201 protein-coding genes, 4 tRNA genes, 3 rRNA genes and 1 pseudogene (2 of these 209 cut by a window edge) are annotated in these 230,686 nt (G+C 68.0%); 120 read left to right on the top strand and 89 right to left on the bottom strand.

Going from position 1 to position 230,686, the window contains the following annotated elements:
- From idi to U9J23_RS00540, 4 genes are all read left to right on the top strand, one after another.
- Window positions 1–166, top strand: partial view of an isopentenyl-diphosphate Delta-isomerase gene (idi, locus tag U9J23_RS00525; RefSeq protein ID WP_059382050.1) — the 3' portion only. The gene continues 434 nt to the left of window position 1, outside the view; 166 of the gene's 600 nt are visible here — the last part of the coding sequence; the start codon falls outside the window, past its left edge; the stop codon is at window positions 164–166.
- 38 nt (window positions 167–204) lie between these two features.
- Window positions 205–957, top strand: coding sequence for an ABC transporter permease (locus U9J23_RS00530; RefSeq protein ID WP_145709222.1), 753 nt, complete (start codon window positions 205–207; stop codon window positions 955–957).
- 71 nt (window positions 958–1,028) lie between these two features.
- Window positions 1,029–4,211, top strand: coding sequence for an acetyl-CoA carboxylase family protein (locus U9J23_RS00535; RefSeq protein WP_272266376.1), 3,183 nt, complete (start codon window positions 1,029–1,031; stop codon window positions 4,209–4,211).
- A gap of 19 nt (window positions 4,212–4,230) precedes the next feature.
- Window positions 4,231–4,869, top strand: a complete 639-nt coding sequence (locus U9J23_RS00540) for a UdgX family uracil-DNA binding protein (protein WP_106200840.1) — start codon at window positions 4,231–4,233, stop codon at window positions 4,867–4,869.
- Window positions 4,870–4,948: 79 nt separating this feature from the next.
- Here U9J23_RS00540 and U9J23_RS00545 read toward each other — a convergent pair whose 3' ends face one another.
- Genes U9J23_RS00545 through U9J23_RS00565 form a run of 5 tightly spaced genes read right to left on the bottom strand, consistent with a single transcriptional unit; the run spans window position 4,949 to window position 8,342 of the window.
- On the bottom strand, window positions 4,949–5,887 hold the full coding sequence (locus U9J23_RS00545) for a copper resistance D family protein (RefSeq protein ID WP_230824151.1): 939 nt from the start codon (window positions 5,885–5,887) through the stop codon (window positions 4,949–4,951).
- A gap of 5 nt (window positions 5,888–5,892) precedes the next feature.
- A complete protein-coding gene (locus U9J23_RS00550) occupies window positions 5,893–6,426 on the bottom strand; it encodes a copper resistance CopC family protein (protein ID WP_085468722.1) in 534 nt (177 codons plus the stop codon).
- The gene (locus U9J23_RS00555; RefSeq protein ID WP_085468723.1) at window positions 6,423–7,097 is read right to left on the bottom strand and encodes a YcnI family copper-binding membrane protein; all 675 of its coding nucleotides are present in this window, start codon (window positions 7,095–7,097) and stop codon (window positions 6,423–6,425) included. The genes U9J23_RS00550 and U9J23_RS00555 overlap by 4 nt, the downstream gene beginning before the upstream one ends.
- Before the next feature lie 34 nt (window positions 7,098–7,131).
- Window positions 7,132–7,623 (bottom strand): hypothetical protein, encoded by a 492-nt coding sequence (locus U9J23_RS00560; protein WP_272266381.1) that lies wholly within the window; start codon window positions 7,621–7,623, stop codon window positions 7,132–7,134.
- A gap of 35 nt (window positions 7,624–7,658) precedes the next feature.
- A complete protein-coding gene (locus tag U9J23_RS00565) occupies window positions 7,659–8,342 on the bottom strand; it encodes a DUF6474 family protein (RefSeq protein WP_016695404.1) in 684 nt (227 codons plus the stop codon).
- Between the two features lie 149 nt (window positions 8,343–8,491).
- Here U9J23_RS00565 and U9J23_RS00570 point away from each other — a divergent pair, with 149 nt between their 5' ends.
- A complete protein-coding gene (locus U9J23_RS00570; protein WP_272266425.1) occupies window positions 8,492–10,069 on the top strand; it encodes a TM0106 family RecB-like putative nuclease in 1,578 nt (525 codons plus the stop codon).
- Window positions 10,070–10,130: 61 nt separating this feature from the next.
- Here U9J23_RS00570 and U9J23_RS00575 read toward each other — a convergent pair whose 3' ends face one another.
- The 8 genes from U9J23_RS00575 to U9J23_RS00610 all read right to left on the bottom strand — a co-directional run bounded on the left by U9J23_RS00575 (window position 10,131) and on the right by U9J23_RS00610 (window position 16,593).
- The gene (locus U9J23_RS00575; protein WP_272266384.1) at window positions 10,131–10,982 is read right to left on the bottom strand and encodes a methylamine utilization protein; all 852 of its coding nucleotides are present in this window, start codon (window positions 10,980–10,982) and stop codon (window positions 10,131–10,133) included.
- A gap of 60 nt (window positions 10,983–11,042) precedes the next feature.
- Window positions 11,043–11,366 (bottom strand): cupredoxin domain-containing protein, encoded by a 324-nt coding sequence (locus tag U9J23_RS00580; RefSeq protein ID WP_272266386.1) that lies wholly within the window; start codon window positions 11,364–11,366, stop codon window positions 11,043–11,045.
- Entirely contained in the window at window positions 11,363–11,704 is a 342-nt protein-coding gene (locus U9J23_RS00585) for a cupredoxin domain-containing protein (RefSeq protein WP_145690282.1), read from the bottom strand. The genes U9J23_RS00580 and U9J23_RS00585 overlap by 4 nt, the downstream gene beginning before the upstream one ends.
- A 10-nt stretch (window positions 11,705–11,714) precedes the next feature.
- On the bottom strand, window positions 11,715–13,307 hold the full coding sequence (locus tag U9J23_RS00590; RefSeq protein WP_272266389.1) for a multicopper oxidase family protein: 1,593 nt from the start codon (window positions 13,305–13,307) through the stop codon (window positions 11,715–11,717).
- The gene (locus tag U9J23_RS00595) at window positions 13,304–14,608 is read right to left on the bottom strand and encodes a hypothetical protein (protein WP_272266390.1); all 1,305 of its coding nucleotides are present in this window, start codon (window positions 14,606–14,608) and stop codon (window positions 13,304–13,306) included. The genes U9J23_RS00590 and U9J23_RS00595 overlap by 4 nt, the downstream gene beginning before the upstream one ends.
- On the bottom strand, window positions 14,605–15,273 hold the full coding sequence (locus U9J23_RS00600) for a methylamine dehydrogenase light chain (RefSeq protein WP_059382063.1): 669 nt from the start codon (window positions 15,271–15,273) through the stop codon (window positions 14,605–14,607). The genes U9J23_RS00595 and U9J23_RS00600 overlap by 4 nt, the downstream gene beginning before the upstream one ends.
- Window positions 15,274–15,375: 102 nt before the next feature.
- Complete coding sequence (locus U9J23_RS00605) at window positions 15,376–15,990, bottom strand: redoxin domain-containing protein (protein WP_059382064.1); 615 nt, start codon at window positions 15,988–15,990, stop codon at window positions 15,376–15,378.
- Window positions 15,991–16,011: 21 nt separating this feature from the next.
- On the bottom strand, window positions 16,012–16,593 hold the full coding sequence (locus tag U9J23_RS00610; protein WP_085468802.1) for a MauE/DoxX family redox-associated membrane protein: 582 nt from the start codon (window positions 16,591–16,593) through the stop codon (window positions 16,012–16,014).
- Window positions 16,594–16,947: 354 nt separating this feature from the next.
- Here U9J23_RS00610 and U9J23_RS00615 point away from each other — a divergent pair, with 354 nt between their 5' ends.
- Together U9J23_RS00615 and U9J23_RS00620 are read left to right on the top strand one after the other, a co-directional pair.
- On the top strand, window positions 16,948–18,462 hold the full coding sequence (locus U9J23_RS00615; protein ID WP_272266391.1) for an APC family permease: 1,515 nt from the start codon (window positions 16,948–16,950) through the stop codon (window positions 18,460–18,462).
- Window positions 18,459–19,217 (top strand): IclR family transcriptional regulator, encoded by a 759-nt coding sequence (locus tag U9J23_RS00620; RefSeq protein WP_059382066.1) that lies wholly within the window; start codon window positions 18,459–18,461, stop codon window positions 19,215–19,217. The genes U9J23_RS00615 and U9J23_RS00620 overlap by 4 nt, the downstream gene beginning before the upstream one ends.
- Here U9J23_RS00620 and U9J23_RS00625 read toward each other — a convergent pair.
- The 7 genes from U9J23_RS00625 to U9J23_RS00655 all read right to left on the bottom strand — a co-directional run bounded on the left by U9J23_RS00625 (window position 19,201) and on the right by U9J23_RS00655 (window position 25,173).
- Window positions 19,201–20,010, bottom strand: a complete 810-nt coding sequence (locus U9J23_RS00625) for an alpha/beta hydrolase (RefSeq protein WP_145709225.1) — start codon at window positions 20,008–20,010, stop codon at window positions 19,201–19,203. The genes U9J23_RS00620 and U9J23_RS00625 overlap by 17 nt on opposite strands.
- An 86-nt stretch (window positions 20,011–20,096) precedes the next feature.
- Window positions 20,097–20,864, bottom strand: a complete 768-nt coding sequence (locus U9J23_RS00630) for an SDR family NAD(P)-dependent oxidoreductase (RefSeq protein ID WP_059382068.1) — start codon at window positions 20,862–20,864, stop codon at window positions 20,097–20,099.
- A gap of 130 nt (window positions 20,865–20,994) precedes the next feature.
- Window positions 20,995–22,242 (bottom strand): MFS transporter, encoded by a 1,248-nt coding sequence (locus tag U9J23_RS00635; RefSeq protein ID WP_186455441.1) that lies wholly within the window; start codon window positions 22,240–22,242, stop codon window positions 20,995–20,997.
- Window positions 22,239–22,742: a MarR family winged helix-turn-helix transcriptional regulator gene (locus U9J23_RS00640; RefSeq protein WP_174479608.1), complete on the bottom strand. Its 504-nt coding sequence runs from the start codon at window positions 22,740–22,742 to the stop codon at window positions 22,239–22,241. The genes U9J23_RS00635 and U9J23_RS00640 overlap by 4 nt, the downstream gene beginning before the upstream one ends.
- A gap of 78 nt (window positions 22,743–22,820) precedes the next feature.
- Complete coding sequence (locus tag U9J23_RS00645) at window positions 22,821–23,519, bottom strand: TMEM165/GDT1 family protein (RefSeq protein WP_085468734.1); 699 nt, start codon at window positions 23,517–23,519, stop codon at window positions 22,821–22,823.
- Window positions 23,520–23,783: 264 nt separating this feature from the next.
- The gene (locus U9J23_RS00650) at window positions 23,784–24,317 is read right to left on the bottom strand and encodes a hypothetical protein (RefSeq protein ID WP_059382071.1); all 534 of its coding nucleotides are present in this window, start codon (window positions 24,315–24,317) and stop codon (window positions 23,784–23,786) included.
- Window positions 24,318–24,549: 232 nt separating this feature from the next.
- Window positions 24,550–25,173: a superoxide dismutase gene (locus U9J23_RS00655; protein ID WP_006553395.1), complete on the bottom strand. Its 624-nt coding sequence runs from the start codon at window positions 25,171–25,173 to the stop codon at window positions 24,550–24,552.
- A gap of 297 nt (window positions 25,174–25,470) precedes the next feature.
- Between U9J23_RS00655 and U9J23_RS00660 the strand changes: the two genes are divergently transcribed.
- From U9J23_RS00660 to U9J23_RS00670, 3 genes are all read left to right on the top strand, one after another.
- Window positions 25,471–26,565: an acyltransferase family protein gene (locus U9J23_RS00660; protein ID WP_059382072.1), complete on the top strand. Its 1,095-nt coding sequence runs from the start codon at window positions 25,471–25,473 to the stop codon at window positions 26,563–26,565.
- A gap of 9 nt (window positions 26,566–26,574) precedes the next feature.
- On the top strand, window positions 26,575–27,243 hold the full coding sequence (gene msrA / locus U9J23_RS00665; RefSeq protein ID WP_085468735.1) for a peptide-methionine (S)-S-oxide reductase MsrA: 669 nt from the start codon (window positions 26,575–26,577) through the stop codon (window positions 27,241–27,243).
- Window positions 27,244–27,399: 156 nt separating this feature from the next.
- On the top strand, window positions 27,400–27,990 hold the full coding sequence (locus tag U9J23_RS00670) for an Rv1733c family protein (RefSeq protein WP_226950033.1): 591 nt from the start codon (window positions 27,400–27,402) through the stop codon (window positions 27,988–27,990).
- Between the two features lie 15 nt (window positions 27,991–28,005).
- On the opposite strand, the gene U9J23_RS00675 is transcribed toward U9J23_RS00670, so the two are convergent.
- Window positions 28,006–28,941, bottom strand: a complete 936-nt coding sequence (locus U9J23_RS00675) for an LLM class F420-dependent oxidoreductase (RefSeq protein ID WP_059382075.1) — start codon at window positions 28,939–28,941, stop codon at window positions 28,006–28,008.
- A gap of 258 nt (window positions 28,942–29,199) precedes the next feature.
- Between U9J23_RS00675 and U9J23_RS00680 the strand changes: the two genes are divergently transcribed.
- The 4 genes from U9J23_RS00680 to U9J23_RS00695 all read left to right on the top strand — a co-directional run bounded on the left by U9J23_RS00680 (window position 29,200) and on the right by U9J23_RS00695 (window position 32,337).
- Complete coding sequence (locus tag U9J23_RS00680; RefSeq protein ID WP_059382076.1) at window positions 29,200–29,526, top strand: rhodanese-like domain-containing protein; 327 nt, start codon at window positions 29,200–29,202, stop codon at window positions 29,524–29,526.
- A complete protein-coding gene (locus tag U9J23_RS00685; protein ID WP_059382077.1) occupies window positions 29,526–30,590 on the top strand; it encodes a DUF4328 domain-containing protein in 1,065 nt (354 codons plus the stop codon). The genes U9J23_RS00680 and U9J23_RS00685 overlap by 1 nt, the downstream gene beginning before the upstream one ends.
- Window positions 30,587–31,357 (top strand): glycerophosphodiester phosphodiesterase, encoded by a 771-nt coding sequence (locus U9J23_RS00690; protein ID WP_059382078.1) that lies wholly within the window; start codon window positions 30,587–30,589, stop codon window positions 31,355–31,357. Before U9J23_RS00685 ends, U9J23_RS00690 begins: the two co-directional genes overlap by 4 nt.
- A 62-nt stretch (window positions 31,358–31,419) precedes the next feature.
- On the top strand, window positions 31,420–32,337 hold the full coding sequence (locus tag U9J23_RS00695) for a DUF5926 family protein (protein ID WP_059382079.1): 918 nt from the start codon (window positions 31,420–31,422) through the stop codon (window positions 32,335–32,337).
- A gap of 84 nt (window positions 32,338–32,421) precedes the next feature.
- Here the strand turns inward: U9J23_RS00695 and U9J23_RS00700 are convergent, their stop codons facing one another.
- The 3 genes from U9J23_RS00700 to U9J23_RS00710 all read right to left on the bottom strand — a co-directional run bounded on the left by U9J23_RS00700 (window position 32,422) and on the right by U9J23_RS00710 (window position 35,352).
- Window positions 32,422–32,967, bottom strand: a complete 546-nt coding sequence (locus U9J23_RS00700; protein ID WP_226950097.1) for a ferritin — start codon at window positions 32,965–32,967, stop codon at window positions 32,422–32,424.
- A gap of 140 nt (window positions 32,968–33,107) precedes the next feature.
- Window positions 33,108–34,343, bottom strand: a complete 1,236-nt coding sequence (locus tag U9J23_RS00705) for an LCP family protein (RefSeq protein ID WP_229579936.1) — start codon at window positions 34,341–34,343, stop codon at window positions 33,108–33,110.
- Window positions 34,344–34,545: 202 nt separating this feature from the next.
- On the bottom strand, window positions 34,546–35,352 hold the full coding sequence (locus U9J23_RS00710) for a CPBP family intramembrane glutamic endopeptidase (RefSeq protein WP_230824143.1): 807 nt from the start codon (window positions 35,350–35,352) through the stop codon (window positions 34,546–34,548).
- Between the two features lie 194 nt (window positions 35,353–35,546).
- Between U9J23_RS00710 and U9J23_RS00715 the strand changes: the two genes are divergently transcribed.
- A complete protein-coding gene (locus U9J23_RS00715) occupies window positions 35,547–36,848 on the top strand; it encodes an MFS transporter (protein WP_059382082.1) in 1,302 nt (433 codons plus the stop codon).
- 35 nt (window positions 36,849–36,883) lie between these two features.
- On the opposite strand, the gene U9J23_RS00720 is transcribed toward U9J23_RS00715, so the two are convergent.
- Window positions 36,884–37,651 (bottom strand): DUF2470 domain-containing protein, encoded by a 768-nt coding sequence (locus U9J23_RS00720; protein ID WP_106200822.1) that lies wholly within the window; start codon window positions 37,649–37,651, stop codon window positions 36,884–36,886.
- A 108-nt stretch (window positions 37,652–37,759) separates the two neighbouring features.
- Between U9J23_RS00720 and U9J23_RS00725 the strand changes: the two genes are divergently transcribed.
- The 4 genes from U9J23_RS00725 to U9J23_RS00740 all read left to right on the top strand — a co-directional run bounded on the left by U9J23_RS00725 (window position 37,760) and on the right by U9J23_RS00740 (window position 40,817).
- Window positions 37,760–38,422, top strand: coding sequence for a hypothetical protein (locus U9J23_RS00725; RefSeq protein WP_106200820.1), 663 nt, complete (start codon window positions 37,760–37,762; stop codon window positions 38,420–38,422).
- 74 nt (window positions 38,423–38,496) lie between these two features.
- Entirely contained in the window at window positions 38,497–39,423 is a 927-nt protein-coding gene (gene pheA / locus U9J23_RS00730) for a prephenate dehydratase (protein ID WP_230824141.1), read from the top strand.
- A gap of 2 nt (window positions 39,424–39,425) precedes the next feature.
- Window positions 39,426–40,088: a histidine phosphatase family protein gene (locus tag U9J23_RS00735; protein WP_230824139.1), complete on the top strand. Its 663-nt coding sequence runs from the start codon at window positions 39,426–39,428 to the stop codon at window positions 40,086–40,088.
- A gap of 93 nt (window positions 40,089–40,181) precedes the next feature.
- Entirely contained in the window at window positions 40,182–40,817 is a 636-nt protein-coding gene (locus U9J23_RS00740) for a TetR/AcrR family transcriptional regulator (protein WP_006553412.1), read from the top strand.
- A 26-nt stretch (window positions 40,818–40,843) separates the two neighbouring features.
- Here the strand turns inward: U9J23_RS00740 and U9J23_RS00745 are convergent, their stop codons facing one another.
- Complete coding sequence (locus tag U9J23_RS00745) at window positions 40,844–41,419, bottom strand: dihydrofolate reductase family protein (RefSeq protein ID WP_230824137.1); 576 nt, start codon at window positions 41,417–41,419, stop codon at window positions 40,844–40,846.
- A gap of 70 nt (window positions 41,420–41,489) precedes the next feature.
- On the opposite strand from U9J23_RS00745, the gene U9J23_RS00750 reads away from it, so the two are divergent.
- Window positions 41,490–42,065, top strand: a complete 576-nt coding sequence (locus U9J23_RS00750) for a TetR/AcrR family transcriptional regulator (RefSeq protein ID WP_059382088.1) — start codon at window positions 41,490–41,492, stop codon at window positions 42,063–42,065.
- 61 nt (window positions 42,066–42,126) lie between these two features.
- On the opposite strand, the gene U9J23_RS00755 is transcribed toward U9J23_RS00750, so the two are convergent.
- Both U9J23_RS00755 and U9J23_RS00760 read right to left on the bottom strand, forming a co-directional pair.
- Entirely contained in the window at window positions 42,127–42,906 is a 780-nt protein-coding gene (locus U9J23_RS00755; RefSeq protein ID WP_059382089.1) for an enoyl-CoA hydratase, read from the bottom strand.
- A gap of 10 nt (window positions 42,907–42,916) precedes the next feature.
- Window positions 42,917–43,894 carry an NADPH:quinone oxidoreductase family protein gene (locus tag U9J23_RS00760; protein ID WP_059382090.1) on the bottom strand — a complete coding sequence of 326 codons (978 nt, stop codon included), beginning with the start codon at window positions 43,892–43,894 and terminating at the stop codon, window positions 42,917–42,919.
- Between the two features lie 172 nt (window positions 43,895–44,066).
- Here U9J23_RS00760 and U9J23_RS00765 point away from each other — a divergent pair, with 172 nt between their 5' ends.
- From U9J23_RS00765 to U9J23_RS00805, 9 genes and pseudogenes are all read left to right on the top strand, one after another.
- Window positions 44,067–45,260, top strand: coding sequence for a thiolase family protein (locus U9J23_RS00765; protein ID WP_326600898.1), 1,194 nt, complete (start codon window positions 44,067–44,069; stop codon window positions 45,258–45,260).
- A gap of 55 nt (window positions 45,261–45,315) precedes the next feature.
- Complete coding sequence (locus tag U9J23_RS00770) at window positions 45,316–46,077, top strand: 3-hydroxyacyl-CoA dehydrogenase (protein WP_016691832.1); 762 nt, start codon at window positions 45,316–45,318, stop codon at window positions 46,075–46,077.
- A 31-nt stretch (window positions 46,078–46,108) separates the two neighbouring features.
- Window positions 46,109–46,762, top strand: a complete 654-nt coding sequence (locus tag U9J23_RS00775) for a TetR/AcrR family transcriptional regulator (protein WP_326600901.1) — start codon at window positions 46,109–46,111, stop codon at window positions 46,760–46,762.
- 38 nt (window positions 46,763–46,800) lie between these two features.
- A complete protein-coding gene (locus tag U9J23_RS00780) occupies window positions 46,801–47,784 on the top strand; it encodes an NAD(P)H-dependent flavin oxidoreductase (protein ID WP_059382094.1) in 984 nt (327 codons plus the stop codon).
- Between the two features lie 8 nt (window positions 47,785–47,792).
- Window positions 47,793–48,950: pseudogene (locus tag U9J23_RS00785) on the top strand (acyl-CoA dehydrogenase family protein).
- A gap of 133 nt (window positions 48,951–49,083) precedes the next feature.
- Entirely contained in the window at window positions 49,084–49,842 is a 759-nt protein-coding gene (locus U9J23_RS00790) for an SDR family NAD(P)-dependent oxidoreductase (RefSeq protein ID WP_120281051.1), read from the top strand.
- 49 nt (window positions 49,843–49,891) lie between these two features.
- Window positions 49,892–50,290: an NUDIX hydrolase gene (locus U9J23_RS00795; RefSeq protein ID WP_272266426.1), complete on the top strand. Its 399-nt coding sequence runs from the start codon at window positions 49,892–49,894 to the stop codon at window positions 50,288–50,290.
- 87 nt (window positions 50,291–50,377) lie between these two features.
- Window positions 50,378–50,665: a putative quinol monooxygenase gene (locus U9J23_RS00800; RefSeq protein WP_059382096.1), complete on the top strand. Its 288-nt coding sequence runs from the start codon at window positions 50,378–50,380 to the stop codon at window positions 50,663–50,665.
- A 122-nt stretch (window positions 50,666–50,787) separates the two neighbouring features.
- On the top strand, window positions 50,788–50,949 hold the full coding sequence (locus U9J23_RS00805; RefSeq protein ID WP_016933301.1) for a hypothetical protein: 162 nt from the start codon (window positions 50,788–50,790) through the stop codon (window positions 50,947–50,949).
- 27 nt (window positions 50,950–50,976) lie between these two features.
- Here the strand turns inward: U9J23_RS00805 and U9J23_RS00810 are convergent, their stop codons facing one another.
- Both U9J23_RS00810 and U9J23_RS00815 read right to left on the bottom strand, forming a co-directional pair.
- Entirely contained in the window at window positions 50,977–51,315 is a 339-nt protein-coding gene (locus U9J23_RS00810) for a metallopeptidase family protein (protein ID WP_272266427.1), read from the bottom strand.
- 13 nt (window positions 51,316–51,328) lie between these two features.
- Window positions 51,329–52,387 carry a septum formation family protein gene (locus tag U9J23_RS00815; RefSeq protein ID WP_059382098.1) on the bottom strand — a complete coding sequence of 353 codons (1,059 nt, stop codon included), beginning with the start codon at window positions 52,385–52,387 and terminating at the stop codon, window positions 51,329–51,331.
- A gap of 36 nt (window positions 52,388–52,423) precedes the next feature.
- Here U9J23_RS00815 and U9J23_RS00820 point away from each other — a divergent pair, with 36 nt between their 5' ends.
- The 10 genes from U9J23_RS00820 (at window position 52,424) to U9J23_RS00865 (ending at window position 62,374) form a co-directional block, all read left to right on the top strand.
- Window positions 52,424–52,816 (top strand): ankyrin repeat domain-containing protein, encoded by a 393-nt coding sequence (locus tag U9J23_RS00820; RefSeq protein ID WP_059382099.1) that lies wholly within the window; start codon window positions 52,424–52,426, stop codon window positions 52,814–52,816.
- An 11-nt stretch (window positions 52,817–52,827) separates the two neighbouring features.
- The gene (gene serS, locus U9J23_RS00825; RefSeq protein ID WP_059382100.1) at window positions 52,828–54,090 is read left to right on the top strand and encodes a serine--tRNA ligase; all 1,263 of its coding nucleotides are present in this window, start codon (window positions 52,828–52,830) and stop codon (window positions 54,088–54,090) included.
- Between the two features lie 225 nt (window positions 54,091–54,315).
- On the top strand, window positions 54,316–55,074 hold the full coding sequence (locus U9J23_RS00830; protein WP_059382101.1) for an ABC transporter permease: 759 nt from the start codon (window positions 54,316–54,318) through the stop codon (window positions 55,072–55,074).
- Entirely contained in the window at window positions 55,059–55,952 is an 894-nt protein-coding gene (locus U9J23_RS00835; RefSeq protein ID WP_155418940.1) for an ABC transporter permease, read from the top strand. Before U9J23_RS00830 ends, U9J23_RS00835 begins: the two co-directional genes overlap by 16 nt.
- The gene (locus U9J23_RS00840; protein ID WP_059382103.1) at window positions 55,949–56,767 is read left to right on the top strand and encodes an ABC transporter ATP-binding protein; all 819 of its coding nucleotides are present in this window, start codon (window positions 55,949–55,951) and stop codon (window positions 56,765–56,767) included. Before U9J23_RS00835 ends, U9J23_RS00840 begins: the two co-directional genes overlap by 4 nt.
- A gap of 79 nt (window positions 56,768–56,846) precedes the next feature.
- Complete coding sequence (locus tag U9J23_RS00845; protein WP_272266395.1) at window positions 56,847–57,830, top strand: ABC transporter substrate-binding protein; 984 nt, start codon at window positions 56,847–56,849, stop codon at window positions 57,828–57,830.
- The gene (locus U9J23_RS00850; RefSeq protein WP_326600913.1) at window positions 57,827–58,897 is read left to right on the top strand and encodes a TauD/TfdA family dioxygenase; all 1,071 of its coding nucleotides are present in this window, start codon (window positions 57,827–57,829) and stop codon (window positions 58,895–58,897) included. Before U9J23_RS00845 ends, U9J23_RS00850 begins: the two co-directional genes overlap by 4 nt.
- A 221-nt stretch (window positions 58,898–59,118) precedes the next feature.
- The gene (locus U9J23_RS00855; RefSeq protein ID WP_059382106.1) at window positions 59,119–60,348 is read left to right on the top strand and encodes an MFS transporter; all 1,230 of its coding nucleotides are present in this window, start codon (window positions 59,119–59,121) and stop codon (window positions 60,346–60,348) included.
- A 113-nt stretch (window positions 60,349–60,461) separates the two neighbouring features.
- A complete protein-coding gene (locus U9J23_RS00860; RefSeq protein ID WP_080968221.1) occupies window positions 60,462–61,844 on the top strand; it encodes an aromatic ring-hydroxylating oxygenase subunit alpha in 1,383 nt (460 codons plus the stop codon).
- Window positions 61,841–62,374 (top strand): aromatic-ring-hydroxylating dioxygenase subunit beta, encoded by a 534-nt coding sequence (locus U9J23_RS00865; RefSeq protein ID WP_080968222.1) that lies wholly within the window; start codon window positions 61,841–61,843, stop codon window positions 62,372–62,374. The genes U9J23_RS00860 and U9J23_RS00865 overlap by 4 nt, the downstream gene beginning before the upstream one ends.
- A gap of 80 nt (window positions 62,375–62,454) precedes the next feature.
- Here U9J23_RS00865 and U9J23_RS00870 read toward each other — a convergent pair whose 3' ends face one another.
- Entirely contained in the window at window positions 62,455–63,540 is a 1,086-nt protein-coding gene (locus U9J23_RS00870; protein WP_059382109.1) for an acetamidase/formamidase family protein, read from the bottom strand.
- A 222-nt stretch (window positions 63,541–63,762) separates the two neighbouring features.
- On the opposite strand from U9J23_RS00870, the gene U9J23_RS00875 reads away from it, so the two are divergent.
- The 3 genes from U9J23_RS00875 to U9J23_RS00885 all read left to right on the top strand — a co-directional run bounded on the left by U9J23_RS00875 (window position 63,763) and on the right by U9J23_RS00885 (window position 66,658).
- Window positions 63,763–64,656, top strand: coding sequence for a VOC family protein (locus U9J23_RS00875; protein ID WP_255247729.1), 894 nt, complete (start codon window positions 63,763–63,765; stop codon window positions 64,654–64,656).
- Between the two features lie 154 nt (window positions 64,657–64,810).
- Complete coding sequence (locus U9J23_RS00880) at window positions 64,811–65,914, top strand: hypothetical protein (protein WP_155418941.1); 1,104 nt, start codon at window positions 64,811–64,813, stop codon at window positions 65,912–65,914.
- Window positions 65,915–65,917: 3 nt separating this feature from the next.
- On the top strand, window positions 65,918–66,658 hold the full coding sequence (locus U9J23_RS00885; protein WP_059382112.1) for an IclR family transcriptional regulator: 741 nt from the start codon (window positions 65,918–65,920) through the stop codon (window positions 66,656–66,658).
- A gap of 54 nt (window positions 66,659–66,712) precedes the next feature.
- On the opposite strand, the gene U9J23_RS00890 is transcribed toward U9J23_RS00885, so the two are convergent.
- Window positions 66,713–67,717, bottom strand: a complete 1,005-nt coding sequence (locus U9J23_RS00890; RefSeq protein ID WP_272266397.1) for an NAD(P)/FAD-dependent oxidoreductase — start codon at window positions 67,715–67,717, stop codon at window positions 66,713–66,715.
- On the bottom strand, window positions 67,710–68,024 hold the full coding sequence (fdxA, locus tag U9J23_RS00895) for a ferredoxin (protein WP_059382114.1): 315 nt from the start codon (window positions 68,022–68,024) through the stop codon (window positions 67,710–67,712). The genes U9J23_RS00890 and fdxA overlap by 8 nt, the downstream gene beginning before the upstream one ends.
- Window positions 68,025–68,314: 290 nt before the next feature.
- Between fdxA and wecB the strand changes: the two genes are divergently transcribed.
- Window positions 68,315–69,472: a non-hydrolyzing UDP-N-acetylglucosamine 2-epimerase gene (gene wecB, locus U9J23_RS00900; RefSeq protein ID WP_272266398.1), complete on the top strand. Its 1,158-nt coding sequence runs from the start codon at window positions 68,315–68,317 to the stop codon at window positions 69,470–69,472.
- A gap of 92 nt (window positions 69,473–69,564) precedes the next feature.
- Here the strand turns inward: wecB and wecC are convergent, their stop codons facing one another.
- The 3 genes from wecC to U9J23_RS00915 are packed head-to-tail and all read right to left on the bottom strand — an operon-like array spanning window position 69,565 to window position 72,792.
- Entirely contained in the window at window positions 69,565–70,821 is a 1,257-nt protein-coding gene (gene wecC, locus U9J23_RS00905) for a UDP-N-acetyl-D-mannosamine dehydrogenase (RefSeq protein WP_085468746.1), read from the bottom strand.
- On the bottom strand, window positions 70,814–71,629 hold the full coding sequence (locus U9J23_RS00910) for a WecB/TagA/CpsF family glycosyltransferase (protein WP_145709233.1): 816 nt from the start codon (window positions 71,627–71,629) through the stop codon (window positions 70,814–70,816). The genes wecC and U9J23_RS00910 overlap by 8 nt, the downstream gene beginning before the upstream one ends.
- The gene (locus tag U9J23_RS00915; RefSeq protein ID WP_272266399.1) at window positions 71,626–72,792 is read right to left on the bottom strand and encodes a hypothetical protein; all 1,167 of its coding nucleotides are present in this window, start codon (window positions 72,790–72,792) and stop codon (window positions 71,626–71,628) included. The genes U9J23_RS00910 and U9J23_RS00915 overlap by 4 nt, the downstream gene beginning before the upstream one ends.
- A 319-nt stretch (window positions 72,793–73,111) precedes the next feature.
- Here U9J23_RS00915 and U9J23_RS00920 point away from each other — a divergent pair, with 319 nt between their 5' ends.
- Window positions 73,112–73,753, top strand: coding sequence for a PIG-L deacetylase family protein (locus U9J23_RS00920; protein ID WP_085468804.1), 642 nt, complete (start codon window positions 73,112–73,114; stop codon window positions 73,751–73,753).
- Window positions 73,754–73,759: 6 nt separating this feature from the next.
- On the opposite strand, the gene U9J23_RS00925 is transcribed toward U9J23_RS00920, so the two are convergent.
- Genes U9J23_RS00925 through U9J23_RS00935 form a run of 3 tightly spaced genes read right to left on the bottom strand, consistent with a single transcriptional unit; the run spans window position 73,760 to window position 77,580 of the window.
- Window positions 73,760–74,359, bottom strand: a complete 600-nt coding sequence (locus tag U9J23_RS00925) for a dTDP-4-dehydrorhamnose 3,5-epimerase family protein (RefSeq protein ID WP_085468749.1) — start codon at window positions 74,357–74,359, stop codon at window positions 73,760–73,762.
- Between the two features lie 36 nt (window positions 74,360–74,395).
- Window positions 74,396–75,400 carry a glycosyltransferase family A protein gene (locus tag U9J23_RS00930; RefSeq protein WP_085468750.1) on the bottom strand — a complete coding sequence of 335 codons (1,005 nt, stop codon included), beginning with the start codon at window positions 75,398–75,400 and terminating at the stop codon, window positions 74,396–74,398.
- A gap of 41 nt (window positions 75,401–75,441) precedes the next feature.
- Window positions 75,442–77,580, bottom strand: a complete 2,139-nt coding sequence (locus U9J23_RS00935; protein ID WP_326600928.1) for an alginate lyase family protein — start codon at window positions 77,578–77,580, stop codon at window positions 75,442–75,444.
- Between the two features lie 140 nt (window positions 77,581–77,720).
- Here U9J23_RS00935 and U9J23_RS00940 point away from each other — a divergent pair, with 140 nt between their 5' ends.
- Both U9J23_RS00940 and U9J23_RS00945 read left to right on the top strand, forming a co-directional pair.
- On the top strand, window positions 77,721–79,100 hold the full coding sequence (locus U9J23_RS00940; protein WP_326600930.1) for a phenylacetate--CoA ligase family protein: 1,380 nt from the start codon (window positions 77,721–77,723) through the stop codon (window positions 79,098–79,100).
- Window positions 79,101–79,165: 65 nt separating this feature from the next.
- Window positions 79,166–80,503: a putative glycoside hydrolase gene (locus U9J23_RS00945; RefSeq protein WP_229579924.1), complete on the top strand. Its 1,338-nt coding sequence runs from the start codon at window positions 79,166–79,168 to the stop codon at window positions 80,501–80,503.
- Here the strand turns inward: U9J23_RS00945 and U9J23_RS00950 are convergent.
- The 4 genes from U9J23_RS00950 to U9J23_RS00965 are packed head-to-tail and all read right to left on the bottom strand — an operon-like array spanning window position 80,481 to window position 86,909.
- Window positions 80,481–82,835 (bottom strand): glycosyltransferase, encoded by a 2,355-nt coding sequence (locus tag U9J23_RS00950; protein WP_326600932.1) that lies wholly within the window; start codon window positions 82,833–82,835, stop codon window positions 80,481–80,483. The two genes, U9J23_RS00945 and U9J23_RS00950, sit on opposite strands and share 23 nt — an antisense overlap.
- Window positions 82,814–83,899, bottom strand: a complete 1,086-nt coding sequence (locus U9J23_RS00955) for a glycosyltransferase family 4 protein (RefSeq protein WP_085468751.1) — start codon at window positions 83,897–83,899, stop codon at window positions 82,814–82,816. Before U9J23_RS00955 ends, U9J23_RS00950 begins: the two co-directional genes overlap by 22 nt.
- On the bottom strand, window positions 83,896–85,401 hold the full coding sequence (locus U9J23_RS00960; RefSeq protein ID WP_085468752.1) for an O-antigen ligase family protein: 1,506 nt from the start codon (window positions 85,399–85,401) through the stop codon (window positions 83,896–83,898). Before U9J23_RS00960 ends, U9J23_RS00955 begins: the two co-directional genes overlap by 4 nt.
- Window positions 85,398–86,909, bottom strand: coding sequence for a hypothetical protein (locus U9J23_RS00965; protein WP_326600937.1), 1,512 nt, complete (start codon window positions 86,907–86,909; stop codon window positions 85,398–85,400). Before U9J23_RS00965 ends, U9J23_RS00960 begins: the two co-directional genes overlap by 4 nt.
- Before the next feature lie 209 nt (window positions 86,910–87,118).
- Here U9J23_RS00965 and U9J23_RS00970 point away from each other — a divergent pair, with 209 nt between their 5' ends.
- From U9J23_RS00970 to U9J23_RS00985, 4 genes are read left to right on the top strand one after another with little or no spacing between them, the layout of a single operon-like run.
- A complete protein-coding gene (locus U9J23_RS00970; protein WP_326600939.1) occupies window positions 87,119–88,510 on the top strand; it encodes a polysaccharide pyruvyl transferase family protein in 1,392 nt (463 codons plus the stop codon).
- Between the two features lie 47 nt (window positions 88,511–88,557).
- Window positions 88,558–90,126 (top strand): oligosaccharide flippase family protein, encoded by a 1,569-nt coding sequence (locus U9J23_RS00975; protein WP_229579922.1) that lies wholly within the window; start codon window positions 88,558–88,560, stop codon window positions 90,124–90,126.
- On the top strand, window positions 90,113–91,393 hold the full coding sequence (locus U9J23_RS00980; protein ID WP_326600942.1) for a GNAT family N-acetyltransferase: 1,281 nt from the start codon (window positions 90,113–90,115) through the stop codon (window positions 91,391–91,393). The genes U9J23_RS00975 and U9J23_RS00980 overlap by 14 nt, the downstream gene beginning before the upstream one ends.
- A gap of 2 nt (window positions 91,394–91,395) precedes the next feature.
- Window positions 91,396–92,742 carry a glutamate-1-semialdehyde 2,1-aminomutase gene (locus tag U9J23_RS00985; protein ID WP_229582243.1) on the top strand — a complete coding sequence of 449 codons (1,347 nt, stop codon included), beginning with the start codon at window positions 91,396–91,398 and terminating at the stop codon, window positions 92,740–92,742.
- A 3-nt stretch (window positions 92,743–92,745) separates the two neighbouring features.
- Here the strand turns inward: U9J23_RS00985 and U9J23_RS00990 are convergent, their stop codons facing one another.
- Window positions 92,746–93,246: a PaaI family thioesterase gene (locus U9J23_RS00990; protein WP_326600947.1), complete on the bottom strand. Its 501-nt coding sequence runs from the start codon at window positions 93,244–93,246 to the stop codon at window positions 92,746–92,748.
- Window positions 93,247–93,338: 92 nt separating this feature from the next.
- Here U9J23_RS00990 and U9J23_RS00995 point away from each other — a divergent pair, with 92 nt between their 5' ends.
- Window positions 93,339–94,541 carry an MFS transporter gene (locus tag U9J23_RS00995; RefSeq protein WP_059382120.1) on the top strand — a complete coding sequence of 401 codons (1,203 nt, stop codon included), beginning with the start codon at window positions 93,339–93,341 and terminating at the stop codon, window positions 94,539–94,541.
- Window positions 94,542–94,555: 14 nt separating this feature from the next.
- Here U9J23_RS00995 and U9J23_RS01000 read toward each other — a convergent pair whose 3' ends face one another.
- Both U9J23_RS01000 and U9J23_RS01005 read right to left on the bottom strand, forming a co-directional pair.
- Window positions 94,556–96,106, bottom strand: a complete 1,551-nt coding sequence (locus U9J23_RS01000; protein WP_059382121.1) for a Rieske 2Fe-2S domain-containing protein — start codon at window positions 96,104–96,106, stop codon at window positions 94,556–94,558.
- A gap of 52 nt (window positions 96,107–96,158) precedes the next feature.
- A complete protein-coding gene (locus U9J23_RS01005; RefSeq protein ID WP_059382122.1) occupies window positions 96,159–96,974 on the bottom strand; it encodes a hypothetical protein in 816 nt (271 codons plus the stop codon).
- A 63-nt stretch (window positions 96,975–97,037) separates the two neighbouring features.
- Here U9J23_RS01005 and U9J23_RS01010 point away from each other — a divergent pair, with 63 nt between their 5' ends.
- Both U9J23_RS01010 and U9J23_RS01015 read left to right on the top strand, forming a co-directional pair.
- On the top strand, window positions 97,038–97,853 hold the full coding sequence (locus U9J23_RS01010) for a lysophospholipid acyltransferase family protein (protein WP_059382123.1): 816 nt from the start codon (window positions 97,038–97,040) through the stop codon (window positions 97,851–97,853).
- Between the two features lie 55 nt (window positions 97,854–97,908).
- Entirely contained in the window at window positions 97,909–98,745 is an 837-nt protein-coding gene (locus tag U9J23_RS01015; protein WP_106201615.1) for an HAD family hydrolase, read from the top strand.
- Window positions 98,746–98,770: 25 nt separating this feature from the next.
- Here the strand turns inward: U9J23_RS01015 and U9J23_RS01020 are convergent, their stop codons facing one another.
- Complete coding sequence (locus U9J23_RS01020) at window positions 98,771–100,879, bottom strand: N-acetylmuramoyl-L-alanine amidase (protein WP_085468759.1); 2,109 nt, start codon at window positions 100,877–100,879, stop codon at window positions 98,771–98,773.
- A 273-nt stretch (window positions 100,880–101,152) separates the two neighbouring features.
- Here U9J23_RS01020 and U9J23_RS01025 point away from each other — a divergent pair, with 273 nt between their 5' ends.
- From U9J23_RS01025 to U9J23_RS01090, 14 genes are all read left to right on the top strand, one after another.
- On the top strand, window positions 101,153–102,712 hold the full coding sequence (locus U9J23_RS01025) for a SpoIID/LytB domain-containing protein (RefSeq protein WP_059382125.1): 1,560 nt from the start codon (window positions 101,153–101,155) through the stop codon (window positions 102,710–102,712).
- A 141-nt stretch (window positions 102,713–102,853) separates the two neighbouring features.
- Entirely contained in the window at window positions 102,854–103,606 is a 753-nt protein-coding gene (locus tag U9J23_RS01030; protein WP_272266410.1) for a MerR family transcriptional regulator, read from the top strand.
- A gap of 72 nt (window positions 103,607–103,678) precedes the next feature.
- On the top strand, window positions 103,679–104,899 hold the full coding sequence (gene glf, locus U9J23_RS01035; RefSeq protein WP_085468760.1) for a UDP-galactopyranose mutase: 1,221 nt from the start codon (window positions 103,679–103,681) through the stop codon (window positions 104,897–104,899).
- Window positions 104,896–106,845, top strand: coding sequence for a glycosyltransferase (locus U9J23_RS01040; protein WP_370684053.1), 1,950 nt, complete (start codon window positions 104,896–104,898; stop codon window positions 106,843–106,845). The genes glf and U9J23_RS01040 overlap by 4 nt, the downstream gene beginning before the upstream one ends.
- Window positions 106,823–107,374 carry a phosphatase PAP2 family protein gene (locus U9J23_RS01045; protein ID WP_085468761.1) on the top strand — a complete coding sequence of 184 codons (552 nt, stop codon included), beginning with the start codon at window positions 106,823–106,825 and terminating at the stop codon, window positions 107,372–107,374. The genes U9J23_RS01040 and U9J23_RS01045 overlap by 23 nt, the downstream gene beginning before the upstream one ends.
- On the top strand, window positions 107,371–108,276 hold the full coding sequence (locus U9J23_RS01050; RefSeq protein WP_059382127.1) for a decaprenyl-phosphate phosphoribosyltransferase: 906 nt from the start codon (window positions 107,371–107,373) through the stop codon (window positions 108,274–108,276). The genes U9J23_RS01045 and U9J23_RS01050 overlap by 4 nt, the downstream gene beginning before the upstream one ends.
- Window positions 108,277–108,280: 4 nt before the next feature.
- The gene (zomB, locus tag U9J23_RS01055; protein WP_085468762.1) at window positions 108,281–110,227 is read left to right on the top strand and encodes a flagellar motor control protein ZomB; all 1,947 of its coding nucleotides are present in this window, start codon (window positions 108,281–108,283) and stop codon (window positions 110,225–110,227) included.
- A gap of 267 nt (window positions 110,228–110,494) precedes the next feature.
- Window positions 110,495–111,505, top strand: a complete 1,011-nt coding sequence (locus U9J23_RS01060) for an alpha/beta hydrolase (RefSeq protein ID WP_059382129.1) — start codon at window positions 110,495–110,497, stop codon at window positions 111,503–111,505.
- A 258-nt stretch (window positions 111,506–111,763) separates the two neighbouring features.
- The gene (locus U9J23_RS01065) at window positions 111,764–113,680 is read left to right on the top strand and encodes an alpha/beta hydrolase-fold protein (RefSeq protein WP_106200793.1); all 1,917 of its coding nucleotides are present in this window, start codon (window positions 111,764–111,766) and stop codon (window positions 113,678–113,680) included.
- Window positions 113,681–113,813: 133 nt separating this feature from the next.
- A complete protein-coding gene (locus U9J23_RS01070; protein WP_059382131.1) occupies window positions 113,814–114,368 on the top strand; it encodes a DUF732 domain-containing protein in 555 nt (184 codons plus the stop codon).
- Between the two features lie 20 nt (window positions 114,369–114,388).
- Complete coding sequence (locus U9J23_RS01075) at window positions 114,389–115,348, top strand: cutinase family protein (RefSeq protein WP_059382132.1); 960 nt, start codon at window positions 114,389–114,391, stop codon at window positions 115,346–115,348.
- Window positions 115,349–116,032: 684 nt separating this feature from the next.
- Window positions 116,033–117,922: a long-chain-fatty-acid--AMP ligase FadD32 gene (gene fadD32 / locus U9J23_RS01080; RefSeq protein WP_059382133.1), complete on the top strand. Its 1,890-nt coding sequence runs from the start codon at window positions 116,033–116,035 to the stop codon at window positions 117,920–117,922.
- A 53-nt stretch (window positions 117,923–117,975) separates the two neighbouring features.
- Complete coding sequence (gene pks13, locus U9J23_RS01085; RefSeq protein ID WP_272266428.1) at window positions 117,976–122,883, top strand: polyketide synthase Pks13; 4,908 nt, start codon at window positions 117,976–117,978, stop codon at window positions 122,881–122,883.
- A gap of 8 nt (window positions 122,884–122,891) precedes the next feature.
- Window positions 122,892–124,433, top strand: a complete 1,542-nt coding sequence (locus U9J23_RS01090; RefSeq protein ID WP_085468765.1) for an acyl-CoA carboxylase subunit beta — start codon at window positions 122,892–122,894, stop codon at window positions 124,431–124,433.
- Window positions 124,434–124,469: 36 nt separating this feature from the next.
- Here the strand turns inward: U9J23_RS01090 and U9J23_RS01095 are convergent, their stop codons facing one another.
- The 4 genes from U9J23_RS01095 to U9J23_RS01110 all read right to left on the bottom strand — a co-directional run bounded on the left by U9J23_RS01095 (window position 124,470) and on the right by U9J23_RS01110 (window position 132,305).
- Entirely contained in the window at window positions 124,470–125,111 is a 642-nt protein-coding gene (locus tag U9J23_RS01095; protein ID WP_085468766.1) for a TetR/AcrR family transcriptional regulator, read from the bottom strand.
- Window positions 125,112–125,174: 63 nt separating this feature from the next.
- Entirely contained in the window at window positions 125,175–125,606 is a 432-nt protein-coding gene (locus tag U9J23_RS01100) for a hypothetical protein (RefSeq protein WP_059382136.1), read from the bottom strand.
- A gap of 49 nt (window positions 125,607–125,655) precedes the next feature.
- On the bottom strand, window positions 125,656–128,964 hold the full coding sequence (locus U9J23_RS01105; RefSeq protein ID WP_106200790.1) for an arabinosyltransferase domain-containing protein: 3,309 nt from the start codon (window positions 128,962–128,964) through the stop codon (window positions 125,656–125,658).
- 44 nt (window positions 128,965–129,008) lie between these two features.
- The gene (locus U9J23_RS01110) at window positions 129,009–132,305 is read right to left on the bottom strand and encodes an arabinosyltransferase domain-containing protein (protein WP_326600963.1); all 3,297 of its coding nucleotides are present in this window, start codon (window positions 132,303–132,305) and stop codon (window positions 129,009–129,011) included.
- Between the two features lie 131 nt (window positions 132,306–132,436).
- Here U9J23_RS01110 and U9J23_RS01115 point away from each other — a divergent pair, with 131 nt between their 5' ends.
- Window positions 132,437–135,214: an FAD-binding and (Fe-S)-binding domain-containing protein gene (locus U9J23_RS01115; RefSeq protein WP_145709244.1), complete on the top strand. Its 2,778-nt coding sequence runs from the start codon at window positions 132,437–132,439 to the stop codon at window positions 135,212–135,214.
- Between the two features lie 14 nt (window positions 135,215–135,228).
- Here the strand turns inward: U9J23_RS01115 and U9J23_RS01120 are convergent, their stop codons facing one another.
- From U9J23_RS01120 to U9J23_RS01135, 4 genes are read right to left on the bottom strand one after another with little or no spacing between them, the layout of a single operon-like run.
- Complete coding sequence (locus U9J23_RS01120) at window positions 135,229–135,888, bottom strand: outer membrane lipoprotein carrier protein LolA (protein WP_228525993.1); 660 nt, start codon at window positions 135,886–135,888, stop codon at window positions 135,229–135,231.
- Between the two features lie 6 nt (window positions 135,889–135,894).
- Complete coding sequence (locus tag U9J23_RS01125; protein ID WP_272266413.1) at window positions 135,895–137,055, bottom strand: hypothetical protein; 1,161 nt, start codon at window positions 137,053–137,055, stop codon at window positions 135,895–135,897.
- Entirely contained in the window at window positions 137,052–137,327 is a 276-nt protein-coding gene (locus U9J23_RS01130; protein WP_272266414.1) for a hypothetical protein, read from the bottom strand. Before U9J23_RS01130 ends, U9J23_RS01125 begins: the two co-directional genes overlap by 4 nt.
- Window positions 137,324–137,626, bottom strand: coding sequence for an SAV_915 family protein (locus tag U9J23_RS01135; RefSeq protein WP_085468773.1), 303 nt, complete (start codon window positions 137,624–137,626; stop codon window positions 137,324–137,326). Before U9J23_RS01135 ends, U9J23_RS01130 begins: the two co-directional genes overlap by 4 nt.
- A gap of 128 nt (window positions 137,627–137,754) precedes the next feature.
- On the opposite strand from U9J23_RS01135, the gene U9J23_RS01140 reads away from it, so the two are divergent.
- Entirely contained in the window at window positions 137,755–138,195 is a 441-nt protein-coding gene (locus U9J23_RS01140; RefSeq protein ID WP_085468774.1) for a DoxX family protein, read from the top strand.
- On the opposite strand, the gene U9J23_RS01145 is transcribed toward U9J23_RS01140, so the two are convergent.
- A complete protein-coding gene (locus U9J23_RS01145; protein ID WP_218775622.1) occupies window positions 138,170–140,098 on the bottom strand; it encodes a galactan 5-O-arabinofuranosyltransferase in 1,929 nt (642 codons plus the stop codon). The two genes, U9J23_RS01140 and U9J23_RS01145, sit on opposite strands and share 26 nt — an antisense overlap.
- A 157-nt stretch (window positions 140,099–140,255) precedes the next feature.
- On the opposite strand from U9J23_RS01145, the gene U9J23_RS01150 reads away from it, so the two are divergent.
- The gene (locus U9J23_RS01150; protein ID WP_143533355.1) at window positions 140,256–140,576 is read left to right on the top strand and encodes a hypothetical protein; all 321 of its coding nucleotides are present in this window, start codon (window positions 140,256–140,258) and stop codon (window positions 140,574–140,576) included.
- 60 nt (window positions 140,577–140,636) lie between these two features.
- Here U9J23_RS01150 and U9J23_RS01155 read toward each other — a convergent pair whose 3' ends face one another.
- Window positions 140,637–141,398, bottom strand: a complete 762-nt coding sequence (locus U9J23_RS01155) for a decaprenylphospho-beta-D-erythro-pentofuranosid-2-ulose 2-reductase (protein WP_059382149.1) — start codon at window positions 141,396–141,398, stop codon at window positions 140,637–140,639.
- Window positions 141,398–142,822, bottom strand: coding sequence for an FAD-binding oxidoreductase (locus U9J23_RS01160; protein WP_085468776.1), 1,425 nt, complete (start codon window positions 142,820–142,822; stop codon window positions 141,398–141,400). Before U9J23_RS01160 ends, U9J23_RS01155 begins: the two co-directional genes overlap by 1 nt.
- A gap of 19 nt (window positions 142,823–142,841) precedes the next feature.
- On the opposite strand from U9J23_RS01160, the gene U9J23_RS01165 reads away from it, so the two are divergent.
- A complete protein-coding gene (locus U9J23_RS01165) occupies window positions 142,842–143,375 on the top strand; it encodes a GtrA family protein (RefSeq protein ID WP_229579915.1) in 534 nt (177 codons plus the stop codon).
- A 31-nt stretch (window positions 143,376–143,406) separates the two neighbouring features.
- Here the strand turns inward: U9J23_RS01165 and U9J23_RS01170 are convergent, their stop codons facing one another.
- The 3 genes from U9J23_RS01170 to rfbA all read right to left on the bottom strand — a co-directional run bounded on the left by U9J23_RS01170 (window position 143,407) and on the right by rfbA (window position 145,840).
- Window positions 143,407–144,288 (bottom strand): type IV toxin-antitoxin system AbiEi family antitoxin domain-containing protein, encoded by an 882-nt coding sequence (locus U9J23_RS01170; RefSeq protein WP_085468810.1) that lies wholly within the window; start codon window positions 144,286–144,288, stop codon window positions 143,407–143,409.
- A 94-nt stretch (window positions 144,289–144,382) separates the two neighbouring features.
- The gene (gene rfbC, locus U9J23_RS01175) at window positions 144,383–144,964 is read right to left on the bottom strand and encodes a dTDP-4-dehydrorhamnose 3,5-epimerase (protein ID WP_085468777.1); all 582 of its coding nucleotides are present in this window, start codon (window positions 144,962–144,964) and stop codon (window positions 144,383–144,385) included.
- Window positions 144,965–145,840 carry a glucose-1-phosphate thymidylyltransferase RfbA gene (gene rfbA / locus U9J23_RS01180; RefSeq protein ID WP_272266415.1) on the bottom strand — a complete coding sequence of 292 codons (876 nt, stop codon included), beginning with the start codon at window positions 145,838–145,840 and terminating at the stop codon, window positions 144,965–144,967. It lies immediately after the preceding gene.
- A gap of 33 nt (window positions 145,841–145,873) precedes the next feature.
- Here rfbA and rfbB point away from each other — a divergent pair, with 33 nt between their 5' ends.
- From rfbB to U9J23_RS01195, 3 genes are all read left to right on the top strand, one after another.
- Window positions 145,874–146,881 carry a dTDP-glucose 4,6-dehydratase gene (rfbB, locus tag U9J23_RS01185; protein WP_106200781.1) on the top strand — a complete coding sequence of 336 codons (1,008 nt, stop codon included), beginning with the start codon at window positions 145,874–145,876 and terminating at the stop codon, window positions 146,879–146,881.
- A 143-nt stretch (window positions 146,882–147,024) separates the two neighbouring features.
- Entirely contained in the window at window positions 147,025–148,929 is a 1,905-nt protein-coding gene (locus U9J23_RS01190; protein WP_059382156.1) for a glycosyltransferase, read from the top strand.
- 24 nt (window positions 148,930–148,953) lie between these two features.
- Window positions 148,954–150,438, top strand: a complete 1,485-nt coding sequence (locus tag U9J23_RS01195) for a glycosyltransferase family 39 protein (RefSeq protein WP_229582251.1) — start codon at window positions 148,954–148,956, stop codon at window positions 150,436–150,438.
- Here U9J23_RS01195 and wzm read toward each other — a convergent pair.
- Entirely contained in the window at window positions 150,426–151,274 is an 849-nt protein-coding gene (gene wzm, locus U9J23_RS01200; protein WP_006553471.1) for a galactan export ABC transporter permease subunit Wzm/RfbD, read from the bottom strand. The two genes, U9J23_RS01195 and wzm, sit on opposite strands and share 13 nt — an antisense overlap.
- A 187-nt stretch (window positions 151,275–151,461) precedes the next feature.
- Here wzm and U9J23_RS01205 point away from each other — a divergent pair, with 187 nt between their 5' ends.
- The 4 genes from U9J23_RS01205 to U9J23_RS01220 all read left to right on the top strand — a co-directional run bounded on the left by U9J23_RS01205 (window position 151,462) and on the right by U9J23_RS01220 (window position 156,442).
- On the top strand, window positions 151,462–152,709 hold the full coding sequence (locus U9J23_RS01205; RefSeq protein ID WP_106200779.1) for an amidohydrolase: 1,248 nt from the start codon (window positions 151,462–151,464) through the stop codon (window positions 152,707–152,709).
- A 22-nt stretch (window positions 152,710–152,731) separates the two neighbouring features.
- Entirely contained in the window at window positions 152,732–153,379 is a 648-nt protein-coding gene (locus U9J23_RS01210; RefSeq protein WP_106201614.1) for a trimeric intracellular cation channel family protein, read from the top strand.
- 172 nt (window positions 153,380–153,551) lie between these two features.
- Window positions 153,552–153,791: a hypothetical protein gene (locus U9J23_RS01215; protein WP_272266416.1), complete on the top strand. Its 240-nt coding sequence runs from the start codon at window positions 153,552–153,554 to the stop codon at window positions 153,789–153,791.
- Between the two features lie 158 nt (window positions 153,792–153,949).
- Window positions 153,950–156,442: a response regulator gene (locus tag U9J23_RS01220; protein ID WP_326600979.1), complete on the top strand. Its 2,493-nt coding sequence runs from the start codon at window positions 153,950–153,952 to the stop codon at window positions 156,440–156,442.
- A gap of 56 nt (window positions 156,443–156,498) precedes the next feature.
- Here U9J23_RS01220 and U9J23_RS01225 read toward each other — a convergent pair whose 3' ends face one another.
- Complete coding sequence (locus U9J23_RS01225; protein WP_326600981.1) at window positions 156,499–158,280, bottom strand: AMP-dependent synthetase/ligase; 1,782 nt, start codon at window positions 158,278–158,280, stop codon at window positions 156,499–156,501.
- A 153-nt stretch (window positions 158,281–158,433) separates the two neighbouring features.
- Here U9J23_RS01225 and U9J23_RS01230 point away from each other — a divergent pair, with 153 nt between their 5' ends.
- Window positions 158,434–160,893 (top strand): molybdopterin oxidoreductase family protein, encoded by a 2,460-nt coding sequence (locus U9J23_RS01230; RefSeq protein ID WP_326600983.1) that lies wholly within the window; start codon window positions 158,434–158,436, stop codon window positions 160,891–160,893.
- Window positions 160,890–161,378 (top strand): hypothetical protein, encoded by a 489-nt coding sequence (locus U9J23_RS01235; RefSeq protein ID WP_059382170.1) that lies wholly within the window; start codon window positions 160,890–160,892, stop codon window positions 161,376–161,378. Before U9J23_RS01230 ends, U9J23_RS01235 begins: the two co-directional genes overlap by 4 nt.
- A gap of 12 nt (window positions 161,379–161,390) precedes the next feature.
- On the opposite strand, the gene glfT1 is transcribed toward U9J23_RS01235, so the two are convergent.
- From glfT1 to U9J23_RS01250, 3 genes are all read right to left on the bottom strand, one after another.
- Window positions 161,391–162,281 (bottom strand): galactofuranosyltransferase GlfT1, encoded by an 891-nt coding sequence (gene glfT1 / locus U9J23_RS01240; RefSeq protein WP_016692663.1) that lies wholly within the window; start codon window positions 162,279–162,281, stop codon window positions 161,391–161,393.
- A complete protein-coding gene (gene wzt / locus U9J23_RS01245; protein WP_106200771.1) occupies window positions 162,274–163,125 on the bottom strand; it encodes a galactan export ABC transporter ATP-binding subunit Wzt/RfbE in 852 nt (283 codons plus the stop codon). The genes glfT1 and wzt overlap by 8 nt, the downstream gene beginning before the upstream one ends.
- Window positions 163,126–163,202: 77 nt before the next feature.
- A complete protein-coding gene (locus U9J23_RS01250) occupies window positions 163,203–163,787 on the bottom strand; it encodes a bacterial proteasome activator family protein (RefSeq protein WP_059382172.1) in 585 nt (194 codons plus the stop codon).
- Window positions 163,788–163,934: 147 nt separating this feature from the next.
- Here U9J23_RS01250 and U9J23_RS01255 point away from each other — a divergent pair, with 147 nt between their 5' ends.
- A complete protein-coding gene (locus tag U9J23_RS01255) occupies window positions 163,935–165,134 on the top strand; it encodes a cysteine desulfurase-like protein (protein ID WP_059382173.1) in 1,200 nt (399 codons plus the stop codon).
- Here the strand turns inward: U9J23_RS01255 and U9J23_RS01260 are convergent.
- The gene (locus tag U9J23_RS01260; RefSeq protein ID WP_059382174.1) at window positions 165,131–166,117 is read right to left on the bottom strand and encodes an NAD(P)H-quinone oxidoreductase; all 987 of its coding nucleotides are present in this window, start codon (window positions 166,115–166,117) and stop codon (window positions 165,131–165,133) included. The genes U9J23_RS01255 and U9J23_RS01260 overlap by 4 nt on opposite strands.
- A 119-nt stretch (window positions 166,118–166,236) precedes the next feature.
- Here U9J23_RS01260 and U9J23_RS01265 point away from each other — a divergent pair, with 119 nt between their 5' ends.
- From U9J23_RS01265 to U9J23_RS01275, 3 genes are all read left to right on the top strand, one after another.
- Window positions 166,237–166,707, top strand: coding sequence for a MarR family winged helix-turn-helix transcriptional regulator (locus U9J23_RS01265; RefSeq protein WP_033097821.1), 471 nt, complete (start codon window positions 166,237–166,239; stop codon window positions 166,705–166,707).
- A 132-nt stretch (window positions 166,708–166,839) separates the two neighbouring features.
- On the top strand, window positions 166,840–167,841 hold the full coding sequence (locus U9J23_RS01270) for an IS481-like element ISRae1 family transposase (protein WP_326600989.1): 1,002 nt from the start codon (window positions 166,840–166,842) through the stop codon (window positions 167,839–167,841).
- 34 nt (window positions 167,842–167,875) lie between these two features.
- Window positions 167,876–167,963: transfer RNA gene (locus U9J23_RS01275), tRNA-Ser, on the top strand.
- Between the two features lie 49 nt (window positions 167,964–168,012).
- Here U9J23_RS01275 and U9J23_RS01280 read toward each other — a convergent pair.
- The 5 genes from U9J23_RS01280 to U9J23_RS01300 all read right to left on the bottom strand — a co-directional run bounded on the left by U9J23_RS01280 (window position 168,013) and on the right by U9J23_RS01300 (window position 171,793).
- Window positions 168,013–168,381, bottom strand: a complete 369-nt coding sequence (locus U9J23_RS01280; protein ID WP_272266419.1) for a hypothetical protein — start codon at window positions 168,379–168,381, stop codon at window positions 168,013–168,015.
- Window positions 168,382–168,572: 191 nt separating this feature from the next.
- The gene (locus tag U9J23_RS01285; RefSeq protein ID WP_059382176.1) at window positions 168,573–169,316 is read right to left on the bottom strand and encodes an MBL fold metallo-hydrolase; all 744 of its coding nucleotides are present in this window, start codon (window positions 169,314–169,316) and stop codon (window positions 168,573–168,575) included.
- 30 nt (window positions 169,317–169,346) lie between these two features.
- Entirely contained in the window at window positions 169,347–169,745 is a 399-nt protein-coding gene (locus U9J23_RS01290; protein WP_059382177.1) for a flavodoxin domain-containing protein, read from the bottom strand.
- Between the two features lie 99 nt (window positions 169,746–169,844).
- Complete coding sequence (locus U9J23_RS01295) at window positions 169,845–170,474, bottom strand: hypothetical protein (protein WP_155418944.1); 630 nt, start codon at window positions 170,472–170,474, stop codon at window positions 169,845–169,847.
- A 56-nt stretch (window positions 170,475–170,530) separates the two neighbouring features.
- Entirely contained in the window at window positions 170,531–171,793 is a 1,263-nt protein-coding gene (locus tag U9J23_RS01300) for a helix-turn-helix domain-containing protein (protein ID WP_059382179.1), read from the bottom strand.
- Between the two features lie 147 nt (window positions 171,794–171,940).
- Between U9J23_RS01300 and U9J23_RS01305 the strand changes: the two genes are divergently transcribed.
- Together U9J23_RS01305 and U9J23_RS01310 are read left to right on the top strand one after the other, a co-directional pair.
- Complete coding sequence (locus U9J23_RS01305; RefSeq protein ID WP_059382180.1) at window positions 171,941–173,782, top strand: NAD(P)/FAD-dependent oxidoreductase; 1,842 nt, start codon at window positions 171,941–171,943, stop codon at window positions 173,780–173,782.
- A gap of 175 nt (window positions 173,783–173,957) precedes the next feature.
- Entirely contained in the window at window positions 173,958–174,956 is a 999-nt protein-coding gene (locus U9J23_RS01310; protein WP_059382181.1) for an alpha/beta hydrolase, read from the top strand.
- 21 nt (window positions 174,957–174,977) lie between these two features.
- Here the strand turns inward: U9J23_RS01310 and U9J23_RS01315 are convergent, their stop codons facing one another.
- On the bottom strand, window positions 174,978–176,675 hold the full coding sequence (locus U9J23_RS01315; protein ID WP_085468785.1) for a bifunctional metallophosphatase/5'-nucleotidase: 1,698 nt from the start codon (window positions 176,673–176,675) through the stop codon (window positions 174,978–174,980).
- A gap of 98 nt (window positions 176,676–176,773) precedes the next feature.
- A complete protein-coding gene (hisC, locus tag U9J23_RS01320; RefSeq protein ID WP_326600995.1) occupies window positions 176,774–177,853 on the bottom strand; it encodes a histidinol-phosphate transaminase in 1,080 nt (359 codons plus the stop codon).
- A 148-nt stretch (window positions 177,854–178,001) separates the two neighbouring features.
- Between hisC and U9J23_RS01325 the strand changes: the two genes are divergently transcribed.
- The 4 genes from U9J23_RS01325 (at window position 178,002) to U9J23_RS01340 (ending at window position 181,057) form a co-directional block, all read left to right on the top strand.
- Window positions 178,002–178,093 (top strand) — tRNA-Ser (locus U9J23_RS01325).
- A gap of 37 nt (window positions 178,094–178,130) precedes the next feature.
- Window positions 178,131–178,203 (top strand) — tRNA-Arg (locus U9J23_RS01330).
- A gap of 473 nt (window positions 178,204–178,676) precedes the next feature.
- Window positions 178,677–179,909, top strand: coding sequence for an acyl-CoA dehydrogenase family protein (locus tag U9J23_RS01335; RefSeq protein ID WP_085468787.1), 1,233 nt, complete (start codon window positions 178,677–178,679; stop codon window positions 179,907–179,909).
- Window positions 179,909–181,057, top strand: coding sequence for an acyl-CoA dehydrogenase family protein (locus tag U9J23_RS01340; protein ID WP_085468788.1), 1,149 nt, complete (start codon window positions 179,909–179,911; stop codon window positions 181,055–181,057). The genes U9J23_RS01335 and U9J23_RS01340 overlap by 1 nt, the downstream gene beginning before the upstream one ends.
- Here the strand turns inward: U9J23_RS01340 and U9J23_RS01345 are convergent.
- Window positions 181,044–181,538 (bottom strand): very short patch repair endonuclease, encoded by a 495-nt coding sequence (locus tag U9J23_RS01345; RefSeq protein WP_059382199.1) that lies wholly within the window; start codon window positions 181,536–181,538, stop codon window positions 181,044–181,046. The two genes, U9J23_RS01340 and U9J23_RS01345, sit on opposite strands and share 14 nt — an antisense overlap.
- Before the next feature lie 11 nt (window positions 181,539–181,549).
- Entirely contained in the window at window positions 181,550–182,695 is a 1,146-nt protein-coding gene (locus tag U9J23_RS01350) for a DNA cytosine methyltransferase (RefSeq protein WP_106200765.1), read from the bottom strand.
- A gap of 629 nt (window positions 182,696–183,324) precedes the next feature.
- Between U9J23_RS01350 and U9J23_RS01355 the strand changes: the two genes are divergently transcribed.
- From U9J23_RS01355 to rrf, 3 genes are all read left to right on the top strand, one after another.
- A 16S ribosomal RNA gene (locus U9J23_RS01355) occupies window positions 183,325–184,846 on the top strand.
- Window positions 184,847–185,144: 298 nt separating this feature from the next.
- Window positions 185,145–188,275 (top strand): 23S ribosomal RNA (locus tag U9J23_RS01360).
- 114 nt (window positions 188,276–188,389) lie between these two features.
- Window positions 188,390–188,506: ribosomal RNA gene (gene rrf, locus U9J23_RS01365) — 5S ribosomal RNA — on the top strand.
- Together the 16S, 23S and 5S rRNA genes form the textbook arrangement of a ribosomal RNA operon.
- A 138-nt stretch (window positions 188,507–188,644) precedes the next feature.
- On the opposite strand, the gene U9J23_RS01370 is transcribed toward rrf, so the two are convergent.
- Window positions 188,645–189,805, bottom strand: a complete 1,161-nt coding sequence (locus tag U9J23_RS01370) for a GIY-YIG nuclease family protein (RefSeq protein ID WP_106200764.1) — start codon at window positions 189,803–189,805, stop codon at window positions 188,645–188,647.
- 112 nt (window positions 189,806–189,917) lie between these two features.
- Between U9J23_RS01370 and U9J23_RS01375 the strand changes: the two genes are divergently transcribed.
- Both U9J23_RS01375 and U9J23_RS01380 read left to right on the top strand, forming a co-directional pair.
- Entirely contained in the window at window positions 189,918–190,937 is a 1,020-nt protein-coding gene (locus tag U9J23_RS01375; RefSeq protein ID WP_085469885.1) for a hypothetical protein, read from the top strand.
- Window positions 190,938–191,023: 86 nt separating this feature from the next.
- Window positions 191,024–191,623 carry a putative glycolipid-binding domain-containing protein gene (locus U9J23_RS01380; protein ID WP_080968320.1) on the top strand — a complete coding sequence of 200 codons (600 nt, stop codon included), beginning with the start codon at window positions 191,024–191,026 and terminating at the stop codon, window positions 191,621–191,623.
- On the opposite strand, the gene U9J23_RS01385 is transcribed toward U9J23_RS01380, so the two are convergent.
- Window positions 191,620–192,966: an amidase gene (locus tag U9J23_RS01385; RefSeq protein ID WP_059383246.1), complete on the bottom strand. Its 1,347-nt coding sequence runs from the start codon at window positions 192,964–192,966 to the stop codon at window positions 191,620–191,622. The two genes, U9J23_RS01380 and U9J23_RS01385, sit on opposite strands and share 4 nt — an antisense overlap.
- Window positions 192,954–193,916: a prephenate dehydrogenase gene (locus tag U9J23_RS01390; protein ID WP_420892934.1), complete on the bottom strand. Its 963-nt coding sequence runs from the start codon at window positions 193,914–193,916 to the stop codon at window positions 192,954–192,956. The genes U9J23_RS01385 and U9J23_RS01390 overlap by 13 nt, the downstream gene beginning before the upstream one ends.
- A 48-nt stretch (window positions 193,917–193,964) precedes the next feature.
- Between U9J23_RS01390 and U9J23_RS01395 the strand changes: the two genes are divergently transcribed.
- The 4 genes from U9J23_RS01395 (at window position 193,965) to U9J23_RS01410 (ending at window position 196,196) form a co-directional block, all read left to right on the top strand.
- Window positions 193,965–194,525, top strand: coding sequence for a tRNA adenosine deaminase-associated protein (locus U9J23_RS01395; RefSeq protein WP_059383245.1), 561 nt, complete (start codon window positions 193,965–193,967; stop codon window positions 194,523–194,525).
- Window positions 194,526–195,002, top strand: coding sequence for a nucleoside deaminase (locus U9J23_RS01400; RefSeq protein WP_006552538.1), 477 nt, complete (start codon window positions 194,526–194,528; stop codon window positions 195,000–195,002).
- A gap of 46 nt (window positions 195,003–195,048) precedes the next feature.
- Window positions 195,049–195,139: transfer RNA gene (locus tag U9J23_RS01405), tRNA-Ser, on the top strand.
- Between the two features lie 253 nt (window positions 195,140–195,392).
- Complete coding sequence (locus U9J23_RS01410; RefSeq protein ID WP_272268941.1) at window positions 195,393–196,196, top strand: alpha/beta fold hydrolase; 804 nt, start codon at window positions 195,393–195,395, stop codon at window positions 196,194–196,196.
- On the opposite strand, the gene U9J23_RS01415 is transcribed toward U9J23_RS01410, so the two are convergent.
- Window positions 196,150–196,695 (bottom strand): hypothetical protein, encoded by a 546-nt coding sequence (locus U9J23_RS01415; protein ID WP_230825535.1) that lies wholly within the window; start codon window positions 196,693–196,695, stop codon window positions 196,150–196,152. The genes U9J23_RS01410 and U9J23_RS01415 overlap by 47 nt on opposite strands.
- A gap of 142 nt (window positions 196,696–196,837) precedes the next feature.
- On the bottom strand, window positions 196,838–197,635 hold the full coding sequence (locus tag U9J23_RS01420) for an SDR family oxidoreductase (protein WP_059383242.1): 798 nt from the start codon (window positions 197,633–197,635) through the stop codon (window positions 196,838–196,840).
- Between the two features lie 60 nt (window positions 197,636–197,695).
- Between U9J23_RS01420 and U9J23_RS01425 the strand changes: the two genes are divergently transcribed.
- Window positions 197,696–198,199 carry a metallophosphoesterase family protein gene (locus U9J23_RS01425; protein WP_059383241.1) on the top strand — a complete coding sequence of 168 codons (504 nt, stop codon included), beginning with the start codon at window positions 197,696–197,698 and terminating at the stop codon, window positions 198,197–198,199.
- Window positions 198,200–198,210: 11 nt separating this feature from the next.
- On the opposite strand, the gene U9J23_RS01430 is transcribed toward U9J23_RS01425, so the two are convergent.
- On the bottom strand, window positions 198,211–198,837 hold the full coding sequence (locus U9J23_RS01430) for a maleylpyruvate isomerase family mycothiol-dependent enzyme (RefSeq protein ID WP_106200758.1): 627 nt from the start codon (window positions 198,835–198,837) through the stop codon (window positions 198,211–198,213).
- Window positions 198,834–199,346, bottom strand: coding sequence for a TetR/AcrR family transcriptional regulator (locus U9J23_RS01435; protein ID WP_326601007.1), 513 nt, complete (start codon window positions 199,344–199,346; stop codon window positions 198,834–198,836). Before U9J23_RS01435 ends, U9J23_RS01430 begins: the two co-directional genes overlap by 4 nt.
- A 119-nt stretch (window positions 199,347–199,465) precedes the next feature.
- Here U9J23_RS01435 and U9J23_RS01440 point away from each other — a divergent pair, with 119 nt between their 5' ends.
- Entirely contained in the window at window positions 199,466–201,007 is a 1,542-nt protein-coding gene (locus tag U9J23_RS01440) for an MFS transporter (protein ID WP_442802262.1), read from the top strand.
- 43 nt (window positions 201,008–201,050) lie between these two features.
- Window positions 201,051–201,737: a YceI family protein gene (locus tag U9J23_RS01445; RefSeq protein WP_059383238.1), complete on the top strand. Its 687-nt coding sequence runs from the start codon at window positions 201,051–201,053 to the stop codon at window positions 201,735–201,737.
- Here the strand turns inward: U9J23_RS01445 and U9J23_RS01450 are convergent.
- Window positions 201,718–202,665, bottom strand: a complete 948-nt coding sequence (locus tag U9J23_RS01450; RefSeq protein ID WP_283480902.1) for a sterol desaturase family protein — start codon at window positions 202,663–202,665, stop codon at window positions 201,718–201,720. The two genes, U9J23_RS01445 and U9J23_RS01450, sit on opposite strands and share 20 nt — an antisense overlap.
- Window positions 202,666–202,886: 221 nt before the next feature.
- On the opposite strand from U9J23_RS01450, the gene U9J23_RS01455 reads away from it, so the two are divergent.
- The 6 genes from U9J23_RS01455 (at window position 202,887) to U9J23_RS01480 (ending at window position 211,342) form a co-directional block, all read left to right on the top strand.
- Window positions 202,887–203,351 carry an RrF2 family transcriptional regulator gene (locus U9J23_RS01455; RefSeq protein WP_085469879.1) on the top strand — a complete coding sequence of 155 codons (465 nt, stop codon included), beginning with the start codon at window positions 202,887–202,889 and terminating at the stop codon, window positions 203,349–203,351.
- Window positions 203,352–203,447: 96 nt separating this feature from the next.
- A complete protein-coding gene (locus U9J23_RS01460; RefSeq protein ID WP_059383235.1) occupies window positions 203,448–204,041 on the top strand; it encodes an acyl-CoA-like ligand-binding transcription factor in 594 nt (197 codons plus the stop codon).
- A 76-nt stretch (window positions 204,042–204,117) separates the two neighbouring features.
- Window positions 204,118–206,454 (top strand): MMPL family transporter, encoded by a 2,337-nt coding sequence (locus U9J23_RS01465; protein WP_059383234.1) that lies wholly within the window; start codon window positions 204,118–204,120, stop codon window positions 206,452–206,454.
- 93 nt (window positions 206,455–206,547) lie between these two features.
- On the top strand, window positions 206,548–208,275 hold the full coding sequence (locus U9J23_RS01470) for an ABC transporter ATP-binding protein (protein WP_059383254.1): 1,728 nt from the start codon (window positions 206,548–206,550) through the stop codon (window positions 208,273–208,275).
- Window positions 208,272–210,161, top strand: coding sequence for an ABC transporter ATP-binding protein (locus tag U9J23_RS01475; protein ID WP_326601018.1), 1,890 nt, complete (start codon window positions 208,272–208,274; stop codon window positions 210,159–210,161). The genes U9J23_RS01470 and U9J23_RS01475 overlap by 4 nt, the downstream gene beginning before the upstream one ends.
- Before the next feature lie 203 nt (window positions 210,162–210,364).
- The gene (locus U9J23_RS01480) at window positions 210,365–211,342 is read left to right on the top strand and encodes a MarR family transcriptional regulator (protein WP_272268937.1); all 978 of its coding nucleotides are present in this window, start codon (window positions 210,365–210,367) and stop codon (window positions 211,340–211,342) included.
- A 159-nt stretch (window positions 211,343–211,501) separates the two neighbouring features.
- Here U9J23_RS01480 and U9J23_RS01485 read toward each other — a convergent pair whose 3' ends face one another.
- Both U9J23_RS01485 and U9J23_RS01490 read right to left on the bottom strand, forming a co-directional pair.
- Entirely contained in the window at window positions 211,502–212,356 is an 855-nt protein-coding gene (locus tag U9J23_RS01485) for a fumarylacetoacetate hydrolase family protein (RefSeq protein WP_145707510.1), read from the bottom strand.
- Between the two features lie 5 nt (window positions 212,357–212,361).
- Window positions 212,362–213,402 (bottom strand): cupin domain-containing protein, encoded by a 1,041-nt coding sequence (locus tag U9J23_RS01490; protein ID WP_059383252.1) that lies wholly within the window; start codon window positions 213,400–213,402, stop codon window positions 212,362–212,364.
- 114 nt (window positions 213,403–213,516) lie between these two features.
- Here U9J23_RS01490 and U9J23_RS01495 point away from each other — a divergent pair, with 114 nt between their 5' ends.
- Window positions 213,517–214,296 (top strand): IclR family transcriptional regulator, encoded by a 780-nt coding sequence (locus tag U9J23_RS01495; RefSeq protein WP_059383231.1) that lies wholly within the window; start codon window positions 213,517–213,519, stop codon window positions 214,294–214,296.
- A 44-nt stretch (window positions 214,297–214,340) separates the two neighbouring features.
- Here U9J23_RS01495 and U9J23_RS01500 read toward each other — a convergent pair whose 3' ends face one another.
- Complete coding sequence (locus U9J23_RS01500; RefSeq protein ID WP_059383230.1) at window positions 214,341–215,558, bottom strand: FAD-dependent monooxygenase; 1,218 nt, start codon at window positions 215,556–215,558, stop codon at window positions 214,341–214,343.
- A 315-nt stretch (window positions 215,559–215,873) separates the two neighbouring features.
- Between U9J23_RS01500 and U9J23_RS01505 the strand changes: the two genes are divergently transcribed.
- From U9J23_RS01505 to U9J23_RS01535, 7 genes are all read left to right on the top strand, one after another.
- Window positions 215,874–217,058: an acyl-CoA dehydrogenase family protein gene (locus U9J23_RS01505; RefSeq protein WP_059383229.1), complete on the top strand. Its 1,185-nt coding sequence runs from the start codon at window positions 215,874–215,876 to the stop codon at window positions 217,056–217,058.
- A 10-nt stretch (window positions 217,059–217,068) separates the two neighbouring features.
- Complete coding sequence (locus U9J23_RS01510; protein ID WP_059383228.1) at window positions 217,069–218,502, top strand: MmgE/PrpD family protein; 1,434 nt, start codon at window positions 217,069–217,071, stop codon at window positions 218,500–218,502.
- The gene (locus tag U9J23_RS01515; RefSeq protein ID WP_059383227.1) at window positions 218,499–219,665 is read left to right on the top strand and encodes a citramalate synthase; all 1,167 of its coding nucleotides are present in this window, start codon (window positions 218,499–218,501) and stop codon (window positions 219,663–219,665) included. The genes U9J23_RS01510 and U9J23_RS01515 overlap by 4 nt, the downstream gene beginning before the upstream one ends.
- Entirely contained in the window at window positions 219,662–220,897 is a 1,236-nt protein-coding gene (locus U9J23_RS01520) for a CaiB/BaiF CoA transferase family protein (RefSeq protein ID WP_059383226.1), read from the top strand. Before U9J23_RS01515 ends, U9J23_RS01520 begins: the two co-directional genes overlap by 4 nt.
- Before the next feature lie 26 nt (window positions 220,898–220,923).
- The gene (locus tag U9J23_RS01525; protein ID WP_080968318.1) at window positions 220,924–221,757 is read left to right on the top strand and encodes an enoyl-CoA hydratase/isomerase family protein; all 834 of its coding nucleotides are present in this window, start codon (window positions 220,924–220,926) and stop codon (window positions 221,755–221,757) included.
- Between the two features lie 34 nt (window positions 221,758–221,791).
- Entirely contained in the window at window positions 221,792–223,249 is a 1,458-nt protein-coding gene (locus tag U9J23_RS01530) for an aldehyde dehydrogenase family protein (protein WP_229582570.1), read from the top strand.
- 97 nt (window positions 223,250–223,346) lie between these two features.
- A complete protein-coding gene (locus tag U9J23_RS01535) occupies window positions 223,347–224,102 on the top strand; it encodes an IclR family transcriptional regulator (protein WP_059383225.1) in 756 nt (251 codons plus the stop codon).
- A gap of 109 nt (window positions 224,103–224,211) precedes the next feature.
- Here the strand turns inward: U9J23_RS01535 and U9J23_RS01540 are convergent, their stop codons facing one another.
- Complete coding sequence (locus U9J23_RS01540) at window positions 224,212–224,361, bottom strand: hypothetical protein (RefSeq protein ID WP_326601030.1); 150 nt, start codon at window positions 224,359–224,361, stop codon at window positions 224,212–224,214.
- 21 nt (window positions 224,362–224,382) lie between these two features.
- The gene (locus U9J23_RS01545; RefSeq protein WP_326601032.1) at window positions 224,383–225,129 is read right to left on the bottom strand and encodes a LysR family transcriptional regulator; all 747 of its coding nucleotides are present in this window, start codon (window positions 225,127–225,129) and stop codon (window positions 224,383–224,385) included.
- Window positions 225,130–225,269: 140 nt separating this feature from the next.
- Here U9J23_RS01545 and mdlC point away from each other — a divergent pair, with 140 nt between their 5' ends.
- The 4 genes in view from mdlC to U9J23_RS01565 are tightly spaced (at most 39 nt apart) and all read left to right on the top strand, a layout consistent with a single transcriptional unit that may run on beyond the window.
- A complete protein-coding gene (gene mdlC, locus U9J23_RS01550) occupies window positions 225,270–226,850 on the top strand; it encodes a benzoylformate decarboxylase (protein WP_085469874.1) in 1,581 nt (526 codons plus the stop codon).
- Between the two features lie 39 nt (window positions 226,851–226,889).
- Window positions 226,890–228,011: an ABC transporter ATP-binding protein gene (locus tag U9J23_RS01555; protein WP_064059877.1), complete on the top strand. Its 1,122-nt coding sequence runs from the start codon at window positions 226,890–226,892 to the stop codon at window positions 228,009–228,011.
- Window positions 228,008–229,816: an ABC transporter permease gene (locus tag U9J23_RS01560; protein ID WP_080968315.1), complete on the top strand. Its 1,809-nt coding sequence runs from the start codon at window positions 228,008–228,010 to the stop codon at window positions 229,814–229,816. Before U9J23_RS01555 ends, U9J23_RS01560 begins: the two co-directional genes overlap by 4 nt.
- A gap of 31 nt (window positions 229,817–229,847) precedes the next feature.
- Window positions 229,848–230,686, top strand: the 5' portion of a protein-coding gene (locus U9J23_RS01565) for an ABC transporter substrate-binding protein (RefSeq protein WP_326601036.1). Its footprint extends 259 nt past the window's final position; only the first 839 of its 1,098 coding nucleotides appear in the window; it begins with the start codon at window positions 229,848–229,850; its stop codon lies beyond the right edge, outside the window.

Raw genomic sequence — 230,686 nt, forward strand, 5'->3', positions numbered from 1 at the left:
GTTCTCCGAGGACGTCGTCGAGGGACGCCGTGAGGTGTCGGTGTGGTGCCGCGAGCAGGTGGAGCAGCTCCGTAAGCTCGGTCCCGACCCGCTGCGCTGGCCCGTGGCGTCCGCCGCCGATCTGCCGCCCGCCGCACCCGACAGGACGGCACCCGAGCTCCGATAGGGCCTCATCCCGCCCACAGGGTCGTTAACGTCGACCCTGTGATCGACCCGACCGTCCTGATCCGCACGATCGTCGGCGTCCTCGCCCTCGCCGCGATCTCGACGGCGGTGCTGTGGGCGTTCCGGGTTCCGCACCGATTCGCGCCCGTCGGCGCCATCGCCCGCGGCGCGGTCCAGCTCGCGCTCATCAGCGTCGTGCTCTCCGGCGTCATCACCGACGCCCGATGGGTCGCGGTGGTGCTCGTCGTGATGTTCACCGTCGCGTGGTGGACGGCCTGCCGGCGGATCGGGAACGAGGCCGTCGTGCGCGGGGCGACGGCCGCCGCGATGTCGGCCGGTGTGCTCGTCGCGGCGGGCGTCGTCTTCGCGACCGGCGCGGTGGAGGCAACCCCGCGCTACGCGCTCGCGCTCGGCGGCATCATCATCGGCAACACCATGACGGTCGCGACCCTCGCAGGTCGCCGCTTCCACGAAACCGTCGACGACCACTGGTCCGAGGTGGAGGGCTGGCTCGCGCTCGGCGCGACCATGCGGCAGGCGACGCTCGCCCCCGCTCGCTTCGCCGTGCACGCGGCGATGATCCCGTCGACCGATCAGACGAGGACGACGGGACTGGTGACCCTGCCCGGAGCCTTCGTCGGCGCGATCTTCGGCGGGCTGTCGCCGGTGGAGGCCGGACGCTTCCAGGTGGTCGTGCTCGCGGCGATCATGGCGACGGCGTCGATCACGTCCGTGCTGATGGCGCTCGGCCTCGGTCGCGCCCTACGTCACCGCCCCGTCGTCGTCGTGTGAGACGGCGCTCTGCGGTGCAGGTGCCATCGGAGTAGGAGTGGATACAACCGCTGCCGAGGGAAGGATCGTCGATGCTGCTCGTAGCCAACCGGGGTGAGATCGCGTTGCGTGTCGTCCGCACGGCCGGGGACCTCGGACTCGACACCGTCGCGGTCCACGCCGCGGACGATGCCGACGCTCCGCACGTCCGCGCCGCCACACGAGCCGAGGCCCTGCCGGGGTCCGGTCCCTCGGCCTATCTCGATCCCGAGGCGATCGTCGGTGTCGCCCGGGCGACCGGATGCACGCTCGTGCACCCGGGTTACGGATTCCTCAGCGAGAACGCCGCCTTCGCGCAGGCCTGCGCGGACGCCGGGCTCACCTTCGTCGGACCGTCCCCGGAAGCATTGCGGATCCTCGGCAACAAGCGGGCCGCCCGCGCGGTGGCGGAGCAACTCGGCATCCCGGTGACCGCCGCCGTCGAGGCGACGGAGCCGGAGTCGGTGCGGGCCTTCCTGCGCGACCGTCCGGGCGGGATCGTCGTCAAGGCACTGTCGGGCGGCGGCGGTCGTGGCATGCGCGTGGTCCGCGATGCCGCGGATCTCGACGAGGCGATCCGGCTCGCCGCGGCCGAAGCACACGCCGCCTTCGACGACGACCGGCTGTACGCGGAGGCGCTCGTCGAGCGTGCCCGGCACGTCGAGGTGCAGGTCGTCGCTGCCGAGTCGGGGTCGGGTACCCGCGCGATGGCGTTGGGTGACCGCGACTGCAGCGTGCAGCGCCGGCATCAGAAGCTCGTGGAGATCGCACCCGCACCCGACCTGCCCGACGCCCTGCGGGAGGCGCTGCACGGTGCGGCCGTCCGGCTGATCGGGCAGGTCGGATGCCACGGACTGTCCACCGTCGAATTCCTCGTCCACGGCGACGGTTTCGTGTTCCTCGAGGTCAATCCCCGGATCCAGGTGGAGCACACCGTCACCGAGGAGGTGACCGGCGTCGACCTCGTGGCGGCCCAGATCGCGATCGCTCGCGGGGCGGGATTCGACGAACTCGGTCTCCCCGCAGGAATCACCTTCGACGGCAACGGGATCGACGGGTGTCCTGCGGCGGCGCAGGGCATCGCGGTGCAGGTGCGCGTCAACGCCGAGACACCGCGCGCCGACGGCATCGCCCTGCCCGCCGCCGGGACGCTCACCGCGTTCACGCCACCCACCGGACCGGGCATCCGCGTCGACACCCACGGCCGACCCGGCCTCGGGGTGACCGGACGTTACGACTCGCTGCTCGCCAAGGTCGTCGCGTACGTGCGCTCCGGAGACCGCGCGGCCGTGCTGCGCAAGGCGTCGACGGCGCTCGGGGAGTTCGTCGTCGACGGTGTCGGCACAAACCGTGAACTCCTGCAGAAGATCTTGGACGACAAGGAGTTCCGTTCCGAGAGTGTCCACACCGCGTGGCTGGGGGAGCGCCTCGCCGATTTCGTCGACGCTGCCACGACCGCGCCGGTGGAGTACACGGATCTGCGCGCCGACGAACACGCGGTGCACGCCGAGATGGTCGGCACGGTCGTGGAGATCGCCCGCGCCGGCGACACCGTTGCGGCCGGTGCGCCGCTCGCCGTGCTCGACGCGATGAAGATGCAACACGAGATCCGGGCACCCGGCAGTGCCGTGGTCGAGCGCGTGCTCGTCGAGCCGGGCCGCACCGTCGACCCGGGCACGGTGCTCGCGGTGGTCCGCGTGCTCGATGCGGAGACCACGACGGACGACATCGCCGCGGTCGACCTCGACGCCGACCGTGCCGACCTCGACGAGATCCGTCGCAGACACGAGGTCACCACCGACGCGGCGCGGCCCGAGGTCGTGGCGAAGCGGCACGGGCGGGGCCGGCGCACGGCGCGCGAGAACATCGCCGACCTCGTCGACGACGGCAGCTTCGTCGAATACGGACCGCTCGTCCTTGCCGCCCAGCGCGGCCGCCGCAGCGAGGAGGACCTGATCGCGAACACCCCCGCGGACGGACTCGTCGGCGGCACCGCACGGATCGGCGGGACCGAGGTGGTCGTGATGTCCTACGACTACACCGTTCTCGCGGGCACCCAGGGCCGCAACAACCACCGCAAGACCGATCGGCTGCTCGAACTCGCCGCCCGGCGGCGGGTGCCGCTCGTGCTGTTCGCCGAGGGTGGTGGCGGGCGCCCGGGGGACGTCGACGCCGGTTCCGGTGCGGGCCTCGACCTGCCCACCTTCCGTTCGATGGCGTCGCTGCGCGGACGCGTGCCCACCGTCGCGGTCGTCTCCGGCCGCTGCTTCGCGGGCAACGCCGCACTCGCCGGGGTGTGCGACGTACTCATCGCGACCCCCGACGCCAACATCGGCATGGGCGGCCCCGCGATGATCGAGGGCGGAGGACTCGGGGTGCACCGCCCCGAGGAGATCGGACCGATCGACGTGCAGCGTCGCAACGGTGTCGTGCACGTCGCCGCGCGCGACGAGGCGCACGCCGTGGACGTCGCCCGGAGATATCTCGCCTACTTCACCGCGCCGCACGAGGACCGGCAGGCGCCCGACCCGCGTCTCGCGCGACATGTGGTGCCGGAGAACCGGCTCCGCGCCTACGACGTGCGGTCGGCGATCGATGCGATCGCCGACGTCGGATCGGTGCTCGAACTGCGCCCGGACCACGGCGTCGGCATCGTCACCGCCCTGATGCGTGTCGAAGGCGCCTCCTACGGTGTGCTCGCCAACAGCAGCGCCCACCTCGGCGGGGCGATCGACGCGGAGGCCGCAGACAAGGCCGCGGACTTCCTGGAACTGTGCGAATCGCACCGGCTGCCCGTGGTGAGCCTGTGCGACACACCGGGATTCATGGTCGGACCGGAATCTGAGAAGGACGCCACCGTGCGCCGCTTCGGACGCTTCTTCGTCGCCGGTGCACGCCTGACCGTCCCGTTCGGCATGATCATCCTCCGCAAGGGCTACGGCCTCGGCGCGATGGCGATGGCCGGCGGATCCTTCCACGCACCCGAATTCACCGTCGCGTGGCCGACGGGGGAGATCGGCGGGATGGGACTCGAAGGGGCCGTGCGGCTCGGCTTCCGCAAGGAACTCGACGCCGCGGAGACACCCCGGGAGCGCGAGGAACTGTTCGACCGGCTCGTCGCCCTCGCCTACCAGCAGGGCAAGGCGCTGCAGGCGGCGACGAGCTTCGAACTCGACGACGTCATCGACCCCGCCGACAGTCGCGCCTGGATCGCGCGACTGGTGCAACCGCGGTGAACCCGGGTATGCGACAGCCATGGTGACCTATCCCGGCGCGCAGCAGTACGTACCCGACAGCCGCGACCTCGCCGACCTCGCCGCCGCCTCGGCGGGATGCCGGGGATGCGATCTCTACAGGGCCGCCGAGCGGACGGTCTTCGGGGCAGGGGCGCGCGACGCGCGCATGCTGTTCGTCGGCGAACAACCGGGCAACGAGGAGGATCTCGCGGGAGAACCGTTCGTCGGGCCCGCGGGACACCTGTTCGACAAGGCCCTCGAACGCGCGGGCATCGATCGCGGGACGGTGTACGTGACCAACGCCGTCAAGCACTTCCGCTTCGACCGGTCCGCCAACGGCCGCAGACGGATCCACAAGAAACCGTCGGGTGGGCAGGTCGCGGCGTGCCGACCGTGGCTCGAGGCCGAACTCGACGCCGTCCGCCCCGACGTCGTGGTGTGCCTCGGGGCCACCGCCGCACAGTCGTTGCTCGGCAAGGACTTCAAGCTCACCCAGCACCGCGGGGAGGTCCTGCACCTGCCGGAGGAGCTGTGCGGGTCGTGCGATCCGGCGGTGGTCGTCACCGTGCACCCGTCGGCGGTGCTGCGGGCGAAATCGCAGCGCGACGACATGTTCCGCTCGTTCGTGCAGGATCTGGAACGCGCGGCGACGTTGTGACGGCTCGTCCGTCGTAGCGTTGTGACGGCTCGGCCGTCGTAGCGCTGTGACGGCTCGGCCGTCGTAACCTTGTGACGTCCTAGCCGGTGGTCGCGAGCCCGGCCGCGAGCCCGAGCGCCACCGACATCGCGCACACCTCGAGGACGGCGTTGCGCAACGACTCCTCCTCCTGCAGGCGGTGCGTCGAGGCTGCCGGGAGCCAGTTGCGCCGCCAGTTCCACGCGAGCCCCAGCAGGGCGCACAGCACGATCGCCTTCGCGAGCACGACGCGTCCGTAACCGGTGCCCAGCAGCGCGGAGACCGAACCGAGCCGCACCGCCGCGTCGACCACGCCCGTGATCACCAACGCCACCACACAGCGCACGGCCAGCTGCGAGTAGCGCGGCAGCAGTTCCGCCCACGCGCCACGGCCCCGCACGGTGACGGCCAGCGCCACGAGCACCCCGAACCACACCGCGGCCGCGAGCACGTGCACGGCGTTGAACAGCGACCCCAACGGTTGCTGCGCCATGTGCCCGGTGACCGGGCGGGCGATCAACGTGAGCGCCGCGGCGACGAGCACCGGCAGGGTGGACCACGACGCCGACCGGCGGTACGCCACCGCGGCGACGACGACGATCGCGGCGATGCACACCCACGCCGCCGCATCCACGCGTCCCGTGGTGGTGGCCAGGAACTGCCCGAACCGTCCCACGTCCAGGTCTACGGCGGGAACATCGGCCGCGGTGGACGCGGCCCAGGCGAGGTCGACGCTCGCGAGCGCGAGCCAGACACCGCCGAGCGCGGCGATCGTCCGCCACAGCGTCTCGGAGGAGACCGCGGGACGGCGCTGCCGCTGCACCATGACGGCCAGGACCGCGAGTCCGAGCACGGTCGAGCCGACGCACAACCCGATCGCCCGCACCGAACTCGACGGGGCGGGCAGGGCGAGGGAACCGGCCACGGCGATGCCCGCGACGGTTCCGAAGGCAACGCCGGCAGCGGCCACGACGAGCCACTGCCGGCGTTCCGGGATCATGCGGGTCAGGCCTTCGGCTTGCGCAGCGCGAAGGCGAGACCTGCGGCGACCACGACGACACCTGCGACGACGAACCACCACACGGCGGGTCCGCTGCTGTCGCTCTCGTCCGACTCCGCGCCGGTCTCGCCGGTCGCGGTGTCACCGGACGCCGCCTCACCGGGCGTGCCGGTCCCGTCCTGGGTGAGCGTGAAGGTGCGGGTCCCGCTGACGGGATGCCCGTCGGCGGAGGTCACCCGGTAGGCGATCGTGTACTCACCGGCAGGACCGAGACCGTCGAGCTCGACGGCTGCGGTCGCACCCTCGATGATCGGGTCGCTCTTCGACCACAGGTTGCCGTCCGGCCCGACGACGGTCAGGGCCGCGAACTGCTCTTGCAGGTTCTCGTTGAACGTCACCGTCACCCGATCGGGTGCCTCGGCGATCTGCTCGCCGTCCTCGGGCGAGCTCGACAGCACCACCGAGTGGGCGGCCGCGGAACCGACGGACAGGGTCAGTGCCGCGATCATCGCGGCGAGGAGAACGAGGATGCGCTTCATGCCCGCCGCCCCCGGATCACGGCGCCGAGGCCGAGTGCGGCGCCGAGCGCGCCGAGGACCAGGCCGATACCGCCGAGCCACCGCGCGGTGCTGTCGGTCGTGGTGCCCTCCGACGCCGCGGCGGTCTGTCCGGTGTCGGTGACGTGCGCGTCGCCGCTGCCGCCGTGCCCGTCACCGCTGCTCGCCGCGAGGGTCAGACTCGGGGCGGGACGCTCGGGCTCCTCGTCGCCGGTCGCGATCTCGTCCCACGCCACGACCTCGCCGTCGCTGTAGGTCTGGATCGCGGGGAAGGAGACCTCGTCCTCCTCGGGCAGCGGCCCGACGGACAGGACGAACTGCTGGAACTGTCCCGGCCCGACCTGCACGTCCGGCTCGGCGGTCCACGTCACGGAGGTCGCGAGCTGCGATTCGGGATCCTTCTCGACGGTCGCCGTCCAGCCGGGCAACGGCTCGGTGCGCGCCGAGCGCAGGCCCGGAAGCTCGACGGTGACGGCCGTCGTGCCGGCGGTCTCGGACTCGGTGGGGACCCGGAACGTCAGGACGGTGTAACCGCCCTGCTCGGCTCCGGGTGCGACGACGGTGACGTGGGCGGAGGCGATGCCGGCGCCCGCGACCATCAGCGCAGCGGTTGCTGTCGCGCCCACGAGGGCGCGACGGGAGAACTCGAACATGTATGGGTCTTTCTCGTGGTTGGAGGATCGATCGTCACAGCGCAGCCGTGGCGAGCGGTGGTCCTCTCCGCGAGATGGCCGGGGGTGCGCGTCCCCACACGAGCCGGTCGGTCGACGAGGTGGGAGTGAGCACGGCGGGTGCGGCGACACGGGGGCCGCGCAGCAGCACGACCCGCAGCGCAGTGCCGCACGCCGCGTACACGTGGGCCGCGGCGGTGAGCAGCACCGCACATACGGCGACGGCGAGCATGTGGGCGCCCAGCATGGACACCGACAGGTGTTCGTGGCCGGGCACCAGCACGGTGAGCGCGACGTGCGTGGCCGCCTGCCCACCGGCGAGGAGCACGAGCGGGGACAGCGACGGCTGGTGCGCGCCGAGGATCCCGACGATCGCCGCGACCGCGACCAGCAGTACCGCGACCGGTCCCGTCGGCACACCACCGCCGGCGGCGCCGTGGGCGGCCACCGCGAGCACCGCGGTGGCGATGCCCGCGGTGGTGCCGAGAACGGTCGGGTACCTGGTCACTGTCGGTCGTGCTCGTTCCTGATGTGCAGGCCGTATCAGCGCACGCCGAGGCGCGCGAGCAGATCCGCTTCGATGCCGTCGAGTTCGGACGAGATCGCCGCGTGCGCCGACTTCCGGCGCGCGGCCGGCATCTGCTCGGCCGTCTGCACGGCGGCGGTCAGATCGGTGAGGCGCTCGCGGGTCGCGGTGGCGAACTTCTGCGTCTCCGCGTCCTTGGGGTTGCGCTGCTCGACCTTCGCGAGCGACTGCTCCGCACCCGCGATGCGGGCACTGAGCCGGGCACCGTGACCGGTGAACGAACCCAGTTCCTCGATCGGCACGCCGAGCTGCTGCGCGCGACGCGAGTCGAGCTGACCGCGCAGCGCCGTCACGGCCTGGTAGACGATCGGGACGAGCACCGGCGCGAGCAGACGCGCGACGCCGAGATAGCGGCGCACCTTCGCCGCGGTGAGTCCCTGGTTCTCGGCGGCCTTCTTCTGTGCCTTGAGGGTCGCGATCTGTTCCTTCTCGACCTTGGCCTGCGACCTCACGAGTTCCTGGTCGAGCTTGACCTGCGACTTCGCGAGCTTCTTGTCGATCTTCGCCTGGGCCTTCGCTGCCCGCCGGTCGTTCTTGAGCCGATTCTTCGCGACCAGCCTGGCCTCGAGCTTCGCCTTGGTCCTCAGCGCCTTCGCTTCCGCCCTGCGAGTCGCGCGACGCTTCCGTGTGAACAACCCCATCGAACAGCACCCTCCATTCGGTACGACACGACGCTCCGGCGCCCCGCGTCAGCCTAACGTGACGGTGCTGCTGCGAGCCGTCGCCTGTGCAGGGAATACCCTGGAATGTCGTGGACGCAACCGGAGAACTACCGCGGCCCGAACGCGGAGTGTCACAGCGCACAGCCGTCTCCCTCGAGGCCGCTGCGCTGACGAGGTGCCGCCACCGGGTCTATCTCGACGCCACCTTCCCCGACGAACTCGCAGGTGCACCCGAGAATCCGGGTGCGCGGCAACGCCAGGAGGCGGCGGCTGCGCATCGCGAGGCGATCCGTCAGACGTTGTTCGACGCCGACCCGGACGGGTGGGTGCTCATCGCCCCGGAAGGGCCGATGTCGCAGCGCGCCGAGCGCACCCTCGACGCGTGCCGCGCGGGAGCCGACCGCATCTGGGGTGCGGTGCTGCCGAGCGAACCCGACACCGGACGCCGCGGCCGCTCGGAGATCCTGCTGCGCGATGCCGAACGCGGCGGCTACATCCCGGTGATCGTCGTCAACCACAAGGTCACCGATCCCGGACGCGGCGCGCTCACCACCGACCTGTTCGCGTGGGCACCCGCCGTCGACGAGACCCGCAAGGTGCGCAGTCAGGTGCGCGACCAGATGCGCCTCGCGCACCTGTACCGGATGCTCGAACGTCACGGACTCGCGAGCCCCGCGAAGGTCGCCGGCGCGATCGGATACGGCGGCGACTGCATCCTCGTGCACGATCTCGACCAGATCCTCGACGACTACGACGCCCGCCTGGCGGACCGACTCGAGATCGCGCGGGGTCTCACTCCGACGGCGCCGTCGCAGATCGGCGAGTGCAAGACCTGCCCGTGGTGGGACCGCTGCCGCGCCGAACTCACCGTCACCCGGGACGTGTCGCTCGTCGCGCCGGGGCAACGCGCCGCCGTGCTGCGCGAACTCGAGGTGCACACCATCGACGGCCTCGCCCGGTGGGAGGGCGAGGAACCCGAGGCGTGGCCGCAGGGTTCGTTCGAGGACGCGATCGTCACGGCGCGGGCGTGGATCGCCGGTGCGCCGCTCGTGCGTCGCTACCGGCACGTGCACGTCCACCGCGCCGACGTCGAGGTCGACATCGACATGGAGAGCTACCACGAGCACGGCGCTTATCTGTGGGGCACGCTGCTCAATTCGGGATCGTCCTCCGAGTACATCCCGTTCGCGACGTGGGAGCCCGTGCCGACCGACGACGAGGCGCGCTCGTTCGCCGAGTTCTGGCGCTGGCTGTCGGACCAGCGGCGCGCGGCCGAACGTCGCGGGAAGACCTTTGCGGCCTACTGCTATTCGCGGTCGGCGGAGGACAAGTGGTTGCTGTCGTCGGCGCGGCGGTTCCACGGATTCCCGGGTGTGCCGGAGCTCGCGGAGGTCAAGGCGTTCATCGGTTCGAACGAGTGGGTCGACATCTTCCAGGCCGTCACCGACCAGTTCGTGTGCCCGAACGGCAAGGGGCTCAAGAAGATCGCACCGATCGCGGGGCATCACTGGCGCGACGCCGAGGCCGGGGGTGAGGCGTCGATGAGCTGGTACCGCGAGGCCGTGGGTATGGCGGGCGAGCCCGATCCGGCGCAGCGTGTGCGGTTGCTCGAGTACAACGAGGACGACGTGATCGCCACGAAGGTCCTGCGCGAGTGGATGAGCGATCGCGCGGTGCTCGACATCCCGTTCGTCGAGGACCTGTAGCGCAGAGCATGCCACGTGCGTGGTTCCGGCGGCCTCGGCCACCGGAACCACGCACGGGAGATCAGACCAGTGCGGCAAGAGCGAAGGCCGCCAGGGCGATGAGGACACCGCCGGTGAGGGTCTGGACGCGACGGTCGATGACGCACATCGCCGACAGGAAGCCGGGCATCGAACCACCGCGGCGGGTGTGCAGGATGGCCAGCACGCTCGGCATGCAGCGACCGAGGCTGACGGTCGCGAACATCGCGGCGCCGAGCACCGGCGAACCGGAGGCGATCACGCCGAGGACCAGCAGGTAGTACGCGCTGGACCGGATGAAGATCATGAAGCCGGGGCCGATGAGCGCGCCGAACAGCAGCGACACCTTCCACGGCGCCATCGTGCGCCGCAGATGGCGGGGGAGCTGCTGACGCCGCATGGGCGTCGGCAGGGTGATCATGCCCAGCTCGTGCAGGCCGTAGCCGAGTGCGATCACGCCCCAGGCCGCGAGCATCCACGCCCACGGCACCGAGCCGGTCACGAGCGCACCGAGTGCACCGAAGAGTGCGCCGGTGGGAACGCCCGTCGCGAGCGATCCCAGGGCGTGCCAGCCGAGGCGGCGCACCGGGGTCGACGACCCGCGGCGTCCCGGCTGCTTCGGTGCGGCGACCACGCCGGCCACCGACATGCCGCAGGTCGACCAGTTGGCGGCCAGTGCCGTCACCGCACCGGTCGCGATCACCGCGGCGGTCATGGCCGTCGTGGTCGAGGGAGCCGCGACGAGGCCGCCGGCGGCGCCGACTGCGGCGGCACCGGCGATCAGGCCCCCGCGGGTCTTCTTCGCGACGGCGCTCTCGAGCGTCGGGCGTATCTCCGGTACGTCGACTCCGAGGGGTGGGTGAGCCAGGGGCTCACGCACGAGTGTTTCCGTCATTGGGATGCTCCTTTGCTGTGGTGCTCTAGGGTGCGATCGGACGGCGGACGGCGTTGTCCGTCACCCGGTCACGGTGACGGTTCCGGTCATGTACCGGTGGACCGAGCAGTGGTACTCGTAGACGCCCGGCGTCGTGAAGGTGTGCTCGAAGCTCCCGTCGGGGGTGATGCCGCTGTCGAACTCGTCCTCCGATCCGACGTGGTGCAGGACCCCGCCGTCGTCGAACGTCCACCGGACGGTGCCGCCCACCGGTACGGTCACGTCCACCGGTGCGAAGTGCACGTCGCGCACGACGATCTCCGCGTCCGGCCCGGCGGGGGAGCCCGCACACGAGGTCGCGGCCAGCATCGCGAACGCGGCCACGCCCCACCGGATCCGCCTCATTCGACGATGATCGTGCCGACCATCGCGGGGTGCGGCGTGCAGTGGTAGGTGAACGTGCCGGCCTCGTCGAAGGTGTACTCGTAGGTGCCCTCGGTGAGCAGTTCGCTCTTCAGGTCACCTTCGAGCGGTCCGTCACCGGCCACGTCGTGCGGCAGGCCCGAGTCGTCGAAGTGCCACTGCACGGTCTGGCCCTTCTCGATGGTGACCGAGGCCGGGCTGTACGACATGTTGGAGACCTCGATGACGACGGCGGGTTCGTCGGCGTCCGCACTGCCGCATCCGGTCAGCAGTCCCATCGCGAGTGTCGTGCCCGCGATCGCGGAAAGAAACTTCTTCATGATCTCGTCCTCACCGGATGTACCGCAGATTCGCGGTCATTCCTGCCTCGAAGTGATAGGCGTTGTGGCAGTGGAACATCCACTCGCCCGGATTGTCCGCGTCGAACTCGATGGCGAGTTCGGTCCCCGGAAGCACGTTGACGGTGTCGCGTCGCAGACCGCCGTAGCTCGGTACGGCGAAGGTGTGGCCGTGGGTGTGCATGGGATGCCACATCGGCGACGAGTTGACCATCGTGATCCGGATCCGTTCACCCTCCTTCATCACCAGTCGGCCGGCGTCGGGGCCGGCCATGCCCCACACGTAGCGGTCGCCGGCCTGGATCAGCTCGACACGGTAGTCACGGTCGACGTCCCGCTTCTCGAGCAGCACCGATTCGGCGGGCCGCAGTTCGCTCTCGGGTACGAGCCGCCCGTTCAGTTCCGGGATGTTTCCTCCCACATCGGGGTTCGACATCGGAACCGCATCGAGGGATCGCAGCACGGTCGACGCGTAACCGTCGCGACCCTCGACCTTCGCCACGATCGGCCACGCGCCGGAGCGGACCGTGACGAGCACGTCCACCCGCTGCGCCATGCCGAGGATCACGGTGTCGGCGGTCGTCGGCTGCACGTCGAAGCCGTCCACGGCGACGACGGTCAGTTCGTGACCGGCCACGGCGAAACGGTAGGGCGTCTCCGCGGCCGCGTTGATGATCCGAAGCCGTAAGCGTTGCCCCGCAGCGGCTTCCACCACGGCAGGATCGTTCGGCGGGCGGCCGTTGATCAGGTGCAACGGGTACGCGATGTGCTGGGTCATGCCACCGAGCGCGACGGAGTCCCCGTGCCCCGCCGACGTGATCTGTTGCGCCACCGAGGCATCGGCATCCGAGTACTCGGCCGGTCCCGCACCGTGCCCGGCGTGACCGTGCCCGGCGACCTGCGGGTTGAGCGCGGCGATCACCGCGTCGGGGGTGGTACCCAGACCGTCGACCCAGTCGTCGAGTACGAGCACCGCGTCAGCGTCCGCGCCGGTCGCGTCGTTCGGGTCCTCGATGATCATGGCCCCGAACAGGCCGCGGTCGGCCTGCAGTCCGCTGTGCGAGTGGTACCAGTACGTACCTGGATCGGGTGCGACGAAGTCGTACTCGAATCGGCCACCGTCGGCGCCGATCGGGTCCTGCGTGACCGGAGCCGCACCGTCCATGTCGTTGCGGATCCGGATGCCGTGCCAGTGCAGCGTGGTCTCCTGCGGAAGCCCGTTGTCCACCGACACCCGCACACGGTCGCCCTTCGACAACCGCAGCTCGGGTGCGACGGCGGCCCCGCCGTAGGTCCACGTGTTCACGATCCGCCCACCGAGGTCCACGGCGCCCACACCCGCAGCGAGCGCGAAGGCGGCCGTCGCCCCCGAGGTGGTGCGGGCCGCCTCGGCCGCGGCCACCTCGGGGTCGGTGGGACGGATGTAGTCGAGCTCGGCGGCCGCCGCCTGCTGCCCGGACGTACCGGAGCTGCAGGCGGCGGCACCGAACCCGAGGGCGCCGAGCCCCACCGCCCCGGCACCGAGGGTGCCCAGGCGGAGGAAGCGTCGGCGGTCGAGCACGAGCCCGGTACCGGGTCGTGTCATCGGATCACCTGCGGGGTCAGGAGGGAACGGATGTCGTCGACGGTGCCGGTGACCTCGGCAGCACTGACCTCGGCGCCGTCGCTCGCCGAGACACCGACGATGCGCTGGGCCGACTCGCCGTCGACCTCGGGGCCCGAACCGACCACGTACAGGATCGATCCGTCGACGGAGAAGGCCATGGACGCGATGTCCGTCAGCCCCAGCGCCTCGAGATCGAGGGTGCGGATCGGTGTGAGGCCGGCGGCGTCGAACAACTCGACCTTGACGATGTCGCCGCCGCGCGCCGAGTGCGGATGGATCTCGCTGTCGGTGTACTCGATCGCGATCCGGTCGCCGGTGTTGTTGATGGCGTTCTCCGCGAAGCGGCCACCGTCCTGACCCGCGTTCCCGATGGGAGCGACGGGATCCTCCGGCAGACCGTTCGAGAAGTCGAAGACGAAGACGTCGCCGGTCGCGCCGACGAGCAGCGCCTTCTTCGCGTCCGCGGCCCAGGTCACCTTGCGGTTGCTGACGAAGTCGTCGGGCAGCACCTTCGTGCGCGCGGTCTCCGTGGGGACACCGGCATCGTCGATCGAGATCTGGATCAGCTCGCGGGTGTCCTCGCACACGCTGTAGAGCTCATGACCGTCGAGCCAGGTGAACGGACCGCACCCGATGATCTGCAGCGCGCCGCTCTCCTTGCCGGCCTCGAGGTCGACGACGCGGACACCGTACAGGCCGTCGTCCCACGTCACGAAGTACTTCCCGTCCGAGGTGACGGCACTGGATCCGGGACGCGAGTGCGCGCGGGCGTAGTCGGGCAGTTCGATCTCGTCCGGCTCGAGCAGGTCGCCCGAGTAGGTGGTGACGGTGAAGTCGGCCTGGCCGCGCGAACCGCGGGGACGCCACACCTCGGCGGCGAGAACCGCGGGGTCCGAGGAACTCTCGCCGACGAACCCGTGGATGACGGGATCCCAGATGCCGGGGCCCACGACGATGCGACTGCCCGCGACACCGGTGACCGGGTCGAGGACGTTCACACCGATCTCGAGCCCACCCGGAGTCCGGAGGACCGCGAGCAGGTCGTTCTCGCTCGCGGGCTGGATCTCCGAGACGTGCACGGGTTCCGGGATGGTGTCGCCGATCTCCTGGTCGTCGTGACCGAGGGAGATGCCCTCACCGGGAGTGGTGTAGGGGACGGTCGGGTAGCTGACCTCGCCCGCAGCGGTGGACGAGGAGTCGTCGTCGCTCGAGCACGCCGCGAGGGACAGTGCGAGAGCGAGCGGGACGGTCGCGGCGACCGCCCGTTGGGTGCGCTTCATGATCCGGCGCCCACCTTCGGTCGTGCGGCGGGACGGGTCTGGCAGTCCTCACCGATGATCGGTGCCATCGTGCAGGTGTACGACTGGGATTCGTCGGACACGCACCAGATGATCTCCTGGTCGAAGCTGCCCGAGACCGGGTTGTACATGATGGCCTGCATGTCGGGCTCACCGCAGAACGCGTTCGAGCACGACGGTGCCCCACAGCAGTCGTAGTAGGCGATCAGGTAGGTCTTACCGGTATCGGGATGCGTGCAGCACCCCACCCAGAACTCCGCTCCGGGACGGCTTCCCGGCGCACACGTGGTGACACCGCCGCCGTTGCAGGCCGCGCACGAGGTGCCGTCCATGTTGCACCAGCGCCAGTACTCGCACTCGGCGGGATCCTTGCCGTCGTAGACCGGAACGAACGGTTCGGGCTCGGCGGGGGCGGGCGCCGGCGGCTCCTGCGCCAGGGCCGTGCGGGTGACGGGCAGCGAACTGATCAGTGCCACACCGGAGACACCCATCGTCCACCGGCCGATCTTGCTGATCACCGAACGGCGGGAGACCCGCTCGGACATCTTGCGTCCGGTGCGGCCGATGAAGGACCCGCCGCGGCCGGCCATCCATTCGGCCTGTTCCTTGACGGTGGCTTCGTCCACCGGATATCGGTTCTCGTGCATCTCCGGTTCACCGGATGAGGGTCTGAGGTCCAACGACGTACTCCGATCTCGAGAAGGGGATGAGATTCCGCCCGTACCGACGGCGCGGTCCGCGCTCGCAGATCACAGTCCAGCTGCGGCGCGAGTCTTGGCTGCCTCGTGCAGGTGCTGCAGCGACGGCGTACCGGATTCGAGTGCGTTGAGGAGGGATTCGACCTGCGCCATGTGGTTGCACAGGCCCTTGGCCTGGATCTTGCCGTGCTCGTCGAGGATCACGCCGTACGGAGTGGTGCCCACCTGGTAGGCGATGCCCACATCGCGGGCGTCGACGTAGCTGAGCTCGGCACCGATACCCGAACCGGCGAGGAAGTTCTGGTGCTCCTCCGGCGTGCCGTCCGAGATGATGACGACCTCGAGGTCCTTCTCCGCCTTCGCCATCGCCTTGACGCCGGGAAGCAGGCTCTTGCAGGTCGAGCACGACGGCGCGGTGAACAGCAGCAGCTGTGCCTTGTCGCGGTGGCCACCGACCCCGATCTCGCGGCCGAGGTGGTCCTTCAGGCCGCGGAAGCTCGGACCGACCTGGGCGATCTTCGGGCCGGTGTCCATCATCCGGGCGCCGAGGGGGCCGAGACGCACCTGCACGCGCCCGATCTCACGGGCGAGGGCGAGCAGCATGAGGAACAGCGCCGCGACGGCGACGGCCAGCACGATGACCGCGATCAGCAGGAAGGTGTTCACAGATTTCTCCGTTCGGATTTGTCAGTACCGCGAGAGGGTCGAGGCGGCGCGGAGTTCGATCGAGGCCTTCGTCAGGTGGTCGTCGACCGGGCGCCGGCCCGGATGCACGATCGACCGCAACTGCACCGCGGTGACGACCACGACCAGCACCAGCGCGGCGAGCGCGACGGCGAGGAGGTGCTCGGCGAGCGACGGTGTGCCGGCGGGAACGAAGGCCAGGGCTGCGGAGACGAGCACGAACGCGCCGGCCCGCACCGCGTGGAACCACCCGATCCGCGGGACGTCGTGCGAACCGAATGCGAAGCAGCCGCAGTCGAGGTCACGACGGCCTCGGAGGAGGTTGATCGTCAGGCCACCGAAGAAGCACAGGAACAGCAGCGCGGCGCCTGCGGCCGCCCACCGTCCGGCGATGCCCGTGACGAGCGCGACACCGAGGACGATCTCGGCCCACGGCAGCACGAACGACGCCGCTTCCTCGAGCGGGGCGGGCAGCAGCTTGTACCCGCGCACCGTGCGCAACAGACCCTGGCGGTCCCGGGTCTTGGGGATGCCGGCGAGCAACAGCGTGCCTCCGACGATCGATGCGATCAGCACCCACAGCATGTGTGCGACCACTCCTTCCGTTTCGCTGCGGGACCTTCTCGAGGTCCCGGCGGATCCCTCGCAGGTGGGGATGGACACATCGTGCTGTGGTCTCGAGTCGGGCATGCGACGCCGGAGAAACGAACGGGGACACCCCGAACGAGAACGCGAGCCGCGGAAATCGGTGGGGTGGAGGATCGGTGACGTGGGCTTTTGCGTTTGCGCAGGTCCGTGCGGGAGCCGACGGCGTGATGTACCTCGCATCGAGATCCCGAGCGAATTCTCATTCGGGACCCATACGGAGTTCGCGCAGGTAATGCAGCTGTAACAGAACGGGGTTAGCGTCCGGACAAATTCGGTGAAAGGACCACGGTCGTGACGTCAGCACTCCGGGCGGCGATCGACCGCGCGCAGGACGCGGAACCCGCCGGGGCTCACGTGCGCTCACCCCTGCACGCGCTCGGGCGCAGACAACTGTCCCAACTCGATCTGATCGGACAGTCGCTGTCGACGATCGCCCCCGCCACCGGCATGGTGTTCATCGCCCTGTGGATGACCGTGAGCGCTCCGGGACTCGGCGGTGTACTCACCATCGCCGCGACGACCGGCGTCGTCGTACTGGTCGCATGGTGCATCACACAGTTCACTCGACGCCTGGCCGCGGCGGGTTCGCTCTACAGCTTCGTCTTCCAGGGACTCGGCACGCGCGCGGCCCTCGTGACGGGTACGGCGCTCATCGTCGGATATCTCGGTATCTCGATCTCCGTGCTCGCCCAGGGAGCACGCACGGTACTGGACATCGGCGAGCTTGCCGGACTGCATCTTCCGGGGACGGGACCGTGGCTGGTGACGACGGCAGTGCTCGGCGGAGCCGTCGCCCTGATCGCGATCCGCGGCGTGCGGTTCGCGACCCGCGCGATCCTGCTCGTCGAAACATGTTCGCTGGTACTGATCGTCGCGACGATGCTGGTCGCGCCGGCGGGCGGAACGACGACGAGCGAACTGCCGGTCTCACCGCTGAGCCTGCTGCCCTTCCTCGCACTGATGACCGTCCTGTCCATGGCGGGCTTCGAGAGCGCGGCGTTCTTCGGTCCCGAGGCCCGTCGGCCGCTCGTCACGGTGAGCCGGACGGTGCTGATCACCCCTCTCGTCGTCGGGGCGCTGTTCGTCTTCGCGGCCGTCGCATCGCTGACCGGCCGCGGATCGCTCATCATCGGAGCGTATTTCGACGGTGTCGACTCCGGCGCGTCGTGGGCGGTCGTGCTCGCCGTGAAGACGGGCATGGCGTGCTCGTGGTTCGCGTCGACACTCGGCTGCGCACAGGCAGGCTCGAGGCTCCTGTACTCGATGGGTGTCGAACGGGTGCTGCCGTCCGCTCTGGCCCGCGTACACGGCACCCTGCGCACCCCCTACCTCGCGGTGACGGCGTTCGTCGCGGTGAGTGTCGCCGGTGCCGTTCTGTACACCCTGGCGGCGGACGCGGATTCGTCCGTCTTCGACGGGGTCGTCGAGGTCGCGCTGGTCGCGGCGTACACGCTGGTCGCTGTGGCGTCACTGCGGTTCCTGCACCGCATCGGTGAGGACACCGCGTGGACGCGGGTCGCGGCGGTGTTCGTCGCGTTGCTCGGTGGCGGCCTGCTGGTGGGCACGGCCGTCGACGGGATCACGCACTCGCTGCTCGTCGTGCCGTGGGCGCTCGTCGCGCTCCTGGTGTCGGGACCGATCTGGCGCGCGGTGCTGCGCCTGCTACGCCCGCAGAGTCTCGCGACGATCGGAGCCTTCGACACCGTCGAGACCACGGATCTGCTGCCGGGGGCGGGGACACTGGTCCTCGACGAGCATGGGCGACCGCAGATCGTCACGGGGGGCACACAGGGGGAGCGAATGTGACCGCCCACGTGCCGATCCGGTCCGCCGAGACACCTTTCGGGGGACGACAACCCCACGCCGTGCAGAAGGCGCTGGGGATGCTCGAGGCCGTCGCGCAGCTTGGTCCCGGCACCACCGCCAAGGAGATCGCCGCGTTCGCCGGAGTGCCTCCGGCCACGGCCTACCGGATGCTGAACCTGCTCGTCGCGGACGGTTATCTCGTGCGTGTGCCCGACCTGTCGGGCTTCGCGCTCGGTCGTCGCACCGCCGAACTCGCCCAGGCGGCAGCGGAATCCACTCCGTCCGAGTCGCTCCACGACGTGATGGAGGACCTGCGGGGCTGTACGCGTTTCGGGTTGCACGTGGCGTCCTTCGCCGGGAGCCGACTCCGGTTCGTCGACCAGGATCCGGACCACGAGATCGTCGCCATCACGACTCTGTCGAAGTCGTTGCACGCCAATGCCATCGGCAAGCTGATGCTGGCCCACGTGCCGGGAGTGGGTCCGGACGCCGAGCTGCGCCGGCTCACCGAGTTCACGATGTGCGAGCGCGAGTCGCTGGCGCGGGAGCTGCGCGAGATCGTCTCGTTCGGTTACGCGAAGGAGTGCCAGGAGACACGGCTGGGCAGGGCGGCGCTGGCCGTCCCGATCCGCGACTCGTCGTCGTTCGTCGTCGGCGGCCTGTACCTGCACGGGTCGGCCGCGAAGGTGCAACCCGATCCCGATCTGGTGAGATTCCTCGTCGACGGGTCCGCGAGGCTCACAGGCCTGCTCTGAGCCGGATCAATGCGTCCACCACGGGCGCGCCGAACATCGGTGGATCGTTGTGTTCGAGACCGGCGAGCTCGACCCGCTCGTGCAGCTGCCGGGCTGCATCGGCGACGACCGTGCTCTGGGCGGGCGGGACGATGCTGTCGGCGGTGCCGTAGACGACCGTGATCGGCACGTCGATGCGGCCGACGAGTTCGGCGACGGGGAACTCGTCCTTCAACAGTGCGGTGGGGACGAACGGATAGTGGTGCCGGGCCACGGCGGCCAGATCGGTGAACGGCGAGCGCAGCAACATTCCGGCGGGCGGTTCGTCGACGGCGAGCGCGGTGACCACGGCGCAGCCGAGGCTCTCCCCGAAGTACAGCACCCGGGTGGGGTCGACGTCGTCGCGCGAACGGAGATGCTCGAGGGCCGCGCGGGCGTCGGCGGCGAGACCCTCCTCGGAGGGGGAGCCGGGATTACCGCCGTACCCGCGGTAGTCGAGAAGCAGCGTCGAGAAACCCGCCGCGGCGAGGTCGGCGGCGGTGTCGACGCGGCCGAGGCGGTTGCCGCCGTTACCGGGAGCGAGGAGAACCGTGAAACCGGCTCCGGGACCGTCGGGAGCGCGACCGGGCACGAACCAGGCGTCGAGCTCCAGACCGTCCGCGGTGGTGAGGACGACGTCCTCCGCGCCGGGCAGGACGGTCGCGGCGGACGGGGGAGTGGAGCTGTCGGGCAGGTAGATCAGGCGTCGCTGCAGCGACCGGCCGGCGACGCCGGCGAGCGCGCCGGCGAGCACCACGGCGAGAACGATCCGCATGGGTCCGGTCTAACGCACGTGCGCGTTTCCGGCAGCCGGAACTGCCGGAAACGCGCACGGAAGAGGCGTGGTTACCGAAGGCGTGATTACCGCGGTGCCATGCGCAGCGCGCCGTCCATGCGGATGGTCTCGCCGTTGAGGTAGTCGTGCTCGACGATCATCTGCGCGAGCTGCGCGTACTCGGCGGGCTGAGCCAGGCGCGACGGGAACGGCACACCGGCCTCGAGGCCCTTGCGGTACTCCTCGGTGACACCGGCGAGCATCGGGGTGTCGACGATGCCGGGGGCGATGGTGTTGACACGGATGCCGAACTGCGCGAGGTCGCGTGCGGCGGGGACGGTCATACCGTGCACGCCACCCTTCGACGCGGAGTACGCGATCTGGCCGATCTGGCCCTCGAACGCGGCCACCGAGGCGGTGTTGATGATGACGCCGCGCTGACCCGACTCGTCGACCGTCTCGGTCTTGGAGATCGCGTCGGCCGCGAGGCGCATGACGTTGAACGTGCCGAGCAGGTTGACGGTGATGACCGTACGGAACAGCTCGAGGTCGTGCGGGCCGTTCTTCGACAGGATGCGACCGGCCCAGCCGACACCGGCGCAGTTGACGACGACGCGCAGCGGAACACCCGACTCGACGATGCGGTCGACGGCGGCCTGCACCTCGTCGCCGCTGGTCACGTCGGTGGCGAGGAGCGTGACACCCGCAGGTGCGGCATCGCCGACGCGGTCGATGGACTGCTGCAGGTCGAGGCCGAAGACGGTGGCTCCGGCGTCGGCGAGGCGGCGTGCGGTTGCGGCGCCGAGACCGGATGCGGCACCGGTCACCAGTGCGGCGGATCCCTGAATCTCCACTGTTCGTATCTCCTGTCCCGAGCCGAGGGCTGCGTGGACCCGACGGGTTCGGGCTCGTTGGCACCGAGTCCGACTCCGTCAGGTCCTCTCACAGAGCCCTACGGCGTGTGAGTGTCGTTCGTCACGAACCCTAACCGGTCACGCCCGCGGCTTCCGCAGGGGTCGTGGCCCGGCGGCGAAGTGCGACGACTCCCATCGCCGCGGCGACGAGACATGCGACGGCACCGAGCAGCAGTCCGGCCCGGCCACCCCACTGCTCGCAGACCCAGCCGGCGATGGGGCCGCCGATGGCCGTGGAGCCGAGGAAGGCGACCGACCACAACGCCATCACCCGTCCGCGCATCATCGGCGCGGCGGCGAGCTGCAGCGAACTGTTGGTGGTAGACGTGAACGTCACGCTCAGCGCGCCCACGATCACCATGAGCACGATGAGCGTGGTCAGGTTCGGGGCCGCAGCGGCGACCGCCATGGCGATACCGAACGCGAGGGAGGTGAGGATCAGCGGCCGGGTCCCGGTGCGGCCCCAGGTGGCGACGGCGAGCCCGCCCACCACCGATCCGGCGCCCATCGCGGCAGTGAGGAAACCGTAGGCCCCGGCACCGGCGGCGAAGGTGTGGTCGGCCAGGACCGGCAGGACCACCTGGAACTCGAAGGCCAGACATCCGACGAGCGCCATCATCAGCAGCGGGACGGCCAGATCGGACGTGCTGCGGACGTAGGCGAAGCCCTCGCGCAGCTGCCCCTTGGCGCGGGCGGCGGCGGGGGAGCGCTGGAGCCGGGAGACGTCGAGTCGCAGCAGGGAGGTGACGACGGCGACGAAGCTCGCGGCGTTGAGCAGGAAGCACACGCCGAGTCCGCCCGCGGCGATGACCAGGCCTGCGACGGCCGGACCGATCATGCGGGAGCACGAGGCGAGGACCGACTGCAGGCTCACGGCGTTGCGCAGATCCTCCGGACCGACGAGTTCGAGCATGAACGACTGTCGCGCGGGATTCTCGAAACACTGGTTGAGGCCGAGCGCGACCGCCAGGACGTAGACGTGCCACAGGGCCACGGTGTCGGTGACGACGAGCAGCCCCAGGATCAGGGCCTGCACACCCATGAGGGTCTGCAAACCGATCATGAGCCGGCGCTTGTCGGAGCGGTCGGCGACCACGCCGCCGTAGGGGCCGAGCAGCAGCATCGGCACGGTCTGCAGCGCAAGAACGATGCCGATGGCGGTCGCGGAGCCGGTGAGCTGCAGGACGAGCCACGACTGTGCGACGGTCTGCATCCACGTGCCGATGAGCGAGACGGCCTGGCCGCTGATGTAGAGGCGGAAGTTGGGGCCGCGCAGGGCCGCGAAGGTCTGTCCTCTGATGTCGGCGAGCACTGTCACGGGCGACCCCCCTCGACGGAGGGGCGCGGTGAATCGGCGACGCGCTGCGAGAGTGCCTCGAGGGCGGGCAGCGCGTCGTGCAGAGCTTCGAGGTGCCGGTCGCTCAGTTCGGTGAGGTGACGGGCGAACAGGGCGGTGCGACGATCGCGCAGTTCCGCCGACAGAGCGGCACCGGCATCAGTGATGTGGACGCGGACGACGCGCTTGTCGTCGGCGTCGGGGGACCGGGTGAGCAACCCGGCGTCTTCGAGTTTGCCCACCATGCGCGAACACATGGTGGGGTTGAGCCCTTCGATCTCCGCGAGTTCGCGGACTCCGATCGTCTCGTGGCGGGCGACGGTCGTGAGGAGGGTCGACTGCGAACGCGTCAGCCCTTCCTCCGAGGCGAACATGCCCATGCGGCGGGAGATCCGTCCGATCGCGATACGCAGACGATGGACGTCTTCCGCGTCGAACGGAGGAGTTTCGGATCGAGGGGTGCTGTCCGTGAGTTCAGACATGGAACCACCTCCGAATTTATTTGCCTATCGGCAAGCATACTCTTGTCCGGAGCGGAAAGACACTGTTCGGAACGGTGATCAGGGACGCATGAGCGCCGGGGACTCGTCCTCCGTGACACGGCGGGCGCGTCGGCGGACGACCACCATCGCGGCGACGGACAGCAGCAGGGCCACCGCGCCGGCGATCGGTCCCACGACGCCGATCTCCGGGAACAGACCGTCGCCGAGCATCCACGCACCGAAGCCGAAGAACAACGCCGAAGCGCCGTAGCGGATGGCGTTGTCGGGAAGGTGCCGGCCGAGCACGGCACCGATGACGATGGCCAGCGCATCGGCGGCGACCATGCCGACGGTGGACCCGATCCACACCCCGGCCCAGTTGTTGTCGGTCGCGAGCGTGATGGTCGCGAGCATCGTCTTGTCGCCGAGTTCGGCCAGGAAGAACGCCGAGCTCACGGCGAGGAAGGCGGAGCGCGCGACGCGTCCGGCCTTGGACTGCTCGTCGTCGTCGAGGGAGTCGCCGCGCAATGTCCACGCGCCGAAGATCAGGAAGGCGATGCCGCCGACGATGGAGATGGCGGTCGCGGGGATCGCGACACCCAGATAGTGCCCGACGGCCACCGACACGAGGTGGACGGCGGTGGTCGCGAACAGGATCCCCGACAGGACGACCCACCAGCGATGACGTAGGGCGAAGGTCATCGCCATGAGCTGGGACTTGTCGCCGAGTTCGGCGACGAAGATGACCGCGAAGGACAGGACGAGCGCGGACCACATATGCGTTTCCTCCTTTCGTATGGAGGAAACGGGGCTTCCTCCGGACGCCGGACGCACGATGCGACCAGCGGCCGAAGGTCTCGCCCACCGGAGGAAGATCCGGTCCGCGGGGCCGGGCGGTGCCGTTGTCGGGCGCCGCCAGTATGTCGACCCTGCGATTGGGGGCTACTCCCCTTCGCCGACGACAACGTTAGCTCGGCGAACCGATTTCTGTAAAGGCAATGCTAACTTTCGGAGAACCGAACTCTCGCTTTCAGGGCGCCCTCACGAAGCGAGCAGCATGGCCAGAATCGCGGTGTCGGGATCGTTGCCCGGATCCACTCCCACCTTGCTGACCAGCGCCGTCACCGTGCCGTCCGGTTCTGCCTCGACCCACGCCGCGCGATGCTCGAGCCCGAGATGAGGGATCCCGGGGAGCAGCACGCAGCCCGACGCGACGCCCGCATTCTCCGGGAGTGACGGCGTCGTCTCCGACGGCGGATGCAGCATGATCAGCGCCGGTGGCTGATGCTCGGCGAACCGTCCGGGCTGCACGGCACGCTCGCCGAGCACCGGACCCTCGGCGACCACGAGGCCCACGGTTCCGGGCTCGGGGTCGTCGGGCAGTTCTTCCTTGACTCCGAACACCGTCGAGGTGGGCAGCAGTCCCGGCAGTGACGCGATCCGCACCGTCATCGCCAGCACCTGGGCCCATTCGCGGGTGGTCGCGGGCCATCTGCCCGAGACGACGAAACCTCGAAGCGACCCGTCGGACTGGAATGCGGACAGCTCGATGCGGCTGTATTCCTCGGCGTTCATCCCACTCCTCCCTCTCGGTCGGTAAGGGGAGAATGCCCGTTTTCTCCGTTGGCACACAAGAGGTGTCGAGTGCCAGCACTTCCGCTACACCTATTGCTATCCGCTACGGCAATTGCAGTAGCGGATGGCAATTCTTGTAGCGAGTGGGCAGAACCGGCCCCGGAGACGACGAAGGGCGCCGGTGTCCCGGCGCCCTCGCTGTCGGTCTCGCGACCTGTATGACCGATCCGTACTAGACGATCAGGCCCGAGGTGGCGGTGCGAGCGCGCTCGAAGCGAGCCTGTACGTCCGCCCAGTTGACGATGTTCCAGAAGGCCTTGACGTAGTCGGCCTTGACGTTCTGGTACTGCAGGTAGAAGGCGTGCTCCCACATGTCGAGCATGAGCAGCGGGGTCAGGCCGATCGGGATGTTGCCCTGCTGGTCGTACAGCTGGACGATGATCAGACGCTGTCCGATCGAATCCCACGCGAGGATCGACCAGCCGGAGCCCTGGATGGAGTTCGCGTTCGCGGAGAAGTGATCGCGGAACTTGTCGAACGAACCGAAGGCGTCGTCGATCGCAGCAGCGAGCTCACCCTCGGGCTTGTCGCCACCCTCGGGGGAGAGGTTGTTCCAGAAGACGGAGTGGTTGGTGTGACCACCCAGGTGGAAGGCGAGGTCCTTCTCGAGCTTGGTCGCCTGGGCCGCCATGGTGCCGTTCTCGCGGGCCTCGGCCAGCTTCTCGAGAGCGGTGTTCGCACCGGCGACGTAGGTGGCGTGGTGCTTCGAGTGGTGCAGCTCCATGATCTTCGCCGAGATGTGCGGCTCGAGCGCTGCGTAGTCGTAGGGCAAGTCCGGAAGTGTGTATTCAGCCACGAAGGGTCCCTTCTTCACCGGGCCGTTCGGCCCGTGCAGTTATTCCGTACCTTTTCGGGTTTCCACCCAAGTCCATAACTACACCGTCCGCAACATTCCCCGTAATGCGGACACGATCGGGCCCCGACTGTGGCGGAGAGCACCCGCAACCGTCCGCGCTTCCGGAAAACTGCTCTCACCAGCGGAAACGTTCGGATAACGGGACCATCGGCAACAGCTGCGTGAACGGGACCTTAACATTGGCGCGTGTTTCGGCCCTTCCTGAACGAACCGACACGCGGGGCCGATGCACCGCGTGTGGATCTGCCGGGCGTCGATGTCGTCCGGCTCGTCGCGGTCGCGGCCGTGCTCTACTCCCACATCGCCTTCTACCTGATCGACGACCTCGGGACGGGCTGGTGGGGCATCGACCTCACCTACGAGGTGCTCGTCAAGGGCGCCGGCCTCAACCAGCACCTGTCGTCCGTCGGCGTGACGGCCTTCATGATGCTCACGGGCATGCTCGTCACCCGGTCCGCGATCCGGCAGGACCGTCGGAAGTTCCTGATCGCCCGGGCCGCGCGGCTCCTGCCGGCCTTCTGGGTGGCGATCCTGGCCGCGGTCGTGCTCGTGTGGCTGGGCATCAACGGCACCTTCAGCGGCCACACCACCGTGTCGGTCTCCGACGCGTTCCTGTCCTTCTTCCTCGGCGCGTTCTTCCTGAAACCGCAGGTGATCGTGCTCGGCGTGGTGTGGACGCTCGCCGCGCAGATCTCGTTCTACCTGTGGTGTGTGGCAGGACGGTCGCTGCTGCGGACGGCGCCGGTGGCGGTGCCGATGCTCGGCGCCGTGCTGTGCATGCTGGTGCTCCTCTACAACCTGTACATCCCAGAGCCGTACACGGTGCCGTTCCTGTCGAAGATCGCGTCGACGCTGCCCACCCTGTTCCTCGGGCAGATCGTGTACTTCGGCTGGGCCGGCCTGATCTCGCTGCGCGCCCTGCTGGCGGCGATGTTCGCGCAGATCGCGGTGATCGTGATGGCCACGGACATCAACGTCTACTGGTCGGGCACCCGCTACCTGTGGACGGTGTCGGTGGTCTTCGCGGCGGTCGTGCTGGTCGCCCGGTACGACGGGCGGTTCGCGCGCTCGGCCGTCGTCTCCTGGGTCGCGACCCGCAGCTACTGCATCTACCTGACCCACACCCTCGTGATGTACCGGATCTACGAGAACACCGTGGGCCTCGTCGGCACGACCGCGGCGATCGTGCTGCTGCTGATCGGCTGCGGTCTCGTCGCCGAGGCGCTGTACCGCAGCGTCGAGGTTCCGGCCGCGCACTGGATCAAGAGCCGCTGGCTGACGCCGAAGCAGGCCGCCTCCGACGAACGGACTGCCGCTCCGACTCGCGCGTAGCATCGGGTCATGTCCTGGTTCGACGAGATCCTCGCCCGTGCAGGTTCGAAGTCGCAGATGGTGACGCGCGAGGACGCGCTCCCCGGCCGTGCCGAACCGCTGCCCGTCCCCGAGACCCATTACGTCAACGGCAACCGCATCGTTCCCCCCTTCCCCGAGGGCCTGCAGGCCGCAGTGGTCGGCATGGGTTGCTTCTGGGGCGCCGAGAAGGAGTTCTGGCAGCTCGACGGCGTCTACTCGACTGCGGTCGGCTATTCCGGCGGTTACACGCCCAACCCCACCTACGAGGAGGTGTGCTCCGGCCGGACCGGGCACACCGAGGTGGTGCTCGTCGTCTTCGACCCGAAGGTGATCGGCTACGAGCACATCCTGCAGCAGTTCTGGGAGAACCACGATCCCACCCAGGGCATGAGACAGGGCAACGACCACGGCACCCAGTACCGCTCGGCGCTCTACACCCACGACGAGACGCAGATCGAGGTCGCCGAAGCCACGGCCGAAGCGTTCGGCAAGCGTCTGAACGACGCCGGATACGGGCAGATCACCACGGAGATCGCACCGCTGACGCAGTTCTACTACGCCGAGGACTACCACCAGCAGTACCTCGCGAAGAACCCCAACGGCTACTGCCCCGTTCACGCGACCGGTGTGAGCTGCCCGGTGGGCCTCGGCGCCTGACGGCGCTCGTCGGCCTCAGGTGCGACGGTGGCGCGCACCACATCTCCACTCGCAGTGCGAGTGTGAGATGCGTTGGCGTTCCTTGAACTTCCCCGAAAGCGGACGCATCCTGGAAAAAGGGATCATTCCAGAGGGGGAAAGGGACGGCTTGCCGACATGACGACCAGAGCGGGGTATCTGCGGCGCACACGGCGAAGTCTGCGCAGGCGGGATCCGCTCGTGCGTCGCACCGACAGGCTCGAGGCGCGCTGCTTCACCCTCATGATCGCCGTGATGGCGCTCCTCGTCCCCGTCGCCGTATGGGTCTCCGCCACCATGTGGAGCTCCCAGCTCGAACTCTCCGAGAAGCAGAACGCCGAACGTGTCAGTGTCACCGCCGTCCTCGACGCCGACGCCCTGAGCGACTCCTCCGGATGGGGCGAGACCGTGAAGATCGCCTCGGCACCCGCGACCTGGGGCTGGGGAGACGAGACGCGTCACGCCCTCGTCCAGGTCGACAGTCTCGCGACCGCGGGCAGCGAGGTCCCGGTCTGGGTCGACGCGACCACCGGCGAATACACGCAGGCCCCGCTGACCACCTCCGCCGCGAAGTTCACCGCCGTGCTGTCCGGAGTGTCGCTGTGGACGTTCTCCGCCGCCGCCGCGGCCGGGCTGTTCGCCCTCGCGCACTGGCGTCTCGAGGTACGGCGCAGCCGCGAGTGGAGCCGGGACATCGAAGCGTTCCTCGGCTCCACCAGCAGCCACTGATCCGCTGGGCGCGCGTCAGAGATCCGCGACCGCGGGCATGACCTCGTTCGCGACCAGTTCGAGGTGCTCGAGATCGGCGAGATCGAGAACCTGCAGGTAGATGCGCTGCGTCCCGGCCTCCGCGAAAGTGCGGATCTTCTCGATCAACTCCTGCGGCGTGCCCGCGAGTCCGTTCTCCCGCAGCTCGTCGACCTCGCGGCCGATCCGTGCCGCGCGATGCGCGATCTCGTCCTCGTCCCGGCCGCAGCACAGCACGAGTGCGTTCGAGTAGGTCAGTTCCTCGGGGTCACGTCCGGCATCCCGGCAGGCCGAGCGCACGCGCTCGAACAGGACCTTCGTCTCGTCCAGCGACTTGAACGGCACGTTGAACTCGTCGGCGTAGCGCGCCGCCAGTGCCGGCGTGCGCTTCTTGCCCGCGCCGCCCATGACGATCGGCGGGTGGGGACGCTGGTACGGCTTCGGCAGCGCGGGGGAGTTCTCGATCCGCACGTGCTCGCCCTCGTACGAGAACGTCTCGCCCTCGGGGGTGTCCCACAGGCCGGTGATGACTGCGAGGGACTCCTCGAAGCGATCGAACCGCTCCTTCAATGTAGGGAAGGGGATGCCGTAGGCGAGGTGCTCTTCCTCGAACCAGCCGGCTCCGAAGCCGAAGTCGACGCGTCCGCCGCTCATGGCGTCGACCTGTGCGACGGAGACCGCGAGCGGGCCGGGGTAGCGGAAGGTCGCCGAGGTGACGAGCGTGCCGAGGCGGATCGTCGAGGTGTCGCGGGCGAGACCGGCCAGCGTGATCCATGCGTCCGTCGGACCGGGCAGGCCCTCGACGTTCATGGCCAGATAGTGGTCGGAGCGGAAGAACGCGCCGTAGCCGAGTCGTTCCGCGGTCTGTGCGACGGCGAGGAGGTCGTCGTAGGTGGCGCCCTGCTGGGGTTCGGTGAAGATGCGTAATTCCATACCCCGATCATTTCAGCGACGGAACCGGCGCGGGGTATCGACGGGTGCTTGTCGACTGTGAGATGTCTCGAGTGTGATTCCCCATGCGTGGATAGGCCTGTTGATGAACCTGTGGAAACTGTGGATAACTCCAGCGGATGGGGTTGATGGGGAGTGTTGTGGAAGACCCACCGGCCCCACCTGCGGAACAGGATCGGTACGACCACACCCACATCCGTTCACGCCGCGTGCCACTATTGAGACGTGAGTTTTTCCGACGTGCCCACCGTGTCGGTCGACCTGGTACCCGAACTCGGCGACGAGGTCGTCCTCCTCGACGTCCGCGAGGACGACGAATGGGAACTCGGACACGCCCCCGGCGCGCTGCACATTCCGCTCGCCGACGTGCCCGCCCGCATCGAGGAACTCGACCCCGACGCCGAGATCTACGTGATCTGCAGGCAGGGCGGCCGCTCCCTCGGAGCGGTCGAGTACCTGGCCCGCATCGGGTACGACACCTTCCAGGTCGCGGGCGGCATGGTGGCGTGGCAGAAGCACGGACTCCCGCTCGTCTCCGAGCGCGACGAACCGGCAAAGATCTATTGATGTCGGCCTATCAGATCTGTGTGCGCTGTGAGAATCGCTGGCCCGTGACATATCAGCCGCGGCAGTGGTGCCCGGCCTGCCGCGGTGTGCTGCTCTCACCCGTCGCCCCCGACGGGTCGGTTCCTCCGTCGCGCCGTAACTTCCGCTGGGTCGCGCGACCCGCGGGTGGTGCTCCGACGACCGAACCGACGTCGCCTGCGCACGAGCGCCCGGCCGCCGAGACCCCGTCCTATCGCGAGATGCCCCTCTGGGGACTGCTCGATCCGCTCCCCGACGAGGACGTCGAACCCGACCGCACCGAGACCGCCGCCGACCTCGCGCCGACGCTGCTCGTCGGCACCGCCGTCGTCTTCGGCCTCGCGGCGCTCGCCGAAGCCGTCCGGTACGGAGTGTTGCTGTACAACCGGACCCGCCTCGTCGACCCGCTCGTGCTCGCGGTGTCGGATGCCGCGGTATGGGCGACCCAGGTGGTCGGCCCGGTCGTGGCGCTGGCCGCGGCGGTCGCATCCGGGCTGCGGCTGGTCGATCTGCGCCGGCACATCTACGCCGAGCGTGGTCTCGCCGAGTCACGGTCGCCGCTGTCCATCCTCGCGGGACTCGTCGTTCCGGGCCTCAACCTCGCGATGCCCGGTGTCTTCCTCACCGAGATCGCCGACCGCGACCCGCGGTTGCTCCGCGCGATCCGCACCTGGTGGGTGCTGTGGGTGGTCAACGGCGTGCTCGTCGTGGCGCTGCTCGCGTGGCGTCAGCGCGACACGCTGCAGGCCCGCGCCGACGGCGTCCTGCTCACCGCCGTCCTCGCGGCGCTCGGGGCGGTCGTCGCGCTGTCCACCCTGCACGTCCTGCGCCTGTTCGACGGCGCCGACCTGTGGGGGCGGCCGTTGCGCCGGCACCGCTTCACCCATGCGACCGGCCCGGCCTCGTCGCCGATCGCGCCCATCGTCCCCGCCGCCGTGCGCGAACAGCAGCAGGCCCGCGAGGAACCGGACGACGCTCCGGAGGAACCCGCCGGAGCCGCGGAACGAGCAGACGACGAGGAGCGCGCCGAGGCGGTGGCTCCGTGACCCGCAGCGCGCATCCCCGCGTCGTCGCGCATCGCGGTGCGTCCGCCGCGCTCCCGGAACACACGATCGGCGCCTACGAACTCGCGTTGAAGGAAGGCGCCGACGGCGTCGAGTGCGACGTGCGGCTCACCCGCGACGGTCACCTGGTGTGCGTGCACGACCGCACGATCGACCGCACCTCGAACGGCACCGGTGTCGTCAGCGAGATGACCCTCGACGAGCTCGCGCAGTACGACTACGGACGCCCCGGCGAGCCCGCCGATCTGCTCACCCTGCGGCAACTGCTCGAACTCGTCATGGACTTCACGAGCGTCCCGGTGAAGGTCTTCGTCGAGACCAAGCATCCCGTCCGCTACGGCGGTCTCGTGGAGAGCAAACTGCTCGCCGAACTGGCCCGCTTCGGTCTCGCGACCCCGGCGTCGGCCGATTTCTCCCGGGTGGTGGTGATGTCGTTCGCGGCCGGCGCCGTCTGGCGCATCCGCCGGGCCGCGCCGCTGCTGCCCACCGTGCTGCTGGGGGAGACCTCGCGCTACCTGCGCGGCAGCGCCGCCACCACCGTCGGCGCGACGGCCGTCGGCCCGTCGATCGCGACGCTGCGCGAGCACCGCGATCTCGTCGACCGGGCCGCGCTGTCGGGCCGGGCCACCTACTGCTGGACCGTCGACGACCCCGCCGACGTCGAGCTGTGCCGCGAGCTGGGTGTCGAGTGGGTCGCCACCAATCATCCCGGTCGCACCAAGCTGCAGCTCGACGCCTTCGATCGGTGAGCACCCCCGCCCGGTCTCGCGACCTCGACATCCCGGCACAGGCCGCCGTGTAGTTTGACGCCGTGGCCAAGAAGAGCAAGAGAAACAGCGGACCCAAGCCCGGCAACAATCGCGCCGCGAAGCTCGAGCAGCGTCGGCTCGAGCGGGAAGCAGCGGCCGCCGCGACGTCCCGGCCCTTCGAAGGACTCGCCTTCGAATGCGACCTCGTGGCACTGCGCGAGTTCGTGCCGTCGGCCCTCGCGGAGCTGCCCGCGGCCGCGGACGGCCGTCGTGTCGTGGGTGCGACCATCCTGCCCGGCGGGGTCGCGGCCCTGGTCCGCGAGGAGAACGGTGCGCCGGTCGCGTACGTCGGCCTGCAGCTCGCCGCCGGCTTCGGGCCGGACCCGGCGGGTGAACTGGCCGCGGCCCTGCACTGGGCGCACACGGCCGAGCCGGGCTCGTCGCTGCAGGTCGCGACCGTGGACGACGACACCCCGCCGCTGGCCGAGCTGATCGACCCGGCGGCCGTGCCGACGATCACCGTCCACAACGACTTCGATTGGTGGATCCCGGCCGGTGTCGAGCCGAGTGCCGAGATCGCGCACACCGTCAAGCACGCGAACGATGCCGTGCTCCCGTCGGCCCGTCTCGAAGGCGACGGTCTCCGCGGCGCGTGGTGGGTCGATCCGGGCGAGAAGGCGCACCTGCGCTGGGTGCGACCCGAGGACGAGGACGCGCTGATGGCTGCGTTGTCGCGCGTGCACGCGGCGGGCGGTCTGCATCTCGGTGAGGGTTCGCGGTTCGCCGGTTCGTTCCGCACCCACGGTCTGCTGGTGCCGGTCTTCGACCTCGACCGCGAGAAGCACCCCGACGAGTGGGTCGCCCCGACGATCGAGTTCGGGCAGCGTCTCGAGGAGGCTCTGGCCGTGGACGAGCCGCTCACCGCCGCCGAGCGCCGGTCGCGCGACGGCCTGCGCAGCCGCCAGGTCACCCTGCGCTGACCTTCCCACGACAGCACGAAGGCCACCTCCTGCGGGAGGTGGCCTTCGTCGTTCCGGGTGGGCTGTCCCCGGATGGAGGAACGATCAGATGGCGCCGCCGGCGGCGAGCGGGGCGTTACCGCGCGGCTCGCGCACCTTCGAGTTCAGTTCGCGGGCCACGAAGTCCTCGAGGTTGAAGAGGTTGGAACCGGCGCGGTCGGCCACGGTCAGCAGGGTCGTCATCGTCGCGACCTCCTCGACCTGCTCCTGCAGGAACCACTGCATGAACTGCTCGCCGAGGTAGTCGCCCTCGTCGCGCGCGGTGCGGGCGAGCTCGACGATCTGGTCGGTGACCTTCTTCTCCTGGGCGAGGGCCAGCACGATCGGCTCGCGGGCGTCCTCGAACATCGACTGCACCGCGTCGACGCCGGTGAGGTCGACGGCCATGTCGCGGTCCAGGAAGTACTGGACGATCATCATGGCGTGGTTGCGCTCCTCGACGGCCTGCGCGTAGAAGTGCTTCGCCAGCTGCGGGAGATCGGTGTTGTCGTAGAAGATCGCGATGGCGATGTACTGATGCGACGCCGTGAACTCGTGACGGATCTGGTCGTGCAGCAGCGTGTGGAACTTGGTCTTGGTCATTTCGCCCATCGTCGTCATGATCACGACGTTAGTGCAGGTCAACGCGCTTTTCATCCAAGCGTTGGCTACCCTTGGACAAAACAGCATCGGCTACCCTACGGAAAATTCGGACAGCCTTCCCCAAGATCGACAACGATTTCCCGCGTCCGTCAGGGGGCCGGAGCGAGCAGTTCCGGCGGGATCGGGTCGCCCTCCGAGATGGCCCCGAAGAACGGCACGGCGCGCTCACGATCCCACAGCAGGACGTTGCCGATGCCGTAGACGTCCTCGAATCCACCCACCGGAACCGTCGTGGTGATCGTCTCGCCGCGCATCGCCCACGCGAGTCGCGCGAGGTTCCACAGGTGGTCGCCGTCGTCGACCCGCAGCGATCCGGCCGCACCCGACATCAGCGACCACGCCCGGAAGGGGTTCAGGAAGGTGCCGGGGCTCGTGGCCTTGCTCAGCAGCGCCGACAGGAACAGGCGCTGGTTGTTCATCCGGTCCAGGTCGGCGAGCGGGGTGGCGCGCGTACGCACGAAGCCCAGGGCCTGCGCTCCGTTGAGCTCCTGGCATCCGGCTTCGAGCCTGAGCCCGGCGAGCGGGTCGTCGATCGGATAGGGCACGCAGATGTCGACTCCGCCTACAGCGTCGACGATCGATGCGAACCCGCCGAAGCCGATCTCGGCGTAGTGGTCGATGTGCACGCCCGTGGCGCCCTCGACCGTCTGCACGAGCAACTGCGGCCCGCCCAGCGCGAACGACGCGTTGAGCTTGTCCTGACCGAAGCCCGGGACACTCACGTAGGAGTCGCGGGGCAGGGAGACCATCGTCGTGGCGCCCCCACCGGGCGGGATGTGGACGAGCAGGACCGTGTCGGTGCGGTCGGCGCCGACCTCCCCGCCGGTCGCGAGTTCCTGCTCCTGCTCGGGGGTGAGTCCCACCCGGCTGTCGGAGCCGACGAGCAACCAGTTCGTGCCGCGGGTGTCGCCGACACGGCCGTCGTAATCGGCGAGCGCATCGACGCGCGCGAGCTTGCCGTCGAGGTAGACCATGCTCGCGCCCATCGCGACGACGAGCACGACCAGGACGATCGCGAGCCGCCGCAGGATGCGCCGGGCACCGAGCGGCCGTCGCGGTGCCGGTCGTGAGGGCGGGCCCGGTCGTGAAGGCGGTGCCGCGGGGCGTCGCGGGGGTGCGGGCGGTGGTGTGCTCCCGCGCGGCGGGCGACGGTTCGGGGCGGGCTCGGCGATCCGTTCGGGTCGCTGCGTCGGTGCCCAGTCGCGTCGTTGCTGCGGGGGCGGTTGCTGCCGGTCCTGCCGCGGAGCCTGCGCGGGCCGGTAGTTCGGGGCGGGTGCCTGCGACCACGCCTGCGGTGACTGCGGCCGTCCGTCGCGCCGGAGCACCTGGGTGCCCTCGGGGGACGGCGGAGGAGCACCCCTGCGCTGTGACGGGGGCGGTCCGGCGGGTCGTTGTGGCGGTACCCCGCGCTGCGGGTTCGGCTGTGCTGCCCGCCGGGGAGGTGGGCCCTGCGGGGGAGGTCCCTGCGGAGGCCGCGGCCGGTTCCGAGGGTCGCGAGGGTCGCCGTTCACCCGGACAACTCTACGTTCAGGGCAGCCAGGAGACGTGGCCCCTCAGTGCTTGGTAGCCCACGAAGGCGATGGTGTCGATGAGCGCGTGGGCGATCACGAGCGGCCACAACCGGCCGGTTCGCTGCCAGTACCGTCCGAAGACCAGACCCATGACGACGTTGCCGAACCCGCCGCCGACGCCCTGGTAGAGGTGGTAGCTGCCGCGCAGCAGAGCGGAGGCGAGCAACGACGAATTCTCCGACCAACCGAGCTGCCGCAGGCGGGTGAGGAGGTAGGCGACGACCAGGATCTCCTCCGCGCCGGAGTTGGCGATCGCCCACAGCACCTCGGTGGGCAGTCGCCACCAGTAGTCCTCGAGCAGACTCGGCGCGACCGTCAGGTTCAGGCCGGCCGCGCGCGCCACCAGGTACAACACCAGGCCGGGGAGCCCGATCAGGGCGGCCAGACCCACGCCGGGCAGCAGGTCCTGTCGCAGACCCGGTCGGGCGAGACCTGCGAGTCGCGGTCCGACGCCGCTGCGCCAAAGCAGGTACAGGCCGAGGGCGCCCCAGGCGAGCAGACGCACGATGCCGAGGAGTTGACGGGCGAGATCGATGAACCCCTGCGACGAGCGCGGCGTGTTCAGGGCGACGGTCTGATCCGACAGCGGTTCCGGCGCCAGTGCCGCTTCGGCCAGCGACAGGATCGACGAGATCCCGCTCAGGCCGAAGGTGACGAGCAGGACGATGGTGATCTCGATCCACAGCGCGCGGCGTTCGGCGGGGTCGAGGGGCGGCTCGGGGTTGCGGGATGAGGGCCGCAGCCAGTCGCGGAGGGTCGTCACCGGAGCGATTGTGCCGGACCGCGCGTGGTCAGGTCCGTCGCAGAGGAGAGGCGATCCGCCGGCTCGCAGTGATGTGTCCAATTTGACAGCAGTCCTTGTGACCCATCACACTTCAGAACGCCCGACCGATCGATCGCTCGGGCGCGGATAGGGGCCTGTGGGCCAGGGGAAGTCTGCGACCCGGAAGTAGGGACATGAACATCGAAACACCTGAGAAGAATCCAGCGGCACCAACTTCGGTGACTCTGGCATCGAAGAAGAAGTCTCTTCTCGCCAGCTCCGTGGGCAACATCCTGGAGTGGTACGAGTGGAGCGCCTACGCGGTGTTCGCTCCGTTCATCGCCGCAGCGATGTTCAACAGCGACAATCCGGTCTCGGCGCTGCTGTCCACACTCGCGGTCTTCGCCGTCGGATTCCTGATGCGACCGCTCGGCGGCATCGTGTTCGGCCGCATCGCCGACAAACGCGGCCGCAAGTTCGTGCTCGTCACGACCATGCTCATGATGGCCGGCGGCAGCCTCGTCATCGGGCTCATGCCCACCTACTCGTCGATCGGCGTGTGGGCGTCGGTGCTCCTGTTGCTCGCCCGCGTGGTGCAGGGCTTCGCGCACGGTGGTGAGTCGGCGACCGCCTACTCGTACGTCAGCGAGATCGCGCCGCCGCATCGCCGCGGCATGTGGGGCAGCGTCGCCTTCGTCGCGATCTTCGGTGGTTCCGTGCTCGCGTACACGATCGGCGGAGCGGTCACCTCGACGCTCTCCGAGAGCGCCGTGGGCGAATGGGGATGGCGCGTGCCGTTCCTCCTCGGCTTCTTCCTGGCACTGTTCGCCCTCTACCTGCGACGCAGCATGGAGGAGAGCGAGGTCTTCGACCAGCAGGAGACCCGGGTCGACGAACCGCGCATCCCGCGCAAGGTGGTCGTGCGTGCGATCCTGCTGATGATCGGCATGACCTCGGGCGTCACGGCGGCGCACTACACCTGGACCTCGTACGTCTCGACGTACGCGATCACGCAGAAGGGCATGGACGCCGACACCGCCTACTGGATGCTCGTCATCGCCCAGGTCATCGCGCTGGTCTCGCTGCCCTTCTGGGGTCGGCTGTCCGACCGGATCGGCCGGCGCCCGATGCTCGGCGGCTTCGCGGTCCTCATGTTCGCGCTGCAGATCCCGCTGACGTCGATGATCACGTCGGCCGGGTGGACGCTGCTCGTGGCGACTACCGTCGCCCTGCTCATCGTGTCGGTCCCGGGCGCGATCCTGTCGTGCACCCTCTCGGAGAGCTTCCCGACCCGCCTGCGTACCCAGGCCATCGGGTTCGCGTACTCCTTCTCGGTGGCAGTCTTCGGTGGCACCGCGCCCTACCTGAACCAGCTGCTGACCAGCTGGGACATCGGTTGGATCTTCGGGGTCTACATCATGGCGCTGTGCGTCGCGACGGGCATCGCCGCGCTGATCATGAAGGAGACGAAGGGTATCGACCTGCACAAGATCTGATCGATACAGTTCGGATTCCTGCCGCCGCGCACCGCTCAGGTGCGCGGCGGCAGTCCGTTGCGGAACGGGCAGCCGACGAGCAGGCGCAGTGCTCGGCCCAGGGCGGCGGGATCGTCGACCGGTTCGTGGAAGGGGATCCGGACGTCGTGGTCGTCGCCTTCGGACTCGACGCGCAAGCGTAGCCCGTAGCGGTCGAGGCCGATGGGGCGGATCCGTCCGCTGCGGTGCGCGGGCGGGATACGGCGCGCGATCTGCCGCACGATGTCGGCGTGGTCCTCTTCGAGGTGCTGGAGCCACTCGGTCTCGAGTGCGGCGAACGGGTCGGGTGCGGCGTCGAGGATGTCGGTGACGTCGACGGCTTCGGCCCCGGTGGTGTCGGCGGCGACGACGGAGTCGAGCGTCAGGCACAGCAGTTCGGAGCGGTGTCCGACGTCGAGGAGTTCGGGGTGCGGGAGGATCTCCGCGATCTCGGCGGCGAGCCGGCGCGGATGTTCCACCGGGCGCAGGGTGCCGCTGAGCCAGATGAGCGAGCGGACCGGATTGCGCAGGGCGATCGGGGAGTGGTCGGTGAGTTCGAGCATCGCGGGGATGCCCGCGTTGCCGGCCTGCCAGGCGAGCGCGACGGGAAGGCTGTCGTCGGCGACCACCACGGCGACCTGTCCGTCGTCGAGGAGGTGGTGGACCGAGGTGGGGAGCGGATCGCAGCCGTCGATCGCGAGCTGGGTCGTGTCGGCGCGGATGAGGGCGGTGCGTACGCGTTCGGCCGTGGTCGGCGCGGGGATGACGGATGTGGTGGTCTGCATGCCCACCCTCCTTCTCGATGTAGGTGAGGCAAACCTAAGTCATTGTGATCGCGGTCGCAAGTGGTCCGTCGGTAGCCTGGATCGGTGCCGATCCCACTTCCCCTCGGAATGCCGCCGTCCCGCGACGAGCCCCGCGGACTGCTCGACGCGCTGCTCACACACCGGCACGACAGCCTCACCGACGCCCTCGCCGCGACCGGCCGCACGCTCGCCCCGCCGATCGTCCCGGCCGCTGCCGTCACCGGATCACCGACCCGCGAACTCGTCGTCGAACTCGACGCCTCGGCCGAACTCCCCTCGCCCGCCGGGTGGCGTCCGGTCCGGTACCAGGTCGACTGCACCGCCGAGGACCTCGAGGACGTTCTCGCGACCACCGCGCCGGCACCGCTGGTCGTCTACCCGCACGTGCCCGACGCCGCGCTCGCCGACGCAGCCCGCGCGCTCACCGAGGCCGGTCACATCCCCGGCCTGACCGCAGGTCGCGGGGGTGACGCCGTCGCCGACTTCCTCTCCGTCCTAGCCCACGCCGACACCGGTTACGCCGCCCGCGCGACCGGCACCGACGACGTCGTCGCCCTGCTCTCCGCCACCGTCGCAGCGCTGAGCGGTTTCGACGTCCGCGAAGCCCTCGGGACTCCCGACGTGGCCCGGCTCCGGCGACTCGTACCGGAGGCCGCCGCGGCGGTGCGGGAGATCCTGCTGGTCGTCGAGGTCGACGACACCGACGCCGTCGTCCGGGAACTCGCGGGGCTCGGGCTCAGCGCGGGCTGACGCGGACCCATCGCTCGGGCGCGGTTCACGCAGAGTCCGCCTTCCGGTCACGGCCGATGCGTAACCTCGTACACGTGCCACGTATCGCCTATTTCGGACCGTCGGGAACGTTCACCGAGATGGCCCTCGACCGCTTCGAGAGCCTCGGTGCACTCGACGTGCTCGGCGACGGGTCCTCCGACGTCGAACGCATCTCGGCCGCCAGCCCGCCTGCTGCCCTGCAACTCCTGCGCGACCGGAAGGTCGACGGTGCCGTCGTCCCCATCGAGAGCTCGGTCGAAGGATCGGTGCCGCCCACCATGGACGCCCTGGCTCTCGGACCGCGGCTGCAGATCGTGTCCGAGGTCGAGCTCGACATCGCGTTCACGGTGGTCACCCGCGAAGGGATCACCCGCGATCGGGTCCGCACGATCGGCGCCTACCCGGTGGCCGCGGCCCAGGTGCGCCGCTGGATCGAGGACCACCTGCCCGACGCCGAGGTCGTGACCGCGGTCTCCAACGCAGGAGCCGCCGAGGACGTCGCGTCCGGCAAGGTCGACGCGGCGGTGTCCACGGCACTCGCCGGGGAGCGGCTCGGCCTGTCCGTGCTCGCCGACAAGGTCGCCGACTTCGAGGGTGCCCGCACCCGCTTCGTGCTCATCACGCAGCCGCGGCCGGTGCCGAAGCGCACCGGTGTCGACCGCACCTCGGTCGTGCTGCAGCTCCCCAACGAGCCCGGCTCACTGGTGCGCGCCATCACCGAGTTCTCCACGCGCGGAATCGATCTGTCCCGCATCGAGTCCCGGCCGACACGCAGGGAATACGGCACCTACTTCTTCCACTTGGACTGTGTGGGTCACATCGACGACGCGCTGGTCGCCGAGGCGCTGCAGGGACTGCACCGCTTCGCGCAGGTGCGGTTCCTCGGATCGTGGCCCGCTGTGTCCGAACACGGTGTCCCACCCGTGTCGGACGACGATGATGCGCGGTGGCTCGACCGACTGCGGCGCGGAGAGGACTGACGGTGAGCGGCAGATTGATCCTGGCCCGGCACGGCCAGACGGTGGCGAACGTCGCGCGGAGGCTCGACACGAAACTCCCCGGGGCGGAGCTCACCGAGCTCGGCGTCGAACAGGCCCGCACGCTCGGCAAGAACCTCGTCGAACGCGCGCCGTCGCTGCTCGTCGCCTCGCAGGCACTTCGCGCCCGGCAGACGGCCGAGCACGCGGCACCGGCGGTCTCGCTCGAGACGATCGTCCGCGAGGGCGTGCACGAGGTGCAGGTCGGCGAGCTCGAGGACCGCAGCGACGAGGAGTCGCACAAGCTGTTCATGAAGGTCTACGAGGAGTGGCACAGCGGCGACCTGCGGGCGCGGGTCCCGGGCGGTGAGTCGGCGCTCGACGTGCTCGACCGGTATCTACCCGTCCTCGACTCGCTGCGCAGCGACTATCTCGATACCGGTTCGGGCGACGTCGTGGTCGTCAGTCACGGTGCCGCCATCCGGCTCGTCGGCGCCTACCTCGGGAAGGTGCCGTCCGGCTTCGCCATCACCAACCACCTGGCCAACACCGAGACGGTCGAACTGGTGCCGGTGGCCGGCGGCGGCTGGGAGTGCGTGCGCTGGGGAACCTTCCTCGCGCCCTTCCACGACACCGCGCGCGGCGGTGCCGACGATCCGATGGGGTGATACCGCCCACCTTCCGATCCTTCGACCGCAAAACATACGGGTATCCTCGGGGCGTCCGTATAGAAGTAGCGATCGGTAGGTAGGTGCGGTTTCATGGGTGCTTCGAGCGACGGGGCCGACACCCTCACCAACGGTGAGGCGATCCCGGACTGGCGCATCCTCGAGCCGATGCAGCTCAGTCCCATCCTCACCGCCGCCCTCGACGCGTTCTACGAGACCGGCTTCCACGGCACCTCGGTGCGGGAGATCGCGCGCCGCGTCGGCGTCACCGTCCCGGCGCTCTACTACCACCACGAGAACAAGGAAGGGCTGCTCATCGCCCTTCTCGAGCTCTCGACCAGCGACGTGCTCTCCCGAGCTCACGCCGCCGCCGAGGACGCCGACGGCGACCCGGTGCGCAGGCTGTCGAACGTCATCGAGGCGATCGTGCTGCGCATGACCCTGCGGGCCCGCCTCGCCGCGCTCGAGGGTGAGGCCCGCTACCTGAGCCCCGAGAACCGCCAGCGCTACCGCGCGGTGCGCAAGGGCGTCGAGCAGCTGGTGCGCCAGATCGTCGAGGAGGGCGTCGCCGCGGGCGTGTTCGACGTGGACGATCCCGCCGAGACCACCCGTGCCCTGCTCGGCATGTGCCAGTCGATCCCGCGCTGGTACCACGCCGAGGGCACGCTCAGCCCCGAGGCCGTCGCGCAGAAGTACGTGGGCATCGCTCTCAAGACCGTCGGGGTCTGACGGCCGGATTCGGTGTCGATCGAAGTTCAGCGGCGGTCGAACCAGGTGACCTGCGTGCCGTTGCTGAACTCCTCGCGCGCGGTGACGTCGAATCGCGTGGGGACGAAGTTGCCCGACAGTGCCGGGATGCCGTCGCCCGCGATCACCGGATAGCTCTTGAAGATCAGCCGGTCGATCTCGTCGACCAGCTGCCCTGCGATGTTGCCGCCACCGCAGAGCCAGATGTCGAGCCCCTCTTCCGCCTTCAGCTTTCGGACCAGCTCGACCGGGTCGGTGTCGACGATCCGGACCTGCGGATCGTCGACCGGCGCGAGGGTGCGGGACACGACGTACTGCGTCATGTGGCTGTACGGGCTCGTGAGGCCCAGCGAGAGACCGGGTTCGTAGGCGCCGCGCCCCATGATCACCGTGTCCCATTCCTTGTTCGGTGTGTCGACCGGCATGCCGACCTGTTCGCGGAAGGTCGTGGGAACGGCTTCCGGGTATCTCGCGCTCATCGCCGCTGTCATGTCGTCGCAGATCGGATAGAAGTCGTACTCCCCGTTCGGCCCGGCGATGTAGCCGTCGAGGGTCACTGCCACGTAGTAGACGAGCTTTCGCATCTTCGACCACCATTCGTAGTACTATGAGTGAAGTGGTTTGAATGTAGTACTACATATGGAGTGGTGTCAAGTGGTTCGCACGAATCCGGAACGGCGACAGGCCTTGTTGGATGCCTCGATCGAGGTGCTGGCGCGCGACGGTGCGCGCGGGCTGACCTTCCGCGCGGTGGACAAGGAGGCCGGGGTTCCGACGGGGACGGCGTCGAACTACTTCGCCAACCGCGACGACCTGCTCGTCCAGGTGGGTCACCGCTACTACGAGCGGCTCGTGCCGGCCGAGGAGGTCATGGCGCAGTCGCAGGCGCCGCAGACCCGCGAATCCATGATCGAGCTGATGACGGAGGTGGTCGGACGGCTCACCCGGTTCCGCGCCGGCTATCTCGCGCTCCTCGAACTACGCCTCGAAGCCACCCGGCGACCCGAACTGCAGGCCCTGCTCACCGAGCGGGTGCGCGCCGACCTGGATTTCAACATCGCCAACTACCGGCACTCCGGCCTACCGGGTGACGAGGACGCCGTGGTGCTGCTCTATCTCGCGCTGAACTGGCTCGTCCTCGACCGTCTCACCCTCCCCGGGATCGTCGACGAGAACCGTGTCGCGGAACTGGTGCGAGCCGCTGTCGAACGCGTGATCCCCGACGCCTGAAAAGACTTCGGTGGATCCGACCCCGCTCAGCGGGGTCGGATCCACCGAAATCGTCGACGGCTCAGCGACGGAAGTTCGCGGTGCGCTTCTCCTGGAAGGCCGTCACACCCTCGGTGAAGTCGGCACTGCCGAGCAGGACGAGCTGCCCCTCGCGCTCGCGGGTGAAGGCGTTGTCGAGTTCGGTGAGCGTTGCGTCGTTGATCGCGTTCTTCGTCGATGCGAAGGCCATCGACGGGCCGTCGGCGAGTCGCTGCACGAGAGTCTCGACGGCACCGTCGAATTCCTCGTCCGCGTAGACGTCCGCGATGAGCCCGGAGGCCAATGCCTCGCCGGCCGGAAGCCGCTCGGCGAGCAGGGCCATCTTCAATGCCCGCGCACGACCGATCGATGCGGCGACGAGCGCGGATGCACCGCCGTCCGGCATCAGCCCGACCCGGGTGAAGGCCAGCAGGAAGTAACCCGACTCCTTCGCGACGGTGAGATCGCATGCGAGAGCGAGTGATACACCGACTCCCGCAGCCGGGCCGTTCACCGCGCCGACGACCGGACGGGGGAAGGCCCGGATCGCGGCAACCGTGCGGTTGGCGGCATCGATCGTGTCGGCGGAGGGCGGCGCGCTCAGGTCGCGTCCGGAGAGGTCGGCGCCCGAACAGAACGCGCGACCGGCACCGGTGAGCACCGCGACCCGGACGGAGGCGTCGTCGGCGTACTTCTCGAAGGCGTCAGCGATCGCGTCGAGCGTCTCGGTCTTCACGGCGTTCATCCGTGCGGGTCGGTTCAGGGTGACGCGCAGGACGCCGTCGTCGACGGTGGCGTCGACACCGGGCAGGTCGTCGGTCATGACTGTTCTCCTAGGGTCGGGACGTCAGGTCGAGCGCGACCTTGCCGGTCGCGGAACGGTTCTCGAGCGACCGCAGTGCCGCCGGAGCATCGTCGAGGGGATGGAGGGTGGGTTCGGGAACGACGAGCGCCCCGTCGTGCAGCAACGGTTCGAGCGCGGCCCACTGTCGCGCCGGGTAGCCGGGGTCGGTGCGGAGGTACTCGCCCCATCCCGCGCCGACGACCGAGATGTTCTTGAGTAGAAGGCGATTGACCTTCACGGTGGGGATGCTGCCACCGGTGAAACCGAGAACGACGGCACGCCCACCAGGGGCGAGGCTGCGCAGGCTGTCGGTGAACCGGTCGCCGCCCACGGGATCGAGCACGATGTCCACCCCACGACCACCGGTCAGTTCGAGGACACGGTCCTTGAAACCGTCGGCGAGGACGGTGTGGGTCGCGCGGTTGGCCTTGGCCACCGCGGCTTTCTCCTCGGTACTCACCACCGCGATCGTTTCCAGTCCGAGCGCTGCGGCGACCTGCAGCGACGCCACCCCGAGACCACCCGCCGCGCCGTGGACGAGGATGGTCTCGCCGGCCCGGTACCGGGCGCGTTCGTCGAGCGCGAAGTGCGCGGTGAAGTAGTTCATGAGCATCCCGGCGCCCGCGGTCAGCGACACGTTGTCGGGCAGCGGGAAGACCAGTTCGCGCGGCAGTGCGACGGTCTGCTGCCACGATCCGGCGATGGACAGCACGGCGACGCGTTGTCCGGCGATGAGTCCGCTGCCCTCGGGGGCACTGCGGACGATGCCCGCTCCTTCGGCGCCGAGTACGCACGGCAGCGGCCGGACCATCTGGTAGCCGCCGGTCGTCTGCAGCAGGTCGGGAAAGGACACGCCGGCGGCGTACAGGTCGACGAGGACGAGCGAGTCGCCCGCCTCGGGTTCGGGGATGTCGGTCACGCGGACGGCGTCGGGGCCGGCGTGTTCGGTCAATTGCGCTGCGCGCACGGGCGTCTCCTCGACTCGGGTCGTGATCCATCACTATCAGAGTCGCTTAGCGTGCGCTAGCTCTCAGGCACCATTGACCGAGCGCTAAGTCCGTGGTAGAGCTTTTAGCGATCGATAAGTACGCCGCTGGGAACGTCTCCGGCCCGCACGCTGCACTTTCGAAAGGATCGTCATGAGCAACGCTGTCATCGTCGACGTCGTCCGTACCGCTGTCGGTAAGGGCAAGCCGGGTGGCGCCCTGTCCGGCACCCACCCCGTCGAACTCCTCGCCCACGTCCTGCGTTCGCTCGTCGAGCGCAACGGCATCGACCCCGCGCAGGTCGACGACGTGATCGGCGGCTGCGTCGCCCAGGTCGGCGAGCAGTCCCTCAACATCTCGCGCACCGCGTTGCTCGCCGCCGGCTTCCCCGATTCGGTGCCCGCGACCACCATCGACCGCCAGTGCGGGTCGAGCCAGCAGGCCGCGCACTTCGCCGCGCAGGGCGTCATCGCCGGCGCCTACGACATGGTCATCGCGTGCGGTGTCGAGTCGATGAGCCGCATCCCGATGGGCACCGCCACCCTCGGCAAGGACACCCACGGCCCGAGCATCCGTGCCCGCTACCCCGAGGGCCTGGTCAACCAGGGCATCTCGGCCGAACTCATCGCCGCGAAGTGGAAGTTCGACCGCGACGCCCTCGACGCCTACTCCGCGCAGTCGCACCAGCGTGCCGCTGCCGCCTACGAGGCCGGATACTTCGACAAGGAGATCGTCCCGATCACCGTCGAGAACGCCGCGGGCGAGCAGGTGCAGCACACCGTCGACGAGACGCTGCGTGCCTCCACCACCGCCGAGGGCCTCGCCGGTCTGAAGCCGTCCTTCTACACCGAGGAGTACGCGGCCCGGTTCCCCGAGGCGCAGTGGGTCATCACCCCCGGCAACTCGTCGCCGCTCACCGACGGTGCGTCGGCCGCGCTCATCATGAGCGAGGAGATGGCGAACAAGCTGGGCCTGACCCCGCGCGCCCGCTTCCACTCGTTCTCCGTCGCCGGCGACGACCCGGTCTTCATGCTCACCGCCCCGATCCCGGCCACGCAGAAGGTGCTCGCCCGCGCGGGTCTGGGCATCGACGACATCGACGCCTACGAGGTCAACGAGGCGTTCGCGCCCGTGCCGCTCGCCTGGGCGCACGAACTCGGTGCCGACCCGGCCAAGCTCAACCCGTGGGGTGGCGCGATCGCACTCGGCCACGCACTCGGCTCGTCGGGCACCCGTCTGCTGTCGACCCTCGTCAACCATCTCGAGGCCACCGGCGGTCGCTACGGCCTGCAGACCATGTGCGAGGGCGCGGGCATGGCCAACGCGACCATCATCGAACGTCTCTGACACCTCTGACGTCTCGAAAATCTTCGAACCGCAACCACTCTCGAAAGGGTAATCAATGATCGTCAACGACAGCGTCGCCGTCGTCACCGGTGGTGCCTCCGGCCTCGGTCTCGCCACCGTCAAGGCTCTGCTGAACGACGGCGCGCAGATCGTCATCATCGATCTGCCGTCGTCCAACGGTGAGACCATCGCCAAGGAACTCGGCGACCGCGTCCGCTTCGTCGCCGCCGACGTCACCGATGAGGCCGCCGTCACCGAGGCCCTCGACGTCGCCGAGTCGCTCGGACCCGTGCGTGTCGCGGTGAACTGCGCCGGCATCGGCAACGCGATCAAGACCGTCAGCAAGAAGGGTGCCTTCCCGCTCGACGCGTTCAAGAAGGTCGTCGACGTCAACCTGTTCGGCACGTTCAACGTCATCCGTCTCGCCGCCGAGCGCATCGCCAAGACCGAGCCGATCGACGGCGAGCGCGGCGTCATCATCAACACCGCCTCCGTCGCCGCCTTCGACGGCCAGATCGGCCAGGCCGCCTACTCGGCGTCCAAGGGTGGCGTCGTCGGCATGACCCTGCCGATCGCTCGCGACCTCGCGTCGCTGCTCATCCGCGTCGTCACCATCGCGCCGGGCCTGTTCAAGACCCCGCTGCTCGGCTCGCTGCCGGAGGAGGCCCAGGCCTCGCTCGGTGCACAGGTTCCGCACCCGGCCCGCCTCGGCGATCCGTCCGAGTACGGTGCCCTCGCCGCCCACATCGTCTCCAACCCGATGCTCAACGGCGAGGTCATCCGCCTCGACGGCGCGATCCGAATGGCTCCGCGCTGACCCGAGCACCGACTGTGAGAGGAGGGGGTCGATGACCCCGGCATACGAGGCCGAGGAATCCGACACGCCCCACGCGGACGTGCAGTCCGCGGACTGGCGGGAGTTCCAGCCTCTGGGGCTCGACCCCATCCTCGAACACGCCCTGGAAGCGTTCAGCGAGAACGGCTTCCACGGCACCACCGTCCGCGACCTGGCCCGCCGGGTCGGCGTGACGGTGCCCGCGCTGTACTACCACTACGAGAACAAGGAAGCCGTTCTCGTCACGCTGCTCGACGCCGCCGTCCTCGACCTCATCGACCGTGTCTCGGCCGCGGTCGCGGACGGCGGCGACGACCCGGTCGCCCGCTTCGTCAACGCCGTCGAGGCGATCGTGCTGAACATGACCCATCGCGCACAGCGTTCGGGCCTGGATTCCGAAGTGCGCCACATCTCCCCGGAGAACCGCCGTACCTACGCCGCGACCCGCAAACGTCTCGAGCTGATGATGCTCGACCTGGTGCGCGAAGGCGTCGACCAGCAGGTGTTCGACGTCGACGACGTCGAGGAGGCCGTGCGTGCTCTCCTCGGGATGTTCCAGTCCATCGTCCGCTGGTACCAGCTCGACGGTCCCCTCACTCCCGCTCAGGTCGCGCAGCGCTACATCGTGATCGCGCTGCGGGTCGTGGGCCATCACCCGACCGCCTGAGAGTCGTTCGAAACACCTCCACGCAAGGAGCTCATGTCGTGCTGACCACCGCTTTCACCGAAACCTTCGGCGTCCGACATCCCATCGTGCAGGGAGGGATGCAGTGGGTCGGCCGCGCCGAACTCGTCGCTGCGGTCGCCAACGCCGGCGCGCTCGGCATGATCACCGCTCTGACGCAGCCGACGCCCGAGGACCTCGCGAAGGAGATCGCCCGCACCCGCGAACTCACCGACCAGCCGTTCGGCGTCAACCTCACGATCCTGCCGGCGATCGACCCGCCGCCCTACGAGGAGTACCGCCAGGTCATCATCGACTCGGGCGTGAAGATCGTCGAGACGGCCGGATCGAATCCCGCACCGCACCTGCCCGACTTCCACGCCGCCGGGATCAAGGTGCTGCACAAGTGCACCAGCGTCCGGCACGCCGTCAAGGCGCAGGACATCGGTGTCGACGGCATCAGCATCGACGGCTTCGAATGCGCCGGGCACCCCGGTGAGGACGACGTCCCCGGCCTCGTGCTCATCGCCGCCGCGGCCGAGAAGATCACCATCCCGATGATCGCGTCCGGCGGTTTCGGTGACGGCCGCGGTCTCGTCGCGGCCCTCGCGCTCGGCGCCGACGGCATCAACATGGGCACCCGCTTCATGTGCACCGAGGAATCGCCGATCCACCGCACCATCAAGGAAGCCATCGTCGCGGCGAACGAGACCGACACCGAACTCATCTTCCGTCCGCTGCGCAACACCGCTCGTGTCGCGAGCAACACCGTCAGCCGCGAGGTCGTCGAGATCCTCGACCGCGGAGGGAAGTTCGAGGACGTGCGCGAACTCGTCGCCGGCGCCCGGGGTCGCCTCGTCTACGAGAACGGTGATCCCGAGGCCGGCATCTGGACCGTCGGCACCGTCCAGGGGATCATCCACGACATCCCCACCGCGGGGGAATTGGTCGAGCGCATCGTCGCCGACGCCGAGAGCCTCATCGCGGAGCGTCTGAGCGGCATGATGTCCCGCGTGAACGCCTAGGAGAAGCCATGAAACGCACCCACTTCGACGACGACCACGAGGCGTACCGGGAGACCGTGCGCGAGTTCCTCGCCCGCGAGATCGAACCGAACTACGAACGGTGGGAGGAGGAGCGCCTCGTCGACCGGTCGGCGTGGATCGCCGCGGGCAAATCCGGCATCGTCGGCCTCGGCGTGCCCGAGGAGTTCGGCGGTTCGGGCGTGACCGACTACCGCTTCCGGCACATCGTGCAGGAGGAGATCGCGCGGACCGGTACGACCTCCTTCGGTGCGGGACTCGCACTGCAGGACGACATCGCGATCCCGTACATCCTCCACCTCGGCACCGAGGAGCAGAAGGCGCGCTGGCTGCCGGCACTCGCCACCGGCGAACGAATCGGCGCGATCGCCATGACCGAGCCGGGCGCCGGATCCGACCTGCAGGGCGTGAAGACCACCGCCGTGCGCGACGGTGACGAGTGAGTGATCAACGGACAGAAGACGTTCATCACCAACGGAATCCACTCCGATCTCGTCATCGTGGTGTGCCGCACCGATCCGAGCGCGGGGTCGAAGGGCTTCTCGCTCATCGTCGTCGAGCGCGACACCCCCGGTTTCAGCAGGGGGCGCAAACTCCACAAGGTCGGTCTCGCTGCGCAGGACACCGCCGAGCTCGTCTTCGAGGACGCCCGCGTCCCCGCCGGGAACCTCCTCGGCACCGAGGGTCGCGGCTTCGTGCATCTGATGGAGAACCTGCCCCTCGAACGCATCGGTATCGCCGTCAGCGCGATCACCTCGGCGCGGGCCGCCTACGAGTGGACCGTGCAGTACGTCTTCGAGCGCAAGGCGTTCGGCAAGCCCATCGGCGACCTGCAGAACACCCGGTTCGCGCTCGCCGAGATGCTCACCGAGATCGAGATCACCGAGTCGCATGTCGATCGGTGCGTACTCGCGCTCAACGCGGGGGAGCTCACCCCTCTGGATGCGTCGAAGGCCAAGTGGTGGGCGACCGAACTGCAGAAGCGCGTCGTCGACCGCTGCGTGCAGCTGCACGGCGGGTACGGCTACATGATGGAGTACCCGATCGGGCGCGCCTACGTCGATTCGCGCATCCAGACGATCTACGGTGGCACCACCGAGATCATGAAGGAGATCATCGGCCGCGACATCGCGTCGAAGCACGCGTAATCGACGGCTGTGTCGAAGCACGCGTAATCGACGGCTGTGTCGAAGCACGCGTGGTCGACGGCTGTGTCGAAGCACGCGTAGTTCTGCGGTTGTATCCGAATACGTGTAACCGGTTCAGGAGAAGAGGGATTCGATGTTCGATCTCACAGGTAAGCGCGCTCTCGTCACGGGTGGTTCCGCGGGGATCGGTCTCGGCATGGCCCGGGGCCTCGCCCGTGCGGGCGCCGACGTCACCCTGTGGGGCCGGAGCGAGGACAAGCTCGCGAAGGCCGCGGCCGACATCGGGAGGTTCGCCGGCCGCGTGGCAACCCGCGCGGTCGACGTCTCCGACGAGCAGGCCGTGACCGACGGTGTCGCGGCGCTCGTCGACGACTTCGGTGGGCTCGACATCGTGGTGGTCAACGCCGGCATCGGGTCGTCGCTGCAGAAGTTCCACGAGTCGACGACCGAGCGGTACCGCGCCGTCATGGCGACGAACGTCGACGGCGCGTTCTTCACGATGCGGGAGACCTCGCGTGTGCTCGTCGAGCAGGGCACCGGGGGTTCGATGATCGTCACGTCGAGCCTCGGTGCGCTGCAGGGCGCCGGACGCAACCAGCCGTACGCGGCGAGCAAGGCCGCGGTGCTCGCGCTCGCGAACGGCTGTGCCGTCGAGTTCGCGCGTCACCGGATCCGGGTCAACAGCGTGCTGCCGGGCTGGATCGCCACCGACATGACCGGTCCGCTGCAGGAATCCGACGTCTTCAACTCGAACGTCATCGGTCGCGTGCCGCTCGGCCGGTGGGGCACCCCGGAGGATTTCGAAGGCATCGCCGTCTATCTCGCGAGCGATGCGTCGTCCTTCCAGACCGGCAGCACGACGCTCATCGACGGTGGCTACAGCATGTTCTGACCGGTCCTAGGATGGTCCGGTGAACCAGCACCCCGCGATTCGTGACCGTGTGATCAGAGTGAGCGCCGTCGTTCTCCGCGACGCCGCCGGTGAGGTGCTCACCGTGCGGAAGCGGAACACGTCGCGGTTCATGCTGCCCGGAGGCAAGCCGGATCCGGGGGAGACCCCGGCCGAGACTGCCGTGCGCGAGTGCGCCGAGGAACTGGGTGCCGAACTGGATCTGTCGTCGCTGCGTCTCGTCGGGGTCTTCGACGCCGAGGCCGCCAACGAGCCCGGCTACCGGCTCGAAGGAACCGTCTACGAACACCCGCTCGTGGAGGTCGCCGGTGCCGCCGCGGAGATCGCGGAGACGCGCTGGCTCGACCCGGCGGCCCTACCGCTGCCCGACGATCTCGCGCCGCTGCTCGAGCACCACGTCCTTCCCGCTCTCGCGTCGGCCTCCCGATAATCCTGTTTCCACAGAGGTATTGCGCAGTTCTCACCCATGGGGAAATGTGGTGAGGGCAGTCACATCGCACATCACGGAAGGTCTCCCATGGCGCTCACCGCTCTGCTCGAACTCGAATTCAAGGCCGACTCCCTCGACGACGCGAAGAAGGTCATGACCCGCGTGCTCGACGAGACGCGACAGTTCGACGGATGCGACGGCATCGAGATCCTCGTGGATCAGAAGAACGAGGCCCGCTGGGTGGTCGTGGAGAAGTGGCGCTCGGCCGAGCACGACGCCGCCTACCGCAAGTTCCGCGCCGGCGAGGGCGCCATCACCGACCTCGGACCCCTCCTTGCGGGAGCGCCGAAGCTCGAGCACTTCACCACCCTCTGAGTCCCCACCGGAGCGCGGGCGGAGTCGGTCGTCACCCGGCGGAACGCGGGCGGTAGGGTGACCCCCGGGGCGGACGTGTGCCGTTTGCCTCGAAGTGACATCGACTGTGGAGGTAACCGGGCATGTTGGAACTCTTCGGCGTCATCGTCGTGTGGCTCACCGTGGCCGTCGTCGCTGTCGGAACCGTCATCATGTTCGTCGTTTCGACGCTCAGCCCGCACTTCGGTCAGCGCAAGGCCAAGGGACCTCGCCTCGACAAGGCGACCGCGGCCCGCAACAAGTAGCACCCGGTACCGATCGCGAAGAGCGCCTCAGCCCCAGCCCAGCTGGTGGAGGCGCTTTTCGTCGATTCCGAAATAGTGCGCGATCTCGTGGACGACGGTGACGAGCACCTCGTGCACGACGTCGTCGTCGTCCTCGCAGATGTCGAGGATGGCGTCGCGGTAGATCGTGATCGTGTCCGGTAGCGATCCCGCGTAGTGGCTGTCGCGCTCGGTCAGCGCGACGCCCTGATACAGACCCAGCAGATCCGGTTCTTCGTCGTGGCGCGGCTCGACGAGGACCACGACATTGTCGATCGCCCGCGCGAGTTCGCGGGGGATCTCGTCGAGTGCTTCCGAGACGAGCTCCTCGAAGTGCTCGTCCTCCATGTGTACCGGCACGTCACGACCCCGGCAGGGGAACTGCGCCCGGCAGCGGCGTCGGCAGCGACCGGCCTTCCGGCACGGGCGGCGGCGGCACGGGCGGCTGGCCGTCGATGAGGATGTCGCCCTTGGCGCTGCCGGTGATCGACGAGAAGCCGCCACCCTCGACCTGCTTGCCGATCGAGCAGTTCACCTTGCGGCTGCCGGCGAGCCAGCTGTCGTAGTCGAGGTTGTCCCAGAACAGTGTGAGGGTCTTGTTGCGCAGAGCCTCGGGGTCGCCGAGGTACTCGTTGACCAGGCGCGTGCAGGTCTCCTCGAGATAGCCGTCCTGGTCCTCGATGCTCGGCAGGCCGCCGGGGAACTGCCCACCGAGGTCGACGACCGCGACGACCTCGAAGGCGTGCGGCTTGGAACACTCCACCGGGTCGGCAGGGACACCGTTGTTGATGCCGATGCAGACACCGACGTCCCAGGCCCGCGACTGGTCCTGATCGGCGACCCGGCCCTTGATGGGCAGCAGGTTGCCGGTGGTCGACGAGAACTGCAGACCGCACCGCAGCGTGCGTTCGCCGGCCGCCCAGCCCGCCTCGCCGGGGTTGATGAGGCCGATGCTGAACTTGCCGTGCGGGTCGAACCGGCCGTCGAGATAGTCCATCGCGGCGGGTGCGCACTGCTCGTCGCGCAGCTCGGTGAAACGCGTGACCGACGGGAAGCGCGATCCCGGTCCCCATTCGGTGCCGGGATACAGGCTCAGGTCGATGTCGGCGACCACCTCGAACAGATGCGTCTCGGCGCAGTCGACCTTCGCGAGGTCGCTCGCGTCGAGAGCACTCCAGGTCAGGCAGTCGCCGGCGGTGGCGGTACCGAACGCTTCCCCCGCGACCGCGCCGGTCGTGCTGATGCCGGCGCCGGCGCTGTCGTCCCCACCGTCGGCGCCCTGGAACCCCGCGACGACGAACGTCGCGATCGCCGCCAGGACGGCACCGGCTGCGACGAGCACGAGGGCGCGTCGGGTCAACCGCGCCGAGGGCGGGCGCCGGTCGGGCTTGGGCTTGTTGTCTTCGGCCATCACTTCCATCATGCCTGTTCGAGTGGACGCAGGTAGTTTCGGCTCATGGCCGACGACCCGATCGATCCCGAGATTCTCGAGATCGCCAAGCAGACCTTCGACGCCGCCCGCCGGGGAGACGTCGAGACCCTCACCGCGTACGTGGATGCCGGGGTACCGGTGAACCTCACCAACGAGACCGGCGACACGCTGCTCATGCTGGCGTCCTACCACGGTCATGCCGAGGCCGTACAGGCCCTGGTCGAGCGGGGAGCCGACGTGAACCGGCTCAACGACCGCGGCCAGTCACCTCTCGCGGGGGCGGTCTTCAAGGGCGTCGAGGCGGTCGTGCGGGCACTCGCCGAGGCCGGTGCCGACCCGCGTCACGGGCACCCCACCGCGGAGGACACAGCGAAGATGTTCGGGCGCGACGACTACCTGGAACTCTGGCAGCGGTAGGCTTCGATTCCGTGATCGACCTCAAGTTCCTCCGCGAGAATCCCGACGCCGTCCGCGAGTCGCAGCGCATGCGGGGAGAGGACCCGGGCCTCGTCGACGTGCTGCTCGAGGCCGACGCCTCCCGTCGCGCCGCTGTCCTCGCCGGCGACAACGCACGCGCCGAGCAGAAGGCCCTGGGCAAGAAGGTCGGCAAGGCGTCCCCCGAGGAGCGCCCCGCGCTGCTCGACGGCGCCAAGGAGCTGGCCGCGAAGGTCAAGGAACTCGAGGCCGAGCAGCACGCCGCGCAGGAGGCCTTCGATCGCGCGCACCTCGCGATCTCCAACGTCGTGCAGGACGGCGTGCCCGCCGGCGGCGAGGACGACTTCGTCACGCTCGAGACCGTCGGCGAGCTGCCCACCTTCGACTTCGAACCCAAGGACCACCTCGCGCTCGGCGAGTCGCTCGGGCTCATCGACATGGAGCGCGGCGCCAAGGTCTCCGGTGCCCGGTTCTACTTCCTCACCGGCTACGGCGCGCTGCTCCAGCTGGGCCTGCTGCAGCTGGCCGCCCAGAAGGCCACCGCGAACGGGTTTACCATGATGATCCCGCCCGTGCTCGTGCGTCCCGAGGTGATGCAGGGCACCGGCTTCCTCGGCCAGCACGCCGACGAGGTGTACCGGCTCGAGGAGGACGACCTCTACCTTGTGGGCACCTCCGAGGTGCCGCTCGCGGGCTACCATTCGGGCGAGATCCTCGACCTGTCGAAGGGCCCGAAGCGCTACGCAGGCTGGTCGTCGTGCTTCCGTCGCGAGGCGGGCAGCTACGGCAAGGACACCCGCGGCATCATCCGCGTGCACCAGTTCGACAAGGTCGAGATGTTCGTCTACTGCCGCCCCGAGGAGGCCGCGGCGGAGCACGAGCGTCTGCTGGCCTGGGAGCGCGACATGCTCGCCGCCATCGACGTGCCGTACCGCGTCATCGACGTCGCCGCCGGCGATCTCGGGTCGTCGGCGTCCCGCAAGTTCGACTGCGAGGCCTGGGTGCCCACGCAGGAGCGCTACCGCGAGCTCACATCGACGTCGAACTGCACGACCTTCCAGGCGCGTCGCCTCAACATCCGGTACCGCGACGAGAACGGCAAGCCGCAGACCGCCGCGACCCTCAACGGCACGCTCGCGACCACCCGCTGGCTCGTGGCGCTGCTCGAGAACCACCAGCAGGCCGACGGTTCGGTGAAGGTGCCCGAGGCTCTCGTCCCGTTCGTGGGACGCGAGGTGCTCGAACCCGCCGGTTGATCTCCGCGTCGTAGAACGGCTCCCCGTCACGCCGGCTGTGGCGGGGAGCCGTACTCGTACGCCGACCCCTCTTGCGAAGGACCCGCGACTCCGCGGGTCCTCGTTCTTGTTTCGGACGCGAAAACAAGTCCCCTCTCGTATTACGAGATAGTGTCACGCATTGCAGATCGCCAGCTGCCGTCTTAGCTTCGAATCGACCAATCAGGATCGATCGGACGGAGTCGGATGCGCACACGATCGGTATCGATGCTTCTCGCCGTCGCCGGCACCGGAACCCTTCTCGTCGCCTGGGCTCTCGCTGTGGCAAGCGGTTTCGTGTCCCGCGACTCCGTTCCCTATCCGTGGGAAGTGGCATCCCGGATCCCCGGGCTCGTCACCGATTCCGAGTTCCTGACCGGCCTCGCCGACACGATCTGGTCGTGGTTCGCGGCACTCGTCCTCGCGTCCCTCGCCGCGATCGTCTGTGGAACCGTGATCGGCACCGTTCGCCGGCTCTCGGCACCCGCGATGATCGTGGTGGACGCATTCCGGTCCATCCCCGCCACCGCTCTCATTCCGATCGCCATCCTTCTCTTCGGCCTCGGAATCGAGATGAAGGTCGCGGTCGCCGGGTTCGCCACCTTCTGGATCGTGCTGATCAACACGGTGTACGGCGTCGCCACCGTCGAGCCGATGCGCCTGGACGCCGCTCGTTCGATGCGGTGGAGTTGGATGCGGACCCGGATGCTCGTCACCCTGCCGAGTGCGCTGCCCTCCATCGTCACCGGGATCCGTATCGCCTCGGGCACAACGCTCGTCGTGGTTCTCAGTACCGAGCTGCTCGGTGCGAAATCCGGGGTGGGGACGTTGCTCGTCCAGTACCAACAGGCCCTCCGCACGGACATCATGTTCGCGGGGACGTTGATCGTCGGAGTACTCGGTGTCGCTCTCTACTCGGCGGTGACCCACATCGAAAGGAAGGCCCTGACGTGGGTGTATCAGTGACCGACGTCGCCATCGTCCGCGGCGCGACCGATGCCCGGGACGCGAACATGTCCAGGACACGGCCACGCTTTCCGGCCGTGCGGATCCGGCGCGCGGTGAACTCGCTCGCCCGATTCTGGCTCCTCGCACTGGTTCTGATCCTGTGGGAGCTCGTGGCACAGGCGAGTTCGAATGTGTTCTTCCCGCCTCCGTCCCGAATCGCCGAGCAGTTCGTCGACGACTGGCTCGCACCGACTCCGTCGACGGCCTTCCTCTCGGAGCACTTCTACGCCACAGCGATGGTCAGCCTGAAGCGTCTCGCCGCCGGCTGGGTGCTCGCGGCCGTGATCGGAATCGCCGTGGGTGTACTCCTCGCGCGCAGCACGGTCGCCGCTCGGATGTACGGCCCCGTGGTCCGATTCTGGCTCGCCGTCCCGAACGCGATCCTCATCCCGATCGCGGTGAAGGTATTCGGGGTCACGGACGCCATGAACATCTTCATGATCGCCTTCGGAACGGTGTGGCTGATCATCGTCAACACGGCCGATGGTGTGTCCACGGTGGACAGTTCGTATCTACGCAGCGCTCGGAGTCTCCATCTCGGTGGGGTGCAGTTGTACTCGAAGGTCGTCATCCCTGCGGCACTTCCGCGCATCACGGCCGGCCTGCGAGTCAGTATCGGCATCGGATTGATCCTCATGATTGTCTCCGAATTCTTCGCCACCACAGCAGGACTCGGGTACGAGGTGCAGCTGAGCCAGCAGACCTTCCAGTACACACGCATGTGGTCGGCCTTCGTCCTGATCGCCGTGATCGGACTCGCTACGAATGCCGCGTTCGCTGTGGTCGAGCGCCGAATTCTGCACTGGCAGAGACGAGAAGGGTTGAAAGAACAATGATCGAACTCGAAACACGGATCGATCCGACCGGACACCGCGGCATTGCGCTCGAGGCGATCAACCTCACGAAGTCGTACGGTGAGGGGGAGGCCCGCAAGCTCATCCTCGAACCGACCTCGCTGGTGCTGCACGAGAACGAGCTCGTCTCCATCGTGGGGCCCTCGGGCTGCGGCAAGTCCACACTCCTCATGATGGTGGCCGGACTGCTCGCGCCGACCGACGGTTCCGTCCTGGTGAACGACAAGGAGATCGACGGCCCGCCGATGGGACTGGCCGTCGTCTTCCAGGACTACAGCCGATCTCTGTTCCCTTGGATGACCGTGCGCAAGAACCTCAGGGCCGCCACCTACGCCTACGGTCTCTCCCGTGCGGAGACCGACAATCGGATCGATCATGCGTTGAAGGCCGTGGGTCTCCCCGGTACGGCCGACATGTATCCCTGGCAGATGTCCGGTGGCATGCAGCAGCGTGTTGCGATCGCCCGGGCGCTCGTGGTGGAACCGAAGGTCATGCTCATGGACGAGCCCTTCGCCGCCGTCGACGCCCAGACACGGGCGGATCTCGAGGACCTGGTGCTGCAGCTGCGGGACGAGTACGGCATGGCCGTCGCCTTCGTCACCCATGACATCGACGAGGCCGTCTACATCGGCGACCGTGTCGTCGTCCTGGCGGCGAACCCCGGTCGTATCGTCGCGGACATCGTCGTGGACCTTCCGTCCGAACGCGACCAGGTGGAGACCAAACAGCTGACCCGCTTCGCAGAGCTGCGCAGCGAGGTGTTCCGCATGGTGATGAGGCCGAGAGCCGACATCTGACGTCGCGAATCGCTCCGGTCGGCCGTCGATGTCGCCGCCGACCGTATCGCTTCTGCATTTCCTCGAACAGGAGAACCATATGCACATCCGCCCCCACCTGCTCGCGGGTACCGCCGCGTTGTCCGTCTGCGCCGCGGTGCTGACCGGATGTTCGGGCAACTCGGACGCAACGGTCGTCGAAGCCGCGGAGAACGGCCTCGTACCTCTGCGTGTCACGACTCTCGGACTCTGCAACGAGGCTTTGCCCTGGGGCGTCGAAGAGGGGGTGTTCGCCGATCACGGGATCGATCTCGAGCTGATCAACGTCCAGAGCGGTGCCGCCGGAATCTCGGCTCTGCAGGCCGGTGAGGTCGACATCGCCTTCGTGAACTCGTACAGCGCCATGCAGGCCGTGGCGCAAGGGATCGATCTCGTCGTGGCATCGGGTGGCGATCAGTCCACGGACGATGCGAACGCCGTCGTCGTCCCCTCGGGAGCCGGGGTGACCGAGCCGAAACAGCTCCAGGGGAAGAAGGTCGGCGTCAATCAGATCGGTGGACTGGGACACATCCTCACACAGGCGTGGATCGAAGCGGATGCCGGTGAGGCGTCGACGGCCGAGTTCGTCGCACTGCCCTTCCCGGATCTGCTGCCCGGTGTGGTCGCGGGGTCCGTCGACGGTGCGCAGGTGACCGCAGCACAAGCGGTGGCCGGCGAATCGGACGGCACCACGGTGTCGCTCGGCAACCCGTTCTTCGACGGAATCGGCAGTATCCCCACCACCGTCTACGCCTCGACAGGGGCCTTCACAGCGGCGAACGCCGAGACCCTGGCATCCTTCGCCGACGCGATGACGGAGCTCGCGGAGTTGGCGAACGACCCGGCGAACGACGAACAGCGGTGGACGTACACCGCGGAGCTCTGCAAGTCCACACCGGAAACGCTGGCACAGACACCCGAGCCGGAGTTCGTCGGCCGGGTCGACATCGCGTCCTTCGAATCCCTCGTATCCCTGCTCGTCGCCCGTGACTCGCTCACGGAGATCGACCTCGACAGTTTCGTTCCGGAAGGAGTTCGGCAGTGAGTCACGTCCTGAGTCCCGTGGAGGGGCCCGCAGCATGGCGAGGGGATGTGCTGGGGCAGACCGACAGCTGGATCCACCACTTCACGGAGGAAGAACTCGACGAACTGGAGACCGTCGGAAAGCGTTTCCTCCGTGACGATCCCGATCTCCGGTTCGTCTCCCGCGAGGACTACCCCCTTCCGGTCTGCTCCGAGACCATTGCCGCGTGGGGGAACGAACTCGATTACGGGCGAGGCTTCCTGCTGGCGCGCGGTCTGCGGGTCCAGGAGTATTCACACGCCCTGTCGGCCTCCATCTATTTCCTACTCGGGTTGTACCTGGGAACTCCGATGCGTCAGAACCAACTCGGGGACCTGGTCGACCACATCCGGGCGACCTCGAACAAGACCCAGGACGATCCCACCTCGCTGAGTTCGCGCATTCGCAGTCGGCTCGGCTACCACTCGGACTCGTCGGATGTGGTTGCTCTGATGTGCCTGCATCCCTCGATGGAAGGGGGCGCGAGCAGCCTGGTCAGCGGAATGACCATCTACAACGAAGTGCTCAGGGAGCGAACGGATCTGGCGCCTCTGATGTTCGAGAAGTGGTATTGGGACTGGTACAAGCAGGACCACGACGCTCCCGCTCCCGTCTACGATTCGCCGATGTGCGCATACGAGGACGGCGTCTTCAGTTTCTACGGGGGCAATCGGATCCTCTACACCGCTCAGGACTATCCCGAGGTCCCCCGGTTGACGCCGGAACAGATCGAACTGCTCGAACTGCTCGAGGACATCGCGGCCCGTCCCGGGATCGCTCTCCACATGGACTTCCGGCAGGGCGACATCCAGTGGTTGCTCAACTACTCGGCGCTGCATGCCCGTACGGATTTCGTCGACTTCCCGGAGCCCGATCGCCGCCGTCATCTCATGCGGTTGTGGTTGCAGCGCAAGTCGGGTCGTCCCGTTCCGGAAGGCTTCGGACGACATGTCGTCCGCGCGAGGCATCATGTCGAGCCCGACGACGAGGTGACCGGCAAGTTCAGCATCCACTCCGCATCCATCCAGCGGCACGACTGGGGGCTGTAGACCTCTCGCGAAAGTGTTCGACGATCGAGCGACGTCCGGCGTCGCGGTACCACAGGATCCGGTATCGCGACGCCGGACGTTTCTGCGTGCAGGCGGTATCGAATCCGTTGGTGCAATCCAACTTTCGACGTCGGTCTATTGCCGTGGCGGCCAGGTTAACTCTGGAAGACGACCCACCGTCACGATTGACATGATGCTGTCCCGCATACCAATATCGATCTATGGTGCAGGTCGATCTGCAGTCCTCTTCTTCCTCCGATCCGGAACTCCCGCGGTACCGCTGGGTCGTTCTCGCCACCGGAGTCTTCGCTCAGGCGTCGGCAGCGACGGTGCTCCAGGGCATGCCGAGTCTCGCTCCGGCCCTGCGTGCGCGATTCGGTTTGTCGTTGGCACAACTCGGCATGGTGCTCGCGGCGAGCACCGTCGGTCTGCTCATCGCCCTGGTGCCGTGGGGTGCGCTCGCGGATCGGATCGGTGAGCGACTGGTCATGACGCTCGGGCTCGTCGCGACGGGTGGTGCACTCGTCGCCGCGGCTGCCGCGCCGAGCGTCGTGGGACTGTGCGTCGCTCTGGTGGCGGCGGGAGCTGCCTGTGCGAGCGTCAACGCGGCCAGTGGCAGAGCGGTACTGATGTGGTTCTCGCAGGGGGAGCGCGGCCTGGCTATGGGGGCGAGGCAGACGGCGATACCCGTCGGTGCCGGCCTCGCCGCGCTCGGGCTTCCTGCAGCGGAACGCGCCTGGGGACTCGGTGGTGCGTTCCTCGCCGCAGCGGTGGCGGTACTCACGGGTGCGGTAGCGGCTGTGGTGTTCATCAGGGAACCCCGGGTGCACGAGACGGCGGTCGCGCGGTCCGGGCTGTCCGCCGATCCCGGTGGGACCCGCTCCGTGGCCTGGTTGTGTGCTGTGTCGCTACTGCTCGTGGTGCCGCAGCTCGCTGTCGTCTCCTTCATGGTCGTCTACCTCGTCGACGAGCATGCGATGGATCCCGCTACAGCGGCCGCGCTGCTCGCGCTGGTGCAGTTCGGCGGTGGTGCACTGAGGATCGGCCTGGGTGCATGGTCGGATCGTTCCGGCCGTCGTCTGCCTCCTCTGATGGTCGTCTCCGCGGTGACGAGTGCGCTGTTCGCCGTGCTCGCGGTGGGGGCATGGCTCGGCGGGCCGATCGTGGTCCCGATCCTGATGATCGCCGGCCTGGCCGGGGTCAGCTGGAACGGGTTGGCCTTCACCGCGGTGGGGGAGGCGGCCGACCCCCGCCGTATCGGACTCGTTCTCGGCATCCAGAACACCGCTGTCGCAGCCGGAATGGTCCTCACCCCGCCTGTTCTGGGCGCCGTCGTCGAATCGGCGGACTGGCCGTTCTCGTTCGTCGTGGCCGGAGTGGCGGCAGCGACGGCGGCGACGATCCTCGCCGTCCTGCTGCGTGTCGGTGCGCGGCCGAGGTTACATCTGTGAATCGAGTCCGTTAAACCCCTCGTCCCGTGTTGACGGTATCCCCTCGACTGAACGACCATCTCGTAGTACGAGATGTCATCTTGCAATGAACAGCAACGTGATTGGGAGCGCTCATGACTGCAATTCTGCCCGGGGTGGGTGCGGCCCCGGACGCCGACCGATTGGAGGTCGGCAATTCCCTCGTGGTCCAGGACTGGGAGGCCCTCACCTTCCGGGTCCACAGGCGCGCCTACCGGGACGAGGAGATCTTCGCGCGGGAGCGGGAGAAGATCTGGGGCCGGACCTGGCTGTACCTCGGTCACGAGAGCGAGATTCCCGAACCGGGAGACTTCAAGACCCGCAGCCTGGGTGGACGTCCCCTGATCTTCGTCCGTGACAGTCACGGTACCGTGCAGGCCTATCTGAATGCGTGTCCGCACCGTGGGACGATCCTCTGCCGGGAACCGGAAGGAAGAGCGAAGAACTTCCAATGCTTCTACCACGCCTGGACCTTCCGCAACTCCGGTGAACTCGCCGCGCTTCCGGACAAGGATGCCTATCCGCAGGACAGTGCATTCGTCGAATCGCTGTCGTTGAGGCGGGTTCCGCGTCTGGGTATCCACGAGGGCTTCGTCTTCGTCGCCTTCACCCAGGAGGTTCCCGACCTGCTCGACCATCTGGGCGCTGCAGCCGACTACATGTCGATGACAGCGTCCATCGGCCCGGAGGGCATGACGACACTGCCGGGCGTCCAGAAGTACAGCGTCAAGGGGAACTGGAAGCTCGCCGTCGAGAACGCCATGGATGGCTACCATTTCGCTCCGACGCACAACACCTTCGTCGGCTATCTCCGCGAAACGGGTTTCGCCGTCACCGATCACGACCAGCACGCTCACGATCTCGGTAACGGACACGGTCTGCTCGTCCTCACCGGCCACAACGGCCGGATCGGCATGGTCTGGGAACCCCGATTCGGAGATACGGAGAAGGAACGGATCGTCGGGAAGCGGGCGGAGATGGAAGCTCGCCTCGGAACGGAACGAGCCGCACAGGTCGCGGACGCGTCCAAGATCCTCTTCGTCTTCCCCAATCTGCTGCTCTTCGATCTGGAGGCATTGACCATCCGGCAACTCGAACCTGTGGGTCCAGGGCAGACCGACGTGCGGGCATGGCAGTTCGTCGAGATCGGGGAGCCCGACGAGGTGCGGGCGCTACGTCTGAAGACGATGGCCAGCTTCGTCGGCCCCGGTGGTCTCGCCACACCCGACGACATCGAGGCGTACGAGGCCGTCCAGCGCGGCATCGTCGCGACGGCGGACGTCTCCGCCTACGCCGAGTTCGGCGACAGTGATCTGGACTGGAGCGATATGTCGCGCGGTATGGCCGACGATCTCGAAGGCCCTTCGGGCCGCTCGGTCGACGAAGGCGCGATGCGCAGTTTCTGGCGCCACTGGAGCAGGCGCATCGGACCGGTCGCAAGCGTGGATGCCGGCAATGCGGAAGGAACCACGGCATGACTCTCATGGAAACGACTCCCGGAACTGCACAGTCATCCGACGCCGGCGCGCCTGTCGTATCGCGCGCCGAGGTGGAGGACTTCCTCATCGCCGAAGCCGCGCTTCTCGACGAGTGGAAGCTCGATCGGTGGCTCGAGTTGTTCGTACCGGGTGCGTCGATGCAGGTCCCCACGACCGATCAATGGGCATTGGGGCCCGACGCCGCAGGCTATTTCGTCGCGGACGACTGGGATCTGATCCAGGCGCGTGTCAAACGTCTCAAGAGCAGGAAGGCACACGCGGAGAACCCGCATTCGCGCACCACCCGGCTCGTCGGGAACGTGAGAGTGCTCGAGCAGTCGGGTGACGCCGTGCGTGTCGCAGCCAACTTCGTCATCCACAGGTTCCGCGACGGACACGGTTTCACCTATGCGGGTCGCTACGACCACACCTTGGAGGTCGGCGACTCGGGGCTGCGTTTCGTGCTCCGTCGTGCCGTCCTGACCAACGAGGCGATGGCTCCCGGCGCACGGCTCAGCTTCATCGTCTGATCCCGCCCGCACGAACCCGGCCGCACGGGCCGTCGACGACAACGGGGTTCCCGGAGACACATCTCCGGGAACCCCGTTGCTCACGTCCAGGCGGGGAAGTCCTTCTTCCGGATCAGGCAGTGCACTCCCTTGACGTCGTCGACGACCTGGCTCACGGCGAGGTCACCGGCGGCACTCAGATAGAGATACGCGACCGACGGCGGAACCTCCGCCACCTCACCGAGGATCCTGATGGCCTCACGGACGCACTTCTTCACCGCTTCGTCCAGATCCCGGTCCATGCCGATCGCGATCCAGTGCTCCGAGGTCTCACCGAACGGCCCGCTCAGAGCTCCTGTCGATGCGAATGCCTCGTCCGGTGTGAGAACGGTGAGCCGTACCGTCGTGCGCAGGGATGCCTCCAGCGCCGTCAGGGAGACCTCGCCGTTGCCCTGCGCGAAGTGCGGATCGCCCATGTAGTAGCCGGCGCCGTCGACCTGCACGGGAAGGTAGAGGGCGGAACCACCGGCGAGATCACGCACGTCCATGTTCCCTCCGTGCGCGCCCGGCGGGATCGTGTTCAGTGCTTCCTCGGTGGCGGCCGTGACACCGGACAATCCCATGAACGGCGCGATGGGGAACGAGGCGCTACCGCTGTTCCACTCCATGGTGGCCCGTGCGCTCGCGAGGTCGACGGTGCAGAACTGGCTGATGATCGGAACCGCTTCGCCGGTGGTGTCGTCGACGGGACGTTCTCCTGCGAGACAACCGAGACCGTGACGGCTGGACACGACCCCGTAGGGAACGCGCGGTGTCAGTTCGAGGTATTCGACCTTGAGGATGTCCCCGGGCTGCGCCCCTTCGACATGGACCGGACCGGTGACGACGTGAGGGCCGTCCGGGCCGCGGGTGTGGACCACATCGGATGCGGCGAGATCGACGAGATCCGTCAGCACGTCGTCGCGTGCGACGCCACGTTCGCCGAAGTAGGCCAGGGGATCACGCCCCTGGTCCTCCATGAGTCCCTCGTGGGAGATGGTGTCGAAGGTGACGGTCTCGCCGGAGGAGATGGTGAGGACGGGTTTGCGGGAGGGGGTGGGCAGTCTGCCCCAGGTCAGTGCCCCGCCCTCCGCGGGGACGTAGTGCTGTCCGGGGATCGGACCGGTATGGGGCTGCAGAACGGTCACGGGGAGACCTTTCGGGCGGCCGCCACGATATGCGGACGGATTGCCGAATCGGACGGCAGGATACGGATTTTCGATTCAGACGCTAGGCCCCGAGAGTTCCGCTCACGTTACGAGCGTGTTGAATTATGAAACGTTGTCTCGTATAGCTTGACGCTCGCTGTTCCTGTTCCTAGGGTTCGACAACAAGGGCGACCGAGTGCCCTTGGAAGGAAGGCGAATTCGGTGAGTGAGAAAACACAGCGAAGGCTGGGTCCGTCGGGGGCAGCCTTCATCCGCCTGTCCGTACCGGACATGGCATCCACCATCGAGTTCCTCGAGTACCACGTCGGTTTCGCACTCGAGGAGCACGACGAGACGCACGCCTATCTCCGTGTCGGCACCGAGCATCACAGCCTCGAGCTCGTCCACGATCCTTCCCTCATGGCGTTCCGATACGACGGCGTGGGATTCAGGGTGGACGACGAGGCCGTCCTGTCGGACCTGGAGGAACGCGTCCGCGCCGCCGGCCACGAGGTTCTACCGCTCACCGAAGGCATGAAAGGTCTCTGCCGGCAGGGGTTCGCGGTGGTCGACCCGAACGGCACCCTCGTCGAATTGTTCACGGGCTTCCTCGAATATGCCGAGACCCCGTGGCCGGACCTTCGTCCCCAGCGCTTCGTGCATCCCTTCGTGGTCACCGACCGCTACGAGGAGACCCTGAACTTCTACATGAACGTCCTGGGATTCCTGGCTTCGGACTACGTCGAGGACTTCACCGCGTTCCTGCGCTGCGAGGATCGCTACCACCACAGCCTCGCCATCCGCCGAGCGGACCGGTACGCCCTCGAACACGCGTGCTTCATCATGGGTGATCTCGACGGAGTGATGCGACGCCGGGCTCGTGCCCAGCACAAGCAGGTTCGTATCCTCGGCGATGTCGTGAACCACTCGGCGTCCACATCCATCGCCTTCTATCTCTACGACGAGCGGCACGGGCCCCGCTGGGAACTGTGCGACGGGCATCGGGTGTTCACACCCGAGGAACACGAGACGCACAGACCGCGTCGGCTGAAGCGGGATCCCCGCAACATCGATGTGTGGCGCGCCGCTTCCGACGACCGCACCTGGGCGCACTGACATCGGCGGCCACGAAGAACCCGTCGTCGACCGTGCTGAGCTCCTCGACGTTCTGAGACTTCTGACCGGACGACCGACCCCTCACGGCGAGGAACTCGCGTCGGCGCGCGCGGTGCAGGGCTGGATCGCGGAACATCTTCCGGAGGTGTCGGCCGTGGTCCACCCTGCGGGAAGCACAGCAAATCTCGTCTGCAGTGTCGGTTCGGGTCCGGAGCTGGTGCTGTACTCGCACCTCGACACCTCACTGACCGGGCACGGTGACCGGGACGGTGGGGTCACGGGACACGATGACGACGCTCCACTCGGACTGGAGGAGAACGGAGATCTCGTCTCCGGTTTCGGGGTCGGAGTAGCGCGAGGACCGGCCTCCGCTGCCGTTGCCGCGTTCGCGGCCGCCGCACGTGCCACGGCCGACCGGCACCGACGAGGTCGCCTGACGCTGTTGCTCGCCGGTGGGGGCACGCATCGGGACGGAACCGGTGAACACGGAGCCGGTGTCCGCAGATTTCTGGAAGGCAGACCGCGTCCCGCTGCGGCGATCGTCGCCAAAGGCGGACCGGACGGTGTGCTCTACGCCGAGCCGGGGGCCGTCTACCTGCGGGTGCGGGTCGGGACCCGTCGCGGCGTCGTACTCGCCCGTGAGCACGCGACACCACCCGGCGGACTCGTCGTGCATGCCGGCACGGTGATCGCGGCCATCGAAAGGTGGCGCGCCGAGGTGGTCTTCGCTCCCGGCGCGGCCACCGGCCCGACCGCACGCGAAGCAGGTATCGGTGCACTGCACAGTGGTTCTCCGGCGAAACCGGATCTGCTGCCCGCCGTCCTCGACATACATCTCTACCTGGTCACCCTGCCGGGAGACGACGTCGTCGAACTCGTCGATGCACTGCGCCGGGTCCTGCACGACGATCTTGCGGCGAGTCCCCTGGCCGAGTGCACCGTCGAGGTCACTGCCGGGCCGCACCAGCGAGGCGGAGGGACGTCACCGACGGCCCCGATCGCTGTGCGGACACGGGCGGCGTGGATGCGTCACAGTCGAGGAAGGATGCCATCCGAGGTGCTCGGGTGGAGGGGGTCGACCGACGGTACCGTGTTCCGCGAGCATGGCATCGCTACGGTTCGGACGGGTCCGGCTGCAGCGCCCGATCCGGCGGATTCCGACCGGGACTCGGTCGCCGCCGGAGAACTGGTGCGCTATGCGCGAATCTACGCTCAGGTCGGTGCGCACTGGCTCACCGATCCCGACAGGGAGGGATAGACCGTGGGAGACGACGACAAGGGCGCACCGGCGATCCAGGCGGTCGAGCGCGCTGCAGTGATCCTGGCCGCTTTCTCGGGTGCGCGACCGCGCCTGACGCTGAACGAGATCACCGCCGTGCTCGGGACGAGCAAGGCCACCGCGCACCGGTACACGAAAGCATTGCGGGCGGTGAACCTCCTGCGATTCGATCCGGCCGAGAGCGTGTACACCCTCGGTCCTCAGGTGCTCGCACTGGCGGCCGCAGCGCGGGCCGGTCTCCCGGTGGTGCGTATCGCGGAACCGTTCATGGACCAGCTCCTGCGCGACGTTCAGGAGACCGTCGTCCTCTCGGTCTGGGACGGCGAGAGTCCGATCGTGGTCGCTGCAGCGGATCACACGGATGCGATCGCGCGGATCACCGTCAACGTGGGGACGAGGCTCTCACCCACGGCGACCGCTCAGGGCCGGGTCTTCTGCGCGCTCCTCCCCGAGGACGAGGTACCGATGCTGCGGCGGGAGACGAAGGCGAATCCGGACTTCGCCCGCGAACTGTCCGCTATCCGGGAGACCGGAATATCGTTGAAATCACCTGTTGTCAACGGTGTTCGGACACTGGCAGCGCCTGTCTTCCAGGGTGGAAGAGTGGTTGCTGCGCTGGCAGTCCTGTCCATTGCCGTACCCGGAGAGGTCGACATCGACCTGCAGGCACGCGAACTGCTGAAGACCGCGGAGAACCTGTCGGCAGAACTCGGCCGCGTCTGACGGGGGAAGACACCGTCTGTCGGGCGGGTGACGTTCTGCCGACAGGCCACGCCCTCATCGATCGGAGGAGTGCCCCGGTGTCGTCGACAGAGACGAATCGATCAGCGGGGCAAGGTTGTTCACCGCAGCCGCCGCTTCTCCGAAACCGACGCTCATCAATCTCACCTTGCCGGGATACTCGCTGATGTCACCGGCCGAGTAGACGCGCGGAAGCGAGGTCTGCTGATGGCGGTCGACGAGTATCCGGCGGCGCTCCTGGGCCAGCCCCCACGTGTCGAGAGGACCGAGATCGGCAATGAATCCGAGGGCGGCGACCACACTGCCGGCGGAGATGGTGATCGGATCGGCGCCGCGTTCACGGACGGTGACCGAGTCGATGCGCTCCTCGCCGCCGATCGCGACCACTTCGTGTGGGGTGAGAATCCGGACGCTCGACTTCTGCAACGTTGCGACACTGCGCTCGTGGGCGCGGAAGACCGGACGCCGATGGACGAGTGTGACCGACGCAGCGACGGGTTCGAGACTGAGGGCCCAGTCGACCGCGGAATCGCCACCTCCGACGACCACGACGTCCTCACCGGCGAGATCGTCCGGCCGCGGGACGAAGTACCGGAGCCCGCGCCCCAGATAGTCCGAGCCGACCGGGAGCTCGCGAGGAATGAAGCTTCCCACGCCGCCGGTGATCAGCAGCGCCTTTGCTTCGATGCGATGCCCGAGATCGGTGGTGACGACGATTCCGTCGTCGACGTGTTCGAGAGTGGTGGCCGTGTGCCCGAGGATCAGGACGGGTTCTGCCGACATGGCCTGGGCGTGGAGTCGGTCGACGAGTTCGCGGCCTTTCACCGACGGAAAACCGGCGATGTCGTAGATCGGCTTCTCCGGATACATGGCCGCGACCTGTCCGCCCACCTCGGGCAGGGAGTCCACGAGAGCGACGTTCATCCCGCGGAAACCGGCGTAGTAGGTGGCGTAGAGGCCCGCGGGCCCTGCTCCGACGACGAGCAGATCGGTGACGGTCGTGTTCGCCGTCGCCCCGACGGCCTGTGCGAGATCAGTCATCGGACCAGGACGCAACGACGGGATGGTCCACTCCGACACGCCCGATCTTCCGGGCGCCTCCGGGAGAGCCGACGGAGGAGAAGAACTCTGCGTTGATCTCGACGAACGCGCGGCGTTCGTCCGGTACGTCCTCCTCGTGGAAGATCGAGATCACCGGGCAGGCCGGTTCGCAGCGTCCGCATTCGACACACTCGTCGGGGTGGATGTACATCATCCTGTCGCCCTCGTAGATGCAGTCCACCGGACATTCCTCCATGCACGACTTGTCGGTCTCGTCGATGCAGGAACTGGTGATGACGTAGGCCATGTTGCCCCTTCGTCTCGTATTGCAAGTTGCTCTGTCGTAATACGAGATGGTTTCTGGGTGTGGACCGTCTGTCAATCGGTGCGCGGCAGTCTTCACGGGAGTTCACGAAGTCGTAACGGTTGCCCCGATCGGCCGAGCGCGCAGCGCATTCGGGCGGAATGCGGGTCCGCGTCCCTGCGTGTCGCGTGCTGCCGCTGCGCACAAGCGGGGGCGGTGATGGAAATGTACTTCCAGTTGGTTTCAAGCCTTCAAACGGTCCACAAGTAGAGCATTCTCGCTACTATTGAGTGATGGAGAAGGTTTTGGTGGTCTACGGAACTCGTCCCGAGGCGATCAAGATGGCGCCGGTCGTCACCGCCCTGCAGAGATCGGAAGTACTCGAACCCGTTGTCGCAGTGACCGGCCAGCACCGCGAGATGCTGGACCAGGTCAACACCCTGTTCGGTATCGAACCGAGCCACGACCTCGACATCCTCACCCAACGGCAAGGGCTCGAGGCCATCACGGCCAAGGCCCTCGGCGGGGTGTCGGATGTGATCGCGCGAGAGGAACCCGGTGCGGTTCTCGTCCAAGGAGATACGACGACCTGCTTCGCCGCGGCCCTCGCGGCGTTCTACTGCAAGGTGCCGCTCGTGCACCTCGAGGCCGGACTCCGGACGGGGGATCGCTACAACCCCTTCCCCGAGGAGCTCAACCGGCGCCTGACCTCGCAACTGGCGTCGCTGCACCTGGCACCCACCCCCACCTCCCGCGCCAATCTCCTGGCGGACGGGATCGATCCCGGCGACATCGTCGTCACCGGAAATACGGTGATCGACGCGCTCTACACGGTGACCTCGCAACAACCCTCGCTCGACAACCCGGATCTCGCTCCGCTGCTGGGCCGTCCGATGGTTCTCGTCACGGCACATCGGCGCGAGTCCTGGGGCGAGCCGATGGCGTGCTCGGCGCGGGCCATCGCCCGTCTGGCCCGCGCGTTCCCGCACATGACCTTCCTGTTGCCGGCACACCTCAACCCGGTCGTACGGGAGGTGCTCCTGCCGCCCCTCGCCGATCTCGACAATGTGATAGTGACGAATCCGCTGTCCTACAGCGACTTCGCACTCGCGATGGCGGCGTCGACGATCGTGCTGACCGACAGCGGAGGTGTGCAGGAGGAAGCACCGAGCCTCGGCAAGCCGGTCCTCGTGATGCGCGAGACCACCGAGCGACCCGAAGCCGTCACGGCGGGAACCGTCCGGCTGGTGGGGACGGACGAGGAACTCATCGTCGAATGGGTCACCCGGCTGCTCACGCAACCTGCCGCGTACGACGAAATGGCACGCGCGGTCAATCCGTACGGCGACGGGAGCGCCGCACAGCGTTCCGTGGCGGCGATCGAGCACTTCTTCGGCCTCGGACCTCGCCCCTCGGAGTTCGCGCCCGTCGAGGCGGTCGGCTCCTACTGACAGGACCGGATGCTGCGTCGTCCGAAACGAATGTCCCTCGAAGGAATACGGCCGGTAGGTGTGAGAACACCTACCGGCCGCATTTCGTGGGTTCAGCGCCACACCCCGCGAGTGTCGTACACGACCTTGCCTGCCAGGAGGCTGCGCGACAGCGAACGGAACTGGTCGTGATCCACGAGCTCGACGACGATGTCCGCCGCGGCGATGGCATCCCGGCACCGCGCGGTGCGCACGCTCTCGTACCCGGCGAGGGTGTCGGGCACCTCGTGCACGAACGGGTCGGCGAGCAGGAGTTCGACGTCAGGCAACGCCTTGGCGATGAGCTCGACGACGTGCAGCGCCGGGCTCTCCCGGATGTCGTCGACGTTGGCCTTGAACGTCAGTCCCAGACACGCGACCGTCGGATTCTTGAAGCGCGTACAGGTTTCGATGACCTGCTGGGCCACGTAGTTCGGCTTGGAATCGTTGATCTCGCGAGCGGTGCGGATCAGCTTCGCCGAACCCGGTGACGCGCCGACGATGAACCACGGGTCGACGGCGATGCAGTGCCCGCCGACACCTGGGCCGGGACTGAGGATGTTCACCCGGGGATGGCGGTTCGCCAGGCGGATGACCTCCCAGACATCCAGTTCGAGTTCGTCCGAGACGTACGACAACTCGTTGGCGAAGGCGATGTTGATGTCGCGGTAGGCGTTCTCGACGAGCTTCGCCATCTCGGCGCTCGCGGCGTCGGTCAGGCAGATCTCGCCCTGGCAGAAGACGCGGTAGATCGAGGCGGCGCGCTGAGCGCACAGCGGCGTGATCCCGCCGACCACCCGGTCGTTCGTGATCATCTCGATCATGATGCGTCCCGGGAGCACCCGTTCGGGGCAGTGGGCGATGTGGATGTCCGGCAGACCCTCGTCGGTGTGGGGGAGACGGAGATCCGGTCGCAGTTCGGACAACCACCGGCTGACGCTCTCGGTGGTGCCGGGTGGTGACGTCGATTCGAGCACCACGATCTCCCCGCCACGCAACTGCGGGGCGATCTGTTCGGTCGCCCGCCGCACGTACGACAGGTCGGCGGTGTGGTCGGCGTTGAACGGTGTCGGCACGGCGATGATGTACGCGTCGGCGAGGGGAACGGTGTCGGTCGCGCTCAACGTCCCCATGGCCACGGCGCCGGCCAGGCTCACCGCGAGATCGGGTTCGGCGAACGGCACCTCGCCCCGCGAGACGGCCGACACGATACGGGGATCGATGTCCACGCCGATGACGTCGATGTCGCGGGTCGCGAGGACGACGGCCGTCGGCAGGCCGATGTAGCCGAGTCCGACGACGGCGACGGTGCCGCTGAATGTGTCAGCCATGATGCTTCCTCGGGGTCGGGAGTTTCTCGGGACGCGGATAGGGCGGGGTGGTGCGGAAACGCTCGCGGGCGAGCAGGATCAGGAACGCGGTGTTGGTAGTGAGGTAGCGCCGCCACATCCGGCGCGGTTCCTGCAGGAGGCGGTAGGCCCACTCCATGCCGGCGCGTTGCCACCGCTCGGGTGCGCGCTTGGTGATCCCGGCGAGGACGTCGAACGAGCCACCCACACCGTGACGGATCGGGACGTCCAGCACGTCCTCCCAGCGCCGCAGGAAGTTCTCCTTGCGAGGGGAGGGCATGCCGAGGAACAGCATGTCCGCCCGGGATTCGCGGATGGCCCGGGCGAGCGCTTCCTCCTCCGATTCGTCGAAGTAGCCGTGGTGGGCGCCGGCGATCCGGAGTCCGGGGTACTTCGTGGTGAGGACGTCGACGAGGGCGTCGAGCACCGACTGCTCCGCGCCGAGCAGATAGACGGAGCGGTGTTCGGCGTCGGCCGTCGCGAGCAGCGAGGTGAACAGGTCGATTCCGGCGACGCGTTCGGGTAGTGGATATCCCAGGAGGTTGCCCGCCCACACGACCGCCTGCCCGTCGGCGAGGAGTATGTCGCACTCGAGCAGGGATTCGCGCAGGGCCGTGTCCTTGCGGAGACGAACGGTCTTCGCGGCGTTGACGACTCCGACGGTCATCGGTTCTCGGCGTTCGAGGGCGCCGCGGCATCGCGCCACGGCCTCGTCCATCGTGACGGCGTCGAGCGGCATCCCGAACAGGGTCGTCGCCGTGGGGACGCCGGTGGTGGGGTTCGCGGTCATCGGGTTCCTCCGAATTCGTTGCGCGGCAGCCACGCGTAGAGCATCCAGCCGAGTTCGTACGGGCGGCATTCGTAGTCCACGACTCCGGCGGGAAGGAGCCGATCGAGTCCCGAGAGTTCCGAGCCCGGGCGCAGCGCGGTGGTCGCGGCGGCAAGTGATCTCGCGGCCTTGCGCGGTTCGCGCCGGCCGACCTTGCGCCAGACGACGTCCTGGGACTCGCAGACGAGATCGGCCAGCGTCTCGGGATGACTCTGCAGCCAGTCGATCCCGAGTTCGATCGCGGCGGTGTGGTCGTCACCGCCGGCTGCGGCAAGATCGAACAGCACCATCGGCGCCATCGCGTGCTGATGGACGCTGTAGACGGGGAAGCGCTCGACCACGGTGTGTCCACGCGAGTCGTAGTGCCACCACCACTGGCCGGCCTCGCCCTGCAGTGCACAGATCCTGGTGGCGCACGCGTTCGCCGCGGCGAGCGCGACGTCGTCGTCCGTCGCCGCGGCCGTCCGGGCGAGTGCCTGCAGGGGATAGACCTGGTCGGCGAAGGAACCGATGTGCCGGCGCAGTCTGTTTCCCGTGCCCACGGGAATCATGTGGGGGAAGAGACCGCCGGGACCCTGCGCGGCGAGGATCCGTCGCTTCAGTGTCCGTACGAGATCGTCGGACTCGAACTGTGTGCGTGCGGCGAGTGCGGCGGTGAGCGCCCAGGACGCATCGACCGTCGCCAGGGGGCTGCCGCTCTCGCACCGGCTCCGGAGTTCCTCGTAGAGCGCGGAGTCGACCGAACCGGTGATCTCGGCGCAGGCCCACACGGCGAGGGCGAGGGCGCCGGTGTCGCGGTGGCCGCGGGCCCGGATCCCTGCGCGACGGGCGAGCTCCGCGGCCGTGTCCCCGTGCAGCGCGCTCCGCTGTGCGTGTTCGGGCAGCAGGTGCAGTCCGAGGGCGGCGATCGAGGTGTACCGCGTGCTCCGTCCCTCGAGCCGGAGTTCGGTGCCGAACGACGTCCTGACGCCGCGTGCGGTCTGGGGGGAGCCGTCCCCGTCGTACATGCGGGTGAGCCCGCGGACGGCGAGATCGGTCAACTGGATGACGCGTACGGCCGTCTCCGGTCGGGTGCCGGTCCGCGGTGGGGCGTGGTCCTTGTGCAGTCCTGCCGCAATCTTCATGGGAACTCCTTCGCGGGACGAATGCCGTGTCCGTGGAGTGGATGAAAGTCTGTGGATGGCGGAAATAAACTGATGTAAGGATAGCTACTGGGCTAGAAAAAGCCCTAGAGTTTGTTTAAGCCTTGTTGACGGACTTCGTATGTGTTTTAGTGGGATCACGATCGAAATCTCGGACCCATCGACATTCCTGTGCGGGGTCTACCGTCGGCCTGGCCTCCGTCGCCGAAGACAAGGTGTTGATCATGAAAGTGCTTCTGTCTCCCACCGTTTGCGCTCTCGGCCGCAGCACCGAGGGGGTGTGGGAGTCGTGATCGAGCTGATGCCGCGCAACGTTCGCGAGGTCGCGCTGTTCGGCGCCCACTGCGACGACATCGCCATGGGGGTCGGCGGCACACTGCTGACCCTGTCGGCGGCGTGCCCGAACCTGCGCGTGCGTGCCTTCGTCCTCTCCGGCGGCGACACTCCGCGCGAGATCGAGGAGAACCACGCGCTGCGAGCCCTGTGCCCCGGTGCGGACGTGATGGTCCGCGTGCTGGACATCCCGGACGGGCGTGCCCCGGGGTACTGGGAGGGAATCAAGATCGCACTCCAGTCCTTCCGCTACCACACCGAACCCGACGTGGTGTTCGCTCCACAGCGCGCCGACGCGCATCAGGACCATCGGTTGCTCGCCGAGATGGTGCCGACGGTCTTCCGCGACCACCTGGTCCTCGGCTACGAGATCCTCAAGTGGGAGGCGGACACGCCGGCCACCTCCGTGTACCACCCGCTCACCAGGGATGTCGCGGCGGAGAAGGCGCGTGTGCTGCTCAAGCACTATCCGTCGCAGACCGATCACGACTGGTTCGACGAGGAGTCGTTCCTGGGCCTGTCCCGTCTCCGCGGGGTGCAGTGCCGGTACCCGCACGCCGAGGCGTTCGTCCTGGAGAAGGCGGTCGTCCGGTTCGGCGGACAGGGCTGAGCGCCCTCACCACAACACGTCGGCCGGGTTCTCCGTGGAGGGGAGCCCGGCCAGCAGGTTCTTCCAGCTGCCGGCCGCGGCGTCACGTGCGCTGATCGTCGTCACCGGCAGTGGCCAGACGATGCCGAGGTCCGGATCGTCGTGCGCCACTGCGAGATCCTCACGCGGATCGTGCGGCCGGTCGATGCGGTAACAGACGTCGGTGACGTCGGCCAGCGCCTGGAAGCCGTGCAGGAAGCCCGGCGGTACGAAGAGGTGGGCAAACTCGACGTCGTCGAGCAGGAATGCCTGTGCGCGTCCGAAAGTGGGCGAGCCGGGGCGGATGTCGACCAGTACGTCGTGGATCGCCCCGTGCGCGCAGCGCACCAGTTTTGCCTCCCCGTCCCCGGAGCGGCCGTGCATGCCGCGCACGACGCCCCGGGCCGAGCGGGACTGCGAGTCCTGCACGAAATCGGATGCCCGGACGGCCGGCGAATTCGGACGGCTCCGGAGGTAGTCGTCGAATTCGGCCGCGTCGAAGGTGCGGGTGAACAGACCTCGATCGTCGCGGAACGGCTCCGGGCGGAGAACGAGAACACCCGCCAGGTCGGTGGTGTCGATACGCATCGCAGGTCTCCCTCGTCTACGGGATGGGAAGGTGCGTCAGACCGGCGCGTTCAGACGGACGGCCACCCGACCGGCAGCACTCGTCAGTCGCTGCTTTGCCGGGTACAGCATCCGGACCGGGCCGGGCGCCACCGTGACGGACGCGAGCGCGACCGCGGCACGCAGGGAACGCCGGTGGGTGAAGGCGTCGCGGGCCGCGATCCGGGCGGCGGGCAGATCGTTGCGGAGGAAGGCGGACCGGGCCCGGCGCAGTGCCTGGTCGTAGCGGAGCCGGCGCACCGTCTCGTCCAGGGCCTCGTGCTCCTCGGGAGTCGTCGCCAGGGCTGCGCCCGCCTGGAACGACCGGATCAGCTGCCGTTCGAAGGTCGCGACGGTGGTCTCGTCCCGCGAATCCGAGTCGCCGCGCAGGCGGTACCGGGCCAGCCGGTCGGGCAGCATCTGCACCTCGAAACGGTCGGCGAGGCGGAGCCAGACGATCACCGACTCGTCGACGTCCTCGATGCCCGACGCGTAGGCGTTCACCGCGGACCACGCCTCGCGCCGGATCGCCGCCGTGTAGTAGGGGACCTCGCCGCCGAGGACGTCGAGCAACGAGAGGCGTCCGCGCCCCCGGCGGTTCCCACCGGCCCCGATCGACCGCATGTATCCGGTGGGCAGCAGTCCCTCGGAATCGGTGAACAGGTGGGCGTCCACCGCGACGGCGTCGATCTCCGGCCGGGCGTCGAGCACGGCACCGACCCGCGTGCAGAAGCCCGGCATCAGATGATCGTCGCTGTCGAGAACGCACAGGTACCGCCCGCGTGCCGCCTTCGCCGCCGCGGCGATCCCGCCCGCGTAGCCGCGATTCTCCTGTCGCACCAGGATGATCCGCGGGTCGTTCAGGTACCGCCCGACCACGCGGGCCATGTCGTCCGACATGCCGTTGTCGACGATCACGTGTTCCCAGTCGTCCCGTTTCTGCGCGAAGACGGATTCGATCGTCTCGGCGACGTAGTCCTCGGTGCGGTAGGCGGTGGTGAGGAAGCTGAAGGTCGGTTCCATGCTCGGACTCCTCGGAGAAACTGTGGGGATCAGGCGGGTGCTCAGGAAACGGGGTGGGCGACGTCCTCTCGCTGCACGTGGCCGGGCGGATCGCCGCTCGGCAGGAGGGTGTGGAGGTGGGCGCCGTCCTCGTCGCGCCATCGGACGGTGATCGCGTCGTCGCGCAGGTCGACGCCCAGGTCCGACACCGCCGGCTCCTCGGCATTGCCCGGCGTCAGTGCCGTCACCAGCGCGACCGGGGTCTGCGCGTGCACGACACTGCCGACGAGCCATGCGGGGACGCGGGATTCGAGCCGGTGCGACCACCAGCCCAGGTTCGTGTCGGTGTCACCGCGGATCTCGCTGCGGACCGGTTCTCCGGAGGACGCGGCGTAGGCGAGCTGCAGGACAGGGGAACCCTCCCGAAGGGCGAGATGGCCGCACCCGGCGGGCCGGACGTCGAGGGAGGGGTGCAGCGGCCAGGCGGTGCGGAACTCGTGGTGGCCGGTGCCGGTGAACAGGTCCACCACCACGGCGGTGACACGGTCGGGTGGTGCGATGAGCCACCTGCGGTGCACGACGGGTTCGTCGAGCCGGAGGTAGCCGTCGTGTTCGGCGTCCACGACGCCGGCTGCGGTGTCCACGGAACGGGTGTGCACCCGCGCGTGCCGCCGCCAGAGGAAGGCGCCGCCGATGACGGATTGGTCGAGTCCGTCCACCGAGGCGGTCGGGTGGGCCCGCGTGCCCCGATGTGCGGACCGCCAGTCGGGATGGCCGTAGTAGCTCGTCACGCCCGGATGTCCGACGAGCTCGTGGCCGTCGGCACTCAGGGTGACCGCGAGGGCGTCGGCGTGGCCGTGCGCCGCGATCGACAGGTATCCGAGCGGACCGACGTCCATGGTGATCCGGCGTCGCCCGGAGCGCAGCACCACGAGGCCGCCGTCGGGTGCGTGGAAGCTGCCGAGGGGTTCGCCGCGGGCGGACGCGTCCTCGGTGGCGTCCGTGGCGGCGGCGAGCCACCCGGCGGCCGGCGGACACGTGCCGGCCCGAATCGCGTCGGGCGTGCCCAGCACGGATCCCACGAGACCGAGGTGATCGCGGACGGTGCGCACCGGCGACGCGTCGAGGCGCAGGGCGAACCCTTCGTCGTCGTCCCCGTAGCGCGGTGCCGGGTCGTGGTCTCCGACCACCGCTGCGAGATACCGGGCGCTGCGCGTGACCGCGTTCGTGAGCAGGACGGGCGCGTATCCGTCACGTCGCCGGAGCATCTCGGCGACGAGGAGCAGCAGTTCGGCGGTGAACATCTGATAGCCCACGGCCTGTTCGGCGCCGCTGCCGTCGGGCAGAATCTGCCGGTCGGCTTCCGCGCACAACGCGGTGACGGCATCGCGCTCCCATCGCGGGGAGGGCCGCAGATCGGGGAACAACAGCGCCACTGTGGCGAGACCCGCGAGTTCACCGATGAGGTGATTGTTCGCCGAGCTGTACAACGAGCGTTCGGCCCAGCACCGGCGGGCGCTCTCCGCGAGCATGCACACGACGGCGCGGAAGCGGGCGACGGTGAGACGCGGACTGTGCCGCAGTCCCTGCAGCGCGACGGCCACCGAGATCGCGCGGATGCCCGCTTCGAATGCTCCGCGCCAGGCGATGCCGCGTCCGGGGGGATTGGCGGCGATCCACGAGTCCAGCTGGTCGAACGCCTCGGCGGCGTAGCGATCGTCGCCGTTCAGGAGCCAGGCCTGCGCCAGCCACGGAAGGTGCTGCAGCCGGTTCAGTTCCCAGATCCACTTCGGGTCGCCGGCCGCGGTGCGGTGATCGATGCGGTGACCGGGCAGTGTCGGCCAGTCGATCCCGCCGATGGGGTCGTGATTCCAGTCGATCTCCGGCCCGAGTGCCGCCTCCGGATAGCCGAAGTAGGCGAAGCGGTGGTCGAGAACCCGATCCGCGGCGACGAGCGTCGCGGTGGCGATCTCGCTTCCGGCGAGGGCATCGGCCTGTTCGGGGTCGAGGAGGACGGGGCGGCCCTCGGCTGCACGGAAGCGGTCGAGGGTGCCGCACCAATCGAGATCGGGTCCGACGAGCTGGGCTTCGGTGAACGATCGGGACGGAAGTCGCTGTCCGACCACGCGACGTATCCGCCATTCGATCTCGGCGGCTTCCATCGCGCGGAGCCGATGCGCGTACCAGGTGAGTCGTTGCACGAGACCTCCGTTACGAGGTGATCGACAGGGGAGCTGCACGGTCCGGAATCCCACCGTAGCAAAATCAGAGTCTGTAGATTGCCGCTTAATCAGACTACAGGTATGTTTAGCGCGAGCGTATCCGAACCGAAGGTGGTCCCATGGCACCTCCGAAGAAACTCGTCGCCGTCCAGCACCGCGTGCGACGCATGCATCCCCTTGCCACCCCGATGAGCCGTGAACTCCGCAGGATCGCCACGGCGAACCCCGACGAGATCCGCGCCTTCCAGGAGGGCCGGCTCCGCGCGATGACGCGATGGGCGGCCGTCGCCTCGCCCTTCTACCGGCAGTGGTTCCGCCGCGAGAAGGTGGACCCGCGCGGGATCCGCACCCTCGACGACCTGCGGCACCTGCCCGTCCTCCGCCGCAACGACCTGATGGAGCGTCCCGAGACGTTCCGGGCCTATCCCGCGCGCACGATGTGGGAGGCCCATTCGAGCGGGACGTCGAGCCGGGCCGTCACCGTCTACCGAACCCCGGGCTCGTCGGTCTACGAGATGCGGGTGCTCGAGCGACAGTGGAGCTGGTTCGGGCTCCCGCACGCCCCTCACCGGGTGACGCTGGGCGGCAGCGACTTCGCGGCCGACCGTCCCGGAAACCCGACCGAGATCGTCCCCGGCGCGCGACAGTTGCTGGTGTCGAGCTACCGGCTCACCCCCGACGACCTGCCCACGATCGTGCGGGACATCCGCAGGTTCGGTCCCGATGCGATCGACGGCTGGCCGTCGAGCATCTGTCTGCTCGCGGAACTGCTGTACGAGCACGGGGAGCGCCTCCCGATGCGCGCCGTCCTCACGTCCTCCGAGACGATGCGGTCCGCCCAGCGCGCCCTGATCCGCGAGGTCTTCGGCGGTCCGATCGTCGATCACTACGGTCAGACGGAGCGCGTCGCGATGGCGGGCACGTGCGAGGCGGGCACGATGCACATCTTCCCCGACTACGGCATCGTCGAACTCGAACCCGTCCCCGGTGTCCCGGACAGATGGGAGATCATCGGAACACCCCTGCACAACTGGGGATTCCCCATCTTCCGCTACCGAACGGGTGATCTCGTCGGACCGGCACCGGCAGGCGGGTGCGCGTGCGGCCGGGCGTTCCCCACCCTCGGAGCCCTCGACGGGCGGGTCGAGGATGCGTTCACCACCGTGGACGGCAGGCCGCTTCCGTTGCCGTCGACCGTGATCGACGACGTCACCGGTGTCCGCGAAGCTCAGATCGCGCAACTCGCTCCCGGACGGTTCGAGATCCGCATGGTTCCGGGCGTGGGTTTCGACGCCGAACGCATCGAGCAGCAGTACAGGCGCAACGTCGAGCGTCTGTTCGGCCCGGGGCAGGAACTCCGCGTGGTGACCCTGGACGCCGTACCGCGCACCGCATCCGGAAAACTCAAGACGGCCGTGGTGGAGGGCGGGGGAGACCGCGCCGTTCCGGCGGCCGTGGCCGAGGCCTTCGCCGGCTATCGCCTGGGCCCGGGAGAGTGAGGCGTCATCCCGTGAACAGGAGAACGGGACGCCACGCCGGCTTGGGAGGAGCGAAGGGCCGTACGGTGTCCCGCATCCTGTTCGTCGTGCTCGTGACGACGTCGTCGCTGTCGTGTGCGGCCCCGACCGCGCGCGACACCACCGCGGACGCGGCATCGACGGCGGTGATGTCCCTGCCGGGCATGCCCACGACCGCGGCGGCGACCGGTGAGCCGACCTTCCCGAGAACCGCCACCTACTATCTCGATCAGGATCGCCTGCCCCCGATGGAGGAGCTCGCCCGCTACGATCTCGTGGTTCTCGATCACGAATGGGCACATCGTGTTCCGGAGTCGTATTTCGACGGGCTCCGGTCGCGGAATCCGCGCATCCGGTTGCTCGCATACATGAACCTCGTCGACCTTCCGGGAGCATTGGGATCGCCGGGATACTGGGCCGACCGGTACGCACTGTGGCAGTTCGACGGTCCGAACAGCAGCACCTTCCCGGAGGAATGGCTCGCCATCACGGCGTCCGGGGAGCCGGTCAGCGAGTGGCCCCGGACGACGATGACCAACCTCACCGACGTGGCGCCGCAAGTCGACGGCAGGATCTATGCCGAGTACGCCGCGGAGTGGGTCGCCGATCAGGTCTGGTCCACCGGGATCTGGGACGGTGTCCTCCTCGACGTCTGGGGAGATCGGATCTATTCGGCCGACGCGGACGCGTGGGACATCGACGGCGACGGTGTGGACGAACCGGATTCGCAGATCTACGGTCTCGATGGGCCGTGGGCGCGGGGACTCACCGTGGCGGAACGGATCATGAGGGAGCGCATGCCCGGCGCGATCATCGTCGCGAACGGTGACCGCAGCCCGGTCGACGGCCTGCTCGACGGACGGGCCTGGGAGAGTTTCGCGGATCCGATGGCGGATCGCGACCCGGGCATGGACCTCGACATCTATCTCGAGACGACTGCCGGCGAGGGGCACCGGCCGCCGGGAATGTGGATGACGATCGACCGCCTGGGTGCGGGCCGGAGTGTGGCGGACACCTATCGACGAGCCCGCTTCTTCCTCACGGCCACGCTCCTGAGGGACGGCTACTGGGCGCCGATGCTCCTGCACTACGGCAGCACCGCCTACTACGACGAGATGGACGGCGCGGGACTCGGTCCCGGTTATCTGGGTCTGCCCGTCACCGACGCGGCTCTGCAGGGCGACGCGGGGCGGGCCGTGCTCCGCCGGGACTTCGAGAACGGGATCGTCCTCGTGAACAGCGGCGACAATGCCGAACACGTGTACCTCGAGCGCCCCTACCGTCACCTGCGGGGAACGCAGGACCCGAGTGTCAACGACGGCAGCATCACCGAGGAGGTCGTGCTCGAACCGCTGGACGGACTCATCCTCCTGCGGACGGACTGACCCGGACCGATCTGCCCGTCAGTTCGGTGAGCAGGGTTTCGAACGACCGCGCGGTCCGGGAGATCCGGTACTCGCGTTCCGCGCGTTCGCGGCCGTTCGCGCCGAGGCGGCGCGCGAGTGGCCGGTCGGCGGCCAGCACGCACAGTCGTTCCGCGAGTGCCGAGGCGTCTCCGACCGGGACGAGGAAACCGTCGGTCCCGTCGGTGACCATGTCGGGCAGGCAGCCGCATTCGGTGGCCACCACCGGAAGCCCGGCGGCCATGGCCTCGATGACCGTGATGGGCGCACCTTCGTGGACCGACGACAGTGCCGACACGTCCAACCCGGGCAGCAGTGCCCGGACGTCGCGGCGCACCCCCGTGAACACGGTCCGGTCGGCGATCCCGAGATCGTCGGCGAGCGAACGTAGTTCGGACTCCCTCTCACCACCACCGATGACCAGCAGTCGCAGCTCGGGGTGGGTGCGGGTGGCGATCCGCACCGCCTCGAACAGCACCTGGTGGGCCTTCTGATGGCTCAGCCGCGCGACGATGCCGACGGCGAACGCGTCGGGGGGCAGTCCGAGCACTGCGCGTGCCCGGTCGCGGTCCTCCTCGGTGGGTGGGTCACCGATGTCGATCCCGTTGGTGATGACCACTTCTCGTGTGCGCGACCACGGCCGGCGGGCGACCCCCTCCTCGCGGCGCAGATAGTCTCCCTGACGCGGTCCCAGCAGTACGAGGGCGTCGGAGAGGAAGAGGGTGGACACCGCCCACCGGGGAAGACACCGCTTCCCGATGCTCGTCAGATCCATATCGTGCGCGGCAACGAGATTCGCGGGTGTCCCGGTAAGTCGCGCTGCGAGCCTGCCGAGGGCCAGGGCGGCATGGTGGTGGTGTGTCACGAGCACGGCATCGGTGCGGTCGGTACGCAGCATGCGCACGAGCCGCGTCAACCGGCGCGGATCGTAGGGGCCGGATCGGGGGACGACCTCCACCTCGAATCCCGCGCGCCGGTACTCCTCGGCGAGCGGACCTGCTTCGCGCAGGCATACGAGACGGGGGCGCACGACCGACGGATCGAGGTGGCGGAACACCTCGAGCATGAGGACCTCGACGCCCCCGACGAATGTCTGGTCCAGCACGAGCGTCAGACGGACGGGGTCCGTCCGTTCGGCTCGCTCCGCCGGCCGTGCGGGTCGCACGATTCGGGACCGTGCGGGTCGCACGATTCGGGACCGTGCGGCTTGCATGAGGGCGGTCTGGGCGCCCTCGACGCTTCGGAGGAGTGTGAACTCCGATTCCACGCGTTCCCGCGCGGCCCGCCCCATCTTGCGGGCGAGTTCGGGATCGTCGAGCAGTTCGAGCATCCCGTCGGCGAGTGCGCTTTCGTCGCGGGCCGGGACGAGCCGGCCGGTGACCCCGTCGACCAGCATCTCGGGGACGCCGCCGACGGCCGTGCACACCGCGGGGCGTCCGGACGCCATGGCTTCGAGCAGGGCCATGGGGAAGCACTCGATGCTGTACGAGGAGAGGGCGACGAGATCCAGGGCGCGGAGGATGCGCGGGATGTCGCCGCGCGCACCGGTGAAGACGACGTTCGCGCGCAGACCGGCGGCGTCGACGATCGCTTCGAGGTCCTCGCGGCACGGACCGTCGCCGATGACGAGGAAACGGGCGTCGGGGCGCACGTCGACGACCCGCCGTGCGGCCCGGAGGAAGCAGGCGTGGTCCTTCTCCGGACGCAGCGCCGCGACGATGCCGACGGTGGGGGCGTCCGTCGGCACCCCGAGGTCGGGCAGCACGCTCCGATCGTCGGTGGTGTCGTACAGCGACGGATCGACCCCGTTGTACACGACGGTGATCTTGTCGGGCGGGTAGCCGAGATCGTCGGTCATGAACGCGCGCTGGGCCTCGGCCACACCGAAATAGGAGTCGGTGATCGGATCGAGGCACCGGTCGATCATCTGCCGGAGCCGGCCGCGGGGTTCGGGATCGCCGCAGTGGTGGACCCACACCACGACGTGCGGAACCCGGGCGAGGAAGGCCGCAGCCCGTCCCAGCGTCTCGGCGTTGTATCCCCGCGTGATCACGATGTCGGGACGGAACCGGCGCATCTGTCGCACCAGATCGACCAGGGCGCGCACCACCTGCCGCTTGGTCCTGCGCAGCGCCGTCGCTGGAATCGACGATCCGGCCAGATCGGAGAACAGCGCGCCGGGCTCTCCGATGCAGACCGCACACGAGGTGAAGCGCTGTGGGTCGAGTCGCGGGAGCAGGGTGGTGACGTGCCGTTCGGCACCGCCCACACCGAGATCCGGCACGACGTACATCAGTCGCAGCGGACGGGACATCTGCCGACCTCTCTGTAGAGGGCGTCGAAACGCCGTGACACGACGTCGACGTCGAATTCCGTGCACACCCGACGCCAGGCGCCGGCGCCGAGACGGGCCCGCTCCCCGTCGTCGGTGACGACCTTCCGGAGGGCGGCGGCGAGCGCGTCGGGATCGTCGGGTGGGACGAGGATTCCCGAATCGGCGTCGACGAGATCGGGGATCCCGCCGACCGGACTGGCCACCACGCACAGCCCGGCCGCCATGGCCTCGAGGATCGCCATCGGCTGACCTTCGTTCCGGGACGGCAGCACGAGGATGCGGCTGTCCCGGAGCAGTCCGGAAACCTTCTCGGGCGCCGTCCATCCCGCGATGGTGACGGTGTCGTCGATCCCGAGTTCGGCTACCTGCTGTGCGGCCGCCTCGACGGCACCGTCACCGGCGATCGTCAGATGGGCGCCGGAGACCGCTCCTTCGTGCGCGAGTCGCGCCCACGCCTCGAGCAGGACGAAGGTGCCCTTGCGTTCGCCGACTTCGCCGAGGAAGAGCACGTTCACCGGTCGTCCGTCCGGCAGTTGGGAGACGGGCGTCCGGGGCCGGACGGCATTGGGAACGACGACGATCCGGGCGCGGGGTGCGATTTCCTGTAGTCGGCACGCCCACCTCTCCCCGAGTGCGACCACTGCGTCGGCCTCGGTGAGGGTCGCGCGGATGACGGCCCGGGCGGGCTTGGGGCACAGGGAGTAGAAGCGGTGGAACTCGGCGCCGTGGACGTGGAGGATCACCGGGATGCGGGCGGCGCGTGCAATCCACGCCAGCGTGGCCTTCCGGACGAAGCTCCCGTACGAGGCGGTGTGGAGGTGTACGACGTCGGGTCGCCTCCGGATCACCGTGTAGGTGAACGAGACCAGCCCGACGGCGAAGGCGACGATCCGGAGGGGGATCGAACCGTTGCGATGTGTGCCGATGTGTTCGATGTGCCAGTCGCTCCACAGTTCGGTGCCCTGCATCGTGCGGACGAACGAGGCGACACCGCCTCGGGTCGACGTGCTGGTGGAGACCCACAGCGCCCGTGGGGCATTCATGACGAGACCTCCTCCGGGGATCTCTCGGGATCCCGCTTCCTCGGGACGAACCGGTCGGACCATCCGATCGCCACACCGGCGATGAGCAGTGCCATCGCGTTGGTGACATCGAAATTGCGGAGTTCGGCGGTGAATCCGGTGACGAGCAGGCAGAGCACGGCGAGGACCGCCGCGATCGCGAGCGGCTGCCCGGTGAGCCGGCCCGGTGGCAACCTGCGGTAGGCGCGGACGAGTCGGGCGACGAGCAGCACGAGCACCGTGATCCACAGCAGCCCACCGACGATGCCGAGTTCGGCGAAGATCCCCAGTTCCGTGAAGTGGGCGTCGATGCCGAATCCGCCCTCCCACGGGATGCTCGGTCCCCACGCCCGGTGGAAGAAGGTGTTGACGGACACGAAGCGCGCGACACCCCATCCGGTGAGTGGTTCCTCGCGGATCGCCCAGAAGGCCGTCGCCATCGCGTTGAGCCGGTCGTGGATCTCGCTCGTCGAACCCACGCCGCCGGCCTTCCGGTCGGCGCTGGTGAAGGTCGACCAGTTCATCGCGACCGCGACCACCATCGCCGTGGCCGTCAGGGCGAAGGCGCGACGGAAGCCGCGGGCACACAGCAGGCCGACGAGGACGACGATCCCGAACGCCAGCCACACCGCGCGTGTATAGGTGAGGAAGACGCCGTAGGCGCAGGCCACGGAGATCACGGCGGCGAGTCGCCGGAGCCAGACGGGTTCGGATCTCTGCGAGGCCAGGACGACCGTGACGATGAAACCGAAGATGAGGATCGTCCCGTTGCCGACGGGCTGATTGGTGACACCCACCGCGCGGCCCGGCCAGTGCTCGTTCTCGAGCATGTAGCGCGGCCACACCAGAGCGGTCGGACCTTTGAGCTGGAAGATGCTCATCATCGCCGAGAACGCCGCGATGCCGGTGACGGTCCAGAGCATGCCCCGCACCGCACGCTCCCGGTCGAAACTCAGGCGGCCCATGACGAAGACGGCGAACGGGATGACCGTGCCGATGATGATGAAGCGCGACACCGAGGTGGGCTGACCGGTCAGGGGAACCACCGCGGGGAAGCGGTGCGAGGCGAACATCGACCAGAAGTTCCACAGGACGAACAGACCCATGAAGATCTCGAGCATGCCCAGCTGCCGGATGCGATCGGGGCGCACGGTGATCCAGAGCCCGAACGACCCCAGCGCGACCGCGAAGAGGAAGACGAACAGATCCACGGGCAGCATGGGGATCTCGGGTGTGGGGAGCCGGAAGAACATCGCGACGATCAGCACGAGCACCGCGGTGGCCGGGTGGTAGACCGCCGCGGCGACGACGGCCAGTCCCACCGCTCCGGGCAGGATCAGCGCGAGCAGTTCGCCCGGGAGGACGAATGCGGCCAGGGCCGCGGCGACGAGCAGGCCTGCGGCAGTGACGGCCCTGAGTGCCGGCCGTCCGAACCGGGCTCCCGACGATCGGATGCCCGGCCGGACGGCCCCTGCGGTGGTCATGGTGTTGCACCCGGCTCGCCGGACAGCAATATCTCAGCGCCCCGGCCGGGGCGATGGCCGTTGGACGAGGTCGTCGTCGTGTCGGGACAGAGACTGTCGATCTGTTCGTAGCGCACCGTGGCGAGGGACTCGCCCCGCCTGCCCCGGCGGAACAGACGGCGGACGAGCGAGCGGCCGGTGCGGGGGTCGACGAGTACGGCACCGAGCAGTTCGGCGTCGGCGAGCAGTTCGACGGCCTCCCGGGTGGGACCGACCCGTCCCGAGCGCCGATCCAGGACGAGCACGGTCCGGTCGCTCACTACACACGCGGAGTGGGCGAACGAGTCCTCGGTGAGCGGCGGGACCTCGACGATCACGAGGTCGGCGTCGGCCCGGAGTCGCCGCAGGAGGTGGGTGAACCGTTCGCGGTTGAGCGGGGCGTCCGGATCGTCGAGGAGATCCCGGACGAGCGCCGTGCGTACCGCGACGGCATCGTCGGCCGCGGTGCGTTCCTGCACCGTGACGGTGTGCAGGTCGGCGTGGAGCAGGACGACGCGCTCACCCTCACCGGCCCAGAATTCGGCGATCGCCCGTGCCACCTGACCGGTCGCCGGTGTGCGGTTCGGTGATGCGACCGCCAGGGTCCCCGGCCGCGGTATCCGGCGGTGTCCGGCGCGGGTCGCGAGGCGGACGAAGCCGAGATGCCGCGCGCGGCCCTTGCGGCGGCTTCCACCGCGAGGGATCTCGACGACCGGATTCACTCCCGTCCTCGTGTGCACGTCGTGCGAGGTGCCGAGGGTGGGGGAGAACAGGGCGGCGAGCACTGCGGCGACGGAGCCGAGGACGAGGCCGCCGAGAAGTCCGACCAGCACGTTGCGGGACATGCTCGGTTCCGACATCGCGATGCCGGCGTCGGGCTGCAGGACCTGGAGCTGGTTGGTCGAATCACCCTGCAGCTGCTGGATCAAGGTCTCGAGTTCGATGATCCGCTGGGTCGTGTAGGCGGGATCGGCACCTTCGGTGAGCAGCCGGCGCCGTTCGTCCAGTTGGCTGCGGAGTGCATCGAGGGAGGCGTCCTTCTCGGCCCGCCGCACCGCGTCGACGTCCCACCGGAAGTTCGTGGCCAGTGCCAGGGCGGCGTCCTTGGCCCCCACATCGGTGCCGGTGGTGGCCTCGACGAAGATCATCGAGCTCGCCGCGGCGGTGCGTGCCTCGAAGGTCGTGCCCGGCGGAAGGTCGGTCGAATCCCGAAGTCGCGCTTGGTAGGCGGGATCGTTGAACAGGTCGATGTAACCCCGCACCATGACGGCGTCCTCCTCGGGGACACGTCCCGGCGAGGAGACGATCAACACCGTCCGGCCGGTGTAGCTCGGTTCGGCGGTGTAGGTGCTCACGGCCGACGCGATCACGGCTCCGAGCGTGATGAGAAGGACGAGGGGCCAGAAGCGGCGGATGCGTTGAAGTTGGATCCCGACGGTCGTCGCCGTGTCGAGTGTATCGGCGTCGGTCGTGGTGCTCGTGTGTGTCATGGGGTACCCCAGGTCCTCGGGAGACGACGCTTCAAAAACAATCTCTGAGTCTCTTTTTACACGATAGAACAGAGTTCTAGTTTGTTAAATCCCGAGCTTGGTGGATTATGGATTCAAACCGTACCCCTGAGACTGATTCTGAGTATGCTTCGCTACACCGCACCGCCGGGAACTCCCGGACCCTCTCTCATCGAGGATCGGATCATCGGATGATCGACAATCATTTCGGACTGCACTCGGACGAACCGGCCGCGCGACCGGTCCGCATTCTCATCGAGAGCAGCGAGTACTGGCTTCGCAACAACGGCGACCTGGCGATGCTCGAGGTCACGATCACGCGCCTGCGTCGCAGATGGCCCGACGCGCAGATCGGCGTGCTCACCGACATCCCGCTCCTGCTCCGCGCCTACCACCCGACGGCGAAGGGGATCACCGTCCTCTCGACCGACCCCTGGGCCGAACCGACGGTCGCGGAGGACTTCTTCGCCGCACTGGGACCGCGCATCGTCGGCCCGGTCGCCCTCGGCGCGGTCCGCTTCCGGGTGTGGTTTCCGCAGAAGGCGCGCGGACTGCGCCGGCGGATCGAGCGGCTCCTCCACACGCGTCTCCCGTCCGAACAGGCCGTGGAAGCGCCCGTCTCCGCGAGTGAGGCGGCCGCTTGCCGCCCGGTGCACCCGGGCAGCGCGGCCGCCGTCGAGAAGGCCTCCCTCCTGCTCGTGCTCGGAGGCGGCTACATCACCGATTCCGATGCCGCCCAGGCCCACCGTGTCTTCACCCTCATCGAGCACGCCTGCGACCACGGTGTTCCCGTCGCCATGGTCGGCCAGGGCCTCGGACCGCTCGACGACCCCCTCCTGCAGAAGCGCGCGGCCGAGGTGATGCCGCGCGTCGACTTCGTCTCCCTGCGGGAGAACCTCCGCGGCCCGGTCATCCTCGAACGGGCCGGTGTGCCGGACGATCGAATCCTCGTCACCGGCGACGACGCGATCGAACTCGCCTACACCGAATGCGACACCGGCCCCGGAACCGACATCGGCGTGTGCCTGCGTCTCGCCGCCTACGCACCCGTCTCGGAGATCGCCCGCGACACCGTCCGCAGGGTCGTACAGGCCGTGGCCACCGAGTACTCCTCGACGCTGGTGCCGCTGATCATCGCGGAATACCGCTCCCAGGATCGCCGTTCGACGCTGCCCATCGTGCGCGGAGCGGACTCGGTGGCCGAACCGCCGCCCCGGTACACCTCGCCCGGACAGCTCGTCGATCAGGTGTCGAGGTGCCGCGTCCTCGTGACCGGCGCCTACCACCTCGCGGTGTTCGCCCTCTCGCGGGGAATCCCCGTGGTCGCCCTGTCGTCGACCCGCTACTACGACGACAAGTTCCGCGGCCTCGAGGACATGTTCGGCGGTGGCCTCACCCTGCTGCACCTCGACGATCCCGCGTTCGGAAGCAAACTCGCGGATGCGATGCGCACCTCCTGGCAGCAGGCGGACGAGGTCCGCGGTCGTCTGCGTGCCCGTGCCCGGGAGCAGATCCGCCTGGGACACGTGGCCTTCGAACACGTCTTCGCGCTCGCCGAACGGGCGCGGGTCGAGAACCACTGAGACCACTGGGATCACCGAGCAGTACAGGTCGGAAGGATGTCGCCGGAGTGAGCAGCACGACCCCCGAAGAGACGGACCCTGCGGGCCGGCCGGTGGAGACCGGCCCGTCCGGGCGGTCGCTGATGTCCTCGATCGGACGGGTGGCCGGCGCGTCGACCGTCGCGTTGCTCTTCTGCGAACTGGTCTCGCTCGCCCAGACCGTCGCCCTCGCACGCCTGCTCACCCCGGCCGAGATCGGCATCTTCGTCGCGGGAACGGTTCTCACGACCTTCTTCGGCACATTCGTCGAAGGCGGACTGCGGTCGGGGCTCATCCAGCGCGACACCGACGTCGCCGACGCGGCCGAGACCGTCTTCCGCGTGACCCTGCTGGCCGGGATCGTCATGAGCATCGGCGCGCTCGCGGCCGCACCCGTGATCGGGGCGATCTTCGACAGCACCACCGCGGGCCTGGTCGCCGCCGCGACCTCCGGAGTACTGCTGGTCTACTCGGTCGCCAACGTGCCGGAAGCCATGCTGCAACGCGAGTTCAGCGTCAAGAGGCGACTGATCGTCGGGCCCGCCGTAGCCGTCAGTTACGCGACGGTCGCGGTGTCGACGGCCGCCCTCGGCTGGGGCGTGTGGAGCATGGTGGCCGGCACCTACGTCTCGTACATCACCCTGGTGATCTCCGTCTGGGCGATCACCAGTTGGCGGCCGGGTCGCGGCCGTGCCTCGTTCGTCCTCTGGCGCGAACTCGCCCGCTACGGAGCACCTCTCGTACTCGGAATGATCGGATCACGCGTGCAGGCGGCGACCGAGGCGGTGGTGGTCGGCCGAGGACTCAGCGCCTCCGACCTCGGTTTCTTCCGGTACGGCCAGCGGATCGCCCGGATCCCGGCCATGGCGATCATCGAGATCGGCTCAGTCGCACTGTTTCCCGCTTTCTCTCGGATCGCCAAGGATCCGGACCGACTCGTCTCGGCCTATCTGCGCGCCCTGCAGTGGGCGACCATCGGAGCCGCCGCGTGTTCCGGACTGATGATCGCCGCCGGCACGCCCGCCGTCGTCGTCGTACTGGGGGAGCCGTGGCGCGGCGCCGGACCGGTGGTCGTCGCCCTGGCCGGTCTCAGTCTCGGCAAGGCGTTCATCTGCGTGAGCGAGGAGATCATCAAGGGATGTGGCCGGACGGGCCTGCTGAACTGGTACACGCTCACCGAGGTCGGTGTGGGCCTGGTGCTCCTGCTCGTGTTCGTCGGTCTGTTCGGCCTCGTCGGAGCAGCGCTGTCGGTGTCGATCACGGCCATCGTCGTGGGGATCGTCGTCATGGCCCTCGCGAAGAGATGCATCCCCGTGTCGCTCTCGCAGCTCGCCGGCGCGATCCTTCCCCCGTTGCCCGCCGCGGCAATCGCGACGGTGGTGCTCTGGTTGTTCGAACACCATCTCGCGCACAGTGATACACACCCCACCCTCGTTGCCGTCGCCTTGCTGGCACTCGACGCACTCGTCTTCGCAGCCGCCTATCTTCTGGCGCTCGGCGTGTTCGCGAGATCCGCCACGACCGACCTGGTCGGCACGGTCCGCCGACTTGTCGCAACCGCCGTCAGGACGAGGAGGGATACCCGTGTCGATTCCTAGAGCCCATCCCGAGAAACAGGGTTCCGCCGATCTCGCCGCGGTCGCGCGATCCGGGGAGGTGGTCCGGCTCCGGCCCCCGCGGTTCTCGGACCATCGGGAGTGGCGCCGGATCCGCCTGCGCGATCGGGCCATCATCGAACCGTTCTGGGCGTCGAGTCCGCTGTCCTGGGAGGCGCGGCACACCCAGGAGGAATGGGTGCAGGAGTGCCTGCACCTGCGCTCCTCCCGCCGGTCGCGCGGTTTCGTGATCGAGGTCGACGGGCATTTCGCCGGACAGGTCAACCTGTTCGGCATCGATCACGCGAGACGCTCTGCGGAACTGGGTATCTGGATGGATTCGGCGGTGGGCGGCCGGGTCATCGGGCACCTCGCGGTGTCCATCCTGATGGATTACGCGTTCACCACCTTGGGGCTGTACCGGCTCACCGCTCCGATCTGTGTCGACAACCTCCCGGCCGCCCGCGGCGCGGACCGGATCGGGTTCGTCCGGGAGGCGACGATGAAGAAGTCCTTCGCAGCAGGAGGTCGTCGCAAGGACCACATCCTGTTCGCCATGACGGCCGACCGGGTGCCCGGTGGGGGACTGACCGCGCGGTGGTCCGATCCCTCGACCCCCGTCGTCCTGCCGGTGTGTTCCGTCGACCGGCGCATCTCGCCGAGAAGTCTCACGACGGGCTGCCGCTACGTGCTCGGCACCGCGAAGCGGCTGGCTCCCGGGCGAACAGCGCTGCAGGCGGCGCCCGCCCACGTCAGTGGGCTGATCCTGCGACCGGTCCACGCCCTGTCTCCCCCTCCGCTGCGGCGACCCCGTCGGGACGACGAAGCCGTCCTGGAAGGGGTGTGGCAACCGAGCTCACCGTGGGCGGGCTGGTCGGGGCACGCCTTCGGTTACCGTGTCGAGAAGGCCGGTCGGCACCTCGGCACGGTCGGTTTCGAACCGATCGATCTCGTCCGGCGCGACGCCACGCTGCGGGTGGACGCGACCGGCGACGACAATCACCCGGCGCTCCTGCAGGCAGCGGAATGGCTGCTCGACCGGGCGTTCGGGGTGCTGAAGATCGAACGGGTGCAGACCGGGGTCGACTCCTGCAACGCGGTCGCGGCCGGTTTCGCGAAGGCGCTCGGGCTCACCCTCGAAGGCCGGATGCGGGGCATCACCACACCCGACGACCGGCTGCGCGATCTCGACCTGTGGGCGAAGGTCGCGGACATCCACTCCGACAGCGAGACACGCAGACTCGATCACGCGACCCCCGTGGGAGAATGACGATGACCGAATCCGTCGACATATCGGCCAAATTCGACAGGTCCGCGCGTCTCCAGCGGCGCCTCCACGAACTCGTGCCCGGCGGTGCCCACACCTACGCCCGCGGTCCGGACCAGTATCCCGAACACATGACGCCGATCCTCACCCACGGGGACGGCGCACACGTGTGGGACGTCGACGGGAACCGCTACGTCGAATACGGGATGGGGCTGCGGTCGGTGACGCTGGGACACGGCTACCGCCCGGTCGCCGAAGCCGTCACCGAGGCCGTGCGGCGTGGGACGAACTTCAGCCGCCCCACCCTCCTCGAAGTCGAAGCGGCCGAAGATTTCCTGTCGCTCGTGCCCGGCGCCGACATGGTCAAGTTCGCCAAGAACGGATCGGACGCCACCACCGCGGCGGTCCGTCTCGCGCGTGCCGCCACCGGGCGCGATCACATCGCCGTCTGCGACCACCCGTTCTTCTCCGTCGACGACTGGTTCATCGGCACCACGCCGATGAGTGCGGGCATCCCGGAGAGTTCGCGATCGCTCACGCTGCGCTTCCGCTACAACGACCTCGCCTCGCTCGACGCGGCCCTCACGTCGCACCCTGTGGCGTGTGTCGTCCTCGAAGCGGCCACTGCCACAGCAGAACCCGCACCCGGATTCCTCGAGGGGGTGCGCCGGCTGTGCGATCGTCACGGCGCGCTCATGGTGCTCGACGAGATGATCACCGGTTTCCGCTGGTCGGAGCGCGGGGCGCAGTCGGTCTACGGCGTGCGGCCCGACCTGTCGTGCTGGGGCAAGGCGATGGGGAACGGATTCCCGATCTCCGCGCTCGCCGGTCGCCGCGAGTACATGGAACTCGGCGGACTCGGCACCGACGCCGAACGGGTCTTCCTGCTCTCGACCACCCACGGACCGGAGACGGCGTCGCTCGCGGCCTTCCGCGCAGTGGTACGGGCGTACGAGACCGAGCGGCCGATCGAACGGATGGAGGCCGCCGGAACGCGCCTGGCCACCGCCGTGAACGCGCTCTCGGCGGAGATGGGACTCGACGAGTACGTGCGGGTGGAGGGCAGACCGTCCTGCCTGGTGTTCTCGACGCGAGGACCCGACGGGGTGCCCTCGCAGGAGTACCGGACACTGTTCCTGTCCGAACTGCTCGACCGCGGGGTCCTGGGCCAGTCGTTCGTCGTGTCGGCGGCGCACACCGACGACGACATCGACCTCACCGTCGCCGCGGTGGACGCCGCGCTCGTGGTGTACCGGAAGGCGATCGACGCCGGGAGCGTCCGGGGTCTGCTGCGCGGACGGCCGGTGGCGCCTGCCCTCCGCCGCTTCGCGACCCCGCGGCGGTTGCCGTAGAGGTCAGCGCAGGATCAGGCAGGTTGTCGAGCCCGTCGCGAGCAGTCGGCCCTCGGAGTCGCGGGCCTCGCCGCGCGCCGTCGCGGTGCGTCGTCCGGTGTGCTCGCAGAAGCCCTGCACGCGGATGACGCCCTTGCCGGTCTGCACCGGACGGACGTAGCGCACCTGCAGGTCGAGGGTCGTGTACCCGACCCCGGCCTCGAGGGTGCTCGACACGCAGAAGCCCATCGCGGTGTCGAAGAGGGTGGCGAGCACGCCGCCGTGGATGCTGCCCACCGCGTTGGCGTGGAACTCCTGCGGCTCGAGGGTGACCTCGGCGAAGCCCTCGCCGGCGTCGGTGACGGTGAAGCCGAGCGTGCGGGAGGTGGGGTGATGCGGGATCGTCCCGTCGATCAGCCCGCGCAGGAAGTCGAGTCCGTGCATGTCGCGGTTGGCCGCCGACGTCGGTGCCGGGTCCCCCCACGTGTAGGTACGCTGCCGCTGCTGTTGCTCGTCCGTGCTCACGATGACCGACCGTATCCCACCTCCGGAGGGGTGACATGTGGAGCCGAGCGTGCCATTCTCGATGCATGCGCCGTCGATGTTGATCCGATCCGGTGACCTCGCTGTCCGCGCGGGTGGTCGCGTACGCGTCCGTCCGCGAGTTCGTGCCGCTCTACGGCCTGTACGCGCTGCTGTTCGAGGACCACGGTCTCGACACCCGCTCCATCTCGTCGCTGTTCGTCCTGTGGTCGGTCGTCGCCTTCGTCTCCGAGGTGCCCTCGGGCGCGTGGGCCGACACCGTCTCCCGTCGCGGACTGCTGTTCGGCAGCGGTGCCCTGCTCACCGCCGCGTTCACGATGTGGCTCGTCTGGCCCGGCTACTGGGGGTTCGCGCTCGGCTTCGTCCTGTGGGGCGTCAGCGAGTCGATGAAATCCGGCACCTTCGAGGCCCTCGTCTACGACGAACTCGCCGCGCGCGGGTGCGAACACCGGTACGCGGCGATCATGGGATACGCCAACGCGGGTGAGATGACGTGTGTCTTCGTCGCGATCCTCACGGCGGCACCGCTGTTCGAACTCGGTGGTTACGCGCTCGTGGGCTGGGTGTCGGTCGCGATCACCGTCGTCGACATCGCGCTCGTGGGAACGCTTCCCGCCGCGCCGAAGGTGGAGGAGGCCGACGAGATCGCCGGCAGCGGAGACACCGTCCTCGTCCGGTACATGTCGTCACTGCGGTCCGGCACGTCCGAGATCCGCACCGACCGGGCGGTGCGACGATCGGTCGTCCTCGCGGCAGCCCTGCTCGCCTGCCTCGCCTTCGACGAGTACTTCGCTCTCCTCGCACGCGAATCGGGAGCCGAGACCGGATTCGTGCCGGTGCTGGTCGCGTTGACGGCCGTCGGACAGGTGGTCGGTGCCGCGACCGCCGGATGGACGGCGACGATGAGCGGCCGCACCATGGGTGCCGTCGTGATGGTCGGATCGGCGCTGATCGCCGGTGGCGCCCTCGCCGGAGGGATCGCCGGATTCACGGCGATCGGTGTGGGCTACGGCGCGCTGCACAACACGGCGATCGTCGCCGAGGCGCGCCTGCAGGACACGATGTCCGGTCGTGCCCGGGCGACCGTCTCGTCCGTCGTCGGCCTGACGAGCGAGGTGCTGTCGGTGGCGATCTTCGCCGCCTACGCGCTCGGCTCGCTGTGGTTGCCGATGGCGGTGCTGGTCGCGGTGACGGTGCTCCCGCTGGTCGGGCTGGGCGTGGTCGCGCCGAGGCTGTTGCCCGCGGCGCGACCCGCCGGGACCGAGCAGGGTCGGTGACTATCGGATGTGGATCACAGCTTGGTGCTGCGCAGTTCGTGACCCTTCGAGGTCTTGCAGCGGCCCGATTCGAGATCCCACTGCCAGCCGTGCAGATTGCAGGTCAGCGTGGTGCCGTCGACGACACCGAACTTCGACAGGTCCGCCTTCAGGTGCGGGCAGCGACGCTGGATCTCGTAGCCGCCCAACTCGATCGACGCCGAGTCGTCGTGCGCCTCGGCGAACCAGCCGTCGGCGTACGCGATGCGCTCGTCGGTCAGGCACTTGAAGAAGGTGTAGAGGAACTCGTTGTATCCACCGATGCGCCAGGCCGTGAACCGGGTGGACAGGAAGATCGTGTTGACCCAATCGGGCTCGTCGTCGCGCAGAACCGTGCGCACGAGCTCGGGAGCGATGCGGAAACCGTAGCGGTACTTGCCTTCTCCCTCGATGGGTTCGCGCACGACCCGCTTGGGGAAGTCGAGCACCACGGTCTCGTCGCCCATCACCAGGCCCACCGGATAACCGATGCCGTCGCAGATGAGATCGGACTGGGCCATGATCGGCTCGAACTTCGCCTTGAGCGCGGGCAGCAGCGGCTCGCCCTCGGCGGGAGCCCAGGTCGCCTTCTGCGCCGCGATCACCGGCGCGAAACGCTGCGCCATGTCCTCGATGTAGGCGGCCTTGTTCGTGAAGATCGCCTCGACCTGCTCGTCGGGGATCGGGTGCGTGAGCGTCATGTGCTCGCTGCCCTTCAGATCCACCACCGAACCCGGGATCATGAGCAGACCGCCGTCGCGGCCGTGGATGCGCAGCTGCTCGAGGAAGACCTGCTGGTCGGGGAAGATGTTGCCCTCGTCGCCGTGGTCGTCGTTGAGGTCGCGCAGGTCGTCGTCGAGGAAGACCGGCGGGCCGGCCGACGGCACGATCCACGTCGCGTCGACCTGGTCGATGTAGCTGCGGCAACGGTCCATGCCGCGCTGGCGCTTCTGCTTGCCGAAATTGGCCTTGGTCTTCTTCGGGATGTCGTAGACCATCGGGTACCAGATGGCGCCCGAGTACTGCAGCAGGTGGATGTCGATCTTCCCGAACGCCTCGTGCATGACGTCCATGTCGATCGGCCGCGCATCGTTCATGTTGAACACGGTCGACTCGCCGTCGGAGACGATGAGGCCCGAGTCGCCGATCGGTCCGTCGGCCGGCGCGCGCAGCGCGATGATCATGATGTCCAGATCACCGCGGGGGCCGCTCACCGTGTGCTTGACGGAGTCGGTGGTCTCGAAGAACTTCGTGAAGCCGAGCTTCTCGAGTTCACGACGCAGATCCGGCACCGGGTAGTCGGGCAGCAGGACGGTCGCGTCCTTGTTCACGTACCTGCTCAGCGTGTCGGGATCGAAGTGATCCTTGTGCAGATGCGAGACGTACAGGTAGTCGACGTTGCCGAGAGCGTCCCAGTCGAGACCGGTGTTGTCCGGGAAGGGCACCCACGAGGCGAAGTACGCGGGCGTGACCCACGGATCGCACAGGATGGACCCCGCTTCGGTCTGGATGTGGAAACCGGCGTGTCCGACGCTGGTGATCTGCACTTCGTACCCTCCTGACGTGCTGACCGACGCCTACCAGGGTAGGCGCCGCCCATCAGTCCACTGCGCCCAGGCAGTACCCGTTGCTCCCCGTCGTGAGCAGGACCACCAGGTCACGGGGTGTACCGGCCTCCACGATCGGAATCGTCACACTCGCGTACGCCTCCGAGATCGGGGTGACGGAGGCGGCCGCGGCGTCGAAGGAGTCGAGGTCGCCGAGGACGTCGGGATCGGTGGCCAGCGGCGGCACTCCCGGGTTCCCGGTGCCCCACGGATCCCACGTGCCCCGCGCCTCGCACACCAGCGGGTACCGCTCCTCGGTGTCGTCCGGGTCCACCGGCGCACCGATCACCCGCCCGAGGAATCGTTCGACGGCGTAGCGGGCGTCCTCGTCGGTGTAGCCCGGCGCGCCGGTCGGGTTCACGTACGGGCATGCGTAGCCGGATGCGATCTCGCTGCGCAGGACGGACACGTCGACACCGCCGGCCGACCACGTCACCGCGTACTGGCCGTCCCTGCCCGGCTGCTGCACCGCTGCGGTGATCGCGTCGACGTCGGCGTACATCTGCCGGGCCCGTTCCGGGGCGATCGTCCAGCACCTGCCGACGACATCGGTGCCGGCGACGAGATCGTTCGTCCACGCCTGCAGCGCCACGGTGGCGGCGGGATTGCCGGGGACGTCCCCGACGACCACCGTGGGCGCCGCGGCGGAGGCGGTGGTCTCCTCGACGGATTCCACCGCGCTCGGTTCCGGACTCTCGGTCGGGATGCCGGACTGCCCGTCACCCTCACAACCGGTGACGGTGAGGACGACGGCGACGGCGAGACCGGCGAGGGCGAATACGTCGGGCTTTCGGGCGAGGGTGCGCACAGCATTGCCTTTCGACGATGATCACGGTCGTTCCTCCACCGGAGCCCCGCTAGGCTGACCGGCGTGGAACCCTTCTATCGGACCATCATCGGTGTCGCCCGCACGCTCTTCGCAGCGCAAGGGCTGAAATTCTCGATCACCGGGGAGGAGAACATCCCGGAGACGGGTGGTGCGGTCATCGCGATCAACCACACCGGCTACATGGACTTCACCTACGCCGGGATCCCCGCCCGCGCCACCAAGCGGTACATCCGCTTCATGGCGAAGAAGGAAGTCTTCGACCACAAGATCTCCGGCCCCATGATGCGCGCGATGAAGCACATCCCCGTCGACCGCGGCGACGCCGGCGAGTCCTATCGACTCGCCGTGGAGGCGCTGCGTGCCGGGCAGCTCGTGGGCGTGTTCCCGGAGGAGACGATCAGCCGCAGCTTCGAGCTCAAGGCATTCCGGTCCGGTGCGGCCCGGATGGCGAACGAAGCCGGTGTCCCGGTGATCCCCATGGTCATCTGGGGGTCGCAGCGGGTGTGGACGAAGGGCCATCCCAAGCGGCTCGGACGTACGAACACCCCGATCACCATCGAGGTGGGCGCCCCCATCCAGCCGTTCGAGCCGGCCGCGGAGATGACCGCGCAGCTCCACGCGACCATGGAGGAGATGCTCCACCGGGTCCAGGACGGCTACACCCACGAACCCGGTGCCTACTGGGTGCCCCGCCGGCTGGGCGGATCCGCGCCGACCCTCGAGGAGGCGACCGCCCAGGACGAGGCCGCAGCCGCCGAGCGCCGCGCGCGGAAGGCACGCGAACGTGCCGCCCGTGAAGGTGCCGCCGGTGACGGGAACGACGACGCAGGCGGCGACCGCGGTACTTCGGCACAATGACGGAGTGAACGCACAGTCGAGTCGAGAATCGCATCGGGACCACGGCACGGACGCGGTGCGTCCTGCGTCCACGGACGAGCCGCGTCCCGGGTTGGTGGCCACGGACGTGGACGGCACCCTGATCGACGACGCCGAGAAGGTGTCCGATCGGACCCGCGCCGCGGTGCATGCGGTGGTCGACTCCGGTGTTCCGTTCGTCCTGGCCACCGGCCGCCCGCCGCGCTGGATCGCGCCGGTGGTCGAGGAGTTGGGTTACGCGCCGATGGCGGTGTGCGCGAACGGTGCCGTGCTCTACGACAGCTCCACCGACCGTGTGCTCAGCGCCGCGGTGCTCGAGGTCGACGAACTGGCGTGGATCGCCGAGGTGGCCTCATCGGTGCTTCCCGGTTGCGGTCTGGCCGCCGAGCGGGTGGGGGAGCGGGCCCACGACGCGGCGACGCCGCAGTTCGTCAGCGCTCCCGGTTACGAACATGCCTGGCTGAATCCGGACAACACCGAACTCGCCGAGCACGAGGTGATCGGTGAGCCCGCCATCAAGCTGCTCGTCCGGCTCCCCGGTGCGACCAGCCGGGAGATGGCCGAGGCTCTCGTGCCGAAACTGCACGGGCTGGTCGACGTGACCTATTCGACGACCCACGGGCTCATCGAGATCTCCGCGGCGGGGGTCACGAAGGCGTCCGGTCTCCAGGAGATGGCCCGGTTGCTGGGTGTCTCCCACGAGAATCTCGTGGCCTTCGGCGATATGCCCAACGACATCCCGATGTTGTCGATGGCACGCCACGGTGTGGCGATGGAGAACGCACATCCGGAGGCGAAGTCGGTTGCAGACGAAGTCACCGCCACCAACGTCGAGGACGGGGTGGCCCGCGTTCTCGAACGGTGGTGGCGGTGACTCGTTCCTACCGGTGCGCTGCGGGTCAGCCCGCGGGCGCCGGTTCGGGTGCCGGTTCCGGCGCAGGTGCCGGTTCGGGTTCGGGCGCAGGAGCACCCTCGGGTGCGGGTCCTGCGACGTCGGCCGGCTGATCCTGCATCGCCTGGTCGTAGGCGTCGTCGTAGGCGCGCAGCACCTTGGTGACGACACCCGTGACCTCGTTGAAGATCAGCGAGCCGAACTCGAAGTCCGAACGCCAACCGTCCGGCACCCGGTACTCGTCGCTGGTGGGCAACCCCAGCTCACCAGCGTCGAGTCCGTTCTTCTCCCACGCCTTGTAGATCTCGCCGAGTACCGTCCACGTGCCGCCGTTCGGTGAGGTGTAGATGGCACCGTTGACGAAATTCACTCGTTCGAAACCGCTCTTGATCGTGGGAAGGATCGAGGTCACCGCCTGTCCGAGCCGTCCGAGTTCGCCGCCCTCGGCGAGCCACTTCTGGACCACCGGGTGACCGCTGAGGCGGATCAGCTCGTCGACGACACCTTCGGCGGTGTCGGCCGAGCCCGAGGCGAGCGCGCCGACGTTGACGTCCGGCACGTTCGGCTTCGGGTTGGACGGTGACGGGTTCGACGGCTGCGGGTTCGAGGGTTGCGGGTTCGACGGCTGCGGGGCAGTGCCGCCGCCACCGCCCTTCGCCGCAGCGGCGGCGATGTCGCGGATCTTGCCCATCTGCGAGTACCCGGCATCACCCGGGCAGCTGGTGTTGCCCACGTCGCGGTGCGCGAAGATGATCGGCAGATCCACCGCCGCACCGCGCGGGTACGGGGTGAACGACGTGCCCTCGGAGTACATCGTGGTGCGGCCCTTGGGATTCAGTCCCGCGCGGGCCAGACGCCAGCCGAGGAACTTGCCGACCGACTCCACTGCAGCCTGCGGCGGGGTCTGGGTGGAGAAGTCGCCCATGATCGCGATGCCGTGGGTGTTCTCGTTGAATCCACCTGCGTGGGCGCCCTGGACGTTGCGCTCGAGACCGCCGGCGCGACCCTCGAAGATCTGGCCGTACTTGTCGACGAGCGTGTTGTATCCGATGTCGCACCAGCCGAGCGTGCGTGCGTGGTACGCGTAGATCGCGCGCACGATCTCGGCCGATTCGGCCTTCGAGTAGTTGTTGCTGCCCGCGGTGTGGTGCACGGTCGCGCCACCGAGGGAGTCGTCGTAGGTCGGGGTCTGGCAGCGCATCGACTCGTCGGCGCCCCACTGCTGGCGGGTGATCACCTTCAGGCCGGAGTTGCCGAGCGGGCTCGCGATGTCCTCGAGTCGCGCATCCGCCTCGCTGCTGCCGGGGGAGATGAGCACGGCGCTGACCGCTTCGGCGGCCGCCTGCAGCGGGTTCTCGCGCAGCGGCCTGGAGGAGGATGCGGGCACGTATCCGAGGTCGGGTGCATCGGCTGCGGGTGCAGCGACCGGTGCGGGTGCCTCGTCGACGGGGGCCGGGGCCTCCGCCGGCGCCTCGGGAGCAGGTGCCTCCGGAGCAGGTGCTTCGGGAGCGGGTGCTTCGGGTGCCGCCGGGGCCTCCGCGCCGGCGAGATTCGGTTCGGGGCCGGGACGCGGCGTCAGCAGCACCTGCACGGCACGCGTCGCACCGACGTAGATCGGCTCCGTGCCGGAGCGTCCTTCGTCCGTGGTGTCGTCGGCGCGGGTCTCGATCGGCTGGGTCGCGGTCCACGGACCCCAGCTGCCGTCGTCGTGCTGTGCGCGGATGAGCGCGTCGGTGGCGGCGACGTCCTCGGCGGCGAGCGCGACGAGGCTGAACGGGGTGTCGCGGGTGAGTTCCTTGACGGTCGCACCGACGCGCTGGACGAGTCCACCGTTCGGGTCGGGAGCAGTCGTGATCTGCGGGAGCCCGTCGACGATCTCCTTCAGGCTGAGGTCCGGCAGGTTGAGGCCGGTCAGTTCCTCGAGCGGGATGATCAGGTCGGGCACCGAGGCGAGCACGACTTCCGCGATATCGGGTGCTACGGCCTCGACGGTGTCGTTGGCAGGCCGGATCTCGGGAGCGGTGCTGGTCAGCCCGGTGACGGCGAAGGGCGTCGCGACGGCCAGGGCGGCGACGGCACCCAGGACGATCGACGGCTTGGGGCGGCGATGCGGCACTGTTTGCTACTCCCTGTCGTTGGTGCTCCAGCGGACGGTTCCGATTTCGGATAGTCCCTTATGTGTCGCTTCCGTAGTCCGGTTCGGACACGAAAGTTCTGTAACTCGTGATTCTTGTGTTGCTTCTGTGACATTTGTTGCCTAGCTCCGTCACTCTTGTCACACTAGACGCAGCAAACCTTAAGCCTCAACCTGAGCTTGAGGATCGGTCGAAATTGTCCGATATCGCGGATCACGAGTTCGCGCCTACAGCGACAACGAGGGAGCAACGTCATGTCACGACAGTCCATCGGGCGCAGAGGCAAGATCCGGAGGCGGCGCATCATCCTCGGCAGGCCGCTGCGCAACGGATGGCGTCCCTCCGTCGCCCGTGCTGCCGCGATCGGGGTCGCTCCCGCACTGCTCGTCGGAGCCGGCGTGGGCGCGCTCGTCCAGAGCAATCAGGCGACACCGGGTGTCGTGCAGGCGGTTTCGGCCGACACGCCCTTCACGTTCAGCGGCTTCGGTCACGGCCACGGTCGCGGCATGGGCCAGTGGGGCGCCTACGGCTACGCCCAGGACGGATGGACCGCCGAACGGATCATCGGTCACTACTACGGCGGCACCGAACTCGGCACGGTCGACGACGCGATGATCGCGGTGCGTCTCACGGCCCGCGACGACCACACCCTCGACGTCTACTCCGACACCGGCATGATCGTCGCCGGCAAGCAGCTCGCGCCCGGCGAGGCCGCGCACCTGACGCCCACCCCGGACGGCGGCGCGAACGTCGTCGTCACCGAGGGATGCAGCGGCGACGTGCTGTGGCAGTCCGCCACCGACCTGCCGTGGGTCGACCCGATCGACCTCGCCGAGGACCGTCCCGCGTCCGAGCACCTCACGATGTGCTCGGACGACAAGACCTACCGCGGTGCCCTCGGCGTGGTGCTCGACGGCACCGCCCCGCGCACCGTCAACCGCCTCCACGTCGAGGACTACCTGCGCAGCGTGGTCCCCGCCGAGGCACTGCCCGGCTGGGCCGACACCGGTGGCGCCGAGGCCCTGCGGGCGCAGGCCATCGCCGCGCGGTCCTACGCCCTCGCCGAGAAGCGTCACGAGAAGTGGCAGACCTGCGACACCACGGACTGCCAGGTCTACGGCGGGTCGGGCGTCGAGGATCCGCGCACGGACGACGGTGTGCGCACCACCCGCGGAACCGTCCTGATGAAGGACGGCGAGGTCGTGCGCAGCGAGTTCTCCGCCTCCACCGGTGGTTACTCGGCCGGCGGCACCTTCCCGCCCGTCGAGGACGAGGGCGACAAGGTCGCCCCGAACCGTGAATGGGCCAAGACCTTCACCGCGGCCGAGATCGGCAGCAAGTTCGGCGTCGGCGACCTCCAGGCCTTCGAGGTGCTCTCCCGCAACAATCTCGGTGCCGAGGGCGGCCGCGTGACCCGGGTCCGTGTGGTCGGCTCCGACCGCACCATCGAGACGACGGGCGCCGAGGCGCGGACCAGGCTGGGACTGCGTTCCGACTGGTTCACCGTCAAGGAAGGCATCGACGAGGACGCCCCGGAGGTCACTCCGGCGCCCGAACCCGGCCCGGAGACCGGCACCGATCCCTTCGGCAGCGGCAGCGGCACCTCGCCCATCGAGCAGGCCTATCTGGACCTCGGCGGCGTCGACAGCGTGCTCGGCTCGCCCATCGGCCCCGAGCTGATGCTGCCCGACGAGATCGGCAAGTTCCGGATCTTCACCGGCGGCGCGATCGTGTGGACACCGGATCTCGGTGCGCAGGTGATCGACGCGAGCTTCCTGAAGGACTGGTTCCCGAGCACGGGTAGCGCCGAGTAACCCGACGGCACATCCCGACCGGCCGGTCGCCCGAACAGGGCGGCCGGCCGGTGGCGTTCCGGGACCCTGACGACGAGTGTTGACATTGACGCAACGTCAAGATGCACGCTGGTCGTAGCCGGAAAGAAGGGGGTGGGGCAGGTGCGGGAATGGTCGATCCAGCAACTGGCACGCGCCGCCGGTGTCACCAGCCGCACACTGCGGCACTACGGCGACGTGGGGGTGTTGCGTCCGAGCCGCACCGGCAGCAACGGCATGCGGTTCTACGACGAGGACGCACTCGTGCGTCTCCAGCGCATCCTGCTGCTCCGCGACCTGGGGCTGGCCCTGCCCGCCATCCGCGACGTGCTCGCCGGTCACGACGACACCACGAGCGCACTGCGCACCCACCTCGACCTGCTCGAACACGAGCGCCGGCAGTTGGACCGCCGTATCGCGGCGGTGCGCACCACCTTGGCGAAGACGCAGAGAGGGGAGCAACTCGTGGCAGACGAAGTGTTCGACGGGTTCGACCACACGCAGTACCGGGACGAAGTGATCGAACGGTGGGGCAAGGACGCCTACGACTCGGGCGACCGTTGGTGGCGGGGCATGGACGCCGCCGCCAGGCACGACTGGATGAAGCAGGTCGAGCAACTGAACCACGACTGGATCGCCGCGGCCCGGGCCGGGCTGGACCCGGCCGGGCCCGAGGCGCAGGACCTCGCACGGCGGCACGTCGCCTGGCTGTCGTCGATCCCGGGCACCCCGGGAGGCGGCACTCCGGAGGGCAGTCCGCGCGAGTACGTGCTCGGTCTCGCCGACATGTACGTCGAGGACGAGCGTTTCGCAGCGAACTACGGAGGCCGGGAGGGCGCCGAATTCGTCCGTGACGCGCTCACCCACTACGCGTGAGTGTGACCGCCCTCTCGGTCCGCCCGGACCGAGAGGGCACCTTCGCGGCGGAGTCGCATACCCTGGTCTCCCGTGACTGCTGCATCAGCGCCCCAGCCCTCCACCGGTGAGTACGACCTGATCGTCGTCGGCTCCGGATTCTTCGGACTGACGATCGCCGAGCGCGCGGCCACGCAGCTCGGCAAGCGAGTGCTCGTGATCGAGCGTCGCCACCACCTCGGTGGCAACGCGTACTCCGAGCCCGAGCCGGAAACCGGAATCGAGATCCACAAGTACGGTGCCCACCTGTTCCACACCTCCAACAAGAGGGTGTGGGACTACGTGAACCAGTTCACCGATTTCACCAACTACCAGCACCGCGTGTTCGCGATGCACAAGGGCCAGGCCTACCAGTTCCCGATGGGTCTCGGTTTGGTGTCGCAGTTCTTCGGCCGGTACTTCAGCCCCGACGAGGCACGCGCCCTCATCAAGGAGCAGGCCGCCGAGATCGACACCGCCGAGGCGAAGAACCTCGAGGAGAAGGCCATCTCCCTGATCGGCCGCCCGCTCTACGAGGCGTTCGTCCGCGACTACACGGCCAAGCAGTGGCAGACCGACCCGAAGGAACTGCCCGCCGGCAACATCGCCCGGCTGCCCGTCCGCTACACCTTCGACAACCGCTACTTCAACGACACCTACGAGGGCCTGCCGGTCGACGGTTACACGGCGTGGCTCGAGAACATGGCGAAGGACGAGCGGATCGAGGTCCGGCTCGACACCGACTGGTTCGCGGTGCGCGACGAGATCCGCGCGGCCAGCCCCGACGCTCCCGTCGTCTACACCGGCCCGCTCGACCGCTACTTCGACTACGCCGAGGGGCGCCTCGGGTGGCGCACCCTCGACTTCGAGACCGAGGTGCTGCCCACGGGCGACTTCCAGGGCACCCCGGTCATGAACTACAACGACGCCGATGTGCCCTACACCCGTATCCACGAGTTCCGGCACTTCCACCCCGAGCGCGACACCTACCCGGCCGACAAGACGGTCATCATGCGGGAGTACTCGCGGTTCGCCGAGAACGACGACGAGCCGTACTACCCGATCAACACGCCCGAGGACCGCGAGAAGCTCAACGCCTACCGCGCCCTCGCGAAGCAGGAAGCGGCCGAGAACAAGGTGCTCTTCGGTGGCCGTCTCGGTACCTACCAGTACCTCGACATGCACATGGCGATCGCCAGCGCGCTGTCGATGTTCGACAACATCCTGGCCCCGCACTTCGAATCGGGAGCGCCCATCGCCGGGGACGCCTCGTGAGCGCCGCGAAGCACGCGGCGGCCGCGAACGCCGGTAGGCACGAGGCTGCCGTGAGTGCTCCCGTCGCGGAGGACGGACTGCTCGGCCGGTCGCTGCTGCAGCGCATCATCCTGCCGCGGCCGGGTGAGCCCCTCGACGTGCGCACGCTCTACCTCGAGGAGTCGCCCACCAACGCGCGTCGCGCCCACGCGACGAGCCGGACGACGCTGGCGATCGGCGCGGAGTCCGAGGTGTCGCTGTGCACCTACTTCAACGCCTTCCCGGCGAGCTACTGGCGTCGCTGGAGCACCCTCGGCTCGGTGGTGCTGCGCCTCGAGCTCACCGGCCACGGCCGCATCGACCTGTACCGCAGCAAGGCCGACTCGAGCCGCATCCACGTCACCGGCCGTGAGTTCCGCGGCGACGGCGTGATCGTCGAGATCGACGCCGACCTCGGTCCGTTCGAGGACGGCGGCTGGCTGTGGTTCGACGTCACCACCGACAGCGACGTCACCCTGCACGCCGCCGGCTGGTACGCACCCGTCGAGGCGCCCGGACGCGCCTCGGTCGCCGTGGGCATCCCGACCTTCAACCGTCCCGCCGACTGTGTGAAGGCGCTGCGTGCGCTCGCGTCCGACCCGCTGGTGATGGACGTCGTCGACGCCGTCATCATCCCGGACCAGGGCACCCGCAAGGTGAAGGACGAGGCCGACTTCGCGGAGGCCGCCGAACCCTTCGGCGATCGCCTCGTCATCCACGACCAGGGCAACCTCGGTGGCTCCGGTGGTTACAGCCGCATCATGTACGAGGCGCTGAAGACCACCGATGCTCCCTACATCCTGTTCATGGACGACGACATCGAGATCGAACCCGATTCGGTCCTGCGCGCGCTCGCCCTGTCGCGGTTCGCGCGGACCCCGATGCTCGTCGGCGGGCAGATGCTCAACCTGCAGGAACGCAGCCATCTGCACACCATGGGCGAGGTCATCCACCGCTCGAACTTCATGTGGGGTGCCGCCCCGAACGTCGAGTACGACCACGACTTCTCCACCAAGCCGCTGCGCGACCGGGAGAACTCGAAGCTCCTGCACCGCCGTATCGACGTCGACTTCAACGGCTGGTGGATGTGCATGATCCCGCGCGTCGTCGCGGAGGAGATCGGCCAGCCCCTGCCGCTGTTCATCAAGTGGGACGACGCCGAGTACGGCCTGCGGGCCCGCGAGGCCGGCTACCCGACGGTGACGATGCCGGGCGCCGCGATCTGGCACATGGCGTGGAGCGACAAGGACGACGCCATCGACTGGCAGGCGTACTTCCACCTGCGCAACCGGCTCGTCGTGGCCGCGCTGCACCAGCACGGCGACCCGAAGGCGATGGTGCTCGACACCGTCAAGGCCACCATCAAGCACCTCGTGTGCCTCGAGTACTCGACGGTCGCGATCCAGAACAAGGCCATCGAGGATTTCCTCGCGGGCCCGGAGAACCTGTTCGATCTGCTGCCGCGCGCCCTCGGCGAGGTGCACGCGCTGCGGAAGAACTTCCCCGACGCGGTGGTGCTGCCGTCGTCGACCGAACTGCCGATGGCATCCGGAGCCGAGGTCGGCGCCGTGGGACTGCCCGAGGGTCCGGTCGCGAAGGTCAAGCGTCTGGCGAAGGGTGTGCTGCACAATGTGCGTCCCGAGAACCGCGAGCACCACGAGCGGCCGCAGCTGAACGTGCCGACCATCGACGCGCGGTGGTTCCTGCTCTCGCAGGTCGACGGCGTGACGGTCACCACGGCGGACGGTCGGGGTGTCGTCTACCGTAAGCGCGATCGTGCGCAGGCCCAGGCTCTGCTCACGGAGGCGCTCCGGTTGCGACGCGAACTCGCGCGCCGGTTCCCCGAGATGAAGAAGCGGTACCGGGACGCGGTTCCCGCCCTGACCAGCAAGGAGGAGTGGGAGCGTGTCTTCGGTATCGGCAACTGATGGCAGTCACTGGAGGAGTACCGACACCGAGGTCCGGGTCCTGCAGACCGTCCAGGCCACCGTCGGTGCCGTGCCCGCCGCGACGAAGATCGCCCGTGGCATGTCGCACTTCGGTGAGCACGCTCTCGGCTGGATCGCGATCGGCGCCGCCGGCGCCCTCGTCGACCGTCCCCGTCGCCGGAAGTGGGCGAGCGTGGCGGTCGGTGCGTTCGGTGCCCACGCGGCGTCCGTCGTGATCAAGCGGGTCGTGCGCCGTCCGCGGCCGGTCGATCCGACGGTGCAGGTCAACGTGTCCACGCCGAGCCGGTTGAGCTTCCCGTCGTCGCATGTGACGTCCACGACTGCGGCGGCCGTGCTGCTCGCCCGCACCACCGGGCTACCCTTTCCCGCGGTGCTCGTGCCGCCCATGATGCTGTCCCGCCTGGTGTTGGGCGTGCACTATCCGACGGATGTACTGGCGGGTGCGGCACTCGGTGCAGCGTCCGCGGCCGTCGTGGCGCGGGCAGAGACGAAGTGGGGAGATCGATGAGCGAGGAACCGGCGCCCGTCAAGGAGGCGCCCAAGAGCCTGGGCGCCGGGATCGTCAAGGCGGTCCGTCCCCGACAGTGGGTGAAGAACGTCCTGGTGCTTGCGGCCCCGATGGCGGCCGGCTCGGTCACCCAGGTCGACGTGCTGCTGCCCGTCGCGCTCGCCTTCGTCGTCTTCTGCATGGCCGCCTCGGGTATCTACCTCGTCAACGACGCGATGGACGTCGAGGCCGACCGTGCACACCCCACCAAGCGGTTCCGGCCCATCGCGGCCGGCGTGCTCCCGGTGCGAATCGCATACGTCCTCGCGGCGGTGCTGCTCGTCGGCTCGATCGCGCTGTCGTTCGTCGCGAACTGGCAGCTCGCCGTGGTCATGGCGGTGTACATCGGTATCCAGCTCGCGTACTGCTTCGGGCTCAAGCACCAGGCCGTGCTCGACATCTGCATCGTCTCGTCGGGCTTCCTGATCCGTGCCATCGCCGGCGGTGTGGCCGCCGAGATCCCGCTGTCGCAGTGGTTCCTGCTGATCATGGCGTTCGGGTCGCTGTTCATGGCGGCCGGCAAGCGGTACGCCGAGCTGCGCCTCGCGACCCGCACCGGTGCGAAGATCCGCAAGTCGCTCGAGTACTACACCGAGACCTACCTGCGGTTCGTGTGGACGGTCGCGGCGACGGCAGTCGTGCTCTGCTACGGCCTGTGGGCGTTCGAGCAGGACAACATGGCCGGTTCCAACTGGTACGCGATCTCGATGATCCCGTTCGTCGTCGCCATCCTGCGCTATGCGGTCGACGTCGACGGCGGTGAAGCCGGCGAACCCGAGGAGATCGCCCTGAAGGACCGGGTGCTGCAGTTGCTCGCAGTGGTGTGGATCCTGGTGGTCGGCGGTGCTGTCTACCTCTTCTGACGTCGTGCGCGGCGTCCACGACACCGAGGCCGGACCGTCCCGTACGGTCCGGCCCGTTCGGCGCGACCGCCTCGCCCGCGGCGTGTTCGCCGCCGGCGTGGTCGTCTCCGCGTTCCTGATGTTCTGGGGAGCGTGGGAGCGACGCTGGATCGCCGACGACGGTCTCATCGTCCTGCGGACCGTGCGCAACCTCCTCGCCGGCAACGGGCCGGTGTTCAACGCGGGGGAGCGCGTGGAGGCCAACACCTCCACGGCGTGGACGTACATCGTCTATGCCGGTGGGTGGCTCACCGGCATCCGCCTCGAATACGTCGTACTCACGATCGCGCTCCTGCTGTCGACGGGCGCGATCGTCCTCGCCATGTTCGGCGCGGCCCGCCTGTACCGGTGGCGGCTGCGCGCGACCACCGGGACGGTACTGCTCCTGCCCGCCGGAGTCCTCGTCTACATCGCAGTGCCTCCGGCCCGCGACTTCGCCACCTCGGGCCTCGAGTCCTGCCTGGTGATCTTCTGGCTGGGTCTGCTGTGGTTGCTCATGGCCCGATGGGCGACCCCCACGCCGGGAGGGGACGGATCGCTCCCGGGCACGGGGCAGATCCTCGCCACGGCGTTCGTCGCCGGACTCGGCCCGCTCGTACGACCCGAACTCGCGCTGGTCGCGGTGCTCGCGCTCGCGATGCTGTTCCTCGCACCCGGCCTCGACCTGCGCATCCGCGTCGCGATGGTCGCGGTCGCCGGGGCGATCCCGGTCGGCTACCAGATCTGGCGCATGGGCTATTACGGACTGCCCTATCCCAACACCGCGGTCGCCAAGGACGCCGGTGGTGCCAAGTGGTCGCAGGGCCTCGAGTATCTCGGCAATCTGGTCTCGCCCTATCTGCTGTGGCTGCCGCTGTTGTTCCTCACAATCCTCGCCGCGCTCGTCTTCGCGACCAGCCGTGACGCGGCCCGCCCCGGTGCCGCGGCCGCGCGTCCCGATCCGCGCGACGTGCGGGCGACACTGTCCTGGGCGCAGAACCTGTTGCGCACCCCGACCGCCGTCGTCCTGCTGTTCCTCGGTTCCGGTGTGCTGCTCGCGCTGTATTCGCTGCGTGTGGGCGGCGACTTCATGCACGGCCGCGTCCTCCTGCCGCCGCTGTTCTGCCTGCTCCTGCCCGTCGCCGTCGTCCCGCTGCGGATCCCGGACCGGACGGAGATCGGCAACAATCGGCCCACGCAGGTCGCGGGTGTGCTGGCCGTGCTGTGGCTGGGCACCGTCGTGTGGACGGCCGCCGCGGCCAACACCACCGGAATGACCGAAGGCGCCGTGGTCGGCCGCTCCGGCATCGTCGACGAGCGCGCCTTCTACGCTCTCAACACCGGGCATCTGCATCCCATCCTGGCCGAGGACTATCTCGACTACCCGCGCATGCGGGCCATGGTCGAGGCCATCGCGAACACCCCGAACGGTGGACTGCTGCTGCCGACTCCCTCCTACGACGCGTGGGACGTCGTGCCGCCGCCCGAGCCCATCCCGCCGGGCGGCGCCGGACATACGGTGTTCTTCCTGAACCTGGGCATGACCAGCATGAACACGGGTCTGGACGTGCGGGTCGTCGACCAGATGGGCTTGGCCTATCCGCTCGCCGCGCACACCGAGCGTCTCGAGGACGGCCGGATCGGTCACGACAAGATCCTGTTCCCCGACTGGGTGGTCGCCGACTCGGGCATGGTCGACGTGCATCCGTGGATGCCGGGCTATCTCGACGAGGATTGGGTCGCGATGGCGAAGACCGCGCTGACCTGTCCCGAGACCCGGGAGATGATCGATTCCTCGAGCGCCGAACTGACGTGGGCACTGTTCAAGAGAAACCTGCGCAACGCGTTCGACTACGCCTCGTACCGGATCGAACGGGTGCCGAAGTACGAGATCCAGCGTTGTGACCTGCCGATGCCACCGCCGCGGGGGTGACGGCCGGACACCGAGATCAACTTGGATCCCTTCGATCGTCTCGATAGGATCACGGCGCATCACGGATGGGTAACTTTCCGGCAGCGCGCGCTTGACCTACAGGTCAAGAGGTGCCCAAGAGCTGTTGAAACCAGGGTTTGTCAGAGATCACGCGGTCCTTTACAGTTTTGACCGCAGTGTGACTTGGGGCGGCCTTCCGCGGTCGTCATCGCCGGAATCCGGGGGACGCGAACGCGGACGCCGCAGACGAGAAAGAGAGCATTGTTCATGCGTTTTGTCCCGAGGTTGAGGCAGGGCCTTCGACGGCGACTGCTCGGCACCGCCGCCGCAGCTCTGGTCCTCCCCGTGGCTGCCGGCCTCGTCGGAACCACCGCCGCCGTCGCCGCGCCGGCGCAGGGAGCGCCGGTCTCGCACCGCGCGCCTGCAGGGGGCTTCGAAGAGGTCTTCGTCGAGTCCGACATGGGCCCGATCAAGGTTCAGATCCAGTGGGCCGCGCGCGGTGGCGACGCGGCGCTCTACATGCTCGACGGCCTTCGCGCTCGGGACGACGCGAACGCCTGGACGTTCGAGACGAACGCCCTGCAGCAGTTCGCGAACGACAACGTCAGCCTGATCATGCCGGTCGGCGGACAGTCGAGCTTCTACACCGACTGGTACGCGCCGTCCAACCTGAACGGCCAGGACATCACCTACAAGTGGGAGACGTTCCTGACGGAGCAGCTGCCCGACTACCTCGCCACCCGTGGTGTCTCGCGCAACAACAACGGCATCCTCGGCCTGTCGATGGGTGGCTCCGCCGCTCTGACGCTGGCCGCCTACCACCGCGACCAGTTCAAGTTCGCGTCGTCGCTGTCCGGCTACCTGAACCTGTCGGCTCCCGGCATGCGTGAGGCCATCCGCGTGGCGATGCTCGACGCCGGCCGCTTCAACGTCGATTCGATGTGGGGCCCGCCGTGGAGCCCGTCCTGGCTGCGCAACGACCCGTTCGTCTTCGCTCCGAAGCTCGAGGGTCTGTCGCTCTACATCTCGGCCGCCAGCGGTCTGCCCGGTGAGCACGACAACCCGCAGGGCTTCGTCGGCTACTACAACACGGCCAACGGCATGGCGCTCGAGGCGCTGTCCCTCGCCCAGACCCGCGCGTTCCAGCTCAAGCTGGCCACGCTCGGCATCCCGGCCACCTTCGACTTCCCGGCGCGCGGCACGCACGCATGGAAGTACTGGGAGGATCAGCTGTGGAAGGCGCGCCCGCAGATCCTCGAGGCGCTGAACGCGTTCTGATCTCCGGTACGCACTGCTAGCGACGACGCCGCCCACTCATCATCCGAGGAGTGGGCGGCGTCGTAACTTTCTGCAACAATTTTCTCACCTGTCACAGCGCGGCACCCGCGATTCCGGGTGCCGTCGGTGTAGAAACAAAATCCGGGACTCCGATATCCCGGGTCGGCACACCCAGCCGGGGCGCCCTGCCACTGCCGCCGTCGCGGTCCACCCGAAGCCGCACTTCGGCAGGAAATCCGGCAACGCAGAAAGTGAGCGATGCAGATGCGAACTGAGCTCGAGCACGGGGAGCGACGGACGGGGCCGAGTAGGAGAGCGGCTCGCGTTGCGGGTGCGCGGAGCCGCAGATCCCGTGCGCTCGCGCTGATCGCCGCCGCCCTCGTCGCGCCCGTCGCCGCAGGTCTGACCACCGTCTCGGTGGCCACCGCCGATCCGCTCATCGCCCAGTCCGGCCCGACGAGTACCGCCGGTGTCACCGTCCGATCCGTCGATTGGCTCACCGATCGTCGTGTCGCCCTGTGGATCGACTCGCCGTCGATGGGGACGCCGATCCAGGTGCAGCTGCTGCTCGCGCGCGACTGGAACAGCAAGCCCGATGCGAAGTTCCCGTCGGTGTTCATGCTCGACGGCATGCGCGCCCGCGACGACGAGAACGGGTGGACGCTCGAGACCGACGCGGAAGCGTTCTTCGCCGACAAGAACGTCAACGTCGTGCTGCCGGTGGGCGGCCAGTCGAGCTTCTACTCCGACTGGATCGACCAGAACAACGGACAGAACTACAAGTGGGAGACCTTCTTGACGAAGGAACTTCCCCCGCTCCTCGAACGCGACTGGCGCACCACCGACAAGCGTGGCGTCGTCGGCCTCTCGATGGGCGGTACCGCCGCGATGTTCCTGCCCGCCCGCAACCCGGGCTTCGCGCAGTTCGCGGCATCGCTGTCCGGCATCCTCACCACGACCACCCTCGGCATGCCCGAGGCCATCCACTACGCCATGCAGGACGCCGGAGGTTTCGACTCCGAGGCGATGTGGGGTGCGCCCGGCTCCGACGGCTGGGAGTCGCACGATCCCTACCTGCTCGCCGACAAGCTCAAGGGCGTGAGCCTGTACGTCTCGAGCGGCAGCGGCACCACCGGCCCGTACGACGACCCGTCGGGCATCCCCGGTGTCAGCACCAACTACGCCGGCATGGGCCTCGAGATCCTCTCGCGCCTCACCTCGCAGGCGTTCGCCACGAAACTCAAGAAACAGGGCATCCCCGCCCAGATCGTGTACCGGCCGTCGGGCACTCACACGTGGAAGTACTGGGAGTTCGAGCTGCACCAGCTGTGGCCGCAGCTCGCCAACACCCTCGGGGTCGGGGTCGACAAGCCCGAGTGCAACGCCACCGGTGCCTTCGGCGACGTGGCGAATGCGAACGGCTGGCTCGGCGACTGCCTCACCGGTGAATACGACGTCGCCGGCGGCAAGGTGCAGGACTTCCGCTTCGGCCGCGTCTTCTCGTCCGAGGGCACGACGGTGCCGGTCGCGGGTGCGATCGGCGGCGCCTACCAGGGCGTCGGCGGTCCGGCCGGACAGCTCGGATACCCGACCACCGAGGAACGCGTCGCTCCCGACGGACGCGGACGGTTCAACCACTTCCGGAACGGCGCGATCTACTGGACGCCCGAGCACGGCGCTCACGCGGTCCGCGGCAAGATCTTCGAGGAATGGAAGAGCCAGGGCTGGGAGGGCGGCCCCCTCGGCTACCCGATCCTCGACGAGGCGGCGACCCCCGACGGTCACGGCGCGGTCCAGGGCTTCGAGATCGGTGCCATGTACTGGAGCGAGGACACCGGCGCCCACGGGGTGCAGGGCATGATCCTCGACAAGTACTCCCAGCTCGGCTACGAGACCGGCGTTCTGGGTTACCCGACGAGCAGCGAGCAGCCCGCAGGACGCGACGGTCGCTTCAACGAGTTCCAGCACGGGCACATCTACTGGAGCCCGCTCACCGGCGCCTGGCCGGTCCGCGGCAAGATCCTCGAGGCGTGGCTCGCCGAGAAGGGTGCCGAAGGACGTCTGGGTCTGCCGATCAGCGACGAGTTCCCGGCCGTGGACGGCAAGGGTGTCCAGCAGAACTTCCAGAACGGCTTCATCACGCTCGACGGCGACGAGGTGAAGCTGCAGCCGTAACGGAAAGACAGCGGGACGGCCCGTGCAGACCGGGGGAGGCGGGACGCTTCTACCGGTCTGCACGGGCCGCTCTGTAGCCTGGGGCGCATCTGACCAAGTTCGACCGACATCCCGGATGTGAGGACCCCACCACATGCCTTCACGGACCCGCTCGCGCTCGACCCGAGTCCTCGGCGCCCTCGCCGCGGCACTGACCGCCACGGCAGTTCTCTCCGCGTGCGGAAGCGACGACTCCACCGCGACGAACACGCCGACGACGTCTGCCACCACGGAGACCTCGACGTCGACATCGACCTCCGCGGCCGAGACGTCCACCGGCGCCGCGGGGACGGAGACCACGGACGAGGCCGAGACGAGCGACGCGTCCCCGGCTCCGTCGTCGCCCGGCGCCGGAGAGGACACGGGAGCCGGTGCGGGCACACCCGCTCCCTCGCCGGGCGCACAGGCCTTCCTCGACGGCCTCCGTGCCGAAGGTGTCGAGCCCAACGATGAGACCGGCGCGGTGAACATCGCCGACTACATCTGCAGCGCCCAGGCGCAGGGTGGGTCTCCGGAGGAGATCAAGGTGTTCGTGACCGCGCTCGTGGGTAGTGATGCTGCAGCCGGTGGTGTCGAGTTGTCGGAGGAGCAGGCCTCCTCGACGGCCGACACGTACATCGCCGTCGCCGGCGAGACGTACTGCAACTAGGAAACGCGGGGACAGCACGAATGGTCAGGACGAAGCAGCGTCGCGGACGCAGGATCGTGGTCGTAGGGGCGCTGCTCGTCCTGGCGATCGTGCTGGTGCTCTGGTACATGCTCGCGGGGCGGCTGGACATCCCGTCGCCCGTTCCCACCCCGCCCGGGCCGGAGGAGCCGCAGTCGCAGCCGGCCTCGTGCCCCGACGTGCAGGTCGTCGCGGTGCCGGGCACATGGGAGTCCGCGGTGGGCGACGATCCGTACGCTCCGGCCGCGAACCCGTACTCGCTCATGCTCAACGTGACGAGGCCGCTGCAGGAGCGTTTCGACGCCCAGCGCGCCGACGTCTACACGGTGCCGTACGTCGCGCAGTTCTCGAACCCCATCGCGATCCCGCCGGACGGCCAGCAGTCCTACAACAACAGTCGCAGTGAGGGATTCGCGGCAACCACCGACATCCTCGCGCGACGCTCGGCCGAGTGCCCGCTGACCACCTATGTGCTCACCGGCTTCTCGCAGGGTGCCGTGATCGTGGGAGACGTCGCCGCGCAGATCGGTGCCGGCAACGGTCCGGTGCCCGCCGACCGGGTGCTCGGTGTCGCGCTCATCGCCGACGGTCGCCGCGACGGGGCCTCGGGCACCGACATCGGTGCGCCCGTCGCCGGAGTGGGCGCCGAACTGTCGCTCGACGGCCTGAGACTGCCGGGTATCACGATGACCGGTGCGCGTCCCGGTGGCTTCGGGGAGCTCGACGACCGCACCATCCAGATCTGCGCGCCCAGCGACAGCATCTGCGACGCACCGCCGAACGCGCTGAATCCCGCCAATTGGATGTCGGCCGCTCCGCGCCTGCTCGAGTACGTCAACAACCCGATCCACGCGATGTACAACACCTATGTCGTGGACGAGAACGGCACGACCGCGACGCAGTGGATCGCGAACTGGGCGGCGGAGAAGATCGACGCCGCACCGGAACCCGCAGAAGAATGAGCTACGGCCGTCGCGACATGCGGCGACGGCGCGGGCCGAAGTGAGCCCTCCCACATATTACTCACGAGTAGTGTCCGATCTCACCACCCGGTACACTCGAATGACGGGCTGCCTTTAGACTCATCCCTCGGCTGCGTGCCCGGCCGTCCGGGATCGTGGCGCACGACGACTGCCACAGGAGAAGAGGTTCATGGTGCCAGCGACGGCACGGCGAACGGCCGGCCCCCTCCGGGGGCGTAGCGACGGCCCGCGACGGGGAATGATCCTTGTCACGAGCTCTCGTGTCGGTCGGGCGTACGTACCGGGGCGCCGGTCCTGGGCGGCGGAGGGTGGCGGGTCGCATCGCCGGGGGGTATCGGCGTCGAAAAACCGTCGCACACAAACGGATCGTGTGCTCTTCTCATTCGACGGGCACGGAATGTGTGTGTGAAGACGACCATGTCGTATCTTTGTGTTTCCCGTGTGCAAGGGGAAGCGTTCCTCCCGGCGACCGCACTTTGCGAGGGTGCGCGTGATGCCGATCTGTAACATATTCGTGATCTGGGGTCGATGGACACGTTCGAGGAACGGACCGCCGGAAGCCGTGGGGGGCGGTATCGGTACGACGATCCGCCGGCGCGGAGGAAAAGTTAGTGGCGCAACCATGTCGAGTGGTTGTGGGATCGCTTCGACAGGGAGAAGGAATTGAGCGTCGGGTTCGAAGAGTTCATCGATGAGAACGGGCGGATCAGGCTGCCGGAAGGGCAGACCCTGCTCGATCACCTCGAGGGGAACTTCGCTTCAAACGGTGACGATCTCGCCTACCGGTACATCGACTACTCGCGGGAACGCGACGGCGAGGTACACGAGCTGACCTGGGATCAGTTCGGCGTGCGCATCAAGGCCATCGCCGCGCGCCTGCAGCAGGTCACCGCTCCCGGCGACCGCGTCGCGATCCTCGCTCCACAAGGCCTCGACTACGTCGTGTCCTTCTTCGCCGCGATCTACGCCGGCACCATCGCTGTGCCGCTGTTCGATCCCGACGAGCCCGGTCACACCGATCGCCTGCACGCCGTCCTCGGCGACTGCACTCCCAGCGCGATCCTCACCGCCACCTCGTCCGCGGCCGGCGTGCGGCAGTTCTTCCGCCCGCTCCCCGCTGCGCAGCGTCCCCGCGTGATCGCCGTCGACGCCATCCCCGACTCGGTCGCCGAGTCCTGGAACCGGCCGCCCATCGGCACCGACGACATCGCGTACCTGCAGTACACCTCCGGCTCGACCCGCGTTCCCGCCGGCGTCGAGATCACCCACCGGTCGGTGCTCACCAATGTCATCCAGATGGCCGACTCGATCGAGCTCAACGAGTCGTCGCGCGGCGTGACCTGGCTGCCGCTGTTCCACGACATGGGCCTGCTCACGGTGATCCTGCCCGCGGTCGGCGGCAAGTACATCACCATCATGAGCCCGCGCGCCTTCGTGGCCCGGCCGAGCCGCTGGATCCGCGAGCTCGCCGCCGTCTCCGACGGTGCCGGCACCTTCGCCGCCGCCCCGAACTTCGCGTTCGAGCACGCCGCGGCACGCGCCGTCCCGAAGCCCGGCGAAGAACTCGACCTGAGCAACGTCATCGGCCTGATCAACGGCAGCGAGCCGGTCACCACGGCGTCGATGCGCAAGTTCAACGAGGCGTTCGGCCCGTACGGTCTGCCCCGCACGGCGATCAAGCCGTCCTACGGCATGGCCGAGGCCACCCTGTTCGTCTCCTCCACCCGCCACAGCGACGAGGCAAAGGTCATCTACGTCGACCGCACCGCCCTCAACGCGGGCCGGGTCGTGCGCGTCGAGCCCGACGCCGAGAACGCCATCCCGCAGGTCTCCTGCGGTTACGTCGCGCGCAGCCAGTGGGCCGCGATCGTCGACGCCGAGACCGGCACCGAGATGCCCGACGAGCAGGTCGGCGAGATCTGGTTGCACGGCGAGAACATGGGCATCGGTTACTGGGGTCGCAAGGAAGAGACCGACAAGACCTTCCACAACCGCATCACCAAGCGTCTGGCCGAGGGCAGCCACGCCGAGGGCACCCCGGACGACAGCAAGTGGCTGCGCACCGGCGACTACGGCGTCTACATCGACGGCGAGCTCTACATCACCGGTCGCGTCAAGGACCTCGTGATCGTCGACGGCCGCAACCACTACCCGCAGGACCTCGAGTTCTCGGCGCAGGAGGCCAACTCCGCGCTGCGCCCCGGCTTCGTCGCGGCGTTCGCGGTTCCGGCCAACCAGCTGCCGCGCGAGGTGTTCGACAACGACGCCTCCGGCCTGCAGTTCGATGCGGACGATTCGTCGGAGCAGCTCGTGATCGTCGCCGAGCGTGCTCCCGGCGCCGGCAAGGCCGATCCGCAGCCGATCGCCGACGCGGTGCGTGCCGCGATCTCGTCACGGCACGGTGTGACCGCCCGCGACGTGCTGCTCGTGCCGGCCGGTTCCATCCCCCGTACGTCCAGCGGAAAGATCGCGCGTCGGGCGTGCAAGACCGCATATGTCGAGGGAACGCTGCGCGGTGGTTACCAGCAGCAGGCCTTCCCGGACAGCGTGTAAGAACGAATGTCCTCTTTCCCGGGTAGCGTGGTGGGTTGATGTCTGACACTGAAATGACGGTTGCGCAGCTGCGCGAATGGCTGCGCAACTGGATCGCCGACGCGACCGGGCAGCCGGTCTCCCAGATCTCGGACGATCGTCCGATGGAGGAGTTCGGACTGTCCTCCCGGGACGCCGTCGCCATGGCGGGCGAGATCGAGGAACTCCTCGGTGTCACGCTGAACGCGACGATCGCCTACCAGCACCCGACGATCGCATCGCTCGCGACGCGCATCATCGAAGGTGAACCCGAGGCACCTGCCGAGGACGACTCCGCCCTGTACACGGTCGGTGCCGTGGCGGGTTCGAAGGACGTCGCCATCGTCGGTCTGTCCACCCGTTTCCCGGGTCACGTCGACACTCCGGAACAGATGTGGGATCTGCTCGCGTCCGGACGCGACGGCATCTCCGATCTGCCCGAGGGCCGCTGGTCGGAGTTCGAGAACGACCCCGCCGTGTGGGAGTCGATCCGCAACGCCAACACCAAGGGCGGCTACCTCGACGACGTCAAGGGCTTCGACGCCGAGTTCTTCGCGATGTCGCCGCGCGAGGTCGAGATGGTCGACCCGCAGCAGCGCCTCGCACTGGAGCTGACCTGGGAAGCGCTCGAGCACGCGCACATCCCGCCGAGCGAGCTCAAGGGCGGCTCGGTCGGTGTGTTCATCGGCAGCTCGGCGAGCGACTACATGCTCCTCGCGGTCGGCGACCCGTCCGCAGCGCATCCGTACGCGCTCACCGGCACCTCCACCGCGGTCATCGCCAACCGCGTGTCGTACTTCTACGACTTCCACGGCCCGTCGGTCACGCTCGACACGGCGTGCTCGTCGTCGCTGGTCGCCGTGCATCAGGCCGTGCGCGCGCTGCGCAACGGTGAGGCCGACGTCGCCCTCGCCGGTGGCGTCAACATGTTGCTCGCCCCGGCCGGCACCCTCGGCTTCGACGAACTCGGCGTCATGGCACCCGACGGCCGCATCAAGGCGTTCTCCGCCGACGCCGACGGCATGATCCGCGCCGAGGGCGGCGGTCTCGTCGTGCTCAAGCGTCTCGAGGACGCCGAGCGCGACGGCGACAACATCCTCGCGGTCATCGCCGGTTCGGCCGTCAACCAGGACGGTCGCTCCAACGGTCTGGCCGCTCCCAACCCCGAAGCGCAGGTCGACGTGCTGCGCCGCGCCTACCGCGACGCGCAGATCCTGCCGTCCGGTGTCGACTACATCGAGGCGCACGGCACCGGCACGGTACTCGGCGACCCGATCGAGGCCGATGCGCTCGGCCGTGTCATCGGTCGTGGCCGCGAGGACGACAAGCCGGTCCTGCTCGGTTCGGCCAAGACCAACTTCGGTCATCTCGAGTCCGCCGCCGGTGCGGCCGGTCTCATCAAGGTCGTTCTCGCGATGCAGAACGATCAGCTTCCGCCGACGCTCAACTACACCGCCCCCAACCCGTACATTCCGTTCGACAGCGCGCACCTGAAGGTCATCCCCGAGGGTGCGAAGTGGCCGCGCTACACCGGTCGCGCCGTCGCCGGCGTGTCCGGATTCGGTTTCGGTGGCACCAACGCGCACGTCGTGGTCCACGAGTACACCGGCCCGGAGGGCCAGGAGGCCGCCGAGGCCGAGGTCGAGGTCCTGCCGGAGGAGATCCCCGCCGCCGCGGAGACCACCGAGCAGGCCCGCGAGCTGCCCGTCCTGCTCGCCGTCTCCGCTGCGATGCCGTCACGTCGCCGCCGTGCCGCTGCCGATCTCGCCGACTGGCTCGAGACCGAGAAGGGCAGCACGACGCCGCTCGCCGACGTCGCCCGCACGCTCTCCCGTCGCAACCACGGCCGGTCCCGCGCGATCGTCGTGGCGAGCAACCACGGCGAGGCCATCGCCGGTCTGCGTGCCGTCGCCGCCGGCAAGCCCGCGCAGGGCGTGTTCAACGCCGACGCTCCCGCCTCCAAGGGCGCGGTGTGGGTGCTGTCCGGCTTCGGTGCCCAGCACCGCAAGATGGCCAAGCAGCTGTACCTGGAGAACCCGGTCTTCGCGGCGGCCGTCGACGAGGTCGACGAGCTGATCTACGACGAGTCGGGCTACTCCATGAAGGAGAAGTTCCTCGACGACGCGCAGGACTACGACGTCGAGACCGCGCAGGTCGGAATCTTCACGATCCAGATCGGTCTCGCCGCGCTGCTGCGTCACCACGGTGCCGAGCCCGCCGCGGTCGTCGGCCACTCGATGGGTGAGGCCGCCGGCGCCTACATCTCGGGCGGACTGTCGCTCGAGGACGCCGTGCGCGTGATCTGCTCGCGCTCGCGTCTGATGGGTGAGGCCGAATCCGGCCTGACCGGCGACGACATCCGCCTCATGGCGCTCGTCGAGTACAGCGCCGCCGAGATCACCGACGTGCTGCCCGACTTCCCGCAGCTCGAGGTCTGCGTCTACGCGGCGCCCACACACACCGTCATCGGTGGCCCGCAGGAGCAGGTCAACGCGATCGTGGCGCGCGCCGAGGCCGAGGAGAAGTTCGCCCGGGTCCTGCAGACCAAGGGCGCGAGCCACACCTCGCAGGTCGATCCGATCCTCGGCGAGCTCGCGGCCGAACTCGCCGGCATCGAACCGCATCGCCTGAAGGTCGACCTGTACTCGTCGGTCGACCAGGAGACCCTCTACCGCGCAGGCCACGACGGCATCCACGACGTCGAGTACTGGACCAAGGGCATGCGCCACAGCGTGTACTTCACGCAGGCGATCCGGCAGGCCCTGTCCGACGGCCACACCACCTTCGTCGAGCTCAACGCCAACCCCGCGACGCTCATGTCGGTCGCGGCGACGGCCTTCGACGCCGGTGTGCAGGACGGCCAGTTCATCCAGACGCTCAAGCGCAAGGAGGACGAGTCCCTCGGCGTGCTGGCCGCGCTCGCGCAGCTGTACGTGCACGGGCAGTCCGTCGACCTGAAGACGTTGCTGCCGGAAGGCGACTACGCCGACCTGCCGCGCACCGCCTTCCTCCGCAAGCCGTACTGGGTCGACGCCAGCATCGGCACGTCCGGCAACGGCCGCGTGCCCGGCGCCCGGGTCGCCCTGCCCGACGGCCGCTACGTGTGGGAGGTGCAGGCATCCGCCGTCACCGATGCGGCCGAGCTGGTCGTCGCGGCGGCCTCGCAGGTGCTGTCCGATGTCACGCTCACCGCGTCCATCCCGCACACCGACGTCCCCGCGACCGGCACCCTCACCACGACGCTCACCCGGCACCCGGGTGGCGCGTCGCTGCAGGTGCACGCGAACACCGGCGACGGTTTCACGCTCGTCCACGAGGGTGTCGTCACCTCCGGTGAGCCGCTGCCCGCGCCCGTCGCGGTGGCCGCGAAGCCGGCCGCGCAGGCCGAGGAGCTGCCCGAGGTCGCCGAGTCGTTCGGCGACAAATGGGATCCGAACGGATCGCAGACCCTCGACGATCGCCTGACGCTGATCGTCGCCGAATCCATGGGCTACGCGCCCGAGGACCTGCCGGCCGAGATCCCGCTCATCGAGCTGGGCCTCGACTCGCTCATGGCCGTCCGAATCAAGAACCGCGTCGAGTACGAGTTCGACATTCCGCAGCTGCAGCTGTCGGCGGTCAAGGACGCGAGCCTCCGCGACGTCGCGAAGTACCTGCGGTACGCCGTCGAGAACCGCGAGGAGGTCGCGCAGCTCGCCGAGCAGCAGGCCGCCGAGAAGGCAGCCGAACGCGCCGCCGCTGCGGAACAGGACGATCTGCCCGAGGTCGAGGACACCACCGCGGTGGGCGAGGCCGAGCAGATCCTCGCCGAAGCCGAGGCACAGACCGCGCCCGGGACGACCGAGCCCGAACAGGAGTCGAGCGGAGTCGACGTGCCGCCGCGCGACGCCGCGGAACGGTTGACCTTCGCCTCCTGGGCCGTGGTCACGGGCAAGTCGGCCAAGGGCATCTTCAACCCGCTGCCGAAGCTCGAGCGTGATGTCGCCGAGAAGCTCGCGGCACGGCTGACCGAGCGGGCCGAGGGCGAGATCACCGTCGACGACGTGCTCGCCGCCCCGACCATCGAGCAGCTCGCCGAGACGGTCCGTCAGCATCTCGAATCCGCCGATCGCATCGACGGACTCGTGCGCACACTGCGGCCCCGCGTCGAGGGATCGGACACCGTGCCGGTCTTCGTCTTCCACCCTGCGGGTGGTTCGACGGTCGCGTACGAGCCGCTGCTGCGCCGCCTTCCGGCGCACACCCCGGTGTTCGGTTTCGAGCGCACCGAGGGCCCGATCGACACCCGCGCCCAGGCGTACCTGCCGCTCATCAAGGAGATCCAGGGCGACGGCCCGTACGTGCTGTGCGGCTGGTCGCTCGGCGGTGTCCTGGCCTACGCGGTGGCCCGTCTGCTCCGCGAGGAGGGCAAGGACGTGCGTCTCGTCGGCCTCATCGACACCGTCATGGCCGGTGAGAAGGTCGAGGACACGCCCGACGAGATCCGCAAGCGCTGGCAGCGTTACTCGGCGTTCGCGAAGAAGACCTACGGGATCGACGCGCCGCTGCCCTACGACCTGCTGGCCGAGGCCGGCAGCGACGAGGAGCAGATCGGCATCCTGATGGGTCTGCTGGAGCTGAGCGGGGCACAGATCCCCGGCGGCATCATCGAGCACCAGCGCACGTCGTGGCTCGACAACCGCGCCATCCAGACCGCGGAACTGCTGCCCTACGACGGCAAGGTCGTGCTGTACATGGCCGACAAGTATCACGACGACGCGATCGATCTCGAGCCGGCCTTCGGTACCCGGCAGCCCGACGGTGGGTGGGGCGAGGTCGTCGCGGATCTCGAGGTCGTGCACGTCGGCGGCGATCACCTGCAGATCGTCGACGAGCCGTACATCTCGAAGGTGGGGGAAGACCTGACCCGCAAGCTGGCCGACATCGAGGCCTCGAGGAGCTGAACGAACAAGTGAGCACCACGGCACAGAAGCTGGCCGAGCTGCGCGAGAAGCTGGAGATCGCGAAGGAGCCTGCCGGCGAACTCGCGATCGCCAAGCGCGCGAAGAAGGGCATCCCGAGCGCTCGCGAGCGCATCGACATGCTGCTCGATCGGGGCAGCTTCGTCGAGATCGGCGCACTGATGAAGACGCCCGGCCGCGACGATGCGATGTACGGCGACGCCGTCGTCGTCGGGCACGGCACGGTCGACGGCCGCCCGGTCGCGGTGTTCTCCCACGACCAGACCGTCTTCGGCGGCAGCGTCGGCGAGATGTTCGGCCGTAAGGTCGCCGCGGTCCTCGACTTCGCACTCAAGATCGGTTGCCCGGTCGTCGGCATCAACGACTCCGGTGGTGCCCGCGTGCAGGACGCCGTCACCTCGCTCGCCTGGTACGGCGAGATCGGCAAGCGTCACGAGCCGCTGTCGGGTCTGTGCCCGCAGATCTCGGTGATCGTCGGAAACTGCGCCGGTGGTGCGGTCTACGCGCCGATCAACACCGACGTCGTGGTCGCCACCGAGGGCTCGCACATGTTCGTCACCGGCCCCGACGTCATCAAGGCGGTCACCGGTGAGAGCGTGAGCCTCGAGGAGCTCGGCGGTGCCCGTCAGCAGGCCGAGTACGGCAACGTGCACCACGTCGCGCCCGACGAGAAGGCCGCCTTCGAGTGGGTGCGGCAGTACCTGAGCTACATGCCGTCCAACGCGCAGGAGAAGCCGCCGATCGTCAACCCCGGTCTCGAACCGGAGATCACCCCCGACGATCTCGAACTCGACACGTTCATGCCCGACGCCGACAACTCCGGCTACGACATGCACGACATCCTGCTGAAGATCTTCGACGACGGCGAGTTCCTCGAGGTCCGCTCGCAGACCGCGCCGAACATCATCACCGGCTACGCGCGTGTCGACGGTCATGCCGTCGGTGTCGTGGCGAACCAGCCGCTGTACCTGTCGGGTGCGCTCGACGCGGCCGCTGCCGACAAGGCCGCGCACTTCGTGCGCGTGTGCGACGCCTACGACATCCCGCTCGTGTTCGTCGTCGACACCCCCGGCTTCCTGCCCGGTGTCGAGCAGGAGAAGATCGGCGTCATCAAGCGTGGTGGCCGCTTCCTGTTCTCGTACGTCGAGGCGTCGGTCCCGAAGGTGACGGTCGTGGTCCGCAAGGCCTACGGCGGCGGCTACGCCGTGATGGGTTCGAAGCAGCTCGGCGCCGACATCAACTTCGCGTGGCCCACCGCGCGTATCGCCGTGATGGGTGCCGAATCGGCTGTCGCGGTGATCGGCCGCCGGCAGATCGAGGCCGCGGGCGAGAACGCCCCGGCGGTGCGACAGCAGCTCATCAACTTCTACAACGAGCACGTGGCGACGCCGTACATCGCGGCCGAGCGCGGATACGTCGACGCGGTGATCGAGCCGTCGACGACCCGCCTCGAGATCCGCAAGGCGCTGACCCTCCTCCGCGACAAGGAAGTGTTCAAGAACCCGCGGAAGCATCACCTGCTGCCGCTGTAGAACAGCCGGAGAACCCTCGCCGACGGGGTCTGTGCACTAGGACGTGCGCAGGCCCCGTCGCGCGTATCCGACGATCTGCTCGACCTCTGCGTCGGCGTCGAAGGTGGATGCGTCCCGCCACAGCAGATGCTCCATCACCGCGAGCAGCAGGATCGAGGTGGTGAGCGAATCCCGTTGCGGGTCGGCCGATCCCAGGTCGGCGATGGGACCGGCGAGCACCTCCGCGACCGCCTTCTCCAGATCCTCGCGCACCTTCGGTGCGTGCGACCGGCCGCCGGCGGAGGACACGACGTTGCGGGTGGCGGCGGCGATCTCGGGATCGACGGCCTGGTTCAGGACGGCCGCGATGCCGGCACGCAGGGCGGCGTCGGGATCGGCGGCCTGGTCGATCTTGTGACGCAGATACCGGACGAGTCGGTGACCGCCCTCCTCGACGACGGCGTCGACGAAATCGCCCTTGCTCTTGAAGTAGCGGTAGAAGGCGTCGTTGGAGAGTCCCGCGGCGGCCACGATGTCGGCGACGCGCGCGGGTTCGCCCCGGGTGAGCAGTTCGCGTCCGCACCGGATCAGAGTGTCGACGTCGCGGCTCGCAGCCTCCTGTCGGGGCGTCAGGCTTCGCTTCACGGCCTCGGAGGCGCGGGGGGACAGGGTCGACCCAGCTGAATTCTCGGTGGTCACCCGCTCATTCTAGATAACCGAAACCCGATTCTGAGATGCTCCGACCCTGCCTCGCCCGGAAGATCAGGGAACCGTCCAGCTGCCGACACCGGGCAGATAGGTGAAGCCCGGGGCGGTCACCACGGCGACGATCCGACCGGACCCGGTCTCGGCCACGGGATTGCCGGACAGTCCACCGCCGATCATCGGGCGGACGGGAAGCTCCACCGTGCCGCGCGCGCCGGTCGACAGGTTCGTCCAGTCGACGGTGCAGTAGCACCACATGCTCCCGTGGAATGTCGAGGTGCCGGGGCGCTCCGGATCGACGGTCACCGAGACCGTCTCGTTGACGAGCGCTCCGCCGTAGCCGAACGAGCCGGTGGAACCGGAACCGACCACCCGGGTGAGCGTGGTGGCGTCGACCGGAGCCGCCGCGGCCACTGGTGCATTGAGGACGCCGAGTACGAGCGCCACGCCGGTCGCAGTGGCAAGGCCGAACTTCCGTAACGCTGTCATGCCAGGAACGTCGTCCCGACAAGCACTTTCGTTACTTTCGCCCCACCCGTCACTCGTAGACGCGCATCGGCGCGGGCTTCCACAGACCCGACCGTGTCACCTCGGTGGTGGTCAGTTCGGCCGGCTGCGCATTCGGGTAGAAGCGCACGTACCGCTCCACCGAACCCCAGTCGCGACCCCAGTCGTTCTCCAGGTAGGTGGGCACCTGCTCGGGGCGCGCCAGGACCTCCGCGAAACCGAGCGGACCACCGTTGTCGGCGGACTGCCAGGTGTCGGTCGACGACACCGCGAGAGGACGGTCGGGGAGGACCCGGTAGTTCGGCATCTCGGCGACACCGGCCCAGTGGTCGAACGGCCGCTGGCACGGGAACTGCAGACCCACGGCCCAGTCCAGCAGGAGCGGCTGATCGGAGCCGAGCTGGGCGTCGAGCCGCTCGAGGGTCGGCACACGCGGCGGCGTGAACGCCAGCCACTGGTCGCCGGTGAGATTGGGATCGTTGGCGACGATGCGGACGGCGTCGACGTCGTCGGGCAGGTCGGCGAGCGGCACACGCAGGTTCCGCCACGACGGCGCGGGGCCGATGTCGCGCGGCAGGTAGGTGCCCTTCGCCTCGACGCTGCCGTCGGCCTGGCGGGTGCCGTACTCGACGAGCAGCGACTGGCCGTAGGTCAGTGCACCGGTGTCGTCGTACGACCAGATGCGACCGGCCGCGGAGATGATCACCAGCGGCGTCTCGTCGGTGATCTCGGGCAGGGCGTACCAGCTCGACGTGAGCGCGGCGGGTTCCTGCACACCCTCCTGGTAGCTGCCGAGCACCGGGGTGACGGACGGGTCGAGCCCGAAGGGCAGGCGCACGGTGCTGCCGTTGACGGTCTGCGCACCGGAACCACCCGTGGTGCCGCCGCCCGCGCCGGTCTCGAAGGTCGGACCGACGCTCTGATTGTCGGTGTTGCCCTGGCCCGGCTTGACCTCGACGTAGTCGGCGGTCAGGTCGGACGGCACGCCGTCGGGAGTGAAGCCGCGCGGGGACGCACCGGCGAGCGGGTCGTCGTTCGCCGGCGGGTTGGCGGAATCGATGATCGGTTCGAGGCGTCCCTCGTTGGGGTCGGCCTCGACGAGTACGTCGTTCGCGAGACCGCACGTCTGCCCGGCGACGGCCCCGATGTTGGAGCGGGCGAGCGAGTACGCCGGGTACTGCGACACCGCGCCCTTGAGCAACGACAGCACTTCGAACAGCACCATCGCCGCGGCGACGACGGTGAGCGGCGCGGCCGCGAGTGCGCGGATCCGCCGGCCCTTCTTCGTCTCGGGCGACTCCGGCGGAGGTGCGTAGCCCTCGCGGAGGTACTGCCACGCGACGAGCACGAGCGCGAGACCGAACAGGACCAGGAACAGCGAGCTGGATTGGTAGCCGCTCAGCGAGACGGTCTTGTCGAACCACGGCACGCCGTAGCTCGAGACGTACCACCAGCCGTTGATGCCGGCGAACGACACTGCCAGGACGAACAGCAGTCCGGCGAGGAAGATCGTGCGGTTGCGGCGCGACCGCAACGCGCTCGCGGAGACCACGACGGCCGTGACCGTCGCGAGCGAACCGGCGATGCCCGCGTACGCCCCGAAGTGGTGGGTCCACTTCGTGGGGTTGAACATCATGAAGAAGATCGTGCCGAAGACGATGCCGAGCAGACGCCAGGTCGGGCTCACGGCGACGCCGGGGATACGACGGCGGCGCAGTAGCACGAACAGCGTCGTGAACAGGCACAGCAGCATCGTGAGGAACGCGAAGCGGCGCGGCAGCGACCCGTCGACGGTCTGCACCATCAGGTAGTAGTAGCGGAGGAAGTCGTTCCACCACTCCTCGTTGGGGCCGATGATGGTGCGCACGCGGGTCGCCTCGAGGACCGCGGCGAGGGTCTGATCCGAGAACACCACGACGAGCACGAGCAACCCGGCGGCGCCGATCGGTGCGAGCAGCGGCAGGGTGCCCACCTCGCGGTGGCGGCGCACGATGATCCGCGTCATCGGCCGGATACCGGCGATGAGGGCGGCCACACACATCAGGCCGGTCGGTGCCGCGGCGAGCGTGAACGCACCGATGAACACCGCCGTCGCGGCGGGCAGCAGACGCCCGGTCGCGATGGCACGCTCGATCGAGCACCAGGTCAGCAGCGCACCGAGAGCGACGATCGGCTCGGGCCGCAGACCGTTGTTGTAGGGCAGCCAGAAGGCGAGGAAGACCAGTCCGCCCGTCCACAGTGCGATGCGGTTGTGTCGCACGGCCCGGCCGAGGCGCGGCACCACCTCGCGGCTGATGACCATCCAGCACAGGATTCCGGCGATCAGAGCGGGGATGCGCATCCACGGGCTGGCCGTGGAGATCTTCGCGAACGCCGCCAGCACGTCGTAGTACCAGCCGAAGGGAGCTTCGGGGACGCCGAACCAGCGGAAGTAGTTGGCCATGTAGCCGGAGTTCTCCGACACCCGGGCCATGGTCAGCAGGTAGCCGTCGTCCGAGGTGTTCGCGCCGAAGAAGTGCCAGCCGACGAGCGTGAGGACCACGACGACGTCGACGCCGGTGAACTTCCACCAGCGGGCGGGCAGGAAGCGACGGTGACCGCGACCGTCCGTGCCGTCGAGCTTGGCCAGCGCGCCGAGCGCGAGCGCCGTCGACAGCACCGCCAGGATCATCGCGAGGGACTTGACCAGTGTCGGCGACGACGTGAACCGGGAGTCGACATCGACGGTGACGTCGAGGCCGGGGACGGCGCTGGGCAGGTCGCTGAACACGCCCACGACGAGCGGTCGCAGGTCGCCGGTGAGTTCACCGGCCCGCGGGTTGCCGTTCTCGTCCGAGAGGCCGACGAACTCGGCGGTGGTGCGTTCGGAGTCGGAGAAGATCTGCAGTTCGCTGCACGCACCCGACTCGACGTCGGCGCGCGGCGCGGTCGCGACCACCACGTTGCGGTCGAGCACGTCGACGTTCTCGGCGCCGACCCGCACGAACATCGCGTTGAGCGCGGCGTCCTGCCCGTTGGTGGGGGCGGTCGCGAGCAGCATCCCGCCGTCGCCCGGCATCTCCGCGACGGCGCTGCACGGCACGGTGGCACGGAACTGGAGGGGGACTTGCGACATCAACGGCAGTTCGACGTCGGTCGCCGCAGAATCCTGCGGCCACGACATCGTCGCCTCGGTCACGCGGACCGGGAGGAACGGTGTGGCCAGCGCCAGGATCATGCCGAGCAACCCGGCGACGACGGCGACGAGTCGCGCGGTCCGGTACCGAGTGCGAAGGTCCTCGCCCATCGACCGTGGGGCGGTCGGAGCAGGCGCGGGTGAGGTCGTCACGTCGTCGGGCACGGGAGTCGATGGTATCCGGCGACGTGGTGTGACGGCACTCGCCCTTACTCCAGCAGGACCGGGACGCCGTCACGGATGCGGCCCGGCGACCACAGGCCGGAGCGGGTCGTCACGTCGGTGGTGACCTCCGCGGGGGAGGCATCCGGGTCGATCGGACGGTACTGCTCGAGCGATCCCCAGTCGCGATCCCAGTCGTGGTTCAGATAGGTCGGGACGGCCTCGGCGTTCAGCAGCAGCGGGATCCAGCCGAGCGGCCCACCGCCGATGTCGTCCTGCCAGCCGTTCGTCGCGTCGGCCCCGACGCGGTCCGGGAGGATGCGGTACTCGGGGACCTCGGCGACACCGTTGCGATGTCCGAACGGTCGCTGGCACGGAAAGGCGAGACCCACCGACCAGTCGATGAGGACCGGGGCGTCGGATCCGACGACCTCCTGCAGGGTCTGCATGCGCGGCATCCGCGGCGGCGTGACCGCGACCCACTGGTCGGGGGAGAGGTCACCGTCGTCCACGACGATGCGCACGGCGTCGGCGTCGGCCGGGATCGCGTCGCTCGGCACGCGCAGGTTGCGCCAGGACGGCGACGGGCCGATGTCGATCGGGGCGAGCGTGGCCAGCGGCGTCACCTCGTCCCCGGACGACGAACCGAACTCCAGCAGCACGTCCTGACCCGGGGTGATGACACCGTCGGGGTCCACGTAGCGGACGCGTCCCGCCGCGGTCACGACCAGCAGCGGTGTCTCGTCGGTGCGCTCCGGCAGCGCGTACCAGCCGGATTCGAGCTCGGCCGACTGCTGCACGCCGGATCGGTAGCTGCCGAGGACGGGCGTGGTCTGCGGGTCGAGGCCGAAGGGGAGCTTCACGGTACTGCCGTTGATGCCCTCGTTGCTGGTGCGACCGCCCTCGGTGCCGGCACTGGTGGAGGTGGTGGTGCCGCCCTCCTCGCTGTCGACGGTGTTGGCGCCACCGGTCGTGGTGGTCTCCGCGTCGGCGGTCAGGTCGAGCGCCACGCCGTTCGGGGTGAAACCGACGGCGGTGCCGGCGCCCAGGGCCTCGCCCGGATCACCGTCGAGAGGCTGCAGCATCGTCGCGTTCGGATCGGACTCGACGAGCACCTCGTTGGCGAGACCGCAGTGATCACCGGTCAGGGCCGCCGCGTTCGACTTGGCGATCGAATAGGCCGGGTACTGCGAGACCGCGCCCTTGAGCAGCGACAGCACCTCGAACAGCACCACCGCCGCCGCGACCAGCGTCAGCGGCGCCGACGCCAGGGCCCGCACCTTGCCGTTGCGGTCGGGCCGCGGTGTCGTGAACGGCTCGCGCAGGTGGAACCACGCGGCGAGGAGCAGGGCGAGCACCGTCAGGCCGAGCAGTGCCGTGGAGAAGCCGAAACCGGAGATCGACGGCGGCTTGTCCCACCACGGGACGCCGTAGCTCGAGACGTACCACCAGCCGTTCGAGCCGGTGAACGCCATCGCCAGGACGAACAGCACCCCGGCGGTGAACAGAGCCCGGTTGCGGGCCGACCGGATGCCGACCGAGCCCACCCCGATCGCGGCGAGCGCAGCCACCGACGCGGCCAGGCCCGCGTACACACCGAAGTGATGCGTCCACTTCGTCGGAGTGAGCATCATGAGCAGCAACGACGCGAAGACGATGCCGAGGATGCGGCGCGACGGTCCGATCGCGGTGCCCGGGATGCGGCCCTTGCGCAGGATCAGCATGACGCACACGACCAGGCACAACAGCATCACGAACACGCCGAACCGGCGGGCCAGCGAACCGTCGGGAGAGACGGTGAGCAGCGCGTCCCAGCGCAACCGCTCGTCGAACCACGGCACGTTCGGGCCCACGGCCGACCGCACACGGGTCGCTTCGAGGACCGACGCGAGTGTCTGGTCGGCGAAGACCGCGATGAGCACGACCGTGCCCGACGCGAGGATCGGCGCGAGGGGCGCGACGACACCGACGAGATGCCGGCGCGCGACGAGCACCTTCACCAGCGGGCGCATCCCGGCGACGAGCGCGGCCACCGCGATCAGGCCGGTCGGGCCGGCAGCGAGGGAGAAGGCCGCGATGAGCACCGCGATCGCGGCGGGCAGCATGCGCCCGGTCGCGATGGCGCGTTCGACCGAACACCAGGTCAGCAGTGCACCGACCGCGATGATCGGCTCGGGCCGCAGACCGTTGTTGTAGGGGAGCCAGAAGGCGAGGAAGACCAGCCCGGCCGTCCACAGCGACACCCGGCTGTGCCGGACGGCGACACCGAGCCGCGGGATGACCTCGCGGCTGATGACCATCCAGCACAGGATCGCCGCGATCAGCGTGGGCACGCGCATCCACACGCTCGACGTCGAGACCTGCGCGAACACGACGAGCACGTCGTAGAACCAGCCGAACGGCGCCTCGGGCACACCGAACCAGCGGAAGTAGTTGGCCATGTATCCGGCCTCGTCGGACACCCGCGCCATGTTGAGGATGTAACCGTCGTCCGAGGTGTTCGCGCCGAGGATGTGCCAGAGCAACAGGGTGCCCACGACCACCGCGTCCACGAAGGTGAACCGCCACCAACGGGCCGGCAGGAACCGGCGGGCGCGGCGTCCGTCGATCCCGTCCAGGCGATGCAGGGCGACGAGGGAGACCAACGTTGCGAGCGCGCACACGATCATCGCGAGGAGCTTGAGCACCGTAGGCGTCGACGTGAACCGCGAGTCGAGCTCGGCGCGCACCGACAACCGTTCCGTGGAGTCGTCACCCTCGGGGTCGAAGGAGCCCGAGGGGTCGGTGAGGTCGCTGAAGACACCGACCATCTGCGGCCGCTCGTCGCCCTCGAGTTCGATCGCGACCGGCGGGTCCGCGCCCACGATCTCGGCGGCCGTGCGTTCGGAGTTCGATGCGACCGTCACCGCCGTGCACGGCTCGTCGAGCGGCGCGGAGACGAGCACCGAGTTGCGCAGGACGGCCTCCACGGTGCCGGGCGCACCGTCCTCGCCGGGTACCGCGCGGATCACGAGGCCCTCCGCCGTGGCGTCCGGGGAGCCCGACGGGATGGTCGAGACGAGGGTGCCACCGTCGGAACCGAGCTGCGATGCCGCCGCGCACGGCACACTCACCCGAAGCGTGAGCGGGGCGTAGGTGACGAGCGGCGCCTCGACACTGTCGACGCTGCCGTTCTGCGGCCACTGCAGTTCGCCGGTCTCCTGCCGGACCGGCAGGAACGGAAGGGTCAGAGCCAGCACGAACCCGAGCAGACCCGACACGATCGCGACGATCCGCGCTGTGCGGATGCGCGATGTCGGGTCGGACGAATCGGTTTTCCCGGGCGAAGCGGTATCGGCTGGCACAAGCGTCGATGCTAGGCGAGTCCCGTCACGGTCCGGCCTCGCGCCGCTCCGCTCGCACTACTCGCAGGTACTCCACGGGTTCTGTCGGACCACGTCCGGAGCGATACCTCCCGCAACTAGCATCGCTGTGTATGAAGACCTCCACCCCGATCGGGCGCGCTCTCCGCGCGGCGGGCATCGGGGAGGTCTGCGACGACTCGACCACACGCGCGCTGTACTCGTCCGATGCCTCTCTCTATCGCGTCCCACCACAGGCCGTGGTGCGCGCCCGGTCGATCGACGACGTCGCCACGACCCTCGACGTGTGCCGGCGGGAGGGCGTCCCCCTCACCTCCCGCGGCACCGGCACCTCGCTCGCGGGCAACGCCGTCGGGCCCGGCGTCGTCATCGACTTCTCGCGTCACCTGAACCGGGTGCTCTCCGTCGACCCCGAGACCCGGACCGCGCGGGTGCAACCGGGTGTCGTGCAGGCCGAGCTGCAGCGCGCCGCGGCACCGCACGGTCTGCGCTTCGGTCCCGACCCGTCCACCCACAACCGGTGCACGATCGGCGGGATGATCGGCAACAACGCGTGTGGGGCGCGCGCGCTCGGCTACGGCCGCACATCCGACAACGTCGTCGCGCTCGAGGTGCTCACCGGCACCGGGCACCCGCTGACGCTGCCCGGCGAGGACCCGACACTCGACCCGCTGCGGGGGATCGTCGCGCGCGATCTCGCGACAATCCGCACCGAATTCGGTCGCTTCGGCCGGCAGGTGTCGGGCTACGCCCTCGAGCATCTGTTGCCGGAGCACGGATTCGACGTCCGGAAACTGTTCGTCGGCAGCGAGGGCACGCTCGGGATCACGACCGAGGCGACGGTGCAGCTGGTCGCCGACCCCGCCGTACGCACGATGGTCGTGCTCGGCTATCCCGACATCGTCGCCGCCGGGAACGCCGCGCACGGACTGCTCGGTTTCCGGCCCACCGCGTGCGAGGGGCTCGACTCGCGGATCGTCGACATCGTCCGGCACCGGCGCGGACCGGAGGCGGTGCCGCCCCTCCCGTCGGGTGCGGCGTGGCTGTTCGTCGAGCTGGCCGGCGACGACGCCGACGAGGTGCGCGACCGGGCGAGGGCACTCGCGCAGGCCGCAGCCGCGACCGACGTCCTTCACGTCGAGGATCAGGCGCGGGCCGCCGCTCTGTGGCGTATCCGGGAGGAGGGGGCCGGCCTGTCCGCGAGAAGTCCGAAGGGGCTGCCCGCACACGCGGGATGGGAGGACGCCGCCGTCCCCGCCCACCGCGTCGGCGACTATCTCCGCGACTTCGAGGAACTGCTCGCCGGATACGACGTCACCGGCTATCCCTACGGGCACTTCGCCGACGGATGCATCCACATCCGTCTCGACATCCCGCTCGAGGTTCCCGGACTGTTCCGCGAATTCCTCTTCGAAGCAGGCAAACTCGTCGCCGAATACGGCGGGTCGATGTCGGGGGAGCACGGCGACGGCCGCGCCCGGAGCGAACTGCTGCCCCTGATGTACTCGCCCGACGCGCTCGCGCTGTTCGGGGCCGTGAAGTCGGTCTTCGATCCGGAGAACATCCTCAACCCCGGAGTGCTCGTCGACCCGCGCCCCGTCGACGTCGACCTCCGCGTCCCGGCCGCGCGGAAGGTTCGCGAGGACCTGGCCTTCCGCTATCTCGAGGACGGCGGCGACTTCACGCAGGCCGTCCACCGGTGCACCGGGATCGGCAAGTGCCGCGCCGACAACACCGGCACCGGTGGGGTGATGTGCCCGTCCTTCCTCGCGACCCGCGAGGAGAAGGACTCCACCCGCGGGCGTGCCCGGGCGTTGCAGGAAATGCTCAACGGGCACCTCGTCGACGAGTCGTGGCAGTCGCCGGAGGTACACGAAGCACTCGATCTGTGCCTGTCGTGCAAGGGATGCCTGTCCGACTGCCCGACCGGCGTCGACATGGCGACCCTCAAATCCGAAGTGCTGCACCAGACCTACCGAGGACGACGCAGGCCCGCGAGTCACTACGGTCTCGGCAGGCTGCCGCAGTGGGCAGCGATCGCCTCCCGCGCGCCGCGGGTGGTCAACGCTCTGACCCGGATCCCGGGTGTCGCCCCGCTCGGCCTGACCGTCGCCGGTCTCGATCGACGCCGCCATGTTCCGGCGTTCGCTCCCCGCACCTTCCGGAAGTGGTTCGCCGACACCCTCCCGCAACGATCCCGCACGGGCGACCCGGTGCTGCTGTTCGTCGACACCTTCACCGAATACTTCACCCCGGAGATCGGAGCCGCTGCCGTGCGTGTCCTCGAGACCGCCGGATACAGCGTGCACATCACCGACGAACCCCGCTGCTGCGGGCTGACATGGATCACCACCGGCCAGCTCGACCAGGCACGGAAGATCGTGGGCCGCACCGTCGCCGAACTCTTCCGCAGCGGCATGCCGATCGTCGGGCTCGAACCGTCGTGCACCGCCGTCCTGCGCTCCGACGCGGTCGAACTACTCGGGTCCGCGCCCGCGCGTCTCGTGGCCGACAGCACCACAACCCTCGCCGAACTCCTCACCGACTGGGAACCGCCCCCGCTGGAGGGAACGCGGATCGTCGCGCAACCCCACTGTCACCACCACGCCGTCATGGGCTGGGGTGCCGATGCCGCCCTTCTGCGACGCGCGGGTGCCGACGTGCAGCAACTCGCCGGCTGCTGCGGCCTGGCCGGGAACTTCGGCGTCGAACGCGGGCACTACGACGTGTCGGTGGCGGTCGCGCGGACCCAACTGCTTCCGGCAGTCGAGGTGGCATCGGAGGACGCGGTGATCCTCGCCGACGGGTACTCGTGCCGTACCCAACTCGGCGACCTCACGACGCGGCGCGGCACGCACCTGGCGGAGTTGCTGGCCTCACGACTGCCGTAGGCCCGGAGACGTCCTCACCCTCTACGCCGCCGTCCTCTGGTGCGTTCGCTTCTGGTTGGGCGCGGCCCGAGTTCGTAGGGAATCTTCAGGATGTGGCGGGTCTTGGCGTCGATGTCGCAGTTGCCCGACGCGACGGAGTGGAGGATGCCGTTGTAGACGAGGTCCCACAGGTCGGGGTTGCGTTGGATCTCGCTGATCTTGAACGAATGGATCTTGTTGCCGTGTGCATCCTTCAAACGAAGAACGCGGCTGTAGCCGTCAGCAGAGAACTGGATGCGGGTGAGTTGGTATGTGTCGACCCAATCTTCGCGCCATTGAACCCAGTTGATACCCGCTGCGGTCCAGTGATTCCCGATGCCCCGGAACAACAACAGGGCACTTCCGATGATGATGACCCACATGATCCACCAGTGGATCCAGCGGAAATCTCCGTTGATGACGGTGAGGTACACGATCAAGATTCCCGCTATCAACAATGCGCTGATGTATTTATCGCGGACGGTGGGTTGGAGCCATTCGAGAGTGGGGCCGAGGTGGTTCGGTGCATCTGGCGGGTTCCGTGGTCTGCGGCCGAGTGGTGTGTATTCCGTGCCGTGGTAGATGCGGGGCGCCCGGGGAGGGCGAGGCTCTCCTGTGCTCGAATCCGGCATCGAAGGAAGATCAGTGATATCCATTTTCCCTCAGAAAAGGCTTCCCACCCAGCGGGCCGCAGAGCCTGCGGCACCCGAGATGTCGTCCCAGTGTTCGATCACTTCACCGACGCCGAACGCGACACCGACTCCCGCGCCGACAGCGAGCAGCGTGACGGGGCCTCCTGCTGCACTCGCGAGAATCAGTTCGGTCGCTACGGTTCCGGCCACAAATCCGCCGATGTCCTTTGCAACTGCCTTTACGGCGTCACCAGTTGTTTCGGCATCCATCAAATCATTTGCTGTCTGGGCGCCGGTCAGCGCTAATCCCAGGAACGGCAATTTTGAACCGATACTTGACAGGGCCGAGCCTCTAGGGAAAGGCTCGCCGAGGTTGCTGCCGAGCATTCGGACAAACTTGTTGTCACCGAGCCCAGAAAGCAATCGAGAATTCTCCGCAGCGAACCGCGCAGCATCGTCCGCCCCGCCTTGGAAGGCTCGAACAGCCCTGGCTGCTGTCGCTTCCGGGTACGGATCACCCAGCCGCGCCGCTTCGGCAGCAAGCTCACGCAGTCGGGCGAGGGTTGCACCTCGCGTAGCGGCTTCCTCGCCCCATCTCGACAACTCGGAAACCGCCGTAGCCAGATACCCACCGACTGTGTGCAGAACCAGCCATCCCCACTGGGCTTCTGCATCCTTCAGGATCGCCGTCGGCCCGCGCAGGGCTTCCGCAATCGCGCTGTGCGCTGCGGCCTCGACCGCGCGACCTTCCGTAACGAGTCCCGCAGCCGTCTCGTATGCCGCGATCTGCTTTGCCCGAAGGGTTTGGAGCGCAATGTCGTACGAATTCGGGTCGACGTCGACCGGTTCACCGATCCCGACGCCGTACTCCACGGGAATGCCGGCTTCCGCTGCTGTCACCTCGGCCTGCGACATGCGTGACCGGGCGGTGACGAGCCCGTCGGCGAATGCGCGCAGGGCAACGGCAATCACGTCGATCTGGTCTGCGGCCTCGGCCGTCCCTGTGATGACGCGGTCGAGTATCGTCCGGAATGCTTCTCCCGCCGGACTTCTGAACTCGTATTCGGACTCGGTGCGTCCGTCGCGCGCCGCCTTCAGTCGGTCGTTCACGCCCGTGGCGAGGGCAGCGAGCGAATCCGCACATGCGTAGCAGGAGGTGGGGTCGCCGAAGACCCGGGTGTCGAGGCTCATCCCTCACCGGCCTTCGCGATCTCCTGCGCCGTGTGCGACTCGGCGTCCTGGTAGGCGCGCAGACTGTCCTGGGTGGCGTCTGCCGCACCGGCCAGCGACCGGACCGCCGCGTCCAGCGCGGAAGCGATCGACCCGAGAGCTTCGACGAGCAGCGGGGTGGCGGCACCCGCGTCGGGTATCGGTGCGGGATCGGATCCGAGTTCGTCGATTCCCATCGCTCCGGTCGCCAGGAGCTTCGCAACCGTGTCGAGGTCGCCGATGTCGATGCTCACCGGGTCGCTCTCCTGCCGAGTGGATCCTCGAACGGACGGTCTTCGTCCTCGACCCGGGGTGGCGGTGGTTGTCGGCCGTCGAGCAGGACCACGTCGTACCCGGTGGTCCGGTGGATCTCCCGCAGTCCTGTGCTGTCGACACCCATCCACGGCTGCCGAGGTCCGCAACAACGGACCAGTTCCTCCAGCGAGGTGTAGGCGGGCAACGCCAACCGGCCGTCGGGCAGAGTGCGCATCTCCAGTTCGACCTGCCCGGAACTGTCGCGGCGTCGGATCGGCACATACAGAACGTCGCTCATCGAATCCCCCGATTCCGTCGTACCCCCCGTACGACTCGCCGAGACCCTACCGCAGCGGCGATGAGTTTCCGGCTCCTGCCCGGTCGGTATCTGCGCCAGCACCGCTGCCCACCTACCAGGAGGTCGTCATGAACACCTTCACCCCGTCCACCGCAAGCACCCGCGACGACACCGCCGCGGCCCCCTCACGCACCGCTCGTATCGCAGGCCTGATCGTCAGCGGCCTCGTCGTCCTGTTCCTGCTGTGGGACTCGATCATCCACATCGCCAACGTCTCGCAGGTGCAGGAGGCCATGGCCGATCTCGGGTTCGACCCGAGCCTCAACCGCGTGTTCGGTGTGGTCCTGCTGATCTGCCTGATCGCCTACGTGCTGCCGCCCACCGCGATCCTCGGTGCAGTTCTGCTCACCGGTTACCTCGGTGGTGCCGTCGCGACCAATCTGCTCACCGAACAGCCGATCGTCAGCACAACCCTCTTCCCGATCTACACCGGCATCTTCGTCTGGGGTGGATTGTGGTTGCGCGACATCGGAGTTCGCCGCATCATGCCGATTCGCCTGTCGCGGTGACGACGACGAACGGTCCCACCTCGGTCACGGCGAATCGGGGATCGTCGAACAGTTCCTTGGGGAAGGTCACCGTGTACCGCCGCACATTGGGATCGTTCGGGTAGACGTCCTCGGCCAGTCGCAGCGTGTAGCCCTCGGCGCCCTGTCGGAAGACGACGGCGTCGGGGGCTCGCCACGGCAGCTCCTCCCACGCGGCGAGCAGTTCGTCGGGGGAGGAGAGTTCCGACCACTCCTCGATAGCCGCGGCACGCGCGGAGAACTCCGCCAGCGGGTTGGCGTAGTGCGAGGTCAGGGCCTGGAAACCGAAGTACGGGTAGTAGGCGAGGAAGGACGTGTCGGCCGTGAGGACCACGTGGTCGTCACGTTCGCCGCCCAGCTGGGACAGCAGGACGTCGTCCACCTCGGCGTAGTAGGACGCGGCACCGGCGGGTCGCTGGTCGGCGCGTTCGCCGGCACCGTCGGTGTCGGTGTAGGCGACGGTGATATCACCCCCGAGCGCCTGCGGGATGTTCTGGGTGAACGCCAGCGCACCGAGAGCACCCACCGCCACGAGCACCCTGCGCACACGCGGATTCTCGCTGGTCGCCAGACTGATCCACCGCGAGAAGTCGACGAAGGCGAATGCGCCTGCCGCAGCGAGCAGAACGAGCAGGATCACCTCGAGGCGGAACGCGAGCAGGGTATTGCCCACGGCGGTCGATGCCATCGACGCGAGGTACCACAGGTAGACCGCGATCACGCCGAGTCCGAGCGCCTGCGCCCTGTGCGACGACGACGCGCGTCCCACGAGCCACACGGTGCCCAGCAACGACAACAGTCCGATCAGAGACATGTGGAACATCGGCAACGGCAGTCGCGCACCGGCATCGGGCAGATAGTGCGTCGCGGTACCGGACTCGGACGGGGGATTGCCGCCCAGCACGTCGAACACGAACGGCGCCCACACGATCAACGCGACGAGCATCGCGATCACCGCGATCACCACGAGGCGCACGAGCACCGGAAGAACTGCCCGCCACGACCCGGCGGCGCGACGCGCGAGGTACGCCGCGACGACGGCCATCACCGTCACCGCGAACGCGGCGATACCGAGATAGAGGGTGTAGAAGGTCGCGGCGAGGCCGAGGAACAAGCCCGTGCCCACGACGGCACCCCAGCCCTGCCGCACACGGCCACCACGCACGGCGGGCAGGAAACCGCCCCAGGCCAGCACCAACGCCGGCGCGACCAGCACAGCGATCACCGCTCCGTAGGGCTCAGGCGAACCGTAGGCCAGCACGACGAGCGTCGTCGCGGTGGCAGCGAGCACCGCCAGGTCAGAGCGGACGAGCTCGGACCACAACACCAGGGCGACGACCGCCGCGACCGCCAGCGAACCGATCGCATAAGGCTTGAACACTTCCCAGCCGTCCATGCCCAGCAGATTCGCGACACGCCCACCGATCCAGAACCACCCGGCCGGATAGAACGACGGCAGGTCGGCGTAGTTCATGTCGCGCAACGCCGCGCTGTCCGTCAGACGCGTGAGGAACTGGGTGCGGAACTCCTGGTCGACGGAGATGCCGTGGAGATAGAGGCGGGTCGCAGCCAACGGCATCCCGAGGGTCGCGGTGACCAGACCGGACAACGCCGCCCACGACAACACCCGAGCCCCCGTCACCCATCTGCGGCGACGCAGCAGGTAGATCGACAGGCCGAGTACGGCGAGCGCCGCGAACTGCAGGACGGTGGTGACGGCCTGCGTCACGTTCGACGAGTTGAACGCCGGCCACTGCACGCGGTCGAAGGCGAACAGCCCCACCGCCGCGACGAGCGCTGCGACGAGCGCTGCGCAGACGAACTGCACGAGCGTCGAGACGGCACGGCGTAACGGGGCTACTGCTACAGGAGTGTCGGCGAGCACCCCACGAGCATAGAGATGCGTCCGCGGGACGAGTGGCGGCCCGATCCGTGCTGCAAAAACGTCGTCATCCAGCAGTCGGGACCTTCATCCTGGAAGTTGCGTCGGGAAACCGGGCCGTCGGGTACGGCTCGGGGAATCCGAACGAAAGGCTCAGATCATGACAGGTAAAGCGGTTCGTGCGGCCCTTGCAATGCTCGCGACGGCACCTCTCCTCGTCTTCGGGGCGGCGCAGGCCTCGGCGTATCCGGTGATCGAACCGGGTGAGCCCGGCGGTCCCATCAACGGCCGGTTGTACGACCACCACGGCGTCCATCCCTACCAGTGCATCCTCCTCGGGGCGCCGGGTGTCGGCTACGCGACGAACGAGGCGGGACAGGACGGCATCGTGAACGGTGTCTTCGTGAACGAAGGGTCGATCAACCACTGGTGCTACGGGCCGCCCGGGATGATCCACAACGGGATCGGATACGTCAGGTAACACCTGAGAAGACGACTGCCCCGCCGGAACGGATCCGGCGGGGCAGCGGGTGCGCGTCTGTCAGATCGGCAGCTTGCGGAAGATCGCGCGCGGCAGGTGACGCAGCACGATCATCACGAACCGGAAGGTGCCCGGTGCCCAGACGATCTCTTTGCCGCGATCGGAGGCCGCGACCGCGAGCTTCGCGACGTCCTCCTTGTTCACGGTGAGCGGCGCCTCGTCGACGTGCGCGCTGAACTGCGTGCGCACCTGGCCGGGGCGCACGACCGTCACGCGCGGACCGAACGGACGCAGCGCCTCGCCGAGTCCGAGGTAGAAGCCGTCGAGGCCGGCCTTGGTGGAGCCGTAGACGAAGTTGGCGCGCTTGACGCGCTCACCGGCGACCGACGACATCGCGATGATGCGGCCGAAGCCCTGCGCCTTCATCCTCTCGCCCACCAGCACGCCCACGGAGACGGCAGCCGTGTAGTTGACCTCCGCGACCCGCACGGCCTTGCTCTGGTTCTGCCACAACTCCTCGGCGTCGGCGTCCAGACCGAAGGCGACGATCGCGATGTCGACGTCGCCGTCCTTCCATGCCTGATCGATGACGGCCGGGTGGCTCGCGGTGTCGAGGGCGTCGAAGTCGATCAGGTCGACCTGCGTCGCACCCGCGGCCTTCGCCTGGGCGACGGCGTCCTCACGACGCGGGTCGCCGGGCAGGGCCGCGAGGATCACGCGGGCCGGGGCCTTGCGGAGGTACTCCTCGACGATGGCCAGGCCGATCTCGGAGGTGCCACCGAGCAGCAGCAGGGTCTGGGGATTGCCGACGGCGTTGATCATCAGTGGAGTTCCAACCTTCTGGACATATCGGAGGCGAAGACGTTCGTGGGGTCGACGGAGCGGCGCACCTTCAGCCACTCGTCGATCCGCGGGTACATGGCGTGGAAGGTCTCCGCGTCGGTCCGCGAATCCTTCGCGGTGTAGAGGCGACCACCGAACTCGAGGACCCGCTTGTCGAGTTTGCGCACGAACTCGTTCAGACCCGCCTTGATCGGGAAGTCGACGCAGATGTTCCACCCCTTCATGGGGAAGCTCAGCGGCGCCTTGTTGCCCTCACCGAACAGCTTGAAGACGTTGAGGAACGAGTAGTGCCCCGACTTCTGGATGTCGACGATGATGCGCTTGAACTCGTCGACGGACTCCGGCGGCACCACGAACTGGTACTGCAGGAAGCCCTTCGATCCGTAGGCGCGGTTCCACTCACCGAACATGTCGAGCGGGTGATAGAACTGCGTCAGGTTCTGGATCTTGCCGGTGTAGTTGCCCGACTTGCGGTACCAGACCTCGCCCACCGCCGAGAAGGTGTACTTGTTCGCCAGACCGTTCGGGAAGACGTCCGGGAAGGTCAGCAGCGTCGGCGCATCGAACTTCAGCGGGTCCTTCTGCAACTTCTTCGGCAGCTGATCAAGCTTGGCGAGCGAACCGCGGGAGATCGCGGCGCGACCGAGCTTCGGCAGCGGAGCGACCGCGTCGAACCAGGCGCTCGAGTAGTCGTAGTTCTCCTCCGAGCCGTCGCTGTGCACAGCGATCGTCTCGTCGAGCGTGGAGGTGACCACACCGTCGGCGATGAAGTACGCCGTCTCGGTGGGGGTCATCTCGATGGTCGCGCGGAGGATGATGCCCGTCAGACCCATGCCGCCGACGGTCGCCCAGAACAGCTTGGAATTGCGTCCGGTGGGCGTGCACGTGCGGACCTGGCCGTCGGCCGTGAGGAGGTCGATCGACTTCACGTGGTTGCCGAAGCTGCCCGCGCTGTGGTGGTTCTTGCCGTGGATGTCGGAGCCGATCGCACCACCGATCGTCACCTGGCGGGTGCCCGGCAGAACCGGGACCCACAGGCCGAACGGCAGCGCGGCGCGCATGAGCTGGTCGAGGTCGACGCCGCCGTCCACCACCACACGCCGCGAGTCGCGATCGATGCTGTGGATCTTGTTCAGCGCCGTCATGTCGACGACGAGCCCGCCGGCATTCTGCGCCGGGTCGCCGTAGGAGCGCCCGAGCCCGCGTGCGATGACACCGCGACGCAGGTGCGACGGCTTCGACTCGTTGTCTTCCGCGACCCGCGCGACCGCCTTGGCGATCACTTCGACGTCGGGGGTGGACAGCACCTCTGCGGTGGTCGGCGCGGTGCGCCCCCAGCCGGTCAGGGTGCGGGTCTGGGTGGGGAGCGGCTCGCTCGCCTGCTCCGTAGCTGTCGTGGACATCGGGGTAAAGGCTACCCGTGTGTCCTGGTCACCCGGCAAGATGCTGTTCCTCACGGGCGTTACCCTCGTCTGCGTGCCGGAATCCCACGACCATGTGCAGCCGCTGCCGGAGCACCACGCCCCGCTGGCTCCCGAACTGCCGTTGACCGATTCGACGGCCGACGAGGCGCTGGACCTCAAGACGCAGCTCACGCGGTTCGTCCTGACCGGCGGGTTCTCGGCGATCGTGGACTACGGCCTGTACGTCCTGCTCATGGCACTGGGCGTCACCCGCGACGTCGCGAAGGCCCTGTCGTTCGTGGCCGGCACCACCACCGCCTACCTGATCAACCGCCGCTGGACCTTCAAGGCCCCGCCGAGCCGTGTCCGTTTCGCGGCAGTGGTGGTCCTGTACGCAGTGACGTTCGCCGCACAGGTCGGCATCAACCGCGTACTCAACGAAGCCCTCGGCGACGAGTGGTGGGTCACGCCCTTCGCCTTCGTCGTCGCCCAGGGCACTGCGACGGTGATCAACTTCGTCGTCCAGCGGGCCGTGATCTTCCGCCTCCGCTGATTCGGGTGGATCCGACCCCGCTCAGAGGGGTTCAACCCACCGAAGTCCGATTCAGTGCCTGACGGATCTGCCGCACCACCTCGTCGGGTTCCTGGGTGATCGCGTGCCACGTGAAGCGCAGCACGTGCCAGCCGGCGTTGATCAGGACGTTCTGCCTCTCGGCGTCGCGGCGGTGTCGCTCGGCGTCGCAGTGCCAGGCCCACCCGTCGATCTCGATCGCGACACGCTCGGCGTCGAACACCACGTCGATCTCGAAGCCGCAGCTCATCGCATGTGCTCGCCATCCGGTGAACCCCGCACTGCGGAGCAGCCGGTGGAAGATGCGTTCGGCCTGCGATTGGCCACCTTCGCGAGCCGAACACAGCAGATGAGCGGCGCGGGGTGCGCCGTGGCGCCCGAGATTCCTTCGATGTGCCTGCTCGAGTGCGGGCAGCGAGGTGTGACGCTGCAGCGCGCGATCCATCAACATCGAGCCCGTCGGTATTTCGACGGCGGCTTCGAGCACCGTGAGTGGCAGCGCGGTGACGGGTAGACCGCGAACCACGACGACGTCGCGCCGCTGGAGGTCGCGCCGGCGCACCCGCACCCCGTGGCGTCGGGCGAGGGTGCGCTTCTGCGGCACGGTCACGTAGCGGAGAGACGGGGCGCGGTCGAGCAGGCCGTGCCACCATGCCGCGCTCGGACCCCATGCCGCGGCCTGGGGGCCTGCCGCGTAGACGGCCGCCCGTAGCTCCACGGCCGGCGTGCGTTCCCGGTCGGCACGCAGGTAGACGCCGCGTGCGAGCGCGAACCAGTCGCCGTTCTCGACCCGCCGGTCGACAGCGGAGGCGTTCATCCCGCAGTCGAGTGCTTGCACGCGAGTGATGACGCCGTCCTGAGCGGCCATGATGCGGTACGCGTTTCGCAAGTTCATATCCGGTTCGACGCAGTGATCGTCGTTCCGGTTCCGCACCGATCGATTTGTGTGGATCCAACCCCGGAAACCGGGGTCGAATCCACACAAATCGTCAGAAGTTCGGGAGACGACCCGCTTCGCGGGCGTCGGTCAGGGTGGGCGCCGCCCGATCCTTCGCCGACAGTTCGTAGGTCAGCGGGGTGCCATCAGGTCCTGTTGTGGGCCAGTCGATCCCGATCTCCGGATCGAGGGGGTGCACCTCGTGCTCGCGGTCGGGGTTGTAGCCCGTGGAACACAGGTAGACGACGGTCGAGTTGTCCTCGAGGGCGAGGAAACCGTGGCCGAGGCCCTCGGACAGGAAGATCGCGCGACGGTCCTTCGTGTCCAGCAGTACCGAATCCCACTGTCCGAAGGTCGGCGATCCGACCCGCAGGTCGACGACGACGTCGAGCACCGACCCCGACACGCACGTGACGTATTTCGCCTGTCCCGGAGGGACATCCGCGTAGTGGATGCCGCGCAGTACCCCGGTGGCGGAGACCGAGCAGTTCGCCTGCGCCAACTCCAGAGGCCGGCCGGCGGCGTCGGTGAAACTCTCCTGCTTGAACCATTCGAGGAACACACCCCGGTCGTCGCCGAACTGTTTCGGCGTGATCTCCCACGCCCCGGCGATCGTCAGTTCGCGGTACTGCACCTAGCGGTCCTTTCCTCGTTCGAGCAGATCCAGCAGGTAGCTGCCGTAGCCCGACTTCACCAGCGGCTCGGCCGCGGCGCGCAACTGCTTGTCGTCGATGAACCCGAGCCGCCAGGCGACCTCCTCGGGTGCGCCGATCTTCAGGCCCTGGCGTTGTTCGATGGTGCGCACATAGTTCGACGCGTCGAGCAGCGAGTCGAAGGTGCCGGTGTCGAGCCAGGCGGTGCCGCGCGGCAGCACCTCGACCTGCAGTTTCCCCGCCTCCAGATAGGTGCGGTTGACGTCGGTGATCTCCAGCTCGCCGCGCGCCGACGGCGTCAACGAGCGGGCGATCTCGACGACGTCGTTGTCGTAGAAGTACAGACCCGGAACCGCGAAGTTCGACTTCGGGTCGTCGGGTTTCTCCTCGAGCGACAGGGCGCGACCGGTCGAGTCGAACTCGATCACCCCGTAGGCCGACGGGTCGGACACCCGGTACGCGAAGACCGCCCCGCCGTCGATGTGCGCGAAGCGTTTGAGCTGCGTGCCCAGGCCCGGGCCGTAGAAGATGTTGTCGCCGAGGATCAATGCGACCGGGTCGGTGCCGATGTGGTCGGCGCCGAGCACGAAGGCCTGCGCCAGACCGTCGGGGGAGGGCTGGATCGCGTAGGTGATGTTCACCCCGAACTGCGAGCCGTCGCCGAGCAACCAGTGGAACTGCTCGGCGTCGTGTGGGGTGGTGATCATGAGGATGTCGCGGATCCCGGCGAGCATGAGCGTCGAGAGCGGGTAGTAGATCATCGGCTTGTCGTAGACGGGCACGAGCTGCTTGCTCACGCCCTGGGTGATCGGATGCAGACGCGAGCCCGTCCCACCCGCGAGGATGATTCCGCGCATGTCGGACAGTCTCGCATGAGTAGGCTTGCCCCAATGAGGCTGCTCGTCACCGGTGGTGCCGGTTTCATCGGCGCGAACTTCGTCCATCAGACCGTCGCGGAACGACCCGACACGCAGGTCACCGTGCTCGACAAGCTCACCTACGCCGGCAACCGCGCCTCCCTCGACCCCGTCTCCGGCAAGATCACCTTCGTCCAGGGCGACATCGCCGACGCCGAGCTCGTCGACCGGCTCGTCGCCGACACCGATCTGGTGGTGCACTTCGCCGCCGAATCCCACAACGACAACTCGCTGGCCAACCCCGCACCGTTCGTACAGACCAATCTGGTGGGCACCTTCACGCTGCTCGAGGCCGTCCGCAGGTACGACGTGCGCTATCACCACATCTCCACCGACGAGGTGTACGGCGACCTCGCCCTCGACGACCCCGCCCGCTTCACCGAGGCCACCGCCTACAACCCGTCGAGCCCCTACTCCTCGACCAAGGCCGGCTCGGATCTGCTGGTACGCGCCTGGGTGCGCTCGTTCGGCGTCCGCGCGACCATCTCCAACTGCTCGAACAACTACGGCCCCTATCAGCACGTGGAGAAGTTCATCCCCCGCCAGATCACCAACGTGCTCACCGGTGTGCGCCCCAAGCTCTACGGCACCGGCACCAACGTGCGCGACTGGATCCACGTCGACGACCACAACAGCGCGGTATGGACGATCATCGAACACGGGCAACTCGGCGAGACCTACCTGATCGGAGCGGACGGCGAGACCGACAACCGCACCGTCGTCGAAACCGTCCTCGAACTGTGCGGCAAGGACCGCAGCGAGTTCGATTTCGTCACCGACCGCCCCGGCCACGACCTGCGCTACGCCATCGACGCGACCCGCCTGCGCACCGAACTGGGCTGGCAGCCCCGCTACCGCGACTTCCGCGAAGGCCTGGCCGCGACCATCGACTGGTACCGCGCCAACGAGCAGTGGTGGACGCCACAGAAGCACGTCACCGAGGCCGGCTACAGCCGCACCGAGCGCGTTCTGGGCGGATAACCTGCGCCGTTCGGGGTGATCCCGGCACAATTCGCGAATGGGTCGAAACACTGGTGCACGACGCACACAACCGTGGAGCTCCTGTTTCCGCTGCTACTGTCGCATCGAAAACAGCGGATCGACCACGAGCGGGGAGTAGCCCGATGGAGCAGGCAGCTGCCGGCGACACAAGCACGATCGGACATGACGCGGACACGCTGGACGAGGTTCTCACCGAGCCGGTGCGTCGCGACCGGCTGATCGTCCAGCGCGGCGTCTTCGCATCCCTGTCGCCGCGCGTGCCGGAGAAGATGTACGTCCACACGAAGGGCGACGCGGCGTCCGACCGTTACGGGCTGCAGCTCGCCGACGGCGCGACCGCCCACACCAACACCTACTTCGGGCGTTTCCCCGCGACGTTCTGGCAGCGCTGGACCGACGTGAAGACCGTCAACCTGCAGCTCACCTACGGCTGCTCCGGTACCGCGAAGTTCACCGTGTGGGCCTCCGACGCCCGCGGACGCGAGCGGATCGTGACGGTCGAGACGGTGTCGGGTTCGGGCGAGCTCGACCTCGAGTTGCCGATCGAACGGTTCGTCGACGGCGGTGCGATGTGGTTCGCCGTCGACGCCAGCAACGGATCGGTGCTCGTCTCCGACGCGCGCTGGACGGTCGCCGCACCCGAGCGCCTGCGACCCGCCGCTGTCGTCATCTGCACGTTCAACCGCGCCGACGACTGCACCGTCACCGTCGGCACTCTCGCCTCGGACGATGGGGCGATGGCCGACATCGAAGCGGTGTGCATCGTCGACCAGGGCACCGATCAGGTGCGCTCGCGTTCGGCGTTCGCCGAGGTCGCCGACAAGCTCGGCGACAAGCTCATCTACCTGACCCAGCCGAATCTCGGTGGTGCGGGTGGCTTCTCGCGTGGCATGTACGAGATCACCGGTTCCGCCAAGGCCGAGCACGCCAACGTCATCGTCATGGACGACGACATCCTGTGCGAGCCCGAATCGGTGTTGCGTCTCAACGCTTTCGCGAACATGACGGTGCAGCCGACGATCGTCGGCGCCCAGATGTTGTCGCTGAGCAACCCGCAGGTCCTGCACGTCTCGGCCGAGCGTGAGGTGCTCGACGAGATCACCGCCGGCGCACTGACTCCGGGTGCGCGCATGGGCATCGATCTCGTGAAGAAGAAGCAGGACATGCGTTTCGACGCCGGCTGGAACGGTTGGTGGACCTGCCTGCTGCCCGCCGAGATCATCGCCGACTGCGGCCTGCCCATCCCGCTGTTCTTCCAGTGGGACGACATCGAATACGGCATCCGCGCCCGGTACGCGGGTCACCCGACGGTCACCCTGCCCAATGCGGGTGTGTGGCACGCCGATTTCTACCTCAAGGACTACGACGACTGGGCGCGCTACTTCAGCATCCGCAACGGCCTGATCGTCTCGTCCATCTACGGGCGCTTCGACGGCAACGACATCTCGAAGTACTTGTTCCGCAAGATCAGTGAGCTCATCGTCTCGATGCAGTACGGTCTCGCCGCGACCTTCATCAAGGCCGCGGAGGACTTCCTCGCCGGACCGGACTTCCTCCACGACGGCGGCCAGTCGGTGCTGAAGGAACTGCGCGAACTGCGCGACCGCTACCCCGAGACGAAGCCGTTGTCGGCCGCGCAGGTGGGCAAGGAATCCGACCCGCACACGCAGATGTCGGTGTGGCAGTTCGAGCCCGACAAGAAGCGTGAGGGCCTGGTGCTGCTCAAGCGTGCGGTGCAGCAGTTCGCCGGCAAGGTCGACCGCCGGACGGTCACCGTGCCCGCGCACTTCGCATCATGGTGGCACGTGTCGCTGTTCGACAAGGCCGTCGTCACCGACGCCTCGCAGAACGCCGTGCGGGTGCGTCACCGCGACAAGGACACTGCCGTCGAACTCGCAAAGCATGCCGCAAAGGTGTGCTGGCAGCTCCGCAAGGAAGCGCCCCGGATGAAGACGGTCTGGCAGGAAGCGCTGCCCGAGCTCACGAGCCGCGAGAACTGGGCGCGCCTGTACGGCATCGACGGGTAGACCGTGCGGGCATGGTCGTTTCCCGTGCTCATCGGGGTTGCGACCGTGCTCGTCGCAGGGGCGTTCTCGTGGGTGCCCTCGCTGTGGTGGGACGAGGCCGCGACCATCTCGAGTGCCGACCGGTCCGTCGAGGGGATGCTCCGCGTCCACACCCGGATCGACGCCGTCCACGGCCTGCACAACCTCCTGCTGCACTACTGGTTCTCCCTCGTGGGCGTCGACGAGTTCACCGCCCGCCTGCCCGGTGTGCTCGCGCTCGGGGCGGGTGCCGCAGCCGTCACCGCGACCGGCCAGGTGCTGGCGGGTCGTCGCGTGGGGATCGCCGCCGGGGTGCTGTTCGCGCTGTCCCCGCGGGTGACCTGGGCAGCAACCGAAGCGCGGTCCTATGCCTTCGCCGCGGCGCTGGTCGCGGTGTTGTCGCTGCTGGTCGCGCTCGGGTCCACGACCGACCGTAGACGCTGGTGGGGCCTGTACGCCGTCGTCCTGCCGGTCGCGACGGTGATGTTCGTGTACTCCGCGACGGTGGTCGTCGCGCATCTCCTCACCGTGCTGGTCCGTGGTCGTGGGCGCGGCGCGTTCCTGCTGTCCGCAGGGGTTGGCGCGGCCTTGTCGACGCCGTTCGTCCTGCTTGCCTACTCGCAGGCCAAGCAGGTCGCGTGGATCCCCCCGCTCGACTCGATGATCGTCCGCACGATCGCCCTCGACCAGTGGTTCCCGCAGGCCCCGTGGACGGCCGCGTTGTTCGCCGCGATCACCGTCGCCGGGGTGATCGTCGCGGTCCGTCGTGGTGTGGAGCCGGGGGAGCGCACCCTGCTCTGGCTCGCGGTACCGGGCTTCGCCGTGCCGATGGTGCTGCTGCTCGGCTACTCGCTGCTCGAGGACAACATGTACCTCGAGCGCTATCTGTCGTTCACGGTTCCCGCAATGGTGCTGTTGGTGGGCTGGGCCGCCACCCGTGTCGCGACCCGCTGGTGGTCGATGCTGATCGTGCTGACCGCGGTCGCCGTCAGCGTCGCGCCGGCCTACGTGCAGCAGCGACAGCCGTTCGGCAAGCCTGGCGGCATGGACTACAGCGTGATCGCCGACCGGCTCGTCGAACGCTCCGAACCCGGCGACTGTGTCGCCTTCGAACCGCGCGTCTCGTGGGCACCGACGTCACTGCGCGCCGTCGTCGACGCCCGGCCCGACGCGGTGGAAGGGCTCGACGACGTGGGGCTCGGGTACGACGCCGTCGACCGCGTGAACCTGTGGTCGACCGACGCCCCGCCACCGGAACTCGCCCGACGCGCGGCGACCCGATGCGAGGTGCTGTGGGTGATCGCCGACGGCGAGCGCGAGACCGGCTTCCGGGTGTGGCACCCGAACAACGTGTGGTGGCGGTTCGAACCCCACCGGTTCACCGAGACCGACACCTACCGGGAGCTCGAGGCCGTCGGTTTCCGGATCACCGACAGGGAGCCGATCCACCGTTCACAGCTCGTCCGGCTCGAACCGACTCAGACCCAGTAGGCGACGCGCGAGCGGTAGTTGCGCAGCGCGAGCAGGGCGATACCCCAGCCGACGACGGTGATGATCAGGACGATGACCCAGTGGTAGAGCTGCTGGTCGCCGCCGAGCAGCGGGGTCCGCACGATGTCGAGGAAGTGGTAGAGCGGGTTGATCTCGGCGATCCGCGCCCGCCCTTCGTTGCCGGTGCCCTCGAGCGTCTTCTCCGTCCAGATGATCGGCGTCATGAAGAACAGCAACTGGACGATGCTGCCGAGCAGCGGCGCGATGTCGCGGTAGCGCGTGGCGAGGATGCCGAACACCAGCGACACCCAGACCGCGTTGATCGCGATCAACGCCAGCGCCGGGATGGCGAGGAAGGCCGTCCAGTACAGCTGACGTGGGAAGAAGATGAAGATGCCGATGTAGATGACGATGTTGTGCGCGAACAGGATCATCTGCCGCCACACCAGCCGGTAGACGTGCACACTCAACGGCGTCGGCAACTGTTTGATCAGGCCCTCGTTGGACATGAACACGTCCGCGCCCTCGAGGATCGACCCCTGGATCAGGTTCCAGATGATGAAGCCGAGCGCGACGTACGGTAGGAACTCCGGGACGTCGAGGTTGAACAGCGTGCCGTAGAGCACACCCATCGCGATCGCCGAGACACCCGTGGCGATCGTGATCCAGAACGGACCGAGCACCGACCGGCGGTAGCGCTGCTTGATGTCCTGCCAGCCGAGCAGCAACCACAGTTCGCGGTGGTTGAAGCCTTCGCGCAGATCCTGGAACGCGCGCCGGAACGAGCGTGAGGACGACTCGATGGGTTCGTCGTCGACGGTGAGGGCATCAGACACGGGTCCCGAGCCTACCCGCGGCGCAAATGTGACCTGCCGGGGCGCGGGGTCAGCGGGATCGCCGTGCGTGTGCAGGTCCTGTCGATCTTGCACGATTTTCTCGACGAGAACTGCACGCCCGTGTCGATCGCGGTCCGGTGCGGTATCCGGAGCGTGGCACCATCGATCCGACTACCGGGGAGAGATCATGACGCGTGCTCTGCAGGGTTTGGACGAGATCCGCGCGGACCAGGAGAACTTCTACCGCGACCTGCATGCCCATCCGGAGTTGTCGCATCAGGAGACGCGCACCGCGGCCGAGGTGGCCGACCGATTGCGGGCCGCGGGATGCGAGGTGCACACCGATGTGGGCGGCACCGGCGTGGTGGGCGTTCTGCACAACGGGGACGGCCCCGGTGTGCTGCTGCGCGCCGATATGGACGCACTGCCTGTCCGGGAGAAGACGGGTTTGGACTATGCCAGCGCGGCGATGGCGACGGATGCGGACGGAAACGAGACTCCTGTCATGCACGCGTGCGGACACGACGTGCACGTCGCGTGCCTGGTCGGTGCGGTGGAACTGCTGGCCCGGTCGACCGCGCAGTGGCGGGGCAGACTCGTCGCGGTGTTCCAGCCCGGGGAGGAGGTCGCGGATGGTGCCCGCCGGATGGTGGACGACGGGCTCGCCAGGATCGTCGGAAAGGTAGATGTGGCGTTGTGCCAACACGTACTCGCTTTCCCTGCCGGTCTCGTCGGTACGCGCAGCGGTCCCACCCTCTCGGCCGCGGACAGCATGCGCATCACCGTCCACGGCCGGGGAGCACACGGGTCGATGCCGCAGGCTTCCGTCGACCCGGTCGTGCTCGCCGCCGTGATCGTCATCAGGTTGCAGACGATCGTCGCCCGCGAGACACAGCCGGGGGAGCCGGTGGTGCTCACCGTCGGCAGTGTCCAGGCGGGGACGAAGAGCAATGTCATCCCGGACGAGGCGACGATTCTGCTCAACATCCGCACCTACGACGAGGACACCCGCCGCTCGATCCTGGCTGCCGTGAAGCGGATCGTCGTCGCCGAGTGCGAGGCGTCCCGCTCGCCGCGACCACCCGAGTTCGAACTGTTCGACCGGTACCCGATGACGGACAACGACCCCGTGGTCACCGAGCAGGTCGCGGCAGCGTTCGCCCAGCACTTCGGGGACGACGCCGGCGAACTTCCGCTGCAGACGGCGAGTGAGGACTTCAGCGACATCCCACGTGCCCTCGGCATTCCCTACACGTACTGGGGAATCGGTGGCGTCGATCCCGATCTCTACCGGCAGGCCGAAACCGAAGGACGCATCGCCGACGATGTGCCGGTCAACCACTCGGCCACGTTCGCCCCGCTGATCCAGCCCACCCTCGACACCGGAACGGCAGCGCTGGTCGTCGCTGCGCGAACGTTCCTGGAAGACACGTGACGAGCGGAGGCGTCGCGTGGACGTGAACACGCAGAGCACGGTGCTGCTCGTGCTCGACCTGCTCGGCACGTTCGCGTTCGCCCTCAACGGAGCGCTCACCGCCGTCCGCGTCACCCGCATCGACATCGTCGGCGTCGTGACGCTCGGAATGATCACTGCGCTGGGTGGCGGCATCATCCGCGACATCCTCATCGAGGACCTGCCACCCGCGACGTTCAGCGACTGGCGATACCTCGCCGTCGCTGCTGCCGGCAGTCTCCTCGCGTTCTTCGCCCGCAAGCTCGAGCGGTTGTCCACACCCATCACGATGTTCGACGCCGCCGGTCTGAGCCTCTTCGCCGTCACCGGCGCGGGCAAGGCCCTCGACTTCGGCCTCGGTCCGGTGCAGGCGATCATCCTCGGCACGATCACCGGGGTCGGCGGTGGAACGGTGCGCGACGTGTTGATCCGGCGGGTTCCAATCGTGTTGAACAGCGAGTTGTATGCCATTCCTGCGCTGGTGGCCGCGACCGTGCTCGTCGTCTGCGAGAGTCTCGAGGTGCCCACGCTGCCCGCAGCACTCGGGGCTGCGGCACTGTGCTTCGTCATCCGAATGGTCGGGGTCCGTTACGATCTCGACGCGCCGCGTCCGCGGGGGTTCGACGACCCCGACCCACCGAAACCGGCCTGACCGAAACCGGTGTTGTTGTCGATTTTCGATGCGTTCTCGCACACAACGCCGGACTCGATCGGCCGCGCGTCAGTCTCCGTCGCCGTCCACAACCATCTGACCCGAGTCGCCCGGCCACTCGTACAGTTCCGCCGCCGGCTGTATCTGCGCCCACCACGCCGACGAGATCCTCGTGTACGTCGGCAACGGGAAGAACTCGTACTGGGCGACCGTCGCGCACATCGACGTGCAGGACGGTGTGCTGACCGTCGACGGTGAGACCCGGTACAGCAGGTTCGGAAGCGAACGCATGCCCGGACTCGACTCGTCCGGCACCTGGGTGCGCTCGCCGAAGAGCGGACCGACCGGACGCAGCAAGAAGCGAAACGGCGGCCTCGGTCTGGATCGCTACGCCGGGACGTGCCCGAAATAGCCGGTCGGCTGCCGACCACGCCGTTCTCTCCCTCCCCGACGAACCGCCACCACCGCCCACCTGAGGAAAGGAGGTTGTATGTCCTCTTTGTGGCGTCGCACTGCGCGATATGAGGGGAGAATGGCGGCGGGAAGTACCGGAGATGGGAGTGACGGGGCATGAGGGCGACAGCCGAGTCGGGAGAGGCGTGGTCGGCGGAGCGCCTGTTCGCGGGACCGGGAGAAAGCCAGGGACGCTTTCGGAAGACCGATTGGTCGGCTACGCCCCTGGGGCCGGTGGAGTCGTGGCCCGCGGAGCTGCGCATGGCGGTGCGGACGGTGCTGCCGTCCGAGGTGCCGATGCTCCTGTGGTGGGGACCGCAGCTGGTGCAACTCTTCAACGACGCGATCATCCCCGTCCTCGGTGACAAGTACCCCGCGGCGGTCGCCCAGCCGGCACCCGAGTGCTGGCACGAGGTGTGGGACGAGGTCGGAGCCCGCGTCGAACGGGCGATGGCGGGTACGGCGACCTTCGCCGAAGAGGAACTGCTGTTCATGCAGCGCCACGGCTACGAGGAGGAGACCTACTGGACCTTCTCCTACAGCCCGATCCGCGACGAGTCCGGCGAGGTGGCAGGGGTGTTCGTCGCGACCACCGATGTCACCTCGCGGGTGCTCGGTGAGCGTCGTCTGGAGGCCCTGAGCCGTCTCGGCACGGTGGCGATCACCGATTCGGGAATGTCGGTGATCGAGACGTGCCGGAACGCGTTGGACGCGCTCGCGCCCAGTCATCAGGACATTCCGCTGGCCGCGCTGTTCCTCGACAGTCGGGTGGTGGATCCCGATGATCCGCAACCGAACTGGAAGCAGCTCGCCGCAATCGGGACGAAGCCCGGCTTCTCTGGTTCCCTGCTCGGACCGGATGAGGACCAGCTGCTGTCGAAGGCCGCCAGGGCCTCCGAACCCTTCGTCGTCTCCGGCGTCGCCGAGCGTTCCCCGAATCTGCTCGACCCGCAGCGAACCCTCGGAGACCATCCGATCGGCACCATCCTCCTCGTGCCGTTGACGGCGTCGGGACACGACTTCCCGCTCGGTGTCCTCGCCGTCGGACTGAGTCCGTACCGGGTGTTCGACGCCGCGTACTCCACCTTCGTCGAACTCGTCGCCACCAAGATCTCGGGACTGCTGCGTGATGCGTCGGCGATGGATGCCGAGCGTCGCCGGGCCGATGCGTTCGCGGCGCTCGACGCTGCCAAGACCCGGTTCCTCGAATCGATCAGCCACGAGTTCCGCACACCGCTCACACTGCTCCTCGGCCCGTTGCAGAGCATGCTCGACGAGGCCACGACGCTGACGGACGCGCAGCGACAGTCGCTGGAGGTCTCTCAGCGCGCTGCGATCCGGTTGCGGCGACTCGTCGACGCGTTGCTCGAAGCGACGCGTGCCGAGACCGACCCGTCGCGAAAGCCCCTGAGGCCGACCGATCCGGCGGCGCTCACGGCCGAATGTGTGGACTTGTTCACCGACGCGGCTCAGCGTGCGGGCCTGGACCTGCGCAGCCGGATCGCCGACGCGGCGGCCGAGCAGACCCGGCTCGATCCCCAGACGTGGGCCCATATCGTGCTGAACCTGCTCTCGAACGCGATCAAGTACACCCCCTCGGGATCGATCGATGTGGATCTGGACGTCGAGGACGATCTGCTGGTCCTGAAGGTCGCCGACACCGGTCTCGGCATTCCGGAATCGGAGCTCGGTCGCATCTTCGAACGGTTCCATCGCGTCGAGAGCGTCGGGGGACGCAGTCAGGAAGGCATCGGGCTGGGTCTGTCCCTCGTCTCGGACTGGGTCCACACGCTCGGCGGAAGTGTGACCGTGTCCAGTGAGCTCGGGCACGGCAGCACCTTCACCGTGTCCGTTCCCCGCGTCCTCGACCCGACGTCGGAGTCGCCGGCGGGAACCGTCCCGGGGGATCTGAGCGCCATGTACATCGGCGAAGCGCAACAGTGGGACAGGGTCGCTTTCGACGAGGACGAATCGTCCACGCAGGGAGAGGATGTGGAATCGTTGCCACGGATCCTCGTGATCGAGGACAACGCGGACATGCGTGACTATCTGACGCAGTTGTTGCGTCGCCAGAGCTGGCACGTGGATGCGGTGGGGGACAGCGATGCCGCCCTCGAGCGGATCCGATCGCGACCGCCGCATCTCGTCCTCAGCGACATCATGCTCCCCGGTCGGGACGGGGTGGAGCTGCTCGGGGAGATCCGCCGTGACCCGGCGACCTCCCGTTTGCCGGTCATCCTCCTGACGGCACGGGCCGGCGCGGAGGCCACGATCGGCGGTCTGCGTACCGGCGCCGACGATTACATCACCAAACCGTTCCATCCCGACGAGCTCATCGCCCGTGTGCGCGTGAATCTCGAATTGTCGTGGCTGCGTGAGCAGATGCTCGCCGCGCGGGAGCGTGAGTCCGACCAGTTGAAGACGGCCCTGGAGACCCGGTCGACACTGAGCAAGGCCGTCGGACTGATGATGGCCACGTTCAAGTGCGACGCCGACGCGGCGTTCGACAAACTCGTCGCCTTCTCCCAGCACCGCAACGTCAAGGTGCGTGAGATCGCCGAGCAGATCGTCGGTGACTACACCGCCTCGCTCAGCAATTCGTCGGGGTAGTGCTCTGCGCCTTCGGTTCCGCCGCTGCTACTGCAGACCGTGAGCGCGGTGACGGATCAGGCCCCCGCGTACAGCTTGTCGATCTCCTCGGCATACTTCGCATCGATGGGCTTGCGCTTGAGCTTCATCGTCGGGGTCAGCTCGTCGCCGGAGGGTTCCCAGATCGTCGGCAGCACCGTGTACTTCTTGATCTGCTCGACCCGCGACAACTTGCTGTTCGCCTCCTCGACCGATTTCGCGATCGACTCGAGGACCACCGGATGCCGGGAGAGCTCCTCGTGGGTTCCGCTGAGACCGTGTTGTTCGGCGAAAACGGCCAGGGCATCGGGATCGATCGCGAGCAGCGCGACGTTGTAGGGGCGGTCGTTGCCGATGGCGACGGCGCCACCGAGCATCGGGCAAGCGGCCCGCAGGGCGCCTTCGATATTGGCGGGCGACATGTTCTTCCCCGCCGCGTTGACGATGATCTCCTTCTTCCGGTCGATCAACCGCACGTATCCGTCCGCATCGATCTCACCGATGTCGCCGGTGTGCAGCCAGCCGTCGGAATCGATTGCATCCGAAGTCTTCTCGGGGTCGTTGCGGTAGCCCTTCATCAACAGCGGACCCGAGACGAGCAGTTCGCCGTCCTCGGCGATCCTGAGCTGCGCACACGGCACGGCCTGCCCGACGGTGCCGATGCGGATGGCGCCCGGCCGGTTCATCGTGACCACGCACGAGGTCTCCGACATGCCCCACACCTCGGAGCACGGAATGCCCAGGGCGAGAACGAACTCGAGGACCTCCGGCGAGATCGCGGCGGCACCGGTGACAGCGGCCCGGACCTGATCGAGGCCGAGCTTGCCGCGGATCGCGGACAGCACCAGCCTGTCGGCCACCGCGTGCTGCACCTCGAGGGTGCGGGGGACCGGTTTGCCGTCGGACTGCAGCCGGGCACGCTTGCGTCCGACGTCGATCGCCCACAACGCGAGTTTCTTCTTGATCGGGCTCGATTCCTCGGCGAGGGTCTTGTCAATCGCGGCCTTGAGCTTGTACCAGACCTGGGGGACGGCGCCGAAGAGCGTCGGCCGCAGGCTCGGCAGCACGGTGATGGCCTGCTTGAGGTCGTCGAGCGTGGTGATCTGCATGCCGCTGTACAGGCTCGAGTAGTGCGAGCCCCAGCGGTTGGCGATGTGCGCGTCGGGCAGATACGACAGAATCCGGTCGTCCGGGCCGGTGGGCAGATACGAGCTCGTCGCCTCGAGTTCGGCGAGCAGGTTGGCGTGGGTGAGTTCGACACCCTTCGGCGGCCCGGTGGTGCCGGAGGTGTAGATGAGGGTCAGCAGGTCGGGCGGTTGCACGGCCTTCCACGAGGCCTCGAAGTCGAAGGACGGATCGGCGGCGGCCTCGAGGTCGTCGAGGGAGATGGTGCCTTCCGGTTTGCCGTCGATGCACACCAGGTGCTCGACCTTCGTGTCGCCGAGCGCCTGCCGCAGAACGGGGACGAACTGTTCCTCGGCGATCATCACGCGGTTGCCGGCGTTGCCGAGCACGTACGAGATCTGTTCGGCGGTCAACGAGTTGTAGATCGAGAACGGCACCGCGCCGAGGTGGATCGCGGCGGTGTCGAGAAGGTGGAATTCGGGCCGGTTGGTGAGCATGAGACCGACGGTGTCCCCGCGGCTCACGCCGAGGCCGGCCAGCCCGGCGGCGAGGCGTTCGACGCGCTGCGCGTACTGACGCCAGGTGTAGGAGACGGAGTCGTCGGGGGTGCGCAGCGCGACCTTGTCGGGGTACGCCGCGGCGGTGGTCTGGAAGGCTTCGCAGAGGGTCGACGGTGAGGTGGCACGAGGGGTCATCACTGGCTCCCGAGGTCGAGTGTGGCGAAAGTGTAGGACGAAGTGCGTACATCCGTGGTCGGATTTGCCGGATTGTTGCGACGGAATCGAGACCGCTGCCTGCGACGACGCGCGGGGTGTTTGGTACTGCCCACCCCGGGTACCGCCAGGGACATGACCACCGTGGATCGCATCGCGGATCCGTGGGGTTCGCGCACACCCTACGGACCCGGGCAACGCTGGCCCACCCGCGTCGACACCTATCTCGCCGACGGACTGACCGAGGACGATGTCGACAGGTGGGTGCAGTCGGCGACCATCCTGCATTCCAACGGCGACGGCCTCGACATCGCCGTCAAGGACGGGCGCATGGTGGGGGTGCGCGGACGCGCCGTGGATCGGGTGAACCACGGTCGGCTCGACCCCAAGGACCTGTTCGGCTGGCAGGCGAACCACTCGGAGGACCGGCTCACCGCGCCGTTGATCCGGCGCGACGGCAAGCTCGTCGAGACCGACTGGGACACCGCGATGGATGCCGTCGCCGGTCGTACAAAGGAGTTGCTCGACGAGCGCGGCCCCAGTTCGGTCGGCTTCTACACCACCGGGCAGCTGTTCCTGGAGGAGTACTACACCCTCGCGCTCATCGGTCACGGTGGCATCGGCACCAACCACATGGACGGCAACACGAGGCTGTGCACGGCGACGGCGGCAGCCGCACTCAAGCAGTCCTTCGGGTGTGACGGGCAGCCCGGCTCCTACACCGACATCGACCATGCCGACGTCATCGCGCTCTACGGACACAACATGGCCGAGACGCAGACGGTGACATGGACGCGGATCCTCGATCGGCTCGCCGGACCGAATCCACCGGCCGTGATCTGTGTGGATCCGCGGTGGACGCCGGTCGCGCGGGCCGCGACGGTGCACCTCGCTCCGCGCCCGGGCACCAACGTCGTCCTCATGAACGGGCTGTTGCACGAGATCCTGCGACGCGGGTGGATCGACGAGAAGTACATCGAGGAGCACACCGTCGGATTCGACGAACTGCGCACCCAGCTCGACGACTATCCCCTCGAGAAGGTCGCCGAGATCTGCGACGTCCCCATCGAGGATCTGCAGGAGGCCGCTCGACTGCTCGGCACGGCGGAGCGGCTGCTCTCGACGGTCCTGCAGGGTTTCTACCAGTCCCATCAGGCCACCGCGGCCGCCGTGCAGGTGAACAACATCCATCTCGTGCGCGGCATGCTCGGCAGGCCCGGGTGCGGAGTCCTCCAGATGAACGGGCAGCCCACCGCGCAGAACACCCGTGAATGCGGAGCCGACGGCGACCTACCGGCCTTCCGCAACTGGGCCAACGAATCGCACGTCGAGGACCTCGCCCGGGTGTGGAACATCGATCCGATGCGGATCCCGCACTACACCGCCCCCACCCATCTGATGCAGATGATGCGGTACGTCGAGGACGGCTCGATCCGCTTCCTCTACGTGAGCGGGACGAATCCGGCCGTGTCCCTACCGGAACTGCGGCGTGTGCGCGAGATCCTCACCCAGGACAGGCTTTTCCTCGTGGTGCAGGACATCTTCCTGTCCGAGACCGCGCAGCTCGCCGACGTCGTGCTGCCCGCTGCGACCTGGGGTGAGAAGACCGGGACGTTCACCAACACCGACCGCACCGTGCACCTGTCGGAGAAGGCAGTCGAACCACCCGGGCAGGCCAGGCCCGATCTCGATATCTTCGTCGACTACGCGCGCCGACTCGACCTGCGGGACAAGGACGGCGAACCGCTCGTGAAATGGTCCACGCCCGAGGATGCCTTCGAGGCGTGGAAGGAGTGCACGGCCGGCCGGCCCTGCGACTACACGGGCATCACCTACGAGAAACTCCGTGGCGGAAGCGGAATCCAGTGGCCGTGCAACGCCGACGCCCCCGACGGGACCGAACGTCTCTACGAGAACGGAAAGTTCTGGGCCGCACCGGACTACTGCGAGAACTACGGACGCGACATGGTCACCGGGGCGCCGGTCGAACCCACCGAGTACCGGGCGCTGAATCCCTTCGGCAAGGCGATCATCAAGGCGGGTGAGTATCTTCCCCCGCACGAGACGGTCTCCGACGAGTATCCGTATCTGCTCACCACCGGCCGCACGCTCTACCACTTCCACACCCGCACGAAGACCGGTCGTGCCCCGCAACTGCAACGCGCGGCACCGGAGGTGTGGGTGGAGATGTCGGCGGGCGATGCCGAGCGGCACGGCTGGTCGGAGGGCGACCTGCTGCGGGTCGACACCCCGCGCGGGCACGTCACCGCTCGGCTGCGGATCAGCGGGATCCGGACCGGGGTGCTGTTCCTGCCGTTCCACTACGGATACTGGGACACCCCGGCCGGTCACGAACCGGCGCTCGAGGGGCGCGCGGCCAACGAACTGACCTTCACCGACTGGGATCCGGCGTCGAAGCAACCCCTGTTCAAGTCGGGCGCCGCGCGCGTCGAACGGATCGCCGTCGCCGACGACGGGCCTTCCGCGGCACCGACCACCACCGCCTCGGCGCCGGTCTCCGGCGCCGTGCCCGCCACCTCGGGTGGACCGGACGCCGAGATCACCGAGACGCTCGACGGCGGAGGGCCGCGATGAACAAGGTGTCCCTGGCGATCCGCGAACTGCACCGATCGGAGAACGACCTGGCGACCGAACTGCTGCGCACGGCGGACCGGCACAAGGTCGACCACGAGATCTTCCACGTGGCGCGTGACATCGCCGGCTGGTCGCAGCAGCACGTGCGCGAACTCGCCCGCGTCGGTCACGACTACGACCTCGACCTCGACGACGAGCCCCAGGGCGTCCACGAGGTGCTCGCGGAGGTGCGGCGGAAGGGAAGCGAGATGCTCGGCCGCCGGCACGCCCCCAGCGTCCTGCTGCTGCGGGATCTGCGCACCGTGCACCGCATGGCGGCGGGCGTCTCGCTCGACTGGGAGATCCTTGCCCAGACGGCCCAGGCCCTGAGCGACCGCGAACTGCTCGCCCTCTCCGAACGCTGCCATCCCCAGACTCTGCGTCAACTGCGGTGGGCGAACGCGAAACTCAAGGAGATCGCCGCGCAGACGGTGGTCACCGACTGAGCGGCGGCACGGTCAGGGACGCTCGAACCTCTCCTCGCGCCCGAGCCTGCGTAGCCGGATCCACTCGCGCAGACCGGCCGGGTCGCGGCGGGTGATCAGGAAGTACCAGCCGAACCGCACCCATTCCTGGGGCAGCAACCGGCGCAGTCCCGGCTGCGACAGCAGGTAGCCGCGGTTGCGGTAGGTGAAGAAGCGCTTGGTGTCGTTGTCCGGATACTGCGTGTGCATCCGGCCACCGAGAATCGGCTTGAATTCGTCGGCACCGTCCGGGTGCAGGTAGGCCGTCTGCAAGCAGGTGCCGAACGGCAGTCCCGACCGGACGAGACGCCGGTGCACCTCGACCTCGTCGCCACGGACGAACAGACGCAGGTCGGGCACGCCCACCGCGTCGATCGCCGCGGCCGTGAAGAGCGCGCCGTTGAACAGCGAGGCGATACCGGGCAGCAGGTCCTCGTCGCCGAGTTCGTGCCGCCACCGCCGCCACACCACACCGCGGCGCAGCGGGAAAGCGAGGCGATCGGGCTGCGCGATGTCGCACACGACCGGCGACACCTCGGCCAGGCCGTTGCGCTGCGCGCAGTCGAGCAGCGTCGCGAGTACGTCCGGTCCCTCGGGGCGGCCGTCGTCGTCGGCGAGCCACACCCGGTCGGCTCCCAGCGACAGCGCGTACAGGATGCCGAGGGCGAAGCCGCCCGCGCCACCGAGATTGTGCTTCGAACCGAGATAGCTCGTGGGCAGGTCCACCGCGTCGACGAGCTCGCGCACCGCGTCCTCGTCGCCGTTGTCGACCACCACGAGATGGTCGAGCGGACGGGACTGCGAGGCAAGAACTTTCAGCGAATCCGCCAGCAGCTCACGACGGCGGTGCGTGACGACGACGCCGATGATCCGTTCGTCAGCCACCGTTCGAACCCGTCGAGGCCGCGGCGTCGTGGCCGGACTTCGCGATCCGCTCACGCTCGAGCTCGTGGAGGATCGTGCGCACGTGATCGCCGGCCTCGTCGCCCTCGTAGGCGCGCACCACGTGCTCGATGTCGCCCTGCTCGCGGATCCGACCGTGGTCGATCCACATCGCCTGGTCGCACAGCTGGGCGAGGAACTCGTTCGAGTGGCTGGCGAACACGAGGATGCCCGAGCGCGCGACGAGATCCTGCAGACGCACCCGCGCCTTCTTCATGAACTCCGCGTCGACCGCGCCGATGCCCTCGTCGAGCAGCAGGATCTCGGGATCGATGCTGGTGACCACGCCGAGCGCGACACGCACCCGCATACCGGTCGAGTAGGTGCGCAGCGGCATGTTGAGGTAGTCGCCGAGCTCGGTGAAATCGGCGATCTCGTCGACCTTGGCCAGCATCTGCTTGCGGCTCATCCCGAGGAACATGCCGCGGATGATGATGTTCTCGTAGCCGGAGATCTCCGGATCCATGCCGACGCCGAGGTCGAACACCGGCGCGACGCGGCCCTTCACCTGGGCATGGCCGCGCGTGGGCTCGTAGATCCCCGAGAGCAGACGCAGCAGCGTGGACTTGCCGGCACCGTTGTGGCCGACGAGCCCGACGCGGTCGCCTTCCTTCAGCGACATCGTGATGTCGCGCAGAGCCTCGACGACCACGACGTCGGAGTTGTTGCGGCCGATCGCTCCGCCCGCCTTACCCAGGAATGCCTTCTTCAAGGACCGAGTCTTGGCGTCGAAGATGGGAAAGTCGACGCACGCGCCGCGCGTTTCGATGCTGACCCGACTCACGATGCTGCTCCAGACGCTGACACGGGACCCGAGCGTACCCGTCGCGCCGATACCGGAGTCCCGGGGCGTACCCGGCGGGACTACAGGTACTGGCCGGTTCCGGGATGGGTCTGGCCGGGGATCTGCTGATCGTTCCGGCCCTGACCGCCGTGCACGGCACCGGACGGGAGGGCTCCCTGACGCATCTGCTCGAGCTGGGCGCGAGCCGCCATCTGCTGAGCGAACAGCGCAGTCTGGATACCGTGGAACAGACCCTCGAGCCAGCCGACGAGCTGGGCCTGCGCGATGCGCAGCTCGGCGTCGGAGGGCACCGCGTCCTCGCCGAAGGGCAGCGCGAGCCGCTCGAGTTCCTCCCGCAGGTCCGGGGCGAGACCCTGACCGAGTTCGCGGATGGACGACAGGTGGATGTCCTTGAGCCGGGTGCGGCTGGCGTCGTCGAGCGGCGCGGCCTTCACCTCTTCGAGGAGCTGTTTGATCATGGTGCCGATCCGCATGACCTTCGCAGGCTGCTCGACCATGTCGGCCAGGGATTCGCCGCCGTTCTCGGTCTTCTCCTCCTCCGGCCGGCCGTCGGCCTCCGCGCGGGCCGCCTCCTCACGGGAGACTCGGATGGGTCGGCCGTCGGGTCCGATCACGAGAACCTGGTCGTTGTCCGGATGCGTCATGGCTCCATTCTCCCTTTCCCACCCCGGGGGTGCCCGGTTACCCGAGGGACCCGGAGTGCCGGGTACCCCGATCGAGCCTACCGAGAGGGCAACGCCGAGTGCAGGTACGGCGCGTCCCGATTGACATCGGGACCTAGAGTGTCTGCCATGGCTTACGACGTTGCCCGGATCCGGGGGTTGATCCCCTCGCTCGGGGACGGGTGGATCCATCTCGATCCACGGGCCGGTATGCAGATCCCCGATGTGGTGTCGCGCACCGTGTCCACTGCCTTCCGCAACTCGGCCGCGTCGTCGACGGGACGGCACCTGTCGTCACGTCGCAGCGCCGCGATCCTCCAGGAGGCGCGCGTCGCGGTCGCGGAACTCGTGGGTGCCGATCCGGACGGCGTCGTCCTGGGCCCGAGCCACGCGGTGCTGCTCGCCTGGCTCGCCGAAGCACTCAGCTCCCGCCTCGGGCTCGGCACCGGCATGGTGCTCTCACGGCTCGACGACGAAGCGAACATCGCTCCCTGGTTGCGGGTCGCGAGCCGCTACGGCGCGCAGGTGCGCTGGGCCGAGGTCGAGATCGAGACGTGCGAGCTGCCCACCTGGCAGTACGAGGAACTCATCACGCCCACCACCCGGCTCGTCGCGCTCACCGCGGCGTCGTCGATCGTCGGCACCGCGCCCGACGTGCGGGTCGTCGCGGATCTCGTCCACGAGGTCGGTGGACTCATGGTCGTCGACGCCGCGGGCGCGGCCCCCTACGCCCACGTCGACATCGACGATCTGGGCGCCGACGTCATCACCGTCGACATCGCCTCGTGGGGTGGCCCGCAGATCGGTGCGCTCGTCTTCTCCGACCCCGCGCATCTCGAACGGGTTCCGGCCATGTCGCTGAACCCGCACGCGCGCGGCGCCGAACGCCTCGAGGTGGGCGGTCACCAGTTCGGTCTGCTCGCCGGTATCCCCGCGTCCATCGACTTCATGGCCTCGCTGGACGACGAGGCCACCGGTTCGCGTCGCGAGCGTCTCGACATCTCGATCAGCTCGATGCAGAACTATCAGGACGTGCTGTTCGACCGCCTGATGCGGCAGCTCGACAGTCTCACCGGCGTGATCGTGCTCGGCCGCGCGTCGAGCCGCGTCCCCACCCTCAGCTTCACCGTCGACGGCGTTCCGGCCGAGAAGGTCGCCGCGCATCTCGCCGACCGTCGCATCGCGACGGTGGCGAGCACCCGCGGATCGAGCCGGCTCCTCGACTCCCTCGGCGTCAGCGACGAAGGGGGAGCGGTGAGCATCGGCCTCGCCCCCTACACCACGAGCTTCGAGGTCGATCAGCTCGTCCGCGAGCTCCGCAACCTCTAGTTCCGCTCGATCCGCAGCACGACCTTCCCGACGGTTTCGGGGCTGTCGAGCAGTTCGTGGGCCCGGGCGGCCTCGGTGATCGGCAGCTCGGCGTGCACGACGGGATGGACCTTCGCCTCCTCGATGAGCGGCCACAGATTGGCGCGCACGGAGTCGATGATCGCGCTCTTGCCCGACGGCCCCGAGTCCGGACGGCCGCGCAGACCGGTCGCGATGACGTGACCGCGCTTGGCGAGCAACTTGCCGAGGTGCAGTTCACCCTTCGTGCCGCCCTGCATGCCGATGACGACGAGCCGTCCGTCCGGAGCGAGGACGTCGATGTTCCGGGACAGGTACTTCGCGCCCATGTTGTCGAGCACCACGTCGGCACCACCGAAGGCATTGCGCACCTCGGAGACGAAGTCCTGTTCGCGGTAGTCGATCGCCAGGTCGGCGCCGAGCTCGCGGCAGCGGTCGAGCTTGCCGGCCGAGGCCGTCACCGCCACCTTTGCGCCGAGCGCCTTGCCCACCTGGATGGCATGCGTGCCGATGCCTCCGCCGCCACCGTGGACGAGCAGGACGTCGCCGCGCTTCAGGCCGGCGGTCATCACGACGTTCGACCACACCGTGCACGCGATCTCGGGAAGCGACGCGGCGACCGCGACGTCCATGCCCTTCGGGACGGGCAGCAGCTGGGAGGCGGGGACCGCGACCTTCTCGGCGTAACCGCCACCGGTGAGGAGGGCACAGACCTTGTCGCCGATGTTCCAGCCCGTCACACCCTCGCCGAGTTCGGAGATCACTCCGGAGCATTCGAGGCCCAGGATGTCGCTCGCCCCCGGGGGCGGCGGGTAGAGGCCGCGCCGTTGCAGCAGGTCGGCGCGGTTGACCGCGGTCGCCGCAACATCGAGAAGTACGTGCCCGGGAGGCAGGTCCGGGTCGGGCTGCTCGGTCCACCGGAGAACTTCTGGACCACCGGGTTCGGTGGCGACGATTGCATACATGTGTTCGACGCTATCGCGTGCGGGGCAGTGAGGGGACGGTCACTCCGCTCGTGGCGCGCTCACCTGCTCGAAGCTACCGCGCGGTAACCGGATCGGGCCGTCGGCATTACACTCCCGGCGTGACCAGCGAACGAGACGAACCCAAGTGGTTGACCGCAAAGGAGCAGGAGGCCTGGCGTCTCTACATGGACGGCAACAACCGTCTCATGAGCGCCCTCAGTCGGTCCCTCAACGACCGACACGACCTGTCGCTGGCGGAATATCGGATCCTGGTCATGCTCTCCGAAGCCCCCGACGGCGCCCTGCGCATGAGCGATCTCGCCGACGGCGTGCTCTCCTCACGCAGCCGGCTCACCCATCAGATCCGGCGGATGGAGCAGGAGAAGATGGTCGTGCGCAGCTCGTGCCCCGACGATGGTCGCGGTGTGCTCGCCACCATCACCGACGAAGGCAGGCGACGTCTGGCGGAGGCCGCCCCCACCCACGTCGACGACGTGCGCAACTACCTCATCGACCTGCTGTCGGCCGACGAACTCGACATGCTGGCGCGGGTCTTCGCGCGCGTCGAGCACACTCTGGCCGACCGCTGAGGTCGCGAATCGGTTAGGTGTTGCGGGTCATGACGTTGTAGACACCACCAGGGGCTGACGAAGGCGGACGGGCCTTCCGACGGCAGGATGGGAAGTACCACCAACTCATCCGCCGAACGAAAGAACCCGTCCGTGCTCCACCGTAACGCCCCACTGTCCGTCGAAGGTCGCCGCCGTCTCGTCGAGCGGTGCCAGACTCGTCCGCTGTCCCATGTCGCCGCCGAGATGGGGATCTCCCGGGCCTGCGCCAGCAAATGGATGGCCCGCTACCGCGAACACGGTGAACTCGGCCTGCTCGACCGCCCCAGCGTCCCGCACCACCAGCCCACCGCGACCCCGGCCGAGACCGTGGCGCGGATCGAGACCCTGCGACGGAAGCACAAGTGGTCCGCGGCTCGTATCGCACACGAGCTCGCCGCCGACGGCATCAGCATCTCGGTACGCACCGTCAGCCGGCACCTCGCTCACCTCGGCTTGAACCGGCGCAGGTTCCTCGATCCGAACGGCGAGAACAACCGCCAGCCACGCCGGATCATCGCCCGCTGGCCCGGCCACATGGTGCACGTCGACATCAAGAAGGTCGGCCGGATTCCCGACGGTGGTGGCTGGCGTGTCCACGGCAAGGGCTCGGAGCAGGCCAAGAAGGTCGAGCGCGCCAAGACCGCCGGTGCCCGCGCCGGCTACGTCTACCTGCATTCGGCGGTCGACGGGTTCTCCCGCCTCGCCTACACCGAGGCCCTGGCCGACGAGAAAGCCGCCACGGCAATCGGGTTCATGCACCGGGCGAGAGTGTTCTTCGCCGCCCACGGCATCGTGCACATCCACCGGGTGGTCACCGACAACGGGTCCTGCTACCGGGCGAAGGACTTCGCGAAAGTGCTCCACGGTGGCCGGCATCAACGGATCACCCCGTACACCCCTCGTCACAACGGGAAGGTCGAGCGCTACAACCGGATTCTGGCCGAGGAGTTCCTCTACGCCCGCGTCTGGGTCAGCGAACGGCAACGCGCCCAGGCGCTACAGGTGTGGAATGTGCACTACAACTATCATCGTCCGAATACTGCCGTCGGTAATCGGCCGCCCGCGAGCAAGCTCCGGACCGGTGTCACCAACGTCATGGCCTCATACAGTTAGGCCCTGCTTGCGCGGAGCGGTTAGGATCTGCCACGGAAGCGTGGCAGAGCGGCCGAATGCACTCGCCTTGAAAGCGAGCTTGGGTAACACCAACGGGGGTTCAAATCCCTCCGCTTCCGCCACAGAAGAGGTTCCGGCACCCGAACAGGGAGTCGGAACCTCTTCTCGTTCCTACCGCCGGGTGGCGACCATCTTCTCCTCGAGGATCCAGGTGCGTCCCTCGTCGACGGAGTACTCGCCGAGCCAGACGAAATGATCGGCACCCACCTCCGTGAACCGCCACCGGAGGAACGGGTCGCCGTCGGTGCTGATCAAGTGCATCTCGTCGCCGGACGGTCGTCCGATGAATTTGCGGACACGCCCGTGGATCGGCTCGATCCAGGTGGAACGCCAGGCTCCGATTCCGTCGTCGAAGAACCGGATCGTCGTGCCGTGGAACGAATAACGCTCGTCCTCGGTCGACTGCTGATCACCGGCCGGGACGATCCACACGTCCTGGATCGCCCGCCGAGCACGGTGCCGAAGTGCACTTCTCCCCACAGCGACGCGGGTGCCTCCTCGTCCCCGGGGCGGCTCCACTGCAGATCTCAGCTTCCGTCGAACCGTGAGAAGGCCTCGAGCTTCGGATCGGCGACGCCGGTCAGGAGAGTGGCCTCGAGAGCATTCATGCGGCCAGTGTGCCCGCGCCGTGCGGGCATGTCCCCGGATCCCGGGGAGTCGATCGCGTCGCGTCAGCTCGGTCCGGCGGCCACCGCTCGTTCCACGGCCGCGGCCGCGCCGTCGTGCCAGGGTTCGCCGTGGCCGACGAGGACGTGTTTCGCGCCGGTACCGGCGATGGCCGCCAGCGAGGCGAGGGCGGTCGCGCTGTCGGCGGTCGCCGCACCCGAGACGATCTGCGGACCGTGCCTGCCCGTGTACGGATCGAGGGTGACGACGGCATCACCGACGATCACGGTGTCGCGATCGGGGAGATGCAGCGCGCAGTGCCCGTAGGTGTGGCCGGGGGTGTGCAGGGGCACGGGCCGGCCCGGCAGGTCGAGCGGTTCGGAGTCGTGGAAGAGCGTCACGTCGTCGACCCCGCGCACCCACAACGCACCGGCCACGGTCATGCGGGCGAGCACAGGGATGCAGGCGGGATACCGGACGGGATAGAGCAGCCGGTTGCGTTCGTGCTGGTAGCGGTAGGGATGGGCGGCGAGGAACTTCTCGTCGCGATGCGCCCACACCGGCACCCGCCACCGCTCACGCAGACGCTTCGCCGACCCGACGTGATCGAAATGGGCGTGCGTGAGGACGACTCCCTGCACGTCGTCGATCCGGCGACCGATGTGCGAGATCGCCTCCTCGATGCGACCGGCGGTCGCGGGCAGTCCCGTGTCGACGATGGTCACTCCGGCGTCGTCCTCGATCAGGTAGACGTTGACGTCGGCGTGCGCGAGGCGATGCACGCCCGGCGCGACATCCGTGTGCAGCATTGCGGCCCTTCGCTCGGGGAACGTGTGGGTTCAGCTGTGTCCGTCGATCTCGTCGGCGATGAAGGCGGCCCACGACCGCACCTCGTCCTCGGCCGCGGACGGACCGAACGACCGATAGTCGAGCGCGGCGAGTTCGGACACCAGATCGGGTGTGTCCTCGGCGCTTTCGTCGCCCACCGCGAACAACCACACGAGCTGCTGACTCAGCCCTGAGGCCCGCGACGACAACAGTTCGGCGGTATCGGGCGAGTACTCGCCGGCGTCGACCTCCCCTCCGAAGACGACGCCCTCGAACTCCTCCGACCGCTCGAGATCGGAGGTGTCACCGACGGTGACGTCGATGTCCCGCTCTCCCAGGGCGTCGGCGACGAGCCGGGCGATCTTCTGGCTCGGACCTTCGGGACTGTCCGTGACGACGAGAACGGTCATTGTGTCTCCAGCATGTTCGGCGGCTCGGGTTCACTGGTGCGTTCCCGGTCCCCGAGGGGCGGAAACATGTGCCCGGCCGTTGCGGGAGGTCGATCCGGTCTACGGGGTGCTGTCCGGGAAGATCTCGAAGGTCTTCGTGCCGACGGCGGTGGAAAGTCCTTCGGGTCCGACGACTTCGGTCGTGACCGTGTAGACACCGGGAGTCCCCAGCACGAGTTCGTTGGCGCGCATCCGCCCCGAACAGGCGGCGCTCCGGTCGTTGTAAACGTACCCGCCGGGGCCGGTCACCGTCGAGACCACCTGGCAGGTCTCCTTCCAGAGCTCACCGTCCGCGGTCAGCGCCCGCCACCGGAAGATGACGCCCGCCTTCCCCCACGAGGTCGCCTCGTACATGTCGGGTCCGATGAGGTGGCCGAGTCCTGAACGCTCGGTCAGGACGGTCACCGACGTGACGACGGGAACGGCCGGTGCTGCGGACGTGGTGGTCGACGGGGTCGCGACCGGCGAGGTGGTCGAGGGCGCGGCCGTATTCGTCGTGGTCGTTGCCGGCACCGACGTGGTCCGCGACGTGGTGGTGGCCGGGACCGTCTCGGTGACCGTCACGTACGAGGTGACCGTCGACGGAGGTGTGTCGGCCGCAGGGCTCGCGCCACCGCAGGCGGTCAGTGCGGTGAGGCCCGCGGCGCAGCCGAGCGCGAGCACACCTGTCCGGAACGGTCCACGATGCATGACGACCATGCTCGATCACATGGCCGTCCTGCACAGTCGTCCGATCGATCGACGTCTCAGCCGGCGATACCGAGTGCCCGCACCCCGGGTGCTCCGGAGCGGCGGACGAAGTCGGAGTCGGCGAGGCGTTCGTCCGCTCCGAGATCCAGCGACAGGTCGACGGTGCCGGCGAGCCGGTACGGCTTGCTCTCGATCACGTCCCCGATCGCGCGGCGCAGCCTCGACACCTCAGCGCGGACCGACACGGCGTGGTCGTCGTCCCCGTAGAGGGCCCGGCTGAGCGCCGCGACCGTCATGCCGTCCGGACCGCGCTCGTGCAGCAACAGCAGGATTTCGGCCTGACGCGCGGTGACGATGCTGCGCCACGTGTCGTCGTCCCCGAACACCTCCACCGTCGGCGACGACGACACGTGCAGCACCATCCGCATGCGCGACGACGAGGCTGCGCCGCGGATCAGCCAGCCGTGCGAAAGACGCTCGGGCACACACAGTCCCATACCGGGAACGGTCAGTGGGCGGGCATGCCGCGGAACCGCGACCCGTTCGGCGGCGATACCGGAGGCGTGTGCGACCCAGCCGTCCTCGTCGACGAGCAGCACCGGTCCCCGCGTCGACGACAGCAGGGGAGCTGCCTCGGTGCGCAGCCGTTCGAGCCGCACCTCGTGCCGTCGCCACAGTTGTGATTCGGCAAGCCTGACGGCGGTGTCGACGAGGGCGATGATGGCCGGATGCAGGGTCAGAGCGGGGCCGCTGACGTCGACGATGCCCAGCAGGTCGCCACGGATCGGATCGTGGATCGGCGCGGCGGTGCAGTACCAGGGGTGCTGGGTCGTCTCGAAGTGTTCTCCGGAGAACAGTTGGACGGGCGCGGCCTCCGCGAGTGCCGTCCCGATGGCGTTGGTGCCGACCGTCGACTCGGTCCACACCGTCCCCTCCTGGAATCCGAGGGCATCGGCACGCGAACGGATCGGTGCCGAACCGCTGCGCCACAGGATCACGCCGTCGGCGTCCGTCACCACCAGCAGTAGGTGGGAGGCGTCGGCGACAGGTGTGATCACCTGCTGCAGATCTTCGATCACCGCGGAGAGGGCGGACGCGCGGCGACGTCTCTCGACCTCCGCGGCCGACAACCGGCTGCGCTCGTTGATGCCGGTGGGATCGAGGCCCGCGTCGAGCACGCGCTGCCACGAGCGGGACACGAGCGGGCGGGGTCGCATGGGTGACCGGGCGCCGCCGATCACCGCGTCGTGCATCCGCGTCAACTCGCGCGCGTAGCGCGACAGGTCGGTGCCGGGCGCGATCGCGCTGAACGTGGTCACGGTCTCCTCTTCGTCGTGGTCCTCGGAGCATAGGTGGCAAATGTGTGCTGCGCCACAAATCGGATGCCGTGCAACGTGGCGCAACGCTTGCGGGCGTGCGGCCCCGCGGAGTGTCCTGGATCACATCACCACGGGAAAGGACTCACCATGACCGACACCCTCGACAAGCCGTCGACCTCCGGCACCGCGACGCCCGACGAACGCGTCGACGCCTGGTTGCAGGCTTTCGAAACCGCCCTCACACAGCGCGACGTCGACGCTGCTGCGGGCCTGTTCGGCACCGATTCCTTCTGGCGCGACCTGGTCGCCTTCACCTGGAACCTCAAGACCGTCGAGGGACGCGAGGGCGTCTCGGACATGCTGCATGCGCGCCTCGCCGACACCGATCCGAGCGGCTTCCGCACCACCGAACCGGCGAGCGACGACGACGGCGTGCTCAGCGCCTGGATCGCGTTCGAGACCGCGGTCGGTCGCGGCGTCGGTCATCTGCGTCTGAAGCGCGACGAAGAGAGCGGTGAGGACCGCGCCTTCACGTTGCTGACCACGATGCAGGAGCTGAAGGGATTCGAGGAGAACAAGGGCACGCGTCGTCCCCGCGGTACGAAGCACGGCGCAGACAAGCACCGCGTCACGTGGTCGGAGCAGCGCGAGATCGAGGAACGCGAACTCGGCTACACGCGTCAACCCTATGTCGTGATCATCGGTGGTGGTCAGGGCGGTATCGCACTCGGCGCGCGCATGCGTCAGCTCGGTGTTCCCGCGATCGTGCTCGACAGGTACGACCGCCCCGGCGACCAGTGGCGCGGCCGCTACAAGTCGCTGTGTCTGCACGACCCCGTCTGGTACGACCACCTGCCGTACATGCCGTTCCCCGACAACTGGCCGGTCTTTGCGCCCAAGGACAAGATCGCGGACTGGCTCGAGATGTACACGAAGGTGATGGAGGTTCCCTACTGGTCGAAATCGGAGTGCACCTCGGCGAGCTACGACGAGGAGACGGGCGAGTGGACCGTCAACGTTCTGCGCGACGGCGAACCGGTGGTCCTCCGGCCGAAGCAGCTCGTCATCGCGACCGGCATGTCGGGTAAGCCGAACATCCCCGACTTCCCCGGAATGGACCTGTTCCGCGGCGAACAGCACCACTCCAGCGCCCACCCGGGCCCGGACGCCTATGCCGGCAAGAAGGCCGTCGTGATCGGTGCCAACAACAGTGCGCACGATATCTGCGGTGCCCTGTGGGAGGTGGGCGCCGACGTCACCATGGTGCAGCGCTCGTCGACGCACATCGTCCGATCCGATTCGCTCATGGACCTCGGCCTCGGCGACCTGTACTCCGAGCGTGCCCTCGCCGCCGGCGTCACGACCCAGAAGGCCGACCTGACCTTCGCGTCCCTGCCGTACCGGATCATGCACGAGTTCCAGATCCCCATCTACGAGAAGATCCGCGAACGCGACGCCGAGTTCTACGACCGGCTCGAGAAGGCCGGTTTCCGGCACGACTGGGGTGACGACGGTTCGGGCCTGTTCATGAAGTACCTGCGTCGCGCATCCGGCTACTACATCGATGTCGGTGCCTCGGAGCTCGTCGCGAACGGCGACATCAAGCTCGCCCACGGCAACGTCCGCGAACTCACGGAGACGTCGGTGATCCTCGAGGACGGCACCGAGCTCGAGGCCGATCTCGTCGTCTACGCGACCGGCTACGGCTCGATGAACGGCTGGGTCGCCGACCTGATCTCGCAGGAGGTCGCCGACAAGGTGGGCAAGTGCTGGGGCCTGGGCTCCGACACCACCAAGGACCCCGGCCCCTGGGAGGGCGAGCAGCGCAACATGTGGAAGCCCACGCAGCAGGACGGCCTGTGGTTCCACGGCGGCAACCTACACCAGTCGCGGCACTACTCGCTCTACCTGGCGCTGCAGCTCAAGGCGCGTTACGAGGGCCTCCCGACCCCGGTCTACGGGCTGCAGGAGGTGCACCACCTCCGCTGACCGACACAGCTCTCCCACGCGTCGCTCCCGCACCCCGGCGGGGGCGACGCGGCCGTAGATCCTCCGATTCGTCACGAATCGGAGGGCGAGTATTAGGGTCGCGTGCAGGTCCGCTTGACCGGGTACAGGTAGTGACTGTGAGATCACTGCAGGTCGTCGGGGGACGGGGAGTTCGATGGTGAAGAGACGCGCGGCGGCTGTAGCGGTGGCCCTGATGGTGCCGGTTTCCGGCACGACGATCGCCCATGCCCAACCGGTCCATGCCCAACCGGCGCACGTGCAGCCGGTGTCGGCCAGGATCGACCATGTCGAGCGGGTCGGCGACAGGCAGACGAAGCTGTTCGTCCACTCGGCCGCGATGAACCGGGTCGTGCCGGTGCAGGTGCTGCATCCGGCTTCGGCGGGGCCGCGCCCCACCCTCTATCTGCTCGACGGTGTCAGCGCCGGTGAGGAGTCCGAGTTCCGTGAGAGCACGTGGACGCAGCGCACCGACATCGAGGAGTTCTTCGCCGACAAGAACACCAACGTCGTCCTTCCCGTGGGTGGCACCGCGAGCTACTACACCGACTGGAACAACCCCGACCCCGTCCTCGGGGTCAACAAGTGGGAGACCTTCCTGACGGAGGAACTGCCCCCGCTGATCGACGCCGAATTCGACGGCAACGGAACCAACGCCGTCGCGGGCCTGTCGATGGGCGCCACCGGCGCGATGTCCCTGATCACCCGCAATCCCGACCTCTACCAGGGAGTCGCGGCGCTCAGCGGCTGCTACGACACCTCCAGCGACCGTTCCCGCGACACCGTCCGCGGAACCGTCGCGTACAAGGGTGGCAACCCCGACAACATGTGGGGACCGCCCGAGGACGCCCGCTGGGAGGAGCACGACTCCTACCTGCTCGCCGAGAAGCTACGCGGCAAGGAGGTCTTCCTCAGCACCGGCAACGGCCTGCTCGGCCCGCACGATCTCGGCGCCGGCCAGGACGTGCTCAGCGTCGGTGCGCCCCTCGAGATCGGTACCTTCGTGTGCACCGTCACCTACGACCGTCGCCTCCGCGAACTCGGCATCCCCGCGCAGGTCGTCTACCGCCCGTGGGGCACGCATTCGTGGGGCTACTGGCAGGACGACATCAAGGCCGCGTGGCCGACCCTCGCCGACGCACTCGGACTCCGCTGACCGCGCGTCGACGGCACCGTCTCAGTGGAGGCGGATGCGGTCGACGGCCGGCGGCTCCACGCGTGAGCGGGTCGCCAGATAGCTGTTGAGGGCGTCGAGATCCTTGCCCGCGCCCACCAACCCGTGCGCTTCCGTGCACACGGTGAAACCGTCTCCGCCGCCGGCCAGGAAGTTGTTCATCACGACCTTGTACACACGCTCGGGGTCGACGGCCTCGCCGTCGATCGTGATCGAGCGGATCCGTTCGCCGCGCGGTGCCAGGCGGTCGAGCGTGTAGGTCAGATTGTGCGAGGGCGCCAGGATGCGTTCGATCTCCGAGCCGACCGGGCCGTCCTGGAACTGCTGCTCGAGCAGCACATCGAGTTGGGCTCCGGTGAGGTCGAGCACCTGCAGCATGTTCCCGAAGGGCTGCACGGCGTAGGTCTCGCGGTACGAGACGGTGCCGTCGCCGGCGAGGAGATCGCCGCGGAGTCCGCCGGGGTTCATCAGCGCGATCTGCGCGCCGAGATGCCGCGTCGCCGCGAGTTGTGCGTCGGCCACCAGATTGCCCAGCGCCGACTCTCCGCTCGGGCTCTCGCTGCGCGTGACGTCGGCACCGATGCGTGCGATGGACCGGTTCGCGACCTCCGCCGACTTCTCGACTGCCCGGTCGACGAACTCGAGAGTGGTCGGATCCGGATCGATGTCGTGCGTGACGACCTGCGTGAACACGACGGTCCGGTCGCGCAGCACCTCCCGGCTCTGCCGGTCGATGACGAGATCGGCGACCGACAGGATGCGCCCGTGCGAAGCACCCTGCACGACGGTGCGCGGCCTGCCCGCCGGGTCGGTGTAGGTGCAGTTGAAGTGCCGGTCGCCGTCGGAGGTGACGATGAGGTCCACGTCGGGGGAGACGGACGTCGCGATCGCCGCCGCTCCGCCGTCCCCGCTCGGACACGGATCGTCGCCGTCGATGGCCCCGATGTCGCCCTTGTAGAGCACCACGATCGAACGGACGCCCAGCGCACCGAGGATGTCGGCGGTGCGATTGACGGCGGCGATCTCGTCCTCGAACTGCAGTCCCGCGATCGCGTCGGGCCGGATGATGTCGGGGGTGTTGCTCGGCACGACACCGATGACGCCCACGGGCAGTCCGTCGACGTAGTCGATGCTGTAGGGGAGTGCGGCCGGTGTGCCGTCCGTCGTGGTGAGGTTGGCGCCGAGGATCGGGAAGTTCGCGCCCTCGAACGGTTCGGTGTAGAGGCACCCTTCCTTCGGGTGGCAGCCGCCGTCCCGCAGTCGCTCGAGTTCGGCGTAGCCGCGGTCGAGTTCGTGGTTACCGAGGGTCGCGGCGGTGAGATCGAGTTCGTCGAGCAGGGCGATGGTCGGCTCGTCGTGGAACAGGCCCGACTCGAGCGGCGACGAACCCCACGTGTCGCCCACGGCGTAGAGCACGGAGTTGTCGGCCTGTTCCCTGAGCTGCCGGACGTAGGCCGCGAGATAGGCCGCACCGCCCGCGGGGACCGAGACGCCGTCCGACCGGACGACCTCGCCGTGCAGTCCCTGCGGGGGCAGCAGATTTCCGTGCAGGTCGCCGAATGCGATCACCCGGAGCGGGACGGTGTTCGAGGGGATCGTGCTCGTCGGCGCGGCTCCGGCAGGTGCCGCACCACCGAAGGCGACCAGTGAGCCGACGACTGCGCAGGCCGACAGGGCGCGCCGCACCTTGCCTGCCCCCATGCAGTTCCTCCGCCCCGACCCGATCCGACCGCCCGAGTCTGTCAGGGCCGGATCACGCCACCGATACCCAGCCATAACGGTTGGGTCTCGTCACAGGGTCAGCCGATGCCGGCGAGTGCCCGTCCCTGCCCCGTCGCGAAGTCGAGGAACAGGTCGTTCTCGTGCGGGTCGCCGATCGTCACCCGGGTGCCCTCGCCCGTGAAGTTGCGCAGGACCACCCCTGCCTCCGCTGCGGCCTCGGAGAACGCGGCGGAGCGTTCGCCCAGCGGCAGCCACAGGAAGTTCGCGGCGCTCGCGGGCACCTCGTAGCCGGCCTCGACGAGTGCCGCGTGGACCCGTTCCCGCTCGGCGACGACACCCTCGGTGCGCGCGAGCAACTCGTTCGCGGCGGCGAGCGAGGCCACGGCAGCCGTCTGGGCGAACGAGTTGACGGAGAACGGGGTGTGGACCTTGCTCAGCGCCGTCACGACGGACGGGTCGGCGACCGCATATCCGACGCGGATGCCGGCGAGGCCGTAGGCCTTGGAGAAGGTGCGGAGCACGACGACGTTGCTGCGGCTCTCCGCGAGCTCGAGACCGTCGGGCAGATCCTCGCCGGGCTCGGGGCGGACGTACTCGAAGTACGCCTCGTCCAGGGCGACGACGATGTGCTCGGGGACGGCGTCGAGGAACTGCGCGAGCTCCTCCTTGCCCAGCAGCGACCCAGTGGGATTGTTGGGATTGCACACGAAGATCAGCCGTGTGCGGTCGGTGATCGCGGCGAGCATGGCCTTCAGGTCGTGACCGTGGTCCGCGGTGTTCGGGACGCGCACGGCGGTCGCGCCGGCGACGGCCGCGATGATCGGGTACGCCTCGAACGATCGCCACGCGAAGATCACCTCGTCGCCCGCGTCGCACGTGATCTGCACGAGCTCCTGGCACAGGCTCACCGATCCGCAGCCCACGGCGATCCGCTCGGTCGGGACGCCGAGTCGTTCCGACAGTGCCGCGATGAGCTCGGTCGCGCCGTTGTCGGGGTAGCGGTTGAGGCCGGCGGCAGCGTCGGCGATCGCCTCCCGGACGCTGGGGAGCGGGCCGATGGTCGTCTCGTTGCTGGCGAGCTTCACCGCACCGGGGAACGAGCGGCCCGGAACGTAGGCGGGGATCGATTCGAGGTCGGGGCGGGTCCGTGGAGTCACGAGCCGATTATGCGCCTCGCCGTGTGGCCCCCTGTCGGGAGGTTGGGGAGGACCGCCCATCTACACGCCTCTGACCAGGCGTTTTGCGTTTCCCCTCGGGGCATGTGTAATGTTTCGATCCGGCGGTTCGAGAGCATCGAATCCCCGAGGAGGCGTGCCAGAGCGGCCGAATGGGACTCACTGCTAATGAGTTGTCCCCCTTACCGGGGACCGGAGGTTCAAATCCTCTCGCCTCCGCCAGTTGGTGTAGCGTCACCAACGACAATTGAATACACATGCGCCCGTAGCTCAACGGATAGAGCATCTGACTACGGATCAGAAGGTTAGGGGTTCGAATCCCTTCGGGCGCACACACGAAAACCCTCACCGGTACTGCCGGTGAGGGTTTTCTCGTTCCCGGGTCGTCCTGTGGCCTCGGGTCTCTTGTCGCAGAGTCCTTTCAAGTGAGCTGTGTGATGATCCTCTCGGCGAAGTCCTCGATCGGTGCGCGGTACTGCTCGGCGGTGCCGACCCAGCCGTCGCGGTAGCGCGCGGCGTGGCGGAGCGCAGAGTATGTGACCGCAGTTACCGGATGAAACGTCCTCCGCCCCTGGTTCCTGCGCTGGGAGTGAACGTCCCGTCTTCGGCTCGAGTGACCGTTCCGGCCGCGGCCGGACGCTCGATCGTTCGCCTATCTGCTCCGAGATCCTGCCGGTACCGCGGGTGAAATCCGTCTATTGACGAGCCTGCCGGGCCGGAAGTAGATTTCGTACCACTCTCGAAAAGTTAACGACAATTCGCACGGCAGCCCGGCAGCGGCAGTCGCGCTCTGCGGGGAGAAGACATGGAACTAGCGTGGTCAGAGGCCGACGCCGCCTTCAGAGACGAGGTGCGATCGTTTCTCGAGGAGAAGCTGACGCCCGAACTGCGGCGGGCCGGCCGACTCGCGACGAGCGTGTACTCCGACCACGAGGCGAGCATGGAGTGGCAGCGCATCCTCCATGAGCGTGGCTGGGCGGCGCCGGCCTGGCCAGTCGAGTACGGCGGATGCGACTGGACGCAGACGCAGCACTACATCTTCAGCCGCGAGTCGATCCTCGCGGGCGCTCCCAACCTGTCGCCGATGGGCATCCGCATGGTCGCGCACGCGATCGTCGCCTACGGCACCGAAGAGCAGAAGAGTTACTTCCTGCCCCGGATCCTCACCGGCGAGGTCTTCTTCTGCCAGGGCTACTCCGAGCCCGAGGCCGGCTCCGACCTCGCCTCGCTCACCATGGCGGCGGTCGACGACGGTGACGACCTGATCGTCACCGGCAGCAAGATCTGGACCACCCACGCCACCGAGGCCAACTGGATGTTCGCGCTCGTGCGCACGTCGAAGACCGGCCGCAAGCAGCAGGGCATCACCTTCCTGCTCATCGACATGACCTCGCCCGGCATCGAGATCCGGCCTCTGGTCATGACATCCGGTGAAGAAGTACAGAACCAGGTCTTCTTCGACGGTGTGCGTGTCCCGAAGAAGAACGTGCTCGGGAAGATCGACGACGGCTGGACCGTCGCGAAGTACCTGCTCGTCTTCGAACGCGGAGGAGCGGCGGCAGCGCCGGCCCTGCAGGTCATGGCCGAACGGATCGCCGAGGCGGCCGCCGAACAGCCCGGTCCGTCGGGCGGCAGACTCATCGATGATCCGGCGTTCTCCGCCAAGCTCGCCGAGGCGCGCATCCGCACCGAAGTGCTCGAGATCCTCGAATACCGCACTCTCGCAGCGCTGTCCGCGGGTAGGAACCCCGGGCCCGCGTCGTCGATGCTCAAGATCCTGGGCACCGAACTCAGTCAGACGATCACCCAGCTGACCCTCGAGGCGGCCGGTCCGCGCGGCCGGGTCTACCAGCCGCACATCACCGCGCCTGGTGGCCCGGTGGCCGATTACGTGCCGCCCGCCGACGGTTACGTCAGCGGTGAGGAATGGCAGGCCGTCGCGCCGCTGCGTTACTTCAACGACCGTGCCGGGTCGATCTACGCCGGCAGCAACGAGATCCAGCGAAACATTCTCGCCAAAGCAGCATTGGGGCTCTGATGGACTTCGGTTTGAGCAAGGAGCAGGAGCTCCTTCGTGATTCGGTCACCAAGTTCCTCGCCGGTCGCTACGACCTGGCGCAAAGCCGGAAAGTTGCGACCACCGGCGAAGGTTGGCAACCGGAGGTGTGGCGGGCATTCGCCGAGGATCTCGGAATCCTCGGGGCCACGCTTCCGGAAGAGGTGGGGGGGATGGGCGGCGGACCGGTCGAGTTGATGGTGGTGTCCGAGGCACTCGGGCACGCACTCGTCATCGAACCGTACGTCGACACGGTCGTCCTCGGGGGCGGGCTGCTCGGTCGCGCAGGGGCCGATCGAGCCAGGTCCGTCCTCGAGGCGATCGCTGCCGGTGAGGCCGTCACGGCGTTCGCCGCGACCGAACCCACCTCCGGATACGTCTTCCACGACGTGTCCACCACCGCGCGTCGCGAGGGCGACGAGTGGGTCGTCGACGGGGAGAAGACCGTCGTCACCAGCGCTCCGCTCGCGACGCACCTGCTCGTCACCGCCCGCACGTCGGGCGAGCGCACCGACACCGACGGCATCTCGCTGTTCCTCGTCGACTTCGACCCCGCGAACCCGCCGGCCGGTGTGGAGATCCACTCCTACCGCACGATCGACGACCGGCGCGCCTCCGACATCGTCTTCTCCGGCCTGCGACTGCCCGCCGACTCGCTGCTCGGCGAGGAGGGTGGCGCCTGGCTGTCCGTCTCGCGCGGCATCGACGAAGCGATCGCCGCCGTCTCCTCCGAAGCGGTGGGCCTGATGCGTAAGGTGCTCGCCGACACCGTCGAGTACGCCAAGCAGCGTCAGCAGTTCGGTCAGCCCATCGGCAGCTTCCAGGCGCTCCAGCACCGCATGGTCGACATGTACATGGAGGTCGAGCAGGCGGTGTCCGCCGCCTACCTGGCCGTTCTCCATCTCGACAGCGACGACGCCACGCGGGCACGCGCGGTCTCGGCCGCGAAGGCGACGATCAGCCGCGCGGCACGCTTCGTCGGCCAGAACGCCGTCCAGCTCCACGGCGGCATGGGCATGACCGAGGAACTCGCCGTCGGGCACTACTTCAAGCGACTGACCGCGATCGAGTACGAGTTCGGCACCGCCGAACAGCACGTCGCGCGGTACGCACAGCTCACCAAGGGTTGATCGGATCGGTTCCGGGGCCGGTGCGGGGGATCACCCCCCGCGCCGGCCCCGCATCCGTGTCCGGAGGAGGCGACAGAGCGTCCTCCACGCGCGTCGCGGCGACGACGGGGTCCTCGTGCTCCCACACGCGCACCACCGTCCAGCCCGCAGCCTGCAGGCGCGCGTCGGTGTCCCGGTCGCGCTGCACGTTGGCGGCGAGCTTGGCCGCCCACCACTCGGCGTTGTTCTTCGGGGAGGTCGCGTGCTGCGGGCAGCTGTGCCAGAAGCAGCCGTCCACGTAGACCGCGACCCGACGACGGGGGAAGAGGAGGTCGGCCCGGCGCCGCATGCCGGGCAGGGGAGCGCGGTCGACGAAGAACCGCCGTCCACGGCGATGCAGTTCCTTGCGTAACGCCACTTCGGGAACGGTGTCGCGTCGGCGCTGCCGGCTCATCCGCGCACTCGTACGCGGATCCGTCCCGGGCCGATCCGACGACGCCATCACCGCGTCCTTCAGGCCGCCACTCGCGGGAAGCCACCCATGCGTTCGAGGTGGTTCTCGACGTCCTCGAGGAATCCGGGCAGGAAACGCAGGTTGCCGGAGCGTGCACGTCGGAGGAAACCTGCGGTCGCCCGCGCCGACAGCAGACGGGCGTCGAGGAGGAAACCGCCGAGATCCTCGTAGGGAGCCTGGACGGGCCACTGCGACTCGTGCACGCGGAACGCCTGTCCGCGGGCACCCCACGCTGCGGTCGGCCAGGTGTCGCCCGGATGCAGCGGGGTCTCGTGGTCGGAGCTGTACGCGATCGGGTTGTTCAGACGGTGGCCCACCCACGAGGCCATCCGCACGCTGACGGCATTGCCGACCAGACGCCACCGATGCCCGGCCCGGACACCGGGCGCCTCGACGGCAGGTGCGGTCCAGTCGGCGTCGAATCCTTGGAGCCTCTCCGCATCGGTCAGGCCGGGGGTGACGATCTCGCCGGACGGCAGCCGCACGGCCGGAGGGCTTGCGATACCGAGAGTCGAACCACCCTTGAGCGTGGGCACGGCGTTGACGGCCCATCCGAGACCGCGCACACCCTCGGTCCAGTAGAAGCCGCACGGGAACAGATCGGGATTGCCCTCCATGGGCATGCCGGCGTCCTCGCCGAACAACACCGTGCGGGGATCGTCCGTGCGTGAGGCGACCATCAGGACGCGGTGCCGACGCTGGGGGAGACCGAACGCGCGGGCATCGACGACGCGATAGGCCCACATGTAGCCGAGCTCCTCGAGCGCGTCGGTGATGTGGCGCATCGCCGCACCGCGGCCGAGCTGCAGCATGAAGGGAACGTTCTCGACAACGAGCCAGCGCGGGCCGTTCTTACGCTTCACGAGACGGAACACTTCGTCGACCAGCCCGGACTTCGATCCCGTGATGCCGGCCGTACGTCCGGCCTGGGAGAGGTCCTGGCACGGGAAGCCTGCGGCGACCAGTTCCGTATCGCGGGGAAGAGAGCGGAGACGCGTGACGTCCGGATGGAGCGGAACGTCGGGGAAGCGCGTGCGTAGTACTGCCTGAGCACCCGGCTCGATCTCGCAGAGGAGTTCGGTGTTCCACCCGTGTCGCCCGAGTCCGAGCTCCAGTCCGCCGATACCGGCGAACAACCCCACCATGTTCCCCGTCGACGTCACGGCACCCTTCCTCGCTCAGCTCAACGGTGAACGTTACTCGAGAAGTAGGGGGATCCGTGAGCGGACGCGACGAGCACCACGATGGAGGGGTGGTCCTACCCCTCTCGTGACGGGCACCAGGTGGCCGAAACAGTCCTTGACCTGGCGATTTGGTGTTCTCGGACATGTTCGCGTAACTTATTCCAGGTCAGAGCGACACGGACACCGACCCGGGCCGAGAGGAACGGGACAACGAGGTTGGACGAAGGCGCCTGCGAATTTGATGGCCACGAACCTTCTGGTAAGGTTTCGAGCCGCCCCTGGTTCCGAAAACCACACGGACTTGCGTTCGTGAGGATGAGGAAGTAGGCTGGAACAGTTGCCTCAGAGCGGGTCGGACGTCAGTCCGAAGCGCGATGATGTGCGCGTGTTCTTTGAGAACTCAACAGTGTGCCGATGAATGTCAGTGCCAAATAATTTTGGTGCGGCCATCGAATTTTGTTCGGTGGTTGTTGCTGGACATCGCATTCTTCCGTCTGCGGTGATCCAGTGTTTAGCTAGTTTGAGTTTTTATGCTAGTGATTTGACTCGATGTCTTTGACTGATTGCCCCTTCGGGGTGATTGTGAGTCTTCAACGGAGAGTTTGATCCTGGCTCAGGACGAACGCTGGCGGCGTGCTTAACACATGCAAGTCGAACGATGAAGCCCAGCTTGCTGGGTGGATTAGTGGCGAACGGGTGAGTAACACGTGGGTGATCTGCCCTGCACTCTGGGATAAGCCTGGGAAACTGGGTCTAATACCGGATATGACCTCTTGCTGCATGGCGAGGGGTGGAAAGTTTTTCGGTGCAGGATGAGCCCGCGGCCTATCAGCTTGTTGGTGGGGTAATGGCCTACCAAGGCGACGACGGGTAGCCGGCCTGAGAGGGCGACCGGCCACACTGGGACTGAGACACGGCCCAGACTCCTACGGGAGGCAGCAGTGGGGAATATTGCACAATGGGCGAAAGCCTGATGCAGCGACGCCGCGTGAGGGATGACGGCCTTCGGGTTGTAAACCTCTTTCAGCAGGGACGAAGCGAAAGTGACGGTACCTGCAGAAGAAGCACCGGCCAACTACGTGCCAGCAGCCGCGGTAATACGTAGGGTGCGAGCGTTGTCCGGAATTACTGGGCGTAAAGAGCTCGTAGGCGGTTTGTCGCGTCGTCTGTGAAATCCCGCAGCTCAACTGCGGGCTTGCAGGCGATACGGGCAGACTCGAGTACTGCAGGGGAGACTGGAATTCCTGGTGTAGCGGTGAAATGCGCAGATATCAGGAGGAACACCGGTGGCGAAGGCGGGTCTCTGGGCAGTAACTGACGCTGAGGAGCGAAAGCGTGGGTAGCGAACAGGATTAGATACCCTGGTAGTCCACGCCGTAAACGGTGGGCGCTAGGTGTGGGTTTCCTTCCACGGGATCCGTGCCGTAGCCAACGCATTAAGCGCCCCGCCTGGGGAGTACGGCCGCAAGGCTAAAACTCAAAGGAATTGACGGGGGCCCGCACAAGCGGCGGAGCATGTGGATTAATTCGATGCAACGCGAAGAACCTTACCTGGGTTTGACATGTACCGGACGACTGCAGAGATGTGGTTTCCCTTGTGGCCGGTAGACAGGTGGTGCATGGCTGTCGTCAGCTCGTGTCGTGAGATGTTGGGTTAAGTCCCGCAACGAGCGCAACCCTTGTCCTGTGTTGCCAGCACGTAATGGTGGGGACTCGCAGGAGACTGCCGGGGTCAACTCGGAGGAAGGTGGGGACGACGTCAAGTCATCATGCCCCTTATGTCCAGGGCTTCACACATGCTACAATGGTCGGTACAGAGGGCTGCGATACCGTGAGGTGGAGCGAATCCCTTAAAGCCGGTCTCAGTTCGGATCGGGGTCTGCAACTCGACCCCGTGAAGTCGGAGTCGCTAGTAATCGCAGATCAGCAACGCTGCGGTGAATACGTTCCCGGGCCTTGTACACACCGCCCGTCACGTCATGAAAGTCGGTAACACCCGAAGCCGGTGGCCTAACCCCTTGTGGGAGGGAGCCGTCGAAGGTGGGATCGGCGATTGGGACGAAGTCGTAACAAGGTAGCCGTACCGGAAGGTGCGGCTGGATCACCTCCTTTCTAAGGAGCATCTGCCCACACACCCCGAATTGTCGGGTGTCGTGTGCGGCCAGAGACCGATTGTCCCCGATCGTGGGACACGGTTGCTCATGGGTGGAACGCTGACAATCGCTCTCCAACACGAATTCTTCACAGGAAGAATTCGGGGAGCTATATCGGTGCACTGTTGGGTCCTGAGAGAACACGCGAGTGTTTGATCAGCGACGATGACTTACGAAGACGGTTGGCCGTGTGGCCGGCGTTGGTAGGGGTTGTTGTGTGTTGTTTGAGAACTGCACAGTGGACGCGAGCATCTTTGTTGTAAGTGTTTATGAGCGTACGGTGGATGTCTTGGCACCAGGAGCCGATGAAGGACGTGGGAGGCTGCGATATGCCTCGGGGAGCTGTCAACCGAGCTGTGATCCGAGGATTTCCGAATGGGGAAACCCAGCACGAGTGATGTCGTGTTACCCGCACCTGAATATATAGGGTGTGTGGAGGGAACGTGGGGAAGTGAAACATCTCAGTACCCACAGGAAGAGAAAACAACATGTGATTCCGTGAGTAGTGGCGAGCGAAAGCGGATGAGGCTAAACCGAGTACATGTGATACCTGGCAGGGGTTGTGTATTCGGGGTTGTGGGGTTCGTTGTGTCGGCGCTGCCATGCCGGCCGACAGTAAGAAATCGTCGTGTTAGTCGAAGTGGTCTGGAACGGCCTGTCGTAGAGGGTGAGAATCCCGTAGACGAAAACACGGCGACTGTCGATTCGAATACCCGAGTAGCACCGGGCCCGTGAAATCCGGTGTGAATCTGTCGGGACCACCCGATAAGCCTGAATACTCCCTGGTGACCGATAGCGGACTAGTACCGTGAGGGAAAGATGAAAAGTACCCCGGGAGGGGAGTGAAATAGTACCTGAAACCGTGCGCTTACAATCCGTCAGAGCCTTCGAACACTTCGGTGTTGGGGGTGATGGCGTGCCTTTTGAAGAATGAGCCTGCGAGTTAGTGGCATGTCGCGAGGTTAACCCGTGTGGGGTAGCCGTAGCGAAAGCGAGTCCGAATAGGGCGAGTCAGTGGCATGTTCTAGACCCGAAGCGGAGTGATCTACCCATGGCCAGGGTGAAGCGACGGTAAGACGTCGTGGAGGCCCGAACCCACTTAGGTTGAAAACTGAGGGGATGAGTTGTGGGTAGGGGTGAAAGGCCAATCAAACTCCGTGATAGCTGGTTCTCCCCGAAATGCATTTAGGTGCAGCGTCGCGTGTTTCTCACCGGAGGTAGAGCTACTGGATGGTCTAGGGGGCCCACAAGCTTACCGAAATCAGCCAAACTCCGAATGCCGGTGAGTGAGAGCGCGGCAGTGAGACTGCGGGGGATAAGCTTCGTAGTCGAGAGGGAAACAGCCCAGATCGCCGGCTAAGGCCCCTAAGCGTGTACTAAGTGGAAAAGGATGTGGGATCGCTGAGACAACCAGGAGGTTGGCTTAGAAGCAGCCACCCTTGAAAGAGTGCGTAATAGCTCACTGGTCAAGTGGTCCTGCGCCGACAATGTAGCGGGGCTCAAGTACACCGCCGAAGCCGCGGCATTCACACAAGCCCGCTGATTCTCCACGGAGGGTCGGCCAGGTGTGTGGATGGGTAGGGGAGCGTCGTGTGGCCGTAGAAGCGCCGGAGTGATCCAGGTGTGGAGGCCACGCGAGTGAGAATGCAGGCATGAGTAGCGAAAGACGAGTGAGAAACTCGTCCGCCGGATGACCAAGGGTTCCTGGGCCAGGTTAATCCGCCCAGGGTGAGTCGGGACCTAAGGCGAGGCCGACAGGCGTAGTCGATGGACAACGGGTTGATATTCCCGTACCCGTGTATCCGCGCCCAATGGCGAATCAGTTGTGCTAACCGTCCAAAAGGTCGGTCGTCTCCTTCGGGAGTCGGCGGGCTGGCTGCACGGGACCCCGATTGTAGTAGTCAAGCGATGGGGTGACGCAGGAAGGTAGCTGGGCCAGGTGATGGAATACCTGGTGTAAGCCGGTAGGGCGAATGGTAGGCAAATCCGCCATTCATCAAGCCTGAGAGGTGATGCGTACCCGTTGAGGGGAATTCAGTGATCCTATGCTGCCGAGAAAAGCCTCTAGTGAGTTGGTACACGGCCCGTACCCCAAACCGACACAGGTGGTCAGGTAGAGAATACCGAGGCGATCGAGAGAACTGTGGTTAAGGAACTCGGCAAAATGCCCCCGTAACTTCGGGAGAAGGGGGACCACGCTCGGTGACGAGTCTTGCACTCTGAGCTGGGGGTGGTCGCAGAGACCAGAGAGAAGCGACTGTTTACTAAAAACACAGGTCCGTGCGAAGTCGTAAGACGATGTATACGGACTGACGCCTGCCCGGTGCTGGAAGGTTAAGAGGACCGGTTAGTCACTTCGGTGGCGAAGCTGAGAATTTAAGCCCCAGTAAACGGCGGTGGTAACTATAACCATCCTAAGGTAGCGAAATTCCTTGTCGGGTAAGTTCCGACCTGCACGAATGGCGTAACGACTTCTCTGCTGTCTCGACCACAGACTCGGCGAAATTGCATTACGAGTAAAGATGCTCGTTACGCGCGGCAGGACGAAAAGACCCCGGGACCTTCACTATAGCTTGGTATTGGTGTTCGGTTCGGTTTGTGTAGGATAGGTGGGAGACTGTGAAGCGGCCACGCCAGTGGTTGTGGAGTCGTTGTTGAAATACCACTCTGATCGTATTGGACCTCTAACCTCGGACCATGATCTGGTTCAGGGACAGTGCCTGGTGGGTAGTTTAACTGGGGCGGTTGCCTCCCAAAATGTAACGGAGGCGCCCAAAGGTTCCCTCAGCCTGGTTGGCAATCAGGTGTCGAGTGCAAGTGCACAAGGGAGCTTGACTGTGAGACTGACAGGTCGAGCAGGGACGAAAGTCGGGACTAGTGATCCGGCACCGGCATGTGGAAGCGGTGTCGCTCAACGGATAAAAGGTACCCCGGGGATAACAGGCTGATCTTCCCCAAGAGTCCATATCGACGGGATGGTTTGGCACCTCGATGTCGGCTCGTCGCATCCTGGGGCTGGAGTAGGTCCCAAGGGTTGGGCTGTTCGCCCATTAAAGCGGCACGCGAGCTGGGTTTAGAACGTCGTGAGACAGTTCGGTCTCTATCCGCCGCGCGCGTTAGAAACTTGAGGAAGGCTGTCCCTAGTACGAGAGGACCGGGACGGACGAACCTCTGGTGTGCCAGTTGTCCCGCCAGGGGCATGGCTGGTTGGCTACGTTCGGAAGGGATAACCGCTGAAAGCATCTAAGCGGGAAGCCTGTTCCAAGATGAGGTTTCTCACCCCCTCGAGGGGTAAGGCCCCCGGCAGACCACCGGGTTGATAGGCCGGAACTGGAAGCACAGCAATGTGTGGAGGTGACCGGTACTAATAGGCCGAGGACTTACCACGAAGATGTTACGCGTCCACTGTGCGGTATCTGAAACAACACACACAGATATCCGATCGAGTTCTGCTGCGGCGGAACGCTATCGAGAGGTCTGCGTGGTTACTGTTTCATAGAGTTACGGCGGCCATAGCGACAGGGAAACGCCCGGTCCCATTCCGAACCCGGAAGCTAAGCCTGTCTGCGCCGATGGTACTGCACTCGACAGGGTGTGGGAGAGTAGGACACCGCCGAACACCCGTTCCGAAAGGGGACCCACATTGTGGGTCCCCTTTCGTGTTTCTGTATGCAGAAAATATGCCGGCCCAACGGTTTTCGAGGACCGACCCGAGCTGCTTCCCGGCCCGCAGGCGAACCGGGAAGCAGTCGAAGAATCAGGGGCGCGGTGCCTTCGGACGCGCGACCGGCCGCGGCAGTGCACGCGTCAGACGCGGAGCCCAACCGTGCGACGGCCAACGCTTGAGACCCAGCCGGTCCGGCGTGACGCGAGTGTTGACGAACTTGCCCTCGAGCTCTTCGTCGGCCTCCCCGACGAACCGGTAGAGAATCGTGCCGCCGTTCTCCTCCGTGCGAGCGGCCGCCTCCCACCCGGTGGCGCGATAGACCGCGCGGACGATGTTGTCGGCGACGACGATGATGGGCAGGCCGTCGATTCCGCGCGCTGCCGATCCTGCCGGCCACGGCTTGGACGCGAGTTCGCGCACCGCAGCCGGCGACGCCTTCTTCGCTTCGTTGACCCGCAGCACCACGCACGGCGTCGGCAGCTCGGGAGCAGGCGAGGCCGAGTACTGACGGACGAGCTCCGCGATCGGGATCGCCGTGCGATCGGCTTCGGACTCCTCGGTGGACCCCGCCAGGTTGGTGAGGACCCACTCGCCACGATGCGGCTCGGTCAGTCCCAGTGCCGCGATGACCGCTTCGGCCGTCACTGCGGCGGTGTGGTCACCGTCGGACTTCGGGTTCAACGCGTCGGCGACGATGTAGTGCTCCACCGCGTAGCCGGACTCGTAGACGGTTCGGATGCGCCGCAGAGCCGCCTCGGTCTCCGGTGTGGACATCGGCGCCTTCTCGCCGGCCTCGGTGAGCTTCGAGTTCTCCCCGAGAGCCGTCCAGACGAGCGTGAAGATGCGGTTTCCGCGTCCCGAGCCGACGTAGAAGATGCTGCGGTCACGAGGGTCGAGCAGGGCGTAGACGTAGGCGCCGAGCTGGTCGCAGATGTTCTTCGGAAGCAGTCTCGGGCTGGGTGCGCGGTCTTCGACCTGGTTCACGAGAGCCCGCAGAACGGTCAGGCGCAGCGCCACGGGGACCTTGCCGGCGGACCCGCCGAACAGTTCGCGGTTGGCTGCATCCACGGAACCGAAGGTGCGTCCGATGTGACGGCTGAGTGCGCCGAGCGCGTGGGTGAACTCCGCAAGTCTCTGGCGTGGATCGTCCGCTGTATCCGGCAACTCGTTGCTGGTCAGGAACATCTGGATCTCGGGAGATTCCAGCAGAGTTTGGGCAATGTTCGGAGGAACTGTCCACACTGTGCGCATAGAGCGACTCTAGGCCACACACAAGATTGGGGAGCCGCTCCGCGCAGGCGCCGCGCCGCCGAATCCGGAGGAAGAACCCGAGGAGAACCCGGGCGGGATAAGCTCGCGTGCCATGACAGCGGTGCGGACCCGTTCCCGTTCTCGGTTGTTGCGGGACACCGCGTCGTCCGCGCAGGTCGAAGCACTTCTGATCATTGCGATCGCGACCATCCTCGTCACGCGTCTGTACCTGCACCTGACGGGTTATCCGCAGGTCGGCGGATCGGTCCTGCACATCGCTCACGTGCTGTGGGGCGGTCTGCTCATGGTCGCCGCATTGATGATCTCGATGACCTTCATCGGCCGGGCGCCCGACCGCATCGCAGTGGTGCTCGGCGGTATCGGTTTCGGCCTGTTCCTCGACGAGGTCGGCAAGTTCGTCACGAAGACCAACGATTACTTCTACCGACCCTCGGTGGCGATCATGTACGTGGTGGTCGTGTTGCTGCTCGTCGTCAATCGAGCGGTGCACCTCCGCCGTGGGCCCTCGCCCGACGAGTATCTCGCCAACGCTGCGCTCACGGCGACGGACGGGCTCACCCACGGCCTGACCCCGACCGATCGCGACCAGGCGCGCGTGCAGCTCGAACGCGCGCGGGAGGGTGGAGTCGACCCAGAGGTCGTCGAACAGATCGATCTTTTGCTCGCCCGGTGCCGGGAGGTGCCGTCGCGCTTCTCGTGGGTGTCGCTCCGGTTGCCGGAGCGACTGCGGGGTGAGCGCAGCGTCCGCGTCGCGGCAGCCCTGCTCACCGTCTTCTCCATCGGCATCCTTATCAATGCAGCCGCCACGCTGGAGGAGGATCTCGCCGCGCGGACGAGCAACGTGTTGACCATGATCCAGCTCATCGGTTCCGGTGTCACCGTCCTGTTGTGCGTGGTGGGATCGGTGGGCCTGTGGCGTCGGCAGAGGTGGGCGGTGCGTGCTCTGCGGACGGCTGCGTTGATCACCGTCTTCTTCGTCGACGTGCTGGAGTTCGCCGTGCAGGAGTTCGGGGCGTTGCTCAACGTCGCCGTGGGTGCCGCTGCTCTGTCGGTGTTCTCACACCACCTTCGTCAGATGTCCCGGCACGAGGCGCTGCCCGACACCGCGTGAGCAGGTGGGCTCTGTGTGGAGACAGTGGCGGACGAATCACGGCACCGCTGCCCACCGTGTGCGCTTCGTCGCATACCGTATAGACCGTGAGCACCCCAGCCCCTGACGCCACCGGTTCCGCGTCGACCTGGCCCGCGCTACTCACGTGGCGTGCGGTCGATCTGTCTCGGATGGAGTCGGTACGAGTACAGCTCTCCGGCCGCCGCATCAAGGCATCCGGTCGCATCGTGGCTGCGGAGTGCACCGACCATCCGGCCTTCAGCGCCTCGTACGACCTGGTGACGGACGAGAACGGTGTCACCCGCCGATTGTCGGTGCGCACCACCCGCGCTTCGGGTGAGCGGCACATGTCCCTCACCCGGTCCGAAGAGGGCATCTGGATGTCCGACAACGGCATCGACCATCATCGGTCCACCTTCGGCGGGGCGCTGGACGTGGACGTGGTGTTCAGCCCGTTCTTCAACGCCCTGCCCATCCGTCGGCACGACCTGCAGGCCGGAGCCGACGACGTGGAGGTGCCCGTCGTCTACGTCAATCTCATCGATCTCAGCATCGAGGAGGCCACGGTCGTCTACAGCAGTGCGTCCGACGGCATCCACGTGCTGTCACCGCGCTCGTCGTCGTCGGTGACCGTCGACGAGGACGGCTTCGTCCTCGAGTACCGAGGACTCGCCTCCCGCATCTAGGGTTGTCCCGACGCCTCCACCGCCATCGCCACGGCGAACGCGGCCGATTCGGCGGGGTGGCTGCCGTGCCCGTGCGTGCCGCCGGTGAGGCCGACGATCTGGAGTCCGACCGGTGACGACCCGCCGTCAGGAGCCGGCACCGACACGGCCGGGACACCGAGGACGCTGAACGGGATACACATCTGCAGCAGCGGTGCGCGCAGCTCGACGGGATCGCTCGTCAGCGGCGCCGAACGCACGCCGGTGGTGACGGTGATCAGCGCGTCGAGCTTGTCCACGGTGCGGAGGCGGTGCACGACGTCGTGCCGTAGTCGCGCCACCGCCCGGGCCGCGTGGATGTATTCGTAGGCCGGCCGGTCGCGTTGCGCGGCGAGCAGAGCGGCCGTCGGGGATTGGTAGCGGTCGGGATCGGCTTCGAACCAGGCGCGATGCGTCTCGTACGCTTCCGAGCCGGTGACCACGGGATACAGCGCGAGCATCTCGTCGGTCTCGGGCAGTTCCACGTCCACGACGCGGGCGCCCAGGTCTGCGAGGGTGCGGCACGCCGTCTCGACGGCCTCGTCGAACTCGGGTGACAGATCCCAGATGCCGCCCCGCAGGCGTCCGATGCGCAGTTCGGAAACCGGGGTACGCAGGTGCGCGATGCCCGGAAGGGCGCCCCATGCGAGTGAGGCGTCCAGAGCGTCGGCGGCGAGCAGACCGACGTGATCGAAGGTCGTCGACAGCGGGAACACGCCCTGCTCGGGAAGAGCGCCGAAGCCGGGCTTGAATCCGACGATCCCGCACAACGCCGCCGGGGTGCGGACACTGCAACCGGTGTCGGTTCCCAGCGCGACGGGCACGACGCTCCTCGCGACCAGCACTGCGGAGCCGGACGAGGAACCACCGCTGATCAGGTCCGGATTGTGGGGGTGGGAGGCCGCGCCGGACGCATTGATCAACCCGGTGGGCCCGTAGGCGAACTCGTGGAGGTGGGTCTTCGCCACCACGACGGCTCCGGCTTCGCGGAGTTTCTCGATGACGCGAGCGTCGCGCCGCGCGGGAGGTGCATCGGCGAGGACCGCGCTGCCGCAGCGAGTGGGAAACCCGGCGACGTCGATGTTGTCCTTCACCGCGACCGCGACACCGTGCAGGGGACCGATCCAGTTCCCGGCGGCGATCTGCTCGTCGGCGAGGGCTGCGGCCTCGAGTGCTGCCTCGTCGTTGCGGGCGGCGACGGTGTTCTCCCAGGGGGTCCCGACGAGGGCGTCGAGTTCGGCGAGAACCGAGCGGACGTGTTCGGTAGGGGTCGTCTTGCCGGTGGTCAGCGCCGAGGCGATGTCGCGGAGGTTCATCGTGTCCACACTCCACCGCGTCGTCCGGCCTCGCGGAACGCTGCGATCCAGCCCTCGTCGCCGGGCTGCGTGCCGACGATGGGGTCGCGACGACGTTGTTCGTAGCGGGTCCGAGCCGTGTGACCGGCGCGGGTGAGTTCGGAGGTGCTGCGGTCGGCCAGTTGCTCCCGGGCCGTCCTCAGCACCTCGAGTGTCTCGTCCAGCGCGACCAGCAGGGCCTCGGCGTTGCCTTCGCACATCGCGTCGACCAGGGCCGGGGCCGTCGCGGCGACCCGCGTGCCGTCCCGGAAGGAGCCGGCGGCGAGACCGAGTGCGAGATCGCCGCCTCCGGCGCCCGAGAGGGCCAGCGCTTCGGCGAGGAGATGGGGGAGGTGGGAGACCCGCGCGACCGCCGCGTCGTGCTCCCGGGATTCGGCGGGCACGACGACGGAGCCGCAGTCGAGCGCGAGGTCGGCGACCTGCCGCCACACCTCGGGATCGGTGCCGTCGTCGACGGTCACCACCCACACCGCGTCGCGGAACAGGTCGGCGGTCCCAGCGGTCCAGCCGGACTCCGCCGTACCCGCCATGGGGTGTCCACCCACGAAACGCCGCGACAGGCCGTGAGCGGCGACGGCAGCGGCCACTTCCGCCTTGATGCTCACCACGTCGGTGAGCGCGACGTCGGGGGCGTGCTCGGCCATCGCCTCGAGGATGCTGCCCACTGCCGGCATCGGTACCGCGATCACCACAAGGGCGTCGGTGTCGGCTGCGCGACGCAGCGTGGCCGTGAGGTCGGTGGACGCGTCGAAGCCGTCGGCGACGGCGGCCTCCACGGCCTGCGACGACCTGTTGTAACCCCACGCCTGCCTTCCGGTCGCCGCGGCGGCGCGCAGCAGCGAACCACCGATCAGGCCGAGGCCGAGGACACAGACGGGCGGGGAAGAGACGGCTGAGGACACCTCATCAGGTTGGCATATCCCGCGCTGGGCTTCATTCACCGGACGTGGCCGACTACCGTTGCGCCCATGGCTGCACAGCGTGTAGGGAACAAGAGCCCTTCCGTGACCCAGGGCGGGAACCCCGCCGGGAGTTCGAGCGACGACCTCGACGGCTTCGCCGTCGCCGTGACGCGGGAGGAAGGTCGTTGGAAGTGCCGGGCGTTGTCCGGTGCCGCACTGACGAGTCTCGATACCGCAGTGACCGAGTTGCGGGAGCTGAGAAGCTCCGGCGCAGTGTTCGGTCTGCTGAACGTGGACGACGAATTCTTCATCATCGTGCGTCCCGCACCTGCGGGAACGAGGTTGCTGCTGTCCGACGCGACGATGGCCGTCGACTACGACATCGCCGCCGACGTCCTCGATGCGCTGAATGTCGAGATCCCCGACATCGATCCCGATGAGCTCGACGACATCGAGCCGTGGGAGGAGGGCGACCTCGGCATCCTGGCCGACATGGGTCTGCCCGAGCCGGTGCTCTCGGTGATCCTGTCCGAGACCGACCTGTATCCCGACGAGCAGCTCGACGAGATCGCGCAGCGACTCGGGTTCGACGACGTCCTGGGTAACACCCTGGACAAGCTCCGTTAGATGGGGCTGCGCGACGACGAGGCATTGATCCGGGTCGCGCTGGAGGCCGCCGCTGCCGCGCCCGCCGGTGACGTACCGGTGGGCGCGGTGGTGTTCGGACCGGACGGCACCGAGATCGCGCGGGCGGCGAACTCCCGCGAGGCCACCGGGGACCCCACAGCGCACGCCGAGGTGCTCGCTCTGCGCGCGGCAGCGCAGGTCTACGGCGACGGATGGCGTCTCGAGGGCGCAACCCTCGCGGTGACCCTCGAGCCCTGCACGATGTGCGCGGGCGCGTTGGTGCTCTCCAGGGTGTCGCGGGTGGTCTTCGGGGCGTGGGAACCGAAGACGGGCGCCGTCGGGTCGCTGTGGGACGTGGTGCGCGATCGGCGCCTCACACACCGTCCGGAAGTGCGCGGCGGTGTGCTCGAAGCCGAGTGCGCGGCCGTGCTCGAAGCGTTCTTCCGGGAACACCGAGGTCCGGCCTCGGAGCTGTGACCAGGCGATTTCGGGATGAGGCATGCAATCCGCTAGAGTCGTCAGCGGTGGCGTGACCGAGCGGCCGAAGGAGCGCGCCTCGAAAGCGCGTGACGGGTAACCCCCGTCCGTGGGTTCAAATCCCACCGCCACCGCCAGAAGCCCCTCACCTGTTCAAGCAGGTGAGGGGCTTTTCTCACCTCTGGAGGTCGCCAAGGGCCGGGGCCGGAAACATCCGCTACAGCTTTTGCCATCCGCTGCGGCAATTGCGGTAGCGGATAGCGAAAGCTGTAGCGAATGACTGGGAGAGGCGACGAGGTGCGCCTGAGGGAATGTAGATCGGGACGGCTGCACGCGCACAGGTCTTCCGATAGGTTCGCGCCTGCACGCTCGCCATCGGGAGGGAGAACAGTGGATCGCGTCAGCTCGACGATCGTCGGACCCGCCGAATCCGACGTCCCACCGGCCGTTCTCGTGCACGGGGTGCTGGCCTGGGGAGACGACGAGACCTACGGTTTCGGTCGGCAGCGCCCCTTGGGTGCGTCACGTCGGCTGATCCTGATGGACCGGCGCGGGCACGGCGACTCGCCGGATCTCGACGGGGCCTATCGCACCGACTACGAGGTGGACGCCGCCGACATCGTCGAACTGCTCGGCGACGGCGCCCACCTCGCCGGGCATTCGTACGGTGCGGTCGCAGCGATGCTCGCGGCGGCGGAACGGCCGGACCTGGTGCGTTCGCTGTGCCTGATCCAGCCAGGGTGCCTGAAGGTTGCGGAGAGTGAACCGATGGTCGCCGAGAACCTCGCCCGTGCTCGCGGGGCACAGGCAGCGCTCCCGCCCGAGCTCACTGCGGAGGACTATCTGCGTCTCACCACGGAGAGCGTCGGCATGCCGCCGGCGGAGGCCACCCCGAAGCGGCTACGCGCAGCGTCGACGTCGATGCGGGAGAGGCCGTGCTGGGATGCCGACGTCCCCCTCGAACCGATCGCCGCAGCGCCGTGGCCGAAGCTCGTCGTCGTCGGCGACTGGGCGGGCGCGCCCGACGAATACAAGCGACTGGCAGGAGAACCGCTGACGATCACGGCGCGGGTCGTCGCCGACCGAATCGGGGGAGAGCTGCTCGAGGTTCCCGGTTTCTACCCGCACGTCCAGCAGCCGGAAACTGTCAACGAGGCGCTCGAGGGGCTGTGGAGTAGGGCCGACGCCCGTTGACGAGAGGCCGGCCGACGGCGTCGGCGACCATCACGGCGAACATCCACAATCCCGCCGCGACGCCTGCCGCAGCGGCAACGGCGGATGATGCGAGACCACCTGCCAGACCGGCGATTCCGACCAGCAGCATTCCCCAGCCCATGACCCGGAACAACGCGCGGTCGAAGGCACGTGCGAACGGAACGAAGTGCGCACCGACGACGCAGACCACCCACGCGACCGTCAGTTCCGAACGATCGAACGACGCGAGAAGCCTTGCGCCACCGACGATCAGCACGACCATGGCCGCGACCGACACGAGGTAGATCGTCGACGCCTGCTTCGAGGGCGGCTCCAACTGCTCGAATCTCCGCGGCCGAACCAGCACGGTCCAGACGAAAACAACGATGGCGCAGACCCACCCGGCAACGACGATCCCGGTCCACGGCGATCCCAGAGCGGCGCCGTTCACGAGCATGAAGGCCGACGCGCCGCCCGCGCCGATCAGCGCTCCCCACACCTCGGGACGATGGGTCGCTCGGTAACCTCTTGCCGTTCCCGCTCCGAATCGCTCCGCAGGCGGTGTCGTGCGCATCCAGTTCCCCCAACTCCGAGTCGACCACCGGTCCTGTGGACGCTAGCGGATGGGTGGTCGGTCGTCGTCAGAGTTCGCGCCAACTCCCGTCGTTCATGTCGTGTCCGTGCGCGGCCATCAACATGAGACCACCGTCGACAGGGATCGAGCGGCCCGTCAGATACGACGAGCGTGGGGACGCGAGGAAGGCGACGACGGAGGCGACCTCGTTGACGTGCCCGGGGCGCCCGGTGGGGTTGCCCGGCCGCTCCTCGTGGAAGGCCTCGGATTCGTCCATGCCGGTCATCGGCGTGGAGATCTCACCGGGAGCCACAGAGTTGACCGTGATGCCGTACCGGGCCCATTCGAGGGCGAGACACTGGGTGAGCATGCCGAGACCGGCCTTCGCCGTGCAGTACGCGGAGGCCCCGTAACGGGGAACGTGCTCGTGGACGCTCGTGATGTTGACGATGCGGCCGCCGCGCCCGGAGTCGATCATGTGTCGCGCGGCGCGCTGGGAGCACAGGAACGGGCCGTCGAGGTCGGTGGAGAGCATCTCCCGCCACCGTTCGAAGGACAGGTCGAGCACCTCGTCGCGGTGACCGGTGCCGGCGTTGTTGACCAGCACCCCGAGGCCGCCGAGTTTCTCGGCGAGCTCGTCGATCACGTCGGCGGTGTCCGGGCTGGTCAGGTCCTGCCGGGCCACGAAGCACCGCTGCCCGCGCTGTTCGACCGCGGCGCGGGTGTCCTCGGCCCCTGCCTCGTCGGTGTGGAAGGTGATACCGACGTCGAACCCCTCGGCGGCGAGCAGTTCGGCGGTCGCCTTGCCCATCCCCGAGTCGGCGCCGGTGACGATGGCGAGTCTGTCGTGAGCTGGAGTGGTCATGGGTCGTGGTTACCCGTGAGTGCCCGCGGCACACTGTGAACCCACGGCAGACTGGGGGCCATGCGTCTGTTGCTGCTCGCCGACACCCACGTACCGACGCGCGCCCGCGACCTGCCGTCGCAGGTGTGGGACGAGGTGGACCGCGTGGACGTGGTGATCCACGCCGGCGACTGGATGGACGTGGCACTGCTCGACGTGCTGGAGGAACGGTCGCGGCAGCTGGTCGCGTGCTGGGGCAACAACGACGGTCCGATCCTGCGGGAACGGTTGCCGGAGGTCGCGCGGGTGGCCCTCGACGGTGTGCGCATCGCGGTGGTGCACGAGACAGGCGCGTCGACCGGGCGCGACAAGCGGATGGCCGCGGCCTATCCCGATACCGACGTCCTCGTCTTCGGCCACTCGCACATCCCCTGGGACACGACCGCGCCGAGCGGACTGCGCCTGCTCAACCCGGGTTCACCCACCGATCGGCGTCGGCAGCCGTACTGCACCTACATGACCGCGAGCATCGTCGACGGCACGCTCCGCGACGTCGAACTGCATCGGCTTCCGAAGAAGGCATGACGCCGAGCCGCTCAGCCCAGCCGGTCGGTGAGGATCGTGGCACCCGGGCCCGACAGCTCGCGCGCGATCCCGCGTCGCCCCGCCATGGTCATGAGCACAGCTTCTCCCGGACCTGCGGCCTCGGGACCCCGTCCACGTGACCAGCCGACGTCGGTCGCGACGAGCCGAACGCCGCGGGCCTTCCAGAATCCACGCAGAGGCACCGCGGTGACGGCGAACGGCAACGCGACACGCAGACGCTCGGCAGGCACCGTGCGGGCGAGGCCGAGCGGTCGTCGGATGTCCTGGTGGTGGATGAGGGCGTCGACGAGACCGACGCGACCACCGAACGCTGCGGTGGAGCCCTGCGGATCGAGGTGGTTCCGCAGGAACCGGACGAGTTCGTCGGGCCCGAGGTCCGCGTAGTCGGCGAGTGCGGCCTCGTTGAGTTTCCACGGGCGGAACCGGGTGGCTGCCAGTCGTCGCACCAGGTCGCGAGGTCCGTGCTCCTCGTAGCTGATCATGTGGGCGACGACGTCCCGCACCGTCCACCCCTCGCAGAGGCTCGGGTGCTCCCACTGTTCCGGCGACAGTGTCTCCAGGAGATCGGCGAGGTCGGCGCGCTCGTCGTGGGCCATCGCCAGGGCGGACCCGGTCATGGCCACAAGGTAGGCGATTCGAGGGAGGTTGTGTTCGCTTTTTCGCGAACGGACGCACACAACCTCCCCGAACTCAGTCGTTCGGGCCGATCAGTTTCCGTACGACCTTCAAGAGTTCGTCGACGTCCTCGGGGGGCGTCGTGCTCGTCTCGCCCGACATGGCGGCGCCGGACCGTATGAGAGCCCGTCGCCGATCCGAGGGCTGCAGCCGCGGTCGCCTGGCTCAGCGGGTGAGGGCGACGATGGCCCGGTCGATGTGACCGACATGCCGCCGGTCCCTCGGGAGCCGCCCGCATGCGTTCGACGTCCTCGGCCCCGAGCGCTTCGACGTGCTCGGCGAGGCCCTCGACCAGAGCATCCTTCGACGGGAAGTGATAGAGCAGGCCACCCTTCGAGACGCCGGCGGTCGCGGCGACGGCCTCGAGGGTCGCGGCGCGCTCGCCCTGCTCGAGCAGGATCGTCACGAAGGCGTCGAGAAGTTTGGCGCGGGCGGCAGGGGCAGGTGGCACGGCCCGATCGTACGACGTCGTTACTGTACCGTCCAGCTGGTACAGTAACGGGGGTCCGATTCCTCTCTCGCGAAAGTTCGATATCCGTGGCGACATATGTGCCTGTTTCGGAACCCACCGTGACGAAGGCGGCTCCTCGGGACTGGGTCGCCCTCGCGGTGCTCATGCTGCCCGTGCTGCTCGTGTCGGTGGACAACACCGTCCTGGCCTTCGCGCTGCCCGGGATCTCGTCCGCGCTGCAGCCCACCGCTGCGCAACAGTTGTGGATCATCGACATCTATCCACTGGTGCTCGCGGGCCTGCTGGTGGCGATGGGCAGCCTCGGCGACCGCATCGGACGACGCCGGCTGCTGCTCGTCGGCGCGACCGGGTTCGCCGCCGTCTCGGTGGCCGCCGCTTATGCACCCTCCGCGGAACTGCTCGTGACGGCACGCGGCGTGCTCGGCTTCTTCGGGGCCATGCTCATGCCGTCGACACTGTCGTTGCTGTGCAACATCTTCCTCGACGCCGCCCAACGTCGCCTCGCCATCGCGATCTGGGCCTCGTGCTTCGCGGCAGGCGCCGCCCTGGGGCCCATCGTGGGCGGGTTCCTCCTCGAACATGCCTGGTGGGGTTCGGTCTTCCTGCTGGCGGTGCCGGTACTGATCCCGCTGCTCGTGCTCGCGCCGATCTTCGTCCCCGAGTCGAAGGACCCGAATCCGGGCCGCATCGACGTCATGAGCATCGCGCTGTCGATGCTGGCTCTGGCCCCGATCGTCTTCGCGATCAAGAAGATTGCCGACAGCGGCCTCGGCGCCGTCGTCATCGTCCCGGCCGTCGTCGGGGTGGTCGCGCTCGTCGCCTTCGTGCGCCGGCAGTTGCGTCGCCCGAATCCGATGCTCGACGTCCGCCTGTTCCGCGTGCCCACCTTCTCCGGTGCCGTCGCGGTGAACCTGCTGTCCGTCGTCTCCCTCGTGGGCTTCCTGTTCTTCGTGTCCCAGCATCTGCAACTGGTGATCGGGCAGAGCCCGATGGAGGCCGGTCTGAGCCTGGTCCCGGGGCTGGCGGTGATGGTCGTGGCCGGGATGTCGGTGGTCGCGCTCGTGCGGTGGGTGCAGCCGTCGTCGATCATCGTCTGCGCGCTCCTGCTCTCGGCGACCGGCTACGCGCTGGTGTTCCTGCTGGCCTCACCGTCGGCGCTCGCACCGATCATCGTGGCGTTCGCGGTTCTCGGTGCGGGTATCGGTGCGGCGGAGACGTTGTCGAACGACCTCATCGTCTCGAGCGTCCCGCCGACGAAGGCCGGTGCCGCGTCGGCGGTGTCGGAAACGGCCTACGAGATGGGTGCCGTGCTCGGTACGGCGATCCTCGGGTCGGTGCTGTCCGCGTCCTACAGCGCGCACCTCCTGCTCCCTGCCGGGTTGAATCCGGAGCAGGCGCAGGCGGCCCGCGAGACGCTCGGCGGCGCCCACGCCGTGGCCGGGACCCTGCCCGCCGACCGGGCCGACGCGTTGCTGGCCGCAGCGGGATCGGCGTTCGACAGCGGTGTCACCATCACGTCCGGGATCGGCGTGGCACTCATGATCACCTCCGCCGGAATCGCGTGGTGCACGCTGCGCCGGAATCGCGTGGTGCACGCTGCGCCCGAATCGCGTGGTTCACGCAGCGCCCGCGCGACGTGACGTAGCACCCCACTCAGAATCCGACATCGTTTAAATTTGCAGAATGCGGAAAGCGGTATGGGTCCTCGTCGCCGTCGTGGTCGTGGCGCTGCTCGGCTTCTTCGTTGCCCCATGGGTATACGGGACGTTCATCGCCGAGGACGACGCACCCGCCGCGACCGTCTCGACCGAGGGCGCCGAAGCCGCGACCGGTGAGCTCGACGGTGAATGGACCGTCGTCGAGGGGGTCGAACCGAACCGCACCGCCGCCGGCTACACGGTGCACGAAATCCTGCGCGGCGCCGACGTCACCGTGGTCGGCAGCACCGACCGGGTCTCCGGTTCGGCGACGATCACCGACGGCACCCTCGAGGCCGCCGAGGTCGTCGTGCAGGTCGAGGGCATCACCACCGACAGCGGCCAGCGCGACAACCAGTTCCGCACCCGGGTGATGGACACCGCGACGCACCCGACGGCGACGTTCGCCCTCACCGAGCCGGTGGACCTGTCGTCGCTTCCCGACGACGGCAGCATCGGTTCCGTCACCGCGACCGGCACACTCACCCTGCGCGGCACCGAACGACCCGTGACCGTCGACGTCGACGTCCTCCGCACGGGTGAGCGGCTCGTGGCGTCGGGGAGCATCCCCACCACCTGGACCGACTACGGTGTCGAGCCGCCGAACCTCGGATTCGTGACGGTCGACGGCGCGGGCAGCGTCGACTTCCTCGTCACGCTCGAGCAGAACTGACGCTCTCGGTCTCCTCTGCGCCGGTCTGCCTCGGCGTCCAGCCGGGCGGGCCGAAGGCGTAACCGAGCTTGTCGCGGAACTTCCCGGCCGTACGCCAGTCGCGGGCGATCGCCCGGTACTCGTGCGTCTGCAGGTCCCAGATGTTGTACGTGCCCACGGGCTTGGTGAGCCCGTAGGTGGGGCGGTGGTCCTCGGCCTTGAAGGTGCCGAACATCCGGTCCCAGATGATGAGGATGCCGGCGTAGTTGCGGTCGAGGTAGTCGGGGTCGGAGCCGTGGTGCACCCGGTGGTGCGACGGCGTGTTGAACACGAACTCGATCGGGCGGGGAAGCTTGCCGACCCGCTCGGTGTGCACGAAGAACTGGTAGACGAGGCTGACGGAGAAGCCGACGAACACCATCCACGGAGGGATGCCGATGAGGGGGAGCGGCAGCCACATGATGATCTCGCCGCTGTTGTTCCACTTCTGGCGCAGCGCGGTCGCGTAGTTGAAGTACTCGCTCGAGTGGTGGGCCTGGTGGGTCGCCCAGACCAGGCGGACGCGGTGCGCCATCCGGTGGTACCAGTACCAGAGGACGTCGATGCCGACGAGCAGGATCACCCACGTGTACCAGGCATCGGCGGGCAGGTGCCAAGGGGCGACGTAGACCCACAGGGCCGAATATCCGACGAGGGCCAGCACCTTCCAGGCGGCGCTCGTGACGATGGAGACCAGGCCCATGGAGATGCTCGCGCGCGCGTCACGCTTCTCGTAACCGCCGCGCGGGGGACGGGTGCGTCCGTCGGGGCCCGGTTCGACGTGTTCGAGGGTGCGGGCCGCGATCCATTCGAGGATCAGGAAGGTGAGGAAGGCGGGGATCGCCAGGGTCACCGGATCGTGGAGCGGCTCGAGCAGCGAGCCCCACGATTCCTGCAGTGTCTCCCACATCGCAACGACCTCCGATAGCTGTGAACAACCGTCCACGTTACCGCTCGTGTGGCATGGATCACCAGAGCCCTCGGTCGTGACCCGGGTGGCGACTCGCGTCCGCACGATCCGGGTGGTTCGGTATTGCTGGTAGGAATTGACCGTCCCCCGTCGAGGCGGGCACGCCGAGGGCATCTCGGGACGGGCCGGCCGGGCACATCAGGCAGCGCGAGAGGCATGGCATGCACATCACCGCGAGGGTCGACTACGCCGTGCGGACCCTGCTCGAACTCGCGGCGATCGAGGACGGTCGACTGACGAAGGCGGAGACCCTCGCGACGGCGCAGAACATCCCGCACAAGTTCCTCGAGGCGGTCCTCGCCGACCTGCGTCGCGGTGGGCTGGTGAACAGCAGGCGGGGACCGGAGGGCGGCTACTGGCTCGCGCGACCCGCGGCCGAGATCTCCATCGCCGACATCATCCGCACGGTCGAGGGCCCGCTGGCGTCGGTACGCGGCGAGCGGCCCGAGGACGTCGTCTACAGCGGAGCGGCCGAACGGTTGCAGGACGTGTGGATCGCGGTGCGTGTGAACCTGCGCGCCGTGCTCGAAGAGGTGTCGCTCGCAGACGTCGTCGCAGGGGATCTCCCGGGTTTCGTGGAGGACCTCACAAAGGATCCCGGGGCCTGGGAGCGTCGCCGGGTGTGAAGTCCGCAATAGCTCCGGGTTGCGTGTGGGGGATGTCATAACTTTGCACGACTCTGCAAACTTACAGAGATCTGCAAAATCGGTACCTTGGATGAAGTGACCACCACTCCCGGCCTGCGCGACCGCAAGAAGGCAGCCACTCGTGCGGCTCTCGCGACCGCCGCAGCCGAACTGGCCCGCGAACACGGTCTGCCCGCCGTGACGGCCGATGCGATCGCAGCGCGCGCGGATGTCTCGACCCGCACCTTCCACAACTACTTCGCCAGCAAGGAAGACGCCGTCCTCGCCTATCTCGAGACCCGGGTCGAGGAGTGGATCGACCTGCTGCGCGATCGTCCCGCCGACGAGGACATCATGGACTCGCTGCTGACGGTGGCCCTGGACGTCGTGCAGAACGCCGACTGGCCGTTCGACGAGATCGTCGCGTGCATCACCCTCCTCGAGGAGAGCAACGTGCTGCTGTCCCGGCAGATCGAGGTCGAGCGCCGCTCGTCGCAGTTGCTGGTCGAGATCATCGCCGAACGCACCGGCACCGACCCCGCGTCCGACCTGTATCCCTCGCTGCTGAACTACGCGGCCATGGGCGCCGTGCGCGCGGCCATGGAGACACACGCGACCGGGACGACGGACCGTTCGGTCGAAGAGCTCATCCGCGAGGCGTTCGACCGGCTCCGCCGTGGTTTCCCGTAGCCGTAGCCCCGCCCGACCGCTGTAACCGCCCCACCATCCGACCCCGCAGGATCTTCCGACATAGAAAGGGTGCCCCGTGGCGACCTACCTGTACCGGCTGGGCAAGTTCGCCCACAGACGGAAGGGCGCAGTGCTGTCCTTCTGGATCGCGCTGCTCGTGCTCTTCGGGGTCGGTGCAGCAACTCTGTCCGGGCCCACCACGGACGCGTTCACGCTTCCGGGCACCCCCGCGCAGAAGACCCAGGACCTCATGGCCGAACGGTTCCCGTCGACCGAGGATCCGATGAACGGGCTCAGCGCGCGCTACGTCTTCGCCGCGCCCGACGGGCAGACCCTCGACGACCCCGAGAACATGGCTGCCGTCGACGAGGTCCTCGCCGCGGTCCGCGGCATCGACCGCGTCTCGCCGCCCGCGAAGGTCGACCCCGCCACCGCCTCGCCGGAGGAACAGGCCGGAGCGCTGGTGAACCCGGTCCTCGCCGACGCCGGTCTCGTCGAACAGATGAAGGCCGTCGCCGCGCAGCAGGGCACCCCCGAAGAGGCTGCGCTGTCCGACGCCCAGGCCCTGTCGCCGCTGAGCGCCGACCGCACCGTCGGCTTCGTGACCGTCCCGTTCGAGGGCGAGATCACCGACGTCGACCAGGCCCTGCGCGACCAGATCTTCGACGCTGCCGAGATCGGCCGTGACGCCGGCCTGACCGTCGAGGTCAGCGGTACGGCCGCAGCCGAGATGGGCATGCCCGGCGGCACCTCCGAACTCATCGGCATCGGTATCGCCGCGATCGTGCTCACCCTGACCTTCGGTTCGCTCGTCGCCGCCGGACTCCCGCTGATCACCGCGCTCGTCGGCGTCGGCATCGGCAGCCTCGGCATCACCATCGCCTCCGGCTTCGCCGATCTCAGCTCGATGACCCCGACGCTCGCGGTCATGATCGGCCTGGCCGTGGCGATCGACTACTCGCTGTTCATCGTCTCTCGGTTCCGGCACGAACTCACCGTCACCTCGGATCGTGCCGAGGCCGCCGGCCGTGCCGTGGGCACCGCCGGTTCCGCGGTCGTCTTCGCCGGTCTCACGGTCATCATCGCCCTCATGGCGCTGAGCGTCGTCGGCATCCCGTTCCTGTCCGTCATGGGCTACGCCGCTGCGTTCACCGTGCTCATGGCCGTGCTCATCGCCGTGTCGCTGCTGCCTGCCGTGCTCGGCCTGTTCGGCGAGAAGGCCTTCGCCGGCCGCGTCCCGTTCCTGAACAAGCGTGGTTCCGACGACGACACCCCCAAGGCCGGCGCCAAGTTCGTCGGTCTGATCACGCGCCGCCCGGCCATCCCGCTGGTTGCCGCCGTGGTCGTCCTCGGCGCGCTCGCGCTGCCCGCCACCGGACTGAACCTCGCCCTGCCGTCGGAGGCCACCTCCGACCCGGCGACCAGCGCCCGCAAGGCCTACGACCTGGTCGACGAGGGATTCGGTCCCGGACGCAACGGTCCGCTGGTCGTCGTGGTCGACACCCAGGACGCCGACGTGGAGGCTCCGGTCGCGTTCGGTGCCGTCGTCGGCAAGCTCTACGAGAACGACGAGGTCGTCAACGCCCAGATCGTCGCGGTGAACGAGGCGGGCGACACCGCCCAGATCCTCGTCACCCCGCGCAGCGGCCCGACCGATCCCACGACGATGGACCTCGTCCAGAGCATCCGCGACGGCGAGACCGAGCTGAACGAGGAGTTCGGCCTGTCCTACGGCGTGACCGGCCAGACCGCGCTCGAGGGCGACGTCTCCGACAGCCTCCAGAGCGCACTGGCTCCGTACCTCGCGGTCGTCGTCGGCCTCGCCTTCATCCTGCTGATGCTGGTGTTCCGCTCGATCCTGGTCCCGCTCACCGCGACCCTCGGCTTCCTGCTCAGCGTCCTGGCGACCTTCGGCGCCACCGTCGCGGTCTTCCAGGAGGGCTGGGGCGGCCTGATCGCCAACCCGCAGCCCATCGTGAGCTTCATGCCGATCATCCTCATCGGCGTCGTCTTCGGTCTCGCGATGGACTACCAGGTGTTCCTGGTGACGCGTATGCGTGAGGACTACGTCCACGGCGCGAGCGCACTCGAGGCCGTCCGTAGCGGCTTCGCACACGGCGCCCGCGTGGTGAGCGCAGCGGCGATCATCATGATCTCGGTGTTCGCGGCCTTCATCGCCGAACCGGACTCGCTGATCAAGTCGATCGGTTTCGCACTGGCCGCGGCCGTCTTCTTCGACGCCTTCATCGTCCGCATGGTCATCATCCCATCGGTGATGGCGCTGCTCGGCGACAAGGCGTGGTGGCTGCCGAAGTGGCTCGACCGGATCCTTCCGAACGTCGACGTCGAGGGCGAGAAGCTCACCCGCGAGCTCGGTGCCACCGAGTCCGCACCGGAATCCGCACGAGTGTGACGAACCCCCGGCAGCCACGTACCCGACGCGGTACGTGGCCGCCGGGGTGGTTCGTGAAGATTGCTGCAGGGAGTCGCAGGTAGCGTAATGCCCATGTTGCTACGGCTGTTGCGCCGCTTCATGGCGCCCTATCGGGGTGCCCTCGCGGGGGTCGTACTCCTGCAGCTGGTCGCGACCGGGGGCATGTTGCTGCTCCCGAGTCTCAACGCCGACATCATCGACAACGGCGTGGCGACCGGGGACATCGACTACATCGTCCGGACCGGTCTGCTGATGCTCGTCATCAGCGCCGTCGAGGTCGGCGCCGCGACCGGTGCCGTCTACTTCGCGGCGCGTGCCGCGATGGGCTTCGGCCGCGACGTGCGGCTCGCGCTCGTCCGGAGTGTGGGGCGGTTCTCGGCGCGCGAGTTCGGGACGTTCGGTGCCCCGTCGCTGATCACCCGCAACACCAACGACGTGCAGCAGGTCCAGATGCTCGTGCTGATGACCTGCACCATCGTCGTGACCTCCCCGATCATGGGGATCGGTGGCGTCATCATGGCGATCCGCCAGGATCCCGGCACCTCGCTCGTGTTGGTCGTCGCCGTTCCGGTGCTGATCTTCACCATGGTCACGCTCATCGCGCTCATGCTGCCCGGCTTCCGGGTCATGCAGAAGCGCATCGACTCTGTGAACCGGGTGCTGCGCGAGCAGATCACCGGCATCCGCGTGATCAGGGCATTCGTGCGCGACGAGACCGAGAAGGCCCGCTTCGACGGCGCCAACGACGACCTCACCGCCACCGCCCTGCGCGTCGGCCGCGTGAACTCCGTGCTGTACCCCGCGGTGCTGCTGATCTCGAACGTGAGCACCGTCGGCGTCCTGTGGGTGGGCGCCCACCGCATCGACTCCGGTGCGATGCAGGTCGGTTCCATCACCGCGATGATCACCTACATCGCCCAGATCCTCATGGCCGTGCTCATGACGTCGTTCGTCGCCATCATGGCTCCGCGCGCCGCGGTCTGCGCCGAGCGCATCCTCGACGTGCTCGACACCGAACCGACGGTGTCCTCGCCCGCCGAACCGGTCCGCGAACTCCCGCCCCGCGTCACCCTCGAACTGCGCGATGCCGGTTTCTCGTATCCCGGCGCCGACGCTCCCGTGCTGAGCGGGGTGTCGTTCCGCGCCGACCCCGGCTCCACCACCGCGATCATCGGCGGCACCGGATCGGGCAAGAGCACCCTGATGCGCCTCGTGCCGCGGCTCATCGACGTCACTGCAGGGCAGGTGCTCGTCGCGGGTGTCGATGTGCGGGCACTCGACACCGACGTGCTGCGCTCACGCATCGCCGTCGTGCCGCAGAAGGCCTACCTGTTCTCCGGCACCATCGCCGACAACCTCCGATACGGACGTGCCGATGCCACCGACGACGAACTGTGGCACGCTCTCGAGGTCGCGCAGGCCGCCGACTTCGTCCACAAGACAGAGGACGGGCTGAACACGGTCCTCTCCCAGGGTGGCACCACGGTCTCCGGCGGGCAGCGGCAGCGACTCGCGATCGCCCGCGCCCTCGTCCGCCGGCCCGCCGTCTACCTGTTCGACGACGCCTTCTCCGCACTCGACCCGGCGACCGACGCCCGCCTGCGCGCGGCGCTCGAACCCGAGACGCGCGACGCGTGCGTGCTCATCGTCGCGCAGCGGGTCTCGACCGTGCAGGACGCCGACCGCATCGTCGTCCTCGACAACGGCGTGATGGTCGATTCCGGAACGCATCTCGGCCTGCTCGGCCGGTGCCGCACGTACTCGGAGATCGTCGAGTCGCAGAGGATGGCCACGGTATGACGACTCCGGAAGCGGCGGCGCCGTCGCGTCTGCGCACCATCCGCCGGGTGCTCGGCCTGCTCCACCCGCACCGCTACGCCGTCTACTCGGTGTTGTTCTCCGCCTTCCTCGGCGTCGTGAGCATGTCGGTGGCGCCCTTCGTGCTCGGCCGCGGCACCGACGTCATCTTCGATGGGGTGGTGGGCATGCAGCTCCCCGCCGGACAGACCAAGGACGAAGCCGTCGCCGGTCTGCGCGCCGAGGGCCGCGACCAGTTCGCCGACATGGTCTCGGGGATGGATGTGGTGCCCGGGCTCGGCATCGACTTCCCGGCCCTCGGGCGGATCCTCGTCATCGTCCTCGCGCTGTACCTGCTCTCGTCCGGTCTGATCTGGGTCGCCGCCTACGGCCTCAACGAGATCGTGCAGCGCGTCGTGCGCGACATGCGGTCGCGTGTCGAACGCAAGATCCACCGGTTGCCGCTGCGGTACTTCGACACGCATTCGCGCGGCGACCTGCTCAGCCGCGTCACGAACGACATCGACAACGTCGCGGCGGGTATGCAGGAGTCCATCTCCCAGCTCGTCCTCGCGGTCCTGACCCTGCTCGGTCTCGTGGTGATGATGCTGTTCATCTCGCCGCTGCTCGCGCTCGTCGCGATCCTGACCGTCCCGGCGTCGGTCGTGGCGACGGCGGTGATCGCGCGACGCTCACGCAAGCACTTCCTCGCGCAGTGGGAGACGACCGGCAAGCTCAACGGGCAGATCGAAGAGGCCTTCACCGGGCACGAGCTCATCACCGCCTACGGCCGGACGGAGGAGGTGCAGCGCCGCTTCACCGACACCAACGAGTCGCTGTACCAGGCGTCCTACCGCGCGCAGTTCGTGTCCGGACTGGTGATGCCGTTCGTGACCTTCCTCGGCAACGTCGGCTACGTCGTCATCGCGGTGCTCGGTGGTCTGCGGATCGCGTCGGGCACCGCGACGCTCGGTGAGATCCAGGCGATGATCCAGTACTCGCGTCAGCTCGTGCAGCCGCTCGCGCAGATCGGCGCGATGGTCAATCTGCTGCAGTCGGCGTCGGCGTCGGCCGAGCGGGTGTTCGCGGTGCTCGACGAAGCGGAGGAGGAACCGGAGGTCGCGGCGCCGACGATGCCGTGGAGCCGGCACGGACTCGTCGAGTTCGAGAACGTCGCCTTCTCGTACACCCCCGACCGGCCGCTCATCGAGAACCTGTCACTGCGGGCAGAACCGGGCCAGATGATCGCGATCGTCGGACCCACGGGCGCCGGCAAGACCACCCTCATCAACCTGATCCTGCGCTTCTACGAGGTCGACGAGGGCCGGATCCTCGTCGACGGGGTGGACATCCGCTCGATGTCCCGCGACGAGCTGCGCTCGCGCATCGGCATCGTCCTGCAGGACACCTGGCTGTTCGGCGGCACCATCCGCGAGAACATCGCCTACGGCAACCCGTACGCCACCGAGAACCAGATCATGTCCGCCGCGAGGATGAGTTACGTCGACCGTTTCGTGCGGGCCCTGCCCGACGGCTACGACACCGTCATCGACGAGGAGAACGACGGCAACCTCAGCGCCGGCGAGCGTCAGCTCATCACGATCGCGCGGGCGTTCGTGTCGAAGCCGTCGATCCTCATCCTCGACGAGGCGACGAGCTCGGTCGACACCCGCACCGAACTGCTCGTCCAGGAGGCCACCGCGCGGTTGCGCGACGATCGCACCAGCTTCGTCATCGCCCACCGCCTGTCGACCATCCGCAACGCCGACCGCATCGTGGTGATGGAGGACGGGCGGATCGTCGAACAGGGCACGCACGAGGGGTTGCTCGAGGCGGCCGGTGCGTACGCGCGGCTGTACGACGCGCAGTTCAAGGCACTCGTGGAGTGAACGCGGGAGACTTCGGCGCGGCCTGATACAAACCATTCCGTCCTCGCGGGCGGACCGGGACACTTCTGGCCATGACGGGGGTGCGGACAACAGCGGTGCGGTCGCCTCTCGAACTCGTGCGCTCGGCACGACCGGGGGGTTCGGTGCGCTCGGTACGACCGGGGGTCTTCCGAGTCGACGAGACCACCCCGGCGGGGTGGATCATGCAGCACCTGCGAGGTGGGGGGCCGGCGACGCGCACGATGCTCGCCGAGTCCACGGGCCTGTCGGCGTCGACGGTCAACCGGGCGGTGACGGCGCTGCTCGAGCACGGCTTGCTGCGCGACCGCCCCGATCTCGCTCCGCGGGGACGGGTGGGCAGGCCGCACGTGCCGGTGGAGGTGGACACCGAACGAGGCTTCCTCGCCGGCATCCATCTGGGGGAGCGGGAGACCTGGGTGGTCTCCGGCGACCTGCTCGGGCGGGAACTGCACCGGACCACCTTCGCGACACCGGCGTCGGCGTTCGACGTGTTCGCCGCGATCGGCGCGGCGCTGCGGGTGCACGAGTCGGAACTGCAGGGCAGGCAACCGTTGTGGGCGGGCCTGGCGGTGGGCGGCCTGTACGACGAGCACCGAGGCGCGCTCGATCACCCGCGACTGGGTTGGTGCGAAGCGCCCGTGGATGTGCTGTTCCGGGCGATCGTGCCCACGCCGTACACGGTCGTTCCGTACGTGGAGGCGGTCGCGGAGGTCGAATACCGCCGGTTCGAGAGCGTCTTCCGACGACGGCCCGAGAGCTGGCTGTATCTGTGTGCGGAGGAGTCGGTCTCGATGGCGTGGCTCGTGGACGGTCTCGCACGGTCGTCGGCCGACGACATCGAATCGTTCTGTGCCGCGCTCGGTCCGGAAAGGTTCGACGACGCCGGCCCGTCACCGAACAGGGCGGTGCTCCTCGGCCGTGCGGTCGCACTGGTGCGCGACGTCGTCAATCCCGACGTGGTGACCGTCGGTGGGGAGGCGTTCACCCGGTACGGACCGGAGCGCGAGGATGTATCCGACGGTTACCGGCAGCGGTCCTCGTACGACGATGTGTCGCTGCGGTTCTCGGAACCCGACGACGATCTGCGGTCGGCGGCGGCGCTCGGTGCGGCCTCGCGGGTGATGTACATCGACCCGATCGGCGCGATGCAGGCGCGGTGAGACGAGAGCGTCGGTGACCCGTTCGAGTCGGATTCGTGGTCCGATCGACAGGCGCTCGATATCCCGAACGGGCCACCGACGCAAGGGCTCCGGAATACCGGAGTCCGAGGTGTCACGGACTCCGGTATCCCGGAGCCCGAGGTCTACTGCGGTCGAACTCTAGGGACGCGCGACGACCGGCATGGTCAGCTCGCCGATCGCGGGGATGGTGAGCACGACGGTGTCGCCGGGAACGATCTGCGCGACGCCCTCGGGGGTACCGGTGGCGATGATGTCACCGGGCTGCAGGGTGATCACCTGCGAGTACTCCGAGATCAGCTTCGCGATGCCCCAGATGAGGAAGGACGTGTTGGACTTCTGTCGCATCTCACCGTTCACGGTGAGCCAGAAGTCGAGGTTCTCCGGGTCCTCCACCTCGTCGGCGGTGAGGATGTAGGGGCCGATCGGGGTGAAGGTGTCCATGGACTTGCGCCACGACCGGTCCTCGTCGCCGCGCAGCGTGATGTCGAGCAGCGGGGTGTAACCGAAGACGTAGTCGAGTGCCTCCTCGACGGAGACCTGCTTCGCCTCCTTCGAGATGATGATGCCGACCTCGGCCTCGTGGTCGAAACGCCGGTCCTCGTAGGGGAGTTCGATCGCGCCGTCCGGTCCGACGATGGACGTGACGGCCTTGAGGAAGCCCTTGCGGACCGAGACGTCGAGGATCTTGCGATCGGTGTAGACGCCCTTCTCCCCACCCATCTCCTGCTGGTGCTTGTGGTAGTTGACCGGCGCGGCGAACAGGTTGCGCGGCTGGGGCTGCGGCGCCCGGACGGTCACCGAGTCCAGTGCCTGCCCGCCGCCGGCGGCGACGCGGGACGAGACGTCGGCCGAGACCGTCGACCAGGCGCGGATGAGTGCGTTCGTGCGCTCGCGCGGTTCGGTGTGCTCGGGGACGAGATCGGTGATGTCGACGAGGGTGCCGTCGGTGGCCTCGACGCCGAGTCGGTAGTCGTTGTAGACGTAGAGCTTCATGATTCCTACTCGCTGGGTCGGATGCGGCCGATTCCGAGCGCATCGATGGCGGGCTTGTCGGTGTACGAGAACAGGATTGCGTCCTCGCCGGTCGGATTGTGGTGGGAGTGCTCGTACCACAACGGAATTGCGATGGTGTCGCCCTTGGTCCAGTCGATACGCCGGCCGTCGACGATCGAGTATCCGGATCCGCGGACCACGTGGTAGACGGTCGAGTGGGTGTGCCGGTGGGCGCGGGTGTCGACGCCCGGGCGGATCAGCTGGAGGTAGGCGCCGATGGTGGTCATCACCGGTCCGCCCGTGATCGGGTTGCGGTACTCGACGATGATGTCGTCGAAGGGATCGCCTTCGCGCGTACGCAGGTACTCGATGGTCTCGAGTGCATCCGCGAGCTTGTACACCAGTGGCTGCTCGACCTTTTCGGGTTCACCCCAGGGCTTGGCGAACAGTCCGTTGCCGTAGGCGGCGGGGAGCGGTGCGTCCACCTCCTGGCATTCGGGGTCCTCTTCGATGATGTACTGGTTCAGCCGCGACATCAGCGGGGAGTCGAGTCCGTCGAGCCAGATCATCGGACCCTCGCCGGTGTGGCCGTGCTCGTGCCAGTGCCCGTTGGGAGTCAGCAGGAAGTCGCCCTCGTCCATCGGGACGCGCTGGCCGTTGACGACGGTGTAGGCGCCGTCGCCCTCGACGATGAAGCGCAGTGCGGACGGGGTGTGGCGGTGTGCCGGGGCGACCTCGCCGGGGAGCACCAATTGCAGTGCGGACCAGAGGGTATCGGTGGCTCCGGTGCGCTGGTGCGGGAGGCAGCCGGGGTTGCGGAAACCGAGAACGCGGCGGAGTGCGTCCTCGAGCGGGACGATCTCGCCAGCCTCGACCATCAGTCGACGCGCCTGCTCGTAGCGCCAGATATGCGGAACCAGAGTGGTTTTCGCTTCCGGACCCAGGTTGCCCATGAGCTGCCAGAGCGGGGAGTAGTGGTTGTCCGCGAGTTCGGCGTAGAAGTCGTCGTGCACCGTCTCGTCGGACCGGGTGGTGTCGACACTCATCGCACGATCCTCTCTGTTCTGCATTGCGGAGGTGGATTCCTCGATACAGAACTAATACGGGATTTGGGGTGGTTGGTCAAGGAATAACGGTGAATCGTTCTGTTATAAAGAATCATGGCCACTGACTCTGCGCGTCGAGACGCACCGGCATATCCGGTCGGATCGGTCGACAAGGCTCTCCGACTGCTCCTCGTGGTCGCCGAGCGACCCGACGGATTGCGGGTGGGCGATGCCGCCGCCCTGCTGGGGATCGCCCCGTCCACCGCGCACCGCTTGTTGCAGATGCTGGCGCACTACGGCTTCGCCGAACAGGATCCGGAGTCCAAGATGTACCGGGCCGGTCCCACCATGGAGCGGTTGTCGAATTTCCGAGGCCGGGTCATCGACCTGGCCAGGCCGATCCTCGAGCGGCTCGTGGCCCTCACCCAGGAGACGGTGCACCTCGCCACCCTCGACGGGGATCGGGCCCTGACGCTGCTCTCGGTGGAGAGCCCGCATCTGCTGCGCGTGGGCGACCGGTCGGGTCATTCGCAGCCTGCCTATTCGAGCGCCATGGGTAAGGCGCTGCTCGCCGGGATGGGCGGGGATATCGAGCCCCATCTGCCGAGCGGCCTGGAACAGTCCGAACGGCAGGCCCTGCTGTCCCAGCTCGAGGTGATCCGGGAGCGGGGTTACGCCGCGCAGGACGGCGAGGTCGAGTCGGGTGTCAGCGCGGTGGCCGTCTCGGTGGGTTCCGCCTCCGCCGGGATCTCCGGGGCGGGAACCTCGGGCTTCGCCATCGGCATCACCTTCCCGACCGGACGGATCGGTGTCGACCGCTGGGGCGAGGTGCTCGCCGCCGCGCGGAAGGCGGCCGACGAACTCGCCGACGCCCTGGCCGGTTCCGGGCGGTAGCCCCGTCGCCGGCCGGATGGAGGTCCGGCCGGCGACGATGCAGGTCAGTACGGGTAGTTGCGGGTGTCGCCGGCCACCGACAGCGGCATGAACATCCAGTCGAGGTTCTCGTAGTCGGTGGGGTTGTGGTCCTTGAAGGAGTAGTTGCGCAGCGCCCGCCCGACCCCGTCGATGTGGAACAGCTCGCCGGCGACCCGCGCGAGGCGCTGGATGTTGCCGGTGTGCGGAGCCCGTCGTGCCTCGAAGGTCTTGAACGCGGCCTCGACGTTGGGCTCGGTCACGAGCGCGTCGACCATCGCGAGCGAGTCGTCCAGTGACTGTGCGCCACCCTGGGCGAGGTACTGGAGCATCGGGTGGGCGGCGTCGCCGATGAGGCTCACCGCGCCCGAGGTCCAGGTGGTGACCGGCTCCCGGTCGTACATCGGCCAGCGGATCTCGCGGTTGAGGTACTGCCCGGCCTCGCGGACCTTGTCGCAGCACAGGCCGAAGCGGGCGTCGAGCTCCTCCTCGGTTCCCCAGTTCTCGTGATCGGGGGAGTAGAAATCCGAGCGGAAGACGGCGACGTTGTTGTAGAGCTTGCCGCCGCGCAGCGGGTACTGGATCAGGTGCATGTGCGGGCCCAACCAGCACAGCACCATCGGGGTCTCCACGGCGTCGGCCGGCACCATCTCGATGGGCACGGTGCCGCGGTAGGCGACGTACTCGGAGGGGACGGGCTCGTCCTCGACGATCAGCGGACGGATCGCCGAGCGCAGTCCGTCGGCGCCGACCACGGCGTCGGCGACGTATTCGGTGCCGTCGGCGCAGACCACCTTCGCGCGGCCGTCGGGCAGGTTCTCGGCGCGGAGGACCTCGCGGTTCGTCTCCAGGGTGACGAGATCGCTCGCGCGGCAGCCCTCGAGGAGGGCGCCGTGCAGGTCGGCCCGGTGCGTGACGACGTAGGGGTAGCCGTAGTGTTCGACGAACTCCGGTCCGAGGTCGACGGTGCCGATCTCCTCGCCCGTCACGGCGTCCATGTACCGCTTCTTCTGCGGGAGGACGGCGTCCTTCATGATCGCGTCCATCACGCCGAGGCTGTCGAGGACGGCCATGGCGTTGGGGGCCAGCTGGATGCCGGCACCGACCTCGCCGAACTCGGGAGCGCGCTCGATCACGTGCGCCGGGCGGCCCTTGCGGGCGAGGCCGAGGGCCGTGGCCAGGCCTGCGATGCCGCCGCCGACGATGAGCAGGGGGACGTCGATGATTTCTGCCGAGGTGCTCATAGGGCAACCTTTCCAGGGGATCACAGAGATGTTCTGTATCGAGGAATTCGATTCTGCAGGACAGATTAGGTCCGCGGGAATGGCTGGTCAACCCTCGACCGTTCGATTCCTGCGATTCTGAAAACGATCTATCACTGAGTGACAGTCGCCGTTGTTCGACCGCGCCGGACGGTCCTAATCTCACGGCTACCGTCCGTCGGGAGTTCCCGACCACCGATTTCCACGAACCATTTCACTGGGTGATAGATGGGCTTCTGCGCCGCTCCGGCGTCGGATTGGCTGTCATCACACCCACGACATGCAGGAGAGGTCGCCGTGACCGCAATCGAATCGTCCGCCTTCAGTCTCACGGAAGAACAGCGCGCCATCCGTAGCGCCATCGACGAGCTGTGCGAGCCGTTCGACAACGACTACTGGCGTGCCTGCGACGCCGCCGGTGAGTACCCGGAGAAGTTCGTCGACACGCTCTACGAGACCGGCTGGATGGGCATGCTCGTCCCCGAGGAGTACGGCGGAGGCGGAGCCGATATCCGCGATGCCGCAGTCGTTCTCGAGCAGCTCGAACGCAACGGCTGCCACGCCGGTGCAGCGCGCGCCGGCATGTACACCATGGGTGCCCTGCTCCGTCACGGCAACGACGAGCAGAAGCAGCGCTTCCTGCCGAAGATCGCCTCCGGCGAACTGCGTCTGCAGTCCTTCGGTATCACCGAGCCCGATGCAGGCTCCGACACCACTCGCATCCGCACCTTCGCCCAGCGCGAGGGCGACGAGTACGTCGTCAACGGCAACAAGATCTTCATCTCCCGCATCCAGCACTCCGACCTGCTGCTGCTGCTCACCCGCACCAAGAAGCGCGAGGAGGCCACCAAGCCGTCCGACGGCTTCACCGTGCTGCTCGTCGACCTGCGCAAGGCGATCGAGGACGGCACCATCCGGGCCACCCCGATCAAGACCATGGTCAACCACGAGACCAACGAACTCGCCATCGAGAACCTGCGCGTGCCGGTCGAGAACCGGATCGGCGAGGAGCACAAGGGCTTCAAGGTCATCCTCTCCGGCATGAACTCCGAGCGCATCATCGTCACCTCGGAGTACATCGGTGCCGGCTTCCACCTCATCGACCGCGCCGTCCAGTACGCCAACGAGCGGCACGTCTTCGGCCGTCCGATCGGCATGAACCAGGGCGTCCAGTTCCCCATCGCCCAGGCCTACGCGAACCTGCAGGCCGCCTCGCTCATGCGCTGGCGCGCCGCCGAGATGTACGCCGCCGGCGAGAACCCCCGCTTCGAGGTCAACGGCGCGAAACTTCTCGCCTCGCAGGCACTCTGGCAGGCAGCGCAGGCCGCCTTCGACACCTTCGGCGGATACGCCGCGGCCGAGGAGTACGGCATCGAGCGCAAGTGGCGCGAGGCCCGCCTCCCCTCCACCGCACCGATCTCCAACAACATCGTTCTCGCCGGCATCGCGCACGCGACGCTCGGCCTGCCGAAGTCGTACTAGGAGAAGCACGATGGGTGCACCCATGCCGCTGCGGACCGACACCGACGGACTGACGTCGGTGCTGGCCGCCTTCGCCGCGGGCGACGAGACCGCCCGCGACGAGCACGAGGACCTTCTCGGCCGCATCCTGGTCGACACCGTCGGCTCGGCTCTCGCCTCCGCGCACGAGCCCGCCGAACGGATCCTGCAGAACTGGGCCGCGGCCGAGGGAACCTCGGGCCGGGCAACGGTATGGACGACGGGCCGCACGGCGAGCGCTGCCACCGCAGCGCTGCTCAACGGCACCGCCGGGCACCAGCTCGACTACGACGACATCTCGCCGAGCATGCCCATCCACCCCAGCACGGTGATCGTTCCCGCGCTGCTCGCCGTCGCCGAGCAGCGCGGGGCCGACACCCGCCGGCTGGTGCAGGCGTACGACGTCGGTGCTGCCGTCTTCCGCGCGGTGGCGGACCTGCTTCCGCAGCACGTCCACTACGCCCGCGGCTGGCACACCACCTCCACGGTGGGCAGACTCGCCGCGGTCGCGGCAGTCGCGCGCCTGGTGGAGATGTCGTCCGAGCACGCGGCGCACGCCCTGGGCATCGTGGCCTCGATGGCTGCGGGCTCGCGTCCCAATTTCGGTTCGATGACCAAGCCGCTGCACGCAGGCCTTGCCGCCCGCGACGCCGTCACGGCCGTCGACCTCGCCGAGGCCGGCTTCACCGCCAACCCTCGTGAGCTCGAAGCGGACGCCGGATTCTTCGACCGCTACGGCGATCCCGAACTGGCACCGCTCGGCGATCCGGACGAGACCCTCGCCGAACGCCTCGAATACTGGCTGGACGCCTGGCCCACCGACTGGGGTATCAAGCGGTATCCCGCCTGCTACGGCACGCACCGCAGCATCGACGCGAGCCTGGCACTGCGCGAACGCATCGCCGGCGCACCGATCCGCGAGGTTCGCATCACCGTGCACCCGAGGGGAACCCGTGCGCTCGTGGCGTTCCCGCCGGCCTCGGCCACGGCCGCGAAGTTCAGCGCCGAATACGCCGTCTCGGTCGCCCTGCAGCGCGGAGCCGTCGTCCTGGCCGACTTCACCGAGGACGCATTCGCCGAGCCCGAGACCACGCGCCTGATGAACGCGGTGAGCATCACCGAGAGCGCCGAGCCGCCCGCCGGCGCACCGACCTTCTCGGGCGGGTACTCGGTGGTCGAGGTCGTCACCGAGGACGGTGCACGACACACCGAACGCGTCGACATCACCCGCGGCGACGGACGCAACCCACTGAGCGACGAGGAACTACGAGACAAGTTCGACGACTGCTGCGCCACCGGCGGACTCACCGCCGAAGCGGCATCGACCCTGCACACCGCGCTCGTCGCATCGGCGCGCGGCGGAGCCCTGCAGCAGGTCGCCGCGGCCCTGGCGCCGGAATACCGTACGGAAGGACGACTGGCATGACCGCCACACAGCGCTCGCACCCGCGGGTGGAGATCGTCGAGGAAGGCATGCGCGAGGGCATGCAGATCGAGAGTGCGCACATCCCGGTCGAGGACAAGATCCGACTGCTGGACGCACTCTCGGCCACGGGCCTGAAGACCATCGTGGTCGGCTCGTTCGTCTCACCCAAGTGGGTGCCGCAGATGGCGGAGATCGAGAAGATCGTCGAGGGTTTCACCCCGGTCGAGGGAGTGCGCTACACCGCCCTGGCACTCAACCAGAAGGGTGTCGAACGGCGCGCGTCGTTCGCTCCGAAGATCACCCCGCCGGATCCGCGCATCGGGCAGTCCAAGATCCACCTCGACGACGTCTTCGTCCAGCGCAACACCGCACGCTCGATGCAGGACGAGATCGACGCGCTCGACGGTGTCATCGCCCGCGCCGTCGAACGCGGTGCGAAGGAGGCCCAGGTCTCCGTCAACGCGTGCTGGGGATCGAACTGGACCGGTGAGATCGGCGAGGACCGCCGCATGGAGATCCTGCAGCTGCAGATCGACAAGTGGACCGCCGCGGGCGTTCCCGTCACGCGCGTCCACCTCGGTGATCCGATGAGCTGGAACACGCCCGCCGCCATGCGTTCCCAGATCCGCCGGATTCTCGACACCTGGCCCGAGATCTGGCACTTCCAGGTGCACCTGCACAACGCGCGCGGCATGGCGCCGCTGAGCGCCTACGCCGCCTTCTGCGAACTCGACGAGCGCCACACCCTCGTCGTCGACACCGCCATCGGCGGACTCGGCGGCTGCCCCTACTGCGGCAACGGCCGGCTCACCCGCATGATCCCCACCGAGGACTTCGTGCACTTCCTCGAGAGCGAAGGCATCGACACCGGCGTCGATCTCGCGGCTCTCATCGAGGCCGTCGTGCTCGCCGAGGAGATCGTCGGGCACGAACTGTGGGGCCACGTCTCGAAGGCGGGTCCGCGTCCCTACGGCAGTGACGTCTACGCGATGGACATGCCGTTCATCGAAACCTTCGAGCAGGCACAGCATTTCCGGCTCGGACCGCAGGTCTACGAGGGTGCGCTCTCGCCCTGGAAGACCGAGATCCGCTCGGCCGCCCGCGACGACTTCGAACGCACGCTGCTCACCGGTGCGTCGTCCCGAACAGGAGATTCCGCATGAGCACTCCCATCCAGGAGCCCACGCCCGGTTCCCTCACCGGCCTGCGCGTGATCGAGATCAGCACCTCGGTCGCCGCACCGTTCGGCGGTCAGATCCTCGGTGATCTCGGCGCCGAGGTCATCAAGATCGAGCGGCAGGCCGGGGACGACACCCGCAAGTGGGCCCCGCCCGCGTGGAACGGCGAGTCGATCGCGTTCATGTCGTTCAACCGCAACAAGAAGTCCGTCGTGCTGGACTACAAGACCGACGAGGGCAAGAAGATCCTCATCGATCTGCTGCGCGACGCCGACGTGCTCGTCCAGAACCTCCGTCCCGGCGCACTCGCCAAGGCGGGCTTCACGTGGGAGTACCTGCACGAACTCAACCCGCGCCTGATCTACTGCGAGATGTCCGGCTACGGCCACACCGGTCCTCGCGCCATGCAGCCCGCCTACGATCCGCTGCTGCAGGCGTTCTCGGGCATCGTGTCGATGACCGGCGAGGACGGCGGCGAGCCCGCCCGCGTGCCCGTCTCGCTGCTCGACATGGGCACCGGCATGTGGATGGCGATGTCGGTGCTCGAGGCGCTGCGCCGCCGCGACATGACGGGCCACGGCTGCCACGTGCAGAACTCGCTGCTGCAGACGGCACTGACCTGGATCACCTCGCCACTGATCGGGATCGCCGCCGGCAACCCCGCCCCGCGCCGCCTGGGCTCCGGCTTCCGCGGCGTGGTGCCCTACGGCGCCTTCCCGACCGCCGACGGCCACATCTTCATCTCGGCCGGCAACGACGACATCTTCCGTCGCCTGCTGGGCGCCATCGATGCGCAGGACCTGGGGGAGCGCGAAGGCTTCACCACCAACCCCGAACGCGTCGAGAACCGCAAGCTCGTCCAGGACGTCCTCGGCGAACGCACCTCGCAGTTCACCCTCGACGAATTGCTCGTCCGGTTGAAGGCCGCCAATGTGCCGCACTCGCCGGTGAACACCGTCGACATGGTGTACCGCGACGAGCAGGTCAAGGCGACCGGCATGCTGCAGCCGCTGCCGCATCCCGTCGTCGAGGACCTCGAGGTCGTCAACCTGCCGGTCACCTTCGACGGGCAGTACCCGCCGCTGACCAAGTGCCCGCCCGCCCTCGGTGAGGACACCGTCGAGGTGCTTGCGGCGCTCGGACGCAGCGAGGACGAGATCCGTGCACTGATCGCCGACGGTGTGGTGCGAGCCGCCACCGAGCAGGCCCCGGCCTGACGAGACCGCGAAAGGAACGAAAGAGCATGACCACCACAGAAGTCGGTTCCGTCGACAACGCCGCATCCACCGAGCCGGACTACTCCGACGAGGTTCTCTACGAGGTGCGCGGCAACGCCGCGTGGATCACGATCAACCGCCCGCATCGCCGCAACGCGATGGCGCGCCGCACCGTCAACCAGCTCACCGAGGCGTTCGTCGAGGCGGGGGAGGACCCGGACGTCTTCGCCGTCGTCATCACCGGCGCCGGTGACAAGGCGTTCTGCGCCGGCGGCGACATGAAGGAGATGGACGACATCGCCCGCTCGGGGCGTCAGGTCCACGTCCCGATGACCGGCCTGTACCGCGCGCTGTTCGAGGTGATGCTCGAGACGTACAAGCCCGTCATCGCCGCGATCAACGGCCACGCCATCGCGGGTGGTTGCGAGATCGTGCTCTCCAGCGACGTCCGCATCGCCGTCGAGGGCGCCACGATCGGCCTGACCGAGGCACGCCGCGGCATGGGCGCCAACCTCGGCTCGGTGCTGCTGCCGCGCCTGGTGCCCCGCGCCGTCGCGATGGACCTGCTCTACACCGCGCGGACCATCCCGGTCGAGGAGGCCAAGGAGATGGGCCTGATCAACCGCGTCGTCCCGCGCGAGGACTTCGAGGCCGAGGTCCAGAAGTACGTCGACGACATCCTCGCGAACTCGCCGGTGACGCTGCGCCGCTACAAGGAGATGGCCACCAAGAGCTGGGGCCTGCCGCTTCCGAGCGCCCTGCGCCTGAACGTCGGCCCCAATCCGTACCTGAGCGAGGACCGCGTCGAAGGTGTCCGCGCCTTCCTCGAGAAGCGCGCACCCGTGTGGAAGAACCGCTGACCGACCGAACGCCGCGGCGCCTGCAAGGAGCATGATGAACCTTCTCGATCCCGGCCGCTGGGCCGGCAACATCCACAGCGGTGGCTGGATCCCCGGAGCGGCGGGCGACCAGCCGGCGCTCGAGGCCGCCACCGGCGCGGAGCTCGGCCGGATCGGTGTCGCCGACGCCGATCAGGTCCGGGCTGCGGCCACCGCCGCGGCCCGTGCGCAGGGGGCGTGGGCCGCGGCGAAGCCCGCCGACCGGGCCGCCGTGCTGCGCCGCGCCGGCGACCTGTTCGCCGAGTACGCCGGGGAGATCGAGGAGTGGCTGGTCCGCGAGTCGGGTGGCACCCGGCTCAAGGCCGGTCGGGAGCTCGCGGCAGCACGTGCGGAATGCTATGAGGCAGCAGGTCTTCCGACACATCCGTCGGGAGAGGTGCTGGCCACCGACAGCGACCGCTGGTCGTTCTCGCGTCGCCGTCCCGCGGGTGTGGTGTCGGTGATCGCACCGTTCAACTTCCCGCTGACACTGTCGATCCGCTCCGTCGCACCGGCGCTTGCGCTCGGCAACAGCGTGCTGCTCAAGCCCGATCCGCGTACGTCCGTGAGCGGCGGGGTCGTTCTCGCGCGGATCTTCGAGGAGGCCGGCCTCCCCGAGGGTGTGCTCCACGTGCTCACCGGTGGCGCCGACGTCGGGGAGGCCGTGGTCTCCGCACCGGAGGTCGCCGTCATCTCGTTCACCGGTTCCACCGCAGCCGGACGCCGGGTCGGGGAGGCCGCGTCGCGCCTGCTCAAGCGCGCTCACCTCGAGCTCGGCGGCAACAACGCGCTGATCGTGCTGCCCGGTGCGGACCTCGACCGCGCCGCCTCCGCCGGGGCCTTCGGATCGTTCCTGCACCAGGGCCAGATCTGCATGGCGACCGGTCGCCACATCGTCCACCGCGACATCTACGACGAGTACGTGGCGAAGCTGGCCGCGAAGGCCGACGCGCTGCGGGTCGGCGACCCGTTCACCGACGACGTCGACCTGGGCCCGATCATCGACGAGCGACAGCTGAAGTCGATCGACGCGATCGTGCGCGATGCCGTGGACGCCGGTGCCCGGGTGTGTGCCGGTGGCACCAACGACGGGCAGTACTACCGGCCCACCGTGCTCGCGGACCTCGACCTGTCGATGTCGGCGTGGACGGACGAGATCTTCGGACCGGTCGCTCCGGTGGTGCCGTTCGACGACCTCGACGAGGCCGCCGCACTGGTGAACGCGAGCGAGTACGGACTGTCGGTGGGCATCCTCGGCGAGGTGGGTCTGGCGATGCAGCTGGCCGATCGCATCGACTGCGGCAAGCTGCACATCAACGAGCAGACCGTCGGCGACGAGGCATACGCACCGATGGGCGGAACCGGTGCATCGGGAACGGGTTCCCGATTCGGCGGACCGGCGGCGAACTTCGAGGCCTTCACCGAAACCCAGTGGGTCACAGTGAGGTCGGAGATCGCTCCGTATCCGTTCTGAGAACGATCGACGGTGCGCGACACGGCTGTCCGGGACGGTGCGTGCGGGATGTGATTCGATGTTGTCGTACACATCCCGCACCACCCCAGGACGAGCCATGAGCAACAACGACGACGGCAAGCGGTCGGTCCTGGGTCGTGCCTTCGAGATCCTCGACTGCTTCGCCGGGGGCGCCGAGATGACGGTCGCGGGGATCTGCGAGCGCACGGGGCTCCCACCGGCCACGGTGCATCGGATGCTCGCGGCGCTGGTGCGGTGGGAGGGCGTCGAACGCCTGTCCCACGGCCGCTACCGTCTCGGACGGCGGATCTGGAGCCTGGGAATCGGTGCGCCGCAGGTGCGTCGTCTACGGGAGCTCGCGCAGCCCTATCTCGTCGACCTGCACGTCGCCACACGCGGCACCGTCTACCTGGGTGTGCGGGACGGATCGGACGGGATCTTCTCCGACCGGATCACCCGCGTCAAACCCACCGCCAACTCCTCCCGGGCGACCCGCAGACTTCCGTTGCACCGCACCGGTGGTGGGCGGGTCCTGCTCGCCTACAGTCCCGAGGCCTGGGACGAACTCGTCGCCGATTCGGCGTCGGATCCGGAGATGACGGCGCGTATCCCGGAACTGCGTGCGCAGCTCGCGGAGATCCGCCGCACGGGTGTGGGGATCGCCCGCAACGACGGCCTGCCCGGCCGTACCTCCGTCGCGGCGGCCGTGCTCGATTCGCAGGGCGCCATCGTCGCCAGCGTGACCGTGGCCTTCCCCGAGTCCCGGATTCCGCAACCCCAGCAGATCGTGCCGCGCGTGATCGCCACGGCACGAGCGATTTCCCGCGATCTCGCGGCCACCGGCGAATTCTGACCGGCGTATCCCGCCGTCGGCTGTATCCGACAATCGACGGTAACCGCTACCGTCCCGGTCATCCGCTGCAGTCATTGCCGTAGCGGATGGCGAACAGGCGAGCGGACGGCTACGTCGGGTCGGGGGTCGAGCCGTCGCCGAGGACCTCGACGACGAGTTCGCGCAGCCAGTCGATCTCGGGGGACGGCAGGTCGCGCCGGATCGTGTACAGCGACACCACCGATTCCGGGACCTCGAAGGGCAATTCGTACAGGCCCACCTCACCGAGACGGGCGGAGCGCTAGGCGTAGACGCGCGGGGCGAAACCCAGATAGGTGGTCGAGGTCAGCACGCCGGCGATACCGGTGAAGCTCGGGAGGGTCACTGCGACGTCGCGGTGGATCCCGAGTTCGCGGATGCGCAGATCCACTGCGGTGTGTCCGGTTTCGACCGCGACCGACACGTGACGTTCCGCCTCGAATTCCTCGAGGCTCGGCGTCGATCCGATGCGTGGATGGTCGGGTCGGCGCACTCCGATGTACGGCTGAGTGAACAGCGGCGTGCGGTCGAGATCGTGCCCGTTCAGAACCGGGGTGCACACCACCGCGTCGGCGTCCCCGAGCCGCAGCGCCTCGCCCGCGTGCGAGAGGGCGAGCGGAACCACGTCGACGCTCGCGAGGGGAGCCCGAACGGACAACGCGGTCATGATTTTCGGCAGAAGTCCCGTAACGCCCACATCGGACAACACCAACCGGAAGGTCCGGGTCGTGGCAGCCGGGTCGAACACCTCGGCGGCGTTCATGACGGCATCGAGACGCTCGAGGATCTCCCGCAGGCGGGGATAGAGTTCGTCGGCCAGGCGCGTGGGTACGAGTTGCTGGTGGCGGCGGACGAACAGCTCGTCGCCGAATCGCTTGCGCAGCTTGCCCAGTGCGTAACTCACGGTCGGCTGGGCCACGAAGAGGTTCTCGGCAGCGAGCGTGACGCTTCTGGTCTTGTAGACGGACACGAACACCCGCAGCATACCGAGGTCGTAATTGTTCGCCATTCGGTTGACTATAGATGTATTGAATAATGCGATCGGCAGAATCTATTGGATCTATGTGACCGCCCTAACATAGTGTTCTGACAAGTGGTCGTCCCGACCCTACGAATTCTCTTCTCGTCCTGTTGTAAGGGGACCTCTGCATGCCCACGATTCGCGAAGTGACCTTCGAGCTGCTGCGCCGGCACGGTATGACCACGGTCTTCGGCAACCCCGGTTCGAACGAGCTTCTGTTCCTCAAGGACTTCCCCGAGGACTTCGACTACGTCCTCGGTCTCCACGAGGGTGCCGTGGTGGCGATGGCGGACGGTTACGCGCAGGCGAGCGGACAGCCGGTCTTCGTGAACCTGCACGCCGCAGCCGGCACCGGCAACGGCATGGGTGTACTGACCAACTCGGTGTACTCGCACTCGCCGCTGGTGATCACCGCGGGTCAGCAGGTGCGCGACACCATCGGCCAGGAGGTCATGCTGGCCAACGTCGATGCGGCGAGCCTGACCCGTCCGCTCACCAAATGGAGCGCCGAACCGACCTGCCCCGAGGACGTGCCCCGCACCATCAGCCAGGCCGTCCACATGGCGACACTGCCCGCGCCCGGCCCGGTCTACGTCTCGGTGCCCTACGACGACTGGGAGCGCGAGGCCCCGGCCAACACCGCTTATCTCGCCGAGCGACGCGTCACCACGACGACCGAGCCGTCCGAGGCGATGACGGCCGAACTCCTCGCCGCCCTCGACGGTGCCGCCCGTCCTGCGCTGGTCCTCGGACCGGACGTCGACGCGGAGCGCGCGAACGGCTTCGCGGTGCAGCTCGCCGAAGCGCTCGGCGCCGCGGTGTGGATCGCACCGTCGCCGTCGCGGTGCCCCTTCCCCAACACCCACCCGCTGTTCCGCGGGGTGCTGCCCGCCAACGTCATGTCCATCCACGAGGCACTGGCCGACCACGACGTGGTGCTCGTCGCCGGTGCCCCGGTCTTCCGCTACCACCACTACCGTCCGGGTCCCTTCCTGGCGGAGGGCACCCGCGTGCTGCACCTGTCCGAGGACACCGGTGAGGTCGCCCGCGCTCCCTTCGGCGAGGCCTACCTCGCCCCGGTCGGCGCGACGCTGCGCATCCTTGCCGAGCGGGTCCACCGCCGCGATGTTCCGGCCGAGCCGGCCCGGGAGGCGTTCGCACGCGGAGCCGATCGCACCGAGGCCATGCACCCCGACACGGTGTTCGCCACCATCGCCGAGATCGCTCCCCGCGACGTGGTCTACGTCAACGAATCGACCTCCACGGCGGACGCGTTCTGGCGGCACACCCAACTCGTCGAACCGGGTTCGTTCTACTCGCCGGCCTCCGGCGGTCTGGGCTTCGGCCTGCCCGCCGCCGTCGGCGTCCAGCTCGCCCATCCGGAGCGTCGCGTGGTCGCGACCATCGGTGACGGATCCGCCAACTTCGGGATCACCGCACTGTGGACCGCGGCCCGCCGCGACGTGCCGGTGGTGTTCGTCATCCTCAACAACGGCACGTACGGCGCGCTGCGCCGGTTCACCCGCGCTCTGGACACCGGCGAGACCCCAGGACTCGACGTGCCCGACATCGACTTCGTCAAGATCGCGGAAGGCTACGGCGTGAAGGGCGAACGGGTCACCGGTGCCGAGGAACTGAAGGCGGCCCTGCACCGAGCCTTCGAAGGCACCTCCCCGGTGCTGATCGAAGCCGTCACGTACTTCGAGTAGGACCCGCCACCCGCCGGAAAGACAACCTGAGGAACCACTATGAAGATCACGATCGAGAACCTGCAGCTCCGCTACGGGAAATTCACGGCCATCGAGAACCTCAACCTCGAGATCGACGAGGGCGAATCGGTTGTGCTGCTCGGCAAGTCGGGTTGCGGCAAGACCAGCACCATGCGCTGCATCGCCGGTCTCGAGGAACCCACCGCCGGTCGCATCACCATCGGCGACACGGTCGTCTTCGACGCCGCGAAGGGCATCAACCTGCCGCCGAACAAGCGCAACGTCGGCATGGTCTTCCAGTCGTACGCGGTGTGGCCGCACATGACCGTCTTCCAGAACGTGGCCTACTCGCTGAAGCTGCAGAAACTTCCTGCGGCAGAGGTCAAGTCGCGTGTCGCGGAGGTACTCGAACTCGTCGGTCTGTCGGACTTCGCGCAGCGTGGCGCGAGCCTGCTCTCCGGTGGACAGATGCAGCGTGTGGCACTCGCCCGCTCGCTCGTGATGCGCCCCTCGGTGCTCATGCTCGACGAGCCGCTGTCGAACCTCGACGCCCGCCTGCGCGACCGTCTTCGGGTGGAACTGCGTGAGATCCAGCTGAGCCTCGGCCTGACCACGGTCTACGTCACGCACGACCAGCAGGAGGCATTCGCACTCGCCGACCGCATCGCGCTCATGCAGGGCGGGCGGATCGTGCAGATCGGCGGCCCCACCGCCATCTACAACGAGCCGGCGAGCGCGTCGATCGCACACTTCCTCGGCGTGTCCAACATCTTCGACTGCACCGCCACCGTCGGCGCCGACGGCTACGTCACGGCCGTTCGCACCGGGGGAGAGGTGATCCGTACCGAGCAGCGCGGTCTCGCAACCGCTGACGACTTCAAGGCGTGCATCCGGTCCGAGGACCTGGTGCTGTCGAACGTGTCCGGCGGGGGCACCAACGAGTTCTCGGGCCGCGTCGCCGTCACGAGCTTCCAGGGTTCGAGCATCCGCTACGCCGTCACCCTCGACAACGGAGGCGAGCTCGACGTCTTCGCCCCGACGAAGGGCGCCGAGCGCTTCGCGATCGGCGATCGCGTCTTCGCTTCGGTCGCACCGGAGAACGTCCAGGTCCTGCCGGCCGATGTGGTTCGCCAGGCACGACTGCAGGAGGTCGCGGCATGACCCAGCTGGCCACTCCCCCCGAGACACGTCCGGTCGACGACCTCGAGCCCGACGCCCCGGTATCGGCGCCGTTGTGGCGTAGGGGAATCCTCCGCAAGAACGGCGCGGCGCTGGTGGTTCTCGCCGTGCTGGCCGTACTGGTGATCATGCCGATGATCCTGGTGCTCGTGGCCGCGATCGCCACCGAGGTACCGCGCCCGGGCAACGGCGGCCTCGGTGCTCTCACGCTCGACAACCTCAAGGTGCTCACGAGCCCCGACGCGGTCAAGGGCCTGGTGAACTCCCTCATCCTCGGCCTCGGAGCGACGGCCATCGCGCTCGTGATCGGTGCGACGCTCGCGTTCATCTGCGCCCGCACCGACGCGCCCTGGCGCCGGTTCATCTTCTTCATCGGCATGGCGCCGGTGTTCGTGCCGGCTCTCGTCGGTGCGCTCGCCTGGTCGCTGCTCGCTTCTCCCAGTGCCGGATTCGTCAACATCATGCTCGCCGACATGGGCCTGGACATGACGATCAACATCTACAGCATCCCGGGCCTGATCTTCGTCCTCGGCCTGTTCTACGCGCCGTACGTGTTCATGCTCGTGCACAGCTCGCTGTCGATGATGAACGCCGACCTCGAAGAGGCCTCGACCGTCCACGGCGCGTCCCTGAAGACGATGTTCCGGACGGTGACCCTGCCGCTCGCCATGCCGGCGCTGCTCGGTTCGGGCATCCTCGTCTTCGCACTGAGCATGGAGAACTTCCCGGTCGCGGCGGTTCTCGGTAACCCCGCGGGGATCGAGACCCTGCCCACCTACATCTTCCGGCTCATGGGTGCGGCCCCGGCCCAGGCGAACGCCGCCGCCGGTATCGCCATCCTGCTCACGCTCGGCCTGGTCTTCGTCACCATGGGCCAGCAGTGGATCGTCAACCGCCGCAAGTTCACGACGATGACGGGCAAGGGTGCCCGTCCCCGTCAGGTGCCGCTGCGCGGTTGGCGCTGGCCGGCAACGATCTTCGCGCTCGTGTACTTCCTGCTCGCGATCGCGCTGCCGATGGGTGCGCTCTTCCTCGCCGCGACCCAGGACTCGCCGTACCTGTACAGCATGTCCCAGATGTTCCAGGGCGGAATGTCGTTCGACAACATCGTGAAGGTGGCCTCGGCGGCCGACTTCCAGAAGGCACTCGTGAACTCGGTGGTCGTGGCCGTCGTCGCCGCCTTCGCCGGTACGACGATCAGCTTCTCCGCCTCGTACATCCGCTACCGCACCAAGAGCCGTCTCGGCGCTCTGCTCGAGCAGATCGCGACCGCACCGCTCGCCATCCCGTCGATCGTGCTCGGTATGGGCATCCTCTGGACCTGGCTGAGCCTGCCGATCCCGATCTACGGCACGCTGATCATCCTCGCCGTCGCCTGTGTCGCCGTGGCACTGCCGCAGGGCTACCGCTCGATCTCGTCGTCGATGCTGCAGCTGCACAGCGACCTCGAGGACAGTGCCGTGATGCTCGGCGCCCGCCGGTCGCGCGCCATCGTCAACGTCACCGTGCCGTTGATGCGCGTCGGTATCGTGTCGACCTTCCTGCTCCTGCTCATGCTGGCGATGCGCGAACTGTCGGCCTCGCTGTTCCTGTTCACCTCCGACACCCGGATCCTGTCGATCCTGGTCTTCGACAACTTCGAGAACGGGCAGACGGCGGTCGCGGCCTCCATCAGCGTGCTGTTCGTCCTGGTGATCGCCGTGCTGGCCGTCCTCGCCCAGCTCGCCGGCAACCGGGAGAAGAAGCAGCTCGCCGAAGCGTCGGACTCCGGAACCAATTCGCTCTGACCGGACTTTTCGAGAAACGAAAGGCCTCACCATGAAAACGCGCAAAGTAGCGCTCACCGCTCTGTCGGTCGTCCTCGCCACGACACTCGCGGCGTGCGGCGGCGGAGATTCCGCCGGCGTCACCTCCCAGGCCGAGGTCGACACCTCGGAGGGTCTGGTCATCGACGGCGAGACCATCGCCGACAAGGAGACCTACGAGGCAGCGAAGACGCAGACGCTGAGTCTGTACTCGAGCTACCAGGAATCCAACGAACAGGCCTTCATCGAGGCATTCACCCGCGACACCGGCATCAAGGTCGACCTGATGCGCCTCGTCCCGGCCCGGCTGGCCGAGCGCGTGCTCTCCGAGCAGGGTGCCGGTCGCCTGAACGCCGACGTGATCCGCACGTCCGACTACGACATCGTCGACAGCTTCACCGAGGCCGGCGTGTGGAACCCGTACGTCGTGCCCGGCACCGAGGAACTCGAGGAGGTCGTGATCCAGGACGGCAACTTCTCCCGGGTCACCAACGTGGTGCAGACCTTCGGTTACAACACCCGCGCCGTCCCCGAGGAGGAGGCACCCACCTCGTGGGCCGACCTGCTCGACGAGAAGTGGCGCGGCAAGATCGGCATCTCGCAGGGTGCGACGGGCGGTTCCAACGTCGCACTCAACTGGTTCGTCGAGGAGAAGCTCGAGGACGGTTACTGGGAGAAGCTCGCTGCGCTGCAGCCGACGATCTACGACGGTGCCGGCCAGAAGCTGACGGCCTTCGCCCGCGGTGAGGTGCCGGTCGCGACCACGGGTTCGGCGTCGGTGAACGTCACCGCCACCGAGGACAAGGCGCCGATCGACTTCGTCGTGCCCGAGGAAGGCTTCGTGACCTTCGA

The organism is Rhodococcus sp. PD04, assembly GCF_035918275.1.
Classification (GTDB): domain Bacteria; phylum Actinomycetota; class Actinomycetes; order Mycobacteriales; family Mycobacteriaceae; genus Rhodococcus; species Rhodococcus rhodochrous.

Bases quoted from the DNA above. Each gene is read 5' to 3' on its own strand.
- U9J23_RS00535 (WP_272266376.1), top strand. From the start codon at position 1,029: ATGCTGCTCGTAGCCAACCGGGGTGAGATCGCGTTGCGTGTCGTCCGC.
- U9J23_RS00540 (WP_106200840.1), top strand. From the start codon at position 4,231: ATGGTGACCTATCCCGGCGCGCAGCAGTACGTACCCGACAGCCGCGAC.
- U9J23_RS00545 (WP_230824151.1), bottom strand. From the start codon at position 5,887: ATGATCCCGGAACGCCGGCAGTGGCTCGTCGTGGCCGCTGCCGGCGTT.
- U9J23_RS00550 (WP_085468722.1), bottom strand. From the start codon at position 6,426: ATGAAGCGCATCCTCGTTCTCCTCGCCGCGATGATCGCGGCACTGACC.
- U9J23_RS00555 (WP_085468723.1), bottom strand. From the start codon at position 7,097: ATGTTCGAGTTCTCCCGTCGCGCCCTCGTGGGCGCGACAGCAACCGCT.
- U9J23_RS00565 (WP_016695404.1), bottom strand. From the start codon at position 8,342: ATGGGGTTGTTCACACGGAAGCGTCGCGCGACTCGCAGGGCGGAAGCG.
- U9J23_RS00575 (WP_272266384.1), bottom strand. From the start codon at position 10,982: ATGACGGAAACACTCGTGCGTGAGCCCCTGGCTCACCCACCCCTCGGA.
- U9J23_RS00580 (WP_272266386.1), bottom strand. From the start codon at position 11,366: ATGAGGCGGATCCGGTGGGGCGTGGCCGCGTTCGCGATGCTGGCCGCG.
- U9J23_RS00585 (WP_145690282.1), bottom strand. From the start codon at position 11,704: ATGAAGAAGTTTCTTTCCGCGATCGCGGGCACGACACTCGCGATGGGA.
- U9J23_RS00590 (WP_272266389.1), bottom strand. From the start codon at position 13,307: ATGACACGACCCGGTACCGGGCTCGTGCTCGACCGCCGACGCTTCCTC.
- U9J23_RS00595 (WP_272266390.1), bottom strand. From the start codon at position 14,608: ATGAAGCGCACCCAACGGGCGGTCGCCGCGACCGTCCCGCTCGCTCTC.
- U9J23_RS00600 (WP_059382063.1), bottom strand. From the start codon at position 15,273: ATGCACGAGAACCGATATCCGGTGGACGAAGCCACCGTCAAGGAACAG.
- U9J23_RS00610 (WP_085468802.1), bottom strand. From the start codon at position 16,593: ATGCTGTGGGTGCTGATCGCATCGATCGTCGGAGGCACGCTGTTGCTC.
- U9J23_RS00625 (WP_145709225.1), bottom strand. From the start codon at position 20,010: ATGCGGATCGTTCTCGCCGTGGTGCTCGCCGGCGCGCTCGCCGGCGTC.
- U9J23_RS00640 (WP_174479608.1), bottom strand. From the start codon at position 22,742: ATGTCTGAACTCACGGACAGCACCCCTCGATCCGAAACTCCTCCGTTC.
- U9J23_RS00645 (WP_085468734.1), bottom strand. From the start codon at position 23,519: ATGTGGTCCGCGCTCGTCCTGTCCTTCGCGGTCATCTTCGTCGCCGAA.
- U9J23_RS00650 (WP_059382071.1), bottom strand. From the start codon at position 24,317: ATGAACGCCGAGGAATACAGCCGCATCGAGCTGTCCGCATTCCAGTCC.
- msrA (WP_085468735.1), top strand. From the start codon at position 26,575: ATGTCCTGGTTCGACGAGATCCTCGCCCGTGCAGGTTCGAAGTCGCAG.
- U9J23_RS00670 (WP_226950033.1), top strand. From the start codon at position 27,400: ATGACGACCAGAGCGGGGTATCTGCGGCGCACACGGCGAAGTCTGCGC.
- U9J23_RS00675 (WP_059382075.1), bottom strand. From the start codon at position 28,941: ATGGAATTACGCATCTTCACCGAACCCCAGCAGGGCGCCACCTACGAC.
- U9J23_RS00685 (WP_059382077.1), top strand. From the start codon at position 29,526: ATGTCGGCCTATCAGATCTGTGTGCGCTGTGAGAATCGCTGGCCCGTG.
- U9J23_RS00700 (WP_226950097.1), bottom strand. From the start codon at position 32,967: ATGGGCGAAATGACCAAGACCAAGTTCCACACGCTGCTGCACGACCAG.
- U9J23_RS00715 (WP_059382082.1), top strand. From the start codon at position 35,547: ATGAACATCGAAACACCTGAGAAGAATCCAGCGGCACCAACTTCGGTG.
- U9J23_RS00720 (WP_106200822.1), bottom strand. From the start codon at position 37,651: ATGCAGACCACCACATCCGTCATCCCCGCGCCGACCACGGCCGAACGC.
- U9J23_RS00725 (WP_106200820.1), top strand. From the start codon at position 37,760: ATGCCGCCGTCCCGCGACGAGCCCCGCGGACTGCTCGACGCGCTGCTC.
- U9J23_RS00740 (WP_006553412.1), top strand. From the start codon at position 40,182: ATGGGTGCTTCGAGCGACGGGGCCGACACCCTCACCAACGGTGAGGCG.
- U9J23_RS00745 (WP_230824137.1), bottom strand. From the start codon at position 41,419: ATGCGAAAGCTCGTCTACTACGTGGCAGTGACCCTCGACGGCTACATC.
- U9J23_RS00755 (WP_059382089.1), bottom strand. From the start codon at position 42,906: ATGACCGACGACCTGCCCGGTGTCGACGCCACCGTCGACGACGGCGTC.
- U9J23_RS00765 (WP_326600898.1), top strand. From the start codon at position 44,067: ATGAGCAACGCTGTCATCGTCGACGTCGTCCGTACCGCTGTCGGTAAG.
- U9J23_RS00770 (WP_016691832.1), top strand. From the start codon at position 45,316: ATGATCGTCAACGACAGCGTCGCCGTCGTCACCGGTGGTGCCTCCGGC.
- U9J23_RS00775 (WP_326600901.1), top strand. From the start codon at position 46,109: ATGACCCCGGCATACGAGGCCGAGGAATCCGACACGCCCCACGCGGAC.
- U9J23_RS00790 (WP_120281051.1), top strand. From the start codon at position 49,084: ATGTTCGATCTCACAGGTAAGCGCGCTCTCGTCACGGGTGGTTCCGCG.
- U9J23_RS00800 (WP_059382096.1), top strand. From the start codon at position 50,378: ATGGCGCTCACCGCTCTGCTCGAACTCGAATTCAAGGCCGACTCCCTC.
- U9J23_RS00805 (WP_016933301.1), top strand. From the start codon at position 50,788: ATGTTGGAACTCTTCGGCGTCATCGTCGTGTGGCTCACCGTGGCCGTC.
- U9J23_RS00810 (WP_272266427.1), bottom strand. From the start codon at position 51,315: ATGGAGGACGAGCACTTCGAGGAGCTCGTCTCGGAAGCACTCGACGAG.
- U9J23_RS00815 (WP_059382098.1), bottom strand. From the start codon at position 52,387: ATGGAAGTGATGGCCGAAGACAACAAGCCCAAGCCCGACCGGCGCCCG.
- U9J23_RS00820 (WP_059382099.1), top strand. From the start codon at position 52,424: ATGGCCGACGACCCGATCGATCCCGAGATTCTCGAGATCGCCAAGCAG.
- U9J23_RS00830 (WP_059382101.1), top strand. From the start codon at position 54,316: ATGCGCACACGATCGGTATCGATGCTTCTCGCCGTCGCCGGCACCGGA.
- U9J23_RS00840 (WP_059382103.1), top strand. From the start codon at position 55,949: ATGATCGAACTCGAAACACGGATCGATCCGACCGGACACCGCGGCATT.
- U9J23_RS00845 (WP_272266395.1), top strand. From the start codon at position 56,847: ATGCACATCCGCCCCCACCTGCTCGCGGGTACCGCCGCGTTGTCCGTC.
- U9J23_RS00855 (WP_059382106.1), top strand. From the start codon at position 59,119: ATGGTGCAGGTCGATCTGCAGTCCTCTTCTTCCTCCGATCCGGAACTC.
- U9J23_RS00860 (WP_080968221.1), top strand. From the start codon at position 60,462: ATGACTGCAATTCTGCCCGGGGTGGGTGCGGCCCCGGACGCCGACCGA.
- U9J23_RS00865 (WP_080968222.1), top strand. From the start codon at position 61,841: ATGACTCTCATGGAAACGACTCCCGGAACTGCACAGTCATCCGACGCC.
- U9J23_RS00890 (WP_272266397.1), bottom strand. From the start codon at position 67,717: ATGACTGATCTCGCACAGGCCGTCGGGGCGACGGCGAACACGACCGTC.
- fdxA (WP_059382114.1), bottom strand. From the start codon at position 68,024: ATGGCCTACGTCATCACCAGTTCCTGCATCGACGAGACCGACAAGTCG.
- wecB (WP_272266398.1), top strand. From the start codon at position 68,315: ATGGAGAAGGTTTTGGTGGTCTACGGAACTCGTCCCGAGGCGATCAAG.
- wecC (WP_085468746.1), bottom strand. From the start codon at position 70,821: ATGGCTGACACATTCAGCGGCACCGTCGCCGTCGTCGGACTCGGCTAC.
- U9J23_RS00910 (WP_145709233.1), bottom strand. From the start codon at position 71,629: ATGACCGCGAACCCCACCACCGGCGTCCCCACGGCGACGACCCTGTTC.
- U9J23_RS00915 (WP_272266399.1), bottom strand. From the start codon at position 72,792: ATGAAGATTGCGGCAGGACTGCACAAGGACCACGCCCCACCGCGGACC.
- U9J23_RS00920 (WP_085468804.1), top strand. From the start codon at position 73,112: ATGCCGCGCAACGTTCGCGAGGTCGCGCTGTTCGGCGCCCACTGCGAC.
- U9J23_RS00925 (WP_085468749.1), bottom strand. From the start codon at position 74,359: ATGCGTATCGACACCACCGACCTGGCGGGTGTTCTCGTTCTCCGCCCG.
- U9J23_RS00930 (WP_085468750.1), bottom strand. From the start codon at position 75,400: ATGGAACCGACCTTCAGCTTCCTCACCACCGCCTACCGCACCGAGGAC.
- U9J23_RS00940 (WP_326600930.1), top strand. From the start codon at position 77,721: ATGGCACCTCCGAAGAAACTCGTCGCCGTCCAGCACCGCGTGCGACGC.
- U9J23_RS00950 (WP_326600932.1), bottom strand. From the start codon at position 82,835: ATGTCCCGTCCGCTGCGACTGATGTACGTCGTGCCGGATCTCGGTGTG.
- U9J23_RS00955 (WP_085468751.1), bottom strand. From the start codon at position 83,899: ATGAATGCCCCACGGGCGCTGTGGGTCTCCACCAGCACGTCGACCCGA.
- U9J23_RS00960 (WP_085468752.1), bottom strand. From the start codon at position 85,401: ATGACCACCGCAGGGGCCGTCCGGCCGGGCATCCGATCGTCGGGAGCC.
- U9J23_RS00965 (WP_326600937.1), bottom strand. From the start codon at position 86,909: ATGACACACACGAGCACCACGACCGACGCCGATACACTCGACACGGCG.
- U9J23_RS00970 (WP_326600939.1), top strand. From the start codon at position 87,119: ATGATCGACAATCATTTCGGACTGCACTCGGACGAACCGGCCGCGCGA.
- U9J23_RS00985 (WP_229582243.1), top strand. From the start codon at position 91,396: ATGACCGAATCCGTCGACATATCGGCCAAATTCGACAGGTCCGCGCGT.
- U9J23_RS01025 (WP_059382125.1), top strand. From the start codon at position 101,153: ATGTCACGACAGTCCATCGGGCGCAGAGGCAAGATCCGGAGGCGGCGC.
- U9J23_RS01050 (WP_059382127.1), top strand. From the start codon at position 107,371: ATGAGCGAGGAACCGGCGCCCGTCAAGGAGGCGCCCAAGAGCCTGGGC.
- U9J23_RS01060 (WP_059382129.1), top strand. From the start codon at position 110,495: ATGCGTTTTGTCCCGAGGTTGAGGCAGGGCCTTCGACGGCGACTGCTC.
- U9J23_RS01065 (WP_106200793.1), top strand. From the start codon at position 111,764: ATGCAGATGCGAACTGAGCTCGAGCACGGGGAGCGACGGACGGGGCCG.
- U9J23_RS01070 (WP_059382131.1), top strand. From the start codon at position 113,814: ATGCCTTCACGGACCCGCTCGCGCTCGACCCGAGTCCTCGGCGCCCTC.
- U9J23_RS01075 (WP_059382132.1), top strand. From the start codon at position 114,389: ATGGTCAGGACGAAGCAGCGTCGCGGACGCAGGATCGTGGTCGTAGGG.
- pks13 (WP_272266428.1), top strand. From the start codon at position 117,976: ATGACGGTTGCGCAGCTGCGCGAATGGCTGCGCAACTGGATCGCCGAC.
- U9J23_RS01100 (WP_059382136.1), bottom strand. From the start codon at position 125,606: ATGACAGCGTTACGGAAGTTCGGCCTTGCCACTGCGACCGGCGTGGCG.
- U9J23_RS01115 (WP_145709244.1), top strand. From the start codon at position 132,437: ATGAAGACCTCCACCCCGATCGGGCGCGCTCTCCGCGCGGCGGGCATC.
- U9J23_RS01120 (WP_228525993.1), bottom strand. From the start codon at position 135,888: ATGGATATCACTGATCTTCCTTCGATGCCGGATTCGAGCACAGGAGAG.
- U9J23_RS01125 (WP_272266413.1), bottom strand. From the start codon at position 137,055: ATGAGCCTCGACACCCGGGTCTTCGGCGACCCCACCTCCTGCTACGCA.
- U9J23_RS01135 (WP_085468773.1), bottom strand. From the start codon at position 137,626: ATGAGCGACGTTCTGTATGTGCCGATCCGACGCCGCGACAGTTCCGGG.
- U9J23_RS01140 (WP_085468774.1), top strand. From the start codon at position 137,755: ATGAACACCTTCACCCCGTCCACCGCAAGCACCCGCGACGACACCGCC.
- U9J23_RS01150 (WP_143533355.1), top strand. From the start codon at position 140,256: ATGACAGGTAAAGCGGTTCGTGCGGCCCTTGCAATGCTCGCGACGGCA.
- U9J23_RS01155 (WP_059382149.1), bottom strand. From the start codon at position 141,398: ATGATCAACGCCGTCGGCAATCCCCAGACCCTGCTGCTGCTCGGTGGC.
- U9J23_RS01160 (WP_085468776.1), bottom strand. From the start codon at position 142,822: ATGTCCACGACAGCTACGGAGCAGGCGAGCGAGCCGCTCCCCACCCAG.
- U9J23_RS01170 (WP_085468810.1), bottom strand. From the start codon at position 144,288: ATGAACTTGCGAAACGCGTACCGCATCATGGCCGCTCAGGACGGCGTC.
- rfbA (WP_272266415.1), bottom strand. From the start codon at position 145,840: ATGCGCGGAATCATCCTCGCGGGTGGGACGGGCTCGCGTCTGCATCCG.
- rfbB (WP_106200781.1), top strand. From the start codon at position 145,874: ATGAGGCTGCTCGTCACCGGTGGTGCCGGTTTCATCGGCGCGAACTTC.
- U9J23_RS01190 (WP_059382156.1), top strand. From the start codon at position 147,025: ATGGAGCAGGCAGCTGCCGGCGACACAAGCACGATCGGACATGACGCG.
- U9J23_RS01205 (WP_106200779.1), top strand. From the start codon at position 151,462: ATGACGCGTGCTCTGCAGGGTTTGGACGAGATCCGCGCGGACCAGGAG.
- U9J23_RS01220 (WP_326600979.1), top strand. From the start codon at position 153,950: ATGAGGGCGACAGCCGAGTCGGGAGAGGCGTGGTCGGCGGAGCGCCTG.
- U9J23_RS01225 (WP_326600981.1), bottom strand. From the start codon at position 158,280: ATGACCCCTCGTGCCACCTCACCGTCGACCCTCTGCGAAGCCTTCCAG.
- U9J23_RS01230 (WP_326600983.1), top strand. From the start codon at position 158,434: ATGACCACCGTGGATCGCATCGCGGATCCGTGGGGTTCGCGCACACCC.
- U9J23_RS01235 (WP_059382170.1), top strand. From the start codon at position 160,890: ATGAACAAGGTGTCCCTGGCGATCCGCGAACTGCACCGATCGGAGAAC.
- U9J23_RS01250 (WP_059382172.1), bottom strand. From the start codon at position 163,787: ATGACGCATCCGGACAACGACCAGGTTCTCGTGATCGGACCCGACGGC.
- U9J23_RS01255 (WP_059382173.1), top strand. From the start codon at position 163,935: ATGGCTTACGACGTTGCCCGGATCCGGGGGTTGATCCCCTCGCTCGGG.
- U9J23_RS01260 (WP_059382174.1), bottom strand. From the start codon at position 166,117: ATGTATGCAATCGTCGCCACCGAACCCGGTGGTCCAGAAGTTCTCCGG.
- U9J23_RS01285 (WP_059382176.1), bottom strand. From the start codon at position 169,316: ATGCTGCACACGGATGTCGCGCCGGGCGTGCATCGCCTCGCGCACGCC.
- U9J23_RS01290 (WP_059382177.1), bottom strand. From the start codon at position 169,745: ATGACCGTTCTCGTCGTCACGGACAGTCCCGAAGGTCCGAGCCAGAAG.
- U9J23_RS01295 (WP_155418944.1), bottom strand. From the start codon at position 170,474: ATGCATCGTGGACCGTTCCGGACAGGTGTGCTCGCGCTCGGCTGCGCC.
- U9J23_RS01305 (WP_059382180.1), top strand. From the start codon at position 171,941: ATGACCGACACCCTCGACAAGCCGTCGACCTCCGGCACCGCGACGCCC.
- U9J23_RS01310 (WP_059382181.1), top strand. From the start codon at position 173,958: ATGGTGAAGAGACGCGCGGCGGCTGTAGCGGTGGCCCTGATGGTGCCG.
- U9J23_RS01315 (WP_085468785.1), bottom strand. From the start codon at position 176,675: ATGGGGGCAGGCAAGGTGCGGCGCGCCCTGTCGGCCTGCGCAGTCGTC.
- U9J23_RS01335 (WP_085468787.1), top strand. From the start codon at position 178,677: ATGGAACTAGCGTGGTCAGAGGCCGACGCCGCCTTCAGAGACGAGGTG.
- U9J23_RS01340 (WP_085468788.1), top strand. From the start codon at position 179,909: ATGGACTTCGGTTTGAGCAAGGAGCAGGAGCTCCTTCGTGATTCGGTC.
- U9J23_RS01345 (WP_059382199.1), bottom strand. From the start codon at position 181,538: ATGGCGTCGTCGGATCGGCCCGGGACGGATCCGCGTACGAGTGCGCGG.
- U9J23_RS01350 (WP_106200765.1), bottom strand. From the start codon at position 182,695: ATGGTGGGGTTGTTCGCCGGTATCGGCGGACTGGAGCTCGGACTCGGG.
- U9J23_RS01370 (WP_106200764.1), bottom strand. From the start codon at position 189,805: ATGCGCACAGTGTGGACAGTTCCTCCGAACATTGCCCAAACTCTGCTG.
- U9J23_RS01375 (WP_085469885.1), top strand. From the start codon at position 189,918: ATGACAGCGGTGCGGACCCGTTCCCGTTCTCGGTTGTTGCGGGACACC.
- U9J23_RS01395 (WP_059383245.1), top strand. From the start codon at position 193,965: ATGGCTGCACAGCGTGTAGGGAACAAGAGCCCTTCCGTGACCCAGGGC.
- U9J23_RS01400 (WP_006552538.1), top strand. From the start codon at position 194,526: ATGGGGCTGCGCGACGACGAGGCATTGATCCGGGTCGCGCTGGAGGCC.
- U9J23_RS01420 (WP_059383242.1), bottom strand. From the start codon at position 197,635: ATGACCACTCCAGCTCACGACAGACTCGCCATCGTCACCGGCGCCGAC.
- U9J23_RS01425 (WP_059383241.1), top strand. From the start codon at position 197,696: ATGCGTCTGTTGCTGCTCGCCGACACCCACGTACCGACGCGCGCCCGC.
- U9J23_RS01430 (WP_106200758.1), bottom strand. From the start codon at position 198,837: ATGACCGGGTCCGCCCTGGCGATGGCCCACGACGAGCGCGCCGACCTC.
- U9J23_RS01445 (WP_059383238.1), top strand. From the start codon at position 201,051: ATGCGGAAAGCGGTATGGGTCCTCGTCGCCGTCGTGGTCGTGGCGCTG.
- U9J23_RS01450 (WP_283480902.1), bottom strand. From the start codon at position 202,665: ATGTGGGAGACACTGCAGGAATCGTGGGGCTCGCTGCTCGAGCCGCTC.
- U9J23_RS01455 (WP_085469879.1), top strand. From the start codon at position 202,887: ATGCACATCACCGCGAGGGTCGACTACGCCGTGCGGACCCTGCTCGAA.
- U9J23_RS01470 (WP_059383254.1), top strand. From the start codon at position 206,548: ATGTTGCTACGGCTGTTGCGCCGCTTCATGGCGCCCTATCGGGGTGCC.
- U9J23_RS01475 (WP_326601018.1), top strand. From the start codon at position 208,272: ATGACGACTCCGGAAGCGGCGGCGCCGTCGCGTCTGCGCACCATCCGC.
- U9J23_RS01480 (WP_272268937.1), top strand. From the start codon at position 210,365: ATGCAGCACCTGCGAGGTGGGGGGCCGGCGACGCGCACGATGCTCGCC.
- U9J23_RS01485 (WP_145707510.1), bottom strand. From the start codon at position 212,356: ATGAAGCTCTACGTCTACAACGACTACCGACTCGGCGTCGAGGCCACC.
- U9J23_RS01490 (WP_059383252.1), bottom strand. From the start codon at position 213,402: ATGAGTGTCGACACCACCCGGTCCGACGAGACGGTGCACGACGACTTC.
- U9J23_RS01495 (WP_059383231.1), top strand. From the start codon at position 213,517: ATGGCCACTGACTCTGCGCGTCGAGACGCACCGGCATATCCGGTCGGA.
- U9J23_RS01500 (WP_059383230.1), bottom strand. From the start codon at position 215,558: ATGAGCACCTCGGCAGAAATCATCGACGTCCCCCTGCTCATCGTCGGC.
- U9J23_RS01510 (WP_059383228.1), top strand. From the start codon at position 217,069: ATGGGTGCACCCATGCCGCTGCGGACCGACACCGACGGACTGACGTCG.
- U9J23_RS01515 (WP_059383227.1), top strand. From the start codon at position 218,499: ATGACCGCCACACAGCGCTCGCACCCGCGGGTGGAGATCGTCGAGGAA.
- U9J23_RS01520 (WP_059383226.1), top strand. From the start codon at position 219,662: ATGAGCACTCCCATCCAGGAGCCCACGCCCGGTTCCCTCACCGGCCTG.
- U9J23_RS01525 (WP_080968318.1), top strand. From the start codon at position 220,924: ATGACCACCACAGAAGTCGGTTCCGTCGACAACGCCGCATCCACCGAG.
- U9J23_RS01530 (WP_229582570.1), top strand. From the start codon at position 221,792: ATGAACCTTCTCGATCCCGGCCGCTGGGCCGGCAACATCCACAGCGGT.
- U9J23_RS01535 (WP_059383225.1), top strand. From the start codon at position 223,347: ATGAGCAACAACGACGACGGCAAGCGGTCGGTCCTGGGTCGTGCCTTC.
- U9J23_RS01545 (WP_326601032.1), bottom strand. From the start codon at position 225,129: ATGGCGAACAATTACGACCTCGGTATGCTGCGGGTGTTCGTGTCCGTC.
- mdlC (WP_085469874.1), top strand. From the start codon at position 225,270: ATGCCCACGATTCGCGAAGTGACCTTCGAGCTGCTGCGCCGGCACGGT.
- U9J23_RS01555 (WP_064059877.1), top strand. From the start codon at position 226,890: ATGAAGATCACGATCGAGAACCTGCAGCTCCGCTACGGGAAATTCACG.
- U9J23_RS01560 (WP_080968315.1), top strand. From the start codon at position 228,008: ATGACCCAGCTGGCCACTCCCCCCGAGACACGTCCGGTCGACGACCTC.